Source organism: Sphingobacterium sp. UBA7855 (genome assembly GCA_002500745.1).
Lineage (GTDB): Bacteria > Bacteroidota > Bacteroidia > Sphingobacteriales > Sphingobacteriaceae > Sphingobacterium.
Genome location: DLST01000015.1, coordinates 59,090 through 289,775, shown reverse-complemented (window position 1 = coordinate 289,775; position 230,686 = coordinate 59,090). Strand labels below are relative to the sequence as shown.

Here is a 230,686-nt window from a genome sequence, read left to right as displayed (position 1 = left end):
CTAGTCGGATTAGAATCTGTACCAAGCGCGAATGTGGGAGCGGTAAAATCAAGAGGTTTTGATGGACGTCTACTATATAACCAGAAAGTGGGCGAAGTCAATTTAACTGCCAGAAGTAATATTACCTATAGTAAGAATGAAATCACGGAGATCGATGAGGAATATAACGTGTATGGCTATCAAAACCAAAAAGGCTATCGGGTTGATCAGGCAAAAGGACTCATTGCTTTGGGGCTATTCAAAGATTATGACGATATCCGTAATAGCCCGAAGCAAACATTTGGCAACTATCAGCCGGGCGATATTAAATATAGGGATGTTAACGGCGATGGCATCATCGACGACGGTGACCGTGTTGCTATTGGAGCGACCAGACGTCCGAATCTAGTTTATGGTGTAGGGGCGTCAGCAAGCTGGAAGAACCTGGATATTAGTGTGCACTTTCAGGGATCTGGTAAATCGACGTTCTTTACCTATGGGAAAACAGTCTATGCGTTTAGTGAAGGTGAATGGGGACAAGTGTTGAAGGGGGTAATGGGCGATAACCGTTGGGTTTCGGCTGATATATCCGGAGATCCATCGACAGAAAACCCGAATGCTTCTTATCCGAGGTTGAGTTATGGTCCTAATCCAAATAACTTTAGAGAGTCAACCTTTTGGTTGAAGAATGGGCAATACCTTCGTTTGAAAACCTTGGACATCGGGTATACCCTGCCCAAGCAAATGACCAACCGGATAAAAATCAATAGCATCCGTTTGTTTTTAGTTGGTTCAAATTTGCTGACCTGGTCAAAATTCAAACTTTGGGATCCGGAGCTAGCGACGCCGAGGGGCGAAGATTATCCATTACCTAAATCGTTTACATTTGGTATCAATGTCAACCTATAAAATCAAGAAAGATGCAAAGAAATAAAATATGCATGGCCATGTTGCTTGTGCTAGGAGCAAGTTTTGTCTCATCCTGCAAAAAGGATTATTTGAAATCGGATCAATATTTTAAGGATCGACTTAATATAGAGAAGACCTTTAAAAGTAAGGTATATTCGGAAGAATGGTTAGCGCATGTATTTGAGGAGTTTAAAGGCGAGAATGCTGATGTTGCCAGTAAAGGCATGACGCCGCATTGTTTTGCGGACGACATGTATTACGGTGATCGAGATAGAGATTATGATCCCTCAAAAAATGAGCTCTCCTACAATATGTTCAAAATGGGCCAATATACTGAGAGTGACAAGCAGGGCACATGGACGCAATCCTACCGGGGCATTCGTAATGCGTCGACCTTCATTCAGAACATATACATGAACAGTGAGATGTCGGCAACTGAAATTTCGGATTATCGTGGGCAAGCACGATTTGCACGGGCTTACCTTTATTGGCTGCTGCTCCGTAAATATGGCCCCATTCCGCTGTTGCCGGATGAAGGACTGGATTATACCGATAGCTATGATGATCTGGCGATTCCGCGAAGCACCTATGAGGAGTGTGCAACCTATATCAGTGATGAATTGCTACAGGCAGCTAAAGAAATGGAGTCTTTAGGGATGAAGCGCGGACAAGACGGCTCTGCTCGGCCAACTGTTGGGGCGGCTTTAGCTGCTCGTGCCAAAGTGTTACTTTATGCCGCTAGTCCATTGGCCAATGGTAATAACTCCGGTTATGCAGCATTATTGGTCGATAAACAGGGCAAACGCTTGCTTTCCGCAGAATTCAAGGAAGAGAAATGGGCGAAAGCTGCAGCTGCCGCACGAGACGTAATCGAGCTCGGCGTGTATAAGCTTTATACAGCACCTTTTCAGGAGACTGGTGACGATGCCACCGTCAAACCTCCTGAAGATCCCAATTTTTCAGCTAAAAGCTGGCCCGAAGGGTGGGCAAATATTGACCCCATGAAATCATATGCACAGGTTTTCGACGGTACGTTGTCTGCCTCAGGCAATCCTGAACTGATATTTACCCGTGGTAGCAACCAGCCCAACGAAGGGATTGACCAAATGGTTATTCATCAATTGCCGCGCTCGGCGACAGGATGGAATACCCATGGACTGACACAGAAACTCGTTGATGCGTATTATATGAGTGATGGTACAGATGTACCGGGTAAGGATAAGGAAATAGGTCGAGGTAATGGCTCAAACAGAAGTACGGGATATGTTACTCAGGACGATTATAATGCAAGAAAATACCGACCACTGCGTGCAGGTGCTTCTCTGCAATATGCGAATCGTGAACCGAGGTTTTACGCTTCAGTAGCTTACAGCGGAAGTTTTTGGACGCTGCTGAACGAGACAAAAGAGGAAAACCGTAACAAGCAAGTGTTTTATTATAGTGCAGATCCCAAAGGCAATGGCTTTAACTCCGCCAATGGATATTGGTTGCGTACAGGTTTTGGGGTTAAAAAGTTTGTTCACCCGAGCGATACTTACGAAGGTGGTGTTGGATCACGTGTGGTTCCCAAGGCAGAGCCTGCAATCCGTTACGCGGACATATTATTGATGTATGCCGAAGCACTGAATGAATTAAGCGGTTCTTTTACCATTTCATCCTGGCGTGGGGGAAGTTATACGATAAGTCGTGATATCGCTGAAATGAAAAAAGGTATTCAGCCTGTACGGATCCGCGGTGGAGTTCCCGATTACGCTGAAAGTGTATACAGCAGTAAAAATGAACTGCGTCGTACCATCAAGCGTGAACGTTTCATCGAACTGATGGGCGAGGGACAACGTTATTATGATTTACGCCGCTGGATGGATGCTCCAGTGGAAGAAGCCTTACCGGTTTATGGCTGTAATGTCTTGATGAATGAAAAAGAACGTGATCTCTTTTACCAACCGGTTGCGATTTGGACACTGAAAACGACCTTCGCAGACAAAATGTGGTTTTGGCCAATCAGCCATACAGAACTTAAACGCAACAAGAATTTAACACAAAATCCTGGTTGGACTTATAATGATTAATCAATTATAAAATTTATGAAAAAGTCAGCTATACAGCTTTTGTTCCTGATGGTGTTATTCGCCTGCAACGCCTGCAACGACGAATGGAAAGAGGAGCAATTTGAACATTATGTCTCATTTAAAGCCCCTTTGGAAAGTGAGGGAGTCGCCAATATTTATGTCCGTTATAAAGACGGACAAAAAACTACGTTTTTACAGCCGCTGGAAGTGAGTGGATCGACAACAAATGATGGGGATCTTGACGTACGTGTAGGGGTGGATGCAGATACCCTGGGCATATTGAATTACCAACGTTTTCAGACCAGGCAAGACTTTTACTACAAACAGCTGGATAACAGCTATTTTTCTATTCCTCAGACAGTGAATATAAAATCGGGGGAAAATACAGCATTGATGGCTATTGATTTTTCGTTGAAAGGAATTGATATGGCCGAAAAGTGGGTGCTTCCGCTGACGATTTTGGAGGATCCTGCTGCTAAATACAAAATCAATCCCAGAAAACATTATAAAAAAGCATTACTACGTGTCAATCCATTTAACAATTATTCAGGAACGTACAGTGGGACAGCGTTAAAAGTTGTGATGGATGGGCATGAAAGTGAAACACCGATTGTGAAAAGTCAAATAAGAAGCTACGTGGTTGATGAAAATACCATTTTCTTTTATGCGGGGAATATTGATGAAGATCGTAAAGACAGAAAAAACTATAAAGTCTTTGCAACGTTTAATGAAACAGGCGGAGTGACCTTTAGAGCCGAAAACCCAAATATGAAGTTTGCTGTAAAAAAAGATGCGAGTTATACTATTTCGGAACAAATGGATGCTGTTCGTCCTTATTTATTACATCGTTATATTACTTTAAACAATGTCGACTATGAATTTACCGATTATACCTTAGTTTCTACTACAGCGATCAAATTCAAGGTCTCTGGGTCATTGATCCTTGAGCGGCAGTTAAATACACAGATTCCTGATGAGGATCAATCGATAGAATGGTAATTTCTACAAACCATTTTTGATGCTATTGGTTATATCTTGGATATAAAAATAGCATTATGATTGGTATAGTAGGTGGACTTGGTCCTTATAGCGGCCTAGATATTACAAAAAAAATTATTGATGAAACAGCGGCAAGATCCGACCAGGAGCACTTGCCGCTATTATTGTTCTCTTGTCCTCATTTGATCCCTGATCGGAAAGCGTATTTATTGGACACATCCAATGAAAATCCCGGAAAGGCCATCGCATCGGTGTTACGGAAATTGGAAATAGCGGGCGCGACCATAGCGGCAATTCCGTCAAATATCGTACATGCAGAGCCTATTTTTTCTTTCGTTAAAGCGGAAATTGCGCGCACAGGAAGTGCATTGCAACTATTGCATATTGTGCATGAGACCGTGCAATTTGTGCACGAGAACTATCCTGATACTATGGTGGGTGTTATTTCTACTGCAGGAGAGCAGTTATATAGTTTATATCGAGCGGCTTTTATTGAAAAGGGCTTTGATGTCGTCACGCCAGAAGGAACGGAGCAAGAAAAGGTAAACAATGCAATCTATGATGCTGAATATGGAATAAAAGCACAGCCTGTGCCGATAGCCAATAAGGCGAGGGAGGATTTATTATCGGCCATGGATGACTTGAAGAAAAAGGGAGCACAAGTCATTATCTTGGGATGTGCAGAGTTACCTTTGGCTATTCCGGAACGAGATCACAATGGTATGATTATCATAGACCCGAATAGAATTTTAGCGCGTGCGCTCATTCGTGCGGTCGCTCCGGATAAATTAAAGCCATTGTAATCCACCCTGCTGAAAATTGTTAAGTTATGCACCTGCATTACAGCCAACAAAAATAAATGTTGGCTGTAATGCTACTTTGCCGACTTTCAGATCTTGCAGAAGCTACTCTTGATCATTGGTCTCTTCTGCTGCTGATATTTTCTGTAATAAACTATTCACTTCGTCCTCTGTCGCCGTTAATTTGGCTTTACAGACCTGAATAAGGTCTGAGGCTCTTTTAATCTTTTCGGCCAGTTCATCAATGTTTGTTGAACCATTCTCAATTTCCCTTACAATAGTTTGTAACTCGTTAAAGGCATCTGTGTAGGTATAATTCTGTTCCATTGTGCTATGCTTTCTTTAAATTTTTTTACCAATTGCTAAATTATGCACCGTCTTCGTCTAATTCCTGTTTTGAAAATTTATCCGTCGCTGTGCTTAGCAATTCTCCATCTTCGAGTATGGTTTGTATGACATCGCCGGGTGATACTTGTGTAATCGACTGCAGCAGTTTTCCATTCACCTTGGTAATTGAAAAACCCTGTTTTAATAATCGAATTGGATCAGCCAGCTGAATAATTCGCTCGGTATGCGCCAGCGCTGTCTTGTGCTCGTAAAAGCGCAATTTTATCAAGGCGCTAAGCTCATGCTGAAATTGCTGAAGGGCCGTTCGAGTGGTTTGTATTTCTCTTTTTCCGACCCATTGAATATGCGTTGCCGTTTGAGATAGCACGTTGCGCTCTTCTTTAAACCGAGTAGCTATAAGTTGCTGTATTCGCTCTGCTGCCTTATCGACCGGAATAGCGAAATTGTGAAACTTTTGGATCAAAAAGTCGGCGAGCTCACTGGGTGTGATCGCATTCTTATAAGCGACCATTTCGCTGACCGTATAATTTGTTGAATGTCCAATGCCGGTTAATACTGGAATGGGAAACATCGCGATAGCCCGAGCCAGTAAATAGTTATTATAACTAGAAAGACCGACTTCACCACCTCCGCCCCGGATAATGGCAACGACATCGTACAAACTGATTTTTTCGCCAATAACGGCAAGTTGGTTGATAATAGAAGGCACAGACTTGTCACCTTGTAATAATGCGGGAAAGAGTGTGCATTCGATGCGGTAACCCCAAGGGTTTTGATTGATAATCTTGTAAAAATCAGAAAGCCCTTTGCTCGTTTCCACTGAAATAATCGCCAGTCGCTTCGGAACAGCCGGGAAGTTCAACAGTTTATTCGACTCATAGATTCCTTCTGCCTTCAACTTTCGAATGCTGTCCAACTTCTCCTTTTCAAGTTCGCCTAATGTAAATGTCGGATCGATGTCGACGATGCGCAGGCTCAATCCGTACATCGGATCATAGGATATACTTGCCTGAAATAACATCGTAATTCCTTCTCGTAACGGTTCCTGGGCAATCTTGAGAAAACTGTTGTTGATACGGTGGTAATCGGTTTTCCATAAGATCGACCGCATTTCAGCGACAATCTTACCGTCCTGCTTTTCGACTAACTCGGGATAACAATGGCCAGAATGGGTATAATGATTGAGCTTGTTCATTTCCGCTTTAATCCAGTACAAACTCTTATACCGTTCTGCAAGTGTCTTTTGGATACTGCGGCTAACTTCCAGTAAGGAAAATATGGTTTTATCTTGAATCAATTCTGGCATTAGTCAAACTTACAGAAAAAACCTTCAGGATGCAATCTGCAACTGAGTAATCAAAGATTAGTTGAAATTCGCTTAAAGATTCTTGTGCCACTAAGGTTAAAACAAAAAGGCATTTTAATCCAGAGACTCGTTTAACGTAACAAAATTGATTTTTTTTAACCTCACTGTATTCCTTGTTCATTTAATTCGTATTTTTATTTGATAGAACCTAAAAAATGATAAAAGCAGAATGAAAAAAGGACTTTTTGGGGTGTTATTTGCAGGTTTGTTCTGCATTAGCCCTCTGTTTGCTCAATATAAATCTACTATTAAGAATGAAACGATACTGTTTAATAACCGCGATCAGTTGCTGCCTTTGAAAAATCTAGATCGGCTTCGCATCGCTGTTGTTGTTCCCAATGCAGTAAAATATAGTGTGTTTACAGAACAGTTAGCCCGTTATGCGGACACTAAAGTTTTTGATTTTAGTAAATTTGATGAAAATATAAAATACTATAATACTATTATTGTCGCTGGAAAGGAAGACGACTTGGATGCAGATTGTCTCGCCCAGTTGAAACAGGCTGTATTAAACAACAAGAAAGTCATCCTTTGTCATTTTTTCGAAAATGAAAAAAGCAAAAAGGGGCTAACTGAGCGCATGTCGTCTGACTTGATCGAACTATTAGCCCCGTTTTCAGAAACTGGACAACGTCACGTCGCAATGTCAGTTTTTGGTGGAGTCCCAATCACTGCCGGTGATGTCAAAACTACACAGACAAGGCTGCAGTACGGCTCTGCGTCAAGCGCTCATCTGAATCTGGGGAAATTGACCAAGAAAATTGATGCTATTGCCCAAGAAGCCATTGATAAGCAAGCGACACCTGGAGCGGTTGTCATGATCGTTAAAGATGGACAAGTTCTGCTGGAGAAATCTTATGGATTCCATACCTATTCCAAAGATATTCCAACAAAAACAAATGATATTTTTGATCTGGCATCTGTCAGTAAGATTGCCGGCACAACACCTGTCATTATGCGCCTTACTGAGCGGAATGTGATTAATTTGGATAGTACCATGGGGCATTACCTTTGGCAGGCAAAGTATACCAATAAGAAGGATATCAAGCTTCGTTCCGTCATGTTGCACGAGGCCGGTTTTACACCCTTTATTCCCTTTTATAAATATCTTAAAGCTGGAGACGTTGTTTCAGTTCCAGGTGCTAACCATCAAGTAAAAATGGCGGACAATAGCTATATCCTCAACAATTATTACCGTGATTTCATGTGGCCAGAGATGTTAAAATCTCCGGTAAAGCCCACAGGAAACTATGTATATAGCGATATCAGCATGTATGTCATGAAGGAAGTTGCAGAACATCAGACTGCTGAGCCACTTCAAGATTACGTCCAGGAAAACTTCTATAGGCCATTAGGGATGAAGCGCGCTGGTTATCTTCCAAGAATACGTTTTGCTAAAGATGAAATTGTTCCTACGGAACAAGATACGTCTTTTCGGAAAACATTGTTAGAAGGCTATGTACACGATCAGGGTGCGGCAATGGCGGGGGGTATTGCCGGGCATGCCGGACTATTTGCTACCGCAAACGATTTGGCAATCTATGGGCAGCTGTTATTAAATAGAGGTGAGTATGGTGGAGAGCGTTACTTTAAAACGGAAACAGTTGACTTATTTACATCCAGGCAATCAACAAGCAGTCGCCGGGGATTAGGTTTTGACCGTTGGGATCCCAATCCTAAAAATGAGTATCCATCGAAGTTCGCTAATAGCTCTGTCTTTGGTCACACAGGCTATACAGGAACATGTATCTGGATTGATCCGCAGAATCAATTGATTTATATCTTTTTGTCCAATCGGGTACACCCTCAGGTGAGTACCAAGCTTTTGGATCTGAATATCAGAAGCAGAATTCAGGATGCTATTTATGAATCGATCAATGAAAGTCAACGATGATCAAGAGCCTCATGTTGCTAGGGCTAGCTATGACAGCAGGGAATACGATTGGATATTGCCAAGACTATAAGCAGCTTCATCGCGATCTGGTGGTCGTAGATGGACACAATGATGTGATCTATGAATCCATTTTTCATGGGAAAGATATTGGTCAACGGTTAAAGACAGGTGCTACTGATTTGCCGCTGTTGCGGGAAGGTGGTGTCGATGTGCAGGTATTTGCGGTATGGTCCGATGATGCAAAATGGAAAACTGGCGCATTCAAGCACGCAAATGACCAAATAGATGCCTTGGAAAAAATGATTGCGGCAAATACCGATAAAATAAGTCTGGCAAAGTCATCACGAGATATCGATTCGATATTAAAAACAGGGAAAATTGCCGCTTTGATCGGTGTGGAAGGTGGAAATATGATTGAAGAAAGTCTTGATAATCTTGAGCGATTGTATGCCCGTGGTGCCAAATATTTAACCTTGACCTGGAACTATAATTTGTCTTGGGCAAGTTGTGCCGCGATGGAATCGGATGATATGGATTCTAAAGATAAAGGGTTGACGGAGATAGGTCGAACAGTTATCCGCAAGATGAACGAACTGGGCATGATGGTTGATTTGTCCCATAGTGGCGAACAGACCTTTTATGACGTGCTGGCTGTATCGACGAAACCAATCTTGGTTTCCCATAGTAATGCCTATGAATTATGTCCACATTTCCGAAACCTGAAAGATGCACAATTGGAGGCGCTGAAGAGCAATGGGGGTGTGGTTGGTGTAAATTTTTATTCGGGTTTTTTGGATCCTGCCTATGATGTGAGGCTTACGAATTTATATCGAAGTAAATTTGGTGATCATGGGACATCAAAACTGAGTACTTGGTCTATGTATGAAAACTTGCCAAAGGAGCTTCAGCGACAGGCGGATGCTCCATTGTCGAAATTATTGGATCATATCGATTATCTGGTCAAAAAAGTTGGTATTGATCACGTTGCGGTAGGCTCAGACTTCGATGGCATAGAATCCTCACCGCAAGGTCTGGAAGATGTTTCTAAGTTTCCGCTATTGACTAAAGCACTGCTGGAGCGAGGGTATTCACATGTGGATATAGCGAAGATCATGGGACAAAATTTCTTGCGGATCTTAAAAGAAAATGAAGAATAAACACTTCTTTTTTTTTAGGTTTTTCAGTAACGTTCCGGTATACATGCCGCATTATTGAAGTATGCGTAATAGCTTGGGTAAGATGTAATGCGTGCGACCATATCAATACGCTTTTAACGGCTATAAATTTGTAAATTCGTAGCATGGCAAAATCAAAATCAGCATACTTCTGTCAAAACTGTGGCTATGAATCTCCCAAATGGATGGGACAATGTCCTTCCTGTAAGCAATGGAATAGCTTTGTTGAAGAAGTGGTCGAAAAAGGGAGTTCAAAAGTCCCCGAATGGCGTAGTTCTACAACTGGTGGCAATACGAAAAGGGCCAATAAAGCAGCTATTATTCACGAAATTGTTTACCAAGATGAGTCTCGAATATCCACGCCTGATCAGGAGTTTAACCGGGTTCTTGGCGGAGGCATTGTTCCGGGGTCACTGGTGCTTATCGGTGGAGAACCTGGGATTGGAAAGTCAACGCTAATGTTACAGTTGGCTTTATCTATTCCACAAGTCAAGACACTTTATATTTCTGGGGAGGAAAGTGAGCAGCAGATCAAGATGCGGGCCGAGCGATTATCACAATCATCCAAAGCGAATTGCTATATCCTGACGGAAACATCCACGCAAAATATTTTTAAGCAGATCGAGACGGTACAGCCCAATGTCATTGTTATTGACTCGATACAGACATTACATTCCGCACAGATTGAATCCGCTCCGGGTTCGGTTTCTCAGGTTCGCGAATGTACCGCAGAATTGTTGCGGTTTGCCAAGGAGACGAGCACTCCCGTCTTTATTGTGGGCCATATCACCAAAGATGGATCGATTGCTGGTCCCAAGGTTTTAGAGCATATGGTGGATACCGTTCTCCAATTTGAAGGCGATCGTCACCATGTCTACCGAATTTTGCGCGCCGTAAAAAATCGCTTTGGATCGGCTTCAGAACTGGGAATTTATGAAATGCAGGGGTCGGGGTTGCGGGAAGTGTCCAACCCTTCGGAGATTATGATTTCGCAACGCGACGAACCGGTTAGTGGAGTTTCCATTGCATCCATGCTCGAAGGGATGCGGCCGATGATGATCGAGGTGCAGGCACTGGTCAGTAACTCCGCATTTGGTACAGCACAACGCTCTTCCACAGGGTACGACACGAAACGGTTAAATATGCTTTTAGCCGTTTTGGAGAAACGCTTTGGCTTTAGGCTGAGCGCACAGGATGTATTCCTGAATATCGCCGGTGGACTGCGCGTGGAAGATCCTGCAATCGATCTAGCCGTAGTCGTAGCGATTATTTCTTCACAACAAGATATACCTATTCGCTCCAATCTGACTTTTGCAGGTGAGGTTGGCTTATCGGGCGAGATCAGGGCTGTAAATCGAATTGAACAAAGAATACAAGAGGCTGAAAAGTTGGGTTTTGATGGTATATTTATTTCTAAATTCAATACCAAAGGCCTCGATGCGAAAAAATATAATATTGCCATTCGGCCTGTTGCTAAGTTAGAGGATATATTCAGTGCCTTGTTTGGTTAGTAGAAGCGCATGTTGTTTGGTTAGTAAATAAGCGCCTAGTAAGGATTACGGGATAGAGTTTACCCATTAGTTTGTGGAGTCCCCCTTTCGCTGTAGTTTTTTTGAGAAACACGGTCGTCGTTAAACCTAAAAAGACCATGCCTTTAAAAGTGCATGGTCTTTTATTTGAATTGATCAGCTATAGGTTACTTTTTCAATACTTCTTTCAATTTTGCACGTAAGGCATCACCGTGTAAATTTTTCGCAACGATTTTTCCATTTGGATCGATCAATACATTCTGGGGAATAGATTTTACACCGTATAATGTTCCGACATCATTCTGCCAACGTTTTAGATCCGAAACATGTCTCCAGTATAGTTTATCAGCATGAATGGCCTTAATCCAGGAGTTGCGGTCCTTATCAAAGGATATTCCCAATATTTCAAAGTTTTCACCTTTGAATTGTTGGTATGTTTTTACAAGATCTGGACTTTCTACTCGACAGTCGGGACACCAGGATGCCCAAAAATCAAGAAGCACATATCTCCCTTTAAAATCCGAAAGTTTGACAGGGTTTCCACTGGTGTCATTTTGGGTAAATGCTGGTGCTATTTTTCCAATTTGCACCGTTTCTAACGTATTTAAATACTCTTGAAACTCTTTCCCTTCACTTGAGTTTTTTACAGTATTACTCAAAGAATTATAAAGTGCCTGCAGCTCTGTGTAAACAGGATCATAACCTCCGACTCTACGCAAGTCAACCAGGGTTGAAATAGAATCGGGCGCAGCCTTAACACGAGCGATATACTCTTCTTTGGTAAGTTCCTTTTTTTGCGCTGATCCGAAGAATGGCAGCATCAAAAAAAGTAGTGTGATGTATTTTATCATATTACTATTCTTATATATATTTACAAATATAAGAAAATCCACTAATTTGGTAGATTAATTAAATGTCAAAAAATGAACTTCAACCTAAGCTCTAAACTTCCCCATGTCGGTACGACGATTTTTACCCAAATGACCATGCTGGCCAATGCGCAACAGGCCTTAAATCTTTCCCAGGGTTTTCCCGATTTTGAGGCTGATCCGAGATTGGTAAAATTGGTTACTGAGGCGATGCAAAATGGATACAACCAATATGCACCAATGATCGGAGTACAGTCCCTACGCGATGCAATTGTCAAAAAATACGATCAGATTTATAACATTGAAGTCGATGCAACGGAAGAATTAACCATTACCTCAGGGGGGACGCAAGCCATTTTTACGGCTATTGCTACCGTAGTTAGACCAGAGGATGAGGTTATTATCTTTGAACCTGCATACGATTGCTATGCACCAACAGTCGAATTGTTTGGCGGTAGGGTTGTGCCCGTCCGATTATTGGCGCCCGATTTTCGGATTGACTGGGATTATGTCGCAACTTTAATGAACAGCAAAACGCGGCTTATCATTATCAATAATCCGAATAATCCAACGGGGAAAGTATTGGGTAAAGAAGAACTGATTAAGTTGGGCTCTGTGTTGGAGGGGACTAGGATCCTATTGCTTAGCGATGAAGTATACGAGCATATTGTGTTTGACGGGGCATCTTCGCAGTCGGTACTGGAAATACCCACTTTACGTGAACGCAGTTTTGTTGTCGCCTCATTCGGAAAGTTGTTGCATACTACTGGCTGGAAAATTGGCTATTGTGTTGCACCACCGCAGCTGACGCATGAATTTAGAAAGGTCCACCAATTTAATGTTTTTAGTGTAAATGCACCCATGCAGTTTGCTATTGCTGAATATCTGGAAGACATTAGTTATGTCAAGGGACTATCCAGCTTTTTTGAGCGTAAAAGAAATTTACTGAAAGATGGGCTAAAGGGGTCGCGCTTTACAATTCTTCCGTGTGAAGGGACTTATTTCTTGAATATAAATTATAGCGGTATTAGCAATGAAAAGGAATTTGAATTTGCTTGCTCCTTAACAACACAACATAAGATAGCGACAATTCCCCTGTCTGCATTTTATAAAGAAGTGACAAATCAGCAGGTTTTGCGCGTTTGTTTTGCGAAGAAAGATGAAACATTAGCAAAAGCGATCGAGATTTTGAATCAAATTTAATGCTATTTGTATGCTAAAAATACAGCTAAAAGGTTTTATTTAAAATATTGCTAAGAAACAATTACTTTATTAAAATTTTACTTCAACTTGAGTCACTAATTTTATAAATTTGTAATTCACGTTTATCAATATACCCATAAAAAAATGGCTAGATTAAATTTATTGGAAGAGACACGCTTCGAAAAAGTCCCTGTGAGCGTCTATCCAGATCAAAATTCAGCTTCGAAAAACGTTGCAAATCGTATAGCTGAAATTATTCGTGCAAAGCAAGAGAAAGGTGAGAAGGCTGTTTTAGGCCTTGCTACTGGTGCCACACCGGTAAAGGTTTACCAAGAACTGATTCGCTTGCATAAAGAAGAAGGTTTAAGCTTTAAGAACGTGATTACCTTCAATCTTGACGAATACTATCCTATGCAACCTGATGCCGATCAGAGCTATGTTACCTTTATGAACAAAAATTTGTTCGACCACGTAGATATCGATCCGGCAAATGTAAATATTCCAGATGGTACCTTAGCGCCTGATCAAGTAAATGCTTTCTGTGCGGCTTACGAGCAGAAGATTACAGCGGCAGGAGGTTTAGATATTCAATTATTAGGTATCGGCCGTACAGGCCACATCGGGTTCAATGAACCAGGCTCTGCGCCTAATTCAGGCACACGTGTGGTCACCTTGGATGATTTGACTCGTCGTGATGCTTCCCGTGCTTTTGGTGGAAAAGAAAATGTACCAACAAAAGCAATTACCATGGGAGTCGGTACAATCTTCAAGGCAAGAGAAATCATTTTAATGGCTTGGACCGAAACAAAAGCTGAGATCATTAAAAAAGCCGTTGAAGGTGAAATCTCCGCAGAGATTCCTGCAACTTATCTTCAATTGTCCGACCATGTTGAATTTGTATTGGATGAAGCCGCAGCTTCGTTGCTGACACGTTTTGATCTTCCTTGGTTGGCAGAAGACGTTACTTGGACGCCTTCGCTCATTAAGAAAGCTGTTGTTTGGTTAGCGTTAGAAATCAAGAAACCCATCTTGAAACTTACTGATGAGGATTACAATGCACATGGTATGGCGAAGTTGGTTACAGAGACTGGCCCTGCTTATAATATTAATATCCGTATATTTAATGAACTTCAGCATACGATCACTGGATGGCCCGGAGGTAAACCCAATGTCGACGACTCCCAACGTCCTGAGCGTGCCAATCCAGCTAAGAAAAATGTGATTGTATTTTCTCCGCACCCTGATGATGATGTGATCTCCATGGGAGGAACATTTATTCGTCTGGCAGATCAAGGACACAATGTCCATGTTGCCTATCAGACCTGTGGTAACACCGCTGTTTGGGACGATGATGTGGTACGTTATCTGGAGTTTGCCGAAGATCTCGCTAAACAGATCGGAGCCGACTCAGAGGCTGTTCAGATTGGCCGGATTTACGATGAGGAGCGAGCAATTTTTGCAACAAAAAAACCGAATCAGATCGACACAGAACTGGTCCGTAAAATCAAAGCATTGATTCGTAAAGGAGAGGCTATCGCGGGAGCTCGTTTGGTAGGATTGCCGGATGAAAATATCCACTTCCAGGATCTACCTTTCTATGATAGACAGAAGTTTTCGAAAAATGTATCTTTCGAAGATGATATCCAGCAGACAATGGAGTTATTGCGTCATGTAAAACCACATCAGGTATTCGCTGCAGGTGATTTTGCTGATCCGCATGGTACACATAAAGTATGTTTTGACATTTTGTTTGAAGCATTAAATAGATTGAGCAAAACAGATGAGTGGACCAAGGATTGTTGGTTGTGGTTATACCGAGGAGCATGGCATGAATATCCAATTCATGAAATCCAAATGGCCGTTCCTTTATCTCCACAAGAAGTTTATCGCAAGCGTTTGGCTATCTTTAAGCACCAGTCTCAAAAAGATTTACCTGTATTCCCAGGCGATGATCCACGTGAATTCTGGGTACGTGCGGAAGATCGTACGAGCGAAACAGCAGCTTTATACGACCAGTTGGGACTGGCGAACTATGAGGCTATTGAAGCCTTCGTAAGATGGAAATTTGATTAACACGTTAGTTCGTATACGCGAGACTATCTATAAAAAAAAAATCCCTGCTTTAAGATCGAAGCAGGGATTTTTTTTATAAAAGCCTTCAGTATTGGTTCAAAAGTACGCTATAAGTAGAATAGGGCACTTTGTAAACTAGTAGCTGATTACATCGCCTGATCGTCCTTTGGCATCATATACTTTAAATACGTATTTCTTTCCAGGCTGGAATGGTATAGGGCCATTCACTATTTTGGATTTTTGTGTTGGTGTACTTCCGTTGTCGCTACAATAGACTTTAAAACCCGGGTAATCGGTATTGATAAGGAGTTGGTTGCCCTCCTTCCTAATTCCAATTTTTGGAAGTCGATAGGTATAGCCTCCATTTATCCTATCCAGTTTTCTCAATTCATCCTCGCCCAGTTTTTTGATAAAGGCAGTATACGATCTACGATACGTAGCTTCGTCAAAAGAATTTCCTTTTTCCCAGGCTTGTTCTGGGGCCCAGGCGCGATCGGCGATGGCGATTAAACGTGGAAATATCATTTCTTCGAGACGCTGGTCAGTAGAGACCTTTTCTGACCATAATGCACCTTTGATCCCGAGGAGATTTTTCTTCCCTTCCGCTGTAAGCTGTTCTTTATTGGTGTATGCTTCTGTTTTAAGATCTTTTCCTGTGTCATCCTTTCTTAAGTTGATGAAGAAATTTTCAGGGGAGAAGGAATAAGTTCTATTCAGATTGACAGTGCCTACCCAACTATGTCCCGGATCTGCAAAGTCACGATCCCATGACATATCCAGGTAGTTATTTGCTGCACTCGTATAAACAACTTTATAGCCTGCATTGGCCAATCGATAGGCGAGGTCTTCCTGTCCTTGTCCGGGCAGATTGTTCCATACATTTAAATGTATGCCGGATTTTCCCAGATCCGCATTTACAACCATGCCATTTCCTTTGTTGCGCATGCCCATCTCTTCCCACCCCGACATCGTCAGTCCTTTTTCTTGAACTAGGGCATTAATCTTGGAAATATACAGCGGCCATACGTCGAGTACATTTGCGATATTATTTTCCTTCATAAAAGCCAATATTTTTGGCGATTTTTCCCAAACACCACTCGGCGTTTCGTCACCTCCCAAATCGATAATTTTCAATGGAACCCCAGCTTGATCGTGTATGGCTTTGATTTCATCGATCACCTTGCTTAGAAAATGATACGTTGATGGTAGCGCAGGATTCATAACATTATCATTCCAGTTTTGTGCAGAGTTGTAAACGGATTTGTCTTCTGCATCATCCAGTAAATATTCTTCTGCTTTTTGCTTATCGCCAAGTTTCGAGTAATGGTCAAAGCGTGCACGCATGGCTTTGATCGCTGCACGAGCATGGCCAGGGGTTTCCACCTCTGGGATCACATCGATGTGTCTTTCCTGAGCGTATTTTAAAATTTCGATATAGTCAGTCACACTGTAGAATTGATGCGGCTTGGTCGTCGCTCCAGATCCATAAGCAGGCTGTATTGCTTTACCATCGTCAAAAATAGCCGAACGGTTGGATCCGACAGCTGTTAGTTCAGGGAGGGATGGAATTTCTAGTCGCCACCCTTCGTCGTCAATGAAGTGGAAATGGAACTTATTCAACTTATAAGCTGCCATGAGATCCAATATTCTTAAAACCTCGGCCTTACTGTGAAAATTACGGGCAGCATCCAGCATAAATCCGCGGTATCCATAGCGTGGGCTATCTTCAATATTGCCGTGCGGTAATGCAATGGATTTTGTAGCTTTATTCCACTGACTATGAGTAATCAATGATTTTAATGATTGAATGGCATAGAAAGCACCAGCTTTATCTGAAGCTTCTATTTTTACACCATCAGCGGTAATCGATAAGCGATAGGATTCGGGTTTTAAGGTGTTAACTTTTACGATTTCAATACCGCGCTGCGGGCTAGTTGAAGCTGTTAGCTTAATACTTGAATATGTTGAAAAGAAATCTGTCAAAAATCTCGCTTCGCTAGCAAATTCATTAGCTACAAAAAGTTTTGTACCTGTCGACACATTAAACTTTTCGTTGATGTTGACACTAATGTGGCTTGGTAAGGGGATGATACTTTGTGCGGTGACACCTTCTAAGAGCTTGTTTTGATCGTATTTATATGCGAAGTAATCTGTTTTTTCAGCTTCCGATTGAGGAGCAGTTTTAACAGCAGAATAATCTGAAATATTGGTGGCAAGCCCAGTCTGGTTATTTTTTAGGTATAGACCAATGGGTCCATCGGTGTAATTGACTAGCCCCGTCGTTATAAAATCGATGTGGACTGTATCTTGCGCATTTAATACAAAATTATTTTTCTGAAATCTGACCTGAAAGAGATCGCCGTTTCGGTGGTCTATCGCAAAACGTTTGTCTACTTTTCCAGGATCAATAGATCGGATAAAATTAAACCAAAGGCTCCAATCGTTAAGTTGAACAGCACTTGTTCCTTTGTTTTTTAAAATTAGGGTGGATACCGGATTTTTACGGATATGCTGTCCTTCCTGAACCCTCCAGGTGATTTGCAGTTGATCTGCGATTGCTCCAGTTTTTTGGGCATAGGCCTCCTGACTTAATAAAGCAAAGCCCAGTCCAGCATAGAGTAGCGGTTTTTTAATTTTTTTAAAATTAGTCATGTTGGTTACTTTTTCAATGACTTTAAATATAGCTATTCTAGCGAGTTAAATCATCTATTTCAAAAAAAATGAATAAAAAAAATAGAATAATTTTGACAGATTTACAAATATTTCTATATTTGCACACCGAAACAGAAAACGGCCCGTTCGTCTAGGGGTTAGGACGCAAGATTTTCATTCTTGAAACAGGGGTTCGATTCCCCTACGGGCTACGAGTCAAATGATTAAAAAAAAGAGCTTGCAATTCATGTTGCAAGCTCTTTTAATTTTAGGACTTTTATTAAATCCTTTACTTTATTCTCGCACAATAGTACAGTGGAAAGAACCGAAAAAATTACACGTATTTAGCCCTGTTGGTAATTAAAATGTAACATATTAATTTTACTTTTAATATTCCAAATAATAAAATCTTATGAAGGCACATACGTACGAAACACAATCGACGATTACACCAGAAAAGGCATTGGATTTCTTAAAGGAGGGAAACCAACGCTTTGTTAATAACCTGAAAGCAAACCGCGATCTTCTCGAACAGGTGAATGCTACACGCGAAGGGCAGTGGCCATTTGCTGTCGTGCTGAGTTGCATTGATAGCCGCACATCAGCAGAACTTATATTTGATCAGGGATTGGGCGATATTTTCAGTATTCGTATTGCAGGAAACTTTGTCAATCAGGATATTTTAGGTTCGATGGAATTCGGTTGCAATGTAGCGGGATCAAAACTTGTTGTTGTGCTTGGTCACACCAAATGCGGGGCATTAAAAGGAGGATTGGACGCTGCGCAGATTGAAGGAATGGGGATGGACAATCTAAACCACTTAATTAATCATTTTGATCCGATCATTAATGAAGTGATAGACGAGGGTGAAGAGCGTTCGTCAAAGAATAGTGAATTGCTTGAAAAGCTCAATCAGCAGAACATTAAACATGCGATCAGAGACATCCGTAGGCAAAGCTCAACTCTACGTAAACTTGAAGAAGAGGGTAAAATTAAAATTGTCGGAGCAAACTATGATGTTGAAACCGGTAGTGTAAGTTGGTTATATTAACGTTAGCATCGGTTTTCGATCATAGTGAAATAGGGACCGCCGTATCTAACTCATGAGAAGTTAGATACGGCGCCACTCTAATTAAAAACGAATTATTTTCTGCCTAAATTTCTTACAATCGTGCATCTACTAATTTCCGATCAAGTATACCTTTGATATCAAATACAACAGAATTTTCCTTTTTCAGGTTGCTTAGATCTAAGTGTAAGAATTCTCTATGGCCTACAGCGAGTATAACAGCATCATAATCACCAATTTCCGGAAGAGTTGATAATAATTCAATATTGAAATGTGATTTTACGTCCTCCACATTAACCCAAGGATCATATGCTTCTACCTTTAAGCCGAATTCCTGAAGGTCGTGAATCATGTCAATAACCTTACTGTTTCTTATGTCAGGACAATTCTCTTTGAATGTAATACCTAATACCAGCGCTTTGGCTGCATCAAATTTGATGTTTTTCTGAATCATCAGCTTGACCACTTTTGAAGCGATGAACGAAGCGATCTGATCATTTACCTCTCTTCCAGATAATATAACGTGGGGATGATAACCCAGTTGTGTCGCTTTTTGAGCAAGATAATAGGGATCTACCGATATACAGTGCCCTCCGACTAATCCGGGCTTGAATCGGAGGAAATTATATTTGGTACCCGCCGCATCCAATACATCTTGGGTATCTATCCCTACACGATCAAAAATCAGGGCAAGCTCATTCATAAATGAAATATTTACATCACGCTGCGCATTTTCGATCACTTTGGCAGCTTCTGCTACCTTAATTGAGGGCGCTAAGTGGGTTCCGGCCTCAATAATTTTTTTATATAAGCTATCCACGGCTAATCCTGCTTCTGGGGTACTTCCTGAAGTCACTTTTACCACTTTCTGAAGCGAGTTAACTTTATCGCCGGGATTAATCCTTTCAGGAGAATAACCCACATAAAAGTCTTGATTGAATGTTAATCCCGAATATTTCTCCAAAACCGGTATACATTCCTCTTCCGTACAGCCGGGATAGACTGTCGATTCATAAATAACAAGATCGCCAGGATTTAACAGTTCGCCAATCATTTTTGATGCTCCGATTACTGGTGATAGGTCGGGTGAATTATAGCGGTCTATGGGAGTTGGGACTGTAACGATATAGACATTCGCATCTGAAATATCTGCAGTAAGATTACTCGCATCATAACCCTTACTTTGATTTGATGTAACAAACAAATCTCTAACACGAGCAAGTTCTTTCTTATCAGTCTCAAGGGTACGGTCAACCCCCTGTTTAAGCTCTTCAATACGTGTTTTATTGATATCAAATCCAATCACCGGGAAAAAATCGGAAAATGCTATTGCCAATGGCAACCCAACATATCCTTGGCCGATGACGGCAATTTTTTTTACCTGAAAATCTCTCATATATAGCTGTAAATATACGTTCTTTGCATTAATTTTATCCCCTTGTCAACCAACCTCTACGTCCCGCCGTTGCTATCGCATATGGTGTAATCCAAAATAAACTGAAAGCATAGAATATACTGTAGCTATAAGCCCAGAAAGCTTCTTTGGCATTTGCATTTTTAGAGGCAAAGAAATATGCCTGGATACTCGAGAATATTAAAATACCTACCAATGTTGAACTCAAGAACATCAATGGATAATGAAATACCGTCCAAAGCATAAGCAATAGCAATGGATAAGATAACAATACTTTTTTCCATTGCATAAGCAATAAGATACGCGCTCCCCATTTAGGACCTTGACGGAAATTTTTAAATGCAAATTTACTCATGGCAATATTCTCACGTACATTACTTCTTTCCCAACGGATAAACATCTTGTATAGATTTTTATAACGTACAGGTGTGTCCGTATAAACATATGCATTGGATTGAAATAAGACATGATATCCTTGTTTCAAAATCATATTGGTCATCGCACGATCTTCACCGATATCAGATGGCTGCCCCATAAATGTTTGATTGATCCAATCTTCTAAACAGTTCATGACAGCTTCTTTGCGGTACCCCGAAAGCGCTCCTGGTGTACACATGACGGTACCCAACATACTTTGTGCTGAACGTACAAATTCGAAGCTAAATACGAAGCTAACGTTGAGCATACGTGGAATGATTGCTTTTTTGGTATTTAACACACGCACATTTCCAGCTACCGCACCACACTCTTTATTGGTTACAAAAGGGCTTGCCATATTTCGTATGGTGTCCTTTTTTACAATTGAGTCACTGTCCACTGTAATAAAGATCTCTCCTGTTCCTAATTTAAAACCACGGTATAGGGCATGTCTTTTACCCATGTTCTTAGGCTGTTTATAGATGTCTACGCGGTCACCAAGTTCTGTTTTGGCACGTTGTATCCACTCAAAAGTGTTATCCTTACTACCGTCGTCAATGGCGATAATTTGCAATTTTTTTTCTGGATAATCGCTGTTTGCCAAGCTATGTAAAGTATCGTATACCAGTTGTCCTTCATTATACGCTGGCACAATGATAGTACATGTAGGCAGTTCTTCGTCAGACACCGATGCAATTGGCTTATATTTCCGATGGAGTACAATCAGAAAAATTAAAAAACTGATAGCAATAACGGCAAGTAATATACCTAATCCGATCACAAATGTACCGCCGATACTATCTAAACGTTGGAAACGTAACGCATCAAAGTCGGGTTGAAGCATGTATACGCCAAAGACCGACGCAAATAAGATGAAAAATGTTGCTCCAACAATACCATACTCTTTAGGACCAAAGTTACTTTCTTCCTCTTTGCGAACTTTATTTTCAGATCGCTTTTCTGCTGCATTTACATCATATACAGCAGGCTGCCATTGCTTGGTCATCTGCTTGGATACGATCGAGTTTTCTTTCATGTAATTCATAACCGTTCTATTTTAGATACACATTCGTTTTTTCAATCTTTAATTTGATATCGCTTCTGATATCTTTTGTAATGAAAATATTACGATTCCATAAACGCAAAACACATGCCTTTATTTTGTGCCAAAAATCAGGTTCGATCTATTAATGTAACGTTCTTGATACAATATGTTTTGATTCAAAATGTTGATTATTAATGGTTTATTTTTTAATTGTTTAGGATGTTACGTGAAATGTGACATCAATTGAATGGATAGATTTTTAAGATTTTTTAACATTTATTGGCTTTTTTTCAATGTATTCTGTCAGTATTTGTAGTTGACTGTTTACGAAAGGGGGCACTTTAACAATTGAAAAAAGAATGAAAAAAAAAAGACGCTCGCTAATGCGGGCGTCTTTCGGGTCATCAATTTTCTAATTTTTTACCCGCCAAATTCCATGAGGTAATTTTTCAGGAAATCATTGAGATCACCGTCTAACACAGCTTGTGTATTGGATGTCTCGTAATTTGTCCGTAAATCTTTAATTAACTTATAGGGATGTAAAACATAGTTTCGAATTTGGGAACCCCATTCGATTTTCTTTTTATTCCCTTCAATAGCAGCTGTAGCTTCCTGGCGTTTACGCATTTCAATCTCATATAGCTGTGATTTCAATAAACGCATCGCATTTTCCTTGTTTTGCAATTGCGATCTGGATTCCTGATTCTTAATAATAATACCCGTGGGCTTGTGGTGTAATCGAACTGCGGTTTCCACTTTATTTACATTCTGCCCACCTGCACCACCAGAACGGAAAGTATCCCATTCAATTTCAGAATCTTTCACATCGATCTCAATATTATCATCGATCAAGGGATAGACATAGACTGATGCAAAAGAGGTGTGGCGTTTTGCGTTGGAATCAAATGGGGAAATCCGGACGAGCCTATGTACACCGTTTTCTCCCTTGAGGTAGCCGTAAGCAAAATCACCCGATATCTGAAGAGTAACACTCTTGATGCCGGCTACATCACCTTCCTGAGAATCTTGCTCGGTTACTTTATAACCGTTTTTCTCACCCCACATAATATACATCCGCATCAGCATGGCAGCCCAGTCGCAGCTTTCAGTACCGCCTGCACCGGCAGTAATCTGTAAGATTGCATCCAGCTGATCTTCTTCAGCACTAAGCATATTTTTAAATTCTAGCTCCTCGACTTTTTCTAAAGCGAGTTGATATTGGTCGTCCACTTCCTTTTCGCTCGCATCGCCCGATTGGTAGAATTCATACATGACATAGGCGTCTTCAACCGCCGCTGCAACTTCGTCGAAGTGGTCTGTCCATACCTTTTGGTTTTTTATGGCCAGAAGTATTTTCTCTGCCGCTTTGGAATCATCCCAAAAACTTGCTTCAAGCGTAATCGCTTGATCTCTTTCTATTTCTTCTTTGCGTGCATCGATGTCAAAGATGCCTCCTCAGGGAAGTCACACGATCCCTCAAGTCTTGAATTTGTTCTTTTGTCATATCCGCTAAAGTATAAATTTTAATTAATAAATTCATGCCCCTATCAAGAACTTAACGTTGAATATCCGTTGGTAAATAGGGATATGTGACCTTTTTTTTTTAGTTTTGGTATTGACAGCAGAATAAACCTTCATTTGAGGAGCTACACTCCGTGTATTATAGCGATCTAGAAGGCTCTTATTGATGTTTAAAACAAATATTTTAGTAAGAACAGATGTTTCCAAAAATTAACTTTACACAGACGCAAGCCTTTAAGGATCTTACCCAGCATTTTGGATCTTTATTTGGGCCATATAGTAATGATTTAAAAGATCTACGCCAACTTTTTGCAGAGGATTCTGCACGCTTCGATAAATTTTCAATAGCATTTGAAGACATTCTTTTAGATTATTCCAAGAATAGCATTACGGAAGATACGAGAGCACTTTTGGTGCGTCTGGCTGAGGAATGCGGTCTTTCTGAGGCAATAGAGGCGATGTTTTCGGGCGAGCGTATTAATGTTACCGAGAATAGGCCCGTGTTACACACGGCCTTGCGGAACCAGTCTGATCAACCCATTTTCGTGGATGGTCAAGATGTGATGCCTGATGTTAAACGTGTATTGGCGCAGATGAGAGCTTTTACAGAAAATATCCTATCTGGTCATTGGAAAGGATATACGGGCAAAGCGATAACCGATGTGGTCAATATCGGGATTGGTGGTTCAGATCTCGGTCCCGTAATGGTAACAGAGGCCCTTAAGGCTTATAAAACACACTTAAATGTACATTTTGTTTCCAATGTGGACGGGACACATATTGCTGAAACTTTGAAAGCTGTAGATCCTGAAACCACGTTGTTCCTGATTGCTTCAAAGACGTTCACCACACAGGAAACGATGGCCAATGCCCATACAGCCAAAGACTGGTTTTTGGCAAGTGGCGCTCTTGAACAAGACGTCGCTAAGCATTTTGCGGCATTGAGCACCAATACACAAGCAGTACAAAGCTTTGGAATAGATACCCAAAATATGTTTGAATTTTGGGACTGGGTTGGCGGGCGTTATTCGCTTTGGTCAGCAATAGGTCTTTCTATCAGTCTGGCAATAGGTTTTGATCGTTTTGAGGAGCTACTAAAAGGTGCCTACGATGCCGATGTTCATTTCAAAGAAACTTCTTTTGAATCCAATATTCCGGTCATATTGGCGTTGCTTGGTGTATGGTACAATAATTTTTTCCAAGCAGAAAGCCATGCAATTCTTCCGTACGATCAATACCTACACCGTTTTGCTGCCTATTTCCAACAAGGTGATATGGAAAGTAATGGAAAATATATCGATAGGAATGGCGAACAAGTGCACTATCAGACTGGCCCAATTATCTGGGGTGAGCCTGGTACAAACGGACAGCATGCGTTCTATCAATTAATCCATCAGGGGACTAAGTTGATACCATGCGATTTTATTGCGCCTGCGAATAGTCTTAATCCTATTGGAAATCATCATCAATTGTTGCTGTCCAATTTTTTTGCGCAGACCGAGGCGCTAATGAATGGTAAAACAGCGGAAGAAGTGGTTGCCGAACTCAAGAAGGCTGGGAAATCAGATCAAGATATAGAAGCACTTAAAGCTTATAAAGTTTTTTCGGGGAATCGCCCAACGAATTCCATTTTATTGAAAAAAATGACGCCACGTACATTGGGAAGACTTGTTGCATTTTATGAACACAAGATCTTTGTCCAAGGTGTGATCTGGAATATTTATAGTTTTGATCAATGGGGCGTTGAACTAGGTAAACAGTTGGCCAATCAAATCCTTCCGGAATTAAATGATGACAACAGGGTGTCAAGCCACGATTCTTCTACCAATGGACTGATCAATGCGTACAAGGCTTGGCGGGATTAAAATTTCTGCGATCTGATGTAGATCATGGGTGAAACATAGGAAGCGGGGCTGTTCAACGTTGGACAGCCCCACTTTTTTTTAATTATGGGTGTATTCGACCACAATATTTTTCAACGATCTAATTTGTATAACTGTTACCATCTGATTTTTTGGATAACTTCATTGCTATACTTTTTTATGCTGTATTCGGATAGCATTTAAAATCGCCAAGAGTGCGACTCCGACATCCGCTATAACCGCTTCCCAAAGTGTTGCAACACCACCGGCACCAAGGATCAAAACAATGACCTTTACGCCCATTGCCAAGATTACATTCTGCCAGACAATATTGCGGGTTATTTTTCCGATTTTTATAGCCGATAAGATCTTGTTGGGCTCATCGTTCTGGATGACAATATCAGCTGTTTCTATTGTCGCATCAGCACCCAGTCCACCCATTGCGATGCCTACCTGTGCTAACGCAACTACTGGTGCATCATTCACACCATCACCGGCAAAGGCAACATGGCGCCCCTGATCGAGCAGTTGTTGTACATGGCTAACCTTATCCTCGGGGAGGAGGTCACCATAGGCCTCGTTCAGTCCCAGCTCTTTGGCTACCTCGTTTACTACCGCTGTTTTATCGCCAGATAACATGACTGTATAAAGACCTTCCGCACGCATCGCCTGAATAACGGCCTTCGATCCTGGTTTAATCCGGTCTGCAACAGTTATATAACCTGCATATTTGCCGTCGATGGCAAGCATCACAATGGAATATACCATTTTCCTCAAATCATCCGGGTAGCTAATGTTATATTTGTCCAATAGCTTGCTGTTGCCTGCTAGTGTTTGCTTTCCATTCACCGTAGCACAAAGTCCATGACCTGCAATTTCCTGAATATTTTCCGTTTTTAGGGCTGTGCTGCCTGGATTATAGCTGGCTATCGCCTTTGCAATGGGATGTGTGGAATGTACCTCTATTGCTTTTGCATAATCCAATAATTCTTGGGGATCTCCATTGACTGCAACAACCTCCGTTACTTCAAATACCCCCGCTGTGAGTGTACCTGTTTTATCCATTACTACAGTATCAACTGCGGTAATGGCATCGAGGAAGTTGCCTCCCTTAAATAATATTCCGTTTCGGGAGGCTAAGCCTATGCCTCCAAAATACCCCAAGGGGATAGAAACAACCAGCGCACAGGGGCAGCTAATCACCAAGAAGACCAAACTCCGATAGAACCAGTCCTTAAAACTATAGTCTTGCACAAAGCATAGGGGCACAATAAGTACCAATAGAGCAAGGCCAAAGATTATGGGGACATATACTTTAGCAAATTTGGCAATAAACAACTGCGTTTTGGATTTACGTGCTGTAGCATCTTGTACCATTTCGAGAATTTTGCTCAACTTGCTATCCTCAAATTTGTTGGAGACCTCGATTTCCACAACCGTTTCCAAATTAATCATCCCCGCAAAAACCGTTTCACCCCTATATTTTGTGTCAGGTTTACTCTCTCCCGTCAAAGCCGCGGTATTAAATGTGGCCTTCTCTGTGTTTAACTTACCATCAAGGGCCACCTTTTCGCCTGCTTTTACCAAGATGGTGTCGCCAGGTAAGACAGTTTTTGGATTTACTTGTTGTTGTTGTCCATTTCGCACTACAGTCACAGTATCGGGACGGATATCCAATAGTGATTTGATCGATTTTTTGGCATTGTCTACGGCGGTGTCCTGAAACCATTCTCCGATTTGGTAGAATACCATCACCGCAACACCTTCTTCAAATTCTCCAATAGCGAATGCACCTAAGGTCGCCACAGTCATCAAAAAGAATTCATTAAAAATATCCCCCCTTTTTGCCTTACGGAAAGCCATCAGGATAACGGGTATTCCCGCAAGCAGGTAAGCGATGCTATTTAAGGCCAAACTGATTCCCGACGGAAGAGTGATCTTGAAAGCATATTTCAGTAGAAGTAAAGTAAGCAGGATGAAAAGAGCGATGAGCAACTTGCTCTGTGCAATCCACCAAGGCTGCTCCTCTGTGGTGGAGGAGTGCTCGTGTGTGGCATTGCTATGCTCGTGGTTGTGTTCACACATATATTAGCGTTTCTTTTTAAAAATTAAATTTAACGATTTCTGCCGTAAATAGCGAGCGGATTGCAGATAGGGATGTGGTATTAATAGGCTGAGGTTAAGAATAAGAAATAAAAAAGGCGTTCATATCAATTGATTTGAACACCTTCAACTACGTAATATAATGTATTTTAATCTTTTGATATACTACCAACAATCATTTCTAATAGGGCAACGACGATGGCAAATAGCGCGGCAGTCCAAAAGCCATCTACATCAAATTTTGAACCGAGTAGCCAATCTGACAGCAGAACCATCAATACAGTAATAATAAAGGATACTAAACCCAGCGTTAGCCAATTTAACGGGAACGTAAATAACCGTAAAATCGATCCTACAGTTGCGTTGACAAATCCAATCACAAGTCCGGTAACAATGGCCCAGCCAAATCCAGCAACATGAGCGCCCGGGACAAGCCAGCAGGCAACTGCCACGACCAACCCGGTAAGTAGAAGACTAATAATAAATTTCATAATATGTGCTAATTTATGTAAATAGTTAAAAAAGAAATAATATGATTATAATGTTGCAAACCCAATGCCAAACTTTATTTATCGAATGAATTCTGGGTATTGCGAAGAAAAGGCTTTTTATACGGGTTAGCGGCTGAATCGGATAATCATTTTTTATTGGTAACTAGCTGTAGTTTTATATTGAATATATGCGGGCATAGTAAATATTTCTTATCTTTATTTATAAAGAATTTATACAGAGCTTCACATGCTCATAAAAATAATAAACCCATGAAGAAAATTATGATGTCATTCCTAATGTTGCTGATTACAGTAACATTATTTGCGCAAACAGATCCCATCATCGGAAAATGGGAAAATCCAAGTGGCGAAGGCCGTGTTGAAATTTACAAAAAAGGCGATAAGTTTTTTGGTAAACTGTATTGGCTCAAATTTCCAAACAACGAAGCAGGTCAGCCAAAGAAAGATATAAAAAATCCCGATAAAGCACTACAGGGCAGAAATGTACAAGGCCTGGAGATCTTGACCAATTTTGAAAAAGATGGCAGTACCTATGTTGACGGAAAGATTTATGACCCCAAATCAGGCAAAACATATAGCTGTAAGATGACGCTTAAGGGGGATAAGCTTGATATCAGGGGCTATATGGGCGTGAGCCTGCTCGGACGTACAGAGACATGGAAAAGAATTCATTAAGAATTGTAACAGCCGCAAAATCGGCATAATCCGCTAGCAAGCATAGCTGCGGTCACGGCCAAAAAGGCAATTTATTCCATAGCAGTAAATTGCCTTTTTGGTTTTGTGCGGGAATTACAGTATTTTCATCCCTACAAATCCTAATATTAGCTTTATGGCCGTAAAAATGTCTTATGTTGAGAATGTCAAGCTTGCACTACAGTCTATTGTAGGAAATAAGCTGCGCACATTTTTGACAGCACTGATTATTGCCATAGGAATGATGGCTCTTATAGGGGTGCTGACCTCGATAGATGCCATGAAGAATTCCCTGACAGATTCCTTTTCATCGATGGGGTCAAACTCTTTTAACATCCGCAACCGGGGGCTCAATGTTCGCATCGGGAATGAGGGGACGCGCTCCAAAGTCTTCGCTAATATAACCTATGCGCAGTCCGCTCGATTTAAACAAGATTTTCACTTTAATGCGTTGACATCAGTTAGTGCCAATGTGAGCTGGACTACGACTGCAAAATTTCAATCCAAAAAGACAAACCCCAATATCGGCCTGATAGGTACCGATGAAAATTATCTACAGACCTCGGGTTATGTTATCAGCGAAGGCCGTAATTTTTCCACTAGGGAGGTAGAAACCGGCAGTGGTGTTATTATCATCGGCAGTGAAGTCAGTAAAATGCTTTTCAATGAAATCATTGATCCCGTGGGGCAGTTTATTACCGTTAACAATATCCGTTATTTGGTTATCGGGGTATTAAAAAGTAAAGGTTCCTCTGCGGGGATGGGGGGAGATAGGGCATGTTTTATTCCGCTGATCAAGGCAAGGTCGGTGATGCAGGGTGCCGAGCCGTCCTATGTGATCACGGTTTCTTCCAACGATCCGATGCGATTGGAAGCGGCCATTGGCGAAGCTACTATCGTGTTTAGAAATATTCGTGGATTGGCCTCCAGGCAAACCAACGATTTTGAAATTACCAAGTCCGATGCGGTTGCCCAGATGCTGATGCAGAATATGGCAATGGTCACTTTAGGAGCTGTAGTGATTGCCTTTATCACCCTTGTAGGGGCTTCAATCGGATTGATGAATATTATGCTTGTTTCGGTCACCGAGCGGACACGTGAGATCGGCATACGTAAGGCAATCGGTGCAACACCGAGTGTTATCCGTAAACAATTTTTGATGGAAGCCATTGTGATTTGCATGATCGGTGGTGTTGCCGGAATTTTTATAGGTATTCTGATCGGTAATATCCTAGCCCTGCAGCTCGGTACATCTTTTATAATACCGTGGGGAGCGATTATTATGGGCTTTGCGGTATGTGGACTCGTTGGTATGTTGTCGGGTTATTACCCAGCCTCAAAAGCATCTAAACTGGATCCGGTCGATGCGCTCCGATACGAATAACCTATCCCTCTGCTTTCAGTAATTTAATTGCTTTTAGGAGCGATAAGAAATTACTTTTAAGAAACATAAGACCTTTTGTTACACGATGGCTTTTACGCTTGTTCGTGTTTTTTTTATTGGCGCTGCAGAGCGGGGACAAAAGCGCATTTTATGCAATCGGTTTAATATTACCAAATCATTGATTTGGGATAAATTCTCCGTGAATAACGTTCATCTGGGAAGGTAACACAAGTTATTCCAATGAAAAAACTGTAATATTGTACAAAAAATTAAAATCGAATTATGTACACAACATTACAACCAGTTTTAGCAAAGGAATTGGAAGCAATCAAAGAAGCGGGATTGTATAAACAAGAGCGCGTGATCGTTACCCCCCAAGGAGCAGACATCAAAGTGAGTACAGGACAAGAAGTTGTCAATTTTTGTGCGAACAATTATTTGGGTCTGTCTTCGCACCCAAAAGTAATTGAAGCTGCTAAGAAGGCGATTGATACCCACGGTTATGGAATGTCTTCCGTACGTTTTATCTGTGGTACCCAAGATGTGCATAAAGAGTTAGAAGCAAAAATTTCTACGTTTCTCGGAACAGAAGATACTATTTTATATGCAGCAGCATTCGACGCGAATGGTGGTGTATTTGAGCCGTTATTTGGGGCTGAGGATGCGATCATTTCTGACGAATTAAATCATGCCTCTATCATTGACGGTGTTCGTTTGTGTAAAGCACAACGTTTCCGCTATAAAAATGCAGATATGGCTGATTTGGAAGCACAATTGCAGGCTGCGTCCGGCGCTCGACATAAAATCATTGTTACAGATGGCGCATTTTCGATGGATGGATCTGTCGCTCCACTGGATAAGATCTGTGATCTAGCAGATAAATACCAGGCGCTCGTGATGATCGATGAATCGCATTGTACCGGTTTTATCGGAGCAACTGGACGTGGTACACACGAGCTTTTCAACGTGATTGATCGCGTAGATATCATTACAGGTACGTTGGGTAAGGCGCTAGGCGGTGCTTCTGGTGGTTTCACTTCTGGCAAAAAAGAAATCATCGATTTGTTACGTCAGCGTTCACGTCCCTATTTATTTTCGAATACTTTAGCACCCGCAATTGCAGGGGCTTCTGTAGCGGTCTTGGATATGCTGAGTGAGACAACGGCACTGCGCGATAAATTGGAATCCAATACAACTTATTTTCGTGAAAAAATGACAGCTGCTGGATTTGATATCAAACCAGGTTTCCATCCAATCGTGCCTGTGATGCTGTATGACGCAAAATTAGCGCAGGAATTCGCATCCAAGATGTTAGACGAGGGAATTTATGTGATCGGTTTTTACTATCCTGTTGTACCTCAGGGAAAAGCTCGTATCCGTGTGCAGATTTCGGCAGGACATGAAGTTGCTCACCTGGATAAAGCAATCGCCGCCTTTACCAAAGTAGGTAAAGAATTAGGTGTAATTAAATAAAATACACATAGTTATAAATTTTGTGGTGCAAAATGTTTATCTTTGCACCCTAAAATTTTATAAAAATATTCTTGCTCAATGCAAAACATTAGAAACATTGCGATCATCGCTCACGTCGACCACGGTAAAACTACGCTTGTAGACAAAATTTTATATTTTACCAATCAATTCAGAGAAAATGAAAATGCTGGTGAATTAATCCTAGACAATAATGATTTAGAGCGTGAGCGCGGGATCACTATTGTATCTAAGAACGTATCAGTAACATATAAAGGTGTTAAAATCAATATCATCGATACACCAGGTCACGCCGATTTCGGTGGTGAGGTTGAACGTGTATTGAAGATGGCCGATGGGGTAGTACTATTGGTAGATGCTTTTGAAGGTCCAATGCCTCAAACACGTTTCGTTACAGGTAAAGCTTTAGGCTTGGGTATTAAACCTATCGTTGTTGTCAATAAAGTCGATAAAGAAAACTGTCGTCCTGAAGAAGTATACGAACATGTTTTTGACTTATTCTTCAACTTAGGAGCTACTGAAGAACAATTGGATTTCCCGGTATTATATGGTTCTTCAAAACAAGGATGGATGTCTACAGACTGGAAAAATCGTACCGAAGACTTCACTGACTTATTGGAAGCTATCATCAAATATATCCCTGCTCCAGAAGTATCTGAAGGTACTTTGCAGATGCAGGTAACATCATTGGATTACTCAACTTTCGTCGGACGTATCGCTATCGGTCGTGTGGCTCGTGGTACAATCAAAGAAAATCAGCCGGTTTCTTTGGTGAAACGCGACGGAAAAGTTGTAAAATCAAGAGTTAAAGAGCTACAGGTATTTGAAGGCCTGGGCCGTATTAAGGTATCTGAAGTACATGCAGGTGATATCTGTGCTGTAGTAGGTATTGAAGGTTTCGATATCGGTGATACAATCGCAGATTTCGAAAATCCGGAGCAATTGGAAGTTATCAGCATTGATGAACCAACAATGAACATGTTGTTCACGATCAATAACTCGCCTTTCTTCGGTAAAGAAGGTAAATTGGTTACATCACGTAACATCTACGATCGTTTACAAAAAGAGCTGGAGAAAAACTTAGCACTACGCGTAGTTCCTACGGAATCTCCAGATGCTTGGTTGGTATACGGACGTGGTATCCTTCACTTGTCCGTATTGATCGAAACAATGCGTCGTGAGGGTTATGAGTTGCAAGTAGGCCAGCCACAAGTTATCATCAAAGAAATCGATGGACAAAAATGTGAGCCAATCGAAGAACTGGTTGTTGATGTACCTTCTGATGTCTCAGGAAAAGTAATTGAGTTGGTTACGCAACGTAAAGGTGAGTTGTTGATTATGGAAGCTAGAGGGGATATGCAACATCTTGAGTTCTCAATTCCTTCACGTGGTATCATCGGTTTACGTAACAACGTATTGACAGCAACAGCGGGTGAAGCTGTTATGGCGCACCGTTTGAAAGGTTATGAGCCTTGGAAAGGTACAATTCCTGGTCGTTTGGCCGGTGTATTGATCTCTTTGGATACAGGTTCAACAACTGCTTACTCCATCGATAAATTACAAGACCGTGGTCGTTTCTTCGTAGATCCAGGTGTGGATGTATACGAGGGACAAATTTTAGGTGAGCACATCCGTGACAATGATTTAACAATCAACGTGACAAAAGGAAAACAGTTGACAAATATGCGTGCTTCTGGTTCTGATGACAACACCCGTATTGCACCGGCAATCAAATTCTCATTGGAAGAATGTATGGAGTATATTCAAGCCGACGAGTATATTGAGGTGACACCACAATCAATGCGTCTACGTAAAATCTATTTGACTGAAAACGAGCGTAAAGTTAACGCGAAGAAATTTCAATAGTCAATAGTAGGACATTATACATAAAAAGGCCATCGAATATTTTATTCGATGGCTTTTTTATGTACTAAAGAAAACCGAACTGCTTTTTAATTCGCAGGAATATAATCAGCCATAATACGTAACTTTGTGTGAGATAAGGATTATTATGAGTAAACAGGTGGAGCATACTCCAAAAGAATATATTCAGATAAAGGGAGCAAGAGTTAATAACTTAAAGAATATTGACGTTGATATCCCTAAAAATAAACTAGTTGTTATCACTGGAATGTCGGGCTCAGGAAAATCCTCCTTAGCCTTTGATACGCTTTATGCTGAGGGCCAACGACGCTATGTCGAAAGTCTCTCTTCCTATGCCAGACAATTTATGGGGCGGATGAACAAACCGGAGGTGGATTACATCAAAGGTATTGCTCCAGCAATTGCCATTGAGCAACGTGTCATTACCTCCAACCCCCGCTCGACGGTAGGCACATCGACGGAGATCTATGACTATCTGAAGTTGTTATATGCCCGTATCGGAAAGACAATTTCTCCTATATCCGGTCGTGAAGTGACGAAAGACAGTGTGAGCTCAGTGGTGGATTTTGCGCTGAATTTAGGCGATGATACCACTGTGACGCTTCTTGCTCCGCTCATTCCCTCTCATGGGCGTAAGTTAAAGGAAGAACTTTCTCTACTCTTGCAGAAAGGTTTTGTGCGTATTTTCTACGGAGATCGTATGCAGAAAGTTGAAGCTGTGATAGAGGACAAGGCCATCGCCAATAAGGACCTCCAAGATGGAGAAGTGCTTATTGTTGTCGACCGCGTGCGTATTGAACAGGATGATGATACGGTAAATCGACTTTCTGATTCTATCCAAACTGGTTTTTTCGAAGGTAAGGGTGAACTCTATATGGAAGAAAATGGTCAGCGCCATCATTTCTCCCATAAATTTGAACTCGACGGAATAACATTTGAAGAGCCTACTCCCAATTTCTTCAGTTTTAATAACCCTTATGGTGCCTGTCGCCGATGTGAAGGTTACGGTAAAATCATTGGTATTGATCCCGATCTTGTTATTCCCGACAAAAGCCGGTCGGTGTACGACGGCGCAATAGCACCTTGGCGAGGAGAGAAAATGGGCGAGTGGCTACAAAAGCTTGTTAAAAGTTCATTAAAGTTCGATTTTCCGATACATCGTGCCTACATGGATCTGACTAAGGCGCAAAAGGAGCTCTTGTGGACAGGAAATAAATATTTTGCTGGTCTTACGCAGTTCTTTGAAGAGCTCGAATCCCAGACCTATAAAATTCAATACCGGGTGATGTTATCTCGCTATCGTGGGAAGACAGATTGCCCAGACTGCCGTGGCACACGATTACGGAAGGATGCGACTTACGTGAAAGTTGGCGGAAAATCCATCACAGATGTTGTATTGATGCCTTTAGAAGAGGCGCTGGAATTCTTTAAAAATTTGCCACTGGTGGGTAATGAACTGGTCATTGCCAAAAGACTGCTGGCTGAAATTAATAACAGATTGCAATTTTTGTGCGATGTTGGATTAAGTTACCTAACCTTGAATCGGCTTTCAAATACGCTTTCAGGTGGAGAGTCGCAGCGAATCAATCTGGCGACTTCCTTGGGAAGTTCGCTTGTAGGTTCTATTTATGTATTGGACGAACCAAGTATCGGTCTCCATCCGCGTGATACACAGCGCCTGATTTCTGTACTGAAATCACTTCGCGATGTGGGTAACACCGTGGTTGTAGTCGAACATGAGCAAGAGATGATGGAATCTGCGGATTATCTGATTGACATCGGACCTGAAGCAGGTATTCATGGCGGTGAGATGGTCTTTGCGGGTACCTATCAGCAGATTCTAAAGGATGGTAAAAGCTTGACCGGTCAATACCTGAGTGGAAAAAGCCGGATTGAAGTCCCTAAGAAACGCCGTTCGTGGACCAATAGCGTTACCATTAAGGGTGCCCATGAAAATAATTTGCAGGGAATTGATGTACAATTTCCATTAAATACGTTCACTGTCGTCACCGGTGTTTCGGGATCCGGTAAAACCTCGTTGGTGAAGCGTATCCTTTATCCTGCATTGCAGAAGTCTATTGGCAATTACTCCGGGGAACAAACGGGTATTTATGATGCGATTGAGGGAGATATTGCCCGAGTTGAACAAGTTGAAATGGTCGATCAAAACCCGATTGGCCGTTCGTCGAGGTCCAATCCGGTCACGTATGTGAAAGCTTGGGATGAAATCAGGGCTTTATATGCCAGTCAGGCACCAGCTAAAGCTGCCGGATTGAAACCTGCTGCATTTTCATTTAATGTTGAAGGTGGACGATGCGATGTCTGCCAGGGTGAAGGCGAAGTTAAAATTGAAATGCAATTTATGGCTGATATTGTTTTACCCTGTGAGGCCTGTGGTGGAAAACGATTTAAGCAGTTTGTACTTGATGTACAGTACAAAAATAAGTCGGTCGCAGATGTTCTCGAGCTAAGTGTTGATGAAGCGATCATATTCTTTGCAGACCAGCCTAAAATATTGGCCAAACTGCAGCCTCTACAGGATGTCGGACTGGGCTATGTTAAACTCGGTCAATCGTCGAGTACCCTATCGGGAGGTGAAGCCCAACGGATCAAGCTCGCTTCTTTCTTAATCAAAGGAAATAATAGCAAGAAGACACTCTTTATCTTTGATGAGCCAACGACAGGCTTGCATTTTCAGGATATCAAAAAGCTCTTGAAATCATTTGATGCATTGATTGCTTTAGGGAACAGTATCTTGGTGATTGAACACAATATGGATATGATTAAATCGGCCGACTGGGTCATTGATATTGGTCCTGAAGGCGGAAATAAAGGCGGTAAACTCGTTTTTGCGGGTCTTCCCGAAGAACTAATTCAATGTAAAGATTCTTATACAGGGCAATTTTTAAAAGCACATTTAAAAGATTAAACCCTACTTTAGCCTGTGAAATTGATAAAACAAATAGTTTAATACTTAATACGATTATGATTAAAAGATTTTTTTTAAGCGTCGTCCTTGGAATAGCAGCGCTTTCGTCCATGGCGCAGCAGCCGGAAAAACCAAAATTGGTTGTCGGCCTGATGGTGGACCAAATGCGGTGGGATTATTTGTATCGTTTTGCCGATCGATATGGCAATGATGGTTTCAAACGACTTTTGAAAGAAGGGTTCTCCTGCGAAAATACATTGATTAATTATATCCCGACCTATACGGCTATTGGGCACAGTTCGGTCTATACAGGATCCGTTCCCTCCATACATGGGATTGCGGGTAACGACTGGATTGAAGAACAGACCGGAAAGAATATGTATTGTACGCAGGACGACAATGTAGTCGGTGTAGGTACTACCGCAAAGGAGGGGCAACAGTCTCCACGCAATTTGCTTGCATCTACTGTAACCGACCAATTGAAATTAGCCTCTAACTTTAAATCCAAAGTCATCGGTATTGCGATTAAAGACCGCGGAGGGATTTTGCCGGCAGGGCATTTTGCGGATGCGGCCTATTGGTTTGAAGCAAAATCCGGTGATTGGATTACGTCCAATTTCTACATGGACAAACTTCCAAAATGGGTGGTGGACTTCAATAAGAAAAAATTAGCTGAGAAATATCTGAAAGGCGACTGGAAGCCGATGTACGACATCAGTACATACGCTGCCAACAGTATTGCAGATGACAATATCTATGAAGGCAAATATCCGGGTGAAGAGAAACCCACGCTACCTCGCGCCACTTCCAAATTGATGAAAGACGAGGGCTATGAGCTGATCAAAACCACGCCAATGGGCAATCAGTTTACATTGGATATGGCCATGGAGGCAATCAAAAATGAACAGATGGGTAATAACCCAACTAACAATACCGATTTTCTTTGTGTGAGTCTCTCTGCTACAGATTACGTAGGACACCGCTATTCATTGACAGCCGTGGAGATTGAAGATATGTATCTGCAACTTGATAAACAACTTGCCGAATTCTTCAAATACCTGGATAACACCGTGGGCAAGGGTAACTATACGTTCTTTATGACAGCAGACCATGGCGCTTCTTATAACTCAAGATTCTTTATGGATATGAAAGGCAATGGTGGTTATTTCTACTCCCGTCAGATTATCACAGGTCTTAATAAGACGCTTAAAGATAAATTTGGACAAGAGAAGCTTGTAAAAAGCATGATGAACTATCAGGTTCATTTAAACAATCAGTTGATTGATTCTTTACAATTGGATCGCGATAAAATAAAAGAGACCATCATTCGCGAGCTTCGTCATACTGAAGGGGTGGCCTATGTTGCTGATATGGAGAAGGGTGAAAGCCTGATGATTCCAGCGCCTATTCGGGAAAAAATGATCAATGGTTATAACTTTAAGCGCAGTGGTGCTATCCAGATTGTTTGCGAACCACAATGGTACGATGGTACGCCTCGCTCAACAGGTACAACCCATGGTACCTGGTCTGCATACGATTCCCATATTCCTTTGGTATTTATGGGCTGGGGCATCAAGCCTGGCGTATCCAATACAGAGGTACATATTGTGGATATTGCACCTACAATTGCAGCACTTTTGCACATTACCGAACCAAATGGCAGTATTGGAAAACCTATCACTGCGGTATTGGGGCAATAAAAAAAGGCAGTAGATACGTTTCCAGTATAGCGAGGTGAAACTCGCTTGGGTGATTATAGCTGGTCTACCCATGAAATGGTGAGGGTTTTATTCTATTGAATAAAAAACGTAAATTTGCGATTCAACAGGGGGTTAATAAAGTATGCTTTCCAAAAAAACAAAATATGCAATAAAGGCACTGATGGTGCTTGGTCGTAACTACGGTAATGAGCCTATGCAAATCGTAAAGATTGCGCAGGAAGAGAATATTCCCAAGAAATTTTTGGAACAGATTCTGCTCGAAATGCGAAATGCCGGAATTCTCTATAGCAAGAAAGGTGCTGGGGGCGGGTATAGCCTCAATAAGGCGCCAGAGGATGTTTTCTTATCGCAGGTTATGCGCTTGATCGATGGACCCATCGCGTTGCTGCCTTGTGTGAGTTTAAATTTCTACCGCTCCTGCGAGGAGTGTACCCAAGAGCATGCCTGTGGCATACGCGATACATTCGTTGAGGTAAGAAATGCCATGTTGCAGATATTGAATGATACGAGTATTGCCCATTTAATCAATAAGGAAAAAGAATTGAACTTAAATGTAGATTAAAGGATATAAAATATTTTTTTCATTTTTAATGGAGGCCTGACTTATTTGTCAGGCCTCTTTTTTTTATCATTATATTTTTGGAATACAGTGTTTTAAGCTAATCATTTTTTCAAAATTTAAGGTCTTTTTAATTATATAATTATTTAACATTATTTTACGAATTTTCCGTAGTATTAGCGGTATATTTACCTGACAATATATAAACGTTAATTTATGAAACTAACCTATTCCCTAGTTTTGTTTCTTTTGCTAGCTATCCTAAGTACGAAATCCTATGCACAGCATAAGCTTTCGGGTTCGGTTGTGGATGGCAAGGATCTTGCAAAACTACATCAGGCTTCAATCGCACTGCTTAACCCCAAAGATTCGGTCTTGATTACCTTTGGTCGGACAAAAGAAAATGGAACGTTCCAACTCGCAAATCTGGATACAGGAACTTATAAAATGGTCGTTTCCTATCCCCAATATGCAGATTTGGTAAGGGATATCCAAGTCACTGCCGGAGACTCAGACATTGGATTGGTTAAACTATCCAAAGCAGCCCTACTATTGGAGGAGGTGCAGGTGAATGGCAAAATTCCGGTGGTTATTAAAGGGGACACCATCGAATACGATGCCGGTAGTTTCAAAGTTGATAAGGATGCCAAAGTTGAGGACCTGTTAAAAGTATTGCCCGGTATTACGATGGATGGATCTGGCAAGATTACCGCTCAGGGCAAAGAAGTGAAAAAAGTACTGCTCGATGGGGAGGAGTTCTTCGGTGATGATCCCACGTTAATTACTAAGAATATTCGGTCCGATATGGTCAGTAAAGTGCAGGTTTATGAAAAGAAATCAGACCTCGCCGTTCGAACGGGGGTAGATGATGGGGAGCGCACGCAGACCATTGATATCAAACTCAAAGAAGATAAGAAGAAGGGACTATTTGGGCAAGCTGTTGCCGGAGCGGGTACGGATCACTATTACGGCGGTAAAGTGATGTTCAATAAGTTTAAAGGTTCGCAAAAAATTGCCGCGTATGGCATTCTTGCCAATGACGGTATGGTCGGACTGGGCTTTGAAGATAGCCAGAAATATGGCGTTGGGGGAAGCAGCAATGTACAGGTGATGGAAGGTGGAGGTATTATGATTACCTCGGGTGGCGACGGTTCTGATGGCGACTGGGACGGTACGTATTCTGGTGGAGGAGTACCTCGAGCGATCAATATGGGAGCTAGCTATTCCGATAAAACCAAAGATGATAAGCACAAGATCAATGTCAACTTTAAGCGTAATCAGATCCGTGTAGGTAACACCAGTACCTACAATGCGCAAAACAATCTGCCTGAGCGGGCGCAGGTAGACAATAACGTGACGCGGTCGGAGAACGAAAGTAAATCCAATACCGCTAACTTGAGGTATGATTTGAAGTTGGATTCGATGTCCGATTTGACCGTTAATATGGGATTTGTGAAATCGAGCCGTGATAATTTCTCTTTTTCTGATGCTGATCAACGTACATTGGATGGAGTCTTGATCACAAAGACGACATCAAAAAATGATTTGACTGGTGATCAGGATCGATTTAACGTCAATGCGATGTTAACACGCCGCTTCAGAAAAGAGCGCCGTTCTATCACCTTTAATATGAGTGCAAATACGGATCAGAATCGTTCCAAAATCCAATATTTCTCTGAAAACATCTTTCAAAGTTCAGGTGATACGACCCTGATTGATCAATTTAAAAATGATAAGCTGGCCAACAATACCTACAGTGCCTCAGTAACTTATTCGGAGCCCTTGTCAAAACGAATGACTGCCGCCGTTGGATATGCATTCAACAGCAGTAAATCGGAAACGCTGAATCAGTCTTTTGATAAAGATCCCGTTACAGGTGAATATACTGTGCTAGATCAAAATCTATTAAATGATTTTGATTTCACCAGTTTGAAAAATGCAGTGAATACTTCGCTGAATTACAAATCGAGTACGTTGACTGTCAATGTAAGCAATAGGGTGGATTTTGAGGATGTGAAGAGGACCTATAACAATCTAAATACAGCATTACAGCGCAATCAAACGTCAGTTAATCCGGTTTTCTCGGTTAATTATAAAATCTCGAAAAGTAAAAATATCAATTTCCGTTACAGCGGACGTACCAGTCAACCTTCTTTGACGCAGATAGAGCCCCTAAAACAAAACGCCCAGCCGCTTATTGAATATCTGGATAATCCAAACCTAAAAGCCGGCTTTAACAATTCGTATTCAATTGATTACAACAACTATAAGCAGTTGAAAGATCAGAGCATCTATTTTTATGTGAATGCCGATCAAGGTAAGAATAGCATTAACAATAGCGTGCGCTACGATTTGGACAGAGGTACACAGCAGATTTCCTATGTTAATATTGACAAGGACAATTGGCGGATGTATGGTGGTAGTGGGTACAGTTTTGTCCTGCAAAAAAAATGGGGACTGAAAATGAATCTCGGGATGCAGGTACAGTACAATAGTCAATTTAGTTACCTATCATCGTATACCGAGGAGCCAAAGCTCAATAGAAATCAAACGTGGAGTGTTTCACCGAATATCGGTTTTAGTCGCTACAAGGCAAATAAGATGGATTTGTATATTTCCATCAGGCCAGGTGTTCAGCAAATGAATTCCTATTTGCAGCCCGAGTTAAATCGTTCCACTTTTACTTTGAGGACCTATTCCGAGCTCACGTATTACCTGCCAAAAGATTTCAAAATCTCCTTAACGACCAATCAAAATTATCAGGCTGCTACGAAAACTTTACAGTCCATTAACGTTGTGAACATGAATGGTTATGTTTCCAAAAAACTATTGAAAGATAAATCGTTGGAAGTGCAGGTGTTCGTCAATGATATTTTAAATAAAAATAATGGCGTGTACCGTTATCAAAACGGAACGTCATTTATTCAGACGAGCAACGACGTATTGCGCCGTTATGGCATGCTAAAAGTAATCTACAATTTTACATCAATGAACCGTCCATGATAAAATTATCCATTTTTTTGTCCAGCGTTAAGGTGAATTTTAATTCTGATAAGCTCCATCTGGTCGATGGAAAAATAAAATTATTTACAGATGAAAGGAGATATCAAATGAGTAACTATACGAAATTGATGATTTGGGTTTTGTTGCTGTGCATGAGCACGGCACAAGCACAGCATGCCTATTTTCCGAGCAGCGGAATAGTGACCTATGAACGGAAGTTTCATGTGCAGAACTTCTTGAAGCGTAATTACCTCAACAAACCAGATTTAGATACCTGGGACAAGTTAACGGTCGACAATGCCGTCAAAAATGGCCCTACAGAGGTGGTGACCCATCATATGTTAAAATTTTACGATCATGAAACTCTATTTGAGACCATTCAGGAAGACTATCCTCCGAGTTACCGCAGTGTCACTCGATATCAGCCCATTCTTGCAGATTCAAAAACTTATATCAATTTTCAACAGCAGGAGTTTCTCAAATTGCTTCCATTTGGTGATGATCAACTTTTACTTAAAGATTCATTGCCTGCTGTAAAATGGAAGTATACTGACGAATATCGAAATATTGCCGGATACGACTGTCGAAGAGTGAATGGAATTGTGCAAGATTCGGTGTATGTGGTTGCTTTTTTTGCGGGGCAAATTCCTGTTCCGGGTGGTCCGGAACTTATTCATGGGCTACCAGGGCTAATCATGGGGGTGTCCATTCCAAGTATGAACGTCAATATGTTTGCAACCAAGGTGGAAATCACAAATGCTCCGGTTTCAAATGTGCTCACCAAGAAGAAAAAAGTGGTGGCCGAATCTCGAGCAGAGATCCTGAAAAAGCTGAGAGACACGGTTTACGATTATCTGGATGAAAAGGATTTTAAGAAACGTATGCAGAGCATATTCTTTTAACCAGCGAACTATGCTAAAGGAGAAAAGATAGGCTACTACCACAAAGTGGTGGCCTCGAAGTACCTATCAAGAATAGCCTATAAAAAAGCCTGTCCACACGAACAGGCTTTTATTATACATGTCCGGCGTTTGCTATTAACGCACCGTACTTCCTACTTTAATTGTTGTCTCTGGTTTGACGAAATCCAGTCTACCATCGGCATCTTCTGCCATAAGGATCATTCCCTGCGACATAATTCCTTTTATTTCCCGGGGTTCAAGGTTGACCAATATGGACACCTGACGGCCCACAATTTCTTCAGGGCTAAAGAATTCTGCAATACCCGAAACTACCGTCCGTGTATCAATACCCGTATCGATGGTCAACTTCAATAATTTCTTTGTTTTGGCAACTTTTTCAGCTGCTGTAATGGTTCCGACACGGATATCCATTTTAACAAAATCGTCGAAGCTGATATTTTCTTTTGCAGGAGCAACTTTGGCGTTGTCGGCTAGGTTTTTTGCTTTCGCTGCTGTAAGCTTATCAAGCTGCAAGTCGACCTGTTCGTCTGTTATCTTTTCAAATAACAGTTGTACTTCACCCAATTGATGCCCCACCTCAATCAACACATCTGAACCTGCGTCATTCCAGTTCCCCTGAGGAAAATTGAGCATTTCAAATAATTTGGTTGCTGTTTTAGGCAAAAACGGCTGCGCAAGGACAGCAAGGTTCGCAACGATCTGTGCCGCTACGTTTAATATTGTTTTAACCCGTTCTTCATCCGTTTTGATGATTTTCCATGGTTCCTCATCCGCAAGATACTTATTGCCAAGGCGGGCAACATTCATGAATTCTGCCAAAGCTTCGCGGAAACGGAATTGTTCTAAAGAAGATTTAATAGAAACCGGATATGATTTTAATTCATCCAATACCGCTTGGTCTACCGTAGACAATGCAGCTCCCCTCAATACCCTACCATCAAAATATTTGTGGGAAAGTACCATAACACGGTTCACAAAGTTGCCCAAGATAGCTACCAGCTCATTGTTTATACGGGCCTGGAAGTCCTTCCAGGTAAACTCAGCATCTGATGTTTCTGGTAATATAGACGTTAATACATAACGCAATTCATCCTGTTTGTTTGGGAATTCCTGTAGATATTCATGTAGCCAAACCGCGTGGTTTCTAGAAGTAGACAGCTTATCGCCCTCCAGGTTAAGGAATTCGTTGGCCGGAATATTTTCAGGCAAAATGTAACCGCCGTGCGCATGAAGAATAGCGGGGAAAATAATACAGTGGAAGACAATATTATCTTTTCCGATAAAATGGATCAATGTAGAATCATCGGCAGGGTTTTCATGTGTTTTCCAATAGTCCTCCCAGTTTTTGCCATGGTCTAATGCCCACTGTTTCGTTGCAGAGATGTAACCGATAGGCGCATCCAACCAGACATAAAGTTTTTTACCCTGTGCTTCTTCCAACGGCACATCGACACCCCAGTCCAGATCACGGGTCATTGAACGCGGTTGTAAACCCGATTTAAGCCAAGACTGGCATTGCCCAAACACGTTGGATTTAAGGATATTTTTCTTTCCTTCGATCAGCCATTTTTCAAGCCATGGTTGGTATTTATCTAAAGGAAGGTACCAGTGCTTTGTTTCTTTCAATACCGGTGTTTTTCCGCTCAATGTCGAAATCGGATTGATCAGGTCTGTCGGGCTGAGGGATGTGCCACACTTTTCACATTGGTCGCCATAGGCACCTTCGGACTTACAATTTGGACAAGTACCTGTAATATAGCGGTCGGCCAAAAACTGGTGGTACTCCTCATCGTAGTACTGTTCGGAAAATTTTTCGACAAATTCGCCTTTGTTGTAAAGGTTCAAGAAGAAATCCTGCGATAACTGGTGATGTATAGGTTCTGACGTACGGTGGTATATATCGAAAGAAATCCCAAACTCTTCAAAGCTTTCTTTAATTTGTTGATTGTATTTGTCAATGATTTGTTGCGGGGTAATGCCCTCTTTTTTTGCACGGATGGTAATCGCCGCACCATGCTCATCCGAACCACATACATAAACGACATCTTTTTGATTTAGACGCAAATAGCGGACAAAGATATCCCCAGGGATGTATGCTCCAGCAAGGTGTCCAATATGTAAAGGACCATTGGCATACGGTAATGCCGATGTGATGGTATAACGTTTTTTATCTAGAATACTCAATGCTTGAACGATATTAAAGTGTGTACTTGTTTTCTTTGGCAAACTTAGATAAATTGCTGTTTATATGCAATATAAATGCGTATCATATCAAACAATCGCAAAAATATTATTCCAAATAGCGGTAGAAAACTCAGATAAATTTACGTTTATTTGTAGGGATAAGCACATAGTTTTCCCATAAATTTTTTATTAGGGTCTAGCCTTTGTGCTTCCGGTTGTTTGATCATTAGCGATAAAAAGATGTCCAAAATACCTGATTTTCTGAAAGTAGGCGATAAAGTAGCGATCGTCTGTCCTGCGAGTTTTATTCGTGGATCTATTGATGTAGGCCTCAAAACATTGGAGAGCTGGGGATTGGAGGTTGTGGTCGGAGCGACTGTCAGCACATCGTACCACCAGTTTGCCGGACAAGACAGCTTACGAGCAGCTGATTTGCAGTGGGCACTGGACGATCCATCGATTAAGGCTGTATTCGCCGCAAGGGGCGGCTACGGTTGTGTCCGGATTGTCGATGAAATCGATTTCTCCAACTTCGAAAAACAGCCCAAGTGGCTGGTCGGTTTTAGCGATATTACGGTATTGCATAGTCATATTCAACGGAACTTTAAAGTAGCCACAATACATGGACAGATGCCCAAGTCTTTTGAGACGGGAACAAAAGCCTCTTTGGAAACGCTAAAAAATGCCTTATTTGGTTATAATATGGATTATAGCTATGAGCAGCGCGTCTATCCCAATCGTGCAGGTGAAGGCCGAGGAAAATTGGTCGGCGGAAATTTAGCCATCTTACTCTCTGTGCTTGCATCTGATTCGGATGTCAATTACAAAAATAAGATTCTATTTATTGAAGATGTTGGTGAAGCTTACTATTCTGTCGATCGCATGCTGTGGGCATTGAAGCGTGCGGGAAAACTAAAAAAATTGAGCGGTCTTATTGTCGGCGGTTTCTCTGCCATGAAGGACAACGACCCTGCTTTTGGCCAAAGTGTGGAAGAAATTGTGTGGGATAAAGTTAAAGAATACGATTTTCCGGTAGCGTTTGCCTATCCGGCAGGTCATATCGATGACAATCATGCCCTCGTATTTGGCCGAAAAGTGGCATTGAAAACCACGGCTAATGCTGTTCAGCTAACTTACTTGTAGGTGCAGCTGAACAGCATTTAGCTGCAACACCTATTCTGATTAGCCCGAATGTACCGGAATGACCATCATTGCAGCCTGACTCTTCCAAGCCATCTTTTGTGCTAAACTGGTATTGAAAATTCGGCTTAACAAGCCCTTGTCGCGGTGGAAAGTAACCATCATATCAATATTATTTTCGTTGATGTATTGGTTAATGCCCAGGGCAATGTCTGTATGAAGGATATAACTATACAGGGGATTGTAGGGCGCTAGCAGATCTTTCATGATCGTTATTTCAGCATTTACAGCTTTATTTGCAGGATCCTCTTTGGTGACATGTACCACATATACCTCACTTTTACGCAATACTTCAGATGCATTGATCAAAAGGCGGTTTAATTTTAGTTTTACTTCCTTAAGATTTGAGGCTATCAATATCTTTTTCGGTACCCTAAGTTCGGCCCGTGCGGGAACCACCAGTAAAGGTGTGTGACAATTTTCGATCAGCTTGAGCGTATTGCTTCCGAGTAGTAATTTCTTTAAGCCGCTTTTACCTGCGGTACCAACGATCACGAGGTCAATATCCTCCTCTGCACAAGTACGGTTTACGCCGTAGCTTAGTTCATATTCTTCGAGCACAGATTTCCAAGCTATCCCTTCCGGAAAAAGCAGCATCAGCTCCTGTTGCCAGGTATTGAGATCCTTTTGTTTCTCCTCTAGAATTTCTGAATTGCTGATAACAACAGGTTCGGTACCTACCGTAGGGATTACTTCGTACGTATGGTACAAGACCACCTTTTCAATGCCCCATAGCGGAGCCAATTGCGCGGCGTATCGAGCAGCGGCAAAGGCATTGTCCGAAAAGTCTGTTAACAAGAGTAGGTTTTTCATCCTTATTAGTTATTTGTGTATCACATCATCCATTTGTGTATCACATAATCCATCGCTAAGCTATTACCGACTTAGGTCGTGTTTTCTGTTGCAGCTCACCGTTTTATTATCGATTATATAGCTATTAAATTACACATAAAGTATTAAAAATGCAATAAATTTATTCCTAGCATAGCGCTGTGGAGCTTTTCAATTTAAATAATTTCATTAATTTAGGGCGAGTGGTTTTGTTCATCTATTCATAATTTAAGCGTTTTATATGGCAATTTGGAATTCATTGAGTAAGTATAGGGATACAGGTCTTTTGGTTTTGCGCATTGGATTGGGCGTGATGATGATTATGCACGGTCTGCCCAAGTTACAAGGCGGCCCCGATCTTTGGGCCGGCGTAGGTAAATCAATGGGCACGATTGGTATTCATTTTATGCCTACATTTTGGGGATTTATGGCGGCAGTGACCGAAACTGTTGGAGGGCTATTTTTGTTGTTGGGTCTTTTTTTTAGACCAGCAGCACTATTGCTTGCTTTTACAATGGTTATCGCTGGATTAATGCATCTTTCCAAAGGAGACGGTATCTCTGGTGCATCTCATGCAATTGAGCTCTTTTTTGTATTTTTAGGACTTATACTTATCGGTCCCGGTAAGCACTCCGTTGATAAAAAATAAACGGTTTTCCTAGAACGATATACGTTATTGAAGCCACGATTCCTAAAGGATTGTGGCTTCACTATAACGAGCACTTTTCACTTTCATTGCGATGGTTTTATGTGAAAATATATTGTATTTATGATCTATCCATGGGAATAACCAATAAGTTGGCGGAGCCATTCCAGGCGATCTTTTTTGATATGCTGCTTTTGAATAGGCTAGATAATAGTCCCTGCTTTTTATGGAATGAAAGGATGAGATCAATGTGTTTCTCTTTTGCATATTCTTCAATACCGACTGCAACATCGTCGTGACTAATGTAGTCATAAATCGGATGGTATTTGTCCAGGCGCTCATGAAGATGCTTTAATTCCTGCGCCAGGTCTGCGGCAGAAGCCTCTTTTTTCGCAACATTCAAGACATATAGTTTTGCTTGGAAGGTTTCTAAAACTTGATCCAAATTAAATAAATCCAGTTTGCGATCCACCTCTTTCAGATCCGTTGTTGCCAGTACATTTTTAGGGACGGCCGGATCTACCTTATGCGAAACGATCAGCATTGGTTTAGGGCATATATCCATTAGGGTAATGGCATTGCTTCCTACCAGAATTTTAGCAAAACCTGTCTGACCTGTAATACCCAATGCGACAAGATCAATCGCTTGGGCACTACATATTTCTTGAACGCCCATCGGTAAATCAATGTCTTCCATTTGATAGGATAAGGCTACTTGCGGTGGGAACAGTAGTCTAATTTCGTCGAACCAGTCTGCAAGTTCCTTTTCTTTGGCCGCTTTTACTTCTTCATTGACAACAACAATAGGTTCATTGTCGACGACGGTAACACTATTGTACGTGTGATATACAATTACCTTTTGCGTTTTCCAGGCTTCTGTACAGAGTGCAACTTGCTTTGCTGCTAGAAGAGCATTTTCTGAAAAGTCAGTTAACAGGAGGATATGTCTCATGATATTCTTTTTTATACGTTTAACTTGACAACCTACTGCGCTATGGTATCCCGATCCTTTGCTTAGCGATACGCATTGGATTATTGGGCGTCATATAGCGGCGGTAGATTACCAAAAACAATCAATGTAGCGATAAGTTACAAATAAAACGTGAATTTAATGTTAAGACCCCTCCAAAGTGATGAGTGTCATAAAAAAAGGCAACCCTAATCAGGGTTGCCTTGCCATTTACTTTACAGTTTTAGTTTTTGGTGAAATTACATCGGCTTTTTCGTACCAAAGTTGATGATATAGTCGGTCATCACTTTTGCACTTTCGTCTTTCACAAAATCCAGATCGATTTTAGGCTGTGACTTGCCTTCTTCCCAAGCTGGTTTACCCTGTAATTTCAATAAAGCGTTGATGCGATCTCTGTTTTTCTTGAGGTTGTCATCTTTATCTTTTTTGAATTTGTTGAATTCCAATGGAATTTTGACATCCTCATCCTTTTGGGCTTCTTCAATGTCCTCTTTCAGATATTTATATTCCAATGAGTTTTTGATACGTGCCTCATGCATTGCTTCCAATTTTTTATCGATCGCACTCAGGTCAGCTACTTTTTTGAAGTTGCTTGATTGGATTTGATCCCAAGGCAGTGCTGATTTTTCTGAGCTTTCGCCAAATTTCTCTGCAGAAAACTGAGAAGGGAATACGATATCAGGTGTCACACCTTTATGTTGTGTACTACTTCCGTTAACCCGATAAAATTTACCCAATGTAATATTGATCTGTCCATACTGAGGAGCGCCTTCTGGGGTGTCCGGGTCTTTTTCACCCGATGCCTTTAACAGCAATCGGCTGGTCGGGCTGATCACACGCGACATGTCTATTGCCGATTGCACTGTGCCCTTGCCGTAACTTTGAGATCCTAGGATAATCCCTCTTCCATAATCTTGGATCGCACCAGCAAAGATTTCAGAAGCCGAAGCCGAGAAACGGTTGATCATAACGCCCAGTGGACCATCCCAGGAAACACCGGCATTTTTATCTTCTTCAACATCAATGTTATTTTTTGTATCTCTCACCTGTACAACAGGACCCTTGTCAATAAATAGACCTGTCAAATCAATTGCTTCAGGTAAAGAACCACCACCATTAAAGCGCAGGTCGATAACCACCGCATCCACTTTTTGTTGTTTCAGTGTGTCTAATATCATCCTAACATCTCTCGTTGTGCTCTTGTAATTTGGGTCACGTCTTCTGTAAGCCTCAAAATCCATGTAGAATTTAGGGATGTTGATGATCCCCACTTTATACATTTTTCCGTCCGATCCTTTGACGTTCATGATTTCTTTTTTTGCAGACTCTTCTTCAACGACGATTTTCTCCCGTACAAGGGATACAATCCGTGGGTGAGAATTCATTGGCTGGCCTGCAGGAATAATTTTCAGGCGGACGATTGTTCCCTTTGGACCTTTGATTTTTGCTACAGCAGCATCAAGTCTCCAGCCAATAATATCTTCAAATTCACCATCTTTTCCCTGCGCTACAGCGATGATTTTATCATTGACGTGAATGCTCTTGTCTTTGAAAATAGGTCCGCCGGGGATAATTTCAAAGATGCTTACCGCTTCATTATCGATGGATAATCTTGCACCAATTCCTTCAAAAGTATTGGCCATTCCCTCATTAAATGCCTGGGCAAAAGATGGATTAAAATAAGAAGTATGTGGGTCTACAGCATCTGTCAACGCTTGCATTACGATCTGAAAAGCATCGTTTGCGTTGGTTTTTTTTGCCTGAGAGATCAAATTGACGTAGCGTTTTTTTAATGTCTCTACCTGTTTGGTCTTTGCACTGTCGGTAGATTTTCCACTGGCAGTTTCTAAGTTGAGCAGGTCATATTTCACCCGTTTACGCCATTGGTCGTTGGCCTCTTCTGCCGTTTTGAACCATCCTAATTTTTCACGGTTAGGCTGGTAATACTCGTCTTTCGTATAATCCTGTTTTTTGCCGATTTCTGAAAGCGCATATTGCATTCTGTCCAGGTATCTCTTCGAATACACGTTGAAAATATGGAAAGCAGCTGATAGATCTCCATTTTTAATGTCCTGGGCAAGATTGCTTTTGTAGGACTGAAATTCATCAATATCCGACTGAAGCAGGTAATTTTTGCCTTGATCCAAACTTTTGATCAGATTATCGTATATAATGCCCGATATTGAATCGTTCATTTTGACCTTTTTGTAGCTTGCATTTTCCAATAATCCAGAGACTTCCTTGGCGATGATCTGATGCTGCGTGCTTGGTTTAAGCCCTCCGTCATCAGGAAGTGCAACTCGTGGTTTTGAACCACAAGATACAATGGATACAACAAAAAGTGCAAATATGAGTTTTCTAAACATATTTTCGACGGTTTTATTAATCATTCTTTTTAAAAAATATTCAGCTTTTTTTGATAAGCGTGCTAAATTTAGTGAAATTCATAGCACATTACCGCAGAATCTAAAAATTAATTTGATTTATCTTTCAATATTTACAAAAAGCTTAATGTCGCTCTTTAAACTGCTCTTTCAGTAGACCAGCAGAATGGGTAGATTGTTTTATTTATACAGTTCATTTTTTAACTGTGTATAGGCTTTGTACGTCTGATCAGCCGATGGATAGTCCTTTAACACAAGGTATACTTCGCCGAGTTTGTCCAGTATCGCCAACGACAGTTGCTTATTATTTTCGTCTGCGGCCAACTCTGCGGCCTGCACAAACTCTTTGATTGCCACCTTAAAGTTACCATCCTTTTGTTTGGAGGAGGCTAGCAAATATTCAATTTCTGCGAGTTCGCTACGTAGTTTTTTCGCATTCGCCAGATCTCGGGCCTGCAGCAGAAACCATTGGGCTTCGGTATATTTATGCTGATTAAAATAGATTTCCGCAAGCATTTCCCAGGCAAAAATCTTTCCCTCATACGCTTTGGCTTTATTGAATAGTGGTATCGCACTGCGAATGATGTTATTTTCGGCCGTTTTATATTTTCCCTGTCCCGCTCGCGCCATAGCAATTAGAAGCCAGGCGTTTGCCTGTTCCACATAACTTTTGCTCTTCATCACGTACGTATGATAGTTTTGTGCGCTTTCTTCGGCTCGCTCAAAATCCCCACTGTACAACTGAAAATTGCTGATATTTAAATTAATGGTTGCAATATCATCCCTGTTATCGGTGCGGTTAGCCAAAGAAAGTGCCTGATATAAAAATGCCGATGCATTGCTGCTGTCGTTATTTTTAATGGAAAATAAAGCGGCTTCATTAGCTAAAGCATAGCCTGCCGTCCAATTTTCCACTTTCTTTTGCCCTTCAATTGCATCGTTCCAGGCGTTGGCAGTCGCTGGCATCGGATTCATTAAGTAGTTGAAATGTCCAAGGTTATTGGTGCTTCGCAGCTGCAGTAGCAAGCGCTGGAGTAAGAGTTGCCTCGCAATTTCTTTGCTAAAAGATTTCTTTTCAGCATAGTTTTCTGTAAGTATTTCATTGGCTGTTTTAGGTGGAGGTAAGAAATACACTTCTGGTCCGATACCCTTAAACGAAGCATCGTATTTTTTAATCGCGCCCGTATAATCTTTTTCTGCATTTTGTGCCACGGCCCGACGCGGTATATTCATGAATATGGTCAGGGTGGTCAAGATATAAAACCAGTATTTTGTCATTCTCATTGATGATTACATCACAATTAATACTTACTATTAATTTCACTATTGGAGCAATTCAGCGTTGTTTTTGGACAACTTTCAATACTGCTCATGCGCTGTCAAAAGCAAATGATTACATCACAATTAATGTTTACTATAAACTTCACTGTTGGAGCAATTCAGCGTTGTTTTTGCACAACTTTTAATATTGCTCATGCGCTGTCAAAAGCAATTTACATAAATAATAGAGCAAATATGACTAAAAATTGTGTGAAAAAATGTTAAAGCGTCAAACTAAAATATTTAGTCCCTGTGCTATTTTTAATTTATAACTTTGTACTATGGCGACACGAATTCCATTAGCAGAACGACTTAGACCACGGCAATTGAGCGCTTATGTGGGGCAGCAGCATATTGTCGGCCCCGACGCAGTGCTTTATCATGCCATTCAGCAAAAAAATATTCCTTCCATGATTCTTTGGGGGCCACCGGGGGTGGGTAAAACGAGTTTGGCCTTACTGATCGCCAAAGAACTGGATCGACCTTTCTTTTCATTAAGTGCAATTCAGGCGGGGGTGAAGGATATCCGTGAAGTGATCGAAAAGGCCGAAAGGCTGATGAACTTCAACCAAGACCAGCCTATTTTATTTATCGATGAGATTCACCGTTTCTCCAAATCGCAGCAGGATTCCCTATTAGGAGCAGTTGAGCGCGGATTGGTGACACTTATTGGTGCCACCACTGAAAATCCATCGTTCGAGGTTATTTCGGCCTTGCTCTCGCGATGTCAAGTGTATGTATTGGAGCATCTTTCCGAGCAAGATCTCATTGGTCTGATCGAGAAAGCATTACATGAAGATGAATACCTGCAGAAACAGGCGATCGTTGTTGAGGAGTATGAGGCACTCTTGCGGCTGTCAGGTGGCGATGCACGTAAATTATTAAATGTGCTGGAGCTGGTGGTCAATGCGGCCATACTGCATCGAGAGCCGATCACAAATGCCTTTGTCCTGAAACAGGTACAGCAGAATATGGCGATTTATGACAAAGCAGGAGAGCAGCATTACGATATTATATCCGCCTTTATCAAATCCATCCGCGGTTCGGACCCAAACGCCGCGGTATATTGGCTAGCGCGGATGATTGAAGGTGGCGAAGATCCATCCTTTATTGCACGGCGGTTGTTGATTTTGGCTTCGGAGGATATTGGCAATGCCAACCCGAATGCCCTGTTATTGGCCAACAACTGTTTTCAGGCGGTTAACGTGATTGGATGGCCCGAATCGCGTATTATTCTTTCGCAGACGGTGATTTACCTGGCTACCTCGGTCAAAAGCAATGCTTCTTATGAGGCCATTAATAAGGCACAGGCCTTGGTGAAACAAACCGGTGACCTATCTGTACCCTTGGCTATCCGTAATGCCCCAACAAAGTTGATGAAAAACTTAAATTACGGTGCCGAATACAAGTATTCACATGCCTATCCAGGAAACTTTGTTGTCCAGGAATTTCTTCCGAAAGAAATCAGTGGCGTCAAATTATATGAACCTGGTAAAAACCCACAGGAGGAGAAATTACGGCAAAGTTTACGGGATAAGTGGAAGGAGAAATATAACTATTGATTCTGGCATAGATCTAAGTACACAGGCCGCGCTGTGCAAAACTTGATCAATAGACTTGTCGGACGATAGGAAAAAATTAGCGTCAATAGCATACTAAATTAGTGTCAACACTATAGCAAAGGCGAGCTATAGAGCTCGCCTTTGCAACTATGAATATGGAAATTTTAGGATTTTGTAGCAGGTTTGTTTTTTAAGGCAAATGTGCTCTTAAGCGGCATGGCACTGGCTGTACCGGTCGTAGGGCCAACAATGCTGTTATCGGATAAGTCCGTGCGGCCGTTGGAAGGTGATCCCGTAGGTTTTTTACCATTCGTATTTTCCTTTTTTTGGTTTTGCAGCATCTTTTTAAAGATGAGTAGGCCGATGATGCCCAAAGACAACCAGAGCAGATCCACCAGTAAAATATCGTTTGCTCCTGCGCGATAAGTTTCCCAGATCCAGTTCCCCGTTTTTACGCCATTCACCATTGGGATTGCAATAGACAATATTGAGCCGAGCAGCAGTGTTTCTAAGTTTGTTTTTGCGATGTTGCGCCGGATCACATAAAAAACAGCCAGAGCCAGCCAGCTATAGAAGTACACATGGAATATAAACGACTGATCTACTTTCGTCGCCAGCTTGACTGCAATAAAGCACATTGCTGTAATTGGAAACATCGTCAGGCAGCTCGCCATAAATACATTGGCCGCCCAGAAATTAAAGACGCGTTTGCGTTTGGGAATATTATTTTTATCCCTTGCGACCAGCCAGATCAGAATACCCGATATGATCACAAAACAGCCCATGATACCCAATACAAAATAGATAATCTTGACGGGGTAGCCACCAAAATCTGCCAGATGTAGTCGGTAAATAAATCCCTTCATATAATCTAGATAAGAACCATTTTCCGCCGCCGATTTTTCAAAGAGGATTTTATCATCGGCCACCCGATAGATAATTTTCCCTGAACCGGCAAAGTTTTTATCGATATCGGCATCATATAGCGCTACCACATGCATGCTTTTGTCTCCATAATTTTTGATAAAGATGCGGTTCATATGGCTATTTGGCCATTTGCTTTCCAGCTTGTCCAAGAAGTTACCCATGGTGAAACTAGTGTTGAGCGGCTCATACAAATACGTATATTGTGTATTGTCGCTATAGCCAAGGGCTTCATATACTTGATCCTCCTTTCCATCATAAAGATATTTGCTAAACGGAATAATCAATACCGAGTTTACGATCAGTACGATTCCCGTCAGGGCATACATAAACTGGTAAGGGAAGCCGATCACACCAAGGGCCGTATGCATATCGGTCCATACCGTTTTCCATTTGTTTCCGGGTCGGAAGACAAAGAAGTTGGATTTGATTTTATCCCAATGGAGCATTAGACCAGAGATCAGCGCAAAGAGGAAGATAAACGATACCAACCCAGCAAGGGTGTAGCCAAAGGGTCTGCCAATATTGATCCCAATTTGGTTGAGCGGCGCTAAGAAGTGAAGACGATACAAAAATTCACCCATGGTATAGCCATCGCTATAATCTGACGATTTTTTAGTGGCCAGGTCATAAGAAAAATACATCGAATCTTCGTTTCCACGTCGCCCGCGGCCACGTCTTTTCTTTTTTTCATCTTTGGCCTTTGCATCTTTTACCGCTGCACCTTTATTTTCGGTCGCCAGTCGTTTCTTTTCGGCCAATTCTTTTTGCGCCGCTACAGCTTTTGCTTTATTGGCCACCAAGGTATCCTGTGATGCGCCGATATTGACATAACTCGCATGACCGTTGTGCTGCATGTAAAAGGTGATATCCCTTCCTTTCAGTTCTTTAATCTGTGCAATAGAATCCAGGAGATGATCAAAAACCATATTTTGGTAGCTTTCACCTTTGTCGGACTCGTTTTTTTGCCAGGCATTGATTTCATTTTTAAAAAAAGAAAAAGATCCCGCAAAAAAAATCACATACAAAATGGCACAAATGATTATCCCAGAGATTGTATGCGTATTGAAGTAGATATTATAACGTCTTAAATTCATGATAAGGTTATTACAGGTACATAAAGATGCTATAGCATACAGCGATCAGAAACAGGTATATGCCCCATATCAGCCAACCACTTTTTGACAGAAAGGCGACGAGCAATAATATTGCCCAGGCGATAAACCCCGTGACGTAAGCCGTAATTAAAATGTCTGTTTTATCGCATATTTTTGTTAGGCAAAGGTGGAAGTATAGCATCACAAAATAACCTCCAAAGAAACCAGCGGTCAATTTGAGGAAACGTTGAAAAGGAGAGCTTAGATATTTTTTATTGGCAGGCATATCTTAAAACACAAAAAGTTCAAAAAACAAAGAAAGAAGCAGGATAACGGTCAGTTGTCTCCATTGAAAATACCGATAGGGCCACAAAAGCACGATGAGGCTGAAGAATCCCATGGTATATGCTCCAAAGGCCAATGTTCCCGAAAGGACCCCCTGCAAGTACATGGTCCATATCCATGAAAGACCGAGTATAACCATGGCCAGTAACCTCGAGCGGCTCTTATTTTTTGCAAGTGCGACCATGAAAGATGCACCTGTTTTTATACGTACCTTTTCGGATGAGCAGTACCAGCAAAAGCTTCCGGCGAAAATAAGTAAGAGTAAAAGCGTATACATTGTTGACTATTTATAGCGATTAAAAACCACTGCTTTTATTTAGATTCATTTTAAACTATGCAAATATATCAATTAAATTTGTTCTAACAACTCGTCTAAAAATTATTTACTCTTTAATAATCCCTTCTTTTATATACGTATATATCTCATTATAAGTGTATTTTATTCAATTTAACAATAAGCGTTAATTGAAATTATTATTTGTAATAAATCTAAATAAATTTATATTTGTGCCGTCAATGAAAATAGTCTCTTTCAAATGATCGCTATAGCACTGCGTTTTTTTAATGAGTGACTATTTAAAAGGCATGATAAACAACTGAAATTATTACCAAACGAACATGTTTAAGTCTTCCTACATCGTTATTATATTGTTATTCGTTTTCACGAACTCAGTCCAAGCACAGCGCACCATTACAGGTTATGTGAAAGATTTGTTTGGAAAAGGAATTGAAGGTGCTACCGTTAGTATACTGGGCACAGAAAGCCGAACCTCTACAGATTTGGATGGGTTTTATAAGTTGCGTGTAGACATTAAGCCACCCTATACGATAGAAGTAACTTCTATCGGTTACATTGCACAGAGCGCACTTTTAAAAGGCAATGAGAATTACAAAGACATTCAGCTCAAGAGAGATGAACGCGTTCTTGAAACGGCCAATGTTAGGGGGCAGACCGAAAACCAACGTCGAGTTAACGAAATAAAAAGATCGGGGTTTAATGTCAGCGTGATTGATATGAACCGATACGCCAATCAGACAGCCAATGTCAATCAGATTTTACGTACTGCGCCCGGTGTCACGATTCGTGAAGATGGCGGACTGGGATCCAATTTTGTGTTTCGGATCAATGGGTTGGCTGCAAAAATTTATATCGACGGTGTTCCTATGGATGATTTTGGGCCAGCAATGTCGTTGAATAATATCCCAGTGAATCTGGTCGACCGCGTCGAGATTTATAAAGGTGTGGTTCCGGCGTTTTTAGGCTCCGACGCCCTTGGTGGTGCAGTCAATATTATTACAAAACAACGCAATCGTCATTTCCTGGACTTAAGTTACAGTTATGGGTCCTTTAATACGCACCAAGCATCTTTAGTGGGCATGTACACCAATCCCAAAAGTAAGCTTTCGATTCGTACAAATGCTTTCTATAATTATTCCGACAACGATTACAAGATGTATACGGAGGAGAAGTATGGAATCCTTATTCAAAAAGTAATCGATAATAAATTTGTCACTATTGACGAGGCCAGACGTTTTCATGACCGTTATTATTCAAGTATGGGTCAGATTGAGGTCGGGTTGCGGGATAAAAGCTGGGCCGATCAGTTTTTCGTAGGACTGACGTATTCAGGTAACAATAAACAAAATCAACTCGGCGCCACAATCAACAAACCTTTTGGTGGCAACTGGACCGAATCGGCTTACATTATGCCGACCATTAGCTACAAAAAACAAAACTTTCTAATAGACCGCCTTTATGCCGATATATATGCCAACTATGGTTATGACATTACCCGCAACAGGGATACGGCAACCTATAACTATGAGTGGGGTGGCCGTCCAATCACCAATTCTACCGGAAATTCCACTAACCGAGAGAAATATATAAGGGATAATACCAGTAGTTTACTTGGAAGAATAAATTTGAACTACGATTTTGACGAGAGCCGCACGCAGAGCTTAAACCTAAATTATAATATCAGTACCAATGACCGTCAAACCTATGATAAAATCTTAAATCACAATACTTCGGGATTACCAAAAAATATGATTAAACATATTGCTGGTCTAGCCTGGCAAAGTCAGTGGTTTGACAAACGACTGGTTGCCAACCTTGCCTTTAAGTACTATGGGATAGATACCTACCAAAAGATTGACGAACGAAAATACGACGATAATAATCAATACGTGAGTGGCGACATCGTCACACAAACAAACTATTTGGGCAATACGGGCTACAGTATAGCTGCCCGTTATCGGATATTCGACGATGGTGGCGTAAAGTTCTCTGCCGAAAGAGCCTATAAATTGCCCGAGATGACAGCAATATATGGTAACAATTTTAATATTCTTTCCAATTGGGATCTAAAGCCCGAGAATAGCGACAATCTCAATGGCGGTTTTTACTACAATACCTTCTTTAACCAAAACCACTTTATCAATCTCGATCTCTCCGGTTTTTATCGCTTGGCAAAAGACTATCAAAATACACGCATTGTAACAGACAATGGACAGGACAAATTTCAGTACTACAACATTCCGGGCGTAAAGATCTACGGCGGAAGTTTCGAAGCACGCTACGGGTATAAGGATATTGTTACTGCCACCTTCAATGGTAGTTATGACCGAGCCATCGACAATCAGAAATACACCAACGAAAATAATCAACAAGTGAGTGCGACTTATGGATATCAGATCCCAAATCGGCCATGGGTCTATGGTAATTTGGATTTGGGTTTTGCACAAAACGATTGGTTCAGCAAAGGCAGCCGTACACAGATCAACTGGACGACACAGTATACCAAATGGTTTTACTTGAGCGACAGCCATTTGGGCTCGCTGGCTTCCAAGAATTATATTCCTACCCAATTGGTACACAGCTTGCTGCTTAGCTATTCCTGGAACCGCAACCGCTATAATATCTCGGGTGAGGCGCGTAATATCTTTGATGAACGCGCTTACGACAACTTCCGTCTTCAAAAACCGGGGCGCGCATTTTATGTAAAACTTAGAGTTTCAATTTTATAATTAATAAAATAACATTTATAATCATGAAAAAAAATAGATTATTTGGTTTTTGTGCATTCGCTGCACTACTGCTCGCTTCTTGCAAAGATAGTCCGAATGTGCCTGAGGTGACAACACCCGAACCGACAGAATATTCGGTATGGGTTGCTACGGCAAATGGATCCTATCTTTTAACGACCGATGAGATTATGAAAGATACCTTGTTATCGCCGGCCAACAATAAGGGCGTAGACATTACCGGCAACTTACCTCAAGCCCGCTATGCCGGTTACGCGTACATCTTTAATGGTTATTATTACCTGTCCAACGATGGTACACGTTTCAGTAAGCACCAATTGGTACAAACCCCGCAAGGGCTTCTATTCAAAGAAGTAGATAATTATGCGTTTCCGAGTGATTTTTACCTTGGAAAAGTTGCCAGCCAATTTAGCACAAACGACGAAATTGTCTTTACAAGTACAGGAGCCAGTGATGCCAACCTAGAGAAAAAAATATTTGAAAAAGATATTTATTTTATGAACACAAAGGATATGACGCTGAATAAGACTTTAAAAGCGCAGATCCCGATGTTGGATTACACCGTATATAAGAAAGATGGAACGGTCGATCCGACGATCCTCAATGTGACCAGTATGCGCGTTGCTGGAGGCAAGGCCTATTTTGGATTTTTCTACTACGATTCCGATTATAAGCCTGTCAACACAAAAGCTTACGCCTATATCTGCGATTACCCAAGTATGGCCAACGGTCATATCATGAGCGATGACAGAACGAGCTATGTAGCTGGTCACTGGCAGCGTGAAAACTATTCTTTTCTTGATGATAACAACAATCTTTATCTTTTGACGCGTGGTAAAACAGATGGTACTTTTGCGATCTTGCGTGTCAATAATGGACAGACGGAATTTGACAAAAGCTACTTATACGATCTGAAAGATTATGCCGTAAAAGGCGGTGATCTCGCTTGGTTGGGAGACGGTAAAGCGTATATCAGGCCATATGTTATCGATGTGGCCAATAAGAGAATCGTTGCTAACTTGGCCGAAATGACAGGTGGCGACCCTACGACCACTATCAACTTGATTCAAGATGGCAATCTCTATACCGCCGTAAAAACGCCCGCATCCAAGTGGTTTATCTACGAATATAACATTAAGAACAACAGCGTTAAAAAAGGTGCTGAAATTGATCCTGGAGTAACACAAGTCTATCATATCAATAAACTGAAATAACTGACAGTTCTGATGTGTTAAAGGATAAAATACCCTATAAATATGAGTAAAAGTTTTAAAAAAGATAAAANNTTTTATCTTTTTTAAAACTTTCTCTAGGATGGGTTGTTATTCTAACGTTTTTCAATAGGTAGTAAACACGCTGGCACTCCCCATGGCTAGCGTGTTTTTTTTATTGCAGATAGGATTAAATTTTTTATGTTTGTTTTACACATGTTTCAACTATGAAATTAAAGACTTTAATCCGAGTGGGGAAGTTTGTTGGTATCGCACTGACAGGGCTGGTTGTCTTTTCCTGTAAAAAGGATAACCCTAAACCTGAGCCAGAACCCGAGCCCGTTATTAACGAGCGTACCGAAACGCAGTCAATAAAGGATGATGTTTATAAATATTACAAGTTGTATTCCCTTTGGGAAACGTCCATTCCCGACTACACATCCGATCCATCCAAGTTTACCGATCAATATGGTTCTGCCGATGATGTACTTGCCGCACTCAAGCGATTGACTCCAGCACATGCGGCCTATCCAGGTGGCGTATTTGACCGATTTTCGTATATTCAAGGCGTTGGAGGCTATAGTACAGGAACCCGGGGTGCAAATCCCCTCAAGATGGACACACAGAATGGTTTTGGTCTTTTCTTTCAATTGGGCACTACTGATGAGAAAGTTGCACGTCCTATACTATACTTCGTAGAGGGCGGGTCGCCCGCTCAAAAAGCAGGTTTCCGGCGTTCTGATATGATTTCCAAAATAGGTGATGACGCAAATTTTTCTGTGCCCGTTACCTGTAGCGGGGAAGGAGATAATCGGCGATGCCAGGTGAGTGATCAAACGGCGCTTGATAACATGATGAGTCGTTTAAATTCCGCCTTAGACGGTGGTTCCATGAAACTGGAAGTGCTGCGGCAGGACGGCAGCGTTTTCACAAAATCAATAAATTATGGCAACGAATATGTCGTCAACCCGATTTATAAAGATACCATCTTTGAAAATGCAGGGAATAATATCGGTTATCTTGCTTTATCCTCCTTTGAGAAAATCGAAGCTAATAATGATAATCAACAAAATATAGATGCGGTTTTCAAAAAATTTGAAAGTGGTGCCAAAGACAACCAAAAAATAAGAAGTCTAATTGTAGATCTCCGTTATAATGGTGGTGGTTATGTGGATGCGGCAGTGTATATTGCTGATAAGATTGCTGGGACAATTCCGGGTAAGCAATTGATGTTGACCTACGAAACGAATACGTATTTAAAGTCAAGTGCTGCCGGAAGTTTAAGGAATGATTTTCTTGACACCTATTTCAAAGGAACAAGTTCACTTCAACTCAGTAAAGTTTATTTTTTGGTAAGTGAAAATACAGCATCTGCTTCCGAAATGCTAATCAATGTGCTTAAGCCCTATCTTCAGGTACAAGTTATAGGCTCTTCATCCCGTACTTATGGCAAACCAGTAGGATTTTTTCTTCAAGATATCTTATATAAACGCACTCTAAAAGCGGAATATTGGCCTGTTTCTTTTATGTTAAGAAATGCCAAGGGTGAGTCCGAATACTGGGACGGACTTGTTCCCAATAACGCTAATGTGCCAGACGACGTATTTAACGATGTGGGGGATAAGAGAGAGACCATGTTGGCCACAGCGCTGAACGATGCTGCGCCAAGTATTACCACCAGAGCTTCCATCAATAGGGTAAGTATAAAGCGATATCGTATGCTGGACAATGGGGTGATAAACACCCGGCCAGATCGCGGCATGATCAAGAAACGTTAATGAAGCAATATGTATTGTAAAAATTTACTGGAGCCTACTGCAGGCGTACAAATTCCTGCAATGTTAACTTCTCATTTTTATAACAAGGCGTTTTTCCGCTCCACGGTGTCCCATAAATGGCCACTCTTTCCGCTGTGATTCTTTACTCTATACCCAGTGCGCGAAGCAGCTTTTTCTTTTCATCCGAATCTTTTAGCGCATGGACATGATACTTTGCATCTAACAGGTTTGCGGCAGATTTTTTAGCGAGATAGCGATCGACATAGTGTGTTGCATGTTGCCGTATAAATGTGCGGCAGTCTATATTAACACTGATGCCCTTGTCAAAATTGCCGTAGGTGAGCCCTGTTACAGCATCATTTGACGAGATGGATTTGATGCTATTTTTGTCTAATCCGCTGATATTTAATGTTAGCGCATGGTAGTAGAAATCCGCTTTATTCGGTAATTTGACGTTCACGATCAACTTATTCCCGTCGATACGGCTGCTGACCAGGCTGTTTTGTCGGTTGTAGTTGTATTCGTAATACTCCTCTTGTGAAGGAAACCACAAGATGTCCTTGCCGTCTTTTCCATAGGTATCGTTGAGCCAGAGCAGGAGCTGAGCCCAGTCCTGATCCGTTTCGTGCACACCAATATGGACTGCCTCGCGGTTAGCCACATCTTTTGCGGCAGCATCGTTGACCAGCTTTTCTACCTCAGCAGCGCGATTGACAAATACCCGGGCCAAAGTCTTTTGGTTTAGGGACGAATTGACCTGGTACGGGATGAGCTTATCGGCGCCGGTCTGTGCCGTCATGGTCTGAATTGCCGGAAAGCCAAGTGCCGCCTGTAGGTACGATTTATTTCCATTGGGCTCGGCCAAAAACTTGATGTTTCGTCCATTCAATCGTTTATTAGTGATTTGTTGTGCCTGGTCAAAATGCTTGATCAGCGAGTCAACAGTGTTGACTGCGGTGGTATTGAGGTCGTGGAATGCAATGGCATTTCCATCGTTAATCATTTCGATCACATTATTCCATCGAAGTCCAGCTTTCATATAAAAGCGGAAGAAATTTTCCGTAAAGCCTTTCTTTACGACTGTTGGGTCATCCATAAAGGCCCATTCCGGGGCCAGCGTGGTGGTGAAATGGAACCTGACCTCATTGCCAAAACCATCCGTGCTGCCCAGTGTTTTGCCCAGCAGAAAGCTGTTTGGCGGCATATCATCGGCTTCCAGGTGTTCGATATCAAAATAATATTTCCGTTTGATGTCCGAGCGATCAATCTGTTTACCATTAATGGCTGCCCAGGTCATGCTGAATGCCGATTGCTTACAGTCGTCCTGTGTCAGCATAAATAATAAGCTCTTGTTATATTTTAGTGGCGGAATGTTTACAATTGGCGTTTCTGTTATCCCGTGTCCAGGCTGAAGTTCGATGATGATCTCCGCTTCCTGTCCCGTCTTTTCGTCAGCAAAAGGGTAGACGTATCGGTTTGCATTTTCGCCGTTATCTGGAGGTGATACTTCTTTTCCATCTTCGCGCTTACTGCCTTGGTAAAGATCTTTTTTTAGGCAAGAAGACAATAGGCTACATCCTAGCGCAATAAGGATAGCTTTTGTGTAAATAATTTGGCGCATGCGCAAATATAAGCCTTCTTATTGGATTAACTATTTCGTTAAATAAAAAAAATAATACGATGATTGTCTACTACACTATTGTGTAGCGAAAGGAATAGTTTTTACGTTTGTTACAATAGACTTTTTCAAAGTCCCGTTGAATAGCGAATCAATTACAGTAGAAAAGCCAATTCAGGAAATATTTCAATCATTTAATTAAATAGTTTTACTAATTTTGCGGCAAATACCGCGGTGTCGATGAAAAGAATAATATTATGGTTATGCATAGCAGGATTTGTGGGTACAGTACACGCACAGACCAATCCTGCCAATATAAAAGTAGACAATCTAAGTGACGCACAGATTGAACAGTATGTTAAACAGGCCGCTTTAATGGGATACGACGAAAGTCAGTTAGATGGCTTTGCACGTGCACAGGGCGTTTCAGCTGTCGAAGTTCAAAAATTAAAAGAACGTCTGGCGAATATCAAACGTAAAAAGCAGCAGCCAAATCCTTCACAAGGATCTTCCGGCCAATCGCGCAATACGCGCAGCACTGGCCGTCAGGTAGATGGTTACTCCAATGCAGATTCTCTGCAAAATAAGCAGACGAATAGAAGAGATTCGATGGAAAATGAAGAAGGCAAGCTCAAGATCTTTGGCTCAGACCTTTTTAAGAATAACGCCATCACCTTTGAGCCCAATCTGCGTATGGCTACACCTAGCTCGTATATTATTGGTCCAGACGATGAGATCTTGTTAGATATTACAGGCGATAACGAAGCCTCCTATCAACTTCCCGTAAGTCCCGATGGAACAATTAAAGTAGAATATGTCGGTCAGATCAATGTGGCTGGTTTATCCATTGCTGCAGCAAAAAGTAAAATAGAACAACGTTTGAGCGGTACATACCCTGCAATACGCTCTGGAAGAACGCAGGTGAGCGTTAATATTGGTAACATCCGTACCATCCGTGTTACCTTAACCGGGGCAGCTACAAAACCGGGCACCTACAGTTTACCTTCTTTAGCAACGGTGTTTAATGCCCTGTACGCCGCAGGTGGTCCCAATAAAAATGGTACCTACCGCAAGATCCAGGTGATCCGCGGCAACCGCGTGATCAGTACGATCGATGTGTACGATTTTTTAGCCAATGGCATTCAACAAGGCAATATCCGTTTACAAGATCAAGATATCATTCATATCCCTGTTTACGGTGCCAGAGTACAATTTGAAGGCGAAGTCAAGCGTCCTGCCATTTTTGAGACCGTACCTGGCGAATCCCTTTCTGATATCTTGCGTTATGCGGGCGATTTTACCGAAAATGCCTATAGTGCCAAGGTTAAAGTGTTGCAGACCACAGGCCGCGAACGCAGTGTACAAGATATCTATGCTGATCAGTTTGCAAACTACACCCCCAAAAGTGGCGATCAATATATTGTAGAACCTATTTTGGATCGTTTTGCCAACCGTATCAGTGTGTTAGGGGCCGTGTTTCGTCCCGGCATATTTGGTTTAGAGCCAGGTATGACGTTAAAGCAAGTGTTGGAGATGGCCGATGGCGTGCGTGAAGATGCTTTCTTGGAGCGCGGCATCATCAATCGTCTTAAAGCAGACAATACGTCCGAATTGATCAATTTCAATGTACGCGATGTCCTTGCAGGAACTGCAGCCGATATTCCATTAAAGCGAGAAGATAAGATTGAGATTTCGTCCATCTTTGATTTAAGGGACGAATATAAATTTACTGTACAGGGTGAGGTCCGTTTTCCGGGTGATTTTCCGTTTGCCAGCAATGCAACGTTGGGCGATCTCATTCAGAAAGCAGGCGGATTGACCGAAGGTGCAAAAAACGCCCGGATAGAGATCGCACGCCGTATCAAAAACTTAGATGTGACCGACCATCGCTCTTCACAAACTGTATTGGTTGATATTAAAGATGGTGTGCTTACAGATCCAAATATGACGCTGCAACCTTACGATGTTATCTCCGTTTTGGGCGATGCTGGTTTCCGCACCCAACGTCAGGTAAAAATCGAAGGGGAAGTATTATATCCGGGCTACTATACGATTATGCGTGAGGATGAGCGTATTTCAGATATTATCAAGCGTGCAGGCGGTTTGACTACGTATGCTTATACCGAAGGTGCTTCATTAAAACGGACCGGCATGTCTAAACTCAACGCTGCTGAAAAGAAAGAAAAAGAACGGTTGAAAAAAGAGTTGGAAAGAGATAGTTTAGATACCGAGGAAAATGACGGTAAGACAAAGAAATATACAGCGGCTGAAGAAGAAAATGGTGATAATTCAAAAGCAAAAAGTAGTGCTTTAGCAAAAGTATCTCAACAAAGTACTTCAGACTCAGATATCGAGCCGAGCGATCTGGTTGGTATTGAACTGAATAAAATCTTAGAAAAACCTTACGAGAAAGGTGACCTTTTGGTTTTGGATGGCGATATTATCAACGTGCCTAAGGAGTTAGAAACTGTTAAGGTTGTGGGTGAGGTGTTGAACCCAAACAATGTGGTCTATGTAAAAGGCAAGAGCCTAAAATACTATGTGAACCAAGCAGGCGGATTTACAGACAATGCGTTGAAGAAACGTGTTTTTGTACAATATGCGAATGGCGCCGTAAAAGGGAAAGATGGTGGCTATCCCGAAGTTAAGCCAGGCGCTGAAATTGTTGTTCCTAAGAAAGCACCTAGAGAGCGCATGACTGCACAGGGTTGGGTAGGATTAGGTACTGGAATTGCTTCCTTAGCAGCTATTATTGTTTCTTTGTTGAGATAAGTATTATATGATGGACGAGATAATTATCAAAGAGAGAAGTAAGGTTGGGCAATTAATTACTGATGTGCAATATTGGATTAAATATTTGATTAAAAATTGGTATTGGTTTTTAATAATGGGAATTTTGGGAGGCGCAATTGGGTTTATGATAGCATTTGCAATGCCAAAATATTATATCGCTAGCACAACCTTCGTTCTTGAGGCTGGCGAAAGTGCAGATGGTGGAATAGGAAAATATGCTGGTATTGCATCTGCAATGGGGGTAGATTTTGGAGGTACCGGTGGAGGGATATTTCAAGGTGATAATATCCTTGAGTTATATCGATCGAGAAAAATGATTGAATCGGCATTAATGACGGATGTATCTGATTCTTTGGGAGGTCAAGTAATATCATTGTACTTTATAGAAAAGGGCAAAATAGAGGTATGGAAAAAAGTAAATCCGGAATTGCTCGATATAGATTTTAAAAAAGGCAAACAAAAAAGTGAATTTTTACAAAGAAAAAGAGATAGTATAATCACATCAATTGTAGATGACATCAACAAGAATTACCTTTCAGTTACTAAACCAGACAAAAAGTTGTCGATTATTAAGGTTAATGTAAAGTCTGAGAATGAGCGATTTTCACTTCAATTTAATGAGGCATTAGTTAAAGAAGTGAATGAATTCTATGTACAAACTAAAACAAAAAAATCTACTGATAACATAAATATTTTGCAATCGAAAGCTGACTCGGTGCGAGCGATTATGAACGGTGCGATCTCGACTGCAGCTGTTGTTATAGACAATACTCCAAATTTAAATCCTACCAGACAGGCAAGTAGGATTATACCTACACAGCGTGCACAATTTTCTGCTGAAACCAACAAAGCTATTTTAGAACAGATAGTTAAAAACTTAGAAATGGCAAAAATGTCTTTATTAAAAGAAGCGCCCCTACTTCAAGTCGTGGATCGGCCAGTCTATCCTCTTTTTATAGATAAATTAAGCAAATTGAAGACTGCTTTATTTTTTGCTATACTTTTTTGTTTTTTTACAGCAGCTGTTATTGTTTTTAGGAGATTGTATTTAAATATAATGAAATAATAAGATGAATATATTGGATTTGATTGGTAGAACAGATGAGCTTTTTGCGAATGATATTAATAATCATGAAGATATTTTGTCAAGTTTAGTGTCATCGTCTAAATTCTTGGTAATTGGCGGAGCAGGTTCTATAGGACAAGCTACGACCAAAGAAATTTTTAAGAGAAATCCGAAGAAGCTTCATGTTATTGATATTTCTGAAAATAATTTAGTTGAGTTAGTAAGAGATATACGGAGTTCTTATGGTTATATAGATGGAGACTTTCAGACATTTGCACTTGACATCGCATCTATTGAATATGATGTTTTCTGGGAGTCGGATGGCATGTATGATTATGTATTAAATCTATCAGCGTTAAAACACGTTCGCAGTGAAAAAGATCCCTATACGTTGATGCGTATGATCAATGTTAATATCTTAAATACTGATAAAACTTTGGAACAATCTATTAGTAAGGGGGTTAAAAAATATTTTTGCGTATCTACAGACAAAGCTGCTAATCCGGTCAACATGATGGGCGCCTCTAAAAGAATTATGGAAATGTTCTTAATGCGTAGAAGTAAGTATATAAACATTTCTACAGCACGTTTTGCGAATGTTGCTTTCTCAGACGGCTCTCTATTGCACGGTTTCAACAAGCGGATAGAAAAAAGACAGCCCATAGTTGCTCCAATCGACATTAAGAGATACTTTGTTACTCCAAAGGAATCTGGAGAACTTTGTTTGATGTCCTGCATATTTGGTGAGAATAGAGATGTTTTTTTTCCAAAGTTAAGCGAGGAGCTTCATTTAATCACCTTTGCGGAGATCGCGGAAAGATATCTTAATGCGATTGGATATACACCCTATCTGTGCCAAGATGAAAATGAGGCTAGACAACTAATAGACATTTTACCTCAACAAGGAAAGTGGCCATGTTTATTTTCTACGAGCGATACGACTGGAGAGAAGGATTTTGAAGAATTTTATATGGATAATGAGATGCTGGATTTGGATAGATTCGAAAATTTAGGAGTAATAAAGAATGATTTAAACATTGAAGAAGGTAAGTTAAAGCTTTTCGAATCTACAATTTCGGAAATGAAAGAAAGCGGTAAATGGACAAAGAATGAAATTGTTAATCTGTTTTTTTATATGATCCCTGACTTTGGTCACAAAGAAATAGGAAAATATTTGGACGCAAAGATGTAGACAATGGATTATATCAAAAAATTTAATTCTTTTGTGAGGGAGCAATATCATACAGATGGTTTTATCCCTCTACATGAGCCTCGTTTTAGAGGTAATGAAAAAGCATATGTGCTTGATACAATTGACTCTACATTCGTATCCTCTGTAGGGGCTTACGTCGACGAATTTGAACGAAAGTTGGAAAGTTGCACTGGAGCTATAAAGGCTGTAGCTGTTGTAAATGGAACAGCAGCTTTACAAGTGGCATTACGTCTGGCGGGTGTTTCTAAAGGTGATGAGGTAATTACTCAAGCTCTCACCTTTGTAGCAACCGCTAATGCGATTTCCTATAATAATGCGATCCCTGTTTTTTTGGATGTCGATATCGATACTATGGGATTGTCACCAGATGCTGTTCGAAAGTTTTTAGATGATTATGCGGAGTTGAGAGGAGATGGCTGTTACAATAAATCTACTGGAAATAGAATTTCTGCTTGCGTTCCAATGCACACCTTCGGTTTTCCTGTGCACTTAGATGAATTGATTTCAATTTGTAATAAATGGAGAATTCCTATTGTTGAAGACGCTGCCGAATCTTTAGGAAGTTATTATAAAGGGCGACATACTGGTACGTTAGGGCACGTTGGTTGCTTCTCTTTTAATGGAAATAAAACCATTACATGCGGCGGCGGCGGCGCAATAGTTTCGAATGATTTAGACCTAGGCTCACAGGCAAAATATCTTACAACTACCGCTAAAAGGCCTCATCCTTATGAATTTTTTCATGATGATCTAGGTTATAATTTTAGAATGCCAAATTTGAATGCTGCTTTAGCTTGTGCTCAAATAGAAATGCTTGAGTCCTTTTTGAACGATAAACGTAAATTAGCCATTGAATATGCCGATTTTTTTAAACCTTTCGAAGTAAATTTTCGAATGGAATTAAGTGAAACTAAGGCTAATTATTGGCTGATGTGTGTAGAACTAAATGATAGAGCAGAAAGAGACCGTTTCTTAAAGGAAACCAATGATAAAGGAATAATGACGCGTCCGATATGGACCCTAACATATAGATTACCAATGTATCAGCATTGTTATCGCGATGAACAATTCAATGCTGAATTTTTAGAACAACGCATAGTTAATATTCCGAGTAGTGTACGATAAAAATGATATATCAATAATTGGTTATTCCGGACATTCATTAGTGATACTTGACGCAGCTAAGGAAGCTGAAATATTTATATCAGGTTACTGTGAGAGAGAAGAGAAAATTTTTAATCCTTTTAATTTAAAATATTTGGGGAATGAAAGTAATGGAAATTTTGATTGGAACATCATAGATAAAGTTATTATTGGAGTTGGAGATAATTATGTACGAAAAAACATTGATGAACTTTTGAAATTCCATCATAAAGAATTAATCACAATCGCCCATCCTTCAGCATATATTAGTTCAAATGCTGAATTGGGAGAAGGGAATTTTATCGCTGTGAACAGTGTGATTAATGCATTCTCAAAAGTTGGTAATAACTGTATTATAAATACAGCTTGTGTAATAGAGCACGAATGCATTATTTTCGATTATGTACATATCGCACCTGGTGCAATACTAACCGGGGGTGTTACGGTTGGATCATGTTCTTTTATTGGAGCAAATGCAGTTTTAAAAAATGGCGTCAAAATTGGTGAAAATGCCGTTGTTGGTGCAGGTAGTGTAGTGCTTCATAATATTCCAGATAATGAAGTATGGGTAGGCAATCCAGCTAGAAAAATTAAATAATGAAAAAAAAGACTTTAATTATTGCGGAAGCGGGAGTTAATCATAATGGTGATATTAATAATGCGTTCAAATTAATTGATGTCGCAGTTGAAGCCGGAGTAGATTATGTTAAATTTCAGACCTTCAATGCGGATAAATTAGTATCCAAGGATGCTAAGAAAGCAGATTACCAGATTCAAAATATGGCAGGGGAAGAGGATTCACAATATGAAATGTTGAAAAAATTAGAGCTCTCTCTTCAAGATCACGAAATATTAATAGATTATTGTAAGAATAAAGGAATACATTTTTTTTCTACAGCATTTGATATAGATTCATTACAATATTTAAAGAATATAGGATTAGAGCTAGTAAAAATACCCTCTGGTGAGATAACGAATCTACCCTATTTAAGAAAAGCTGCAAGGTTGTTTCCAAAAGTTATATTATCAACAGGAATGTCAACAATGAAAGATATTTCTTGTGCTGTTGATGTTTTCAGAGCAGAGGGTATTACTGATTTAACTATTTTACACTGTAATACTGAATATCCGACCCCGATGGAAGATGTTAACTTGAAAGCTATGTTAACTATTGGTAGACAATTTAAAACGGAAATTGGCTATTCGGATCATACGTTGGGCATCGAAGTTCCGATTGCAGCAGTGGCTTTGGGAGCTTCTGTTATTGAAAAACATTTTACCTTGGATAAGACAATGTCGGGACCGGACCATGCTGCGTCATTGGAACCTCAAGAACTTATAAATATGGTGGCTTCTATACGTAACATTGAGAAAGTTATGTATGGAGACGGCATTAAAAAGCCGTCAAAGTCTGAATTTAAAAACATTGCAATTGCGAGAAAAAGCATTGTTGCTTCAAAAAGAATTAAGAAAGGCGAACTATTTTCGGATAATAACTTGACCGTTAAAAGACCTGGTAATGGCATTTCGCCTATGTGTTGGGATGATATTATAGGAAAAATAGCCATGCGGGATTTCGACGTTGATGATCAAATCGAGATTTAGATGAAAAAGATTTGTATTGTTACTGCTACAAGAGCAGAGTATGGCCTTTTAAAGCCATTGATGGATTTAATAAAGCAATGTGAATATCTTCACCTGCAAACTATTGTTACTGGAACTCATTTATCTCCTGAGTTTGGGCTAACTTATAGGCAGATTGAAAGTGATGGCTTTCATATCGACGAAAAAGTCGAGATTTTACTGTCTTCTGACACTGCTACAAGTATTGTAAAAACTATGGCATTGGCTCTAAATGGCATGTCAGACGTTTTACCACGTTTATCTCCCGATCTATTAGTAGTCTTGGGGGATAGATATGAGATGCTCGCTATAGTATCCGCGGCAACAATCTTTAAAATTCCTATAGCGCATTTACATGGTGGCGAAGTTACCGATGGGGCCTATGATAATTCTATACGTCATGCTATTACAAAATTAAGCCATTTACACTTCACATCTACAAATGAGTATCGTAACAGAGTAATTCAAATGGGTGAAAATCCAGAACAAGTGTTTAATGTTGGAGCTATCGGTCTTGATAATATAGAAAAGTTGAAGCTTCAATCTCGACAAGAGTTAGAGAATGAGTTGAATATTAAATTTCTCAAAAATAATTACCAAGTAACTTTTCACCCCGAAACTTTAAGTTCATTAAATGCGAGAGAGCAATTCCAACATCTATTGAAAGCAATAGATGAGCAACAAGATAGCTATTTTATATTTACGAAATCAAATGCAGATACCGATGGACGAATAATAAATGAGATGATTGATGATTATGTCGCTAAAAATCCGAATAAATCGATAGCTTTTACTTCATTAGGATCATTAAGATTTCTTTCCTTAATAAAGGAATGTACTGCAATTATTGGAAATAGTTCTGCCGGTATTCTAGAGGCCCCATCTTTATCAACTGCTACTATTAATATTGGAGAAAGGCAAAAAGGTCGCATTCAGGCAGATAGTGTAATAAATGTGGAGTGCAATTTTAGTGATATTAATAGAGGTTTTCAAAAGGTTAAAGACCCTATTTTTCAACGAAAGCTAGATGATATTACAAATCCATATTTTCAAAAAGATGTAGCAGAAAACATTTTAAAAATTATTCTAAAGTCTGAAGTTTCAATTGTGAAGCATTTTAATAATATTTTATGAATAGTAACGTAGATAAACATATTATAAATAAACGTTGTTCTGTAAGAGACGCACTTATCAAATTAGACCTAATATCGCCCTCCTCGATCTTGTTTGTTGTAGACGACCGTAATAAGTTATTGGGGTCCTTAACCGATGGCGATCTTCGTAGAGGATTTATAAAGGGATTAGGTTTCGAAAACAGTTTACTGGAATTTATACAACCCAATCCAGTTTTTATACGTGAAAAAGAGTATGATTTAGGACAATTGGAGAGGTTCAGAAGAAATCTACTTAAGATTATTCCAATTATAGATTCTCACGAAATAATTGTAGATATTTTAGATTTTAGTTTAAGAAAAACTTTGATTCCTGCAGACGCGGTTATCATGGCTGGAGGTGAGGGAAAGAGATTGCGACCTCTTACAGAAAGTACACCTAAGCCATTGCTCAAAGTTGGAAATAAACCGATCATTGAATACAATATAGAAAGATTAAGAGAGGTTGGAGTTAATACATTTAATATAAGTATTAACTATTTGGGTGAACAGCTGATTGAATATTTCAGTGACGGTAAAGATAAGGGTATTGATATAAAATATATACGTGAATCTAAACCACTTGGAACGATTGGTTCAATTTTGCTGGTCGATCATTTTAATCACGACGATATTATCGTTATGAATTCTGATTTATTAACGAATATAGATTTTGGGGATTTTTTTAAAACATATAAAGACTCCAATGCTGATATGGCTGTTGCTGCAACTTCTTATCACGTTGATGTGCCCTATGCGGTTTTAGAAGTTAACGAGACGAATACGGTTTTGTCTCTTAAAGAGAAGCCAAGATATACATATTATTCAAATGCGGGAATTTATATCCTGAAGAAAGATTTACTTGATATGATTCCACAAAATAAGTTTTTTGATATAACTGATTTAATGGATCGGATTATTGAGATGAATTTAAAATTGATCACATACCCTATTAACGGATATTGGTTAGATATTGGAAAACATGAAGACTATAAGAAAGCACAGGAAGACATTAAGCACATAAAATTATGATGATTCTAGATAATTTACAATGTGATCTTTCTGTCCCCCAATTGGAGGAAATACTCATAAGAAGATTGGAAAACTATTTTTTTATAGAAGATGAGGAAAAGTATATTATTAATAAATATCATTATAATGTATTGAATAAAGTTGCACGCTGTTTTTTAAAAGTTGAAAATAAATATTTTATTAAGGATGGTCGACCATACTTTTCATATATTCATTCGGGTCAATATTTAATATATTTATATTTGTTTTCTAATGAATTAGCAAAACTTGGTCATCCCCTAAAGGAAAAGCTTTACTATTTAAATAAAGTAATGCATAGTGTTGATATATACTGTGAAGTGGAGCTACCTAAAGTGTTCTTCTTTGAACATCCAATAGGTATGGTATTGGGGCGAGCCATTTATGGAGATAATTTTTTTGCAATGCAAGGTTGTACTGTAGGAGGTAATAAAGGCAAATATCCTATAATAGGAAAGAATGTCAAGATGTTTTCCAATAGTAAAATTATAGGAGAATCAATAATTGGAGATAATGTCTGGGTTGCAGCTAATGCATATATAAAAGATACAGATATTCCGTCAAATTCAATAGTTTTCGGACAAAGTCCAAATTTAATTATTAAAGGATTATGAAAGGTTTAATCACAATATGTGCAAGAGGAGGCTCGAAAGGTATTCCAGGAAAGAATATTAAGTTAATTGCGGGAAAACCTTTAATAGGTTATACGGTTGAAACAGCTATCCAGTTTGCTAAAGTTCAAAAAGTTGATATTTTTCTTTCTACAGACTCAGAAGAAATTAAGAATGTTGTTGAATCTTTACAATCTCAAGAGATCGACATTTCATATACACGACCCGCCTCATTAGCGAATGATGATGCGGGAAAGCTTGATGCTATTATAGATTTAAAAAATTATGCTGAGAGATTAAAAAACTATAAATATGATTTCGTTATTGACTTAGATGTTACATCCCCGCTTCGAAATGTTGACGATCTACGTTATTCAATCGACCAGCTTTTCGAAAATGAATCAGCTTTAAATATATTTTCCGTTAGTAAAGCTAATAGAAATCCATATTTCAATATGGTGGAAAAGTATGACGATGGTTTTTATGGTTTATGCAAATTAGGGCAGTTTCTTACAAGACAATCTGCTCCTGAAGTTTTTGAGATGAATGCATCATTTTATGTGTTCAAAGCAAAATTTTTTGAACAATTGAATAAAACGGTAATCACTCGGAAGAGTTTGGTTTATGAGGTCCCACATTTATGTTTTGATTTGGATCATCCTATTGATTTTGATTTTATGTCATTTTTGATGGAGAATAAGAAGTTGGATTTTGATTTTAATTATTTGCCATGACAATACTTATTGTGGGGCTGGGATCGATTGCAATGAAGCACATTAATGCTATTCAAGAGTTATTGGGAGACCATACTATATATGCTTTACGCAGTCAACGGTCTGATAGAGAGGGTAATAATGAGGGGGTGATTAGTATTTATGAGATTTCACAAATCAATATGGAGTCTATTGATTTTATTATTGTATCAAACCCTACAGCATTTCATTATGAAACGATAAAGAATTTAACGTATTTCAATAAGCCATTATTTATTGAAAAACCTTTATTTTCAGAAGTTAGTAAGAAAACTGAAGCCTTAGTTGCAAGTATCTCACGAAAAAATATCTTAACATATGTAGCTTGTAATTTGAGATTTTTAGATTCTATTATAGAGATTAAAAATATAATTAAAACGGAAAGGATAAATGAAGTTAATGTTTATTGCGGCTCATACCTACCAGAGTGGCGACCCAATATGGATTTTAGAAAAGTTTATAGCGCGCACAAAGAATTAGGAGGGGGAGTTCATATCGATCTAATTCATGAATTAGATTATATTTATTGGTTGTGGAGTGAACCTTTAGAAATGAAATCATTCTTTTCAAATAAATCTTCTTTAAATATAACCTCATTCGACTATGCAAACTATTTGTGGAATTATAAAGATTTTTCAGTATCAATTATTCTAAATTATTATAGAAAAGACAGTAAGCGTACCTTGGAGGTTATAACTGACTCTGGAACATACCTAGTCAATCTTCTTGAAAATACAATAACTAAGAATGGTGCTATTATTTATTCATCAGCTCAAAGAATTCCTGATACTTATAAATCGCAAATGAGCTATTTTGTTGATAGCGTTTTACATGCTAAAGAGTCATTCAATACAGTACAGGAAGCAAATAGAATTTTAGAACTATGTATAATGGATTAAACAATAAAGTCATAATTTTAACAGGTGCGGGAGGTTTGATTGGTAGGGAAGTTTTGAAGCATTTGGCCAAAAATGGTGCAAAAGTTGTAGCGGTTGATCTAAACCCAGTACCGGAGTTTAGCGATTTAGCTCTATGTTTAGATGTAACAAAAGAAAGAGATATTGATGCATTAATTAATGCTACAATAGCCAAGTATGGAGAAATTGATGGTTTAGTTAATTTGGCTTATCCGCGCACATTAGATTGGGGAAATAGATTTGAGGAAATTCCTTTGAGTTCTTGGCAGAAAAATGTAGATATGCAATTAAATTCAGTTTTCTACATTTGTCAGAGCGTCCTTAAAGTTATGAAAAGGCAATGTCGAGGTGCTATTGTCAACATAGCATCTATATATGGCGTAGTCGGAAATGATTTTACGTTATATGAAGATTATGGCGGAACTTCTCCTGCGGCATACTCCGCTGTAAAAGGCGGATTGATTAATTTTACTAGATATTTGGCTTCATATTATGGAAAATATAATATTAGAATAAACTGTGTGTCTCCAGGGGGCGTCTTGGATGAAAAAAATCAAGATCCATCATTTATTCAAAAGTATAGTCAAAAATCACCTTTAGGTCGGTTAGCTAATCCATTTGAAATGGCTCCTGCTATATCTTTCCTACTATCTGACGATGCATCATTCATTACTGGGCATAATTTAATGGTAGACGGTGGATGGACGGCAATCTAAATTAAATATATGAAAAATATAGTTGTAATTGGTGCAGGACAATTGGGCAGCCGACATGTTCAAGGGTTGAAATTAGGAGGGTTTTCTTTTAATCTTTATATTGTTGATCCCTCTACAGAAGCTTTAGAAATAGTTAGCAAAAGATTTGAAGAAATAGAACTAATTGACGAGATAAAGATCCCTCTTTCTTTAATGACAACAACAGACTTACTTCCTTCAAAAATAGACTTATTGATAATAGCAACAAGTTCTATTCCTCGATTTAATATCTTCAAATTGATCACTGACGATCACACCGTTCATAATATTGTATTTGAAAAGTTTTTATTTCCAGATATATCCCATTATGATACGGCTGAGGAGATTTTGGAAAGTAAGCAAATCAAAGCATGGGTTAACTGTCCCAGACGATACTATAATTACTATAGAGAGATAAAGAAGTTGATTGAAAATGATCCTGAAGTCGTGATGCGCGTTGAAGGTGGTGAATGGGGGTTAGCATGTAATTCGATACATTTTTTAGATATTTTTTCATTTTTAGTTAACGAGCCGTGCTTTGTTGCTAAAACTGAGCTAGATAAAGGTGTAATGGATAGCAAACGAAAAGGGTATGCTGAATTTACAGGAAGGATTGAAGTTGAAACATCTCAAGGCGCGCGATTAGTTTTAATAGCTGAGAGGAACTCAAATGTTGCCCCTAAAATAACGATAGAGACATCATTAGTAAATTTGACGATTGATGAAGTAAATAAAGTAATGATTGTCGATGACAAGATGACTGGCACAAAGACGACAAGAGAGCTTGATGTTTTATATCAAAGCCAACTAAGCGGAATGTTTGCTGCAGACATTTTGTTACGTGAGAAATGTCTGTTAACCAGTTTTAATAATTCATCTATATTACACAAAGTATTATTAAAGCCTTTTATTGAACATTATAATAAAGAATGTTCAATAACCGGTAATTATTGCCCAATAACATAGTTTTATGAAAGATATTTGGATTATTGGAACAGGTATTATTGCACAGGAATACAGCAAAATACTCTTTGATCTTGGTGTTAAATTTACAGTAATAGGAAGAAGCCCTATAAATGTTGAGAAATTTAATTCCTTTTATCCTTCCACAGCAGTCGCTGGAGGGATAAGTAATTATTTAGATCAACAGCCTTCCCTACCAGAAGCAGTGATTGTAGCAGCAGATATAGAATCTCTGTTTTCTATAAGTAAGGAGTTGATAGAATTTGGAGTAAAAAAAATATTAATCGAAAAGCCAGGCGTTCTTAATTTAGAGGAGGGCGAGAAATTACATGGAATATCTAAGAAGTATCAATGCGATATTTTTATAGCTTATAATAGAAGGTTTTTTTCATCTACGATCAAAGCGAAGGAAATTATTACTAATGATGGTGGATTATTATCATTAGCTTTTGATTTTACAGAATGGTCACATATAATTGGAAAATTGGAGAAGCCGAAAGCCGTTTTGTCTAAATGGTTGATAGCAAACTCTTCACATGTAGTTGACATGAGCTTTTATTTGGGGGGATTTCCAAAAGAAATAGTCTGCTTTCATCGCGGTGGGCTGCCATGGCATACTTCTGCATCTCAATTCACTGGCGCTGGGATAACAGATTACAATGTGGTTTTTTCGTATCATGCAAACTGGGAGTCTCCTGGACGTTGGGGCATAGAACTGATGACTAAAAAGCATAAGATCTATTTTAGACCCTTAGAGACGTTGAGTATACAGAAAATAGGAAGTGTCGAAGTTGAAGATGTATTTTTAGAAAGTGAGTTAGATAAAACGTACAAACCAGGATTTTTTTTACAAACAAAAAAATTTATAGAGGGAGACTTTGCGGAATTATGCTCTTTAGGTAGACAAATTGAATTTATGAGTGTGTTAAATAAGATAGGCAATTATTAATTTTTTTAGTGTGAAGAATCAAAAGGTTACAGTTATTATTCCTGAGCATAATCGTCCAGAGCATTTGAAGAGACTATTAGATTATTTTTTGAATTTTAATTTTCCAATAATTGTAGCGGATTCATCGATTGAGAAATTTAAATATCTTGGAAGTTTTGAGGAAAGAATATCATACTATCATTTCCCCAAAGAAGAGCTGGGGAAAAAATTGTATAATTTGGCTGATAAGATCTCCACTCCATATGTCGTTATGTGCGCTAATGATGATTTCCTAATTCCCGAAGCAATAGAGCAATTGGTTGATTTCTTGGATAATAATAACGATTATAATTCTGCGCAGGGAATGTTTATTGACTTCTCAATAAAAAATAATGAAATAATTAGAGGGCTACGATATAAATCTACTTCAGATATTGACCTTGATGATACAGATGGATTAAAAAGATTATTCCGATTACAATCAAATTATTTTCAATACTATTATTCAGTAATTCGAACAGAAATTTTCAATAGAGTTTTTGAATCCATAAATCACTTTAGCACATGCGAAATCAGTAATTTATGCCTATTGGAGTCTTATATGTCTTCTTACATAGCAATTAATGGAAAGCATCGGATACTTCCTATATTTTACTCTGTTAGGGAAAATATCCTCAATTCAGCTGCAAGTTTTACTGATACTATTCCAGACGTGATATTTAAATCGAAGTATAGGAAACAGTATGAGTCTTATTTATCAAATTTAGCATATGAACTTCACAGTGTTGATAATATTAGTATTGATAGAGCATATGCAAAAATTAAGCAATCGGTAAAAATATATGTAAAAAGTATTCATCCTGATTTTTATACCTTTAAAGGTATGTGTCTTTTTTCGATTAAAGTTAAATTGAAAGGAATTTGGAAGCATTTTAATGATAAAAATATTGTATTAGTGAAAAGTGAAAGGCAGGTCGACTATTTTCCTTTTGACGATGAGGCGTCTGTTTTGCAATGGGATAGAGTAAGGGGCTACATAATGAAATATCAACATATTTATAAAAAATAATTTTGTCAAATTTTAAAGAAATATTAGCTCATGGGAAGAATTATTTGATTGCAAATCTAGCAACCAAAGCACTATCTTTCATTTCAATACCGGTTTACACCAGATTGTTAACCACAGAGGATTTTGGGATTGTAAACGTTTTTTTGGGGGTTGCAGGTATATTAAGTAGCTTACTTACATTATGTACTGATCAATCCGTAAGTAGATATTATTTTGATAAAAAAAGTGATGACGATTTTAAAGGATTTGTAGGCACATCAAGTATTTTATCAGGTCTAATATTCTGCTTAAATTCATTGATTTTAGTAATAAGTTTGGACCAAGTGGCAAGCGTCATTGGTCTTTCACGTAACTTGACTTTGTTACTAATACCAGTATCCTTTTTTAATATTTTAGGACTAACTTTCGAACAAATATATACTGTATTGAAACAAAGTAGGAAGATTGCCATGTCTTCATTGATAAGGGTGTATGTATCTTTCGGGTTAGCAGTAATATTAATTTTAATTATGAATGATCATAAATATTTAGGACAAATAGGGGGATTACTGGCTGCGGGAGTGTTAATGAGTTTTATTTGGGTCAATGGAATTCGTAAATATTTTGTAACCGCTTTTAATAAAAAACATATACATTATATTTTAAAATTTTCTGTTCCTCTCATTCCTTATGCCTTAAGCGGAATTATTATTGAACAATTCAGTAAAATATCATTGGCGAAAGAAGTTAATTTGAGTGAAGCCGGATTTTATAGTTTAGCATTAACTATTAGTGGAATAGTAGGTATTATCACTGCAGTAACGCATCAAGCGTGGGCTCCATATTATTTTCAATATATGAATGCGAAAGATTTTGATAGTCATGATAGTGATATTATTCGAATATTTAATATTACTTTATTGAGTGGTATTTTTGTCTCTTTTTTCGGATTGGAGATCGGCAATTTTTTAGCTAATAAGGCTTTCATTTCTTCTCTATATCTTATACCTTATTTTGTGTACGGATATATTTTTCATCAACTCGCATATGTATATATGCGCAATTTTTCTTTCGTTTATAAAACATATTATTCTTCAATCGTCGTCATTGCTTCGGGATTGTTTAATGTATTGCTTAACTTACTTTTGATACCAAAGTTTGGACAATTGGGCGCGGCTTTTGCATTTTCTATTTCCTATTTTATGATGTGTTTCTCCTCTTTGTTGATTAATAAGTATTTCATCAATTGCCATTATACAGCTATTAAAAAATTTCTATTGCCACTATTGATATTTATCTGTTTTAACTTAATGTCTCATCCTTTTTATTCGAAAGACATATCATTCTTTTATATTTTAGTTAAGTGTAGTTTATTTGTTATTTCTGCATTTATATTGTTTTATGCAGACCGCCACTATCTTCTAAATTTTATTAAAAGAAATAAAAAATAATATGGTTTATATATTCATATTGATATGGACTTTGTTATTGGTTGTAGTCTACGATATCTACACAATAAAAATAGGTAAAAGATCTTCATATCTTGTTACCTATTTCTTATTTGTATTTGTAGCAGGGTTAAGTTTTCGAGTAGGTATTGATGCTATGAGATATGCCGTTGAATATAAAAATTATCCTACCCTACTTGCACTTAGAAATTTCGATTTTAACAATGCAAATGATGATCCACTATGGGTATGTATTGGAGCATTATTTAGGACATTTTTCGATGATTTTATATTTCTGCATACTTTTCACGCTTTGTTAGTCAATCTCAGTATCTTTATATTGTTTTGGAGGTATGGTAAATCTCCGTTTATTTGCATTGTCTTATATTTTTTATCATTTTACATTTTCTTTAACTTTGAGACTTTGAGAGAATCATTAGCGGTTGCGATTTACATTCTTTCCTTTGATTTTTTGTTAAGGAAAAGGTGGATTCCATATTTTGGCGTGTGCTTGATCTCATTTTTCATGCATTCTTCCGCTATTTTTACATTTTTAATACCAATTCTTCTTTACTTCTTGCGAAAAAGAAGTTTAGTTCCATGGTTACTACTAGTATTATTTGTTGTATTTATAGGAAGCAATATTAATACCTTTGTAGTTGATATTTTGCCTCGGTTGGCTTTAAATGAAAGAATATTATACAAAGCAGGTGTATACTTTGGTCGAGAAAGTATCGGAATTTCCACGGGTGTTCTATTGAAAAATGTGGTTTTTCCACTGACTATTTTAGTACTTGATATGCGAGTCTCCAAATCAAATTCTGATCTCATTGTATTTGCAAAGCTATTTTTACTGATAGGCTTCTTAAGTTTAATTATACCAGTATTTGATAGGCTCCTAAATTATATAATAGTGTTTTATGTTATCTATACTGCGAATGTAATCACTTTATTTATACAGAAAATATCTGAAAGATCCGTACAGGCTGTGGGTCTTCTGTTATTTATTTTATTTTTTGCTATAGGTCCTTTATCTTGGTTTTACACGATTGATGATAGGATAGGAGAGAGGAACTACAATAGATATTATCCTTACAGTGGTTATCCATTTAATAAGGAATTTTATACACGTGAAAAATTTTATAATAGTGGAAGCTAAAAACATGACAAAGAGTGCTTATATAATCTCTAAACCATTACAATATATTAATGCTTCTAATATAGAAGATGAGAATGAAAAAGATTGTATTTTGGTGAATTATTTTAATGATGTACAGGGCTTTAAAAAGAGGATAGAAGAGCTTTCTAATTATTGGTCGAATGTTTACTTGGTGGACAATACTTATTCTGCTATTATCTTTGTTTTAAGAAATAAAAATAAATACAATAAGTTGTTTATTGATTCAGATTACGGGATTTTTTTGTACTTTTTGCTCTATTTTTTGAACGGGATAGCAATCTTTACATATGAAGAAGGATATGCATCATATAACTATATTAGAAAACCTGATTCGATTCTTTCAAAATTTAAAATCCTTATCTCAAAAATATTCGGAATTAAAAATTATGTTGGTGGTCACCCATTGACTAAAGGAATGTATTTATACAATAAGGAGAAATTTGAAGGTAATATAAAGACATCTAAAGAAGTTCTTTCCTTTCGTAACCCTTTTTTTAAACATGTTTTTAAACTGAAAGAGATAAATTTAAATATTTTTGATAGGTCTTATATTGGGGAGTCTGTACTTCTATATTTGCCTAATTATTTCTTCAATACTAAGGTAAAAGATTATTTAGAAAAATTTAAGGGATTTTATACTATGGTAAAACCCCATCCTTACATGAATACTGAAAAGGTGGAAGAACTTCACTTATTTGAGAAGATCATTCAAACTAATACTGCCGCCGAGATCGTATTAGTTAAGTTAGTTCGCGAATGTGGTAGGTTAGTCATTATTCATGAGGGGTCTTTCGCAATTGAATATATTAAGTTTCAAGATAATTGTACATTAATTGACCTCAGATAGAGATGCATAATTTGCTAAGGTCAGTTAGAGATTAAAAAGATTACCAATGATAATTTATTTATAATGAGGGTTTTTCAAATATCGAGTGAACTAAATGTGGGTTCCGTTGGTCGTATTGCTGAACAAATTGGAGAGGTGATTTTGGCTGAAGGCGGAGAAAGCTTTATTGCATATGGTAGGGAGTCAAAGCCATCTAAATCATTCATTTATAAGATAGGGAATAAATTAAATGTTTTATATCACGTACTTTATACAAGAATAACCGATAGACATGGATTCGCTTCCAAACATGCAACTCGCCGATTGATTCGTAAAATCAAACAGGTGAAGCCAGATTTAATTCAGTTACAACACGTACATGGATATTTCATTCATATTGGCCTTTTGTTTGAATATTTGAAGGAATCAAAAATTCCAGTTGTATGGACATTTCATGATTGCTGGTCATTTACAGGGCATTGTGCTTACTATGAGTATACTGGCTGCGAAAAATGGAAATTGCAGTGTTTCGAATGTCCATTAATAAATACCTATCCAAAGTCAATCATCGATAACTCCGAATGGAATTTCAAGCGCAAGAGAGAGTTATTCACATCAGTAGAAAATTTAACTATAGTTCCGGTTTCAAATTGGCTGGGACAAGAAGTAAATAAATCATTTCTACGAGATAAAAGGGTGAATGTTATTCGAAATGGTATTGATTTAGAAATGTTTAAGCCCTCCTATTCCTCTGCCCTTATTGAAAAGCATGGACTAAGATCTAAGTATGTTATTTTAGGTGTCGCTAATCCTTGGTCTGAAAGAAAAGGATTGCAATACTTTATTGATTTGTCGGTGAACTTAGGAACAGAATTTCAGATTGTGTTAATTGGTTTAAATGATCAGCAACTTAAGAAGCTCCCCTCTAATATTATTGGTTTAAAGCCAACTGAGAGAGTGGAGGAGCTAGCAGAGTACTATTCTTTAGCCGATGTTTTCGTTAATCCAACATTGGAAGAAGCTTTAGGCATGACTAATATAGAAGCTCAAGCATGTGGAACTCCTGTTGTAACGTTTCGCTCAGGGGGCGCACCTGAAACAATTTCGGAAAGTACGGGTATTATTGTCGAAAAGGGAGATACTTCACAATTATTGCAAGCAATATTAGAAGTTAAAAAAAAGGGTAAAGATTATTATAGCAAAGCCTGCGTAAAAAGGGCGGAGGAATTTTTCAACAAGGTAAATTGTTTTAATAAATATATTAAACTTTATAAAGATATTCTAGAAAGGAATTAAAGAAATGAATAGACTGTACCAAATATGTACAAAAACAATTATGGATACAACAGATCCTAATATTGTTTTTAATGAAAAAGGAGAAAGTGACTATTATACCAATTTTAAGGAAAATATTGAGCCCAACTGGCATACCGATGAGCGCGGATATAATGAATTGATGCGTATTGCGGACCGTATAAAGAAGACCAGTAAGAATAAAGATTTCGACTGCATTATAGGTTTAAGTGGTGGGCTCGATAGTTCTTATGCAGCATATGTTGCTAAGGAAATTATGGGGATTCGGCCTCTAATATTCCACGTTGATGCAGGGTGGAACACTGATAAAGCTGTTGGGAACATTGAAAAATTGATCAACGGACTTAATCTAGATTTATATACCGAGGTGATAAATTGGGAAGAAATGAAAGATCTTCAGGTGGCTTTTTTGAAATCGCAAATTGCGGATCAAGACTTGCCTCAAGATTATGCTTTTTTTTCAGGTTTATATAAGTTTGCTAAGAAACATAAGATTAATTATGTCCTTACGGGCGGGAACTTTTCTACGGAATGTTGTCGTGAACCTGAAGAATGGGGGGGCTTTCCTGGTATTGATACGCGATTAGTTAAAGATATTCACGGAAAATTCGGCAAGCGCAAATTAAAGACATTTCCTTTAGTTGATATTTTATCTTATAAGATTTATTACAAATATGTCTATGGGATGGAAGTTTTCAAACCGTTAAACTTAATTCCTTTTACCAAAAAAGGTGCTGAAAATTTGTTGTCGGAAAAGTTTGGCTGGGAATCTTTTCAACATAAGCATCATGAGTCGAGATTTACAAGATTTTATGAAGACTATTGGTTGCCGAGGAAGTTTGGCTTCGAAAAGCGACGTGCACACTTCTCTTCTCTTATTTTAACAGGGCAGATGACGCGCGAAGAAGCTTTAGAGCGAATTTCAAGACCTGAATTATCAGAAGAGTTTCTGCAAAAGGAATTTGAATATGTCGCTAACAAATTAGACTTAACAAAACAAGAATTGCAAGAAATTTTTGAAGGTGAAAACAAAACCTTTAGAGATTATAAAAATAAAATAGGCATTATCAAGCTTGGAGCTACGGTAATGCAGAAATTGGGAATGGAGAAACGCTTGTTCAGATGATTACTTTAATTGATTACGGAGTTGGAAATATTAATGCTTTTGTAAATGTGTATAAAAGAGTTGATGTACCTGTTAAGATTGCTAGGACCAAAGCGGACCTCATTGGGGCGGAAAAGTTAATCTTGCCCGGAGTAGGACATTTTGATCATGCGATGAACCAACTTAACCGTTCAGGGATGCGAGAAGCGCTTGACGAGTTGGTTCTTGAAGACAATGTGCCAGTTATTGGTATATGTGTAGGAATGCAAATGATGGCTAATAGTAGTGAAGAAGGTCAAATGGAAGGGCTAAAGTGGATTGACGCGAAGGTAAAAAAGTTCGATGAACGTAAGATTAATCAGATAACACGATTGCCTCATATGGGATGGAACGATGTAAAACCTACTAAAGATGTCTTATTGTTCGAAGGATTGGAAAATAATGCTATTTTTTATTTTTTGCATTCTTATTATTTTGAATGCAATCGTTCAGAAGATGTTTTGGCGACTACGACTTATGGTGGTGAATTTGCATCGGCGGCTTATTTTAAAAATAGATACGGTATTCAATTTCATCCCGAGAAAAGCCATCACTATGGTGAAATATTATTGAATAACTTTTCAAGAATATAGAGATTTAAAGAGATGTTGAGACCAAGAATAATTCCCAGTCTACTTATCCAGGATAATGGGCTTGTAAAGACTGTAAATTTCAAAAATCCGAAATATGTTGGGGATCCTATTAATGCAGTTAAGATTTTTAATGAAAAAACGGTTGACGAATTGGCAATTTTCGATATTGATGCAACTGTAAAAGGCCAGGAGCCTAATTATAGTTTAATCGAGCGCATAGCAAATCAATCTCGCATGCCTTTATGTTATGGTGGTGGAGTTAAGACTGTTGAGCAAGCACAACGAATATTCAGCCTTGGTATAGAAAAAATTGCTTTATCTTCATCGGTGATTCACAACCCTAATCTCATCACTCAAATTGCCGAACGAGTGGGCTCTCAATCGGTAATTGTGGTTTTAGATGTGAAAAAAAAGCTTTTTGGTGGGTATGAGATCTATACACACAACGGTAAGAAGTCTACTGGCATAAACCCGTTTAAGTTTATCGAAGAGGCTCAAAAATTAGGCGCTGGTGAAATTGTTATTAACTCAATCGATCAAGATGGTATAATGAAAGGCTATGATATGTCTCTCATCGATAAGGCCCGGAATAGCACATCGCTTCCGATGACAGTTTTGGGAGGAGCAGGATCATTAGATGATATTCAGGCAGTTATTAAACGACATAACATTATTGGTGTCGCCGCTGGTAGCCTATTCGTGTTTAAAGGAGTTTATAAAGCGGTATTGATCAACTATCCATCAAAAGAGGAGAAAGAAAAATTGTATTAAGATTAATAAAATAATGGAGATAAGAAATAAAGTATTGTTAATCACTGGTGGGACTGGGTCATTTGGCACCGCTGTATTAAATAGGTTTTTAAATACAGACCATTTCAGGGAAATTCGAGTTTTTTCTAGAGATGAGAAAAAACAGGACGATATGCGTAATTTGTATAAAAATGACAAGATCAAGTATTATATTGGAGACGTAAGAAACTATACTTCTGTTGATCCTGCTACTAGAGGGGTTGATTATATTTTTCATGCTGCTGCCTTGAAACAGGTGCCTTCGTGTGAGTTTTTTCCCATGGAAGCGGTTAAAACAAATGTTGAGGGTACGCAAAATGTTATTCGTGCGGCTGCTTTTAATGGTGTTAAAAAGGTTATCTGCCTGTCAACGGATAAAGCGGCTTATCCGATCAATGCGATGGGGATATCTAAAGCGATGATGGAAAAAGTTGCAGTCGCTGAAGCCAGGAATCTGAAAGAAACGATTGTTTGTCTTACGAGATATGGGAATGTTATGGCTTCACGAGGCTCTGTTATTCCTTTGTTTTTAAATCAAATTCAAAGAGGACACGCAATAACGATCACCGATCCGAATATGTCCCGGTTTTTCATGTCATTAGAAGATGCGGTTGATTTAGTTCTCTTTGCTTTTGAAAATGGAAATGCTGGAGATTTATTTGTCAATAAAGCGCCAGCTGGGAATATAGGCGATTTGGCTAAAGCATTATTAGAACTAACAGGCAAGAATGTTCCGATTGAAATAATTGGCACTCGACATGGAGAGAAATTATATGAAACATTATGTACGCGTGAAGAGATGGTCAAAGCAGAAGATATGGGTGATTTTTACCGTATTCCAGCAGACAATAGAGATTTAAATTATGCAAAATACTTTTCAGAAGGTGAGCAGAATATTGCTAAAGTGGAAGACTATCACTCCCATAATGCGAAACAAGAAGGGGTGCAAGGGCTGAAAAACTTAGTCTCTAAATTGCCTATAATCCGTAAAGAGGTTTTCGGAGAAAATATTATGGATTATCCTTATTAATGTACATTTATGAAGAAAGTAGGAATTACAGGGCAAAATGGATTCATAGGCAGCCATTTGTATAATACGTTAGGTTTGTTCCCAGAAGATTTTCAGCGTATAGATTTTTATAAAGAATACTTCGAATCAGCTTCTCAACTTGATGAATTTGTTTCATCTTGCGACGTTATCATACATTTAGCAGCAATGAATCGTCACGAGTCTGAGCAAGCTATATATGATACTAACGTTGCACTGGTTCAGAGGCTAATCGATTCTTTAAAAAGAACAAATTCAAAGGCACATGTCTTGATGTCTTCTTCCACCCAAGAAGAGCGCGATAATCTTTACGGTAGATCTAAAAGAGAAGGAAGGTCTCTTTTTAAAAATTGGGCTTTAGCTGCAAAAGGAACATTTACAGGACTTATAATTCCAAATGTTTTTGGAGCTTTTGGCAAGCCCTATTATAACTCTTTTATAGCAACATTTTGTTATCAACTTACTCATGGAGAAGTTCCAGTAATCGCAACAGATAGTGAGGTAAGTTTAATTTACGTTCAAGAATTGGTTGATCTTATGATCAATGAAATTCGTTCGGGAGAAAGTAAATCGGATTTATATGTTGGTCCAACATCTGTAAAGCGGGTTTCTGAAGTTTTGAGCTTGTTGGAGTCCTATAAAGATCGGTATTTGGATATGGGAGAAATTCCGGTACTAAATGATCTTTTTGAACATAATCTATTTAATACTTATCGTTCATATATTGATTATAGTTCAAAATTTCCTGTGAGCTTGACTAAGCATAATGATCAAAGGGGAGCTTTTGTTGAGGTAATACGGCTAGGAATCGGAGGGCAATGTTCTTTCTCAACTACGGTGTCTGATGTTACAAGAGGCAATCATTTTCATACGCGCAAAATAGAGCGATTTGCTGTTATAAAAGGGAAGGCGTTGATCCAATTGCGCAAAATTGGAACCGATCAGGTAATAGACTACTACTTGGACGGCGAAAGTCCAGCCTATGTCGATATGCCGATATGGTATACACATAATATTAAGAATATAGGCCAGGAAGACCTATATACTATTTTTTGGATTAATGAACCATTTGATCCAGCTGATGCAGATACTTATTTTGAAATTGTATAGTACATTGATATATGAAAAAACTTAAAGTAATGACTGTCGTTGGGACGCGACCAGAAATTATAAGATTATCCCGAGTAATAGCGGCTTTAGATGCGTCTGAAGCTATCGAACATATTCTTGTACATACAGGGCAAAACTATGATTATGAATTAAATCAGATTTTCTTCGAAGACTTGAAGTTACGGAAGCCGAACTTTTTTTTAGAGGCGGCTGGAACTACTGCTACAGAAACTGTAGGTAATATTTTAATTAAGATAGACCCTTTATTGGAACAATTACAGCCAGATGCTTTTCTAGTTCTCGGTGATACAAATTCGTGTCTATGCGCAATTCCGGCAAAGAAACGACATATTCCTATTTTTCATATGGAAGCTGGTAATCGTTGTTTTGATCAACGAGTGCCCGAAGAAACCAATCGTAAGATTGTCGATCATATATCAGATGTTAATTTAACATATTCTGATATTGCTCGCGAGTACTTATTACGTGAAGGGCTTCCTGCAGATCGCATTATAAAGACAGGATCTCCAATGTTTGAGGTGCTTAACCATTATCTACCTCAAATTGAAGCCTCTGATGTATTAAATAAACTCGGGTTAGAAAACCGTAATTTCTTTGTTGTTTCATCACATCGTGAAGAAAACATCAATGATCAACGTAATTTTAATAATTTGATGGTGTCTTTAAATATGATTGCGGAAAAGTATAATTTCCCCGTGATTGTTTCGACACATCCGCGCACCCGTAAAATGATTGACAGTATGGAGATTTCAATGCGGCAAGAAATTCAATTCTTAAAACCCTTAGGGTTTCATGATTACAATGCATTACAAATGCATTCATACGCATGTTTGTCCGATTCAGGTACAATATCTGAGGAATCATCGATTTTAAATTTTCGAGCTTTAAATCTCCGTCAGGCGCACGAACGTCCTGAAGCCATGGAGGAAGCTTCTGTTATGATGGTTGGGTTGTCTCCTGAACGGATTATACAGGGATTGCTTCAATTGAAGCTGCAAGATGTGGGACAAATAAGAAGTATGCGCAATGTGGCAGATTATTCAATGCCTAATGTTGCTGAGAAGGTGGTCCGTATTATCCTTTCCTATACAGACTATGTTAAACGTGTTGTATGGTCAGAACAAATTTAGTAGTGAGTAAAAACAAGAAAATTTTAATTCATAGTTTGGTGTTTAGTCCAGACGGTGTATCGACTGCATATCTATATAATGATATTGCGAAAGGGTTTCAGAGTAAAGGTTATGAAGTAGTTGTATTGACCACCACTCCTCATTATAATGTAATTAAAGATGAGATCGAAAAACAGCCGATAAAATGGAGGTGGTTTGGACTTTTTGGAGAAAGTTATTTTAATGGAATTAGGGTATTGCATGTTCCTCAAAAAAAGTTTAAATCATTGTTAATGCGAATTTTATGCTTTGTTTATTGGCATATCATTTCTTTTTTTTTAGCTCTTAATGAAAAAAATGTTTCTGCTATACTATCGCCGTCTCCACCTTTAACAATTGGGTTAATTAATTTATTAATTGGTCGTATTAAAAGTTCGAAGGTTATTTACAATGTTCAGGAAATATATCCAGATTTTTTAATAGAGCAGCGAAACTTAAAATCCAAAGTCATTATAAATTTCTTAAAATGGATGGAGCGATACGTATACAATAAATCAGATGCTATTACCACTATTGATGAAATTTTTTATAATACTATTAAGAGCCGTTTCGAAGATCAAAGAAAATTGCATATAATTCCAAACTTTGTGGATATAGACCTTTATAAGCCATTAGATCAAATTAATCTAAATTCTACTATATTTTTGCAAAATGATCATATTAAGCTAATGTATGCTGGCAACATCGGCCACGCTCAGGATTGGGAACCGTTGTTGGCTTTAGCTTACGAATTGAAAGAAGAACCGTTTGACTTTTATATTATAGGGGAAGGCGTATTAAAGCAAGATTTGGAAAATGATGTAAAGAAGAATGGTCTTATGAACGTTCATATTCTACCCTATCAAAGGCGCGAATTGATGCCCCATCTTCTTGCTTTTGCTGATATACAATTTATATTTATGTCGAAGGAAATGGAGGGGCACGGGTTTCCTTCAAAAGTTTATACTATTATGGCTTGCGAAAAACCGCTATTAGTATGTTCCGGTGAAGGCTCTCCAATAGTCAATTTCCTTAGAAACTACGATTGTGCAAAAATCATTACGCAAAATACTTTACAAGATAAAGTGAATACGATGGCTCAATTTCTCAGAAGTTCAAAAATGCTAGATTATAAAAAAATGGGACAAAATGGATTACATCATATCAAAGCTACCTATTCAAAGGAAGTTGTTGTCCAAAAATACATTGATCTTATAGATCGATTAATTAAATAGCGAATTCATTCTACTATAGCTAGTAGGCTTTTTTGTAACATTTTATTTATTAATATCCACCTTAGAATAAATTTAATGTTATGGCACTGTATTCGCTATGTAAAAATTATATTTTTTTTGTAGCGAATTAAGATGTTTATCCGTCTTTAAATAAAAATTAAAATTATTATATTTGCACAGCTTTATGTGACTCACTAATTATATTTTATGACTTATATTTTTACGCTGATAATCCTTTTTTTGCTAGAGTTAGTATATCTGAGGATTGCTAATAAGTTTAATATTATTGATAAACCCAACGAACGTTCTTCGCACACGAAGATCACCATACGCGGCGGAGGTATTATTTTTTATGCCGCCTCGATTATATATTTTATTTCTTCCGGTTACCAATATCCTTGGTTTTTTTTAGGCTTAACGCTATTAACCTATATCTCTTTCCTAGACGATATCAGGGGTGTACATCCAAATTGGCGTCTAGCAGTACATTTTACATCTGTTTTGTTAATGGTCTATGAGTTTGGTGTCTTTAACTATCCTTGGTATTATTTGGTATTGGCTTTTGTCTTTACGATAGGTGTAATCAATGCCTACAATTTTATGGACGGCATAAACGGTATGACTGCTTTTTGCACCTTGGTGATGGGCAGTCTTTTAGCCTATGTAAATACCAAGATCAATTTTATCGAGCAGGACTTCCTTATCTATACGTTATTGGGAGTTGTTGTTTTTGGATTCTTCAATTTCCGCAAAAAGGCAGCGTGCTTTGCAGGTGATGTCGGCCCGGCTGTATTATCTTTTATGTTATTATTTGCATTGGGCAAATTGATTATGAAAACCGGAGATTTTACCTATATCCTTTTTCTAGCTGTTTATGGTATAGAAATAGGTTGGTCTGTAGCGCGCCGCGTTTATCAAGGTTACCATATTTTTGAGCCACACCGTACGTTTTTGTTACACATGCTAAGTAATGAAGTAGGACATAGTAGCTTAAAAGTTTCTGTTGGATACGGCTTAGTCCAATTGGCTCTTGGTGCTGCTGTGATCTATATTGTACAGTTTGGTGCGTCCATTCAGTGGGCATTCGCTATTACGATACTTGGTGGGCTCAGTGCCTTTTATCTTACCTGGAAGCAACATATTTTTAATAACTATTATATCAAAGGGGAGGAGCGCTATGCTATTCGTCACCGCCGATTAAAACAGCTTAAAGCGCATAGAAGAAGGAAGAAAGCTCTTGCGCCCCAGGTTAAGTTGGCACCAGAAGCAAAAGTTATTGAAATGCCGCAAAAAGAGGTTGCAGGTACCTTAATGCAACGTGGCGTGTGATTTAGCACGCGGAGTTTGGGTAGAATTAAAAAAGTAGTAATTTTACCTCAACTTTAGAAGAGGGGACTATGCAATCAGGATTAAGTTTTACCGCAATAGATTTTGAAACAGCCACAGCGAATCAGAACTCGGCTTGTGCCGTTGGGCTGGTCGTTGTTGAGCAGGGAATTATTGTGGATGAATTTTATTCTTTAATACAGCCTCCTCAAAATCAATACATGTGGCAGACTACGCGTGTGCATGGTATCCGACCTAAGGACACCGCACAAGCACCTACCTTTAAAGATATATTTCCTCAGATTTATCCGTTTATTAATAATCGCATTATGGTCGCGCATAATGAGCTTTTTGATCGCGGGGTGCTTCGCAAAACCATGAATTATTACAACTTACCTTACGACCAACTTGGTTTGCAGGAAAAATGGGAATGTACCTTTAAAATTTACCAAGGTAAAGGATTTAAGCCCGCTCGTTTAAACGCCTGCTGTGAGGTGCTTGGTATTGAACTCAACCACCATGAGGCACTTTCTGATGCGCGAGCTTGTGCGCACTTGTATATTCGGCATCATGAGATCGGAATGGTACTGTAAATAAACGATAATTATTGAACCAAATCTCCCTCCGTTTGTTATTAGATATATCTTATCTTTGATAGATGAATACAATAAATTTTCTATTCCATTAAAATCAATGTGACTATGATGAATATTCCAGAAAAAGGGATGCGTATAGGTATTACGTTCAGTGCATTCGATCTGCTGCATGCAGGGCATATCAAAATGTTGGAAGATGCAAAAAGACAATGTGACTATTTGATTTGTGGATTGCAGACAGATCCGACACTTGACCGTCCAGAAAAAAATAAGCCTGTTCAGACCGTTGTGGAGCGTTATGTACAGCTTAAAGGATGTAAATATGTGGATCAGATTGTTCCCTATGCTACCGAACAGGATCTCGAAGATATCTTACGTTCCTTTAATATTGATGTACGGATAGTCGGTGATGAATACCGCGAGAAGAACTTTACGGGAAGAGCATACTGTGAGGAAAAAGGTATTGAGCTTTATTTTAATAGCCGAGATCACCGTTTTTCCAGCTCTGGCTTGCGACGGATTGTGGCAGATGCCAGCACAGAACATGAACCTGCGCTAAAAACTATCTAATGCACGCGCATCAACCTTTTAAGAACAGATTGTAAGATGAAAATTGGAATTACCTTTGGCGTGTTTGACTTACTGCACGCTGGCCATATTATGATGCTTGAAGAAGCAAAAAGAAATTGCGATTACCTGATTGTCGGTTTAAATACGGATCCATCAGAAGTCTTTCCCGAGAAAGCAAAACCAACACAGACTATTGTAGAACGTTATGTGCAGTTGGAAGGCTGCCGTTATGTGGATGAAATTATCCCCTATGAGACCGAACAGGATTTGATTGATATCATCAAAGCCTTTCCGATTGATATCCGTATTATCGGTGAGGAATATCGGGATAAAGATTTTACTGGGCGCTCTTATTGTGTGGAGGAAAATATCGATATCTATTACAATAAACGCACACACCGTTTTTCCAGTGCAGGCTTGCGCCGGGTGGTTGCTGAAAAAGAAAGCGAGAAAAAATAAAGATTATGAGCACTATCATTCACGTTGTTTTAACCGGTGGTGTAGGGAGCCGTCTATGGCCACTTTCACGGAAAAGTTACCCGAAGCAATATCTTTCGCTATTTAAGGATGGATCATTGTTTGAAATGACTGTAAAGCGCAATCAAACGTTGTGTGGACAGGTGATTGTGGTTGGAAATCGCGACAATCATACCTTGAGTAGGGAGGTGATGGAAAACAATAAGATTGATTACATCGATATTGTTGAAGCAACCCCGCGCAATACCGCTGCTGCAATTGCCTTTGCTGCCTTTGCGGCGCAACCAGACGATATTTTGGTGGTTACACCGTCTGATCATGTCATTGTGGGTGATGAAGCGTATGCTGCGGCCATAAAAGAGGGCGTTGAAAAAGCCAATAAGGGCTATATCGTTACCTTTGGTATTCAGCCAACCCGACCTGAAACGGGCTATGGCTATATTGAATATAAGGAGGACAAAGTATTGTCTTTCCGTGAGAAGCCAAACCAGGATACGGCAGAGGACTTTATTGAACGTGGCAATTTTCTTTGGAATTCGGGCATGTTCTGTTTTCGAGCAGATACCTTTTTGGCAGAACTTCAAAATTTTGAGCCTAAAGTGTATGCAACAGCTTATAACGCTTGGAAACATCGTCAAAATGGTGAGCTCGATCTTCAGCTTTCGAAAGATATTCCATCAATTTCCATTGACTATGCAGTGATGGAGCGCTCCAAGAAAATTCGCGTGGTTGCTACAAGCTTCCAATGGTCAGATTTGGGCTCTTTTGAATCAATGTACGATTACTTAAAGCAGACAGGTCACTCTGTAGATGAAAACGGCAACATGGTTATCGGGACGGATATCTATACTGCATTTGTGGGATTGCGCGATAGCATTCTTGTTCATACCAAAGATGCGATCTTGGTATTGCAGAAGGAAAAATCCCAAGATGTTAAAAAGATTTACAATACGTTAGAACGTCATCAGTCGAAGTTGATTGATTAATGGACGTCATCATGTTCAATTAAATTGTAGTAAGTTTGATAAGTTAATTCGGATTTACCAAGTGGTGTTTTAAAGGTAGCACCATTATTCTATAACAAAGTGAGCGCCCTGTGCTCACTTTGTTCTCCAGTACTTTAACACCCCATCAATGGAATCTTTCTGCAATAATATTGAGAGATTAGAGCTCGAATGATATATTGACTTTGCCTCCCAATCCCTTTTCAACGAAGTCAAATAATGTTTTTAGTGTAATGTTACCGCCGTTATTTTCAATTTTCGAAATATACTCACGTTTTTTGTCAATTAGTTGAGCAAGCTCGGACTGCGTAATATTTCTTTCTTCACGTGCTTTTTTAAGCAGCAGACCAATTTTAAAAGATTCAAAATCTCTATCTAGTTCATCTCTTCTCTCGGTGCCTACTTTCCCGTAAACATCATCTTTAATATTTTTCCAGTTCTTAGTTTCCATTTTCTCTACCTTTTTGTTCGTAATACTCAGTCATGATACTTAATGCTTTTTCAATCTGATTCTTTGGAGTTTTCTGAGTTTTCTTTTGAAAACCATTCATTAGGACAACGAGCTTATCACCATCAAAAAAAGCAAAACACACGCCATATATTGGATCCAAGCTGAATCCTAGCTTCATATAATCCGTCAGTTCCTGTTAAATGTTTTAAATAATTACTCGGAACCCGTTCGAGCGTTTCTATTGCTTCAATTATTTTAAAAATTTTGTCCTGTACCTTTTGTGGCTGATCCAAAAGGAAGTCTTCAAAATAATTTTTAAAAGCGATTACCTCTCTAACTCTCATTATACAAAGGTAATTTAAAAGTTACTTTTTGTCAAGTTTTTAAGCGTTTCTTCTTACGAATTTCTCCCAAACACTTTGTATAACGTCTCTCTCTTTAATGTATAGTATAACAGCTGAAATCACTAAAAGGTCTGTCCTTCCGATAGGCCTTTCTTGACCTGTTGCGGGATAATTTTCAATTGTCCCCCATTTGTCCCCTTCCCATTTTCGTGTGCTATAGACGATTACCTTATTTTTGAGTTCGCCTGTTCCTATTAATTAACTATTTTATTATGGCAACTTTTATAGCACTCACGGTACTTGTTTTGAGTTTCATTTATCTCATCTTAAAGGCAAAACAAAAGCAGAAGCTCTTCAACGAGGTTGTTTCGATGGAGGTCAATTACCTGTTTCAGGACAGACCGGGGCAATATAGCGGCGACTACCGGACAAAAAGTGGCGTCTTTGTTTTTCGTACGCAATCGAAAGACGAGGCACTTAAAAATTTGGTGATCAAGGAGGTCAAACCCAGCCATCCTGCTTTGGTGGTCAATCTGGAGCAGATTGTGGTGGTGCCTTTTGATAAGAAGAAGGAAGGGAACTCCGACGTATCCGTCCGCTTTAAATTGCTCAAAAAGAAAGGTGAACTCAGCACCTTGGAAGGAAAAGGAATCCGCGTATCGGGTGTGTTGAATTTTGGAAAAAGTAAACCAAAAACATTCAGTACCGTATTGAAGATCGGGGAGCTTTATCAATCCAAAGATCCACTTGATCAGACGACATAATTTGCGTAATTCTTATTTTATGGGAAAGGGTTTGCTTCATTGCAAACCCTTATTTTTTTGTCTCAAAATTTAAGCAGATGCTGATGTTCGATCGCCCAAGATAACAGGGCATTATTTTCTTCATTGAGATCCAGTTTTCGGCAGATGCGGTGTCTTGTATTTTTGATGGTATATGGACTGAGGAATAATGATTCGGCGATGTATTTGGTGGTATGGCGGAGCGCAATGAGCTTAAGAATATTTAACTCGGCGGGAGTCAACGTCTTCAGCTTTTCCACCGCCTGGTTTTTATCCTTCTGTTGCTGCAGGCGCTGGATCACCATATGCGTGCCTGCATAGAGGCGATTTTCTCCCAATGGCTTAATGATATAGTTTTCTGGACGGAGGACAGCTGCGCGATCTATGCTACCTTTAGATTGATAAGAAGTGATAAAGATTAGACTGAAATGCTTTGCTGCTGTATATTTTTCCATTAATTCAATACCATCCAGCCGGTCGTTGAGCTGTATATCGCAGAGCACCAAATCGGGTGTGTTTTGTTCCATATACTGATCCACTTCATCCACAGTAAGTGCAATGTGCAACTCCAGGCCGGTGTAAAGTGAATGCAATTGATATTCAATAAATCGGGCAATGATCATTTCGTCTTCTACAATTAATACTTTTAGGCTCATATGATATTGTTAAATTCAAATAAATATTTAAATCCATTTTGCGGGTTGATGGCCACCGTCCCCCGTATTTGGCGTGTTAGATCCCTTACGAGGCCAATTCCGAACGAAGCTCTAGGTGCAGGAGCTTTCGCGCCGACGCCATTATCCTCAAACCGCATGGTCGTTCCCCATTCATTTTTGAGTATACTCAAGTAAATCGACGGTGCATCGACTGTACCCTTCGGAAAAGCATACTTATAGCTATTTGTCAAGAGCTCCGTAATGATGAGCGCCAAGGGAATAGATGTTTTGGTGGTGACCAACCAGTCTTGGCTAACATCGACCTGGATCGCTATCGTTTCTTCGGGATCATGCATTTGTCTCAGGTAGTTAACAGTTTCCGTTACTAAAATGTTCAGTTTCAGCTGACTATTCTGATTATAGACCAGTAATTGGTTTACCAGCATCATGGCATGTATTCGGTCCTGCATGGACTGTATGGGCTGCATATTTTGGTTACCATGATCGGAGCGGTACAGGCTCCCTAAACTATACAGCAGCTGGAGGTTGTTTTTAACCCGATGGTTGACCTCATCAATAAGGGTTTCGATATAATGGTTTTTCTGAAGCAATTGAATCTGCTGCTCGTAGAGGGCATCATTGGCTTTTTTGAGCTCTGCTGTCCGCTCCAGTACGATGGTTTCGGTGGTTTGGTGATGTTCCAGTTCAGACTTGCGTATTTTCAGCCGAATGCCGATCAAGAGGATCATGGTGATGCATAAAACAAAAAACTGCGTCATGATAGACACATATTGGATGGACTGTTCCTTCAAGATCAATCCACAATAAATCAGTATGCTGATGCCGATGACGAGAAAAATGCCCGAGTAGATCAGGAAGCGTTGCATCCTGTCTATCTTTTTCCAGAGCGATATAAATAAGTTCGAAAAGAAGAGCACATATAGCACCCCCACAAACAGGTTCACAGAATTGCTCTGTTTAAAATTGGCGAAACAATAGTTATTCATAAAGTTGAATATAGACGTCATTACGACCAGCAGAATGAGCCCAAGCATCAGCTTATAATACTGGCGGCTTATTTTCTTCAGATTTAGGAAGGCAATTGTCAACAGTGAGAAGCTAATCCCGGCCAGATTTCTAAATACCGAGACCAGGCTCCACCCAAGCTGCGGATTATTGGGAAAGAAGAGGTCTACAAATTGATTTTGCAGCCCATAACTATAAAATCCGATAAATAGTAAAAAGCAAAAAATCCAGATATAAGGCCTATAGCGCGAAACGAGCCATGCAAAAGCCATGTAGAGCAACAATACAATAATGGCTCCCTCCATAAAAGCATGGGTAAGATTGATGCCTTGCACTTTCTTCAGGTAGTCCTTCTGTGTTTGTAAGCGGAAGTCATAAAACGGTGTATACCCTTTAATGTGCTTGACCCGCAGTAAAATGGTATAAACTTTCTTGCTGTCTAAATGAATATTAAAATGGTCACGCCCTCCTTTAGGGGATAGCGTTGCTTTTTTACGAAATAAGCCGGCGCTCCTTCGCTCGATGATTTGTCCTTCCATACCGATGAGCGCCATGTCGACGAACGTTAGGTTATCAAACGACAGCACATAATCGCCCGTTAAGGCATTTTCATCCAGGGAAATTACCTTTTTTAACCAATAGCTATTTTTATCCTGGCTTTTTGCCGGTTTGAATTGTGCGAGCGGTTTGAACAGTTGTTTATTGGTGTAATAATAGATGGGATCCGTTTGGTTTTCTTTTTCCTGGGCGATGACTATAGGAGATTCACTGGCCATATAGGTGCTTAGGATAGCCCTATTATGTGAAACGATTGCTTCCATCCCATAGTGAGTGGCGATTATGCTCAGCAGCAGTAATAGGATGATTATAATGTTTGGTCTCATATAGCAAAACAAAATTGCATTATTTTTCAATAAATAATAAGGTTTTATTTTCCTAATTGTAAATAAGACCCTAGGGTCTCTATTTTGGAGGGTATTTAGTGTTTATTTTTGCTTTACGCATTTGATATTTAGAAAGAATGCAGACCATATGTTGATTCCGATACAGTATTTATTCGATTATGATTTACTTATATATAGCTCTGTTAGCTGCGACTATGTTTGCCCTATTTAAGTTTTTTGCTTCAGGAAAGAAGCCAGATGATGTCTCGTTAAGTGTTTATTACCGTTTTCAGGAACATCCGGGACAGTATAGCGGGAGGCTCAGTTCGACCCATGGCGCGTTGGTGTTTCGAGCCGAGCGTTTTCACGATGACCTGCTTAATATTGTGGTAAAGGATGTCCGTTCTACCGATCAAAAGGTTGAAGTGAGGCTGCAGCAGGTGCTCGTGTTACCTTTTAAAGCAAACCAGCAAACCTCGTCCGAAGTATCTGTCCGTTTTCGTATTGCTTCTGATAAAGCGGAGCGCGTGGATTTGACCAAGTACAAGGTTCGGGTGAATGCGGTGGTAAGCTATCAAAATGGCGAAAAGAAAGCCTTTAGTACGGTTCTTCCCATGATGGGGGTGTATCATATTCATTCCGAGAAAACGGAAGATTATATAAATAAATAATTTACGTGTTTTTATTCCATATTACATACCTATTTAACCCGAAGGGACCCTGCTTGCCGGGGTTTCTTCATTTTTGGTCATGTTCCACGTGGAGACGCACTTTGCTCAATTATTCAAATTTCTTTTTAACAGCTAATTCCGCGCATATTCCTATCTTTAACGATTGAAAGCAAGGGAAGTTAAAAGGAAAATCGAAAAGCAATAATTTGAGTTGATTATATGAAAGAAATAAAGAAAATAGCTTGCATTGGAGCAGGATACGTCGGCGGACCAACGATGTCTGTGATTGCACAGAAAAATCCAAGTATTCAGGTTACAGTTGTCGATCTGAATAAGGACCGCATTGAAGCATGGAATGCTGCAGATTTGAGCGGGCTGCCGATATATGAGCCCGGGCTTGATGCGGTGGTGGCAGAAGCGCGTGGAAGGAATCTGTTTTTTTCGACCGATGTTGAAAAGGCGATCGACGAAGCCGATATGATTTTTATATCCGTCAATACGCCTACGAAAAACTATGGTAAAGGGAAAGGGCAGGCAGCAGATTTAAAATATATCGAATTGTGTGCGCGGCAGATAGCCCAAGTGGCCAAAGGAGATAAGATTGTTGTGGAAAAATCGACCCTTCCTGTCCGTACCGCTGCGGCGTTAAAGAGTATTCTGAATGATACGGGCAATGGGGTGAATTTTGATATTCTATCCAATCCGGAATTTTTGGCCGAGGGAACCGCCGTGGCAGACCTACACCAGCCTGATCGCGTATTGATCGGGGGGGAGAATGAGGAAGCTATTCAGGCGCTCGTGCAGATTTATCAATCGTGGGTGCCGCAAGAGCGGATACTCACCACAAATTTATGGTCTTCTGAATTGTCCAAATTGGTGGCCAATGCATTTTTAGCGCAACGGGTTTCTTCGATAAATGCCATATCCGAGCTGTGTGAAGTGACAGGTGCCAATGTGGATGAAGTATCGCGCGCCATTGGACACGATAGTCGTATTGGCCCTAAGTTCTTAAAAGCATCGGTGGGTTTTGGGGGATCCTGTTTTCAAAAGGATATTCTCAATCTGGTCTATATTGCGCGGAGCTATAATTTGACCGCTGTTGCCGATTACTGGGAACAGGTGATTATTTTAAATGATCATCAGAAATTGCGCTTCGCTGAAAAGATTATTCAGACGATGTACAATACGGTCAATGGAAAGAAGATTGCCTTTTTGGGCTGGGCTTTTAAAAAAGACACCAACGATACCCGCGAGTCTGCTGCAATATACGTAGCCGATCACTTGCTGGATGAGGAAGCGCAGCTTGTGGTGTATGATCCGAAAGTAACTGCAGAGCAGATTTATAAAGACCTGGATTATCTAAAAACGAGATCTTCGGAGGATAATCGTCGCTTGGTAACTGTTGTCAACGACCCGTATGAGGCGTTGCAGGATGCACATGCGGTGGCTGTATTGACGGAGTGGGACGAATTTAGAAGTTATGACTGGAAGGAGATCAAGCAACTAATGAAGAAACCGTCATTTGTGTTTGATGGACGGAAGTTATTGAACAGTGAGCAGTTAAAAAACTTAGGTTTTGACTATTATGCGATTGGTAGTTAGTAAATTGATGATTGTTTAACACTAATTTAATTTGATAAATAAAAGCAGATTGAGTACTTTTGTTACTCAATCTGAACTATACCATGCTAGACACGTTAATTACATCAAAGACGCGATTGAAATTACTGATTAAGTTTTTTGTCTCGGCTAGCAATCAATCCCATTTGCGGGGGCTGGCTGACGAATTTCAAGAATCGACCAATGCCATACGAAAAGAACTGAACCAACTGTCCGAAGCGGGCTATTTAGAAAAAAGTACAGCTAAAAATAAAATACTATACCGTGCCAACACAAAACATTCGTTATTTGCTCCCCTTCAAAAATTAATTCATACCTATTTGGGGATTGATGATATTGTAGATAATATACTGCAGAAAGCGGGCGATATACAGGAAGTTAGTTTGGTTGGCGACTATGCGGAGGGCATAGATTCGGGAAGAATAGATGTGTTAATTTTGGGGGAAAATCTAAATCAGGCATATTTATTGCTGTTAGCGGACAAGGTTGGAAAAAAATTGGGAAAGCAGGTCAATCTTTCTTTTCAGAAGACTATTGAAGAACAACGTTATATTATTTTATATACAAATCATTCTACCATATAATTACTTCAAAAGATGAGTAAAATATTAATCACCGGTGGGGCCGGTTTTATAGGTTCAAATCTCGTAGAACATTTTTTAGGTAAAAACCATCAAGTGGTGGTGTTGGACAATTTTGCGACAGGTCACCGTCACAATATTGCGCAGCACGCAGACCATCCAAATTTTACCATAATTGAAGGCGATATTCGGAATAATGAAGATTGCCAAAAAGCTGTTGAAGGGGTAGACTATGTATTGCACCAGGCCGCTTTGGGATCGGTTCCACGTTCGATTAAAGATCCTCAAACTTCCAATGAGGTCAATGTAACAGGTTTTTTAAATATGTTGGTTGCAGCACGCGATGCTGGTGTAAAGCGTTTTATCTATGCCGCTTCTTCGTCTACGTATGGTGATTCTGCAAGTCTTCCAAAAGTGGAAGATGTGATTGGAAAGCCACTATCTCCCTATGCCATTACCAAATACGTGAATGAATTGTATGCAGATATTTTTTCGAAAACCTATGGTTTGGAGACGATTGGTTTGCGCTACTTTAATGTATTTGGCCGACGTCAGGACCCAAATGGTGCCTACGCTGCAGTGATTCCATTATTTGTAAAGAAATTTATGAACCATGAGAGTCCTGTGATTAACGGTGCAGGAGATTATTCGCGCGACTTTACCTATGTCGATAATGTGATCCAGATGAATGAACGTGCAATGACAACAACCAATCCAGACGCCATTAATACGGTGTATAACACGGCTGTTGGCGATCGTACCACCTTAAATCAATTGGTTGGCTATCTAAAAGAATTTTTGACCGCGTACGACGCTGAAATTGCAAAGGTTGAAATTGTGCATGGGCCGAATAGACAGGGTGATATACCACATTCGTTGGCGTCGATTGGCAAAGCCCGTCAATTATTAGGCTACGAGCCTACTCATGTGATTCGTGAAGGATTGAAAGAGGCTGTGAAGTGGTATTGGGAGAACTTAAAATAATAATTAATCAATTTAAAATAGACAGAAAAATAAAAATGAAAAAAATAGCTGTAATTGGTTTAGGCTATGTTGGCCTTCCTTTAGCCAGATTATTTGGTACAAAATTTCCTGTAATCGGTTTCGATATCAATCAAAAGCGTATTGATGAATTGCGCTCGGGTAAAGATTCAACTTTAGAAGTGGAGGATGAAATACTTCAGGCTGCATTGGTGAGTGATAATCCTTTTTCTACGAATACGATAGGTTTGTACTGTTCCAATCAATTATCGGATATTGCAGATGCAAATTTCTATGTGGTAACTGTACCTACCCCGGTTGATAAAAATAACCGCCCGGACTTGACACCGCTATACAAAGCTTCTGAAACAGTCGGTAAAGTATTGAAGAAAGGTGATATTGTCGTATACGAATCCACCGTTTACCCCGGTGTTACAGAAGAAGAGTGTATTCCAGTTTTAGAGAAAGTTTCCGGTTTAAAATTCAATGAAGATTTCTTTGCAGGTTATTCCCCAGAGCGTATCAATCCAGGCGATAAGCAACATACCGTTGAGAAAATATTAAAAGTGACATCTGGTTCAACAGCTGTGATCGGGGCTGAAGTGGATGCTGTTTATAAAGAAGTAATTACCGCAGGTACACATTTAGCACCATGTATTAAAGTTGCTGAAGCCGCTAAGGTGATTGAGAATTCACAACGTGATATTAATATCGCTTTTGTGAATGAATTAGCCAAAATCTTTAATATTTTAAATATTGATACGCATGCCGTATTGGAAGCAGCAGGTACAAAATGGAACTTTTTGCCTTTTAAACCAGGATTGGTAGGTGGACACTGTATTGGTGTAGATCCTTATTATTTGGCGCAGAAAGCGCAGGAGCATGGTTATCACCCGGAGATTATTTTGGCAGGCCGTCGTTTGAACGATTCGATGGGCGAATATGTCGCTTCTCAGGTTGTTAAAACAATGATCAAAAAAGGAATTAATGTTAATGGTGCCGAAGTATTGATGCTAGGTGTAACATTTAAAGAGAATTGTCCTGATGTTCGCAATACTAAGATTGTGGATGTGATCCGTGCATTAGAAGATTATGGAGTAAAAGTTGCTACTTATGATCCGTGGGCCAATCCATCTGAAGTGAAACATGAGTATGATTTAGTGTGTAATACGACGCTCAATGAGGGCGAAAAATATGATTGTATAATTTTAGGGGTTGCCCATAATGAATTCTTAGATTTAAATTTGGATTCGTTGAAAAAAAGTAATGCTGTGGTATATGATGTAAAAGGCATAATTTCTGAAAAAGCGGATAATAGATTATAAATTTAGGGGATATTCTTATCCCCAATTTTTAGCTTTATGGGAATTTTAAAAATGATGAAAAGCGAAAAAAGTTCTTTAATGAAGCTTTTTCGTTTAATGGAATATTCTTATGATAGAAGAATTCCTGTTTTACCTTCTTTTTTAATGAAATTCATACGAATTATATATTCTTGTGATTTACCAGTTAATTTAAAATTGGGTAAAGATGTTGTTCTTAAGCACAATGGTCTTGGTGTAGTTATACATCCTAAGGCTGTTATTGGGTGTGGAACATTAATTTATCAAAATGTTTCAATAGCGGGTAGAAATAATAGAGGAGCTCCAATCATAGGGGAAAATGTTTTTATTGGCGCAGGAGCTTGTATTTTGGGTGGCATAAAAATTGGAAATAACGTATCAATCGGAGCAAATTCCGTTGTGTTAACTGATATTCCTGATAATAGTGTTGTTGTCGGTGTTCCAGGGAAAGTAATAAAAACTAATTTGTAGAGATAGATGTTAGGAAAAATTACAAAATCTAAAACTATTAAAAGTTTATTTTGGGTAGCATTAGAAAAGTTTGGATATAGCGGGATTTATTTTATATCTACGTTAGTTTTAGCAAGATTACTTACTCCGACTGATTTTGGAATAATAGGAGTGTTAGCTATTTTTATATCATTTTCTCAAATGATTGTTGAATCGGGCTTAGGCGGGGCATTAGTAAAAAAGGATGTTGTAACTAGAGAAGATTATAATACAATCTTTACATTCAATATTGTTTGTGCGATAGTTATATATTGTATTTTATTCGGCCTTTCTTCCAAAATAGCATCTTTTTATGGAAAACAAATCTTAAGCCCTATCACAAAGGTTATAGGCTTAAATATTATTATATCAGCATTTACTCTAACGCAGCGTGTTAATCTAATTAGGAAACTAGATTTTAGAAAACAGTCGGTAATTAGTATATCGGCACTAATTGTAGCTGTTTTTTTTTCCGTCTTGTTAGCAATCAATGGTTATGGGGTTTGGGCTTTAGTCTGGCAGCAAGTTTTTTATAATTTTTTCTATTTTTTATTTATATTTTTTATTGTAAGATATAAGCCATCGTTATCATTTAATAAAGAGTCGTTTTTATCGATGTACGCTTTTGGAGGGAAAATCTTCCTTTCCTCCCTTCTTACCGTATTATATAACGAAGGCATTTCTTCGATAATAGCCAAAGTTCATAATCTCGTGATGACCGGTTTTTATTATCAAGCGAAAAAATTAGTTGATTTTCCCGTTAATATATTTAGAGCCTTTGGTGATAATGTGGTGTTTCCCATGTTGAGTAAAGTTAACAATATAGATTTTGGCAGTAAAGCATCTCAATTGATGAAAGTTATTCTAATTATTTCTCTTCCAGGTTTCATTGTGCTATACTTTTATTCTACTGAGATTGTCTATATTGTATTAGGGCCCCAATGGTCTAATTCGGTTAAAATGTTGGACGTATTAATTCTCAGTTCGGTCGCGTTCATAATAGACGGAGTTAGCAAAAATATTTTAAAAGCTACCGGAAATGGATCTGCAATACTGAAATCAGAATTTTTTAAAAGGTTGATTGGAATTGTACTAATTCTAATATTTATCAAATATGAATTGCTTATTTTCCTATATTCCATTGTAATAGGAAATTTTTTTGGATGTTTCATTAATATGTATTATGTAAACAAAGAAACATCCTACTCTTTTAAAAATCAGCTTTTTGATATTTTACCAGTAATAATAATATCAATATTAGCAGGGGTAATTGGTTACAAGCTTTCGTATTTATTGCAATTATCGTCAACTCTACATTTGCTTTTAGGAAGCGTAATCATTGGAATTATGTATTTAGGTGCAATAGCCCTTTTTTATAGAAAAATTGTATCTTTTAAAAGTCTTTCAAACAACATAAAATGAGTGTTTCATCTATATCTCTAACTACTAAGCTTTATGGAATTGCGATAATTATATTTTTGCTGTCAATAATTTTAATGACAAATGCTGTTGATGGCTTTTATCATTACACATATATATTATCCTTTTCTTTTTCGATATATTTAGCATTCCTGGCAAAAAAAATATTGACCTTATCTCGATATCTTGTATTTTGGATAATACTTTTACAGCAGTTTTTAAGATATGTTTTGATTCCAATTCTAGTTGTTGCAGGAAATGAAATTCCATTTGGAGGGACTTCGTACAACGTTAATATAGCTATTTTTATGCAAGTAATTGAATTGCTTGTAATAACTATCGCTTTATATTCAGTGAATAAATTTCCACCGGTACAGAAGAAGAGCTATTTCGTGAATTTAAATATACCTTTAATAGCGGTATTAATATTTTCGATAATTTTAATGGTAATCAAGAGGGAATATTTTGAAAGATTGAATTTTATCTTCAGTTTTAATACGTATTTAGAAGCTAAATTAAATAATGAGATCGAAAAAGCAGATGCCATTATGGGTATTATGTTTCCGACAATTAGGATATTCATAATATTATTTTTATTTAGCGTAATTAACAAAATTTTTAAACGAGATCGAAACAAATTCATAATGTGCTTAATCATTATATTTTTCAATAGCACATTAATTCTCGGTACCAGTAGATTTAGTATAATCTATTCCACATTACCACTTATTTATTTGTTGATATTGTATTTTCCTAAGTACAAAAGGAAGTTGCTAGTAACGACGGTTATAATGTCTATATTTGTTATAGGCATATCTTCAATAAATAAATATACCCGAAAAGATAGAGAGGCTTCCGCTAGCGATTTTCTATCATTCTTTCAAATGAACGCTTATTTTAGTGGAGTTGCGAATTATGCTATTGGGATTGATGCTTATGACTCAAAAAATGTAACTCTTACTGATCATTTTTATTACTTTATCTCTGATGTTAATCAAAATCTACCTGGTTTAGCATCATTGTCGGATAATGCTTTTAAAACCAATATAATTTTCAATGATACCCTATATGGTAAGAGTCAAAGTTATGACCAAATTGTTCCAATATCTATTGCAGGGTTATTTCATTTCAGTTTTTGGTTTTTTTATATATATTGTTTTATTCTAACAAAGTTGGCGTTTTTTTTTGAGCGAAAATCAAACAATGAGGTGTCTTCTATAGTAAAAGCAATTTATGTTGTATTGGCGTTTAATTGCTCAACCCTAATGATGATTAATATTGGATCTGTAGCAGCTACGATGTTCATAAACATTTTATTTTTCCTTCCATTCTTCAAAACTATTTCAAAATTAAAAATGTGATGAGGTATATTTTAATTTTATTTTTTACTGTATGGTCATTTATTTTAAAATCTCAGGTCCGATTAGATGATTTTGAAACCATTAAAAAGAATGAATTTAGCCAAGCTATTGATTTATCGTCCTACTTGCCTAAAGGTTATTCTATAAGTGGAGATAAAGACTATACAAAATATTTACAAAAAGGATTAGATGAAAATTTAATTGTTTGCATGCCAAATTTTCCTATCCTAGTGAATTCAAATGGTATAAAACTTAGGTCTAATCAAAAAGTGCTATTTCAGCCCAATAGTAAGTTAGTCTTAATTGGTAATAACTTAGAAAGATATTCCATCTTAGAAATTTATAATGTAAGTAATGTGAAAGTATATTTTCCAAAAATTCAAGGTGATAAACATTATCACCTCTCTTCATCTGGACAATGGGGAATGGGACTTTCAATTATTAAAAGTTCCAATATATTTATACAACAGCCTAATATAGAATCTTGTTGGGGGGATGGGATTTACTTGGGAAATAAGGATGGTAAAAATGTTGAAAATGTTACCATTTTGGGAGGAGTTATCTCTGACTCCAGAAGGAATGGTATTTCAATCACCTCAGCTAATAATGTTTTAATTAAAGATGTTTATATAAAAAATACTGGTGGACAAAGTCCCGAAGCTGGAATAGACATAGAGCCAAATAGTTCTAATTATCTATTAAAGAATATAAATCTAGTAAATATAAATACAGAAAATAATAAAGGATATGGTGTGGTTATCTCAACGGGATTATATTCTGGAAGTAGAAATAGATTCTCTATTAATATCGACGGTCTGAAAGACATACGTTCCGATATTGGTTTAGCTTTTATTTTGACGAAAGGTAATTTTAGTAGATACCGGGAAAATATTTCGGGAACAATAACAATTAACAATTTTTATTCCGCGAATAATAGAAAGGCTAAATTTAGAAATTTCTCTGGACAAAGCCATTCAGTAGATTTAAGAGGAGATTTCTATAAAACACTTCAATCTGTGGATTTTCCTAAGGAAATGTTGATGAATAATATAAAGATTAATAAAAGCTTTATTGTAAAATGAAAATATTATTTTTAGAGGCAGTTCAAAATTTTGGAGGAGCGAGGAAAAGTACTTTAGAACTTGCTAATAGGTTGAAAAATGACGGCGAAGATGTTCTAGTAGTTGATTTATGGGGGTCTTGTAAGCCTTTTATCGGGGAACTGAATAATTTAAGACTGGACTATAGGATTGTAAATAAGCGAAATAGTCCTATAATACTTTCAAGTGGAAATCCGTTTGAAAAATTTACAAACTATCTAAAGTATTTCTTTATATCGAGGAATGAAAAAAAAGTGATCGCTAACTATATTAGAGAATTTCAAGCTGATTTAATTGTGGTCAATAATTCTAAAACCTTATCGCTTTTAAATAAATCGAAACATTATAAGATTCTTTTCTTTGCGAGAGGATGGTTCCTTCCTCAATCTGTATCTTATTTTCGGAAAATTCTATACCGAAAAAAAGTCGATTTGTTCGCCGCAGTTTCACAAGCTACGCGTCACGCTATATTTGCAGGAGGCTTTGCTAAATTAAAAGACATATTTGTATGCCATAATGCTATAAACTTAAATGTGATCGATGAAATTCGATTAAAACATATGAATATGTATGGTGAAAAAACTCATTCTTATATCGATAGCGGTGAGCTTGTACTATTGCATTGTGGAGGATTTTTGGAATCTAAAGGGCAATTATTAATGTTACAGATAGCAAAAACGTTAAAGTCTAGAAAAATTCATTTTAAGCTAAAAATGGTTGGAATAGTTTATAAGGGAGAAGAGTCTCAGAAATTCTATTTATCTGTATTAGATTTCATTCAAAATAACGATTTAGAAAATGAGGTGGAAATTATTCTCAATCAAAATGATGTATTGAAATATTTTAATGAAATGGATATTCTATTACATCCTTCAGATACTGAAGGCTTACCGCGTGTTGTGATGGAAGCTATGGCATTTGGAAAACCTGTTATTGGAAACCCAGTTGGTGGAATGTTGGACTACGTTCTAAATGATTTTACAGGCTATTTAGTTAACCATAATAACATTGATGAGTATGTAAATGCTGTTTTAGATTTATACTATAATAAAGATAAGTATAGTTTTATATCCAAAAATTGCTATGAATTGGTAAAATATGGATTTACAGAAGAGAGCCAATTAAATGATTTTAGAAATATTTTGAAAGTTGTAAAGCATGCATAAGTTTATTACAGTCTATACTCCTACATATAATAGGGGATATTGCCTTGGGCGGCTTTATGAAAGCCTGATTAATCAAACTAATAAATCTTTTATATGGTTAATTGTAGACGACGGCTCAACGGATGAAACGCGAAAATTGGTACAAAAGTGGATTTTAGAAGGGCTATTAGACATTGAGTATCATTATCATGAAAATAAAGGTAAAATGGAGTCTCTAAATTTCGCCCATTCTATAATTAATACAGAGCTGTGTACATGTGTAGATTCCGATGATTATCTAACTAATGATGCAATTGATTTTATTAAAAATGCTTGGGATAATATTTATGATAAAAATGAAATTGCGGGAATTGTCGGACTGGATTCGTATAGCAATGGCGAAATTATTGGAACGAGTTTTCCTAAAGATTTAAATAAATCGAGATTTTCTGATTTTGAATACAAATATCATATAAAAGGGGATAAAAAATTTGTCTATAGAACTGCCGTTATCAAAGAATTTCCCCCTTATCCAAATATAAACGGTGAAAAATTTCCTGCTCCCAGTTACCTATATCGGCTAATTGATCAGAAATATTACTTAATGTTATATAATAAAGTTTTATGTATTGCAGAATATTTGCCTGACGGGTTATCACAAAATAAATTTTTGCAATATAAGAAATCAGCACATTCTTTTCTTTTTTATCGAAAAGAGGTTATCAGATTGTCAAAATTTTTTATTGAAAGGTTTAAAAATTGTATGCATTATGTTAGTTTATGTATTTTTTTAAAAAGGAATCCGTATTGCAAGGATTTGAATCCATTTTTGATAACAATTAGTCTTCCATTTGGTATAATACTTTTTTTATACCTTATGAGAACAAAAAGGAAGGGTTTAGTAGGTAATAAATAATGCACTTTTTGATGTCTAGTAGAATTAAGATTATTTTGACATGTACACATTCTCTAGGGGCTAAGTTTTTAGAGGGACAACTTATCTATTTGAGAAATAAAGGTTTTGAAGTGCATGTTTTATCTGCACCTGGGAAGGAAATTGAAAATTTATGCTTGCGTGAAGAGGCAAATCTAATTTCTTTCCCATTTCAGCGTGAAATTAGTATTATAAATGACCTCAAAGCAGTTTTTCGACTGATAAAAATTATTAGGAAAATAAATCCAGATGTAATCAATGCTGGTACTCCTAAGGCAGGATTCTTAGTTTGTTTATCTGCTCGAATAATAGGATTCTCCCCTTTAATATTTACATTAAGGGGATTGAGGTCTGAGACATTATCTGGTTTTAAGAGGAAATTAGTCAGAGCTATGGAAACTTTTACGTGTACTTTGGCAGACATAGTAATACCTATAAGCCCTTCTTTGAAAGATCATGCTATCACAAATAAAATCTTGAAACGAGAAAAAGCTGTTGTGCTCGAAAGAGGAAGTAGTAATGGGGTTAATGTAAATAAATTCAAAAGAGTCTTCTCAGCTTTTGAAAGAGAAAATCTAAGGAGAAAATTTAAGATTGGTAAGAATGATGTTGTTTTCTCTTATGTAGGAAGAATTAATAATGACAAAGGAATTCCTGAACTCTTTACCATGTTTAAGGATGTTAATAAAAAATTTCAAAATGTAAAGTTACTGTTGGTTGGTGAATTTGAACTTGAAGATTCTATACCACTTGAATTGAAGCAAGAGTTAGAATATCATGATAGTGTGATAATCATACCATATCAACAAAATATCAAAGATGTTTATGAGATTATAGATGTGCTTGTTTTGTATTCTAAGCGCGAAGGTTTTGGTAATATATTAATAGAAGCTGCGAGCATGGAGATTCCTGTTATAGCCTCAAATATTCCTGGATGTATGGATGCGGTTAAAAACAATTATAATGGTTTTTTAGTGAACAATGATTTGGAATTAAAAGAAAAGTTGTTGTGCTATTCAAATGATGAAGATTTGAGATTGAATCATGGTAATAATGGTAGAATCTGGGCCGAACAGAATTTTAGATGCGAAAAAATTTGGGATTCACAAATTGAGTTGTATAAAAAGTTGATTAACAAAAAATAAAGGATATGATTGCAGTTTTTGGCGGTTCCGGTTTTATTGGCAAACATCTTTTAGATAGTTTAAGAAATTGCTCTGAACATTCTCTTCGTGACATAGATTGGAGGGAGAAATTACAATTGAGCAATCCTGAGATAATAATTAATCTCGTTGGTAAGGCGCATGATCATAGCGGTAACGCTTGTGAGAATGATTTTTATTTTGCGAATTTCGAACTTGTAAAATATTTATTCGATGGGTTTAAAAATTCTAAGGCTGGCTTATTTATTCACATTAGTTCTTTGGCAGCAGTGGAAGAGTTTCAATCAGATTCACCATTGCGTGAAGATAGTGTTTGCAATCCTATCTCTTGGTATGGAAAAAGTAAAAGAGCTGCTGAGGAATGGTTAATGGAGCAGAAACTTCCTTTTGATAAAAAATTAATTATTCTTAGGCCTCCAATGGTTCATGGCGTTGGAGATAAGGGTAATTTAGGACTATTGTATAAATTTATTGCTAAAGGAATACCTTATCCGCTTTCAGCTTTTGATAATAAGCGATCTTTTATTTCGACCGGAAATTTGTCCTTCTTTATTAAACAGATAATAGAAAATCAGCATCTAATTTCGACAGGAATATATAATGTTGCAGACGATGAATATGTTTCAACTAAACAGTTAATCTATTTAATGAAAAAGGTGACAGGCAAGAGAACTTTAACGATTGCGCTTCCGAAGGTATTGATTAGATCATTAGGAAAAGTGGGAGATATATTGGGTAGTCCATTTAATACAAAACGTATTAAAAAACTTACGTCTAACTTGTTAGTATCAAATGAAAAACTTAAAAGTGTTCTAAATATTGAAAAGCTACCCTTTACTGCAGAAGAAGGACTGGAAATCACTATTGAATCATTTTCGAAATCTTATAATAAATGACTTATTTATATGTTTTAATTAGCCTTTTAGTTCTAGAATTGGTTTACTTTAGGCTCGCGTCACGTTTCAATATCATCGACAAACCTAATGAAAGGTCATCTCATACAAAGATAACTCTTAGGGGGGGCGGGATTATATTCTATTTTGGTACCCTTATTTATTTTTTTAATTCAGGTTTTCAATATTATTGGTTTTTCATCGGATTAACCATTATGACATTAGTATCTTTCTTAGATGATATTTATACATTATCTAATAGAATTAGATTGCTAGTTCATTTTTGTGGTGTATTATTGATGGCCTATCAACTACAATTGTTTGTTATGCCATGGTTTTATCTTTTTATAACATTTATAGTGGTTGTAGGAGTAATAAACGCTTATAATTTTATGGATGGTATAAATGGTATTACCGGTCTTTATAGTCTTTCTATCACTTTTTTATTATTCCTCGTTAATAGACAAGAAAATTTTATAGATCCAAATTTTTTAATATTTACTTCATTAGGTTTAATTGTATTTCTTTTCTTTAATTTTAGGAAGCAAGCTCGATGTTTTGCGGGGGATGTCGGTTCTGTCGCGATAGCATATATTTTGATATTTGGTATAGCTTTATTAATTATAAAAACTCAAAAAATAATATATATATTATTTTTAATTGTATATGGTGTAGATACGTTTTGGACAATAATTAGTAGATTATATAAAAAAGAAAATATTTTTGAAGCTCACCGTTCACATTTATATCAATATTTGGGAAATGAAGCAAATTTAAACAAATTGGCTATCTCGTTTTTCTATGCATTTATTCAACTTATTATAGGCTATTATTGTATAATATTTTCTAACAAAGATGTTAGGAGCCAATATGTATTTAGTATCGTCTTGATTATCGTAATTAGTGTTATTTATCTGATTTCGAGAGCACTAGTGGTGAGAAAATTTAAAATTAAATAGTTTAATATATGAATGAGATTGTTTCAATTAAAGGTGGACGTTCGAAAGATTCCAGAGGTGAGATTAGATATGTCAATGATTTCGATATGACTAGTGTGAAACGTTTTTATATCATTAAAAATTCGGATACTATTTCAGTGAGAGGGTGGCGAGGACATCGAATAGAACAAAGATGGTTTTATGTTATTTCAGGGAGTTTTTCTTTTAAAATTGTTAAAATTGATAATTGGGAAAGTCCATCAAAAAGCCTACCCATACTAACCGAAGAGTTAAAGGTTGATGATATGAAAATATTAAATGTTCCTCCAGGACATTGTGTGGCTATTAGAGCTTTGGAACCAGAAAGTGAATTATTAGTTTATGCAGATTATCCGTTAAGTCATGCTTCTCAGGATGATTATGTGTGGGAAATAGATTACTTCTGTTAATCGTTTTTTATGTATTCAATTTGAATTAAGTTTTAAGTTGCCTTATTATAAATAAAAAATATACTTTTGTTATCATAATCAAAAATTTAATATTGCATGTATCTAATTTTAAAACATAAATTACTAATGAGTCTATTTATTGGATTTATAGTATTGTTTAGTTCTTGCGGATCTAGGAAGAATATGGTCTATTTTCAGCAAGACTCAACACAATTCAACACGTTATATGATCAATATATTCCGAAGATACAAACAAATGATATCTTAACTATTGTTGTAACTGCTGCCGATCCTAAAGTTACAGCTCCATTTAATCCATTAAGTACAATGTCAACAACTAATCTAACTCAGCAAGTTGATATGGCATTGCGACCAACTTATACAGTTGATAATAATGGTGACATTACATTGCCAATGTTAGGGAAAGTTCATTTAGCTGGTTTGACAAAAATTGAGGCTATAGAGAAAATTAGGAGCGAATTATCGCAGTATATAAAAGATCCCGGGGTAAATATAAATTTTAATAACTTTAGAATTTCCGTATTGGGAGAGGTAGCGCATCCTGGATCATTTATAGTTCCTACAGAGAGAGTGACAGTATTAGAAGCGCTTGGAATGGCTGGAGATTTGACAATAAGAGGGGTTAGGCAGAACGTTATGGTTATTCGTGAGGCAGATGGTCAAAAATCAATTCATAGGTTAGATTTAACACAAAAAAGTGTATTAAATTCTCCTGTATATTACTTGGCTCAAAATGATGTTATATACGTTGAACCGAATAGAGCACAAATCAATAACTCTAAACTCGGAGCTAATTCCAATATAATTATATCTATAGCTAGTTTATTAATTACAGTTATTTCAGTGCTGACTCGTTAATCTTATGCAACAGGAAAATATAAATAAAGAAGTTGAAGATATCAATCTAAGGCAAGTATTTGAACAATACGCTTTCTATTGGAAATGGTTTGTTTTATCAATTACAATAGCCGCTGGGTTATCAATTGTATATCTGCGATATACTGAGAAAGTATATAGCACAACAGCTAAAATTTTATTAAAGGATGAAAAAAGTGCTTCTGCAGGAGAGTTAGCAGGTATTGCAGAATTGACAAATAGTATCGGATTCGGCGGAAGTAGATCGGCATTCGTTACAGATCAAATTGATGTTTTATTGTCTCGTCGATTAATGAGAAAAGTAGTTGATGAGCATCATTTGAATGTGATTTATGCTTCAAAAGGTAAGATTCGTTCAACAGAGGTTTTGGAAAAGGACATGCCTTTCGCAGTAAGAGTTCATGGGGATCAAGATACCGTTGCGATAAACATGGAAGTAAAATTTAAAAATAATAACCATTTTATAGTAACAGATGTAAAGACAGGAATTAAAAAAGATTGTTTATTTAATAAAGTTCTAAAAATAGGAAATAATGATTTTATTTTTGAACGTAAAGCTAATCGTGTGTATAATCCTGATAATGAGTATACTGTAGCTTTTATAACTACAGATCAAGCTATAGACGCGGCTTTGGCTTCCATATTAATAACACCGAATAAGGAACTTCAATCATATGTGGTTAACTTTTCCATGTTATCCACTATTAGTAAAAAAGCAGAATTAGTATTAAACACTTTAATTGATCAGTACAATTTAGATTTAACAAATGATAAGCTTAGGATGACACGTGCAACATCTGATTTTATCAATAAACGTCTACTTCTAATTTCCAAGGATCTTTCTGGAGCAGATTCGCAAGCAGCAGAATTTAAATCAGCAAATTCGATGGTCGATATGGCTACAGAAGCTGGGGTATTTTTAAATACTGCTTCTGAAAATGATAAGAAGCTTCTAGAATATCGTACACAATTGGGATTAGTTGATCATATGAACAATTACATGAGAGCCCAAGAAGTTGGAAAATTACTACCGTCCAATATCGGACTTCAGGATTTATCTATAACCTCTGCTATAGGATCATACAATCAACTTGTGCTGGAACGAGATGATCTTTTGAAATCTGCATCAGAGAAGAACCCGACTGTAGTTGCTCTTAATGAAAACATAATTGAAAGTTACAGAAATATTAGTCAATCTTTACAGAATTATCAAAGAGTGACTAGATTAGCATTGAATAGTCTTCAGCAAAAATCCAACGAGATTAAAGGTCGGATTAGCTCTATTCCGAGTCAGGAGCAAGGATTTAAGAAAATTTCTAGGCAGCAACAAATTGTAGAATCATTATATCTTTTGCTGCTACAGAAGAGGGAAGAAAGCGAAGTTAAAGCAGCGGCCACTCCAGATAATTTAAAAATTATCGACGCTTCATATACGAATAGAATCCCAGTTTCTCCCAAAAAATCAATAGTTCTATTGGGCGCGATGATTTTAGGGTTTATTATACCCTTAATAATTCTTTATATAAAATTTTTATTGGATAACAAGATTCATTCTCGAAAGGATATTGAAGATATTGTTGGTATACCTGTTTTAGGGGAGATACCTACAGCTGAAGATACAATTGTACACCTAAATGATCGGTCGTCACTAGCAGAGGCATTTCGTATTTTACGCACTAACATGAGTTTTATGTTTGGAGCCGAAAATAAGGAGGCTTCTAAAGTGGTTTTTGTAACTTCTACAATCTCTGGGGAAGGAAAATCTTTCGTAACTACCAATCTTTCTCAGATTCTATCCATGTCAGGGAAAAAAGTGCTTTTAATTGGTGCTGATATAAGAAGCCCTAAAGTATTGGATTATTTGGGATTATCCCATTTGCAACATACAAATGTGGGTATTACTCAATTTTTGATTAATCCGGATATGGATGTGGATAATATCATCATTAAAAAGCCTGGGAACTATGATTTCGATGTGGTCTATTCCGGTTACATTGCACCCAATCCTGCCGAATTATTGATGAATGGTCACTTTGACGATGTAATTAAATACGCTCGTGAGCATTATGACTATGTATTGGTGGATACAGCACCAGTAAGTTTAGTAACAGATACCTTGTTGATCGCACATAATGCTGATTTAACGTTATACGTGTCTCGCGTAGATTATTTAGATAAGCGCTTACTTCAAGTGCCACGTGAGCTATATGTAGACGGCAAATTGAAGAATCTTGCATCTGTAGTCAATGATGTTGACTTTGCCCGTGGTTATGGCTATGGCTACGGTTACGGCTATGGTTACGGCGACAAAGGAAGCAAGAAAACGGGCTTTGCGAAAGTTTGGCAAGACCTGAAAGATCGCTTAAATATAAAATAAAGGTCTATATTAACTAATTTTGGCCTTATTGTTGTTGAATCCCAAGTCGTAGAAAACGGCTTGGGATTTTTTATTTGATATCATTATTATAAAGACTTAAGTCGTTCTTATTAATATCTTAATACATTCAACCAAATGAAAAAACTTCTATTATTAAGTGTTACTGTCTCATTTTGCATACTATGTAGTTCTGTTTCTGCGCAGTTCTCCAGGCCAGTTAGTATCGGCGCAGGAGCTGGAGGGACAATTAATCTTACAGACATGGGTAATGTAGAGTCAAAGTTTGCATTTTATGGAGAGCTTGACTATCTGATCACACCTTTTATTTCTGTCGGGGTACATGGTGAAAAGGGAACAATAGCCGGGAACGGGTACGAAAGCGAATTTAAGAATCGGTATTTCGCAGGAAATATTAACGGAAAAATACGTGTCGGTCAATTTTTGGAAGGAGCTAAGAATTATAGTTATTACACCTTGCAGGCAAATACCTTATCACGTATTCTTGCTAATGTTTACGTTGGTGCTGGAGCCGGCTTAGTAAAGAATAGAATTGCAGCACATCTATCATCGCAATATCGTAAAGCAATATTGGATCAGGGTGGTGAATTTTCAGATAAATTCGGACAGATTCATTTTGTGGTTCCCTTAAATTTGGGGATAGACATTCCTTTTGGGCGTACGTTATATGGACCACAATGGGCAATCAATGTCAACTATCAACATACTTTGACCTTTAACGATAACTTGGATGGTATTATCAATAAGAATAACGATCAATATGGCTTTGTGTCTGTAGGTGTCAAATATGCATTGTTCAATCGTAAATAGGCCAGTTTAATATCTAAATAGAAAAAATAATGAATATAGGTAAGAAGTACAATGGCAATCGCCTGCTGGGGCTTTTTTGTTTATCGATCTTAATCGGTTTTACGGCGTGTAAATCGAATACGGCGATGTACAAAGCGCCAAAAGTAAATGCGTTTAAAGGCGGAAAGTTACCGCCTCCTCCTGGAATGGTGTATATTCCCTCGGGAACCATTTTGTTCAAAGGATCATTGGATAGCGGAAACGTCGGGAAAAATGTGAGTGTGAGTGCATTTTTTATTGACGAAGCGGAAGTTACCAATAAACAATACCGTGAATTTGTTAACTGGGTGGCGGACTCGGTTGCTGTAACCGATTATTTAAATGATGACCAATATTTTTTGGATATTGCAGGCGAACAGGTAGGACAAAAGCGGATCAATTGGGCGAAAGTAAAAAAGATATCACCAATTTGGAAAAGTAACGATCCTGCTATCCAGGAGCGTATCGCCCCTATGCTTGAAATGCAGGGGAATAGACGAGCACTCAATCCGGAGATGATTAGATATCGATTCTCTTACCTTCAGTCGAAAGGGAATGTAAAAAAGAAATATGTGACGGATACTGTGGCTGTAATGCCCGTTGAAGACATTTGGACAAAAGATTTTCCGAATGCGCAACTTGCATCGCTAGATGCGAATTACTTTACCCACCCTTCTTTTGATTATTATCCGGTAGTGGGGGTTACCTGGAGACAGGCGCGAGCGTTTACCGACTGGCGTGCAAATGAGATGGCCGCTACGGTATTGAAAAATTCCTATCTTAATGGCTATCAGCTTAGCTTGAGCCTACCCACCGAAGCACAATGGCAATATGCGGCATCGGGTAAATTGGATCCTCAGGATACAATTGCGGGATCGCGTATGACGATTGATGGAGCAGAAGGAAAAAAGAAATTGGCGGTCAATTTTAAACAGGGTGAGGGAACGTATTCCCGTGATGGTGCCACGTTTACGCTTCCAGTGAAATCGTATATGCCGAATGCGTTTGGTGTGTATAATATGGCTGGTAACGTATCGGAGTGGACGCTCGATGCGTATAGCCCTTCTGCAGTGGTTTTTGTGAATGACTTAAATCCGGCTTTACTGTATGATGCTGATGAGAAGGATGGCGATGCTTTGAAACGTAAAGTGGTGCGCGGCGGATCTTGGAAAGATAACGGTGAACAGTTAAATAGCGAAACCCGAAATTACTCGGTAGATTATGAACCACATTCTTACATTGGTTTCCGTTGTGTGATGTCGGCATTTGAAATGCCAACCGTTCAAAGTAAAACACGTAAGTATTAATTCGCTGTTGTATATATAAAAATCGATAACGATGAAAAAAGAAATAGTATTGATAGCGGCGATGGCTTTTGGAATTGGGTCATTGTTTGCTCAACAGGAAACCACAATAGATACTGTGCCGGCACAGCAGCGGATGTTGCAAACGGGTGCCTCAACGCCTATCCCTGCAGGAGAGGTAATCCAGGATACCATTCCATTGGAAGATGGCTTTTACCAGGCCAATAGTATGGAGGATGCGGTGCCTTTTGCTTACCCCGAGGTGAATAAAAAGAATATCCGGTTTTACAAGCGGGTATGGCGCGATATTGACCTTAAGGATGAAAAGAATAATCTATTGGCGGTACCAGGTAATTCATTGATTGAAGTGATCATGAAAGCCATTGAAAAGGGAAAATTGTCACTCTACAGTCCGGATGATGATTCGTTCAAAGGAAGATTAAGTGCTCAAGAAGGGTTGGCTCGCTTTGCAGATAGCGTGCTGGTTCCAATCTTTGACGGCGAGGGTAATCAGATCGATTCGAAAATGGCGCTGAATGAATTTGATCCTGCGCGCGTAACCAAATTTAGAGTAAAGGAGGATATTTTCTTTGATAAGCAACGTAGCCGATTGGAGACACGCATCATTGGCGTGGCACCCTTAATGAATATCACCACTTCAGCAGAATTAGCAGAATCTGTGGGGGCAACACCGGCGTTTTGGTTGTATTTCCCACAATTGCGTTACAGTTTGATACAGGTCGATATTTCTGATCCGGATAAGGGTCTGTATGATATGACCATGGACGATTTCTTTGTACAGAACAAATTTGCAAGTACAATCGTGAGGGAATCATCGCCGGGTATGTTGCAGAATCTGAAAGATACCGAAAATGGAGGCCAACAGCTGGACGGTAAAAAAGTGGAGGAAAAGCTCGATGCCTATAAGAAAAGGTTGTGGAGCAATCCTAAAGGCGTAAAGGCAGAAGAGCTTGAGGGAAATAAGTCTGAAGTAGAGACAAAAGAAGAGAAATTATAATAAATACGATAAAGTAGTAGTGGTGCCTCTCTTTAGAAAAGATGAGGCATCACTATTTTAGGGTCCTATAGGGTTCTTTTTAATCAATTCTTCATGGTTTGTTCATGGGAAAGGATAAATAATGGCATATGTTTTGTTATTTTATGCTTCTATTTTCCTATAAATTCTCGAACGCAAAATATGAAATTAGTCCTTCAACGTAAGAAGGAAAGTATCTTTTAAGGCATATTTAAAACAACAAACAAACAGATAAGATCAAATCGTCATGTTAAGAAATGAAATGTATTCGCAAAAACCCATTCTAGTCATCTTGGCTGCAGGAATGGCCAGCCGCTATGGGTCGGCAAAACAGGTAGAATGCTTTGGCCCCTTTGGAGAAAAAATTATAGATTATTCAATTTATGATGCGATAAAGGCTGGATTTGGAAAAGTCGTTTTTGTGATTCGGGAGGAGTTTTTGGAGGTAATGAAAACCAATGTAGGGGATAAGCTGCCAGACTCCGTTGAAGTTGCCTACGCCTATCAGGATTTTGACTTGAAAAAATTTGGTGTGGATCGCGTCGTCGAACGTCAAAAGCCTTGGGGAACAGGACATGCTGTAATGAGTGCCGAGCAAGAGGTGGATAGGCCATTCTGTGTGATCAACGCGGATGACTTTTACGGCTATGATGCCTTTCAGAAAATGGCTGCTTTTTTACAGCATCAAGCCAATGATACGGAAATGGCATTGGTTGGATTTGAGGTTGGGAATACCCTTTCTGACTTTGGCTATGTCTCGCGTGGTGTATGTGAAGTAAATGCTACGAACCATTTACAAAGCGTTACGGAAAGAACTAACATTTATCGAAAAGACAGCGATATCGTCTACGCTCAGGAAGAGAAAGAAACCGTATTACCTGGCAATACACGGGTGTCGATGAATTTTTGGGGATTTACGCCTAAAATATTTGAAGTTGCACGCGCATTATTTCCTGATTTTGTGGAGCAAAATCACGAGAACCCAAAAGCGGAATTCTTTATCCCTGATTTGCCGGATTATATGGTAAAACAAGGCATTGCGAACTTTTCTGTTCTTCCCACCGATGCAAAATGGTTCGGTGTGACGTATAAGGAAGATAAGGATCAGGTTCAACAAAGTATTCATCAATTAATTGAGCGTGGAGATTATCCGCAACGCTTATGGCCAGAAAAGAAGGTGGTTGATGAAAGCATTTATCTGGATTTTTAGATAATACTATTTCTTTATGTATCAGGTAAAGTTCTCCTATATATTAAGAGAACTTTTACCGTTTATATGCCAACTTATTGGTACATTTACGCAAACTTAAACCTCGAAAGGGAATTTTAATAGATTTTAAATGAGTAATTTATGGAGGGAGGGCTTGTCCGTTAACAAGCCGCGTTGGGTCATTCTTTTAATAGATATGATCATAGTAGTGGTATCCTTTCTTGCCAGCTATGTGCTCATCTTCAAACATAGGGGCGGCGTTGAGCCGGATGCGTTGCGCATACAACTCATTTTGGTCTCCACCATTTATCTGATCTGCTTTCTTTTACTGGGAACATTTAAGGGGGTTATACATAAAACCGGCCTCCGTGAATTGCAACGGATGGTGTTTGCGATCGGACTGGGCTATTTTTCTTCGGTCCTTGTATGTAAGCTATTGGAATGGACGCAGCCTTCTTTCTTGCATGAAGCTTTCCCTTTTTCTGATACTCAGCTGCTTTTTCATGCGCTGATAGCGGGATTCGGAATGACGTTTAGCCGTGTGTTTTACCGGGCGTTGTACCATGAGCTGATGTGGGGAGGTAAGGATAACCGTATTCCAGTGATCCTTTTTGGCGCCGGAAATATGGGCAATACCACCTTTCACTTTATACATACAACATCGCGTACCAAATACCGCATTGTGGCCATTATGGACGATAATCCGCATCGTATCGGTAACCGTATCCAAGGCTTTAGAATCCACGATATTAATAAATTGAATAAAGAGTTCGTCAATCGGCATGGCAATGCAGCGGAATTGATTGTTGCTATCGACAATCGGTCGCCTGAGCGCTTGAATAACGTTTTTAAGCTGGCGGAACCGATTCCATTAGTCGTCAAAATTATTCCGGATACGGCACGTTTGTTGGCAGGAGAGGTGGCAACCCGCCAGATCCGAAGCTTGCGCATCGAAGATCTACTGGGACGAAAGGCAATCGATCTGAACAACCCGTCCATTGCGGCAGAGATGAAGGATCAAATTGTATTGGTAACGGGCGGTGCGGGTTCAATTGGTGGTGAACTGGTGCGTCAGCTTGCACATACAGATCTTAAACAGCTGATCGTGGTGGATCAGGCAGAATCTGCGCTGTATGATATTCAGCAGGAGCTGAGCGCGTCGGCAAATTTTGACCGTTGTGTGTTTATGGTAGGTAATGTCAGGGATGCGCTATTTATGGAGACGCTGTTCCAGGTTTACCGGCCAACCTACGTCTTTCATGCTGCAGCATATAAACATGTGCCGCTGATGGAGGCCAATCCTTACGAATCGATTCTAACAAATGTATGGGGCTCTTACAATGTGGCACAATTGGCGGATAAGTATGGTGTCTCTAAATTTGTGATGGTGTCTACAGATAAAGCCGTGAATCCGACAAATGTGATGGGAGCAACAAAACGTGTGGCTGAAATTGCGATATCCACCGTCAATAGCAACTCCAAAACCAACTTCATCATCACGCGCTTTGGCAATGTATTGGGATCTAACGGTTCGGTCATCCCACTATTTGAAAAGCAGATGCTCAAAGGGGGACCGCTCACCATTACCGATCCAAATATTACCCGTTATTTTATGACCATACCTGAAGCCTGTCAATTGGTGCAGGAAGCCGCAGTAATGGGTAAAGGTGGGGAAATATTTGTCTTTGATATGGGTGAGCCGGTCAAGATCATAGATCTGGCCAAACAGATGATCCGTTTGAAGGGCTACAACTACCCTGAGGATATTGATATTAAGTTTGTCGGTCTACGCCAGGGTGAGAAAATTTTTGAAGAGCTGCTGGCGAATGGCGAAAACACCGAGAAGACCTATCACGAAAAGATCATGATCGCAAAAGTGAATACACCGGATCTGGACGTACAAAAAGCAAGAGTAGAGCAATTGTGTGCGCTGGCGAAAACCGCCGATCCGAATACCGATAAGATGAAATTGGTGCAGCTGGTGAAAGATATCGTGCCGGAATACCGCTCTCAGAACTCTGTTTTTGAAACATTGGACAAATAGCCATTTCTGAAAAGGAATGGCTTTTTCATTTTAGGGATGCTATATGCTAAAAAAACTCCCCTTTCATCGCTTTTATTAAAAATCATTTTTTGGGAGGAAAGTAGTGAGACGATTCCTATTCTTCATACATGTCTAGAATATTTTTAGCAGTTGATTTTAATTCATCAATCAATCTATTGGGCGCAATGACTCTCATGTCATTTCCAAAAGATAACAATTCCATAAAGAAATCGTGGGTGAGGAATAGTTTCAGCCTCACACGCACTTCTTCATCACTATCAATAAGCAGTACTTGCGATTCGTGTAGAGGTAATGATTTAATATATTTCCCTTGAAAAGGATTGAATGATAAAATGACATCCTCCGGTTTGTCTCTATTTTGGCTGATGATACCGAAGCAGTGTCTATAATGCTCATTTACATCAAAATTTTTCGGAGATTCAAATCTCTTTTTCAATATCTCCAATTCCTTCAGCCGGTCGAGTGCAAAACTTTTGATCTGTTCGTTTTTGAGGTCTTTTGCCAACAAGTACCATCTATTTTTAAATTCCTTTAAAGCAAAGGGCTCAACATGACGGTCAGTTAATCCGCCTTCCCAATATTTTTGATAGACAAACTTGATCTGCAACTGGTTTTTAATGGCATGCAACAAGCTATAAAGATGCTCCGTACCCTGTGGTTTTCGCTTTTCAAAGTGGATATGATTCGATAATCTGTCCGTAAGATTCAAGGCATTGAATGTGTCGAAAGCTTCCAATATCCGTTCGTTCAACTCGGGTTGTTCTTCTTGATCAATGTAATACACCTTCCGTATAAAATCGTATTGGATATCGATATTATAAATGGAGAATATATCTTTTCTGTCCCGCTGAAATGTACGCATAGATATATTATAATCATATTCCTGTATCTCCGACTCCAAAGCCAAGTAGTCCGCTATCTCGATAAACTTAGCCGGACGCTTTCTTAGTTTCTTAATGATTAGGTTGTATCTTGCTATAGCTTCTCTTTTTGACATGTCGCACTGTTTTATTTCTAAATAATATTTTAACAAGTTAAGAATAGACTGTGACATTATGTGTCGTTCTCTTACTGTTTATTCCGATTTTCTTGATAAAGCATCACATAAACTATGACTGACCCAACGGCTCAATTTTAGAATGACCTTTAAGCTTAATATGACGAATACTGAAAGAATCACCCATGTATACCATTGTAAGTTAGTGCCAGGCTGCATAGTCGGTTCTATCTCCACGATCAGATGGACACCAATTATTAATAAAAATGAGCTCGCTCCGCTTAAAATTAGCAGGAAGATAACGGCAGTAACAATTCCTCTCATGATAATGTTTATTTGATGATGAAGTAAATAATCTTGTATAACACCGAACAGGTAATCCACAGGACAATTAAGCCTGCTATACCAAGTAGAGGCAATGCCACAAAGAAAGACATATTCATAGCGTTTGCTATACCCATCATGACTGTTAGAATGATGGGTGATGGAAGAAGGCAGATAATGACAGCAATCCATTGCGCTATATTTTTTCGCTTATCCATTGTTGTCCTCCCTTTCTTTTTGGCTGGAATTATTGTCTTTTTGGGCAGCTTCATTCTCAAGCCTCTGTGTTTCTTCTTTTATACCCGCCCAAAAACCTTTGGACAAGAGGAGCCAGCCAAGGATATAGCCTAAGATACCCAGTGCCCATTTATTCCACGAAAATGCAGTGGCAAATGCCAAGCCAATGGCGAGTCCTATAATGCCATTGATTAAGGCTTTGGCTAAGATTACAATTGATTTCATAAATATTATTTTGTAAAGCTTGTTTTATTATGAAAGCAAAGATGCAATGGGATTAGGACAGGAGATGTCGTGGTTGGTTATTTTTCTACAGTTAATCTTGGAAAAATGAATGACTCAGATAAATGGTGATTTGCTGATTCTCATTGAGGGAATATTCCATTGGAGAAGATGATTCCGTCATACTGTTGACCTAGAAAATGCTAAAAAAATACTAGGGAAATCAGCAAAAAAATCAAACCGCCCGTATTTGGCGGTTTGTATAAAAGCTAAAACCACCCTAAAGTCAGGTGTAAACCGTGTGCTATTATTAATATTATAGCTCCGATATTAATTAAAATGACATCCCAATATTCCATTTCTTTCATTCGCGCGAGGACGAAAAGAATAAATGACACCCCAATAAAAACGGTAGATGTCGTTGATATTGCACTGCCCCAGGAAATCCAAGTTAACGCCACTGTTGCAATAACAAGGCAAAGCATAAGATAGAAAGATTTAATCATTTACTAGTACTTTTATAATATGTTGAAGTTTTTTGCTCTAATTAACTTAACCCACAAATGATTAAAAATCTAGCTCTAAAGTGTCTTGATTGCCAAATTCTAATGCCTTCGTCATTTTGACAAAGTCATTTAATGGGTTTTTGACTATAATACCGCTAATTAGCATTAAAATAGCCATAATTTTCTCTCGATCATTTTCTTTTTCTGCCTGTTCAAGATTCCTATATAAAGCACTTAAACCAGTTTCACGTTCAGCAAAAGTTGTTTCCAAAGTATTTCTTAATTCTTGAAGTTTACCTGAATAGATTTTTATCCGTTCATCAGATTCAATCTTAAGCTTCTTAAGCTCATAATTCATCTGTCTACTTTCTTTCCAGAGTTCTTCAACTTTATTAACGTCAAATGAACTAATTACGTTTATGGTTTTATCCACAAGTGCACTTGCGATGCGTTTTTTTGCTGTTGTTTTATTATTTTCCATCATCTATGATTTTTGCTTTATTTATGTTGTTATATTCATGGCATATTTGGAGTAATAGTTTTACATCCTCCCAAAATTCCTTATCATTTTTCAATTTTTTTCGATTCGATTTTTGATTCAAATAGGAAAAAAGGTCTGAATCCCCAAAAACCTTTAGTCTCATAGGGTCATAACGCTTTATGAACAATTTATTGACCTTATCTAAAGATTCTATAATTTCATTGATTCTTAATATATTCGCCTTAATAGCTAAAAAACCTTTACTGGTATTAAGCATTGCATTTTCTATCTTGTTTTTTGCTTGTTGTACCTCAAGACGTTTTGAAGAAACTTCTTTATTTAATCGACCAATTTCAGAAACGAAGCTTCCGATTAATTCTAATGTTAATTCGATACCATTCTCTATTAAAGTATGCTTATTTATTTCCTTTTTGTTATCAAGTACATTAACTATAGATTTGCCTACTTTTTCATGCACGTCATCAAAAAATGAACTGTCACTGAAAGATTTGATGAGCATTTTTTCATCTTGAAACGTTTTAATACCGTCAATTTCTATTTTTGTTATCTTGTCGTTGATTATCTCACTACCCTTACTGCTAATCTTATCTTTGATGATAATAACCATTTCTTTCGCTAATGAAAGATTTCTGAAGACGTCCATCCTACATTTTGCCAATAATATTTCTGCATCATTATGATAATCCATTGCATCTCTAAAATCACTCTGTGTAGTAAGAGCGACCTGTTGTAAAGCAGATAAGCGATTTACTTCGTTTTGAAGTTTAGAAGATTTCCCTAATGTTACAATTGATTTAAAAAAATTACTGACTTCTGGGCCTTCTGTATTTATACTTTTATCGTTTAATATTTCATGGATTGCTCGATCAGCATTCTTTATTTTTGTTGAAATTTGTCTTTTAATTGAAAGATGTTTAGTGACGGAATTTTTCTTATCCCCTAATATAAGGTCTGTTTCAAAATGGCGTTTATAAATAGTGTTATTCTGCTTATAACAAAAAAATGGAATTAAAAAAATATCCTTAATAAGTAGGCAACCCATACAAAGAAATACAATCTTTGAAAGAATTGTATAGGATGAGAAATCAAAAATAACAGTTGGAAATTTAAGATACACATAAAAAAAATTTGCATTTAATATAATGAAAGATACAAGCAAACCCCAATAGATATATGCTTGTTTTTTTTGTCTAAGATATAAGTGATGAATACCAAATAATCCACTTAACAGCAACAAACCATACGATATACGTTTGCTAAAAGGTTCCTTTCTATTTACGTCCAAATATTTGTTTTTAAATAAACTCCCTAATAGAATTACAGTAGACGCAATGATTCCAAAGAGTTTTGCATAATAATACCAAGGTATATTTTCGTGTAGATACTCTATTTTACGAGTTATAAAATTAATATCAGTACTTTGTAAGTTCGATATATGCTGTTTTAAGATATTTTCAAGCCTATTCATTTCTATTTAAATTGATTAATTTTACCCATTCAACACTGCCAACATTTGTTTTACGTAGCCATCATGTCTAAACCAATTATGCGCCCAATTGGGCACCATAAAGATATAGCCGCAAGGGTCTTCGTGTGGTGCACAGTCCAACTCGTTTCCGATAATGTGACTTGCTTCTTTTACGGATACATCAAGTACTTTGGCAAGCTCTTTCCGGAGAAGATTGTAAGTGATATCGCGAATTATCCGTGGTGTTATAGATTTACTTTTTAAAGCCGCGGCTGAAGAAGGATCTTTTTCTAAAAGCATTTTGAGTTCTTGAGCATTTGGTGTTCTAACAACAGGTAATAGTCGTAATCCCCAAAAACAATACTCGCCATTTACCTTGAACATACGAAAACCCTGTTCGCTGTTCCGGCGGTTACACGATTCCGCTAATGCCCAAACTTTGGGATTGTTGATTCCATTCAAAATTTCAGGGATAATTGGCTGTCGCCGCAGTAGGCCGTAGGGATAACCTTCGCTGTTGATGCCACCATATCCTTCTGGGATATCGTTGTCATCCACAATACATGCTTCTACTTGCACTATGCCTGGCACGTTTGGGTATTCGGGATTATGTTGAATAAATTGTTGTTTCATCCGTTATAATTAGATTGTTAGATAATTGCCGGCATATGTTTTCGTGTGTTTTCTCAAGGTGTAATGTCTCGGCAAAAAGCTCCTTAAAGTTTTCCGTATTTTTTATTTATTCAAAATTACTCCATCACTACGCCAATACGCGTCGTCCTCTATTGTCAAAATTTAAAATTTCAAAAAAGTCCAGATGCTTTGAAAAATAATAAGCTAACACTGCTTAAGGTTAATAAGCTTTGATTACTAAAAGGCATCCAAATATATGAAATTATTTACAATAAAGTATTGAAATAACTAATTGAGGGGTTATAAGAAGAGCGTCGAGAATAATAGGTGGCAGAGCACCGCTGTACGATTACACGTACACTTATGCATTCAGACGAATAGAAACTGTATAGGCCTTATAAAGGCTTATTAGTTCTTTCCAAAAGCTACTTATCATTAGGTATTTGGCATTGAAAGATAAGCGGGAAGAAGGCATTGCAAGAACTTTGGTGTTTAGAAAAAAATAAGTTTACCTAAAAATCTATTATACTAATTAATCCAAACTCGTTAAAGATTTCTGTGAATTTTAATGATAGAGTTGCTCTAACAAAAAAAAACTCCCCACACATCAAGTGATGCGAGAGGAGTACCTTCTAGAAACTAAATATATTACGAAAAAAATCTATTTTTATGTAGATGGGGTTGACTCTTTTTAGTAATAAAGCGCCCTAATAAATTAAGGCGCTTCGCTAGATGTTGGTATATTTCAACCGGCTGATCTAATATAGAAATAATTTTTAGAAATTGAAAAAATTATAAAAGATTTTTGATCTTTATTTTTGCCGTTTTGGATGCTACTTTAGGTTAACCCAATTATTGGACGCTCGCCATCACCGTAAAAGTAATCAAAAAGTTGACTAGGTTGAATTTGTGATATTTTTGCTAAAGCATACACTTGATAGGGATAAAAATCGGTTCCATCATTTGCACGTCGGATTCTGCTTATTCGACTTCCACTGGCGCCAATTGCGGATGCGATCTCACCATCGGTAAGGCTAATACCTGAGATAAATTTTGCGAACTTAGTTAGATCTTCTGCTGGGGATTTCATGCCTGGATACGTGTAGTCGTGAAATAAGTCTTCGCAAGCAATATTGATATCCGCGTTAAGTTCTTTCAAGACCAAGTAAAACATAAGTCCAGAAAAAAGATCACCTCCATTTCTTGCAATGAGGTCTTGAATTGTATCCTTTTTATCTTCTTTAGCAACTTTGCTTAAGTTACATGATCTAATCAATTCATAAACATATTTTCTAAATTCTTTAAATTTAATATATTTATAATCAGGCTCTTCTGTATTTTCTTGAATCGTATTTTTCATTGTTGTATATAATTGACTATATTTGTGATATAATCAGTTTTCTGATTGAGTCTCAGAAGTGAAAACGACGAATTTTCCAACGACACGAGACGTAGGGTTTGCTAACCCCCATGCTTTTTGTATTTTTACAAAAAAAGGGGATGGCTCCCTATTGGATACCGTGTCAAAGGCTCTTCGTCGTGCCTCACTGCTGGTTGAAGATAGTGGGCCATCCTCTTTATTTAGCGCTTGACCTTCCCCTTCGAGACTCTTGTTGATAACCCAACTTGTAAATTATGAGACAAAAAGAGTCATTTACCACAACAGAACGACGGCAGATCAAGGATCAGTTGAGTCAGCTTGCAGTATCACTGCTCATCAAGAACAAATACTGCCCACCAGAATAGCTTCTTAAAAGCTTAAAATCAACAATGGTCGATAGCCCCTGGGTATCGAATGGATATAAAAGCCGTAATGGCTTATTTATCGCATACCAATTGTTGATTTTACCGGCCTGTTTTTTTTAGATCCACGCTCTAAAATTGAACAGCCCCCATCTCTTTTATCTTCGCACTTTAAAAGTAAGGGTTTCCGATTTCAAAAGCAAAGATTTTAGAAAAACACTGTTATAGAAATTCTATAAAAAAGGTCGGTTTTTTATTTTACCAACGGACGCGGTATCGTCTCTATCAAATTACGTGTAACTGTCCTGCACTGCGCCCGATAACCTATTTCTTATTTTTTCACCGCTGTGACCTGAGCCCATTCAGGCTCCCACAAAAACTGATTTCGGTCGGACAGGGAGAGCTATGCGCTATGGTCACAGCTAAAAACTAAACACATGAAAGCCATTTATGAAGATCTCCTGCATCTCGACACGCCATTTTACGAGATCCATGAAGACAGTTACGATCCATTGAAATGTATCGAAAACTTTTGGGATCATTATTCGCTAGTCACGATACGCGAAAACCTCTACGCATTGGATCTCAAATGCAAAACCCTCGGCGAAGCTACCGAAAGCAAATTGGAGTCTCTACAACAAACGTTGTTTTTGTCGGATATTTTGCGCGCGCTAATAGCCTATTTCCTGACGCATAGCGGTCAAATTGATACGGGCCAATTAAAACTGTCAACTCTGGAAGCGAATATGGAGGAACTCCAGCTGACCAAAAAAATCAACGATTTTTTTCAATCCATTAACCAGCCAAATCTTTAAAATGATGAAATCAACAATATACAATCTGTACAAAGCCTTTAAGAGCAAACGAGCACTAGCGATACTGCTGTGTTTGGTTTCTATGTTTAGTTTATCGGCCCAGACGCCCCGCCAGGACAGCGGGGCGGATGGGTCTGATCCAGTGCGTCCAGTACTCGTCGGAAATAAATTACCTCAAGATTTCTGGTCCCGAAAAGTGAAAATCTATAATCAAGGGGACACAGCATTCGTAGAACTATCTAAGTACAAAGGCAAATCTTTTATTCTTGACTTTTGGTCTACTACCTGCGGCGCCTGTATCGCTGCTTTTCCAGACTTAGTCGAGCTACAAAAGCAGTTCGGGAAGGAATTAAATATTTTGTTAGTAAACTCCTACGGTGAAAAAGATACTTATCAACGGATACATAATATGCCTAATGATATCCTTCGAACAAATGACCTTACCTCAATATATGCTGATGATTATTTGATTAAGCTGTTTCCGCACGATGTATACCCATTTTATGTTTGGGTAGATGCCAATGAAAGAATAGCGGCAATAACACTAAAAAGATTGGTTGGTCCGGTATCTGTTAACTCCTTTCTAAAAAATTATTATCGCTATGACACGAATAATTAGCTCCATCCTGGCAACTCTTTGTTGCTTTACTGTATTTGCTCAGGGTAGGTACAGTGGGAAGGTTATCGACCAGAAGATGCATCCAATTGCTGACGCGAATATTAAATTGGTGGGATCTGCATCAATTTATCGAACGGATTCATTGGGTAAGTTTGAAATAAGCAGTATAGTTACTCCACTTACAGTCTCCGTGTCAGCAATCGGCTTTGAAACCCAAAAGGTCAGCTGGAATAGTTATAGTGCAAACTTGATAATTTCGATGCAGACCAAAGAAAATAAACTGAATGAAGTGCAGGTGAACACGGGATATCAAATTATGCCGAAAGAACGGTCCACGGGTAGCTTCGGAGTGGTATCGAATAAAGACTTCAATAAAATCCCGAGCAGAGGGATCTTGGACCGTATAGAAGGTAAAGTTTCCGGACTGCAGTTTGATAGAAGGAGCGGAAAATCGGTGTTAAATATACGGGGGATAAACACCTTTTCTGAAATAGCGGCCCAGCCCCTCATCGTGGTCGATAATTTCCCTTACGATGGTACATTGGACGATCTTAATCCTAATGATGTGGAATCTGTCTCCGTATTGAAGGATGCGGCAGCTTCCAGTATATGGGGATCTCGAGCAGGAAATGGCGTGATTGTCGTGACCACCAAAAAGGGAAAGGTGGGCGGTAAGCCTACTATCAATTTCACAACAACAACAATGGTCAGCAGCAAGCCTGACCTATTCTATAACAAAGTGATCAATAGTAAGGATTTTATCGATGTGGAACGTTTTCTATTTGATAATAAGTATTACGAAGATGCATATAATAGCGCCTATAATCAAACGACGATATTTTCGCCTGTTGTGGATATGTTGTATGCAAATAAAGCGAGGCGCTTGTCGGATATTGATCTGAATACGCGATTGAGAGCGCTAGAGGGTAACGATTATCGAAATGACCTGATGAAATATATTTATCAAGCTGCGGTCAATCAGCAGTACTTTTTGGATATTTCCACAAGTAATGCAACCAATAGAAACCGCTATTCGGTAGGCTATGATCGCGGGACAGGGGATACAAAAGGGGCAAATAATGACCGGTTAACCTTGCGGGCCGTAAATAGCTGGCAATTGGGGCAAAAGTTATCCATAGAGAACACGCTTTCCCTGATCAATGGTCGAGACCGAATGTTCTCTTCAACGCCACGTTATCCTATGGTTCCCGGTGGTGGAAAAAATACGTTGTATCCTTATGCTTCATTGGCTGATGGGGAAGGAAACTTCCTGTCGATTCCGAGATTTTATAATCCATCTTTTCTTGAAAGGGCAAATGCTGACGGTCTATTGGACTGGAACTACCGACCTTTAGCGGATCGGGATAAGTCGACTTACAAGGCCTGGAATAGGCACCTTTATTTAAATTTTAACTTGCATTATGACATCCTCCCGTTCTTAAAGGCCGATTTGATATATGGTTATGAGCATAGTAATACCAAATCAGAATCGCTTTCGGGAGAGGATTCTTTTGAGGTGCGGGATTTGATCAATAAGTATACGCGAATTGTCAATGGGGCAAAGTTGTACGATTTTCCATTTGGAGCTATATTGCGCAATGCTGACAATGAGATGCAATCGCATCGTGGAAGGGTACAAGTGAGCTTCAACAAGTCTTTTGGGGGCGACCATGTTTTGAATGCACTGATCGGTACAGAGCTGTATACCAGAAATGCCGACCAGCGCTCTTCGGGATCTTATGGTTACAATGCCGAAGTTCTCAGCCGCAAAAGCATGGATTATAATGCTATCTATCAGCTCTACGGTGGGCTCGGCTACGGGTTTATGACGCCCTTGGATTCGTATGCAGGAACATTGTCGGGAACCGTTTCCATGTATTTTAATGGCTTATACGAATACAAGGGGAAATATGGGCTTTCTTTTTCTGCGCGAAAGGATGCCGCGAATTCCTTCGGGACGAATGTCAACAGCCAGTGGAATCCACTATGGTCGGCAGGACTTTCTTGGCAGATAGCAAAGGAAAAATTTATGAAAGAGACCGATTGGATAGATCATCTTAAACTGCGGTCAACCTTCGGTTACGGTGGTGTACAACCTTATGGGGCACTCAATAAAACTGTAATCGGCTACGTCGGTAATTCAAATTACAGCAATTTGCCTTATGCTCTGATTGGAAGCCCGCCAAACCCGGGACTCAAATGGGAAACGGTACGTACCTTAAATTTCGGAATGGACTTATCAATCTATGGTGGAAAATTAATGGCTAATCTAGATTATTATCGGAAGAAGTCTTTTGACCTGCTTTCTGATGATCCCTTAGATCCGACTTCGGGTTATTTGCTGTTGACAAAAAATGTAGGTCAAATAGCAACGCATGGCATTGATTTAACGCTCGCCTCAAGCGGTAGGTTCGGAAAAGGCTACTGGCAATCTTCCATTAATTTTTCCTATAGCAAAAATAAAGTGACTGATTATAGAGGGACAATCGGAGCGACAAACCTGTATCTGGATGGTGGGAGGACGCTTATGCCGTTATTGGATAAATCTCTGTACCCTGTTTTCTCTTATAAATCCGCTGGGCTGGATCCGGTTAATGGCGATCCAAGGGGATATAAAAATGGCGAAATATCGAAAGATTATCAGGCCCTGACGACAGATTCATTGCAATACCTAAATTACCATGGTACAGCCTTACCGCCAATATACGGAGCATGGAATACTACCATAGGCTATGGCAAGTTTTACCTAGATTTTAGTCTGCTCTTTAAATTTGGACACTATTTTAAGAAGAAATCCATTGTCTATGGTAGTTTATTTGACTCTTGGGATGGACACGCTGATTTTGCCAAGAGATGGCAGCAGCCGGGGGACGAATTGACGACAACAGTTCCATCGATGCAATATCCCAACGATAGTTATCGCGATCTGTTTTATCAGCATTCTTCCAATAATATCGTCAAAGGTGATCTCATTAGGGTGCAAAATATTAGACTCGGCTACAACTTTGGCCTAAACGACAAAAAGATCAAAGGCCAACTTTACATTGGAGCAAATAACGTGGGATTGATCTGGCGAAAGAATAAGGAAAATCTCGATCCTGATTATTTGGATTTGCCTGCGCCGCGCGTAATTTCAGTTGGTGGGAATATTAATTTTTAATACTTGTGTCATGAAACAATATATTTACAAACTACTCCTAGTAAGCCTATTTTGTATGGCTTCCTGTACTAAATTTCTAGAGGATAAAACAAATAAAACAAGCACAGTGCCATCCACATTGGAGGATATGCAGGCACTCCTTGATGCAGGTAATCAGCTCAATTTGGGGAGTTACCCTTTTTTGCTCGAAGCTTGTACAGATGATTTTTTCGTTTCGGACGCTGGTTACAATAGGCTTTACAATTTTGAACAACAAGTGTATACATTCCAAAATCCAGCGCTCTATGGAACAGTTGAAAACATGGTTGTGTGGCGCAACGCGTATAAGGCTATTGCTGTAACAAATACGGTGCTGGATGGACTTCCTGATATTAAAATTTTGAAAGGGCTTGATCCTTCTAACATCAAAGGACAGGCGCTTTTTCATCGCGCATTGATGCATTTTACTCTTTTGCAGCTATATGCTGCTCCTTTTGATCAGAAAGGTGATAATAATGGGGCTGGCATACCGCTCAAGTTGACTGCTGATATCAATGACAAAACCAAGCGGTCAACAGTCGGGGAATGTTATCGTTCGGTTATTGAAGATTTGGAACAAGCGAGTGACTTGCTGCCACATGAACTGGGTATACTGACAAGACCCAACAGGATTTCAGCCTTTGCTGCACTTTCACGCGTGTATTTGGCGATGGAAGATTATGTGCAAGCAAAAAATTATGCGGATAAGGTATTGGGCAGTTATAAGACTTTGATGGATCTCAATACAATGAATGTCGATGCAGCTTATCCTTATCCAGCGATGAATGCTGAAACGTTATTTTTTGCATACTCAAACGGCTCGACCATGTTTATTGGGAGTCGAGGGTCGTACTTGACAATGGATTTACTTCAACTATATGAAGCGCATGACTTGCGACTTCGGGCAAACTATAAAAAAGGAACAGATGGCTTCTCTACATTTAAAGGGCAGTATATGGGAACGGGGGCAGGGCTCTTTTTTGTAGGTATGACGACTTCTGAAGTATTATTAAATGCCGCTGAATGTAACGCACGATTGGGAAATGTTACCAGCGCATTGGAACAGTTAAATTATCTGTTGCAAAATCGGATTGAGAAGCAATTCTTTGTGCCTGTAACAGAAACTAACTCAGAAGCTTTGTTGAAAATAATAATTAGGGAGCGGCGTAAAGAGTTGGTTCGTAGAGGGCTAAGGTGGTCGGATTTGAGACGGTTGAATAAAGACGAACGTTTTAAAAAGGAAATTGTCCGTGAGGTAACCGTTGACGGTAAAACTGAACAATTCAAACTCTTGCCCAATAGCAGCGGTTACATTTTTAATATTCCAGCTGAGGTTAAAAATATGACCGGTATGGAATAATCATTAGAAAGTAGCGAAGGATAGTTCCCTCGCTACTTTCTTTGAGCTATAGCTTGAATTAAAACGGCCTAAAATCAGTGACAGTTTCATTCGGTGTTTTACTACTATTGGCAGTGCTGATGCGAAGCGCGATCGTTGTTGGGGTAGATGATCCCGGCGGGGTAACAAGCGCCGTCATATCGGGTTGTGATGGATTTGATGGATTTGCAGGTGCATTGATCTGGCATATGGTCTCGCTTCGTGTTCCGCATTCATCGCTTGGTCCCAGGCTGTATTTGCTGGGGTCCGTAGGAGAGTCTGAGGATGTGCCATGGTATGACCACACCTGATTCGCCGCTACTGTTTTTACTTCTTTCTCTCCTTTAACTTCTTTTTCACTTTTAATACTTTGCGCATTCGCGCTGAATGAAATTCCTAACGCCATCACACCAATACTCATGGTGCTGATGAATCTTTTTACTAATGTTCTCATGTTTTTGTTTTTATATGGTTATACTTTTGCTTATCCTTATTATCCTCCTGGATCGGCCGTGGAGTTGTTCCTGTTGACCGGCCGGGCATCTCCCTGTCCTCCGATCTGTTGTCTTATACCAAAGTTAGCGCAGTGATCAGCCATAGATGTATGACTTTTGGGGAGCTCGATGTATGGTTTTTTGGCGATGATGCCCCGTCTCTTCTTTGCGGTTGTATTTTTATTACTGAATGGTAGCGCTCATTTTTGAGACGAGAGGTCTGATTTCAGGGGCGAATGCCGAATATGGGGGATGGATAGGGATGTTTCATACCAAAGTTTCTTCAGTGATCAGCTATAGATGTATGACTTTTGGGGAGTTCGTCGTATGATTTTTGTCGATGATGCCCCATCTCTTGTCTGAGGTTGTATTTTTATTACTGAATGGTAGCGCTCATTTTTGGGACGAGAGGTTTAATTTCAGGGGTGAATGTCAAATATGGGAGGATCTGCCTGCAGCTGCTAAGGACTAGGTTCCCGAAAAAAAAAGGTTTTCAAACTGTAAAGAATGAAAACCTTTGGAATGGTAAGATCTTAACCTGATAAATTCTTTAGATTAAATCATTGGGATCACCATCTAAATTTCTATCATATCTAGCACGTACACGTCGGGCACGCTCGCGCTCCGCAGCAAATTCATCTGCCTTTGATCCCGGGCTATAAAATGTATCTTCATTAAAATGTGGATGTTGATAAAAATCGTGGTCATATACACCAGATCCTACCGTAAATCCGACATCACCTGTTCCCTCATAAATATGGCGAATTGATAATTCAGTATCCGGATCCAGGTAATTTTCACGGTACGCCGGTAGTCTGGTCAGACGGTCGGGAGTAACCGGTACCACCACGACTTCACCATCATCGGCCGGATTATAGCGATAGTCTGTAGCAGGTTCCACGGGATCGATTTCATCTACCGTTAGTATGCCGCTGCGTTCGATGGGCTCCACGGTACCCGTTTCATCATTACTCGCCTGTATACGCTTCCCGTCATAAAGTGCAGCTACGCCAATGGGCACCAATATCTTTTTGTCGTCTTCAATAGGTAAATCTGCATCTTTCAGGTCAACAATAATATAGCGCACTTGTTGGCTTTGAGGGTCAAAAAGGAGGTCATCTACCTCACCTAGCGATTGTCCGGCCTGATTTTTCACCTTCCAGCCTCTAATATCTGGTTCACCATCAACGATTTCATAATCGCTTCCTCCTAATTCGATCAAATGGTTGTATTTTTTTTCTTCTAATGCCATGTCTTTAAATTTTTGAGTTCAAAACTTTAGGTTTCTATTTATTGCGAAAAACCACGATTTCTACATTTCGGTTTTGATTTTTTCCGCTTGCGCTTGCATTGGCAGCCACAGGAGCATTTTCTCCACGTGAATGTACGCTTACTTTGCTTTGGTCAATTCCACCTTGACTAACCAACCAGTCCTTCACGGCAGTAGCACGTTCCATGCCCAGTTGCTTGTTGTGGGATGCCGTGCCTGTAGAATCCGTATTCCCAAATACGCCTACGTAGGCACCTTGAAAGTCTTTATTCAAAGCCGACGAAATTTGTTTAAGTTTCGCTTCGGAATTGCTTTGTATGGCGCTTTGGTCAGTGGCAAATAATATATTTTCGCCAAGCGAGTAAATGGTATAGCCATCACTGGAGCGTACGCGAATATCTTTGTCCGTGATATTCGGGTCCGAAGATTCAGCACTATTGAAATCTACTGAATTCCAGCTCGGTTCCGTTGTTGCAAGGGTATCTCCGACCATATCGCCCTGATCTGTTACCATGCCGGTGCTGTCCCTGGCATCAGCGACATCGGATGCACTGTTATTACGATTTACGAAAAACAAGATTATTGCCAATGCAATAAGTGCAAGCAGAAGCCAAAGCCACCATGGTGCTCCGCTTTTAGGTTTTACTTCTAAATGTGCCATATAGATTTTATTTTTTCTAGGAGAACACCTAATATCTATCTTCCGTTTTAAAAGTTTTTTTACGGCACATACAAAATAGGGGCTACCGCTAAACTTAAGGGAGGATGTAAAACGGATGGAAGATAAAAATTTAGATTAAAAATTTGATTTTCAAATATAAGTGTTTTCTTCACATTATCTAGGCAAAACCGGGTTTTGCTTAGATACGGGATTATTAATAACCAACTTATAACCAATGTCTAGTATTGAGAATATAATTTTATGTATCGATTTAGGGGGCACGCACTGTTCGGCCGATCAGTTTTTGCGACCGATTGGCAGAAGATTATTGCTTTTTCTTTCAGATGACTTTCTTGCTTTTATCACAGAGGGTAACACTACATGACTAGCATTATCTTTTGTTGGTTTTTCTATCTGCTTTAGCAATAATTTTATAATTGTTGTTACTTAGTTCCTCCGAGGGCTGACGTATGGCGGTGATCGTAAAGGCTACTTTAGAGTCAACAGCTAATTTTTCCATCGTCTCTTTGTAACCTAATAATCGTTCATGCATTTGGCTTTGTGTAGATTCGAGTGTAACAAATCCAATCTGACGAAACCCTTATCATATAGATGCATACAAGCTTCAATCATTGCTTCCTTGTTGTTGGTTCCGACAAAATCCACACCTTCGACCGGATCCCGGTCAAATAGAACAATTGGGATATGTTCATCCATGTATCCATTATCGTTCAAAGCTATTAGAATCTACCGGCATTGTTGTTGAAAAAGATGTAGTTTACTGTATCAAAGAAAAAAGCGTGTCCAGAAGAAATCGGCAAGGTCGTAAAGAGATTCAATGTACTTCATAATCTTTTCTGGGGACATCATGGGGTCGAAGCTTTCTCTGTCAAGATGCATCAGGTCAACTTCGTGATTAGCTTTTGTTTTTCGGATTTTCCGTTATTGATTTATCAGTTGTAAAATATTATGACTAAATTAGTGTAGATGAAAATTACAGCTAATCTTCTGGTGTCTATTCTAGAGCAGTCCCATAGTGCGATTGCAATTTATGATAGCATAGACCTAAATATTGCTTTTGTTAGCCAAGGTATGCTGGATATCTGGTGTGTGGATCGCTCTATCCTGGGGCGTAGTTTTTGTGCATGTTTTCCTCATTTTAAAGAAGAAGGTTTTTCATCCATTTTGAAAAACGTATGGAAAACAGGAATTGTCTATCAGGCTGAGAATACACCCGCAAATATTGTTCATGAAGGGACGAAGACACTGCGGTATTTTAATTTTGAATATAGGCCATTGCTTGACGAGGAGGGGGAAACCTATGCTATTTTGCATACGGCAAGCGATGTGACTGACCGACATCTTGCTTACAAAAATGTGGAAGAAAAGCAAGAGCAGCTTATGTTTAGCCGCGAATTGGACGTGCTCGCCAGCACATTGGCACATGATCTAAAAAATCCATTGTCTGTTTTGAAAATCGGGAATAGTTTTCTGAGCAAAAATGTGGGTGTTTCGGTTAAGGTAAGTGAAAGGTGGTTTGAAGCCTTTGCGGCATCTATTCAAAATATAGAAAGTATTATAAATCAGACATTGCAGCTTGGCAAGATACGCAGTGCCGAGAAAGAAGTCACCTGTGTGGCAATGGATAAAAAAATAGGGAATTGTATTGATGAAATTAAACTGGTATATCCCGACAAACAAATGGAAATCAAATTAGGAGATCTATTTCCTTTGTATACGGATGGCGGAATCGTTTATCAGGTTTTTATAAATCTAATTGGTAATGCCGTTAAGTATGCAAAAAAATCAGGCGAGTCTTTTTTGCATATTTACAGTGAAAAAGCTGATAAAGGAGTAGTATATTATCTCGAAGATAATGGTATTGGAATTCCGGAAGACGAGTTGCAGAAGGTTTTTCTTACAAATGAACGGGCGAGCAATGCTTCCAAGATTGCTGGAACGGGAATCGGACTGGCATTGGTTAAACATCTAATGGAACGTATCGGTGGGACGATTCACTTATCGAGCGAACTTAACAAAGGTACCGTAGTTCGCTTATTTTTTCCAGTTTGATCGCGAACGTCAGGAGTTTAAGGCACCGGTCTTTCTATCGAAGAAATCGAAAAACTGTAATCAAATACTTTTAAAGTTTATAGATATTTATTTTGAGCCATTTCCGGAAGGGAGTGGCTTTTCATTTTAAAGATGATCTATGCTCAAAAAAACTCCCCATCCATCGAGTGATGCGGGTGTCGAACTGTCCCCCGATTTTATCGTATCTCGAAGAAGGTTTAAATAAGATAAGCCAGATGCATATACCGGAGCATGCTGGAACTTAGACTTGCAAATTGAAGCCCTTCAAAAAGCAGGTTGCGAGAAAATCTTTGTGGAAAAAATATCAGGCTCGACAAAGAATCGACCTGAGTTAGATAGGATGATCGAACAGTTTAGAGAAGGAGATGAACTGTATGTTTGGTGATCGATTGGGTAGAAGTCTAAAACATATTATTGATTTGGTATTGTCGCTAAGTGAAAAAGGTATCATCATAAAGCCCAATGCAATATCATGGATGTATGATTTTTAGGTACGTAGTTGTATGGTTTTTTGACGATGATGCCCCGTCTCTTGTTTGAGGTTGTATTTTTATTACTGAATGTTAGCACTCATTTTTGGGACGAGCGGTCTAATTTTAGGGGTGAATGCCGAATATGGGGGATGGATAGGGATGTTTCTTTATTTATAAGCGCTCGGGCAGATGCCCGTCTGTTTCCGAAAAAAAGCTGAAAAATTCTGCTGGGACCCATATCCGCAATAGTTTGAAACTTCCTTGACCGAATGCCCTGCAAGAAGTAAATCTTTTGCTTTTTGAATTATAAGCGTGTTCCAGGTCTGTCTGGGAGTCTCACCATAGACGGTTTTGTACAACTTATCCAATTTACTAATGTCAATCTTTAGCTGGTCGGCAATAACCTGTATCGAACAAGTGCTAAAAGTCTGCATAACCTGATCCCTAATCATTCTCTTGGCCCTTTCGGCCAGGAACTGATCGGGATCTATCTTTTCATAGTGTTCAAAATTTTTGTAGATGGCGATATCAAATAGGTCATAGACAAGTTTTACAGCCATAGCTTCATTGTCTTTATGATAATTGAAAAAATGCTCTTCAATTCTAGATAGCTGATAGCTTGTCTTTTCTTTGATGGGCCATATTGCACTTTGATAGAGTCGTTTCTTGTCGCGGCGATGTGCTGTACTGAATTTAAATAGAAAATGGTCTTCTTTAAATATGGCTGACCGGATATATCCTATATCGACCAGAACACCGTAGATCAAATATTCTCCCTGCACCAGAAGCATTTGCATCTTCCCTTTGGGAATGTAGGCAAAAGTATCATATCCAGCAGGCAGCTGCAGGTGACTATTATTTACTGCATGTTCTATTTTAATGGTCGAAACGGAATGTCTATTATACAGCAGATGATAATCGGATTTATTGGTTTGCACGGACAAATGAAATGTTCTTTGCACCTGAGCCTGCACGCGATAAAATATGACGCTATGATAATCAATATATTCTTCTATCAATTGGATGTTCGCATCCTCATAGCGCTGTAGCTGGGAATCGGGCAACTTAGGTGAAAAGGCTTTTACTTGCCTGGTAAATTGGGCCACCTCGGGCAAGATAAAATGAAAAGTTTTGATCATTGGATATACGGTCAATCAGGTTTTATAAAGGGCTCAATCCACGTTTATAAAAGTAAAATCGAGGTTTGAGAAGTGGCTAAAAAAATGATAGATGACGTATTTCTGAGGAAATCATGCAAAAAATTAGGGATATCTGACCTCTTTCCCTGTTCTTTAGTCCATCACTGTCAATTTGCTTTCTTTTTTTGTAACCTATCATTCTTTTTCTTTTTTTGAAGGATTTCAGCCACATTTGATCGTTAGCTCATACAATTTTAGTGCATGTACAGCCAACGGGAGTGGCCTGACCCGTATCGTTGCAGGCCGGTGTTTAATTCAAATCAACATGAACGAGAACATGCAGACAAGTGATCAGATCGTCAATCTAGGGTTGACTTTGTCTCAGATGATGCAGCTATTTCCGGAAATGGGAGATGTTGTTGACGATGAAAAATGCTGGGTAGAAATACCGTAACCTTAATTCAGCATCGCTTTCTTCCTGGAGGCGATGCTGTTGACTGATTGAACAAGAACCTAATTTTTTTTAAACCACAATTTAAATGAACAATAACCAATTGACCAAACCGTTTTGGTTTGCCAACGTATGGAATTTTTTTCCGGAATTTACTGTCGAAGATCTTGAACTAAATTACCTGAGATGGAGCGCTTACCGACAGTCTTTTGCCAAGATGCTGCACCCCGTCCAACTGGACCAAATGCTGGATGCCAGGTGTTTTGAAATGCTTCCAACTGATCTTACCGGTATTGTTATCTCTTTTCATTATGGCCCATACCGTCTGATACCGCGCTATCTGCTTGCGGCAGGCTATAAAATTACTGTATTGGCTTCGCCCAATATTATTAAAAAGGAAGAGAAAGAGACTGAACAGCTGCTGCAGCTCAACAATCTCGAAGCAGACAGCCTGCGCTATATCGATGCTTCAAGATGTACCGTGCTCAAAAATATACTTTCGGACCTACATGAAAAGCGTTTGGTCCTGGTATACCTTGACGCGGACGAAGGGGCAAATCGCTTGGCTGCCAAAGAGCCCCGGGCCCTGTTTAAGGTCCCCGTCGCAGCTAGTAGACTGTATTTCCACGCGAGTATAACACAGTTTGCCTTCCGGTTTCAATTACCTCTTTCTTTTCTACTGATGGAAAAAAATGTGAATAATGGCCTGTGGAATCTGGCTTTATCAAAAAGGCTGCGCTGTAAAAGAGCGGAGCAACCTACTGGATTTATGAAGAGGTTTAAGGGACAATTAAACAAAGTGATCACTAGGATCGTCATGAAGGATTGGACGGCATGGGAAAACTGGCCGTTGATTCATATTTATCATCCGGATGTTGAGGATAGAATGGTCGTTTTACAAGATGCACTGAGGTGGGTAATGCCTATTTATGTACACGAGCGTGCTTTCTTTTTCGACGTGAAAAACCGGGAATTTTTCGAACTAAAAAACGAGAAACTTGCTGAAAGGGTAAAAAGTATGAAATCAAGTAAATGAGTTGCTGTATAATTTCTTGATAAGGATGATGTTTCCTTTTAGCGAAATATTATTTTTAATTAATTTATTATTTACGTTTTGTTTTTTGTAATTTAAGTGTTCAAAGTACATTAATTATGGGGGAAAAATAATTTCGCCAACGTTTTAAAGAGGAGATAATGGAAGATAGACGGACCAAAATAACCCAGTTTTTCACGCGTAGATACATCTTATTTTTTATCGGAACAGGATTCTGGCTGCTGCTGCTGCTCAAAATGAATATTCATGTATGGCATCGATTGACCATGCGGCATCTATTGGCCTTGACCGGACCCTACCTGTTTTCATTTACGCTCTATTGGCTTGCCATAAAAGTATTCCAAATGAGCGGTTTATATGGCAAGCTGCTCGTGGTTTTGTTGACTGGTGGTTGGTACTACCTGAGTATGGACTTTTGGGTAAATTATACCTATTCATGGCTCCCGGCGCATGGTGTTTCTTTTATCGGTAAACTGACCGATTACCATTTGATGAAATTTCATAATCGTATTGCGATAGGCAATTTATTGGCACTGGGGACAGCCTTGCTTGTACATATCGTTTATAACTATTGTTCTTTTCGGCTAAGATTTCAACGGCTCACAATGGAATTGGAGGCCGGCAGGCTGGCGGGACGTCTCTCCAAGCACTTTGTGAAAGAATGGATCAAGATCGCGCAGCAGAATAAATTGCTGCACCGAAACGATACCCTGGAACTATTCCGATATATCATCGCAGTGACAGCAAACCGAAAGGTCAAAGTAGCTATTGCTGAAGAATGGAAGCAGCTCAAGGTGATGGCCTCGTGTTTTACAGACCGCCTCATGCTATTTAAGGGGGAAGAAGTGCTCCTTGCGGCCGATTGGAGCCGCTCTATCATTGCTGCATCGATGCTCTCGTGGTTTGAAAATGCGCTGAACTACAGTCCGCCGGGAACACAGGGCCAAATAATCATGGAATGGACCCGGGTAAATGGTCAGTTGCATTTCCAGATGATCAATTATGTCTGCAGAAAGCGCTCGGAAGGGCATACAGGGGAGGGCAATAAGTTGCTTCGGGAACTATTTGATGCGGTATTGCCCGGAGCTTATCGGATTGAATTTCGGGAACAACATGCCATTTTCAGTGTCCAGCTAACGCTGCTCCACAACTACCGGAAAGCGATTTAACTGAGTATTTTAAAAAATAATAGCGTATGCCAATAATCCCTATTCTTATCGTTGATGATTTTCGACCTGATTCTGAGAAACTAAAAGCTCTTTTAGAAAAAACAGATTTGGATCTGCTAATTGATGTGGCGGATAATAAAAAAGATGCGTTGCAAAAAATCCACTCCAGCAAGTATGATGTACTCTTTATGGATATTGTGCTGAATCGGAGCGCTGAGGATACTGTGCTCAATGGAATGGATCTTTATGAGTCTATTGATGCGAAGAGAAGACCCGAGGTCGTATTTGTGACGGAGCATGAAGCGTTTTCGCTGCGCTCTTATCGTTTGGATGCAGCGGACTTTATGCCCAAACCGGCTACATTTGCGATGGTCTGTAGGGCGCTAGAAAATGCTTTTCGACGTTTGGCTGTTCCGATCAATCTCACGTTTAGGCCACAACCTGAATTTGCCTTTATCGAAATGTCTGATAAAATGTGTCAAAGAGTTCAGTTCAGTGATATTTATTTCGTGCAGAAAGTGAAAGGGGACAATGAACTGGCTTTTTTCGAAAGAAATATGCGATTGGATGGGTTTGGCAAACCAGTGCCGAGAAAGGCAAAAAAGACCATAAAAGAAATTGTCGATTTTCTGCCGGCAACCGAATTTGTTCAGGTGGATCAATCGACCCTAGTCAATATGAACTTTATTGTTTCCTTTTTGAAGAATAAAATTGTGATGAGTGAGGGTCCTCAGCGCTCGTTTGCCGTGACCCGTAGCTATATCAAGGAACTTCGGCAGAAGCTGCACGTGTTTGAATGAGCAGACGGATAAGTAGGGAGGGATGAATTAAACTGAATTAATAAACCGAATGATAGTTTAAATAAACAAAGATTATGGAAAAATTTTTTGAAGAAGTTCGATCCGAATTACGCGCGCTCGTACAGGCTGTGCAGGTAATCGCCACGGAAGCGCAGCATTTAAGCCAACACCTGGCCGATAGCGCGGTGGAAATATTGGATAATACCGATCTTAAGGCATTGCTGCATATACGGGATACTAAATTGGGGCAAATCAAAGGCCAGCTCCCGATTTACAATCTCGACGGCAAAGATTATTACTTTAAAAATGAGATTGCAGCTCACATCAGGGCAAACCCCAAAAAGCAGAAATAGCAAAGGAGATCTAATTGCCCGGATTTTATATGGACCGGATCTGGGCAATTATGTGCTTCACCCTAGCCTCGCACAAGAAACATACTACAACAACTAAAGGATGACCCTTTCTAAGCCCTTGTTAAGCACAAGGATAACACAAGCCAGGGGCATCTCGCCGCCGCATACCGTTGGATGGATATGTTTAATCGTTTTTACACATTTTTCGTCAGATTTAACCGTATTTCCCCGCATCTGTCTGACGCTATTGACATCGCTTGATTTCGAGTGCATATTTGTATCGTCAAGGCAATGATGGGCGCCCTTCGTTTTGACAATAGACAGATTATTTAACATTTAGAAACAAACGTAATGGCAAAATCAAAAGGTAATATCGTCATGGAGGGAGCATCGGGGACAGTAGGCAAGATGCTCGTATTCCGGCAACGTGGCAATCAGACAATCATTGCCCGCAGACCGACTTTTCAAAATAAGAAAGCACCCACAGTTAAACAGCTTGCTGTACAGAATCGCTTTATTGATGCATCGTTGTACGCCCGTACGGCGATACAGGATCCGGACCTAAAGGCGGCTTATCAGGCTAAGGCAAATATTAATCAGACGGCCTATAATGTAGCCTTTAAAGATTACTTTACGGCACCGGTCATTCGTCGTTGGGACGATAGTGGTTATCAAGGCAACGCCATGGATCAGATCTTATTTATGGTGAAGGACGTGATGAAGGTGGTGAAAGTAGAGGTCGGAATTTTCGATGCAAATGACTTGGAGCTGGAGGTAGGGATGGCGCAGGACATGGACGGACAAGGGATATCCTGGATGTACCAGGTGCAGGCCGATAATCCGAATTTCGAAAATGCGAAGTACCGGGTTACACTGACGGATACGCCCGGGCATGAATATATGTATGAATTAGTATATGGCAATCCGTAAGGTATGGAGCTGACACTAAAACGTTTTCGGCAGGGGAATAATAGTACCCTGTCCGAACTCTACATCGACGGAACCTTCCAGTGTTATGGTCTTGAGGACACCGTGCGCGATGTAAAGATAAAAGGTCGGACAGCTATTCCCGCGGGAACCTACAAACTCGGGATCAACAGGACGGGCGGGATGAATACCGCTTACAAAAAGCGTTTTCCGGATATGCACGAAGGTATGATCGAGATTAGGGCTATCCCCAATTTCAGTCTCGTTTACATCCATATCGGCAATACGCATGACGATACGGAAGGCTGCCTGCTGGTCGGAACCTATTTTCATAAAAGTTATGACGACTGGGGGGTATATCAATCGGCCGAAGCGTATAAACAGTTGTATAGGACAATTATTGAACAGGTAAAAATTGGGCAGGTCATCTTAAAAATCGAGAATAAGTTTTCGCGATAGGGCTGATCAATAACACGTAAGATCAATGAAAAAAATCGTAAATAAAATCGCAAAGGTCCTGCAGGTAATTCTGCTGGCACCTGTTAAATTGCCAAATAAGGCGTTGAATGTTGTTAAATATATCGCGCTAGGGCTTGGCATTGTGGAGTCCGTTCTGGAAAAAGATACGGACAGACCTGCGAATGAAAAGACAGCTGCTTCGGCAGATTTGCTGGACGGGAGCCGACAGGACGATGATTTGGACAAGGATAAAAAAGCGGTCGAACGGATCCGCAGGAAGGGGGGAGCCGATGCGCTGGAGTGATATTAAACTTTCTACCATTGGTGGAACCGTTTGTGGGGTCTGGGCATCATTTTCAGTGGGCGGGCTACTGTACAGTGCATTGACAGCACTTGTGGGGACACTCGCCAGCTTTTTGTTGAGCCGGTTGTTAAATCGTATATTCAGGAGGAAATAGAAGTTAGGCATCTGCATAAGCAGGTGCCTATACCTTTAAAAACAGGTGCCCTTACCTCATTTTGTAAATCGCTGTATTGGGAAATGATTGTATTAATATATGAAGCTCATTCCTTAAAGAGTGACCAGAGGAAATTTTATCATATCATAAAATCACATTCGTCAGATTTGATGGCCAAGCGTAACTAGTTATCAAAATTCTATCAAACGCTTTTATTGAGGCAAAAAGGAGACTAAATTGATGCGCTAAGATTACCTGATACTTAAACCAGATCAATTTTCCTGTTTCAGATGTTCCATTTCTTCGATCAGCTCGCCTGCTGTCTCTTGCTTCAATACCCTCATGACATAGATCTCATTGACAAAATTGACAATAGCGACCAAGATGGGTGTTGCAAAAAGTAGGCCTAAGGGGCCTGTGAGTGTGCCCATCAACAACTGAAAAAAGAGCACCATAGCAGGCGGTAAAGACAGCATTTTCTTTTGAACAAAAGGTGCGAATACTGCAGATTCTACAATTTGAACGCCAACAAAAATAGCGATAATATACAACGCCGTTGCGGGGCCATCCAGCAGACCGACCAATGCAGCTGGTACGAGTGCCAGTGTTGGACCTAAATTGGGAATGAAGGTCAACAGTCCTGCAATCAAGGCCAAAATTAACCAAAGGTCAATACCTAAAATAAGCAACGAAATCGCGGTAAGCGTAAAAACAAAGAGCATATCCAACAGCTGTACTTTCAACCATATCTTCAGTTGCTCACCTACCTTATCTAACACCGTTTCGACGGTTTGCTTGTTTTGATCTGGAAAGAGGCTGAGGATGCCGATCATATATTCTCTGGGGGAGATCATAATAAATATGCCCAAAAATAGGAAAGCGTAAAGGTCTCCAAAAAAACCAAAGGTACCACTGAATACCTGCGGTAAATGCTGAATGACGGTATTCATCTGATCTTCGGCACTGTCAATGTTGTCGATCAGATAAGAGCCCCAGTTTGTATTGGCAAGGTAACGCTGTAAATTGTCAATCATTTCGGGTAATGTGGCAGCAAGTTCTTTATATTGGGTTACCGCAGTATTGCCAATAAAATAGGATATGCCACTACAGAAGACAACCACCCAAACGATAGCGAGCAACAGGGATACCTTGGTATGGCAGCCTGTCCATTGCCTTATTTTGGCAGAGATGGCATGAAAAAGTATAGAAAATAGTATTCCACCGAATAGCAAGAGTAACAACGTGGTTGCTTTGACGAATAGAACGGTCATCATCAAAAAAAGTAAAACAACGATACACACTGCTGCGGTTTTTTTGTAAATAGAAGTCATAGGCAATTTGAGCATAAAAATGAATTTGTTTTCTACGAAATACGGATGATTGAAATAAAGAGTGACCTCTACAGATAACATGCTACCGTTAGGATTTGTTTCAATAGATCGTAAAAGGTGGTGTTATTTGATGGTTTGGCATCATTTAGTTGTGCAAATTTCTCAGAATTTCTTCGAATTTTTGCACGCCAGGAAAGCCTGTTAGCTGATCTTCCAATTTTCCATGCTTATTATAAATTAAATAAGTTGGAATCGATGAAAAGTTCATTTGTTTTTGTAGTCGTTCCATTTGTGCTGATGAGAGATAATAATGATATCCTGCTATACTTTTGACTTGATTGTTCCACAAAGTCCGTGGAGAGGATACGTCTGCTATATAGACAAAGACGACATCTTTATATTTTTCTTTTACCGGTTTAATTTTGTCCATAGCACTTATACAAGGTCCGCACCAGGTGGCCCAAAAATCAATAACTATACTTTTAGCTGGATATTTTTTTATGATTTCGGAAAGTAAATCCCCCTTGTCGAGACGAGACCAGTCATAAACTCGTCCTGTATCCTGAGCAATCCGGAGCGTGTTGATATTATTTTGGTACAAAATATAATCAGAAAACGATTGGTCTTTAAAATATCCAATAATATCCTTAGTTTGTTCATCCGAAAGATATTTATTTCTGGCGATTTGATCCAAATAGGCATTTGCTAACATAATATCATAGAAATAACCTCGAGAGTATCCTAATAAGGGATTTAGTATAGCGACAGTCCTATTCATCCAATCTTGTAATAAAATATGATCTGTAGTAGGCAAGTTTAGCACACTATCAGCCAAAAGGGATTTGGTTAATTCATTATAATAGTTTGATAGTAGGTAGTCTTTATTATTGAGGTCGAGGTCCCTCAAGAAGGTGTAGTAGTCTAAATTAATTTTATTTTTAATTTTGGCTTTTTCTTTATCCATACCCGCATTCACATTATCCAGATACATCCCATTATTTGGATCCAATAAGAACATTCGGGCGTATACGGTAGCATATGTTCTTTGCAAACTTTTTTTTGAATCTTCAGCTAAAGGAGCATTGTTAATCTTATCTATCTTTTCTCTCATTGAAGACAATGCATTATCGCGATAGGTGTTAGGTTCAAATACATATTTATCTGAAGTATGATTATCGTTGAATATGCTTCTAAATAGATTTTGTATAACTTTTGTTTCCCGAAATATCGTCTTGTAGGGGCCATTATACTGAATATCAGGTGGGGCGCTAGGTTTGAAATTAAAAATTACTTGGGTAGAATCATGTGGAAGAAGAAATATGTATCGCTCGATACTATCTATTTTCAAAATCGCTGATGTCAGCTTAAATGATGGAATTTTTAAGAGCGTATCAGCATTTCCCAAAATAGGAATATTGATATCATAATAGCTGGTCAAATTACTAGTCAACGTTAATTTGAAAAATCGTGGCTCTTTACTCGTGTTTCCTCTTATTTCAAGTTTAAGATACGACTCTCCGAAACTCTCCCCATTTTTTTCCAACTTATTTTGAGCATTTACATGAATCGTAATGGCGCAAATTAAGGAACATAAAAGTATTTTAAGACAAGTTCTATTTTTCATTCGATTATCCATGATATGGAGATTATTTAGAGGATATTTTTTTAACATTCCACTCAAAACGTGTTCCTTCAGCACCAATATAAAGCGGGTTCTCCATTTTGTCCAGTTAGGGTCTCATGTCTCAACATCGATAATACTATTAAATTGCATATTTTTTGCGATTTGAGTAAACTAGCTATATAATTTTTAATCTTTTATAATTTTAAAGATAGTTATAATCGCTCAAATCTATTATAGATGTGATTATTTATTTTCGTCTATACTCATCAACTTCGATATGAGTATCCTTTTGAAAAAAGTTGATAACGTAGGCAAAGAGAAAGGCAATATGGAAGGAGGGCTAGAAAGCATCATCGAGATGCTTTCCAGCTTTGAAATAATTTAAATTTTTCCGTTAAAACGGTAGAAATATCGCTATACAGGGTTTCATCAAATAAAATATCATTTAAAAACTGATCTGTGGCGCTAAAATTCTGCTCATAAATCTGTTCAAAAACTTCAGCCTGATTTAAAATCTCTAATATGATGGTGCGAATGTAAAGTGATACACGATTACCTTCAGGATCTTTTAGTATTCTATTTGTTGTAATATGATATAAAAAACTGGAGAGCTGATCAATATCTACCAGTTGATTTTTCCAAAGATGATTCTTGAGGTGATGTTCAACAAAATCCAAAATTGTTTCGGCATCTCCTTTTAGGGGCAACTGATATACATCCTCATTCAGTTGTAGAAACCTGCTGTCAAATAACCATTTGATAATTGAAGTGTGTGCTCGTCTTAAAAAAGGAAAGTTCTCAAAATCATTCTTGCGATCATAGAAAACTCGGCTTACAATTTCTGACTCTTGACGTATTGATATCCAGCTATTATAGGATAGCTGATTTTTTGAACTTTTGGTATAGTTCAAAACTAGTTTTTTTTCTTCCGCTATGGACAATTTATAACTCCAGGAATCATCGTTAATATGCACAGGGGGACCCATTACCATTTCTGTTTCTTCCCGAGATGCGCTCGGTGGAGGGAGTACATCCCAAAAATCTTTAGGTTTGGGATCAGGATGTTTAACAGAATGTTCTCTATGCGTAAAAATGATGCTGGATAAGTAAGCTATAAATTTATAATTGTCGTTACGGGGACTAATTGGGGGTTGAAAATGATCATTAGTAATATCGTAAGCAAACCAAAATGATATATTCAATGATTTACAAATAATGCTTTTTGTCCCTTGATTGCTAGTGATTGTTTTTGGCAACTTTCCTAAACCATGACGTTCAAAAAACTGTACCAAAGAGGTGTCTGTTGAGGCTAACCCAACTAATTTGATTAACTCGCTCTGTTTAATTCCACTCATAAAAATATGTTTATACTTTTAAACAATCCATTATTTAACTTAAGAACTAAATTATTTGCAGCGGATACACGCATCATATCGAATCTGAAGACGTGCAAGCTCTTTATTTAATGAATACAATAATACAAAATGTCAAGTTCACCTGAGCTTGTAATCTATAATTGGTAAGGTTGAATTTGTATTTGGTATATCCCAAGCGATTTTCTCGCGCATGCTAACAATACTGTGGCCACATGTAACTATTTTCATTAAATAACCCTTTTTGCATGATGTATATTCAACCGTACTCAAAATGTTTCTTTTTAAGTTGAAATACTAAATATATTAGTTTTTTATTATTATTTGCTATCTTTGTGTTGTTAACCAGTTGATAAATCAAGATGAGCAAAAGAACAAAGCGGGTAGATGATCCCTTGTGCAAATCTATCCTGGAGCAGACATTTTCGCATTTTTTACGATTTATTTTTCCGAATGCTGATGCTATTTTTGATTTGAGCAAACCCTTCGATTATCTGGACAAAGAGTTTGAGCAATTATTCCCTCCAGAAAGTAATAGCAAGGGAGTCCGTTATGTAGATAAGCTCGTAAAAGTTTTCTTAAAGGATGGTAGCGAACAGTTTGTGCTGTTTCATGTGGAGATACAGAGCAATAAGGGTAGAGGAGATCTGGCCGAACGCATGTTCCGTTATTTTTATCGGATATGGGATCGTTACAAAGTGCCAATTACAGCTATTGCGATCTTGGCAGATGACAACAAAGGTTATCGGCCGGAGGTCTTCACCCAGGAATTTATGGGAACATCATTGCGCTACGACTTTAACAGTTACAAGATCCTCCATCAGGATGAGTCATTATTAAGAGCCAATGAGAACCCATTTTCTGTCATAGTCCTAACCGCACTTATGGCCATATTAAACAAGAAAGTGACCGATGAGGGATTGAAAGAAATAAAGCATGATCTCTATGATGAAATGATGAAAAGGGACATGGATAAAGGCACTCGCCAGGGGCTATATGATTATCATTGATTTAATTTTTTTAATAGGAAATGATGCTGTAATGAGCCATGCTCATTACGGTTCCTAACTTATTATGTAAGTTTTGATAATGAGGAAGTTTTGAGTATATTTCCTCAATGATTAGTTCTCAATGGCAGAGGAGAGATCGATAAATTGCTTTTTGTATGCAATTTATCTAAGTCTGAAAACGAAATAAAAACAAAAATAGGAAGGAGCGATACTATGGGTACTCAAGAATATTTATTAGATAAGGCTGAAAAAAAGGGAATTCAGAAAGGCATTGAAAAAGGCAAGCGCGAGGAAGCTATTGCCATTGCACTGGAGTTTAAGAAAATGGGTTTACCTATTGCTGATATTGCTAAAGGCACCGGTCTTTCTATCGAAGAGATCGAAAAGCTGTAATCAAATACTTTTAAAGTTTATAGATATTTATTTGAGCCATTTCTTAAAGGGAGTGGCTTTTTCATTTTAAAGATGATCTATGCTTAAAAAAACTCCCCTTTCGTCGCTGATAAAAGGGGAGCAACTTTATAAATCTTAATTATGAAAAATCTTATCGTTAATAATAAAGCGCTCTAACTAATTAAGACGCTTCTCTAGATTTAGGTATGCTTCAAACTGGATAATTAATGTTAGCGATGTCGGCTAGAACTACAGAGTAATTAATTATTTGACAGATCGTTTTTAGTTTTATTGTTAATGCTTTTAGTTTATAAAATCGAGAGAACAATTGATATTAAAAATATCAGAAAGTAGATTTCCCTCAAGTTCGATATTTCCTATTTCGATCTCATTTGATATGAAATAGTCTTCAATTGACACATCGTAGGTATGCAGGTAATCAATTATTTCATTTAGAATGAACGTTAAATAATATCTTAAATTGGAAGCTATATGTTCGTTGTTTGTATTGGTTGCTGCGTCATGAATTATTTCGTTTCGTAGGCGGTATATTCTGGTAAAGTGTATTTCAAGGTTTACTTTATGTTTGGCGAGATATTTTGTTGCTGATAATCTCCCACCATTTTGATTAAACCACATACTCAATTTCTTGGTCCTATAGCTCAATAATGGATATTGGGTTGATAATTGTGAATCGATTTGTGCATATAGTTCAGTATTGAGGAAATTATTTAATTCATTGGTGAAGGCTGGGATCTTTTCTTTGTCTTCTGTACTCAGTTGATTTATATCTTTTAGAAGGGCAAAGCAATTTCGTTTGACATAAGCTCTAGCGTGTGCATTTATAAAATGATCTTTTATTCTATTAATCGTATTTTGACCTTCATAGTTTGAAAAAAGATATTCGAGTCCTATCCAATAGTTTATAAACTTATGTTCTACTTCAGTTGATTGGTTCCCGAGTCTTAAATATCTAACAGCAGATTTAATTTTATCTTTCGTCTCATTCGAGATTGAAGTGTTATTCAATATTACAGGCATTTTACTCGTAAACTGCTGATAATGATCCATTGCGGCTTTATACTTTCCATCTAAAATGTTGACATTGTTTTGGAATGCCCCAGCCGCAGGATTATGGTTATCGACAACTAGAACACGGTTATGAATATTTAGATACTCATCAGATAGCCCAAGATTTATTACATCTAAGTATTCGGATAGTATACTTCTAGCCCTTTTTAAGGCAGATAAATAATCTGTAGCAGTCACAATGCATTTTAGGAATTTTCTATTTGGGTGTTGGGAATTAAAGTTATTGAATTCGCCACGGCGATTAGCTGTCAGTTCTATTCCTTGAATGGTATCTTCTAATTGAAATCCTTCCGACACAATATCAGTAATCGCATCGTATACCTTAGTTGTCGTATCCATTCTGAATATAACGGTAAATTCCTTAGGTGGGTGGTTTATTTTTTGTTCAAAAAGATCAAAATGTGTGTCAAACACTTCATCCTGAGTAAGAGCATTTACAAAGATGCCGTATGCAATTTTATAAAGATAACCTTTAGAGTAACCAATAGCTATTAATTGGCTCAATAAGATATTTAATGTGACATCAATCCTCTCCAATACCTCCATTGAATTTTCATTTATAGCAATTAATTGTTTTAACCCCGCAATTATATTGGATAAATAGTGTTCATTTTCTTTTTTTAGCACATTGAGGCACGAAATTACTTTAAGATAATTGTGTTCATCTATATTTTTAAATATAGTATTTAGATATTTTTGTGATATACTTCCGAAATTTAAATAGTTGGGATCTAATGCAAGAGATTGTATACATTCATCAATTAAGGCATATTTTTTTACTTCCTTAGCTTTGATGGTGTGAAAATGTTTTATTCTCCCATTCTTGTATTCCTGCAAGCAATAGAGGAGTTCTTCCATTACCGTTAATGGATTATGGAGTCTGACTCTATAGGAGTCTATTGTTCCCATATATAGCATTTCAACAATTTTTTCAATGAAAAAGCGTTGAGTTACTGTAAGCTCACTATTTTTGTGATTGATTACTTGCATTTTAAAAAAAGTTGTATCTTTGTAATAGGTTTTATAATTTGAGATAAAGATACGTTAAGTATATCAAAGATAAAAAAGGAAGACTAGGTTATCTTGGTTCTGGATACAATTCCGCAATATAACTCTCTTCCTTAGATATTGTGAAGGGTTATCATTTAATGGTAGCCCTTTTTCTATGCCTTGCATTACACCTACAATTCTAGGATAAATAGTATAATAATTCAGACTGATCCGCTATTTCCGAAAAGGCGTGGCTTTAATTGAATTCAAGTTTTCTGTAATCTATATTGCAAATGCACTTGAAATGATTAACTTTATGGAAACCAATGTCTTATTTATGAAGTTGTCATTACTTTCTTTTTTTCTTTCTTCTTTTTAGCATGTGCTACGGCACAATTATCTACCGAAAAAATGCCGACAGACGATCCAAATGAATGGATAATGCAGCAGTTGGGTAAAGCTAAAGTGAAAAAAAGCCTTGCTTCGTATAAAAAGAATTTTTTTCAATTTGATACTGTGCGCATCATCGGATTTATCGAAGATTATAGTCCTGCATTGGAATTTACAAGTGGTATTATTTATAGCAGTAATGAGTTGACCCGTGAAGATTATCCTACCACTGTACAGATTTATCCGGATGGCCGTTTTGAAGCAAGTTATTTGGCGACAAACCCAGAGCTTGCTTATATTAGATTTAAAGATGACCGCTTTGATTTTTATATCGAACCCGGGCAAACACTAGCCTTAAGATTTAAAATGACTACAGACCAAAATGTAGAACTAATAGGTTATGAAGGTCCGCTTGCTGCTGATAATCGGCAGTTCAAAGATTTCAATTGGGGGAAGAATCCACGCGTCTTTTATCAAGGTCTGGAAAAAATGTTGAAAGAGAATACTATTTCAGCAAACAAAAAGCTGGTTGTTGCGGAATGGGATTCGGTGATTTTATAGGGCGCTTAGACCTTAATGATCCGGCTATTTTGACACAAAATGAATTTTCTACCTTTATCAACCGATTCGAGTATTCGACACTATTTAGTCGTGATGCCTTAAATGGTCGACGCCCAAAAGACTTCTATTCTGTATTGGATTCGGCAAATCGAAAAACTAACCCTACTATAGCCAATACGTTGGTCTCAGAAGTTGCAAAACTACGTACATTAAAATCTGCATTAAATGGTGCTGCCGATGCCGCCGCGATAGCAAAGACTACTGATCAGTTGCGGGCCATATTGACGAACAAGGATTTAAAGGGTGAAGCGCTCAGACTGGCAGACCGTGAATGGAAGTCCAGAAACGGCTATGTACTACCCCAAACCGATGCCGCCTCTGTTTTTAAAAAAATAACAGATAAGTATCGTGGTAAAGTCGTTGTTGTGGACTTTTGGGCACAGTGGTGCGGTCCCTGCCGATCGGGTATCGAATCAACGCAGGGGAAACGCCTAAAACTCAAAGATAATCCGAATGTGGCGTTTGTTTTTATAACAGATAGTGAAGGGACTCCAGATATGGAGTTTTATAAGGACTATATTGCTAAAAATAGCATGTTTGAATCTTATCGGGTTTCTGCCGATGAATATAGGGCATTACGCGAATTATTTAAATTTAACGGAATTCCGTGCTACGTACTCATGGATCCGGATGGCAGAATTAGAAATGATAATTTTCAAATGCATAACCTGACAACTGAACTTCCAAAAAATTATCCACAGCTGTTTACGTATCAACAGATGCAAGGAACTGAATAAGCTGAGAACTCAAAAATGATTGGATCAAGGGTTTAGTGTAAAATTGAAGAGCCCAGCCTGTTTACTAAATCAGACTGGGCTCTATTCGTTTAAATCGATTCGTTGCGCTCTTTAATAACCTGGATTTTGTGTCAGACTATTGTTGCCGGCAATGGCCTGATTGGGTACGGGAAAACGATTCAGATGGGCCGAAGTACTTGGATTATGATCCCACCATTTTTCTGTGGTGAATGCTTTCCATCGGATCAAATCGGTACGCCGGCGTCCTTCGCCTAAAAATTCAATACTCCATTCATCCAAAATACGGTACTTGTCAATATTGGCTACAGTTACGGGATTCGGATCCTGCTCTTGTGCAAAATTCCGTTTTCGGACGGTATTGAATAGTGCTGCAGCTTTTTCCTTATTTCCTAACCTGAATTCACATTCGGCAAGCATATAGTATATTTCAGACAGTCTGATAATCGGCATATCTGCACCCCAACGCAAGGTATTGTTGGCAAGATTTGGGATAGGTACCTTCACCAAACGTATACCGGTGTTTTCCTCGCCTTCGGACATCTTTGAGGGCAGCTGGTCGATGGAACTGTATTTTTTCCCAGGTCCAACTTCTGAAAAGCGGCCGACTTGGTCGACAAAGTCCAGGGGCTTATCTTTATATTCTTCACCCCCAACAATGGCCTCGCCGCTAGGGGTCTTATGGGGGCCTACGATAAACATACCTTCGTATTGGTCTGTGCCGTGGTAGACATAGGGTGCTTTGCGGAGATCGCCTTGGTCGAAAGTTTCAAAAGGTGAACCTAGCTTAAAGTCTGCTGCGTAAAGGGAGCCGTTGGGTTTCTTGGATGGAGTTAGGTGGGCGCCATTGTTGCCGCCCATATCTTGGGCAAAGAACTGCCTGGTGTTGTAATGGTAGAAATCTGCATAAAACCAATTGTACTCCAGCATCTTGAATTCTGACGGCATAGACCAAATCATCTCGGGCGACTCATTGTTTTTAAATCCATGTACGCCGTTCCATTTGGTATCCAAGCTGTAGTCGCCATAAACTTTATTGACAATATCCTGAGCCAACTTTTGGCTTTCTGCGTACATGGACTTCCCGATATAGGCCTCTGCATTGAAATAGAGCTGTGCCAGCATGGCTGCAGCGGCAGCTTTGCGGATAGCCCCCTCTTCTCTGTCGCCAGCCTTCTTTGCCGGTAGGTTCTCGATAGCGGCTTTGAGCAGCTTCTCGATATGGGCAAAGAGCTCCTGATCGCTATTGCGCGGAAGGGATTCTTGATCTAGGGATTCGAAAATAGGCATACCGCCAAAATAATCCAGCCCGCGCAGATAGAAATAGGCGATCAAGGCATCCAGTTGGGCCAGGTCTGCTGCTTTACGTTCTTCCGTAAGTGTAAATTTGCTATAGTCCAGTTTGCTCAGGTCGCTTTTCGCATCAAGCGCCAAGGCAACCCCCATCAGCGTGCCGCGCCAGCTGCCCCAGACCCAGTTGTCGTCCGCCGTCCAACGGTGGTAATGGTAGCGCTCATTCTCGCCCCCATTATACCAGTGCCGCCCTTTGGTGGTGATGGCAAAATTGTCGGCTGTGTATTCCTGCAAGCGCCAGCGGTCTTCGCCCATATACCATTTGGCATGGGTAAATGGTCTGAATAAGGCGGCTTTGATGTCTTTTTCACTTTTAAAAAAGGTGTCCGGTGTGACCGAACTATAAAATTCTTGATCCAATTTGGTGCATCCGGATAGCAGTAAGGCTACGGATAAGGTGGCTATGGAAATATATTTTTTCATGTTTGTCCTGCTAGCTTTAAAAATTTACTTGTAAACCCATCATAAAAGTCCGTGTCTTGGGATAGACATTGCGCTCTTCGAAGCCCGGTTCGAGACCATTGATATTGACTTCTGGATCTAGCCCCGTATAGTTTGTAAATACAAAGAGGTCGCGTGCGGTGGCATATATCCGCATGGACTTTAAGGGCTTGATCCAATTCTGGTTAAAGCGGTAACCGATGTTGAGTGCGTCAACCTTAAGAAAGGTGCCTTTCTCTAACCAGTAATCACTCAGCTCTTTTTCTCCCTTGATATTTTTATGTTTGTCGTAGGCTTCTTCCAAAACATTCTGACCTTTTACATTAGGTAGGCTATAGTACATGTTGATCATATTGAACACATCGTGTCCGATCCAGCTGCGCATGTAGATACTGGCATCCCAGTTTTTATAGCTGAACTGGTTGTTCCAGGAAAGCTGTAGTGTTGGAATGGCATTGCCGACAAATGACTTGTCGCCTACCGTTTTATTCCGGTCGCGCACGTCAAATGCATTACCGTCTTTATCGTATAGTTTCCAATAACCATCGTCGGTAAATCCTGCAAATTTCCAAAGGAAGAAGCGGCCAATGTCCTCGCCGGGATATAACCTCACCGCTGACCCTGGTGAGCCGGGGGCCGGGAAGTCCTTCCGGTCGGTAAAGGTCTGACTACCCCATAAGGTGTTGAGCCTGCTTTTATTATGCGAACCCACTAGGCTTGTTGTATAACTGAAATTGTCGTTGTCTACGGCTTTGAAGTTCAGTTCAAACTCGTACCCCGTATTTTGCATACTACCCACATTCATGGTTGTCCGATCGTGGATTGCTGGGGGCTGGGATACGCTGATGTCGAAAATCAGATCATCGATCTTACGTTTGTAGATATCAAAACGGCCACTTAAGCGATTGTTCAGTACAGAAAAGTCCATCCCAAGGTTGTATTCTTTTTTGACCTCCCATTTGATATCTGGATTTTGGTTGTGCATCACACCGTATGTCCTGAACCATTTACCATCCTGTAGAAACCAGGTGTCGGCACTATACATCCGTGTTGCCACTTTTGCATCGAAGCCTTCATTGCCCGTTTCGCCATAGCCTGCCCGGAGTTTTAGGTCGTTGATAAAATTAACATCTTTGAGGAAGGGCTCCTGTGATATGCGCCAGCCTGCGGAAAGTCCGGGAAAGAAGCCCCATCTGTTTTTAGGTGCAAATTTGCTCGATCCTTCGTATCGTGCTGTAGCAGTGAGGATATAGCGGTCTAGATAAGAATAATTGACACGGCCAAAGAAGGCGGCAAGTTTGACCCATGGGTTTTTCCAGGATCCAAGACCTGCCCGACCGTCTGGTAAATAGGTTCCTGTACCCATGTCGTTGTCGGCAATACCATCCACCGGGAAATTGGAGTTTTCGGCAGAAAATCCTTGTCCATTGAAATCTTGATAGCTGTAGCCTGCTACAGCGTTTAAGGAATGTTCGGCCCATCGGTTGGTGTAATTGGCGGTCCACTCAAAGATGCGGTCATTGAACCGGCTGTAATATTGCTTGGCAAATCCATCCACATTATTTTCCCGCGAAATGCGATGTTGCGCTGATCGATAATAGTTGCCATGCTCGCTGTTGTTTTTTACGCCGATGGTCGCACTGGTGGTCAGGTGTTCTGTGAGGTTCAATTTTAAGGTCGCATTGGCCAACAGGTATTTGAATTGCTTTTCATCGCTGCGCAGGCGCGCCTCAGCGACAGGATTCCAGGTGTCATATCCTCCCTCCAATACATTGTATCCGCTCACATCGTTGGCATCGTAAGGTGTTTGGGTGGGATTGAGCACCAGGGCCATATTAAAAATATCATTGTTGTTAAAGATGTCTCCGTTAGATCCAAACGCTTTCACCTGGTTGTAGCTTACATTTGTATTTAACTCCGCAAAGCCGTCGAAAAATTTGAAGGCGCTGTTGATCCGCCCACCAATTTCCTCACGTTTGGACGTGATCGCCATCCCTTTGGCGTCGCGTTTGGTAAAGGTGGTATAAACATTGGCGTTTTCGGAACCACCACTGATGTTGGCGACCTGCCGATGGCTGAATGGATTGTTATTGGTGACTTCATCATACCAGTCTGTACGGTGTCCGAGGTCTTCACCGAGGCCATATTCGACAAATTTCTCTGCCGATAATACCTGTGGACGTTTGCGGATGGTTTCGACAAAGTATTCGGACGTAAAATTCACTTGCGCCTTGCCAACCTGAGGTCTTTTGGTGGTGATCAGGATGACACCACCGGAAGCACGTGTTCCGTAGATGGCTGCAGCGGAGGCATCCCGAAGTACGTTGATGGTTTCAATATCTTCTTTCGCAACGGAATTGATGTCGCCACCGGGGACACCGTCAATAACCACCAGGGGACCCTGTGAGGCATTGACCGAATTGACCCCACGCAATTGAAGTGAGATGCCCGCATTGGGGTCTGTGCCGTTGTTGGAAAGTACACTGAGACCGGGTACTTTTCCCTGAATCGCCAAGAGCGGTGATACAGCCCCCGCAACCATGTCTTTCTGCTTGATGCTCGATACGGCGCTGGTCAACTCTTTTTTGTCCAAAGTACCGTAGCCTACAACAACAGCCTCTTCGAGCTGCTGCGTGTCTGACAGCAGTTGTACATGTACACTGGAGCTGCCATTATAGGTAATTTCTCTGGCGGTAAAGCCGATCATGCGGATGATAAGGACGGCATTTTTCTCGACATTGCTGAGTGTAAACGCGCCATTGGCGTCGGTGGAGGTACTGATGGTGCTACCCTTGACGGAGACAGTGGCACCAACAATGGGGTTGCCCTGCTCATCCTTGACACTGCCCTTGATTGTAGTTTGGGCTTCCTGAACATAGGGGGCATGGGGCAATGCGTAAGCGGCTCCAGCAGATAAACTGCTGCTGAATAGCAATAATTTAGTAGCCACTTTAAAACTGTTCATTTTAAAATTCATGTGCTAATGTTTATTAATAAGTGTATTGGTTGTTTACGCTGAAAGGGATAGTCGCAATCTTTTTAGCATGGTCAAGATGCTTTTCGGACTCCAGATAACATCGTTATGTTCAAATTCAAGATACTGCATATAATTGGTGTGATTTGAACCTTAAATGTACAGCATAGAAAGGAGAGGTATTGCCTGTTGAGACAATATGAGGATACTTTGAGACGATTTGACGCAATGAAGGGGGTATTGCCTAAAGTGCGTAATAGTTGATGGACTACTTATCTAATGCCAGCTATTGTTCAACGGGTATCGATCGTAAAACATCCTTTGTTAGAGGTTTTGGAAGATAGGAGAGCACCATGGTATTGTCTGCTGCGCGACTCTGGTCTCGTAAATCGACGGAAGAAGTTAACATATGTATGCGCAAGTTGTCCTTATTGGGAAAATCTAGCATCGCTTCCAGAAATTGCCAGCCATCCATAATCGGCATATTGATATCCAAGAAGACGAGATAGGAATTTTGCTGATTTTGTTGTATGTAATCCACCGCTTTCTTCCCATTTTCTAAAATGACCACAGTCGCATCGGGATAGACACTAGCAATGATTTTGGTATGTATAAAATTGATGACAGCGTCGTCATCTATGAGTAGTATCTGTTCCATTTTAATGATGAATAAGGTTTGTTTTAACAGTGATCTGCGCAATCACATTATCTAATTCTTGTGCGGAATCCATAATCAGATCCATAATTTCATCGGGCGATTTTCCGCCACCATCTAATTCCTTCGAAAGGTAAATTAGGCTCATGATCCGTGTTAGTGGGGCCCGGATGACGTGCGATTGCAGCCAGGCGATTTCACGGAGTGTATCGTTCTGTTTCTTAATTTGATCCATAGCCCGGCGGGAAGCTGTAATGTCTTGTATCGTGCCTTCAATTTTAACGACCTTCCCCGTTTCATCGGTCACTAATCGCACTTCCTGATGCACCCATTTCAACTTCCCCGATAAGGTAATGATTTCATGCTCAAAGCTTTTGATACTTCCAGACTCCAGATGAAATAAAGGGTCATCCTCGAGCATATACTGGTCTTTGGGCTGCAAAGTCTGCTTGATATTTTCTAAGCTGGGGATAAAGGTGCTAGGCGAACAATCATAAATTTTGTACATCTCATCACTCCATTCCGTGATATCCGAATCTATAGCTCTAAACCAATAGCCTAGCTTAGCAATTTTTTGAGCCGTCTGTAATTGTTCATAAGCTGTTTGTAACGCGTGCTCGGCAAGCTTTTGTTTGGTAATATCCTTCCCGACAGCAACAATCGTTTTGGATTCTGCTGCTACAGTAGCCGACCATTGCAGCCATTTCAATTCACCGGCGGATGTTAAAAACCTGCCCGAGAAACGCTCGGTGATATGGCCGCTGATTAATAACGATAACCCTTCCGCTAAGCGCTCTCGATCATCGGCATGGATGAGGTCAAACATTGGTGTAGCATATAGATAGGTTGTAGGATAACCCAGCAGTTGGCTGAAAGCTTTGTTGCATTTTTTGATATAACCATCAAAACCAATAACGCAAAGGGGATCTGAAGAAATATTGAAAACATTACGATATTCTTCTTCTGTTACTTTTTGTTTGACAAGTGGGCCAAGCCTTTCGCTGACATTGGTCAGTAAATTTATCTTTTCGACAAGATTCTCTGGCGCAGACGTCGAAAAACATACGATGCAGCCAAGAAATTCATCGCCATACATAATCGGTAGACCGATGCCCGTGGAAAGCCCCACCGCCCTGGCCGCTTCTGCGCGTAGAAAATCTTTATTTGCGCCGATATCGTCCCAAATAACCACCTTTTTTTCTTTCCAGACCCTACCTGCAAGCCCGTCTTCTTCCGTACAGGAAGTCAATTCCTGTGTCTGTTGGTGGAATAGCGCAAACTTACTTTGCTGCAAGGATTTTGAGACAAGGTGTAACTCGCTGTGGTCTGGAGCGACCAGCCATATTTCGCTCACACGTATTTTGGGGAGCAGTACAAGCCGCTGAAGGGCCTGATCCAACGAGGATACCAAGGAAAAAGACTTCGCAAATGTTGACGTCAGTTCGGTAAAAAGATCATTAACAATTTTCTCTTTTATTTCGGCGGTAATTTCATGGGTGGTGGCGATAATACCCTCAATCAATGGTGTATCGAGGTGGTTTGACAATTCGGTTTTAAACCAGCGCAGATCGCCGTTTGCATCGGGAAAACGATAGGCATCAATGGACACAGACTGCGACTCTGTTATTTTGCTAAGCTGCCCCATGACGTGGGGAGCATCTTCTTCATAGATGTAGTCAAAAGCATTTTTGCCCAGGAAAGCTTCGGGTTCAATGCCCAAGACGTTAATGGAGGAGGGGGCTACATATTTGTATTTGCCTTCGAGGTCGATTATAGCCACAAGATCACGTCCATTTTCGATCAATGATCGAAACCGTTTCTCGCTGAATGAAAGCTCCTTGTAGGCCTTGTCTAAGTTGCGTTCTTTCTCATAAAGCTCGGTCAGGTCGGTGGCGGTAACGATTTCGGCTTGAATGCCGTAGAAATTGATGGTGTTGCCTTTAATCTGTACATACATGATGCGACCATCACGTTTCTGATGCCGAAAAATACTTTTCTTAAATTTTTTTAGTCGGCTTTTGGTTCTTTCTACAGCTTCCTCCAATTTTGGTATATCCTCTTGCGGGCGAATATCCTTGATTGTCATCTGCTTAAACTCTTCTTCGCTATATCCGTATTGATGAATGGCTTCTTTATTTACAGCAAGAAAACGTAATGTATCTAGGTCATAGATCCACATGGGTAGCGGGACTAGGTCGAATATGGCTCGGTCAAAATCGGATCTTTCGGTAGTTACACTAAGCATATAGATACATGGGTATACGTTTTACACAGTAAAAAGTTGTGTATCTAAATATAGCAAAAAAATAGATAGGTTACATCAACCGCGGTGTACTTTCGCAATGAGTACCGTCAATACAGGTGTTTTGACGGTACTCATTGCGAAAAAATCGTATATCTGCATCGAATTTGATTTTCGGCATTACCAATCTATGGTTCGGTTGTCGTCTTCGACAACAGTCCACGATTCCTGTGGTGCTACACTTTGAACGGGCTGAGGCTGAGATGCTGCTGCGATTCCTTGCTCTAACGCGATTTCCAGTGTAAAAACTTGGGGGCTTATATAATTTTTTTTCTTTGTATTTTTCATGACATCATTATTTTTATCCGTATAATCAAGCATAGAAATTAACTACATGTAACCTTTTTTCTACCGCTACCTGCTCCGACCATGGAAGTTTTACCTTGTACGACTTGCGTTATTTTGACCGTATTGGAGGCTGGATTCCAAGGCACCGTATTAAATGAACCTGCAGTTAGTACCAAAGGATATAGCTCGCCACCGGAACTTTTACTACCATACATGCTTACTTTTCCTTCGCGGCTGATCACTACACGGATAAGTGGATTGGTGGCGGTGCCTACCATGGCGTAGATTTGCGGAATTGTACCTCCGGCTGTATTGATGCCTCCATGCAGACTACCATCTTCAAAGGCAACATTCTTGGGCGCGATGGCTATATTGGCTTCGAATTGTATTTCTTGAGTAGCCAATGGGATTCCATTTACCTCCATGTTGAACGAATTGTCCATCTCTAGAATGTCAAATACGAAACCATAATCGGCTCCTGGCGCCGTCAAAGTTTGTTCTACAATCGATCCATTTGGAACAATAGTGCCGTTCACATTTGCTCCACCCCCGGAAGCAAGGTAATTCCAATTCAGGTTGGCTCCTCCGGTGACCTCTTCCGTACAGGTTTTGAAGGTGAGGTTCAAATTGTAACGCTCTCCAGGTGCAATCCTCAATCCTGTAAACGATACATTGTTCTTCGTTTCGCCATCAATGGTTATTGATCCAAAATTGAACACCCCATTGGTTTCTACTGGATGAATCAATAGCGATGGGACACTGGATACTGTACGTAATCCTGGACCGAGTGCCGGGAATACAACATTTGAAGTAGATGTTGATCCGTTGTAGGTGATGGAACCGTCTGCTAACTGCAGATTTGCGCTCGGATGTGTGGGCCCGATGGTTGTTGTGCCAAGTTGGGTAATTGCTCCCGTCATTTCAGTGTCCATACTTAGATTTGTTGTCACCTCGCTATATTGATGCCTTAGAACCACGTCGATCGTATTATCTCCAGATTGAACCGGTAGCTGCTGTTTAAAATACATCAGGTCTGCACTGATGTCGGCTAACTTCGCTGTATTTAGATCGTCCGGTGCGGTTATTGTGGGTACTGTAGTGGTACTATTGATGGAAAATGCTACAAAAGTGTAGGTATGACCAGCATCCAACGCTATCTCCTGATCATTATCTACCTGGTTTGTATATATTTTCTCCGTCACATATTTGCCGGCATCATTATAGACAACTATTTTGTACTTCACATTTTCTCCAAGTGGTGAACGCTCTTCAGTAGCAGCGGCACGAGGCGCCGCTGATGCCCGCAGCGGACTGCCATATCGGGTTAACGGCACTGGAGACAATGTGGCTTCAATAGCACTTGATGCTGTTAAAGCTACCCGAATTGGCTTATCAGACGTCGACGTGTGGATGCTCTTGTTTGATTTTGATGTGATGGTAACTGGATTTTCTACACCCAAGAGGTGAATACTCACACTCGCTTTTCCAGCGAATGAAACACTATCCTTAGTTTCTTTACACGAAGTAATGATCATACTGGTCAATGCTGCAAATGACAGCATTCCAATACTGCAAATGGTTCTAAATTTAAATGACATTTTTACCTTCAGTTGATGTGTGCGACCCCCGTTGTTCCCTAAATTCTTGTGGAACATGGAATAGGGAAAATTTGTACAAAAAAACTACAAAGTCTATCAATTAACAATTTCCATGGGCTTATATACCTATAACTTGCTATGGATAGGATTGTGAATAGCAAAATTTAGGTATATGGTCACTGCCAAAAGAAAGAGTTCGTTTAAATGAATTACCTTTGGCGGATTTTTTATTTGAAGGAACTGTGGTAATGAACAATTCTAAGCATGCAATAATATTGGATGATCATGGGCTCTTTGCAGATGCTTTTTCGCTGCTATTGGAGCGCTATACCTTATTTGATTTTGTTAAAACTTGCAACGACGTAGCGGACTTTTTTACATTTTTGAATGCTTTTAATCGGGAAAGCATGGTTATATTTCTGGATTATTACCTCCGAGAAGGAAATGGGCTGTCGTTGTTATCGGAAATTAATAGAATCAATAAAAATGCAAAAATTGTATTTTTAACAAGTGCCATGTCGCCATTGCTTATTCAGACTTTGAAACGGTACAATCCGGCGGGTATTTTAAGTAAATCCTGTTCGGTTGGTACATTAAAACAATGTATCGAAGATGTGGCTGCGGGGAAGTTATTCGTGGATCCTCTTTTCCAAGAAATCCTCGATCAGCAAGAGGGGCAGCAGCTAAATTTTACTGCAAGGGAAATAGAATTGTTGAAACATGTCGCTAATGGCGAAACAATCGCAGCGATTGCAGAGAAAATGTTTTTGAGCCCCCACACGGTGATAGCGCATCGCAGAAATATGATGGCTAAAGCAGCGTGTCAGTCGATGACTCATCTGGTGACGCTGGCAAAAGATCATGGCCTTTTATAGCGCCAACCGTTAAAGATCATGGGCAGAAGATTGCAATTCAAAACTAAAGATAGCGCCTTTACCATCGATACTGTGGATCTGGAGTTCACTCTGACAAAGGGCTAAATAATAGATACAGAGCTTTAAGCCCAAGCCGGAACCTTCTTCATCGCTTGTTCCGTTCAGTGAAATAGGTTTCGCATCTGAATAGATTTTATCTCGTACATGTTTAGCGATGCCATGCCCCGCATCAGCAACGGAAAAAATGACACGGTCGCCTCGGGCATTTGTTTTGGCTTGAATGACTATCTTTTCCCCTGATCGACTAAACTTAATGGCATTATCTACCAAATTACGGACGATAATATTGATCACTTCGCGGTCGGAAGAGATGGCAAGTGAGGCGTCACAATCAATTGCTGCTGTAAGCTGCTTTTCGCTTAGTCTTCTTTCGTAAAGTTTGACGATATCTTCAAAGAGCGCTCTTATATTGAAATTAGCTACCGAAAGATGAACTGTATGCAAATGCTGAATAGCCCATAGCAACAGATTATCGATATGAATGGTTAAGGTATCAATTTCATCATAACAGGACGATAACAATTCTCTCGTTTGGGACTCCGAAATAAGCCCATCTTTAAATGGCTTAAGGATATATAGTAAACTATTTATTGGCGATCTGATATCGTGTGCTATAATCGAGATTAACGATTTTTTGAATTTGTTTGCTTCTTCGAGCAGGATGACCTGCTCCTCGATAAAGGCATTGGTGCTCTGGAGCATCTTGTTATTTTTCTGGGCCTGCTTAAAATTTTTTATCAGGAGGAAGCCAATGACTGACATGGATAGGATAACAACCAATGCGATGACCAGGATGGCGTTTCGGCGCGACACCTTGGCGCTGTAGACGGCCTTTATATCGCTTTGTTGTTTTTTAAATTTGAATTCTTCTTCCTTTCGTACCAATTCTTCTTTGTTTTCGTTGCTGTACAACGAATCGGATGCAGCTTTGTAGATTTTATAAAATGCCAGCGATTGGCCGAAATCCTTGTTTCTTTCATAAAACTCGCTTAGCCTTTTTGATGAACTCTGCAAATAATATAATTGTCCATGCGATTGCGCTAAGCTTTGGCAGGCTTTGGCATAGCTGACGGCAGTTGCTGTATCACCGATTTGGAAATAGGTTTCGGAAAGATTATCCAATAAACGCAAGTATTCTGTCTTCTCTCCTGTAGATTCCAGGGTTTGTTTCGCTTTTAAGAAGTGTATAAGCGCATTTTTTAAATCTTTCATTTCGAGAAAAAGCGCCCCCAGAGATTGTTGTGCATTCCCTATTGCCTTACGATTTTTTTGCGTTTCAGCGAGTTTCAGGGATTGAAGATAATTGGCTTTTGCTCGTTCAAAATCTCCTTTATTGAGGAAAATATGGCCGATATTGCCGAGTATAAATGACGATTTTGAGGTGTCGCCCATCTGCTCATATTGCTGCTGACTACGGGTATAATAGGAAATTGCACTATCCATCATAAGTTGATAATGATAGACCATCCCGATATTGTGCGTTGCGTGGGCTTTGACTTTGGGCAAATTATAGTTGTCAGCTCCGTCCAATGCTTTATTTAATTCTGCTAATGCATCTTTGTGTTTTCCGAGGGCAATATAGGGCATAGCTAAATTGCTATATATTTTAACCGCACGCTCCATATTTCCAGTTTCCAAAGCGATTTCTAAGGATTTATTGTACTGCTGAATAGCCTCATTATAGTTGCCTGTTTCATAGTAACCTCTACCGAGATTGCGAAGAGCATCAATTTTTCCTGCTGTGTAGCCTACACTATCGCAAGTAGCTACTATACGTTTGCTCATTGTAATCATTGAATCGGGAATACTTGACCATAAGCTGTTTGCTCGCGCATTGAGGCTATCAATCGTGGTGGTGTCGATCTTAGAATTACTGTTGGCCGCTTCCGTACCAGAATTGGAGCAAGATACCGTAGTAATTAGGAAAAACAACATCAACAGTGTGACGACTATTCCAAACCTCGACTTTTCATTCGATAAATATTGCATTGCCCGCAAAGATAACAAGATGCCTGCTCATGTGCCGGCATTAAATCGTAAAAAAAAATGCTGCATAGTGATAATGTTAAACCGCTTCTGAATTTTTGTTGGGTAATTCTATTGTAATCATCATGTTGTATATTGGTGGAGCGGTTCCCAATAAAAAAGAGCTGCCCAATCTATTTGGACAGCTCCTGATCTGTATGTGATTACCGCGTTCGTGCGGAAATTAATGGCAGGCTACGGGCTTGGGGTAATCGGCTTGTGCCATTCCTTTGACCAGTTCACCACACTTGCGCATCGACGCTGCGTACGGATTTTCTATCGCCTTGTCGTAACTCAGCCAATAGCCTTTTTCCATAGGGCAATACTGCAGGTACATCGCCTCATCGGTACATTTCATCGTCTCCATAATGGTAAATAGGGATTGTGTGACTGCAGAAAACGACGCTTTCATAGCCTTTAGGTCTTGTGCGGCTTTGAGGCTGGCAGCATCGGCCTTCATGGTTTGACTTACTTTTTTCAGACGCATCATGTCGTCGAGCTGCAATCCTTTCAGTCGAAAGTTCTGCACTTCTTTTTCCAGCTGAACGGCATGTGCTTTGCCGCTGGCAAAGTTTTCATTCTGGATGTCCTTTTTTACTTCCATGTAGCTTTTAAATAGTCGGTCACGTTGTGCCTGTGCGACATCTTGTCCGTGGCTTGCTTGACAGGAAATCATGAGAAGACTGATCAAGCAGGTTATGTAAATTCCTTTTAGTTTATTTTTCATGCTCTTATTTTCTTTTAAATGGATAATGATCGCTCGAGTAAGCTCGGTTTAATCTTTATTTATTTGGTTTTGAATGCGTTTTATTTCGAGCAACATCAGTTCCAGGTGCTGTTTATTTAGTGGATCTGTCTGTTTTGCGGCAAGTTGATTAATTTCGGGCACTAAGGCGCTCAGGTAATTCCGCACATAGAGCTGAACATCACTGCGCTGTGCCTGTGAAATGATATCGGATCCCTGTCCAACTTTGGGATTGATGATCTGATTGGCTTTTTCCAGAAAAAAGCGTTGTTGTGCACGTTTAAAGACGGCAACCCGGGGATCGCCAGCGGGTAAGGTCCAGATCGCTCCACCCATATCGTTTAAATATTCGTTGAGGCCATAGGGATTTGTACTGTTGAAGGACTTCATGTACACATTGTAGAGCATGCCTGGACTCATCAACATGTTCAGCATCTGTTCGTGCTGCTCGACGATTTCTTTGTTGGCATCTTTGCCGATCAAATCCTGGATGTCCTGCGGATATAACCATAGGGGTGGGGTGAATACATGGTCATTCACATACTGCACGGCTGCTTTGACTTTTTCTCTCGGAACTGCTGCATAAACGGCTCCCTCCTGGCTACGTACTTTCTTGGTTATGTGCTGACTACCGATGTTTTTGAGGACATGGTAAAGATAACGGTCAAACTGTGCGCGCACCGATTTGTGCATATCCTTGAGGTTGCTGTAATCATCGCCGGGTTCATTCGTCCATTCGACCAAATTGGAAACCACTCTTTTTAGGTTTTTGATTCCATAGTTGCTTGCCAATACGGCATCATCGCCAAGGTCTTCTCGTTGTGACCGTGGGTCTTCATCGTTCCCTTCGCCGCCAAACCAAAGCTTGGGGTTGGTTCTAAGACTGTCTGTTACTTGTTTGCTGAGGTAGAGTTGCTCGTCTTCACCGCTCGTAAATTGGGGTAGATATTGGTACCCCCATTGGATGGCCCATTTATCGTAGCTGCCGATGCGTGGATAGATGCCGGCCAGGCCTACACCGTCTTCGGGCTGCGCCACATAATTGAAGCGTGCATAATCCATAATGGATACGGTATGCCCATTTTTTTCTACCCACTTTTTGTCGCGCAATTTTTCTACTGGCGTTTGGCTGCTTGCTCCCATATTGTGACGGAGGCCCAAACTGTGCCCTACTTCGTGCGACGATACAAAGCGGATCAGTTGCCCCATCACTTCGTCGTCTAGCTGCATTTTTTGTGCAGCTTTGTTCAATGGGCCCACTTGCACCATAAACCATTGCTGAACGAGTTTCATGACATTATGATACCAGCCTACATGGGCTTCGATAATCTCGCCACTTCTGGGATCGGATATGCGTGGCCCATAGGCATTCGCCTTTTCGGAGGCAAAGTACCGGATCACAGAGAACCGTGCGTCTTCGAGGCTCATGGTGGTATCTTGCTCGGGCCATTCTTTGCCGACAATGGCGTTTTTGAAGCCGGCTTGCTCGAATGCCTTATTCCAATCATTGATGCCGGCAATGAGGTAGGGGCGCCATTTTTTTGGGGTCGCCGGATCGATGTAATAAACGATCTGCTGTTGAGGCTCGACCAATTCGCCTTTTAAGTAGCGTTTTAGATCTTTCGCTTGGGGCTCGAGACGGTAGCGCTGTATAAAATTAAAGGCTTTGGACCGTTGGTCTTTATCGGTAAAGAGGACATACTTGTTGGCAAAATACCCTACGCGGTCATCGTAAATCCGTTTTTTCATCGGTACTTTTGGCAACAGCACCATCGATGTGTTGGTAGTAAAGGTCAATGAACCTGTTAACATGGCTGCTGGCGTACCTGATGTGGAGCTGTAGGTTTTGGTGGTCTTTACTTCCAGATTGATGGGGAATACCTTCATATCTGTAATGAAAGAACGGTCGTCTGCCAGGGAGGATAGCTTATTTTCGCTTTTTATCTTGCTGTCGAAGGAAAGGGCGGCGTTGTCTTTTCGAAATAGATCGGTCACCTCTACCAAATAACTGTTGCTGCCTGCCTGTAGTCCTTTGATATCTAAGATAGCAAGGATAGGATCTTCCTGCGACTGGATCAATGCGGTACGGATGGCATCGTTTTCTGGCGCATCCTGCCTGTAAATCGCTGCCCGCAGCTGTATACGGTCGCCCTGGCCTTTTTCGAAGTAAAGTGTCTGCTCATTCAGCTTTTCGCCGCCATACATCGGAAATCCCTGTGGTGCCGACACCAGGCGGGTTACGGTAAGGAAATAGCGGTTGAGCAAACTATCGGGTATTTCCAGGTACCACTTCTTTTCGGATTCGATAACATTAAAAACGCCTGAGCGGGATATTCTTTTTTTATTTAAAATTTTACTGTAGGCCTCATAGAGGTCATTTTTTGTTTTCAGGGTATCTGTTTTGGCCGCTGTCTTCGTATCGGTCTTACTAGCCGTTTTATCGGCTTTCTTTTCCAAGGGTTGCTGCGCTTGGACTATACCGCCAGACAAAAGCAGGGCGAGGGTACTTAAGATAATTTTGTTTTTCATGTGTTTGTTATAGCATCTATTAAAACGGTACGGCTTCGTCTGTATTTAACCGTAAGTTTGGGTTTAACTTCATGGCGTCCAATGGAAACGGAATGATGTACATTCTGGAGTTTGGCGCCAGTGTATAGGTCTTTTGCTCGACCGTCTTATTGACAATCGGGAAGACACGGACGAGTGTTTTGGCATATTCTTTTTCGAGATTTAAGCGTTTCAGATCAAAGAAACGGTGGTATCCGATCGGCAGCTCGCGGCGGCGCTCGTTAATAACCAGATCCATCGCTTCCTTGCGTGTCGTCGGAACGGCCAGAATGGCCTTGTCGCCTTCAATGCGGGTTTTGCGTAGGCTATTCAATAGGCTGATGGCTTTGGCATATTGATCTTGACGGGCATAACATTCGGCCAGCATCAGGTAAATTTCCGGTGTTTTTAGTCCAACGGTGGGGAAGAAAAATGCGGTATACTTGACGTTGTAGTAACTTGCTCCGGCGCCGATATCCAGAAAGCTGGCATTGGTCTTGGTGTAGAATAAACTAAAACGCTTGTCTTCTTTATCGAACATGCTCGTCAGTTCGGGACTTAACATGTAGCTGTACCCAAAGTTCATTTCGGTGTAGCCATTGATATACATGTAGCTCAATACTTCGGGATTATTTTCGGCGATGATCGGTGTCTTGCTTGGTCCGCCCAATTTTTCATATTGTACCAGATCAATGAGCTGTCCATTCAGCTGCATGGCTTTTTCGGCTGCCGCCTGTGCTTCGGCAATCTCCCTTTTGAAAAGGTGCACCTTGGCTTTCAATGCATAAGCAAAGGCCAGCGATGGGTGATAGGGATTGTTGGGTTTCTCTTGCAGATGGGGTATGGCGTCGTCAATATCTTTTTGAATAAAATCGTATACCTGCTGTACCGTCGACTTGACTGGTTTGGCCTCCAGGTCGTATTTATCCATGATGCAGACACCACCGTCCTGCGCTGCCGTGCTGGCATCATAGGCCTTGGCGTAGACATTGATGAGGTGGAAATAATCGAAAGCTCGAAACATCTTGGCCTCGGCTTTAGCCAGGGTCTTCAATTGGCTATCGCCCGGGCTTTCATCCACCAGGGAAATAATCATGTTCCACTGTGCAATGTATTTGTAGCACTGGTTGTAAAAGCTCGATGAGTTGAGTTGACTGACCCTGTCTTCCTTTTCCTGAAACAAAAAGTTGATGGTATTGATGTTGGGCGTCAAACCGATAACATTGGATTCTTTGAGGTATTGGTCATCGACCAGGTACTGAAAATTATTGACGGGGTAGCCTCTATTGGGGTAGGCCACCAAGTCGTAATAGTCTTGTGTGGTACGCACCAATTGGGAGCCTTTTGGTGTAATGTCGAGGTATTTATCGCAGGCGGAAAAGACTACTAGAGTCGCACATGCCGCCATTATAGTTTTTAAAGTCATCGTAGATTTGGGTTAAAAAGTGATTGAAAGTCCCATCAGGAATGATTTGGCCAGGGGCAAAGTGCGTGTACCACTATTGAGTGAATAGGATTCTGGATCGATATCATTGCCGGCGGCGCTCCATGTCCATAAATTATTGACCTGCGCCGTTAACCTGACGTTTTGCATGCCGGCTTTATGGGCCAATTGTTTTGGCAGTTGATAACCGACCGCGATGTTTCGCAGTTTCACATAATCTGCCGCAACAATCTGCTGATCGCTATAGCGCCATAGATTTGATAAGGTGCTCGCGCCAGTCCGTAGGTTGTCTGGATAATCGACCATCAATCGGGGATAATCGTTGGTGGCTCCTGCTGCCCAGCGGTTCACCAGACCTGCGTTAGTCAGTTTATCGCTTGCGAAGTCGATGGCATCTTTGCGCAATTTATGTCCACCGGAGAAGACAAACATGGCCGAAAGATCAAATGCTTTATAGCGCAGACGCTGATTGATGGATCCTGTATATTTTGGAAACAGTGTCCCTAAGTTGACCAATGCATCGGGTGAATTGATACCGTTGATCTTTGTAGGGGTGCCATTATCATCAAAAACCACATTGGATTCGCCGTTTTGATCCAGAAAGTAGGGGTAACCATTCACCATGCCGGCGTAGCGATAGGCCATGATGGAATTGTAGCTGCTGCCTTCAAAAAAGTAATTGCTAGGCGAGCCAACATAGGACTGCGCGGTAGCGGTCAATCCATTCACTTTCTCGACCTTATTTTTGTTGAAGGAGAATACCAGTTGGGTGCTTGCTGTCAGATCTTTCTTTTTGAGCCACACGCCATTGATGTTAAACTCGATTCCTCTGTTGCGTAAGGCCCCATTGTTGATAACGCGTGAATTGGCTCCGACGGTTGGGTCGAGTACTGCGCTGATCAGCAAATCGGAGCTGTAGCGATTATAGGCATCGATAGTGGCGGACAGGCGGTTGTCTAACATTGAAATATCTACACCGAAGTTGGTGGTTGCTGTTTTCTCCCAGCGCAGCATGGGATTGGGCAACGATTTTTGCTCGAGATACTGCAGGTAGGGGAAAAGCTTATCGGATTTCCAGGTGGCGGTACCATAGCTGGAACTTTCTTGATCCACATTGCCGGTAATACCGTACGTGGCGCGCAGCTTGAGCGAGTTTAACCATTCGCTGTTTTTCATAAAGTCTTCGTTGCTGACATTCCATCCTGCTCCGACAGACCATAACGGGCGGTATTTAAACTTGGGGTCTACGCCAAAAAGATCGGCCTGATCAACACGGATACTTCCGGTTAGGTTGTATCTGTTGTTATAGGTATAGCCGGCATTGGCATATAGCGAAGTGAATCGGTGCAAAGTTTCTTTTTGCGCACCGCCATTCAAGTCACCTAAGCGGACATTGCCTCCATAGATATAACTCGTTACCCCTGTTTTACTTAATGTGGCCCAGTCGATGGTGGTCGATGTCAAGGTTACGGGATTGTAGCCCACAAGCAATTGTTGGATAGGACGCGGTGTATGCGACTGACGCATCTCGAAGCCGGCGAGGGCGGTTAGCTGATGCTGGCCATATTGGCCAAAGGTGTTGTCATAGTTAAATTGATTGCGGAACGTATAGTTGTACCGTTTGGATTCGAATTGATAGTAACGGCCTCCTGCTGGCAGGTTCTTGGTGTATACGCCTGTCGCTGCATTGTAGCTGACCATTGCATTTGATGCGACACGCATCATGTAGCTGTCTTCGTCGTAGAAGCTTTCACGGGAAGTTTGCCCCAGTTCATAGGAAAACTGTGTTTGAAAAGAGAGTCCTTTGTAAATGGTGGCCCGCAACGCTGTAAATGCGCGAAGATTTAAATTCTTTCTGCTCTCGATGCCTTCGCCCAAGGCTTCAAGCACATTAAAGGCGGTACTTTTTAGATTTGGGTTTGCGGCAATCTGTTCTGCTGTCTCGCCGTTAATGGCCGATCCGGGTCCGACGGAACTTGAAAGGTCAACGTAAGGTGCATACACGAGGTTGCCATTTTCATCTTTGATGCGTGTATAGCGAGGCTGTAAAAATACATTATTGTAATCGCCTTCGGTTTCTTTATTGACACCGTAGGTGCCGTTCAGTCCGACTGTCGCATTTAACCATTTGGTGACGTTGAAGCTGGATTTCAAATACAGGTTGAATTTCTCATTCTTCTCGTGCTGCACTAGCCCCTTTCCTTTATCGTAGTTGAACGAAACAAAGGTGTTGCTTTTGGACGAATTCTGTGAGATGCTGGCGTTATACCGTTGGCGTGATTCATTCTGCCAGACGTTGTCTGTAAACTCTTTAATATAATCGTTGTTGCGCCAGGTATTGATCGTCGCATCGCGTTCTTGCGTGCTAATGGCCCCGGTAGATTCTTTTCGGAATAGATCGTATAACGGTGAATAATATTTTAGACTTCCACTACCCAACCTTCCGTAGTAATTGAACAAAGACTCGGTATTCGCATAGCGCGATCTTTCTTTGTTGTAGACATCGATTTCATAGTCGATCAGATCGGATGTGCTGGCGTAATGCATCTTGGCGATATCCGGTTTTTGCGTGATGAACTGATCGACATTGAAGTTGACGGAAACTCCTTGGCCTTTTCCTCTTTTAGTGGTAACGACAATAACGCCATTGGCTGCCCGGGCGCCATAGATGGATGCTGCTGTTGCGTCTTTCAGTACGGTAACGGACTCGACGTCATAGGGGTTGATGTCGCTCAGGGTAAGCTCGGTGGGTAAGTCGTCCACGACGATAAGTGGATTGGTGGTGACCTGATTGGAATAGGTGCCGATTCCGCGAAGTACGGGACTGTCTGCAGCGGAGCGCGTAGGGTTTTTGATATAGGTCAGTCCAGCTACCTGGCCTTCGAGCGCAGAAACTAAGTCGACGTTGATCTGTTTGTTTAACTGATCATTGGTGACTGTGGTATATGCTCCAGGGCTACGCTCTTTGCTGATGCGCTGATATCCTGTAATCATAATTTCGTTGAGCATAGACTCTTTTGCGCTCAGCATGACCCGTACCGGCCGCGCAATTTGATCTGGACTGAATCGCATCACTTTTTCTTGAAAAGAGACGTGGCTGAAAGACAATTGGATGTCTGCAGGGTTGGCAACACTCAATTCAAAATCGCCATCTCCGGAACTCATCGTCTGGCTATTGTCCTGTAGGTTGTGGATTGAAACGCCGGGGATGGTATTGCCCAGGCTATCAATAACCTTTCCGCGCACGGGCTGACTATTGGTGGATGCCACTTTCCGATAAAGGATGATGCGCTTGTTTTCCAGACGGTAACTGAAGGGCTGATCCTTAAACAAAATGGACAATGCGTCCGCAACGCTCGAGCGTTTGAGGTTGACACTGATCGGGCGGGCCGATTTTAACAGATTCCCATCGAAAACAAATTCGTAGCCGTAGCGATCCGATAGGCTTGTGATCACTTCTTTGACATCGGCATTTTTAAAATTTAACTGAACCTGTTGAGCTTGTAGTTCGTAAGGATCAATCATGCTCATCAAAGCAATTCCAGCGACCACACTCAAGTATTTCCGCAAAAATACCGGTCGCTTTGGGGTTAGGTAGGACATGGTAGATGTAGGTTAATGTAGTATTTAGTTGTTAAATATGTATTGTTAAAAGTGAATTGTTACGCGTTAGTTTTTAGACGTATTTTTTAAGCTGATTTTTTTATTGTTCAATTGGAAATGGAGGCCGCTTGCTTCATTTAAGAGACTTAGCATTTCCTGTAATGGTATATTTTTTCGGACTTTCATATAAATCGACCGGTCGTTAGGTAGCGGGAGGGTATCGACTTCGACACCATACCATCTGGACAAATCAGCTAGGATGACACGGAGCGACTGATCGCGGTAGTCAAAGTAGCCTGCGGTCCAAGCGGTAGCTTGCTTTAGCGCTACCTGCTCCTGATGTATTCCATTGTGGTCGGTGATGGCTGTTTCGCCCGGATGCAGCACAATGCGCTGAGCGGTTCCGGATTTGCTCAGAGCGATCCGTCCGGACAGCAGGGATGTGGTGACCTGTCCGTCGCTCGCATAATTTCGTACGTTGAAAACGGTGCCCAGCACTTCGACGTTTGCGGCTCCGGCATGAACGGTAAATGGTCTTTGTGCTTGGTGAGCTACATCGAAATACCCTTCTCCTTCTAGGGAAACTTCTCTTTTGGCAGCATCAAAAGGAACCTGAAAGGTGAGGGTAGATGCCGCATTCATCGTAATCTTGGTTCCATCTTCCAGAATAATCCTAAAGTCGGAATTGGGGGTGTAGATGGTTTGCAGACTTGGGGTTTTTCCCGTTGCGGTGACTTTTACCGTTTGACTGTCGATGCGGGAAAATGCAATTTCGCCGATCTGCCATGCCGAATCTGTTTTTGGTAAAATGGCGATTTCTTTGCCAGACTTATCTTTCACATATAAGGTGGGTGCTGATGGTGCCGCAATATCGGAAGGTGCCACGCGCTGTGCGAGGTAAAACCAGGTGGCCAATCCGGCGACCAGGAGAATGGAAGCGGCTGCCCACCACTGCTGTTTGTAGCTTAAACGAAGCGGTTGTTTGTTCGGTTGGTTTAATCCATCTGATTGGTTTAGCCTATCTTCTAATCTTTCTTTGATACGGGCAATATGGGGCGCAAAAGGTTGATCGATTTGATGTTGGTCAATATCGATCGAGGACAAAGAAGTGAGCTGTTCGAGCTCTTCGTCGCTGGCATGTTCAAAATAGTGGAGCAGTCTATCGAGGTCGACACGATTGATACTTCCATCTAAATAGTTCTTGTAAATATTTTCTATTTTTTTTGCCATATCTATAAGTTAATACGCAACTTATTAGCAAAAACACTATCGTTGTGGTGTTTTTTTTAAAAAAAATAGAATGTGACAAGAATTGCTAAAATCTCGTCATAATGGTCTTGCACAAATTGGCGGATATGTTGGTTGGATTTGACCATGGCATTACTCACGGTGGATACAGAAATATGCAATTGCTTAGCAACCTCTTCGTAGCTTTTCTGCTCTATTTTGCACAGCACAAATATTTCTCTTCTACGCTCACTTAGGGTGTTGAGCGCTTTTTCTAATAATGCGGACTGTTTTTCTTCGATATCAACTTCTTTTTCCATCAGGTAGAGCTGCTCGAAATGCTGGTATAAATTTTCCTGCATTGCGGCTTCTTTCGCTAATTTTCTATACCAGGAGATCACATCATTTTTAGCGATTGTAAAAATCCAGGATTTAAAACTTCGCGTGGGGTCAATGGTCGATCTTTTTTGCCAGACTTTGAGGAATACATCCTGCACGATCTCTTCACTTACCTGCCGATCTTTGACCATTCGAAAAATAGTGGAAAATAGGGCATGGCTATACTGATCATATAAGGCAAAAAAAGCTTGTTCGTCGCCATGGGAAAGCGATATCAATAGCTTATTTTCTGCAGTAATATCCATAGTAAACTTTTCAACAGTCAGATTCTATGCGGATTGAATCTGTAACCAGCTGTCAAATTTACAACTTTTCGGCTGAATACTTCCTATTGCGGGCAATAGTTTTCAGCCGACAGTATGCTATGCAGTAAATTTGGATAGGCTGAGCTTATAGCCTTGGATTATCTTTTTCTATTTGCTCGTAGAGCTCAATGATTTTTTTGCGGAGCTGGATAATTTGATCGTCCTTTTGTTGTAGCTGTTTGTTCAGGATGCTTATTTCGTTGGTGTAATCTTTAACGTCGTCTGTATCTGAATTGGATACCAGCTGCAACAATGTCAAATTAAATAACTTGGCGATTTGATTTAACCGAGAGAGGTTAAGATCTGTAATCCCTGTTTCCATTTTTGAAAATGCAGGAATTGAAACGTCCAATTTCTTTGCTACATCTTGTTGCGTCCAACCTTTTTGTTGCCTGAGTAATCTGATCTTTTTGCCTAGTGTTTTCATTTGAAGATTTGTAATGGGTTAAGGTACGAAAAAAAATGCATAAACAATTTTTTTGGTGGGGTATTAAAAAAGTAAGGGCTTAAATCTGTATAGGAAACAGACACTCGGCAGGGCTTATTTTTAGTTTGATTATTGATTTTAAATTTGTTATACTTGCCATGAGGGTTTCCAGCTCTTGTCTTGATGAAATAGACCTAAGTGATAACATAACCATTATTTCATGTAAGATTAATATTAAAAAGAGGAAATTAGCGAAAAATTATTACCAGCTTTTATGTCTTGGATTGGATTTATACAGGGTAATCGAAGTTCATTTGAGGAAATCTACGATACTTATATCGACGATTTGTACAGCTATGGTAAGCAGTATCATTATGATAAGGATACCGTGTTGGATTGTATCCACGACCTTTTTGTGCACTTATTTGATAATCCAAAAATAGCGAAGGACGTTCAGGTGAAATATTATCTTTTCGCTGCTTTGCGGCGGAAGCTGCTGCGGTTGAAGGTGAAGACTGTGGCTGTCGACTCGCTTTCGGAAGACATGTATTGGACGAATAGCCACGAACTTGATCTCATCAACGATGAGGTGGAAGCCGGTGTCGTGAAAGTAATCAAAGAAAAGGTAGATGCATTGCCGAAGCGGCAGCGGGAAGTACTTTTTTTGCGCTATTACCTCGATTTTTCCTACGACGAGATTGCGCAGATGATGGGGGTAAATGTGGAGACCTGCAGGACATTGACCTTTCGGGCAATCAAGCAATTAAAAGTGGAATTGAAGCCCGTTGAACTTTTTACTATTTTTTATTTTTTTTTAATAGATTTTAGTCTATGTTTTTGAAAATTATGCTCTATAGGTATAAAAGCATAGTTTGTGAAAACCAAGAAAGAAAAATTTAAGCACATATTCAACCTCACGCCAGAGCAGGGCCTGTCGAAAGAAGATAAGGCAAAGCTCTTTGAGCGGATTGTCCGCAGTACAGCCAAAAAACGTACGCGTAGGTTGCTTTTCTATGTTGGACCGCTCGCAGCTGTGGCCTGCCTGTTAGTCTGCTTCAAGCTGTTCTTTCCAAGGGATGCAGCAATGGAGCCGAAGCTTGATATCGAAAGGATAGCATCCATCAGCCAAACGTTGAATACACACCAAGATAGCCTCCAGCTTATTGCTGTTGATCTGCATACCGAAAGCCATGCGATTTCATTTTTGAACGTAAAGGGTTCATCTGACATACTCGATTTGATGGGGCCTGAGCCTAAAGCTGCTACACCTCAATACCATACCCTATTTGTTCCCTACGGAAAAAGACAGGAGTTTACATTGCCAGACCATTCCAAGGTATGGCTCAATGCAGGTTCATACCTGACCTACAATCCGGATATGCTGGGCAAACCCCGCGAAGTATACCTCAATGGCGAAGGGTATTTTGATGTCGCTCATACGGGTACAACTTTTATTGTTAGAACAAAAAACGCGTCTGTAAAAGTATTGGGCACCAGCTTTAATCTATCGTCGTATGAAGAGGATAAAAAAATGGCTATTGAATTGATTACGGGCAAGGTCGAACTGAGCAGTCCGCATTTCAAAGACATCACCATGGTGCCAGGTCAATTGATTACTTATGATCTGCAACGGCAGAAAGTCATCGTGGATAATAAAGCGGAAGGGAATGAAATCTTATGGACTAAAAAACAGCTTGTACTGGACCGTCTGTCTACGAAAGATCTGATCAAAAAATTGGAACGCATTTATAATGTGCAGATTCATGCTGACCCATCCGTGCTGGAAAATGCAACGGTCTATTCTGGCAGGATCAATCTGGATGTTGATATACTGACTTCTTTAAGTACGATATATGCGCTGAGAAACTATAGGATAACACAAGTAGAAAAGGAGGTGTGGATAAAGAACAATTGATTACTAACCATAAAATTGGATAAAGAGGAATTGCGGTCCCCTTTATCCGTTTAAATTAAACGTTTCTAAAAATTTAATTTCATCAAAATTATGAAAAAAAAACAGGTGGGACAAAATCTCTCCTCTAGACAATTATTGTCACCTAAAATTAGGTATAATATGAAGATAGGATCCCTTGCCATTACAGGAGTTTTACTTTCTGTCAGTGCACTCGCGTTTCCCCAGCGAATAACGCTCAAAATGAAAAACGTACCCTTGAAGCATTTTCTGCAATCTGTTCAAAAACAGACTGATATTGCGCTGCTTTACCCTGAAAATTTGTTAGCCGACAAACGGATAAACGTCGATCTTTACAAGGAGGAGCTGGTGCCAGCTTTACGGCAGGTACTCCGGAAATTTAATCTGACGATTGCACAGGGGGCTGGGCAAATCACTGTCATACCCGACCTGACTGCCCGCAGTCAGCAATTTAACAGACCGGTTGTTTTCCAGGAAAAAGTAACTGTCAAAGGACGCATTTTTAATACGGCTGAACCCCCTGTTCCTCTTTCGGGTGTTACGGTAGCTGAAAAAGGCGGGATAGCCACGTCGGTTTCGGACGATGAAGGTTATTATTCGATCACGATAGCTAAAGGGAGCAGGTTGTCGTTTTCGGCAGTTGGTTTCTTGACCAAAGAGGTGCTGGTAAATAAGACCGAAGCGAACCTTACGGTATCGCTTAAGGAAAATGTCTCGGATCTGGATGAGGTGGTGGTCGTGGGGATGACGGAAATGCAGCGAAAACATATAGCCAGTTCTGTCGCCTCATTGGATATTAAATCCAATATCGAAGGAAAACCTATTACCAATCTTTCGCAGTCGCTGCAGGGCGGTGTTACGGGACTTACCGTTCAGCAAGGCTCAGGCCTGCCGGGGGGGGATGCGGCCAGTATTAAAATACGGGGTATTTCGACGTTAAATAATTCGGATCCGCTGGTGCTTGTCGACGGCGTACCTATGGATATGAATCATATCGATCCGGTAACGGTGGAGAGTGTAACCATATTAAAAGATGCGGCTGCAGCAGCTATATATGGTGCCAGGGCGGCGAACGGCGTTATTTTGGTGACTACAAAACGCGGGAAAGCGGGGCAGATCAATGTGATCTATGATGGTTATTACGGACAGCAATCTCCGACAATCCTCCCTGAATTTGTGGATGCGCCTACTTACATGCGTATGTATAACTATGCGCAGGTGGCCTCCGGAGGGCAAATATTGTATACGGATGAGCAGATTAGCAAAACCGAATCTGGGGAAGATCCTATCAATTATCCGAATACCAACTGGACGGATATTGTTATCGATGATTATAGTCCGCTAACCTCCCATTCTTTAGCTGTGAGCGGTGGAAATGATGTTGCGCGATTTGCGGTAACGGGCAATTACATGTACCAGAAAGGGATGTTGCCGCTCAACAAGATGGATCGCTTTAATATCCGTGCAAATACCTCCGTATCGCTTTCGAAGCGGTTTTTGATTAATCTGGATGTTTTGGGTATCAGACGGAATACCTTGTACCCAAACCGAACCATCGATAATGGGGGGAGCAGAATCTTGGACGACCTTTATCGGCTGCCGCCTACGGTACTACCCAAATATCCTCAAGAGGAGGGATGGCCAACCATTTATGGTCGGTATGCGGACATCGTCAATCCATTGGCTTATGAAGAGGTCGGCGGTACCATTGGATATCAATATGATCAGGCAACAATCAATCTACAGCCGAAATGGTCGATTACTGATAATTTAAACTTGCGGGGGCAGTTTAGCTATAGACTCAATAGTGATGTTTATAAGCAAAACCGGGATAATTTTTATTTCTTCGATTATTATACCAAACAGCTGGTACAGACATGGGCCGTGCAGCGGAATGCATATTCGGAGACCAGAAACACCTATTATTATTTGAGCGGCGCGTTGGATTACAACAAGACTTTCAAAAAGCATAATCTCTTTGCCATGGGTGGATTTTCTGTTGAGAAATTTAATGAGGGGTATTGGAAAGAATCGTCGTTGGTGTCGAGCTATGCGAAAGCAAATTATTCGTATGACAACCGCTATCTTGCCGAGCTATCCTTTCGTGCTGATGGTTCTTCCAAATTTGGCCCTGGAAAGAAATATGGTTATTTCCCGTCCATCGCATTGGGGTGGAACCTCCATAATGAAGCATTTTTTCATGTGGATGCGATCAGTAATCTGAAGCTGAGGGCCTCGTATGGGCAGCTGGGTAATGAGAATATCGGTTTATATCTGTACCAAAATCTTATCAATGCGACCAATGGAACAGAGTCTGTATGGGGTAATCCAAACATTACCTGGGAAAAGGTGAATATCCTGGATGTGGGCTTGGATCTGTCGGTTTTCAAAAATAAGCTTTCTTTAACCTTTGATTATTACGACAAAAAAACGAAGGATGTGCTTCTGAAACCTACTGTGGCACCCTCCGGCGCTATTGGTTCGGCTCCTTTGAATGCCGGTAAGGTGAGCAATACCGGAATGGAACTGTCGCTGAATTATAACGATAAGCTCGGCGATGACTTTAGTTTTTCGATAAGACCGGGCATCTCTTACAATAAGAATAAGATTACTGAACTATTGGGTGGTCCGTACTATTCGGGTATCTCGACGAATGAGGTGGGGTATGCTATAAAGAGTCATTATGGTTATGTAACGGATGGTATTTTGCAGTATGCTGATTTTGCTGCTGATAAAAAAACAGCATTGGTTCCGGCGCTCGCAGGCGAAGGCCCGGGCGATATCAAGTATGTTGACCTTAATGGCGACGGTATGATTGACGAGAGCGACCAAAAAGTGATCGGTGACCCTACGCCGAGGATCAATTATTTTAGTAATGTAAGTTTCAGTTACAAGAACTTCGATTTTGAGTTTTTGTTGCAGGGGGCAGGTAACCACGACTATTCGGCGAATCTCGGGGGTAAATCTGCCGGTTACTTATGGCATCCGCTGAATTTGAGTGCCTCGGGTGGTATCCCGACAACCTATCGGGCGGCGAATACCTGGCGCGAAAATAACCAGGATGCCATCTATCCTCGTTTGCTGGCGAATCCGGCAAATAACGTGCTACGCAGTGACTTTTGGTTGTTTAATGCGAAGTACCTCCGTGTCAAATTTATTCAGGCTGGGTACCGATTGAATAGCGCCTACCTCAATAAATACGGAATTAAAAATGCGCGCTTTTACATCAATACGCAAAATCCTTTTCTCTTTACCAAATTGAAAATGGCTGATCCGGAGTCGCAAGGGGGATCGTGGACCTATGGTATAATGCGTATATTTTCTGTTGGGTTAACGGCTAATTTCTAATAAACATGAATACAATAAAAACTAAGATAAAATTACTGAGCCTACTTGTGGTGGTCTTGTCAACTAGCTCATGTGAAAAATTCCTGACTATCGACAGTCCGGACGGTGTATCGGACGAGCAGTGGTGGAATACAGAAACAGATGGGTATAATGCCTTGGGAACTGTTTATGCGGGAATACCGGGGGGCAGTTCTGGGCGAAACATCATGTATTATGCTGGACTTACGGACGAAGCCGTGCAGCGCGGTGACTTTAAGGGTGATTACGACGGTTTCACGCGCGGTCTGGCCTCTAGCCGCTGGGGGGTGTCGAATAGCTTATGGGCAGATGATTATACGTGTATCCGTCGGGCCAACAGGTTTTTGGAAAACATAGAAGGGGCTTATATTGATGCCGAACTGAAAGAAAGGATGAAGCTGGAGGCTAGGGCATTGAGAGCGTATTATCACATGGAATTGATGTTGGTGTTTGGTGATATCCCCTTATTGACCCAGTCTTTGACGCCGACGGAAAATCAATCTTTTCGAACCGCTCAAAAAGAGGTATATGATTTTATTGTAGCCGAATTGAAGGACTGTGCTGCCAAGCTGCCGGCAAGTTATGTAAATGCTGATCGGTGGCGGATGACAAGCGGTGTTTGTCTGTCGCTGCTGTCGCGACTGGGATTGTACTATAAAGATTTTGAACTTGCGAAGGCTTCGGCAAAGCAGGTGATCGACTCCAAAGTATATAAACTCTGGATCAGTACGACAAATAAAAATGACAGTTATTCGGAGCTCTTTAGCTACGCGGGTGAACTGAATGATGAACGGATATTTTTTAAAGAAAATGGCTGCGCGAATGCCTGGACATCTTTTGCTCCTTTTGGTATCGGGGGCGAAACTTATCTGTCGCCCACGAATACGGTAGTCAATAATTTTGAAACCAAACAGGGCAAGACCATCCAGGAGCTTGGACGTGACTCGGTGCTGATCTATCAGCGTAATCCAAATTATAAAAACAACAGGGATCCACGGTTGGCAGCGTCGGTTTTTTCACCGAACGATAAATTTCAGAACCAATATACCCTTGATCCTTTTTATAATCCGACAGATAAAATCGGTGAAACGAAGTCTACTGCCACAGGGTATTGGATAAAGAAATATATTGATGCCAGAGATCGTCAGGCTAAGAGCGGAAGTCTGGATTTTATGATCATACGCTATGCTGAAATATTGCTCAACTATGCGGAGGCAATGATAGAGACGGGGCAGTGGAGCAATGCTGAAACGCTTGCTGCGATCAATGAAGTGCGGGCAAGGGCAGCGATGCCTGCGGTTAACAGTGGGATATACGGCACGCAGGCAAAAATGCGCGAGCTCATCCGTCGGGAGCGTCAGGCGGAACTTGCTTTTGAAGGAGGCCGTTATTTCGATATCCGCCGTTGGGGGATCGATGAAGCTGTAATGAACGGTGAGGTCTTTGGGGCCACAAACCCTAAAACAGGAGAACTTGTGCGGGTACAGAGCCGGACGTACAAAAGAAATCGCGAGGGCCTGTGGCCTATTCCAGAGGCTGAGATCATTGCAAATCGCAATATGGTGCAAAATCCAAATTATTAATATTTGATACTGATGAAAAAGAAAATAAAGATCGTTTTGTTGTGCCTGCTCCTGCTGCAGGCTGTTGTGGGCTTGCAGGGATGCCGCAAGAACTATAGTCCAGGTGATTGGAATTTGCTGCCGGCGAAAGAGCCGGAGCAGCCCCAGGAGCCCGATGATACAGCTACCAAAAGTTTGAAAGTGATGTCGCTCAATATGAATGTGGGTACAACCGTTGCGAACTTTGATGCTATGTTGGATCTGATTAAAGAATATGATCCTGACCTATTGTTTTTGCGGCAGGTGGATAGTGCGACGACCCGGGCGGGGAAGGTAGATCGTCCGGCTGCCATCGGGAAAGCATTGGGTATGGTATCCTATTTCAGGAAAAATATAGATTACCAGACGGGGGGATTTGGGAATGCCGTGTTGTCCAAATTTCCGGTGAAGGAGAAATATAGCCAATTGTTGAGTCGTGAGGAGGGGAGTACGGCCGAGCTTCGGAGTATGGTGATGGTTAAAGTGGAGGTGCAGGAAGGGCATGCACTGTATTTTGCGGGCACTGAGCTGGATCCATCGGTTGCCAATAACCGGGCGCTTCAAGTCGTTGACTTGCTCAATGCGACGGAGAAATTGATGCAACCCGTGATTTTGGTCGGTAATCTCAATGAACAGGAGTCGGCCAATGGTCCTGTACTATCTTATCTTAAGGGCAGCTTTACCTTTGCGTGTTTAGGTACTGGATGTCCCTGGAATGCACCAAAAGATAAACCCACAGGTGTATTTGACTATATCACCTTTAAGAATACGGACGATAAGCTCCAACTCAGTAAATATGGCCCTTTTTCTAAATCGGCCAATAACTTTCTGCCGATGACTGCAGAGTTCAAATTAAAACTTCCTAAATAAATTATACCATGAAAAAAATAATTCTTGGGGCGATGGCCCTATTAAATTTAATGAGCTGCAGTGGGGATGAGAAATTAGATCTTACGCCTCCTGCAAAGAAGAAGTTGGTCACCATGACGTACAATATTCACCATGGGGCACCTGAAAATTCGGAGGTAGTCAATCTGGCTAATATTGCTGCGGTGATAAAAAGCAGTGGAGCGGAAGTTGTTGCACTTCAGGAAGTGGATGTCAATGTGGCACGTTCGGGTAAAGTGAATCAGGCTGCGGAGCTGGCAAAGCTACTGGGAATGGAATATCATTTTTCGAAGTCCATTGATTATAATGGTGGTGAATATGGTGTGGCTATTTTAAGTAAGTATCCGATGACCAACAAGCGGCGGGAGTTGCTGCCCATGCCGACATCGGGCGAACAACGCAGTATTGCTGTGGCCACGGTGACTCTGCCCGATGGCAAAAGCATTGAATTTGCATCGACGCATCTGGATCTGAATGTGCCTAACAGGACCGCACAGGCTGAATTTCTGAACGAGCTGAGCACTTCGTTAAACAAGGCGCTTTTTGTAGGGGGAGACTATAATGCAATACCGTCGAGCAGCGAAATGGTCAAACTCAAAGAGCGGTTTACTTTTTCTTGTATGAGCAGCTGTCCGCTTTCATTCCCGGTTAAGACACCGACGAAAGCTATTGATTTTGTTTTATTTAATGCTCAGGCCGCCAGTAGCTATACCTTGGTTTCATCCGTTGCGCTGACCGGTCAATATGCATCAGATCATTTGCCTGTATCGGTTGTATTTCAATACGATTAAGAAACAGCCAAGAGCGCTGGATAACAAGAAAGATTTGGCGTCAGTAGTAAGAAAGATTAGGCCCTGATAAAGAGAAGATTGAGACGTTGATTATGAGGATTTGGCGGCCTAGTAAAAAGGGTGCAGTAAGGGAGTCTTGTATTGGACTCCCTTTTTTATGTACTGATGTAGACTGCTTTTTTTTATAAAATTTTTCATGCAAAACCGATTTTGCCAAACGAAATGGGTTTGAGATGTGTTTACTTTATTGTTGTAAATCTGCAAAACAGGCGGCGCAGATGTGCCTGAGTTATTCCAACGAACTATTTATAAATAATGCTAACTATTAAACAAGATGCGATTTTGGCTAAATGCTAAATCGTTTTTAAAACCAACAATTATTAAACATGAACAATGTTGATTTAAAGACAGTGGTGCGCTTGACTGGGAAATCCAGGTTGTTTTTCTCACTGATTGTGCTGGCCGGTACGATCAATCACGCCCAATCGGCTCCGAAGGTCATTTTGGAGAGCAGTTTCCTGAAGGAGACAAAAACTAACCAACAACAATTAACAGGTAAAGTCTTGGACAGCAATGGAAAGCCAATTGCAGGTGTAACGATCACCGTCAAAGGAACATCTAAAAGTACACAGTCTGATGCATCGGGAAGTTTTACGCTGGATGCGAAGGCGGGGCAAGTACTGGTGGCGACATCGATCGGCTACAAAACCAAAGAAGCCTTTGTGGAGAACAGCAGTGTTTCGATTCAAATGGAGGCTGATCAGAGTCAATTGGATGAAGTGGTGGTTGTCGGATACGGTACACAACGGTTAAAGGAGGTTACTTCCTCCGTTGCGCACGTGAGCGCCGACCAATTTCGTCAAAGTGGTGCGCGAAATCCCTTAGACCTTATACAGGGTAAAGTGGCGGGCTTACAGGTGTCGAGAAGCGGTTCGAACCCAAATTCAGGCGTGGCGACGCAATTGCGCGGAGCAATTTCTGTGACGGGAAGTGCGAGTCCCTTATTTGTAATCGATGGAATACCTGGCGGAAATCCGGATCTGCTCCAACAGGATGATATCGAGTCTGTGGATGTATTGAAAGATGGATCGGGCGCGGCGATATACGGTACCAGTGCCAACGCCGGTGTCATATTGATTACGACAAAGCGAGGGAAGCCAGGAAAATCGGTATTTAACTATTCCAATTATTTTCGAAAGGAATTTGTCTATAATAGACCCGATTTTTTGACCCCACAGGAATTTAGGGACAAGATTGCATCGGGGGAATTAAACCAGCCGGATTTTGGCCATTCAACTGACTTTTTTGAAGATTTGATCAACAAGGATAATTTTTCACAAAATCACAATCTATCCCTGTCTGGTGGCAATGAATCTACCACGTATCGGGGTAGTGTAAATTTCAGAAATCTGGAAGGTATCGCCAAGGAAAATTCGCGGAAGGAATATACGGTGCGCGCCAGCATCAACCAGAAAGGTTTGAATGACCGATTGAATGTATTGATGAACATTGCAACGAATACCAACAATGCGAATCTGTTAGGCGGGGGCGGCTGGGAGAGTGAGGCCACTAAAAATCCTACCTTGTCAAATTTTAATGACGATGGGTCGTATCGTTACGACCGTACAAGTACAAATGAATTTGCGCGCTTATTTACGGAAACCAGTTACCGGAAGCAACAAACTTCTTCGCTGGATGGAAAGGCGGATCTTAGCATCATCGAGGGGCTAAAAGCCAGTGTGTTTGGATCGGTGCAACGCAATTCGTATATCGATGGTGCCTATCGGGCATTGAACAGTGAGGCGTCTATGGAAGATGAGGATTATCCAGGTGGCGGCTATGCTTCTAAGTCGAATTTGCTGAATGAGCGGTATGCGTTTGAGCCCACACTCCAATACAACACAACCGTTGCTGAGAAACACAGCATAACCGCATTAGCTGGTTATAGTTATCGTTATGAGAAAGAGGAGGGGCAGAGTGCAGATAATAGGGGGTTTATAAATGATCGTTTTCATGAGGATAACCTTTCGGAAGGGCAAGCATTACGCGATGGTCGTGCCAATATGGACAGCTACAAGAATGACAATACGTTGATTGCTTTTTTTGGACGGGTAAATTATACGTACTCCGATAAGTATATGGCTCAGTTTATCCTTCGACGAGAAGGTTCTTCTAAATTTGGTGCAAACAATAAGTGGGGAAGTTTTCCTGCCGTATCTGTAGGCTGGAATATCAGCAATGAAGACTTTATGCAGGATGTTGATTTTATCAACAATTTGAAGCTTCGTGCGGGTTATGGAGAAACGGGAAATACAGGGTTTTCCAATAACGCTTCCCGATTGACATTAGGGGGTGGCGGAAAGTACCTATACCCCGACGGAGCCTACCGGGAAACCTACGGTCCTGATCGTAATCCCAACCCTAACTTGCGTTGGGAGACAAAAAAGGAGACGAATATCGGTGTCGATTTCACGTTATTCAGCAACAAACTTTCGGGTTCGATTGATGTTTTTCAGCGTAAAACCGTTGACCTGTTGGATACGTACACGACCCCTCAACCACCTTACATACGAAATAATATCTATTCCAATGTAGGTACGCTTTCTTCCAAAGGTATTGAATTGGCGCTCAGCTATCGCGCTATTGAACGTGACAATTTCAAATGGAATATGGACTTTACAGCGAGTACATTAAAGAATGTAATGGATAGTTACTCGAATGATATTTTTACGGTCAAATATAAGGAGTTTGGGGACATTGGCGGAGCAGGTGCCCTAGGCAACGCATTTACCACCTATGAAGGACATCGCATCGGCGAGTTTTTTGGTAAACGATTTGCCGGATTTGATGCGGATGGGAAATGGCTGTTTTATAACCGAAATGGAGAGGCGGTAAGAAATGATCAGATCAATAATTCGCGGGATGATCTCAACGCTTCGGATTTATCGGTGATCGGCAATGCTGTACCCAAATATTACCTTTCGTGGACAAATAACTTTTCCTATAAAAACTTTGACCTCAGGGTGTTTATGCGTGGTAAATTTGATTATGACATCTTAAATACGACTGCGCTTTCGTATGGTAATAAAGTGTGGTCGGGCAACCTGTTAAGAGATGCTTTCACCAAATACAAAGACATCGACGATACCTATATGTATTCGGACTACTACCTCGAAAGTGGAAGTCACTTAAAAATTGACGAAGTCACCTTGGGGTATCGATTTAAATTAAAAAATGACAGCTGGGTAAATAACTTGCGCGCTTACATGACTGTACAAAACCTGGCAACGATAACCGGTTACTCGGGCAACGATCCGGATTTCGTATTGGATACGGGTTTGGGGAATGAAGTGAATGGGCAGCGCTTGGGGATTGACAGCCGCGGTCCTTATCCGAATACGCGGTCGCTTTTGTTTGGTGTAAATTTTAGTTTCTAACTCCTATGAAAAATATTGTTAAAATTTTATTGCTGGCGTGCGTCGTAAGTGCGTCAAGTTGTACAAAATTGGATGAAAATGCTTACGATGTCATTGTAGCAGAGGATTTTTATACAAATAAGAATGAAGTAATTTCTGCTGTATTGCGACCATATACCCATGCCAACGCTTGGATATCGCCTTCGGGACAGGATGGCTGGTGGCGTCCGGCCGAATTATCCGCCGACCAATTGGCCTGGCCAACTAAAGGACGGCATGGAGAAGATAATGGCAAATGGAAGCGGCTACACTATCATACCTGGACAGTAGATGAAGGGGGGGTAAACAATGCCTGGGTACTGATGTACTGGGGGGTAGGCTTATGTAATAGCCCCATCGATATCCTCGAAAAATCTGATGTGGCCAGTATGGGGATTACAACGGATGAAAAAAATCAATACATTGCCGAGCTTAAGCTTTTGCGCGCGTTGCACTACCTGAAGCTGATGGATCTTTTCGGAAATATTCCGATAACCACAAAAGCGCCGACTACTGCGGAAGAACCCCTTCCGGAGCCCTCTTCTACAAAAGAAGTGTTTGAGTTTATTGAGAAAGAAATTCGAGATAATATTGACTTAGCCCCAAAACTATCGCGTGCGATGTTGGGTCGGGTGTCGCAGGCTACAGGGTACGCGATGCTAGTCGAATTATATTTAAATGCTGAGAAATGGTCTGGGCAACCAAGATGGGACGACTGTATCGCGGCAGCAGATAAGTTGATATCAGGTGAGGGAGGTGGTTTGAATGGCGCCATGGAATTAGATCCGAATATTAAGGACGCTTATGTTCCGACGAATGATCTATCCAAGGAAACCATTTTTTCTATCGCTTACGACTACAAAATAGCGGATTTTTCAGCGGGTTTTCCGAGTGAATTTTATCATTTTGTGCAGAGTGAAATCTATGGCGGCGGCAGAAACGGAAATAATGGGATTGTGTTGGTTCCCGGGGTTTTCGGTCAGTATGCAGCAAATGATCTACGGAAAAAGGAATGGTTTTTAAGCGGTCCGATGGTGAAATTTGTGGACGGTAAAATTGTTGAAGGATCGGAAGAGTATAAGGGTGAACAGCTTGTCTTCGTCGATTATATTCGTCGGGCAAAATCGGGGGGTACATCTTCTACCATGAGTGACGGTGAAGAAAACAGTGGAATCCGATTTAATAAATATAAAATTGGTAATAATGTAGTCGGGACGGTCAATGGTGTTAAAATACCTGTTGACGAAAATTACAACAATACCGATTGGAATGTCTATCGATTGAGCTGGATTTATTTTGCGAAAGCCGAAGCGCTGATGCGCAAAAGCGGCGGTACGGCTTCACAAGATGCAGTTGATTTAATTAATATGTGCAAAAAACGGGCATTTGCCGATGCAGACTGGGCGGCAGCACAGTATAATACGAGTACGCTGACGTTAGATGAGCTTTTGGTGGAGCGTGGGCGTGAGTTTATTTTTGAGGGGTTCAGAAGGCGTGATTTAATCCGTTTTGGTAAATTTCATACCGCAACGTGGTGGGATCATAAACCTACTGCTGAAAACAAAACTGTGTTTCCGATACCTCAACAGCAGATATCGATGAATCCCAACTTAAAACAAAATCCTGGTTACTAGGTGATTTAGATGATGGGCGGTGTATTTCTACGCTGTAGGGATACATCGCTTTTTTGTTTCAATTGGGGGGTGGCAATTTTCATTTGAATAATGTTATTATGTTAGGGGTACCAGCAGAGCTGCGGTACCCCATACTATAAAGGGATAAAAGGGACAAATTAGTTTTGACGTTTAATGCTGATGTTTAGATAGCGATTGTTGTCATATCCGCTCAAGGCATTGACGATAACGACACCGTATTTTTCGTCTGGGGTCTTAAAGTAGAACATGCTGCCCACTTTAAGATCATTGAGGGAAAGATTTGTCGTTTTGCGGGAAATTGCATTGTTCTGAATAACCGTTCCAGATGTTAAGGTGTTTAGAAATGTGGAGGCCTGATTGGTCTGTATACCGGAGAAATAGGTTGCCCGGCCTTTCCCGGATAGATCGGTAAAGTCGAAAGCTTTAAAGGGGATCGGACTGGCTTGTAGCGAATAGATATTATAGGAATAGGTAATGGCACCATTGGCTTCTACTTTATAGGTGCGATACATCCCCAGATCGATTTTTCCTGTATTCGCTTTGGCCTCAGCATAGGTATATGTTTTCCCTTCCATCAGGTCAATAAAGCAAGCGCTGCTTTGCGCTGTGCTATCTGGCATATAGAGCACGCGATTGTTCAGATGGGCGTAATCTGATACCACATTATAGGTCACCGAAGTATAGCCATCGCCCATAAATACGCCTTCGCTGTCTACCGCCATTATTCGAAAGGTGGTAAGCCCTACCTTATCGGCCTTAATTTTATAGACATAGCGGAAGCTTCTTTTTTCGCCGTCTGCCAATGGTATTTTGAGTGCTGCTGCACCGGCACCATTGTAAAAGATCCATACTTGATGCATGTCTTTGGATGCTGAGCTGATCGTGAAATCGACATAGATGGAGTCTCCGGAAGCAACATCCTTATACGTACCAATACTAAATTCATTTTCTTGGTGCAGGGTCACTTTAACATCCGTAAACTGATTGAAAATATTGTCACCTTCCCGTTTGCAGGAAAGCAATATGCTGAAGAGGATAAGGAGCAATAAATATTTCTTTTTCATAATTAGTTGTTTAGTGGATCGAATGTACCGCCTTCATAACCGATTGTTTGCTCGAGCAGTGGCGAGGAGCTCATAAAGGTATTTGGTAGTGGGTAGAAATAATAATAATCGCGGAAAGCAAAGGCTCCATTCGCGCTTTCTGTACGTAAATTGTAGGGATATTTGAAGTAATTTAATACGGTATCTCTATTATTCATGTCCAAACGCTCGCGATGCATGATCCCGGCAGCGTTCTTTGCTTCTAATTTTTTCTTTAAAGCATCGGATTTGGTTTCGAACAGATACGTTTGGATCGTTCCTTCGAGGGTATGCATGCGACGGGTCCGTCGTAGGTCGTGATAGCGCTTGCCTTCAAAGGCGAATTCAATTTGCCGTTCGTTCATCAGTAAATCGCGCATCTGTTCTTTGTTGGCAGCAAGGGACAAACCGTAATCGTACTTCCCCTGTTCGATGCCTGCACGTTGCCGGATACTACGTACCAGTTCTTTAGCGAGCGCCAGATCGCCTGTTTCATTTGCTGATTCAGCATAGTTCATCATGACTTCGGCAAATCGAATTTCAATCCAGTCCATACCATTGCCGCCTATGTCATTGAAAATGCCCACAGATGCGGATGAAAGTGATGGATTGACAAATTTTTTGCAATAAAAGGATTTTATGGAGGATTCTCCGTCTGCATTGGTGTAGTTCCACTGTTTTCGTCCGGTCTTGCCGCTCAATGGCCAGTCTGCACCGTTATACACAATGGTGTTTTTGAATCGTGGATCTCTGTTTTTCCAAAAAAGCGCGTCATCATACAGGAGGTTATTCCCGCTGGCGGGTGTGCCATCTTTCATGCGATAGGCTTTGAGCAAAAGGGTGGTCGGAACATAATAATCTGCTGGTGCTCCGCCTTCGGAAGCGGGGCGCGATGCGCGTTCGACAATAGTGTAACGCTTAGGTGATGTGGCAGAATAGGAACGAAGTAGTACCGCTTCTGTATTGGCTATGCCTTCTTTTAAAAAGATTTCATTATAGTTGGGCATTAAGGCCCGCCCAGCAGCTTGACAGAGTTCATAAGCTTCTTTGCTTGCCTGAAAAGCAGTTTGCCACCGTTGTGCTTCATAGGGATGGGAAGCATTGTCGGTTGGATTAAACTGTGGACTGGCCCAATATAGCAGTGCTTTGGCTTTCAGTGCTGCTGCTGCTGCTTTGGTAATCTTACCTCGGCCAGTGCCATCGTCCCAGGTTACGCCATCTAAATTGGTCATTGCAGCATCTAGGTCGCTGACGATTTGTGTAAAGCATGCTTTGGCGGATACCCGACCACTTAACTCCAGTTTGTCTGGATTTTGGGGGTCGAGTACAAGGGGCACGCCACCGTAAAGCCGTGTGAGCTCAAAATACACTATGGCGCGTAGGGCATAAAACTGTCCTAAAAATTTCTTCTTAACTTCTGGCGGCAGGCTTCCTGCTGGAATATAGGCGATCGCATTGTTGCAGCGTGCAATGTCAAAGTAGCGGTTGTCGCCAATATTGGTGCCCTGGTATTTGGTGGCAATGTATTTGACATCATTAAGGGTAATTTCGCCACTTAGACCCAATACTTTTTTGCTGGCTGCATTCGTTCCCGAAAAGTAGTTTTCGTCACTGGCATAGTGCATCTGCATATCGTTTGTTGTGACTTCATGCGGATGGGAAGGCATGATCATGCTATAGGTACCAGCCAGATAGTATTCAATGGCACCTTCGTTGTCCCAAATGCGGGCGTCCAGACCGCTATGATCTACGAGCTCAAAAAAATCATCTTTACAGCTCTGTGTCATCAGGGCTGTACTCGACGCCACCAATAAGGCGATTATGTATGTAAAATGTCTTTTCATGTCTTTAAATTTTAAATACCAAAGTTTAAACCAAAGGAAATCGTACGGATTGTGGGGTAATTGTACAAGGAAGAGGAATAGGGGTCGCGGTGTTTAAATGGTGCGACAATCGTCCATAGGTTATTACCCGACAGCATCAGCTTGAGCGAGCGTACATTGATCTTATCTGTAAAGGTTTTAGGGACACTCCAGTTGAACACCATATTGTTGATCCGGATGGTTGTGGCATCTTCTGCCCAAAAGGTAGAATTCCACTTTTTCATCATTGCAGCATCGTCATATCGTGGGAATTTTCCATTGGGGTTTTCCAGCGACCAATGGTCTTCCCAAAAACTCGGAACATTCACGAATGCAGTAGGAGCGGTCATGGCTTGGGACTCATAAAATGCTTTTCCGCCAAATACGGCCCTGAAATTGGTGTTTAAGGAGAATGATTTATAAGCCAAGCCAACGGTGATCCCTGTTGAAAAAACCGGCGATGTATTATCAAACATGGTGGTTAGGTCTTTTTCGGTGATCTTCCCATCGCCATTGGTGTCTTCGTATATGGTCCAGCCGACCTGCGGTACTTTGCCATCGATGGTATAGTTGGGGTTTTTGACCAAGAAATTATCGACTTCCTGTTGTGTGCGCAACATATCTTGATAGATCAGTCCATAATTTGAACTGTTGTATTTACGGGAGTCTGTCCCCATTTCCACCTTCCAGTCTGGATAGGAGAAATCCCATAGTTGGAATTTGTTGAAATACATTTGGGTGGTGTAGCTTGCCGAATAGCCAAAGTTCATATTTGTGGAAAGTTTGAATCCGTTGGAGAAGGTGTTTTGGTATCCCAAGGAAAATTCGGTACCCCAGCCTCTTCGTTTCTGGTAGTTGACGACTGGAGCTTTGAATCCGGCGTACATCGGGAAATTCTCGTCGTTACCTTTGTCAAATACATCGTACGAGTTTCGGAGATAGTATTCGAACCCAAAGCTCAGTTTGTTGTCAAACCAGCGGGATTCTATTCCGAAGTTAAACGTACGGTGTTTCTCCCAGGAGATATCGGGATTGGCAATAATGGTTGGGTTGAGTGATGCGACGGGTGTTTCGCCGTAGAGATAGCCTGTATTGACGAGGTCGACACTGAACCGTTCTTGCCATAGTCGTGCTAATACGCGATCTTCACCTACCAGTCCATAGTTGGCTCGTAATTTTAAGTAGCTGATATAATTGAGGTCTTTAAAAAATTGTTCATCACTGACCACCCAACCCGTCGCTACCGTGGGGAATACCCCCCAGATATTACCTTTCGCAAAATTGGAGGAGGCATCTACACGTGTAATCACCTCAAGGAGATACTTTTTCTTGTAATCGTAATTGAGCCGTCCAAAGAAGGATCGTTTGACGGCTTCGGTAATTGAACGGTCGGACCGCGTGAAAGTTGATTGGTCAAATGCCCAATATTCATCTAAATTTAGCAGCTGCTGATTGGTCCAGTAAGCTGATAATCCTTCTGCATTGGAAGCCGACTGTTCTGCACCCACCATGAGGTCAAGACTATGCTTTCCAAAAGTATTTCCATATTGTAATACGATATTTCCCTGGTAACTATTTCCTTTGCCCAAGGATGGTAAAATCCTTGTCTTGCTACCATCCATACGAAACACTTTGTCTACGGTGTTGGTGTAGAGCTTGTTGTTGTTGCCTGTGCGTACAAACTCGTATAGATCGTAAGCTGGGAGGTATTCTTGGCCACTGGAAGATGTTCCCGAATTGGAGATCTGTACGCGGGCACTGAATCCTTTGAGGTATTCTGGCGCATAGTTTAGGGAGGCGTTAATGCTATAATTTGCGTTACTGCGTTTTTGGTAATAGCCTGAGTTGATAATTGCCAGTGGATTGGTATTGCTATTGGCATTGATGTTACTGAAGTTTACCGGTAGGCCATCGATCTGTATGGGTACCCATTGCGGCGTCGTAATCAGGGTTTGATAGAAGTTTTGATCGCGGTCGTCGGATAGGCTATTTTGGCTATTGGTCTTTGTATTGTTTACATTAAACGCAACATCAGCTTTTAAACCATCAATAATTTGTGTGTTGAAGCCGGATCGGAAGGAGTATTTCTGTTGGCTCATACCTGCATAGTTACCGTCTTCTTTTTGATAGCTTCCGCCTGCAAAGAAGGTTATCTTTTCACTTCCGCCGGAAATGGATAGGTTATGGCGTTCCATTTTAGAGGGTTTCCAAAGTTCGTCATACCAGCTTTTATACGGATTTGTTTTTAAATAAGCTAAGTCTTCATCCGAAAAGAAGTCTGTGGGTTGGGCATTATTGAGTGTGTAGGTTTCGTTCAATAATTTGGCGTGTTGATAGGCTGAAAGCATTTTTGGCTTCACGGTAGCGTCTGAGATACCGAGGTAACCGTTGTAGGTGAGCTGTGTCTTTCCTACTTGCCCTCTCTTGGTGGTGACGAGGATAACCCCTTTTGCTCCGGAGGCACCATAAATGGCTGCCGATGCGTCTTTAAGAATCGAAATGTTTTCTACCATGGATGCATCCAGGTTTTCAAAGACATCGGATGATGAAATAATACCGTCAATAACATACAGTGGCTCATTGGTTACTCCTTGCAATTTGGCTTGGTCTGAGGCGAAAGCATTACGAACGTTAAGGGTAACTGCTGCGCCTGGCCTGCCCGAAGACTCACTGACGCCCAATCCTGCAACGCGGTCGCGTAAGGCTGCGGCAATGTTGGCTGCCGGGATGTCCTGGATTTCTTTTGGGTCGACAGAGGCCACGGCCCCCAAGACTTCGCGTCGTTTTTTTGTGCCGTATCCGACCACGACAACCTCATCTATGCTGGTATTGGATTCGAGTCGGATTGTGATATTGGTTTTGCCTTTCGTGTCTATTTCTTGTACTTTATAGCCCACATAGCTCACAACAATAACTGTATTGTCTGCAGGAAGGTTGATATGGAACACGCCATCTTCTCCTGTTTTTACGCCGGCTTTGCTGCCTTTAACCAGAATAGTTGCGCCGTGGACGGGCTTGCCGTCTTGATCAAGCACACGACCGGTGACACCGGCAAATTTTGTGGATAATAAACGTGGCGAATTTGTTGTTGGTAATGCAAAAACCGGAGCTGGCGAGAGCGCAAGCAGGGGGTAAAGAAGCTTGATACTCCGCTTTAGCACGGATTTTTTGAAAAATCGATAATTCATACATTTAACTTGTTTATAATAGGTTTTAAAAAGCGTTTTAAGGCAGATTAATTGGTTATCGTGCAAGCCTGAACAAGTTCGTATTATCCACTATTGTATGTGGACGATATTCCATTAAAGAATCGTTTTGTAACAGGTTTGTTGGGTAATGATAGCGGTAATTTTTTAATCAACTGTCCTGAACTGTTGGCTTGGCTGTAAATGTAATGAGCGTACTTAATTAAAAACATGTTTTGGAATGGCCCAAATAAAGGGAATATATATATAAACTTTTACTAAATATTTTAGTTTTTTTATTATTATATTTGTATTAATAACCAAAAACTTAAATGATCATGTCAAGATTAAAATTTATTGGTAAATATGTTGATCCCAGTACTGACTTTGGCTGGAAGCTTTATTTCGGGCGAGAGGAAAATAAGATTCTTTTAATCGAATTCCTCAATAGCTTATTTGAAGGTGAGAAAATAATTTCCGATTTATTTTATAAGTCTATAGCGTATGACGGTGATCAAGAAGATATGCGAAGGGTTGTTTTTGATTTACATTGTGTCGGTACAGATGGAGAGATATTTATTATAGAGATGCAGCAATTATTTCAGGAATATTTCAAGGATCGCGCTATCTATTATACGTCACGTTTGATTAATAAGCAATTGTTAAAGGGGAAGAAGAGTAATGATTACTGTTTACCTGTGATTTATTTTATAGGGGTTTTAGAATTCAAACTACATGGGGAGAATGAGGCTTTTCTTTTGCGGAAGACTGATCGTCCTTATTTCTATGATGTCGCATTATGTGATAAGACAACGCATGAAATCTTTTGAAGGTCTCGCGGAAGGAGAGCATAAACAGGCTTTGGAATCTGCTCGAAAGATGCTAGCGAAGGGCTATAACAAAGCGGATGTTAGTGATATTACCGGTCTTTCTATTGAAGAAATTGAGAAACTTAAAATGGTTTAGTCATTTTGATCTAAGATCTAATAGGTGCATGGTTTTTAAGATTAGTTAATAAGAGATTTTGTCTTTATATAAGCGATGTATTTCTACTGTAGGAAATACATCGCTTTTTTGTGTCTATCACTTTTTTATTGTTGGCCCATGTACAATGAGTTTGCCGTCATCTGTAATTTCCATCGGGTCTATAAAAACCAGTCGTTGATGCCCTGTTGCTTCGGTGCGGCCATGATAGACACAATACCGCTGCTTGCCATCCCGCGAATAGGCCATACTATTGTGACCAGTACCTGTTACCAGCCCGTTTTTTTGTAAAATGGGATTGTTTGACGCTTTTTTAAATGGACCTAATGGACTTTTCGAAGTGGCATAACCAATTGCATAATTTTTGCCATCGAAATTGTTTGCTGAATACATCATGTAATACGTGTGGCCTTCTTTAAAGAGATAAGAGCCTTCTGTCCACCGCCGATTTACCTCTCTGCTGGTTACCGATCTGCTCTCCCAATCGTCGGAAACACCCATTTTTAGTGGCGGACGCAACAGTAACTTTGGCTCGCCAATGATACCGGAAAAATCAGGTTTAATTTCTACACCATACACCCAGCTTTCTTCCACTTTGTCATACCAGCCTTTGTTTTTCGCCCAGGTGGCCACCTCACTTTCGACCGGATGTTTGTAGCAGCATCTGGAATAATAGAGGTAAACCCGGCCATCTTCAAACCAAAGGTTGGCATCGATAATAGGATAGCCGGGATCAAAAATTGGCCGGTCATAGCAGTCGATAAATGGCCCCGTGGGCTTATCTGATACGGCGACACCGATTCTGAAATTCTCAAGTTCTTGCGTCGGGTTATCTTTCCATTGCGCACTGTACAGCATGTAGTAACGGCCATTCCGCAGGTATACTTCAGGGGCCCAAAATGCGTCTATTCCCCAGCCATTTTTATTGTCGTGATGATAAACCTGCCCTTCAAAGGTCCAGTCCTGCAGGTTGGTGGATGAATAGGCTCCAAAGCCTTTGTCTACATCGCCGCCGGTGCCATACATATAATATTTCCCATCGGAATCCGTCAGGACGAAAGGATCACCGAAAGCGATTGGTAAAGGATTTTGTATTACGGTCTGTCCCTTTAACACAAAAGATAATAGTAGGATAAATAACAATAGGGGAAGTGATCTTTTCATCGTCATGTATAATTGGTGTTAAATTCTTCAAAAGAAGTCAAAATTTCATTCCATTTTTGCTCAATCTTTTGTCGTTTTGTCTCAAAGTAAATAGACTTAGCTAACAATTTCTTGATTTAAACCGTCCTGTCCCATTTTTTGTTTGACACAGCTATCTGCTGTCCGCAGTGTCATCACATTTGCTCTTGTCATTTTTTGGTACATTTGATTATATTTGAAAGAACCGATTGCCAACATAGATTATGTCTTATCCTACTTTTTTTGTTTGGCTGATCCTGCAGTTTAGCGTGGTTGTTTGTCATGCCCAATATTATTTCAAGCACTATCAGACGCAGGATGGACTTCCTCATCAGGCTGTTCGCTCCATCTTGCAGGATGGCAAAGGCTTTATGTGGGTAGGTACACGTGCAGGTCTGTGCAGATTTGACGGCTACAATTTTAAGCTTTGCGAAAATAAAAATGATCCTTTTAATAACATCGGCAACAATGTAATCAATACCTTGACCGAAGGGCAGCCAGGAATACTATGGATTGGCACAGGAAAGGGAATGTACCGGTACGATACCATTGGTGAGGTGATATCGCCAATAGACCTGATCCCTCAGCTATATATCGAACAGGTCATAGCCAATGGGGATGATATCTGGTTTATCGCCAATTCGTCGCTATGGCGCTATAGCATAAAAAAGAACGTGGTCAAAAATTATCAGGTGCAGACTACGGCTTTATTTTTGGATGGTGCCAAAAATCTGTGGACGGGTAATAAGCAGGGCGAAATTCGTATTTTCGACCCGCGTGGGGTGCTTGTGAAAACCATGAAAACGGTGAACTTGAACAGGCCTTCAAATATGAATACCATTAGTGCTATTTTTCCGCTTGATGACGGTGCTGTGCTCGTTGGATATTTTGGGTCTGGGCTTAAGCGCTATGATTTGGATAAGCGAACAACGGCGACGATTGTGCATAGTGTAAAGGGCGATAACGCTATTTTTGTACGGGATATCTGTAAGGGAAATAATGGCGATTATTGGGTCGCAACAGAATCTGGAGTATATATCTATAATCCCAACATCAAAAAATGCCGCCACCTCGGCAAGCGCGCTGATGACCCGTATGCGATGACGGATAACGCGGTATATAAGGTGTGCAAAGATAAAAGCGGGGGGATGTGGTTGGGTACTTTTTTTGGTGGGCTGAACTATTGCTCGCTTGAAAACGCACGTTTTCGGAAATACTATCCTATTGTGGGACAGAATTCGATATCGGGATATGCTGTCCGTGAGCTAGTTCCTGATCGGGATGGTCAACTCTGGATTGGCACGGAAGATGCCGGTCTCAATAGGTTTGATCCACAAAGGCAACTTTTTAAGCACTATCCAACAACAGGTGAAAATGCACTTTCCTATCCGAATATCCACGGTCTGCTCGCTGTGGGAAATGATCTTCTGGTGGGGCCCTTTCATCGGGGATTGGAGATTATGGACATCCGGACAGGGCTAATCCGTCAGCAGCATCGTGCTATCGGTCTGCCCGCTGAATCTGGCAACGATTTTGTTTTGAGCATCTTTCAGACAAGTGACAGCACGATATTAGTGGGTACAGCTTATGATGAGAACGCCGGCCTGTTCAGGTACGACCTCAAAAGAAAGACTTTTGATCGCATCAATCATATCCCTGGCCGTCCTTATGTGCTGAGCATCCGGGAGGATAGAAATGGATTTATTTGGGTGGGCACCATGTCGAACGGTGTTTATTACTATCATCCCAAATCGGGTGTACAGGGGAATATCCGATTTGGGAGCAGTACTAAAACAGGTCAGATTCCCGAATTTCCGGTATATGGTATCCACGAAGATAGCATGGGGTCGATGTGGTTTGCGACGGAAGGTGGTGGGCTGATCCGCTTAAGTCGAGACCGAACGTCAACTAAAAGATACGATACTGCAGCGGGATTTCCGACCAATGTGTATTTTAGTATACTGGAAGATGATTTTCAAAACCTTTGGATAAGTTCTTTAAAGGGGCTTTTGTGTCTGGATATCAAAACGGAGACCTTTAGAAACTATCATCAAGCCAATGGATTGATCACTGATCAGTTTAATTTTTGTTCGGCTTACAAAGACCGGTCTGGTAGCTTGTATTTTGGGTCAGTAAAAGGGCTGATCGCCTTTGACCCCAAAGATTTTTTAAACACTGGACCGCGCCCGGCTTTATTTATTACTGGCCTGGAGATAGATAATAAAGCTATCCATCCTGGTATGGATAAAAGCCCCATCAAACGTTCGGTAGTGTATCTCGACAGTATATGTTTAGCTTATAACCAAAATAACTTCAGTATCGAATTTGCTGCGCTCAATTATGCTTCTCCGGCGGTTACCAGATATGAATATATGCTGGAAGGGTTAGCTCAAAAACGAACAATTCTTGCCAGCAATAGAAAGGCCTATTTTACGGATATACAACCGGGCAAATATATTTTCACTGTGCGGGCGAAAAGTAATACAGGCAGCTGGAGGAGTATTGAACGTAGGGTTGTCATTATTATAAAGCCGCCATTTTGGAAAACCTTTGCCGCATACAGCTTTTATACTTTACTGGTAATCGTGCTTTTGGTTTTGATCGCTTTATATTACCATCGATGGACTATTCGAAAAAATGCAGCGAAACTTATGCGGTTTGAACATGAAAAGGAGCGTGAAATTTATGCGGCTAAAATTGAGTTTTTTACGCATATCACGCATGAAATACAAACCCCATTAACGTTGATCCTCGGGCGGGTGCAGGGTATGTTACGAAAGATTACGGATGGTGACACTATTCGTAAAAACTTGTTGCAGGTTGAAAAAAATACATTGAGACTGACCGAACTGACAGCGGAATTGTTGGATTTTAGAAAAACAGAATTGCATCAATTTGGGCTCAATTTTGTGAAAACAAATATTGTTGACTTATTAAAGGAAGTGACTTCTTCTTTTGAACAGATCGCCGAACAGAATAATATCCGTTTGAACAGTACTTATCCCAAGGATGATGTCATCGCTTTTGTCGACCGTGAAGCCACGGTAAAAATATTGAACAATCTACTCTCTAATGCTATTAAATATGGTCTTACGTACGTGAATGTGCACCTGGCAGATCCAGATATCGAGAAAAATAGCTTTAACATTGCGGTGGAAAATGATAGTGAACCTATTCCTGATAAATATGCAAAAAAGATCTTTGAGCCGTTTTTTAGGCTAGAAAATAGTCTTGGATTTGGAACCGGGATTGGTCTTTCGCTGGCCAAGTCGCTCAGCGAGCTGCATAAGGGTACGCTCCAGCTTATTGAAAGTGGCGGTAGCCTTGTTGTATTTGAATTGGTGCTGCCGCTACGGCAGGAAAGGGAGTTTGAACTTAGCAGTTGGAAAAAAATCAAATAATTATGAGACAGCACATATTGATTATTGACGACAATTTAGAAATTCTGGAATTCTTGTCTGAAGAATTGAATGAAAATTATTGCACACACACCGCTGACAATGGTGAAAGTGCAAAACTTATCTTGGATAGCGAAATGATTGATCTGGTCATCTCGGATATTATGATGCCGGGAATAGACGGTTTTGAACTCTGTAAATTCATCAAATCGAATCTCAACTATTGCCATATACCGGTACTATTGCTGACTTCGAAAAATAGCTATACGGCGCATATTGAGGGGCTTGAAGTAGGGGCCGATGCGTATGTACAGAAACCTTTTCCTTTGGAGCTTTTATTGGTGCAGGTAGACAATCTGCTAAGAAATAGGGTCAATGTAAAAACTCATTTTGCTCATGCTCCGTTTGAAGATGTCCGTTTGCTTGCGCCATCGAAGCTGGACGCTGAGTTTTTGCACAAGCTGGATGCTTATATCAAAAAAAACTTTAGGTATCCGGAACTTGGTATTGATGAACTTGCTGAACATATGTTGATGAGCCGGCCTACATTTTACCGAAAAATAAAGCAGCTTTCTGCGCTTTCGCCCAAGGAGCTTGTCGATAAAACGCGTTTAAAGAAAGCGACTGAACTCATGGCGCAAAATGAATATAGTTTACAGCAGATCGCAACCCTAGTAGGGTATAGTTCACAGAGTATCTTTAATAAGAACTTCCAAAAATATTATAAGGTATCTCCATCGGCTTACCTGAAGTCAATGCCGAGATCATGATTCAATATAACTATAGGGGATTAAAAAGGGGCAATCCAATAATTTTGGACTGCCCCTATAGTTTCAGTAAACATCATTTAGGGTATATTAATCACTATTGCGGAATATGCCTACTTCCGCCAGGCCGGGTTGCTGTTGATTGTCGTACCCTGACTTAGGGATAAGTTTGAAATAGCGAAATTGCTTGGTCTGTGCAAGGTCGATAAACTGCCGCAGGAGATTGACATCGCTCAAGGTAAAGGTGCCCAGGTTTTCCCAGTTTTGATTGTCATTGCCGACATGAATTTCCAATTCTTTGATCTTTCTGTCGCCATCTTTTTGATGGATTACAAAACCATCTACGGGTTGGGCTGCTCCGATGTCGATGGTAAGGTAATGGTCGGGGTACTTTGTTGGATTGACTGAATAGCGGGTTATCCATATGGAGTTGATATTGTCATCGATCACTGCGGCAGCCACCCGGTTGTTATTGGGTTCTTCGGAACTGAAGCCAGCGACCGTCCACCCTTTCTTGGAATATATTTTCCGCCATTTTTCTCCTGCTGGACGCTTTTGTTTGAGTGCAGGATTGGCCGGTAGACCGAAGTTTGGGGAGCCATCTGTATGCCAGGAAAATCGCTGGATGTAGGGTCTGCGTGTGGCATTGCCGTCGTTGGCTACATTTCGTGCGTGATAAATCATCCAGTTTTCTTTTCCATCAGGAGATTTAAAAAAACCGTTGTGTCCGGGACCATAAATGCTACTTTCGGGTCTCATGGAAAATACGGGATGGTTGCGTTTTGTCCAATCTGCTGCCTGTAGTGGGTCTCCGTCATCTTTTAGCGCGAGTAGGCCTAGGCAATAGCCGTCGGACCAGTAACCGCTGCCTGAATAGACGATATAGACTTTGCCCTGTGGATTGATCAACACCTGGGGGCCTTCGTTGATTGGATTTCCGTTTTTCTCCCATGCGTAGGTGGGCGTGGCAATCATGACCTTTGGTCCTGAGATTGTCCAGGGGTTGCTCATGGGCGCTATATAAATGTTTTGAGGCGGTGCGCCGGCATTCCCGCCCGACCAGATCATATACATCTTTCCGTCATGCCGCAAAATGGTTCCGTCAATGGCCCATTCGCTTGTGCTATCGGAAATCTTACCTTTCATTTCCCAGTTGCCCTGAACGGGGGTGGGAGAAGAATTTTCGAGCACATACATTCTGTGGTTGGCATTGCTGCCATTATCTGCCGCAAAATAGAAGTACCATTTACCATCGATTTCATGCAATTCGGGTGCCCATAAATTTTTTGAATAGGGCTGATCTGCAGGAGGGGTATAGACTTCATATCGACGTGCGGAGGCGAGTTCGGACATGCTTTTGGTTTCGAGGATAACGAGCTTGCTTCCCTGAGTATAGGTATAATAGTAAGTACCATCTTTTTGGATTACCCAGGGGTCGGGACCTCCGGGCATGAGTGGATTGGAGAAGGTACTATCTACCACTACTGTATCGTCTGCAGTAGAATCTACAGGTTGGGTATTGCTTTTTGGGATGGGCTCTAACTCGTTTGTAGGATTGGTTTTTTGACAGGCAGATACCCATAACATGCTGCTCATCATAAAATAAAAGGTCACGGTCATTCTTTTCATGGAAGTGTTTGTTTAAAGATTTTCAATTGGATTGCATCGTTTGTTTGATCAGCATTTGCCCGGATGTATGCTACCACTGTATGGCTTGGTCTTCATCGGGAATAAGGGTGTTGCGTGATCGTTCCATTGTCATGCTTCCTTCTGCGCGGTAGCGCACGGGCACACCGGGCATGGTGGTGATATCGTCATATTTGTATTTTAGGTTGACGGTGCAGTACTGTTTGACCAAATATTTTTTGGTGGCATCTGCGATTTCCCTTAATTGGTACGTAGGCTGCCCGAGCATTTCAAAGTTGATGGATTTGTCGGCGGCATACACATGAAGGGTACCCGATTTGATACCGTTAACATCTTCCGAGGGTTCCATAAACTCCATGATAATCTTGTAACGGCTACGATCTTCTGATTTCTCTTCCAGCACTCCGGCGTAGAAAAATACTGCTTTTTCGTCTACCACCCACGATGTTCTGACGCTAGATACAAGTGGGTTTTTAGTTTGCCCGTCGGCATAGACATTCATGGATGTGGCTGAATAATTGCCCGAATAATTATTAAACGGTTTGACATAGAGCAATGCTTTGCGCCATCCTTTGCGCTTGTTGGTCACATAGGAGGGGTCTTCCTGAATGGACAGTGGAAGTACATAGCGTTCGACAAGATCGAGGTTGTCAAATTTAAATTTGATCGGATAATTTTCGGTATGTGCTCCTTTGGGAATCAGGCAGCTCTCCTTGGGCAGTTCAAAAAACTGTTCGGGAAGCTGTTTAAAATATAAGTCTTTGCGGTACTGATATTTTTCCTGGTTAAAAGTGGCTAGTGTATCGCTATCTACAGCTACCTTGACATAGCGGTCTTTGTCGTTCTCGCGGGAGCCGCTCAGTATGATAGGCAATTTGTAGGTAACTTCGCCGGTCTTGTTGTAGCGCAGATACACTTCAGATACACCCTCACTTCCAATTGGGGCTTTAAAAGACACCATCTGTGTATAGAGTTCTTCCTCCCATTCATCGTTGCACCCCGTTTGGAACAAGGCCAAGACTAGGGTTAAAATATAGATATAAGGATTTTTCATGTGTTTTTTTTTAAATGCTTAAATAAGTATGCAATGTCGATTGCGGTATTTTCTATCTAATTCTTTTTGGCTGGTTTAACTAATCGAAAGAAGGCCATCCCGGTGCCTGCGTCATGCGTCTGTTTTTGCGGAGCTCATCCCAGTCGACGGGCCAGAAGTACATTTTTTTAGAAAATATAGTCTGGAGTTGTGGTACGCGCACAGGGGTATAGAATAGGTCGGCATTGTCTTTGGTCATATACACATTGTAGCCGTAGATCTGTTGTGCTTCATCTATTGGAGCATCTTTCCATCGGCGTAAGTCATAGTAGCGCTGATTTTCGCCCAGCAATTCGATCTGCCGCTCACCTTTGATTTGGCGGCGTAACGCTGCCTGATCGGTATATATGGCGTTGTCATAATTGGGCACTCCGGCGCGGATACGGACCATACCTATACTGTTTTTCATCTGATCGATATTTCGAGTGATCTGATGTGTAGTTTTGCCGTCCCAGCTAGCAACCATATAGGAACCATTGATCTCATTGAGCGCTTCGGCATACATGAGTAGGAGGTCGGCATACCGTATGGCAATCTCCACTTTGGGGTATATCTTGCCGCCATTGCCTGTGGCATTATCTTTTGGGTTGACAAATTTCATCATGCCTATCCCCGTAGGTAGCCAGCGGTCTCCATTAATCATGCCCTCATTTTCACCCCGATAATAGAAGATCTGCTTGTTGGTGACATTGGATAAGTTGGAGGTGGCGCTAGACATGGTCCACAGCGTACCACTATAGGCCACTGAAGCGTAAAATCGCGGTTCACGATGGGCAAAATCTTTCCACACATTTTCCAGGAGTGGCTTGAATTGATCGAGTTCAGCCTTCTGCACAAACATATTTGTTCCGTATTTCTGCCGGATTTGCTGTCTATTAAATGTGGTTCCGTCATTCATGGTGTAGGCATCACACTGTTTTAAGGTAATGCCATGGCAGTTGTATCCGCCGCCCACCTGGGGCATCTGATGCCTTGTCAGCGCGATAATGCCGTGGTTTTCATCCGTTTGATTTTCGCCTCTGGTGAAGATCATTTCTGGATTTTCGGCCGCATATAGATCACCGTTAAATACGGCGCGATAAGATTCGAAGGGATCAATATTGGCCCATCCTTCGGGAAAGTTCTTTTCGGAGTATTCGGGATGATGTGGGGGGGTGATGGTGGCTGGATAGTCGGTAGTACCTTTGGCTTTAAAATCGGCTGTATACAGCTTGTATGCATTTAAATCGATCACATCTTTGGCCGCCGCTGCTGCACGGGCCCATTTTTCTTCGCTGTATTGTGCCGAAATTAGCGCCCGGCCTTTATCATCCGTAAAGTCACTCATTTCTGCATTACCATTGGCCAGGGGGCTTGCCGCAAACAATAATGCTTTGGCGCGTGTGGCCAATGCTGCTCCACGTGTAGGACGGGCGATGTTGCGGTTGTCACGCTTCAAGGGCAGATCTTGCGCTGCCAGGGCCATTTCTTCGGCAATAAAGGTGGCGACTTCATCGTAGGTGTTGCGCGGGTAGGCTAGTTTGTCATAGCTTTCGTCGTAGTCTACACCTTTATCTGGCATAATCGGTACTGGACCATACTTGCGTAGGAGTAGCCAGTACAGGTAGGCACGGATAAAGCGTGCCTGCGCCTTATAATCTGCTACCTGTTTTGGCGTGAAAGTTCCGCCTTCAGCCATGCTATGTATCATGACTGAGGCTTGACGGATTCCGCCATACGACTGTGCCCACGATTGGCGCTGCCAGGTATAATCGTACTCTCCAAATTTGAATCGCCGGTACTCATCGCCGTTGCCTCCGGCGGATTCATTGTAGAACATATCGTCCGAGTAGTTGGAGATGGTATAATTTCGGTGGCCCATTTCGAGGTTGTAGTCCAATAGTTTGTTGTAACAGTTTCCGAGCCATTGCTCCGTATAATCCTTGCTTTTAAAGATGCGATCTTCGCTCTGTCGGTCATCAAAAAAATGCTCGACATCCAGGTATTTGGAGCAGGAGCTGATGGATAGACATAAACTGACGCTGAGCAGCAAGGGTGCGAGTAGTGTTATTTTCTTCATGTTTCTATCGTTAAAGGTTGATGGTAAGTCCGAGGGTGATTGTTTTGGCCAGTGGATAGGCTTGGCCATTGGAACTGTTCATCTCGGGGTCCCACAATTTAAATTTGGAGAAGGTCAGCAAGTTGGTGCCCATGGCATAGAGCCGTGCCGATTTGATGCCTATTCTTTTTGTGAATCCGTTGGGTATGGCATATCCTATATCGAGGGTTTTTAACCGTAGATACGAACTCTCGCGGAGCCAATAGGTTGAAGCGCGGTAGTTATTGGCGCTACCACCGTAACTGAGTCTGGGGTATTGAGCGTTTACATCTTCGTTGACGCCAAGTATCCAGCGGTTTGATTCGACCACATCGGTCAGTATATTTCCCCAGTCGCCCTGGCTGAATGGGTATACGGTATACCCATTGATAAAGAAGGAGGATTTTCCGGCACCCTGGAAATGTACGCTGGCATCAAATGATTTGTAGTTTGCTGATAAGCCAAAGCCATAGACGAGGTTAGGATAACGCGTAGCGCCGATGGGTAAGATATCGGTATCGTCGATTTTCCCATCGCCATTAATATCTTTGTATTTAATATCTCCCGGGGCGGTACGGCCAAAGTTTTGGGTGGCACTGTTTCGGATATCTTCATAGTCTTTAAAAAGTCCTAAGGCGATGAGCCCTTTGTTTTGATTGACCCGAAAGCCTGAAAGGGTGGTGTATGGGTAGTTGCTGAACTGATCGTCGGCTTCGAGGATGGTGTTTTTACTGTAGGTCATGGTGCCGCGCGCCGTTAGACTGAGCTGATTGATCTTTTGGGTAAACCGTATCTGACCGTCAAAGCCTTCGGATCGTGTAGAACCGACGTTGGCTCTGGGATCTTGTCCTTGTAGGCCGACCACAAAGGGGATATATTTACGTTCCATGTATATTCCATCACGTTGTTCATGAAAGTAGTCGAGCTGTCCACCGAATTTGTCATTGAAAAAAGAAAAATCAAGTCCGAGGTCGTGTTTGGTGGCAATTTCCCAGGTAATGGAATTGGAGGCTATACGGGAATAGGTGAGTCCGGGGTAGAGATTTTTGCTTTCGATATCGCCCCAATTGTAGCCGAGAGTTTCATCGGTGCTGAAAGAAGCGAGATACGGGAACCTTACGGGCATGGCGTCGTTGCCGACCTTACCAAAGGAGTACCTGATCTTGAGCATATTCATCCAGCTAAGCCGCTCTTTGATGAACTTTTCTTCGGCTATATTCCATGCTCCGGAGACGGCTGGAAAGAGGTCGAACTGATGGCCTTTAGCGAAATTCTCCGATCCGTTATAGCCGAAATTGAAGTCGAAGAAGTAGCGCGACTGGTAGCCATACGTAAACCGACCTGCGAGCCGCTGATTTCGGCGTTCTATGCCCTGCATGATATCCTCGCCATAATTGGAGGTGTTAACGCGTTTTTCTTGTGTATACTGTACTACTCCACCGAGGGTATGATCTTTGAGTTGTTTGTTATAGTGCAATTCACCTTGCATGGTTTCAAAACGGTCGCCAGTGGCACTGGAGCGCTGGGTGAGGAGCTGCTCTGTAATTGTTCTTTTAAGTACAAGTTCACCGTCGGAGTTGCGCAGCCGTTCGGCCATCCAACCTTCTGGCCACTTCATCCTGCGGATATTATTGTTGTTGTTGATGTCGTAACCGAAGCGTCCAACAAAACGTAATCCCTTGGTCAGCACATCTAGGTTTTGCTCTAGTGTAACGTTGGTTTGCAATTTGTTTGCCCAATTTTCAATATATCCCTGCTGTGTGATCAACACCCAGGGGTTCTGCCTTTCTGCTCCACCTCTGGATGCAACACGTCCATCGCTGTATTTAATAGGAATAGAAATGGGGTTCTGCCCCATGAGTGAAGCCCAGATTTCATCATAGGTGCCACCGGGGAGGTTCTGTTTGCCCAGCGAACCGCTGATACCCACGCGTAGCAAAGTGGATTTGGTGAGGTTCATATCGATATTGGCGCGGTAATTCCATCTTTTATAATTGGCGTTGGTATTATAATTCTTGAGGTTTTCGTCGGTTTCGTACATTCCGCCTTCATTGATGTAACTTCCGGAAACAAAGTATCTTGCCAGTGAACCGCCACCGTCGAAATTGAGCGAGCTACGTTGTGTAAAGGCACCGTCCTTTAAAAACATATCCATCCAATTGATGTCGGGATATAAATCAGGATCGAGTCGATTTTTGATAAGGAAGAGTTCCTCGTTGTTGTAAAAAGGCTCTTCGTTGCGGGTGATGCGTGATTCATTCATGAGGCTTGCATAGGTATGTCCATCGACATAACTCGGCGTAAACGTTCGTGTATTATAGGAGGCCTCGTGTTTGCCGTTGATGCTCACGCGATCTGTTTTCCCTTTTTTTGTGGTGATGAGGACAACACCATTGGCACCCCTGGAACCATATATCGCGGTTGTGGAGGCATCTTTCAGAATCGAAAATGATTCGATGTCCTCGATACTGATTTCGTTAAGGCTACGCTCGAATCCGTCGACAAGGATTAAAGCGGAAGTGCCGGCGCCAAATGTGGAGATACCCCTTATCCAGAATTCGGACATGTTGCTTCCGGGCTGGCCGCTAGACTGCATGGCCATTACACCGGCTACATTTCCTGCCAGTGCATTGGTGATACTCGAGGTTGGAGTCTTTAGTTGCGAAAGGTCGACGGTAGTGACTGCACCGGTGACTGTGGCTTTCTTTTGTGGTCCGAGGGCGGTGACGATAACCTCGTCCATCGCTCTATGGTCTGCTTCTTTTAGCAGGATATCTATTTTGAGGTCATCCTTGATTAATATTTCCTGTTTTTCGTAACCGAGCATGGCAAATACCAACCATTGGTATTTGGATGCTTTGATGGTATAGTTTCCTTTGTTGTCGGTGGCTGTTCCAAGTCCGGGTTGGTCCTTTATGGTTACCGTGACGCCGCTAAGCGGTTCCTTCGCCTTGTTGCTGACAGTTCCGGTGATGGTGACCGGAATGCGCGAGCCATTCTGAGCATGGTTGAGCTTAACGGCGATCAGCGCCAGTAGGAGCAATAGAATTCTTTTTTTCATTGGTTTATTATTGGTCAATACGCCTTTGGGGCGCAATCTTTAGGTGATAGCGTACGTAATGGATCTGTCTGTATATTTTAGATTTCGCTACTCGATCGATATGGTGCGGATGCGTTTATTATTGCGCTCGGCGATGTAAAATATCTTACGTTCTTCATCGTAGGCAATTCCTGTGGGATCGGCAAACCGGGCTTCCTTGCGCGGATCACCATCAATATAGCCGCCTTTACTACCATCGGGGGTGGGGCTACCTTTACCTGCGAAAGTGCTGACCACAGCTGTGGGGGCTAACGTTCGGATACTTTGATTGTATTGGTCGCAGAAGTAAAAATCATATTCATCGGCCTGTCCTGCATAGTCGGGGTTTTTTACGAATACACCTTGATAGGCACGCTCGATTCGGGCAGAAGTGCCGATGGCATCGACATCGCCTTTGGCTGTAGGACTACCGGCAAAGATAATGGGTGGTTGCAGTTCTCGGGTCGTCCAGTCGTACACGCTTTTATAGATACAGCCGTAGGAAACGATGTATGCATAGTTGCCTGTTGGATGAAAAAAGATCAGCGAGCTGCTATTTGTATTTCCGCCAATTTTAAAGAGCTCCTTGGGTCCGAGTTCGTTGAGTAAGGGGTCAAATATAGCCTTTTTGATAGCTATACCTGCGTAGCCATTGTAGAACATGTTATTGTGAATGGGGTGTGGGGCGCATGAATAGGCGGCAGGATCATAGAGATAAGGATGTACCCGGCGGTAGTTTTCGGAGCGGAGGGAATAGGCAATGGCGACCTTGGTTCTGGCTGTCAGATTCTGGTTGTCATCGGTGAGGAATAAGGTATCGGTATTAGCACTTAATGTAGTCGTCTGCATTTTTGTGAAACCGGCCTGTCCATTGGTAATTAGTGTGGAGACTGTTTTGGTTTGCAGGTCTACGCGGCGGACGGCTCTGTCCAGTTCGGTTACGAAGAGTGCATTGCTTTCGGGCTCGTAGGTTATATACGCTGGATAGGCAAATCTTGCCTCATCAAAATTACCATCTATAATGGATGAGTTGCCGTTTTCATCCACATTACCGACAAGCGTGCCGACGGCGGTACTTTTGGCATACTGAAATTCATCGGGGAAAACATGTTCGACTGCTTCTCCGGAGTTTCGGGTGATGACGACTTTGACTTTTCCAGAGCTGGTGTACCGCGGGATCATGCAATAGATCTGACTCCCATTTGATCCCACAACTTTGAGTTCCTGTTCACCGATAAAGACTTTGATTTTGTTGACATCGCTGCCGAAATTACTTCCTTCAATATACAGCCTTGTGCGGACTGCTCCTTTTTTAGGGGCAAAATCGGTAAAAACGGCCTTGCCTGAAATACCTTTGTCTGGATCTTCACTAGCACCTTCTTTTTCCTTGCAGGAATTAAAAAGGAGACCGAAAATCACAGCTAAGCTGAGGTGCATGAAATGCTTTTTATACTTTTTCATCATTCATTCGGTTAAATTCTGCCGATTTTCAAACTACGTGAAGTATGTGTTTGATTTTCTCGAGATTCGCGTTTGTGGACAGCGAGAATTAAGAGTAATCGTGAATTTGGTTTATAAATTGGTTTATCTAATACTGCTAATTTCGGCGAATGCGCAATATCAATCCATTCAATCTTTTGTTGATTTGTCTCAGGCCGCGCGCGCGGCTAATTTGTTAGGATACTGGTATATGCGTTTTTTACAGCTATTTTTTAATTTTTCTTTGTGTAAAGGAGTGCAATAATGGCATTATTTCTGTTGCGTAAATTTGTTTAGAATTCCCATATATTTATTGATACACGAAAACTAAATTTTTGTTTATGCCTTTTGATGAGCACCTTTTGCTTTCGGTACTGGAGCAGTCTCCGCTAGCTACGGCTATCTATGATAGTGCGGACTTGAATATTGCCTTTGCCAATCAGGCGATGCTGCGTACTTGGCATGCAGACAGCTCGATTATAGGACGTACTTTAAGTGCTTGCTTTCCCAGTTTTGAAAAAGAAGGATTTTCATCTATTTTAAAAAATGTTTGGAAAACCGGAATTAGCTATCGGGCCAAGGATACACCAGCTGATATCGTATCCGGCAAAAATATTATCAGACGATACTTTGATTTCGAGTATAAAGCATTGCTGGACGAGAAGGGAAATACCTATGCTATACTACACTCGTCGTGGGATGTTACCGAAAGAAAGCTTGCCTATGAGAAAGCGGAGAGCCAAAAGGAGCAAATCTCTTTCAATAGAAAATTGGATCTCTTGTCCAATACGCTTTCCCATGATTTAAAAAATCCATTGTCTATTTTGAAGATGGGAAACGATATGTTGCGTCAAAAGGATATCAGTTTACCGGAACATGTTCAGCAAAAATGGTATGAAAATATGCGCGGTGCGATAGAGAATATTCAGTCTATCATTAACCAAACTCTGCAGATCAATAAAATACGTGCTGTCAATCCCATTAGGGAATGTATCGAGATGGATAAAAAACTTGTCGAATGGATTGCTGAAGCTAAGCTTATTTACCCCGAATCGCAGTTGGCGTTTAGATTGGGGAATCTCCTCCAGCTGGAAGCAGACTGTGGTGTGGTGTATCAGATTTTTTTTAATTTGATTGTTAATGCTGTAAAATACGCCAAGCAGACAGAGCAGGATTATCTTGCTATCTATAGTGAAAATACGAGCAAAGGGACTGTCTATTATTTGGAAGATAATGGGATTGGTATTCCGGAAGAAGATTTGGAGCTTGTATTTAAAGCGCATGAGCGTGCGAGCAACACTGTTGAAGCGCAGGGATCGGGAATAGGGCTTTCATTGGTAAAGGAGTTGATGGAGCGTTTGAACGGTACTGTTAATCTCTCCAGTAAGCCAGGTAAGGGAACGGTTATTCGCTTGTTTTTTCCAACGCATTAATGGATGTATGTTTCAGCTGTTTGTTGAATGTTGAGATTTTATTTGTTTTAGGAAGGAAGATGTTTCTAGCCGACTGCAGCTAGAAACATCTCCCCAAATAAGAGGAAACGCTATTTTTGTGCTGCGTTATTGTGCTCGTACACAGCGGACGTTGAATCCCTGTAATTTATTTAGCGAGGCAACCTCTCTTGTAGTTAACGAAACCAATTTCGTTGAAGAATGTTGCCAAGGTAGATCAGGGGTGACACTATCAAAGTAAGACACGGTAGCTCTTTGTGATAGAACACGTCCCAAGTTTCCATTTTCAGCTGAAGTAAGATAATACATATATACATATACGTCTCTGTTCCCACCTGTTGACGTTGCCTTAACCTTATGATATAATGTCATTCTAGAGCTTGCAAGTGCGCCGTTTAAATTTCTGTAACCATTAAACATCAGCATAAAATGATCCGAATAATCGTTAAACTTACCATAGGAAGCTGACTGTAGTTCATCTAGCGCCCACATTTGATTTGCGCCGCTATAACCATAGATTGAATTGATATAATTTTGTTCCTTGGTAACGGCCCATTGATAGAGGGAACTCTTTCGATTTGCAAGCGTTGTCATCTCATCCAAATTTGGCATTCGCCATAGTCCGGCAGGATAAACCAATGCACAGGGATCACCGGACCCCGGTGTTCCAGTTGGCGTTAACGACATCCAATTCCAATAGCCGTTTTTCTCCGTATCCATTGCGTTACTATTATCTATCCAATGAATGGAACCTGCATCTGGCCTAAACTTATAGCGGTCTAATGCTCCAGATCGCGAATCGTAATATAGATCTGCCCGTGCCCAGGAAATTCCTGCAACCCGAAGAGGAGATTCTATCATACGGGCTGCAAGCCGATATTGATCTCCTGCTAATGGCATGAAACTCGCATTGTTAAAAGTTAGATAGGTATTATTGTCCCCATACGTTCTTGTTTTCACATTGGTATTGGTAGGTAGAAAATGTACATGGGGATCCATTGCAATTTGAAAAATCGGCTTTAAGGTTAAACTATTAGCCGCAATGGTTGTGCCCGTAGGAATTACCGTATAAACAGATAATGTTTTTACAAAGTTGTCCGTAGCAGTATTTTTATTGGTTATATGACTTACATTGGCTGTTGGAGTAACTGCGGTATGACCAGACCATGTTCCGGTCAGGATATTTAAATTTGCAGAGCGGATTAAACTAGTGAAGTTCGCTCCAGTACCTGTTCCTATGTCTAGTGATTCGAAATTGGTGATTCCACCAAATATCCCTCTCGAATCGATATCTACATCCAATCGGGTCGTTTTACGTTGAAATGTGATGTTTAAGTAATTTTGTCCTTTAGTAGCTGTAATAACGCCAGACGCATATATCACATCCTTATTGGCCAGTGCGGCTGCTGAGATGGTATTGTTGCTGATTGTTGGAAGGGTTGCTTCATTAATCGACACTGCGATCCATCGGTAGGTCGTTCCCCCGTCGACCTGAATATTGGGATTAGTACCCGACACCGCTTCGACATCTTTTATCAATGTCGTACTTGTTTGATCATAAACCATCAAACGATATTTAATTCCACTTGGCATTAACGTTAATGCAGCTTTCGGAGCAACCGCAGTTTTATTTAGCGTATCGACAGCATCCCTAACTACAGCTTTTTTTGCGGACATTCCTTGTGTCTTTATGACTTCCATGCTAACCAGTGCATCTACAGTTGGTGTAGTGACTAATTTTTCTTTATCGAGTGCAACAGGATGCAACGCCGTTTCATTCGTTTTACCTATAGGTACCCCCAGTTTTGCAACTGCTACAGTACCCTCATCGATTCCATCGATTTGAAATATCAATGTTGTTTCTCCTTTTTCTGAAACCTCTGCTTGATCACGTTTTGAACAAGACCCCAACATTGCAGAACAAATGCCTAAGACTATCAAAGGCCATATTAATTTCTTTGTTTTTTTTATCGCTGAATTCATTATATACTTTCCAATCTATTTTATAAAAACGTCGAGTAATTTTACATATCGAAATCTTTGCTACCAGAGACTCCCTTATCATTCCAGTCTTGGGTAATGGGCTGATCTGGGTGATAGACATCGCCCGGCCTAAGTATAGCTGAGCTTTTCGCGATCCCTTGTTCCATCGCTATTGTCAGTAAAGTGATTTTTGGAGGTACATAGGTTGTCCTCAGTCTTTTTGTTTCTTCCATTTTTACGATTTTAATTGCTTGTTTAATAATGCTATTTATTCAGTTATTATCACTCGGATTTTACGATGCTAATGATTAAAAAATATATTATTTAATCCATTTCAAAGTTGATCAAAAGAGATATGCTGGTCAATATGGCGACCCCATAAGGAACTTTTCATTTTTAGAAAAAAAATGATTGAGCAACAGTGCTAAATCGTGAAAATGGTTTTTATACTTAGGAAGACCGATTATTTTATTAAGAGACTAGTTTTTTTTTTGGACATTTTCCTTTATAAGACATCTTATTTCTATCAATGGAAATTGGTTTTACTAAAGAGCAACGATCACACCGGAACGATGTAGCTTGTCCACTACAGAAAGTAAAGAATAACAGGCAGTAAAATTATTTTTTTGCTTATGTACATGAATTGGTGAAGCACTGTGTTGATATATACTGCTGTACAGTCTATTTAATCATCGCTGCAAGCCAATTTTGTTTTTGCGTGGATGACTGTATTTCGTACTGGGGGCGTTGGTAAGAAGTCTGTTGGACTTGAGATTAAACTGCTTGTAGATAACGGGGTAGTAATTAGGTCTCCAGATGGGCAAGAGCCCAAAAAAGAGGGCTAGGATGGTATAAATCTTGGCTTGCTGTTTAAATTAGTATAAAGTAAAGCCCAGTTCAATAAAGCTGGGCTTTAGCTTCGTTGTACGGCTCTATTAATTTGCCGTTAAAGCGACAGCATTGAGCTGGCGGGATGTTCCGTCAGGACCTACTGCAACGATATTGTCGAAGATTACGCGGGTGCCCGGTACAATTCCATTTAGTGCCGAAGACATGCTCGAACTCAGCTGCCCTCCGGATGTCGATAATACGATGGCATCAGCCCGTGGTTTGGCAATGATCATCGTAAACTTGGTCACCCTGAAGGTAGCGTCGAAGTCAAAGTTATCCAATTTCGCGAACAGTGCATTTTGTGCTTTAAGCGCCACGGTAGCCATGGATCCACCTGTTTTGCCCGCAAATTTGGCAATAGGGTCTGGGATGCGTTTCACACGGAATTCGGTCGAACTCAATGTCTGTGTTTTTCCAGGTGCTACCTCAGCAGAGACGGAAATATGTGCTGTGCCCGGAGCGCTTACCTTCACATTGTATTTGCCGCCACCGGCACTTGAAATGCTGCCTCCGCTCATGCTGACACGGATTTTATCGGCTGGCGTTCCTGGGGCTGATACCGAAATAGGATTATTTACACCAATATAGAGTACATTCATCTTGTCGGGTGATACAACGGCCGAAGGACGTGCTACTTGATAGGTCTGTACAGGGGTGCGATATTCTTTATATGATCCGTCGGTCTGTTTGACTTTGATCACGCCGGTCCAGGTATAGATTCCTTCACGGCTGGTATTGACTGCATATACCCCTTTTCCATCAACTACTTGAAGTGCTGATCCATTGACCGAGATTGCGGGTTGAGATTTGGAATCGGATGCTGTCAGAAATACTTCTGCTTTGTAGGGCTGGCCCTGTACTAAGTAGGATGTTGGGGCAACAGCAACTGCTGCAAATTTATCTAGATTGACCACCGCCTGATCCATTTTGCCCAAGATAAGTTTAACTACATCAGATTCTGCATTCTGCGCGTCTGTTTGTATTTTCGTTAAAATGGTCATCGCAGCGGTTAAAGGGGTGCCGCTACCGAAATTGATTTCCTCCCATGATTTTTTGCCATTAACGGCTTTTTCTGGATCTTTTGCCTCTAAAGAGAATGATACCATCTTTTGTTCTTCGGGTGTGAGTAGGGCCAGTAATTTTGTGCGCGTAGCATTGATTTTATCTTTTAATACGGTGCCTTTTTTCTCATTGATCATGAGATTTGGGGAGATGTCTTCATTTTCACGCTGTGCTAGATCGCCTTTTTCTTCGTCATATCCACCGCCCTGTTTGACAAATTCTTCTTTTAGAGAGGCTATATACTGGTTGAGTTCGCCGATAATTGCCTGAGCTTTTTTTGCCTTGTCATAGATGGGCTTCGCACGTGCGGGCTCTTCTTTCAGCTTGGTATTTTCAAATGCAGTGAACAGCTGCTGTACTGCTGTGCTGACATTCGATTTGGATGTTTCGAGACTGTTGTTGATATTTTTGAATGCATCCAAGATGGAGTCTGGTACATTGAGCGCCAATAAGGCGAGCAAGACCAGATAGAGGATGCCTATCATCCTTTGTCTTGGAGTTTCTCTTCCTAATGCCATTGTTTTTGATTTAAGTAATACATGAATTAATTACACACGCGGCTGATTCATCGCGCTCAGCATATTGCCGTAGATGGCATTCAAGGCATTCAGGTTTTTAGCAAGCTTGCCCACTTCATCTTTAAATGCTTTGGAATCATCCAGCGATTCGTTGAAGTTTTGCATGGTAAAGCTCAGATTCTCATAAAACTTGTTCATCGATTGTAAATGGGATGCCGAATCGCGCAATTCGCGTTCGTACATCTCATTCAGCTGGCTTAGATTTGTTGTCAAACTCTTTACCTGCTGGTGGTAGTTGGACGTATCGCCTGAAGTATTTGACATCGCGACAAGGTTTTCGGAGGCTTTTTCGAAGGCGATGCTCAGGTTGTCAAACTTGGAAGTCGCTGTTCGCAGCTTATTGGTGAATTCTTCTGTTGCTAATGAGACATCGGAAAGCTTATTTATGGCAGATACCTTTTCACTAAAGTCACGTAGGCCTCGGCCTAGATTTTCGATGCTTGCTGGTTCGATATTGGCATCGGCAAACATTTTGTCTAAAGCTGCAGTTGCTGAGGGGCCGGCCGGCTGGGCGACAACAGTTTTCGCTCTTTGTGGCAGTTCACCATTAAATTTTTCGTCCAATTCAGGATAGACACGGGTCCAGTCTGGTTCCGGTGGCGGCGGATTGAACCCCATTAAAAAGAAAAGGAAGGCTTCTACCCCTAAACCGATTCCGATCATATAATTGGCTGTGGTGCCGCCGATATGTAGAATTTTAAATAGTACCCCGATGATGACGATACTCGCTCCCCAGGATATGGCCACATTCAGCCATCTAGAATTGTCTTTTTTCTTGCTCATTGTTATCTCTATGTTTTGGTTTAATTTTTCTTGGAAAGTTTATTGTGCTAGTTTATTTCCATCATCAATAAACGGTATCTGTGTTTTCTATAGTAGATCGCATGCTGATGTACATATTTTGTTAGTTGCCTTGCAATAGGCTGTTTAGGCTCAAAAAACATACCAAAAGGTTATTAACAATGGTCATGTTTTTGGATAGCTGAGAATTTAGATATGATGGTGGGATTGTTAATCATATTATTGGACTGTGTATCATACCAATTGGGTTTTCTCTCTAAATCTAATTTTGTGTTGTATGGTATGAGCGTAAAATATGGGAAAAACAAAAAAGGTTTTCAATCGGGGAGATGAAAACCTTTAAATAACCAATTATAAACCTATTAAGGTGTTGTAAATATAGCTTTTTTTGTTTTTATTTTAAAATTTTTAAGAAATTTTTGTTTCTTTTTGATATTTATAATGTTTTTAATGCTTTTAAAAACGATTTATACCAAACAAAGATGATTTTTTATTGAATTTTTATGGATTTTTTCATGATTTTATTAGATTATACTAGTTTTTTTGTGCTTTAAAAAGTAGTTTTAATTTTTTTTGTCATTTTTTTTGTCATTTTTTTTGTTTTTATAATCGTTTAATAGTACGATTCCTATGTAAAGATCGATTTTGAAATACGGTTTGTGGCAATATGGAAATGTATTCTAACTCATGTTTCCTTCTATCTTTATTAAAATAATGCAAACGTTAGCCCTTCTTAACAGTTATTCTTTTATAGGAACAAAACGTATACACAGATAAGAAAGCATGATGAACGAAACATTAATCCAACTTTCACAGCAATGGCCTTCATGGCTATGGAATATTGCATTAATTCTAATTTCATTTTTGGTCGGTTTTTTGATAAAGCTGATTTTTATACCGCTTTTGCGAAGGCAAGCGATTCAGCAGGAGTCTTACAGTGTATTCCGTTCCTTTGTCAAACGATTTAACCGTATTCTGAGTGTTTTTATACCTCTGATTTTATTTAACAGTTTGCTGCCGTTTGCTCAATTTAACGAAAGGACGCTACGTGTTGTTAGCAAGACTAATGAACTTTTACTGGTCAGTTTCTTTGCACTAGTATTGATACAAGGGATCAAGGTTTTTGAAGATTATCTTTACCATCGTTTTGATATCAACAAGGAGAATAATTTGCGTGAAAGGAAGATCAGAACTCAGATCGTCTTTATCCGAAAGGTGGTTGTTACGCTGATTATTGTGATTTCTTTGGCAATTATTCTGCTAAGTTTTGATAGTATGCAAAAGATTGGCGCGGGTTTGTTGACAGGCGTAGGTGTGGGCGGTATCATTATTGGGTTTGCAGCACAGAAGTCGCTCGGGAATTTGCTCGCAGGCTTTCAGATCGCTTTTACGCAGCCCATTCGCATGGATGATGTATTGGTGGTTGAAGGAGAGTGGGGGCGTGTTGAAGAAATTAACCTGACCTATGTGGTTGTGAATATATGGGATAAGCGCCGCTTGGTATTGCCCATTACTTATTTCATTGAGAAGCCTTTTCAGAACTGGACGCGGACTACTTCTGAAATATTGGGAACAGTATTTATCTATACAGATTTTACGGTACCTGTACAGCTCTTACGTGAGAAATTTACCACACTACTTTCCGGGCATCCGCTTTGGGATGGTCAGGTCAATGTGCTTCAGGTGACTGATCTTAAAGAGCGTACCATGGAAATTCGGTGTCTGATGAGCTGCCGCAATTCGGGTCAGGCTTTTGACCTCCGCTGTTATATCCGAGAGGAAATGATTGCATATATCCATACAAATTTCCCGCACGCGTTATCTAAAACGAGGGTAGACTATGAGGAGAAGGTGTAAAACGATTTTTAACGGTCTAAAACCAATCGAATACAATCATTTGATGAAATCTGTATAATTTGTTTAAGTTTGTTGAAAATGTTAGCCCTAGCGATATGCTGATTTTCTATATTTTAGTCTCGAGTATATTGATTATACTGAGTGTATTACCCTTTGTCCAAAGCCAACACTGGGTCTTTCGGGTAGCTGAGTTCGTCAAATTGCAGTTATTGGTCTTTCAGGTGCCCACCGTTACGCTGGGTTTTTATTTGGTAGGCGATGATCCTTGGATTTGGTGGCTTCAGGGTATACAGTTCACTATGATTGTATACCATAGCTATATATTGATTCGCTATACCAAATTTTGGCGCAGAGAAACGTATCAAAAGGGTGATGGTGCATCAGATAGCATTAAGGTAATCTCTTGTAATATACTGCAATTCAATACAGCGTATAATCGCTTTATCGAGCTGATTCAGAAAGAGAGGCCTCATATTTTTTTGACCATGGAAAGTGATGCTGGATGGGAAAGAGCCTTGCGTGTATTGGAAAAGGATTACCCTAATTATGAGAAGGTAACATTAGACAATACCTATGGCATGCATTTTTATACTAATCTGAAAATCAATAAAAGTCAGGTGCATTATTTTGTAGCTGATGATATTCCGAGTATCGAGGCCGAACTGGAAACTCCTGATGGGCATCGGTTTGTTTTTTTTGCTGTTCATCCACCGCCACCAAGTCCAACAGAAGAAGAAAATAGCAAAGAGCGTGATGGCGATCTGCTCAGTGTCGCAAAGCGCGTAACTGATTATAAAGTGCCCGTCGTTGTTACTGGAGATTTTAATAACGTGGCTTGGGCAAAGTCTTCGCTCCTATTTAAAAAAACAAGTAAATTAATCGACGCCCGTATCGGCAGGGGTATACTATCGACCTTCCATGCGAATTATTGGTTTTTCAGAGTGCCGTTGGATCTTTTATTCCATAGCCCAACTGTGTTTATTGATAAACTGTTTACGTATCCGTCTATAGGCTCTGATCATTTTCCAATAGGTTGTACATTCTTTATTGACCACTACTCAGAAGAGCAGGCTGAGGCGATCGAACATTTGGAAATGGGGGACATGTCTGATGTGAATGAAATGATTGCTGCTGGTAAGCTTGAGGAAAGCGATAATCGAAATTCTGATAAGGAATAATCAAAGCAGAAATTTGGGACGAGGTTTCTTATAATGAAAAAAAAAGAAGGAAATTTGCCTGAAAATGTTTAATTTACGGTAATAATCAAGACAACCGAATCCAATTCATGGAAAGAGAACATTCTCACCCTTCGACTTTAGGTTATTTGACGTCAGAACAGCTCTTGTCGAATACTATTGATTTTTTACGTTTTCCGCTGATTGTTGGAGTGGTTTTTATTCATACGGATTTTTCAAATATTATCATTCAAGGCGCGAGACAGGTTGACATTGGTCAATTTGCTGTTTTTGCACAGGTTTTTTTTCTCTTTTCGAAGCTTGTGTTTGAGGTATGTGTGCCACTTTTCTTTTTTATCTCTGGTTTCCTTTTTTTTTATGGTACGGAGTCTTTTTCGTTTTTGGATTATTTTAATAAGTTAAGAAAGCGGATAAATAGTTTGCTGATTCCATATATTTTTTGGAATTTGTTGGTATTACTTTTTTTCTTTTTTGCACAAACCTTTTTTGGGGAACTATTGTCGGGCTCCAATAAGCCTATAGTTCAGTACAGTGTCGCCGATTGGCTTTGGTCTTTGTGGGACACTTCCCATGTGCATGGGCAGGCAGCAAAAAATTTACCTATCAATTCGCCATTTTGGTTTATTCGTGATCTGATGGTGGTTGTACTGCTATCCCCGATCATTTACTTTGTAATTAGAAAGTTGGGTATATTTGCCGTGCTGATAACTGGGGTAGTGTGGGTTTTGAATCCCTATTTTTACCTGCCAGGATGGAGCAGTGTATCCTTTTTTTTCTTTTCAGCAGGGGCTTATTTTAGTTTATATAATAAGAACTTTGTGCTTATCTTCAAGTCCTTTTTACCCTGGCCTTTGCTATGTTATATGCTATTGATCGTAGCAGCGTTTTATGGATTTGGAAAGGGTGGGTGGAGCTATTTGTATTGTACCAATGTATTGTTGGGTTTGATATCTGCGGTAGCTGTGACGGGCTACTTTATTGAAAAGGGTAGCTGGTGTCCAAATCACTTTTTGGTTAGTGCAAGTTTTTTTATATTTGCTTATCACCGTTTGCCATTGGTATTTATCATCAAATTTTTGTTTAGTTGGCTTAAGCCGCAAACGGATGTTATGATGCTGTTTATATATTTCGTTTGTCCAGCCTGTGTTATTCTGTTGGGCTTGCTGTTTTTTTGGGTTTTAAGAAGGTTATTGCCCACCTTTACAGCTTTTATATGTGGAGGTAGATTATGATGAAAAAGCGGAAAACTCGGATCCTCTTGGCCGTCACATTTTCTATTTTGGTAAGTATTGGACTTTTTTACCGATTTTATTATCCGCATAGTTCGACGCTGCGGCGGTCAGAATTTGTCTTTACTGATTTGATCCGGTTAGAATGTACAGCAGTGAAGAACCAAGGTGCTTCCAATACCTGTTGGTCTTATACTGGGAACTCCTTTCTTGAATCAGAAATGATCCGAATGGGTAAAACTCCTATGGCGATTTCGCCGTTGTATACGGTCCGGATGGCCTATCTGGAACGGGCGCGGAATTACCTCCGCCTGCATGGTGGATTAAAATTAAATGAGGGTGGGCAGCTTCATGATGTGATAGACATGTTGCGCCTGCATGGGGCGATGCCGACGGCTGTTTATACTGGCGTTAAAGCGGGGAATCGCCCGGGTAATTTTAAACACATGCGCGCTATTTTGAACAGCATACTGTCTGGTATGGTAAAGGCAAGAGTCCTGAAAAGCAGTTGGGAGCGCGATATCGAGGCTGTGATGGACGACTATCTGGGGAAAGTGCCTGATCATTTTGACTACCAGGGTAAAATATATACAGCGCGTAGCTTTGCTGATGAGTTTATAGGCATTGATCCGGATCAATATATCCATATTGCCTCCGTTACCACGGCTCCTTACTATAAATCTTTTGTTTTTTTGATTCCCGACAATTGGTCTTTCAGTCAATTTTATAATATACCTATGAAAGAACTTACCGCTGTCGTTGATGGGGCTTTAAAAAAAGGTTTTACGGTAGCGTGTACAATCGATATTTCGGAGCCTGGTTTTTCCTGGCCTTATGGTATCGCTTATGTCCCTCAGAAGTCAGCGTCGATGATGACAACGGAAGAAAAGAGGTATCAATTTGTGCGGCCGCAAGCCGAGCGCAAAGTTGACCCCTTGATGCGCCAAGAGGCATTTGATGCATGGGAAACAACAGACGATCATGCGCTACATATTATAGGCTTAGCTAAAGATCAAAATGGGAGAGAGTACTATTTGGCTAAGAATTCTTGGGGCAGGGGCAATGCCTTCCGGGGATTTATATATCTCACGAAAGAATATTTATGCTATAAAAGTACAGCCTTAATGGTTCATCAAGATGCCCTTGAGACGTCGCTAAAAAAATCAGTTGGTGATCAGCTGAATAGATAAGCGTATGGTTTTCCCAGATTATTTGTTGAATCTAACTGCTCAACTGCTGTTCTTTTGTCCTGCTTCGATTTTGGTACATGCTTTCCAGGTAAGTGCCTAGGGAGCGCGTGCGTTCCGTATCAACATTACTGATGTAGCGCTGAAACATCTGCTCTGTACTATGTCCTGTTGCATCCATTAGTAAGGCCGTCGGAATTTTACCATAAAAGTTTGTGGCAAAACTTCTTCGCCCAATATGGCTGGTAATGGCCTCACATTTTGGGATAAGCTGATCTGAGGCGCGAAACCCTTTGCGCTTTCTAACTTTTACCAATGTAGTAATGCCTGCTAGGCGAGTGACTTCCTTGATTTGTTCATTATATTTTTGGGCAGTCATTTTGTGAGGGAAGCTGTGCCCATTATTTGACATAATAATTAATGCAGTTGGGTGTAGTGGGAGTAAGATGCTTTTCTGTGTTTTTTGCTGGGTAAAGGATAAGCAGGGCTTGCCATCTAGAATTTCCATCATATCGAGATTGAAATTCATAAAATCAGATACGCGTTGCCCTGTGTAGCAGCTAATTATCAGCCAGTCTTTAGCGGCTTTTAGATGAGCTGGTACGTCTACATTTTTTATGGTACTAATTTCGTCTTCATTAAGGCTTATGGCACGGTTTATTTTCCGGACCTTGGGAAGTTCTAACTCATAAACAAATGTTCTGACCCCTCTTTTCTCCAGAAAATTAAGTACTGTTCGTACGAAGTGAATTGTGCGGTGGATCGTACTTATACTATAGTTTTCCGCTTCGCCATATGCAATAAATTGCTGTACAAATGTGCTATTCACTTGCTCCAGCATAAGATATTTCTTCTGATAGCCTTCAAAGCGTTTTAATAAGCGGAAGAAAACCAGGTATCGTTTGTGCGTGGTTGGGGTAATCAGGTGTATTCGGCTTTTGATAAAATTGTCTACACTTTGTAGCAGTCCTCCTGCTGGAAGTGTAAGTTCTGAGTCTGTGCAGCATTTTTTGACCAATCGGTTGATTGCCCGTAGTGAAAATTCCTTTTTATTAAGCTTTAAGTCAGCAATATATGATGCTATTGTAATTTTTAGCGCATCGAGCTTTGTATTTAGCTTTTTAAATTTCTTTAAATAGATATTGATGGGCCTTTGCTTTTCTTGATCCCATTGAGATGGAATAATTTTTAAAGGAGTTTTAATCAAGAATTGCTGTTGTTGCTCGTCAACAAATGCAAGGTAGATGAAAGATATTGAAGTAGGATTCAATAAAGTAAAATTAAAAATCATGAGGTAAACTTTTTGCTATTGTCTGAGCATAAAGATACTAGATTATACAGATTAGTCTAATTCAGACTA

At 40.2% G+C, this 230,686-nt stretch carries 184 protein-coding genes and 1 tRNA gene (1 of these 185 only partly in view); 117 read left to right on the top strand and 68 right to left on the bottom strand.

Going from position 1 to position 230,686, the window contains the following annotated elements; genetic code table 11:
• The 4 genes in view from B2107_RS13720 to B2107_RS13705 are tightly spaced (at most 56 nt apart) and all read left to right on the top strand, a layout consistent with a single transcriptional unit that may run on beyond the window.
• Positions 1–888, top strand: the 3' portion of a protein-coding gene (locus B2107_RS13720) for a SusC/RagA family TonB-linked outer membrane protein (protein ID WP_293956217.1). The gene continues 2,226 nt to the left of window position 1, outside the view; only the last 888 of its 3,114 coding nucleotides appear in the window; its start codon lies beyond the left edge, outside the window; the stop codon is at positions 886–888.
• Positions 889–899: 11 nt separating this feature from the next.
• A complete protein-coding gene (locus tag B2107_RS13715) occupies positions 900–2,957 on the top strand; it encodes a RagB/SusD family nutrient uptake outer membrane protein (RefSeq protein ID WP_293956216.1) in 2,058 nt (685 codons plus the stop codon).
• Between the two features lie 15 nt (positions 2,958–2,972).
• A complete protein-coding gene (locus B2107_RS13710) occupies positions 2,973–3,956 on the top strand; it encodes a DUF4973 domain-containing protein (RefSeq protein WP_293956215.1) in 984 nt (327 codons plus the stop codon).
• A 56-nt stretch (positions 3,957–4,012) separates the two neighbouring features.
• Positions 4,013–4,759: an aspartate/glutamate racemase family protein gene (locus B2107_RS13705; protein ID WP_293956214.1), complete on the top strand. Its 747-nt coding sequence runs from the start codon at positions 4,013–4,015 to the stop codon at positions 4,757–4,759.
• A gap of 102 nt (positions 4,760–4,861) precedes the next feature.
• Here B2107_RS13705 and xseB read toward each other — a convergent pair whose 3' ends face one another.
• Together xseB and xseA are read right to left on the bottom strand one after the other, a co-directional pair.
• The gene (gene xseB, locus B2107_RS13700; protein ID WP_293956213.1) at positions 4,862–5,083 is read right to left on the bottom strand and encodes an exodeoxyribonuclease VII small subunit; all 222 of its coding nucleotides are present in this window, start codon (positions 5,081–5,083) and stop codon (positions 4,862–4,864) included.
• A gap of 40 nt (positions 5,084–5,123) precedes the next feature.
• Positions 5,124–6,410 (bottom strand): exodeoxyribonuclease VII large subunit, encoded by a 1,287-nt coding sequence (gene xseA / locus B2107_RS13695; protein ID WP_293956212.1) that lies wholly within the window; start codon positions 6,408–6,410, stop codon positions 5,124–5,126.
• 229 nt (positions 6,411–6,639) lie between these two features.
• Here xseA and B2107_RS13690 point away from each other — a divergent pair, with 229 nt between their 5' ends.
• The 3 genes from B2107_RS13690 (at position 6,640) to radA (ending at position 11,050) form a co-directional block, all read left to right on the top strand.
• Positions 6,640–8,364, top strand: a complete 1,725-nt coding sequence (locus B2107_RS13690; protein ID WP_293956211.1) for a serine hydrolase domain-containing protein — start codon at positions 6,640–6,642, stop codon at positions 8,362–8,364.
• The gene (locus tag B2107_RS13685; protein WP_293956210.1) at positions 8,361–9,521 is read left to right on the top strand and encodes a dipeptidase; all 1,161 of its coding nucleotides are present in this window, start codon (positions 8,361–8,363) and stop codon (positions 9,519–9,521) included. Before B2107_RS13690 ends, B2107_RS13685 begins: the two co-directional genes overlap by 4 nt.
• Before the next feature lie 143 nt (positions 9,522–9,664).
• Positions 9,665–11,050 carry a DNA repair protein RadA gene (gene radA, locus B2107_RS13680; RefSeq protein ID WP_293956209.1) on the top strand — a complete coding sequence of 462 codons (1,386 nt, stop codon included), beginning with the start codon at positions 9,665–9,667 and terminating at the stop codon, positions 11,048–11,050.
• 185 nt (positions 11,051–11,235) lie between these two features.
• On the opposite strand, the gene B2107_RS13675 is transcribed toward radA, so the two are convergent.
• On the bottom strand, positions 11,236–11,919 hold the full coding sequence (locus B2107_RS13675) for a peroxiredoxin family protein (protein ID WP_293956208.1): 684 nt from the start codon (positions 11,917–11,919) through the stop codon (positions 11,236–11,238).
• 72 nt (positions 11,920–11,991) lie between these two features.
• Between B2107_RS13675 and B2107_RS13670 the strand changes: the two genes are divergently transcribed.
• Both B2107_RS13670 and nagB read left to right on the top strand, forming a co-directional pair.
• Entirely contained in the window at positions 11,992–13,140 is a 1,149-nt protein-coding gene (locus B2107_RS13670) for a methionine aminotransferase (RefSeq protein ID WP_293956207.1), read from the top strand.
• Positions 13,141–13,284: 144 nt separating this feature from the next.
• Positions 13,285–15,213, top strand: a complete 1,929-nt coding sequence (gene nagB / locus B2107_RS13665) for a glucosamine-6-phosphate deaminase (RefSeq protein WP_293956206.1) — start codon at positions 13,285–13,287, stop codon at positions 15,211–15,213.
• A 135-nt stretch (positions 15,214–15,348) separates the two neighbouring features.
• On the opposite strand, the gene B2107_RS13660 is transcribed toward nagB, so the two are convergent.
• Positions 15,349–17,865: a family 20 glycosylhydrolase gene (locus B2107_RS13660; protein WP_293956205.1), complete on the bottom strand. Its 2,517-nt coding sequence runs from the start codon at positions 17,863–17,865 to the stop codon at positions 15,349–15,351.
• A 140-nt stretch (positions 17,866–18,005) separates the two neighbouring features.
• Between B2107_RS13660 and B2107_RS13655 the strand changes: the two genes are divergently transcribed.
• Both B2107_RS13655 and B2107_RS13650 read left to right on the top strand, forming a co-directional pair.
• Positions 18,006–18,077: transfer RNA gene (locus B2107_RS13655), tRNA-Glu, on the top strand.
• 200 nt (positions 18,078–18,277) lie between these two features.
• Entirely contained in the window at positions 18,278–18,916 is a 639-nt protein-coding gene (locus B2107_RS13650; protein ID WP_293880070.1) for a carbonic anhydrase family protein, read from the top strand.
• 112 nt (positions 18,917–19,028) lie between these two features.
• Here the strand turns inward: B2107_RS13650 and B2107_RS13645 are convergent, their stop codons facing one another.
• From B2107_RS13645 to prfB, 3 genes are all read right to left on the bottom strand, one after another.
• On the bottom strand, positions 19,029–20,330 hold the full coding sequence (locus B2107_RS13645) for a nucleotide sugar dehydrogenase (RefSeq protein WP_293956204.1): 1,302 nt from the start codon (positions 20,328–20,330) through the stop codon (positions 19,029–19,031).
• Between the two features lie 34 nt (positions 20,331–20,364).
• On the bottom strand, positions 20,365–21,810 hold the full coding sequence (locus B2107_RS13640; protein ID WP_293956203.1) for a glycosyltransferase: 1,446 nt from the start codon (positions 21,808–21,810) through the stop codon (positions 20,365–20,367).
• Positions 21,811–22,230: 420 nt separating this feature from the next.
• A protein-coding gene (gene prfB, locus B2107_RS13635) for a peptide chain release factor 2 (RefSeq protein ID WP_293956202.1) occupies positions 22,231–23,314 on the bottom strand; the annotation gives its coding sequence in 2 pieces (ribosomal slippage) (positions 22,231–23,253 and positions 23,255–23,314; 1,083 coding nt in all).
• 214 nt (positions 23,315–23,528) lie between these two features.
• On the opposite strand from prfB, the gene pgi reads away from it, so the two are divergent.
• Entirely contained in the window at positions 23,529–25,196 is a 1,668-nt protein-coding gene (pgi, locus tag B2107_RS13630; protein ID WP_293956201.1) for a glucose-6-phosphate isomerase, read from the top strand.
• A gap of 165 nt (positions 25,197–25,361) precedes the next feature.
• Here the strand turns inward: pgi and B2107_RS13625 are convergent, their stop codons facing one another.
• Together B2107_RS13625 and B2107_RS13620 are read right to left on the bottom strand one after the other, a co-directional pair.
• Positions 25,362–27,278 (bottom strand): heavy metal translocating P-type ATPase, encoded by a 1,917-nt coding sequence (locus B2107_RS13625; RefSeq protein WP_293956200.1) that lies wholly within the window; start codon positions 27,276–27,278, stop codon positions 25,362–25,364.
• A gap of 167 nt (positions 27,279–27,445) precedes the next feature.
• Positions 27,446–27,787 carry a phage holin family protein gene (locus B2107_RS13620; protein ID WP_293956199.1) on the bottom strand — a complete coding sequence of 114 codons (342 nt, stop codon included), beginning with the start codon at positions 27,785–27,787 and terminating at the stop codon, positions 27,446–27,448.
• A gap of 270 nt (positions 27,788–28,057) precedes the next feature.
• Here B2107_RS13620 and B2107_RS13615 point away from each other — a divergent pair, with 270 nt between their 5' ends.
• The 9 genes from B2107_RS13615 to B2107_RS13575 all read left to right on the top strand — a co-directional run bounded on the left by B2107_RS13615 (position 28,058) and on the right by B2107_RS13575 (position 42,374).
• Positions 28,058–28,483, top strand: coding sequence for a DUF2147 domain-containing protein (locus tag B2107_RS13615; RefSeq protein WP_293880058.1), 426 nt, complete (start codon positions 28,058–28,060; stop codon positions 28,481–28,483).
• A 154-nt stretch (positions 28,484–28,637) separates the two neighbouring features.
• Positions 28,638–29,885, top strand: a complete 1,248-nt coding sequence (locus B2107_RS13610) for an ABC transporter permease (RefSeq protein WP_293956198.1) — start codon at positions 28,638–28,640, stop codon at positions 29,883–29,885.
• A gap of 282 nt (positions 29,886–30,167) precedes the next feature.
• Positions 30,168–31,358 (top strand): glycine C-acetyltransferase, encoded by a 1,191-nt coding sequence (gene kbl / locus B2107_RS13605; RefSeq protein WP_293956197.1) that lies wholly within the window; start codon positions 30,168–30,170, stop codon positions 31,356–31,358.
• A gap of 78 nt (positions 31,359–31,436) precedes the next feature.
• Positions 31,437–33,242, top strand: a complete 1,806-nt coding sequence (typA, locus tag B2107_RS13600) for a translational GTPase TypA (protein ID WP_075990515.1) — start codon at positions 31,437–31,439, stop codon at positions 33,240–33,242.
• Between the two features lie 145 nt (positions 33,243–33,387).
• Positions 33,388–36,189, top strand: coding sequence for an excinuclease ABC subunit UvrA (uvrA, locus tag B2107_RS13595; protein ID WP_293956196.1), 2,802 nt, complete (start codon positions 33,388–33,390; stop codon positions 36,187–36,189).
• Positions 36,190–36,245: 56 nt separating this feature from the next.
• Complete coding sequence (gene pafA, locus B2107_RS13590) at positions 36,246–37,889, top strand: alkaline phosphatase PafA (RefSeq protein ID WP_293956195.1); 1,644 nt, start codon at positions 36,246–36,248, stop codon at positions 37,887–37,889.
• Between the two features lie 142 nt (positions 37,890–38,031).
• Positions 38,032–38,472 (top strand): RrF2 family transcriptional regulator, encoded by a 441-nt coding sequence (locus B2107_RS13585; protein WP_046673766.1) that lies wholly within the window; start codon positions 38,032–38,034, stop codon positions 38,470–38,472.
• A gap of 213 nt (positions 38,473–38,685) precedes the next feature.
• Positions 38,686–41,472, top strand: a complete 2,787-nt coding sequence (locus tag B2107_RS13580; protein ID WP_293956194.1) for an outer membrane beta-barrel protein — start codon at positions 38,686–38,688, stop codon at positions 41,470–41,472.
• Entirely contained in the window at positions 41,469–42,374 is a 906-nt protein-coding gene (locus tag B2107_RS13575) for a GLPGLI family protein (protein ID WP_293880034.1), read from the top strand. Before B2107_RS13580 ends, B2107_RS13575 begins: the two co-directional genes overlap by 4 nt.
• 135 nt (positions 42,375–42,509) lie before the next feature.
• On the opposite strand, the gene metG is transcribed toward B2107_RS13575, so the two are convergent.
• Positions 42,510–44,579 (bottom strand): methionine--tRNA ligase, encoded by a 2,070-nt coding sequence (gene metG / locus B2107_RS13570; protein ID WP_293956230.1) that lies wholly within the window; start codon positions 44,577–44,579, stop codon positions 42,510–42,512.
• A gap of 240 nt (positions 44,580–44,819) precedes the next feature.
• Here metG and B2107_RS13565 point away from each other — a divergent pair, with 240 nt between their 5' ends.
• Positions 44,820–45,722: a S66 peptidase family protein gene (locus B2107_RS13565; protein WP_293956193.1), complete on the top strand. Its 903-nt coding sequence runs from the start codon at positions 44,820–44,822 to the stop codon at positions 45,720–45,722.
• Positions 45,723–45,761: 39 nt separating this feature from the next.
• On the opposite strand, the gene B2107_RS13560 is transcribed toward B2107_RS13565, so the two are convergent.
• Positions 45,762–46,592, bottom strand: coding sequence for a universal stress protein (locus B2107_RS13560; protein ID WP_293880030.1), 831 nt, complete (start codon positions 46,590–46,592; stop codon positions 45,762–45,764).
• Between the two features lie 259 nt (positions 46,593–46,851).
• Between B2107_RS13560 and B2107_RS13555 the strand changes: the two genes are divergently transcribed.
• Positions 46,852–47,259 carry a DoxX family protein gene (locus B2107_RS13555; RefSeq protein ID WP_293880028.1) on the top strand — a complete coding sequence of 136 codons (408 nt, stop codon included), beginning with the start codon at positions 46,852–46,854 and terminating at the stop codon, positions 47,257–47,259.
• Between the two features lie 118 nt (positions 47,260–47,377).
• Here B2107_RS13555 and B2107_RS13550 read toward each other — a convergent pair whose 3' ends face one another.
• The 3 genes from B2107_RS13550 to B2107_RS13540 all read right to left on the bottom strand — a co-directional run bounded on the left by B2107_RS13550 (position 47,378) and on the right by B2107_RS13540 (position 51,894).
• Entirely contained in the window at positions 47,378–48,208 is an 831-nt protein-coding gene (locus B2107_RS13550) for a universal stress protein (protein ID WP_293880026.1), read from the bottom strand.
• Positions 48,209–48,465: 257 nt separating this feature from the next.
• Positions 48,466–50,592, bottom strand: a complete 2,127-nt coding sequence (locus B2107_RS13545) for a carboxy terminal-processing peptidase (protein ID WP_293880024.1) — start codon at positions 50,590–50,592, stop codon at positions 48,466–48,468.
• Between the two features lie 198 nt (positions 50,593–50,790).
• The gene (locus tag B2107_RS13540; RefSeq protein ID WP_293956192.1) at positions 50,791–51,894 is read right to left on the bottom strand and encodes a tetratricopeptide repeat protein; all 1,104 of its coding nucleotides are present in this window, start codon (positions 51,892–51,894) and stop codon (positions 50,791–50,793) included.
• Between the two features lie 317 nt (positions 51,895–52,211).
• Between B2107_RS13540 and B2107_RS13535 the strand changes: the two genes are divergently transcribed.
• A complete protein-coding gene (locus tag B2107_RS13535; RefSeq protein ID WP_293880020.1) occupies positions 52,212–53,492 on the top strand; it encodes a replication-associated recombination protein A in 1,281 nt (426 codons plus the stop codon).
• A gap of 164 nt (positions 53,493–53,656) precedes the next feature.
• On the opposite strand, the gene B2107_RS13530 is transcribed toward B2107_RS13535, so the two are convergent.
• From B2107_RS13530 to B2107_RS13520, 3 genes are read right to left on the bottom strand one after another with little or no spacing between them, the layout of a single operon-like run.
• Positions 53,657–55,513: a PepSY-associated TM helix domain-containing protein gene (locus B2107_RS13530; protein WP_293956191.1), complete on the bottom strand. Its 1,857-nt coding sequence runs from the start codon at positions 55,511–55,513 to the stop codon at positions 53,657–53,659.
• A 10-nt stretch (positions 55,514–55,523) separates the two neighbouring features.
• On the bottom strand, positions 55,524–55,799 hold the full coding sequence (locus B2107_RS13525; RefSeq protein ID WP_293956190.1) for a hypothetical protein: 276 nt from the start codon (positions 55,797–55,799) through the stop codon (positions 55,524–55,526).
• Positions 55,800–55,802: 3 nt separating this feature from the next.
• A complete protein-coding gene (locus B2107_RS13520; protein ID WP_293956189.1) occupies positions 55,803–56,135 on the bottom strand; it encodes a hypothetical protein in 333 nt (110 codons plus the stop codon).
• A 341-nt stretch (positions 56,136–56,476) separates the two neighbouring features.
• Here B2107_RS13520 and B2107_RS13515 point away from each other — a divergent pair, with 341 nt between their 5' ends.
• The 3 genes from B2107_RS13515 to B2107_RS13505 all read left to right on the top strand — a co-directional run bounded on the left by B2107_RS13515 (position 56,477) and on the right by B2107_RS13505 (position 61,892).
• On the top strand, positions 56,477–58,885 hold the full coding sequence (locus B2107_RS13515; RefSeq protein ID WP_293956188.1) for a TonB-dependent receptor: 2,409 nt from the start codon (positions 56,477–56,479) through the stop codon (positions 58,883–58,885).
• A 23-nt stretch (positions 58,886–58,908) separates the two neighbouring features.
• On the top strand, positions 58,909–60,117 hold the full coding sequence (locus B2107_RS13510) for a hypothetical protein (protein WP_293956187.1): 1,209 nt from the start codon (positions 58,909–58,911) through the stop codon (positions 60,115–60,117).
• A gap of 224 nt (positions 60,118–60,341) precedes the next feature.
• On the top strand, positions 60,342–61,892 hold the full coding sequence (locus B2107_RS13505) for a S41 family peptidase (RefSeq protein WP_293956186.1): 1,551 nt from the start codon (positions 60,342–60,344) through the stop codon (positions 61,890–61,892).
• Positions 61,893–62,034: 142 nt separating this feature from the next.
• Here the strand turns inward: B2107_RS13505 and B2107_RS13500 are convergent, their stop codons facing one another.
• On the bottom strand, positions 62,035–63,513 hold the full coding sequence (locus B2107_RS13500) for a hypothetical protein (RefSeq protein ID WP_293956185.1): 1,479 nt from the start codon (positions 63,511–63,513) through the stop codon (positions 62,035–62,037).
• A 237-nt stretch (positions 63,514–63,750) separates the two neighbouring features.
• On the opposite strand from B2107_RS13500, the gene B2107_RS13495 reads away from it, so the two are divergent.
• From B2107_RS13495 to B2107_RS13345, 31 genes are all read left to right on the top strand, one after another.
• On the top strand, positions 63,751–66,282 hold the full coding sequence (locus tag B2107_RS13495) for an SLBB domain-containing protein (protein WP_293956184.1): 2,532 nt from the start codon (positions 63,751–63,753) through the stop codon (positions 66,280–66,282).
• A 7-nt stretch (positions 66,283–66,289) separates the two neighbouring features.
• Positions 66,290–67,369, top strand: a complete 1,080-nt coding sequence (locus tag B2107_RS13490; RefSeq protein WP_293956183.1) for a lipopolysaccharide biosynthesis protein — start codon at positions 66,290–66,292, stop codon at positions 67,367–67,369.
• Positions 67,370–67,373: 4 nt separating this feature from the next.
• Positions 67,374–68,561, top strand: coding sequence for a UDP-N-acetylglucosamine 4,6-dehydratase (locus tag B2107_RS13485; protein WP_293956182.1), 1,188 nt, complete (start codon positions 67,374–67,376; stop codon positions 68,559–68,561).
• A 3-nt stretch (positions 68,562–68,564) separates the two neighbouring features.
• On the top strand, positions 68,565–69,707 hold the full coding sequence (locus B2107_RS13480) for a LegC family aminotransferase (protein ID WP_293956181.1): 1,143 nt from the start codon (positions 68,565–68,567) through the stop codon (positions 69,705–69,707).
• Positions 69,697–70,323: an acetyltransferase gene (locus B2107_RS13475; protein WP_293956180.1), complete on the top strand. Its 627-nt coding sequence runs from the start codon at positions 69,697–69,699 to the stop codon at positions 70,321–70,323. Before B2107_RS13480 ends, B2107_RS13475 begins: the two co-directional genes overlap by 11 nt.
• Entirely contained in the window at positions 70,323–71,330 is a 1,008-nt protein-coding gene (gene neuB, locus B2107_RS13470) for an N-acetylneuraminate synthase (protein WP_293956179.1), read from the top strand. The genes B2107_RS13475 and neuB overlap by 1 nt, the downstream gene beginning before the upstream one ends.
• The gene (gene neuC, locus B2107_RS13465) at positions 71,331–72,482 is read left to right on the top strand and encodes a UDP-N-acetylglucosamine 2-epimerase (RefSeq protein WP_293956178.1); all 1,152 of its coding nucleotides are present in this window, start codon (positions 71,331–71,333) and stop codon (positions 72,480–72,482) included.
• Complete coding sequence (locus tag B2107_RS13460; RefSeq protein WP_293956177.1) at positions 72,479–73,531, top strand: nucleotidyltransferase family protein; 1,053 nt, start codon at positions 72,479–72,481, stop codon at positions 73,529–73,531. Before neuC ends, B2107_RS13460 begins: the two co-directional genes overlap by 4 nt.
• A complete protein-coding gene (locus B2107_RS13455; protein WP_293956176.1) occupies positions 73,528–74,163 on the top strand; it encodes a hypothetical protein in 636 nt (211 codons plus the stop codon). The genes B2107_RS13460 and B2107_RS13455 overlap by 4 nt, the downstream gene beginning before the upstream one ends.
• Complete coding sequence (locus B2107_RS13450) at positions 74,160–74,894, top strand: cytidylyltransferase domain-containing protein (RefSeq protein WP_293956175.1); 735 nt, start codon at positions 74,160–74,162, stop codon at positions 74,892–74,894. The genes B2107_RS13455 and B2107_RS13450 overlap by 4 nt, the downstream gene beginning before the upstream one ends.
• Positions 74,891–75,811, top strand: a complete 921-nt coding sequence (locus tag B2107_RS13445; RefSeq protein ID WP_293956174.1) for a Gfo/Idh/MocA family protein — start codon at positions 74,891–74,893, stop codon at positions 75,809–75,811. The genes B2107_RS13450 and B2107_RS13445 overlap by 4 nt, the downstream gene beginning before the upstream one ends.
• Positions 75,796–76,545: an SDR family oxidoreductase gene (locus B2107_RS13440; protein WP_293956173.1), complete on the top strand. Its 750-nt coding sequence runs from the start codon at positions 75,796–75,798 to the stop codon at positions 76,543–76,545. The genes B2107_RS13445 and B2107_RS13440 overlap by 16 nt, the downstream gene beginning before the upstream one ends.
• Before the next feature lie 9 nt (positions 76,546–76,554).
• On the top strand, positions 76,555–77,529 hold the full coding sequence (locus B2107_RS13435) for a hypothetical protein (RefSeq protein ID WP_293956172.1): 975 nt from the start codon (positions 76,555–76,557) through the stop codon (positions 77,527–77,529).
• A gap of 4 nt (positions 77,530–77,533) precedes the next feature.
• Complete coding sequence (locus B2107_RS13430) at positions 77,534–78,475, top strand: Gfo/Idh/MocA family oxidoreductase (protein ID WP_293956171.1); 942 nt, start codon at positions 77,534–77,536, stop codon at positions 78,473–78,475.
• Between the two features lie 10 nt (positions 78,476–78,485).
• Positions 78,486–79,523, top strand: coding sequence for a TIGR00180 family glycosyltransferase (locus B2107_RS13425; protein WP_293956170.1), 1,038 nt, complete (start codon positions 78,486–78,488; stop codon positions 79,521–79,523).
• Between the two features lie 2 nt (positions 79,524–79,525).
• The gene (locus tag B2107_RS13420) at positions 79,526–80,953 is read left to right on the top strand and encodes a lipopolysaccharide biosynthesis protein (protein ID WP_293956169.1); all 1,428 of its coding nucleotides are present in this window, start codon (positions 79,526–79,528) and stop codon (positions 80,951–80,953) included.
• A gap of 31 nt (positions 80,954–80,984) precedes the next feature.
• Positions 80,985–82,109 carry an EpsG family protein gene (locus tag B2107_RS13415; RefSeq protein WP_293956168.1) on the top strand — a complete coding sequence of 375 codons (1,125 nt, stop codon included), beginning with the start codon at positions 80,985–80,987 and terminating at the stop codon, positions 82,107–82,109.
• Positions 82,099–82,977 carry a hypothetical protein gene (locus B2107_RS13410; RefSeq protein WP_293956167.1) on the top strand — a complete coding sequence of 293 codons (879 nt, stop codon included), beginning with the start codon at positions 82,099–82,101 and terminating at the stop codon, positions 82,975–82,977. Before B2107_RS13415 ends, B2107_RS13410 begins: the two co-directional genes overlap by 11 nt.
• Positions 82,978–83,040: 63 nt before the next feature.
• On the top strand, positions 83,041–84,252 hold the full coding sequence (locus B2107_RS13405) for a glycosyltransferase (RefSeq protein ID WP_293956166.1): 1,212 nt from the start codon (positions 83,041–83,043) through the stop codon (positions 84,250–84,252).
• A gap of 4 nt (positions 84,253–84,256) precedes the next feature.
• Positions 84,257–85,396 (top strand): N-acetyl sugar amidotransferase, encoded by a 1,140-nt coding sequence (locus tag B2107_RS13400; protein ID WP_293956165.1) that lies wholly within the window; start codon positions 84,257–84,259, stop codon positions 85,394–85,396.
• A complete protein-coding gene (gene hisH / locus B2107_RS13395; protein WP_293956164.1) occupies positions 85,393–86,007 on the top strand; it encodes an imidazole glycerol phosphate synthase subunit HisH in 615 nt (204 codons plus the stop codon). The genes B2107_RS13400 and hisH overlap by 4 nt, the downstream gene beginning before the upstream one ends.
• A 12-nt stretch (positions 86,008–86,019) precedes the next feature.
• Complete coding sequence (locus B2107_RS13390) at positions 86,020–86,778, top strand: AglZ/HisF2 family acetamidino modification protein (RefSeq protein ID WP_293956163.1); 759 nt, start codon at positions 86,020–86,022, stop codon at positions 86,776–86,778.
• Between the two features lie 13 nt (positions 86,779–86,791).
• Positions 86,792–87,826 carry a polysaccharide biosynthesis protein gene (locus B2107_RS13385; protein WP_293956162.1) on the top strand — a complete coding sequence of 345 codons (1,035 nt, stop codon included), beginning with the start codon at positions 86,792–86,794 and terminating at the stop codon, positions 87,824–87,826.
• A 9-nt stretch (positions 87,827–87,835) separates the two neighbouring features.
• Complete coding sequence (locus B2107_RS13380) at positions 87,836–88,954, top strand: NAD-dependent epimerase/dehydratase family protein (protein ID WP_293956161.1); 1,119 nt, start codon at positions 87,836–87,838, stop codon at positions 88,952–88,954.
• A gap of 11 nt (positions 88,955–88,965) precedes the next feature.
• Entirely contained in the window at positions 88,966–90,105 is a 1,140-nt protein-coding gene (gene wecB / locus B2107_RS13375) for a non-hydrolyzing UDP-N-acetylglucosamine 2-epimerase (RefSeq protein ID WP_293956160.1), read from the top strand.
• The gene (locus tag B2107_RS13370; RefSeq protein ID WP_293956159.1) at positions 90,087–91,358 is read left to right on the top strand and encodes a glycosyltransferase family 4 protein; all 1,272 of its coding nucleotides are present in this window, start codon (positions 90,087–90,089) and stop codon (positions 91,356–91,358) included. The genes wecB and B2107_RS13370 overlap by 19 nt, the downstream gene beginning before the upstream one ends.
• Positions 91,359–91,598: 240 nt before the next feature.
• Complete coding sequence (locus tag B2107_RS13365; protein WP_293956158.1) at positions 91,599–92,687, top strand: UDP-GlcNAc--UDP-phosphate GlcNAc-1-phosphate transferase; 1,089 nt, start codon at positions 91,599–91,601, stop codon at positions 92,685–92,687.
• A 68-nt stretch (positions 92,688–92,755) separates the two neighbouring features.
• On the top strand, positions 92,756–93,277 hold the full coding sequence (locus tag B2107_RS13360) for a 3'-5' exonuclease (RefSeq protein WP_293956157.1): 522 nt from the start codon (positions 92,756–92,758) through the stop codon (positions 93,275–93,277).
• 108 nt (positions 93,278–93,385) lie between these two features.
• Positions 93,386–93,850 carry an adenylyltransferase/cytidyltransferase family protein gene (locus B2107_RS13355; RefSeq protein WP_208734231.1) on the top strand — a complete coding sequence of 155 codons (465 nt, stop codon included), beginning with the start codon at positions 93,386–93,388 and terminating at the stop codon, positions 93,848–93,850.
• 36 nt (positions 93,851–93,886) lie between these two features.
• On the top strand, positions 93,887–94,309 hold the full coding sequence (locus B2107_RS13350) for an adenylyltransferase/cytidyltransferase family protein (RefSeq protein WP_293956156.1): 423 nt from the start codon (positions 93,887–93,889) through the stop codon (positions 94,307–94,309).
• A gap of 5 nt (positions 94,310–94,314) precedes the next feature.
• The gene (locus B2107_RS13345) at positions 94,315–95,313 is read left to right on the top strand and encodes a mannose-1-phosphate guanylyltransferase (RefSeq protein WP_293956155.1); all 999 of its coding nucleotides are present in this window, start codon (positions 94,315–94,317) and stop codon (positions 95,311–95,313) included.
• 178 nt (positions 95,314–95,491) lie between these two features.
• Here the strand turns inward: B2107_RS13345 and B2107_RS13340 are convergent, their stop codons facing one another.
• The 3 genes from B2107_RS13340 to B2107_RS13330 are packed head-to-tail and all read right to left on the bottom strand — an operon-like array spanning position 95,492 to position 96,126.
• On the bottom strand, positions 95,492–95,782 hold the full coding sequence (locus B2107_RS13340; RefSeq protein WP_293887090.1) for a helix-turn-helix domain-containing protein: 291 nt from the start codon (positions 95,780–95,782) through the stop codon (positions 95,492–95,494).
• Positions 95,772–95,960, bottom strand: a complete 189-nt coding sequence (locus B2107_RS13335; protein ID WP_293956154.1) for a type II toxin-antitoxin system RelE/ParE family toxin — start codon at positions 95,958–95,960, stop codon at positions 95,772–95,774. Before B2107_RS13335 ends, B2107_RS13340 begins: the two co-directional genes overlap by 11 nt.
• A complete protein-coding gene (locus tag B2107_RS13330) occupies positions 95,905–96,126 on the bottom strand; it encodes a type II toxin-antitoxin system RelE/ParE family toxin (RefSeq protein WP_293956153.1) in 222 nt (73 codons plus the stop codon). The genes B2107_RS13335 and B2107_RS13330 overlap by 56 nt, the downstream gene beginning before the upstream one ends.
• A gap of 272 nt (positions 96,127–96,398) precedes the next feature.
• Here B2107_RS13330 and B2107_RS13325 point away from each other — a divergent pair, with 272 nt between their 5' ends.
• Entirely contained in the window at positions 96,399–96,890 is a 492-nt protein-coding gene (locus B2107_RS13325; protein WP_293956152.1) for a hypothetical protein, read from the top strand.
• A 62-nt stretch (positions 96,891–96,952) separates the two neighbouring features.
• Here the strand turns inward: B2107_RS13325 and B2107_RS13320 are convergent, their stop codons facing one another.
• Together B2107_RS13320 and B2107_RS13315 are read right to left on the bottom strand one after the other, a co-directional pair.
• Positions 96,953–97,564 carry a response regulator gene (locus B2107_RS13320; RefSeq protein ID WP_293956151.1) on the bottom strand — a complete coding sequence of 204 codons (612 nt, stop codon included), beginning with the start codon at positions 97,562–97,564 and terminating at the stop codon, positions 96,953–96,955.
• Positions 97,561–99,474 (bottom strand): 7TM diverse intracellular signaling domain-containing protein, encoded by a 1,914-nt coding sequence (locus B2107_RS13315; protein ID WP_293956150.1) that lies wholly within the window; start codon positions 99,472–99,474, stop codon positions 97,561–97,563. The genes B2107_RS13320 and B2107_RS13315 overlap by 4 nt, the downstream gene beginning before the upstream one ends.
• Before the next feature lie 179 nt (positions 99,475–99,653).
• On the opposite strand from B2107_RS13315, the gene B2107_RS13310 reads away from it, so the two are divergent.
• The 22 genes from B2107_RS13310 (at position 99,654) to B2107_RS13205 (ending at position 124,275) form a co-directional block, all read left to right on the top strand.
• Complete coding sequence (locus B2107_RS13310; protein ID WP_293956149.1) at positions 99,654–100,145, top strand: hypothetical protein; 492 nt, start codon at positions 99,654–99,656, stop codon at positions 100,143–100,145.
• Positions 100,146–100,364: 219 nt separating this feature from the next.
• The gene (locus B2107_RS13305) at positions 100,365–101,747 is read left to right on the top strand and encodes a nucleotide sugar dehydrogenase (protein ID WP_293956148.1); all 1,383 of its coding nucleotides are present in this window, start codon (positions 100,365–100,367) and stop codon (positions 101,745–101,747) included.
• A gap of 83 nt (positions 101,748–101,830) precedes the next feature.
• Positions 101,831–102,349 carry an ArsR family transcriptional regulator gene (locus B2107_RS13300; protein ID WP_293956147.1) on the top strand — a complete coding sequence of 173 codons (519 nt, stop codon included), beginning with the start codon at positions 101,831–101,833 and terminating at the stop codon, positions 102,347–102,349.
• A 12-nt stretch (positions 102,350–102,361) separates the two neighbouring features.
• A complete protein-coding gene (locus B2107_RS13295; RefSeq protein ID WP_293956146.1) occupies positions 102,362–103,330 on the top strand; it encodes an SDR family oxidoreductase in 969 nt (322 codons plus the stop codon).
• Positions 103,331–103,365: 35 nt separating this feature from the next.
• The gene (locus B2107_RS13290) at positions 103,366–104,652 is read left to right on the top strand and encodes a nucleotide sugar dehydrogenase (protein ID WP_293956229.1); all 1,287 of its coding nucleotides are present in this window, start codon (positions 103,366–103,368) and stop codon (positions 104,650–104,652) included.
• A 36-nt stretch (positions 104,653–104,688) separates the two neighbouring features.
• Positions 104,689–105,141: a serine O-acetyltransferase gene (locus tag B2107_RS13285; protein WP_293956145.1), complete on the top strand. Its 453-nt coding sequence runs from the start codon at positions 104,689–104,691 to the stop codon at positions 105,139–105,141.
• 6 nt (positions 105,142–105,147) lie between these two features.
• Entirely contained in the window at positions 105,148–106,581 is a 1,434-nt protein-coding gene (locus B2107_RS13280; protein ID WP_293956144.1) for a lipopolysaccharide biosynthesis protein, read from the top strand.
• The gene (locus B2107_RS13275) at positions 106,578–107,939 is read left to right on the top strand and encodes a hypothetical protein (protein WP_293956143.1); all 1,362 of its coding nucleotides are present in this window, start codon (positions 106,578–106,580) and stop codon (positions 107,937–107,939) included. Before B2107_RS13280 ends, B2107_RS13275 begins: the two co-directional genes overlap by 4 nt.
• On the top strand, positions 107,939–109,021 hold the full coding sequence (locus B2107_RS13270; protein ID WP_293956142.1) for a right-handed parallel beta-helix repeat-containing protein: 1,083 nt from the start codon (positions 107,939–107,941) through the stop codon (positions 109,019–109,021). Before B2107_RS13275 ends, B2107_RS13270 begins: the two co-directional genes overlap by 1 nt.
• A complete protein-coding gene (locus B2107_RS13265; protein ID WP_293956141.1) occupies positions 109,018–110,205 on the top strand; it encodes a glycosyltransferase family 4 protein in 1,188 nt (395 codons plus the stop codon). Before B2107_RS13270 ends, B2107_RS13265 begins: the two co-directional genes overlap by 4 nt.
• Positions 110,198–111,100, top strand: coding sequence for a glycosyltransferase family 2 protein (locus B2107_RS13260; protein WP_293956140.1), 903 nt, complete (start codon positions 110,198–110,200; stop codon positions 111,098–111,100). Before B2107_RS13265 ends, B2107_RS13260 begins: the two co-directional genes overlap by 8 nt.
• 11 nt (positions 111,101–111,111) lie before the next feature.
• Positions 111,112–112,263 carry a glycosyltransferase family 4 protein gene (locus B2107_RS13255; protein WP_293956139.1) on the top strand — a complete coding sequence of 384 codons (1,152 nt, stop codon included), beginning with the start codon at positions 111,112–111,114 and terminating at the stop codon, positions 112,261–112,263.
• Positions 112,264–112,268: 5 nt separating this feature from the next.
• Entirely contained in the window at positions 112,269–113,177 is a 909-nt protein-coding gene (locus B2107_RS13250; protein ID WP_293956138.1) for an NAD-dependent epimerase/dehydratase family protein, read from the top strand.
• Positions 113,174–114,133, top strand: coding sequence for an MraY family glycosyltransferase (locus B2107_RS13245; RefSeq protein WP_293956137.1), 960 nt, complete (start codon positions 113,174–113,176; stop codon positions 114,131–114,133). The genes B2107_RS13250 and B2107_RS13245 overlap by 4 nt, the downstream gene beginning before the upstream one ends.
• 8 nt (positions 114,134–114,141) lie before the next feature.
• The gene (locus tag B2107_RS13240) at positions 114,142–114,561 is read left to right on the top strand and encodes a WxcM-like domain-containing protein (protein ID WP_293956136.1); all 420 of its coding nucleotides are present in this window, start codon (positions 114,142–114,144) and stop codon (positions 114,559–114,561) included.
• Positions 114,562–114,687: 126 nt separating this feature from the next.
• Positions 114,688–115,440 carry a polysaccharide biosynthesis/export family protein gene (locus B2107_RS13235; RefSeq protein WP_293956135.1) on the top strand — a complete coding sequence of 251 codons (753 nt, stop codon included), beginning with the start codon at positions 114,688–114,690 and terminating at the stop codon, positions 115,438–115,440.
• 4 nt (positions 115,441–115,444) lie between these two features.
• Positions 115,445–117,835 carry a GumC family protein gene (locus tag B2107_RS13230; RefSeq protein ID WP_293956134.1) on the top strand — a complete coding sequence of 797 codons (2,391 nt, stop codon included), beginning with the start codon at positions 115,445–115,447 and terminating at the stop codon, positions 117,833–117,835.
• A 135-nt stretch (positions 117,836–117,970) separates the two neighbouring features.
• A complete protein-coding gene (locus B2107_RS13225) occupies positions 117,971–118,663 on the top strand; it encodes a hypothetical protein (protein WP_293956133.1) in 693 nt (230 codons plus the stop codon).
• Positions 118,664–118,692: 29 nt separating this feature from the next.
• Positions 118,693–119,988 (top strand): SUMF1/EgtB/PvdO family nonheme iron enzyme, encoded by a 1,296-nt coding sequence (locus tag B2107_RS13220; protein WP_293956132.1) that lies wholly within the window; start codon positions 118,693–118,695, stop codon positions 119,986–119,988.
• A 31-nt stretch (positions 119,989–120,019) separates the two neighbouring features.
• Entirely contained in the window at positions 120,020–121,003 is a 984-nt protein-coding gene (gldN, locus tag B2107_RS13215; RefSeq protein ID WP_293956131.1) for a gliding motility protein GldN, read from the top strand.
• Between the two features lie 265 nt (positions 121,004–121,268).
• A complete protein-coding gene (locus B2107_RS13210; protein WP_293956130.1) occupies positions 121,269–122,231 on the top strand; it encodes a nucleotidyltransferase family protein in 963 nt (320 codons plus the stop codon).
• A 130-nt stretch (positions 122,232–122,361) separates the two neighbouring features.
• The gene (locus B2107_RS13205; RefSeq protein WP_293956129.1) at positions 122,362–124,275 is read left to right on the top strand and encodes a polysaccharide biosynthesis protein; all 1,914 of its coding nucleotides are present in this window, start codon (positions 122,362–122,364) and stop codon (positions 124,273–124,275) included.
• A 115-nt stretch (positions 124,276–124,390) separates the two neighbouring features.
• On the opposite strand, the gene B2107_RS13200 is transcribed toward B2107_RS13205, so the two are convergent.
• The 6 genes from B2107_RS13200 to B2107_RS13175 form a co-directional block, all read right to left on the bottom strand.
• Entirely contained in the window at positions 124,391–125,293 is a 903-nt protein-coding gene (locus B2107_RS13200) for a helix-turn-helix transcriptional regulator (protein WP_293956128.1), read from the bottom strand.
• 534 nt (positions 125,294–125,827) lie between these two features.
• Positions 125,828–126,079 carry a hypothetical protein gene (locus B2107_RS13195; protein ID WP_293956127.1) on the bottom strand — a complete coding sequence of 84 codons (252 nt, stop codon included), beginning with the start codon at positions 126,077–126,079 and terminating at the stop codon, positions 125,828–125,830.
• A 564-nt stretch (positions 126,080–126,643) separates the two neighbouring features.
• Positions 126,644–127,063 (bottom strand): hypothetical protein, encoded by a 420-nt coding sequence (locus B2107_RS13190; RefSeq protein ID WP_293956126.1) that lies wholly within the window; start codon positions 127,061–127,063, stop codon positions 126,644–126,646.
• On the bottom strand, positions 127,053–128,552 hold the full coding sequence (locus B2107_RS13185) for a hypothetical protein (protein WP_293956125.1): 1,500 nt from the start codon (positions 128,550–128,552) through the stop codon (positions 127,053–127,055). Before B2107_RS13185 ends, B2107_RS13190 begins: the two co-directional genes overlap by 11 nt.
• Positions 128,553–128,573: 21 nt before the next feature.
• Positions 128,574–129,185 carry a hypothetical protein gene (locus B2107_RS13180; RefSeq protein WP_293956124.1) on the bottom strand — a complete coding sequence of 204 codons (612 nt, stop codon included), beginning with the start codon at positions 129,183–129,185 and terminating at the stop codon, positions 128,574–128,576.
• Positions 129,186–130,023: 838 nt separating this feature from the next.
• Positions 130,024–130,545, bottom strand: a complete 522-nt coding sequence (locus B2107_RS13175) for a hypothetical protein (RefSeq protein ID WP_293956123.1) — start codon at positions 130,543–130,545, stop codon at positions 130,024–130,026.
• Between the two features lie 820 nt (positions 130,546–131,365).
• Here B2107_RS13175 and B2107_RS13170 point away from each other — a divergent pair.
• From B2107_RS13170 to B2107_RS13155, 4 genes are read left to right on the top strand one after another with little or no spacing between them, the layout of a single operon-like run.
• Positions 131,366–131,743, top strand: coding sequence for a hypothetical protein (locus B2107_RS13170; protein WP_293956122.1), 378 nt, complete (start codon positions 131,366–131,368; stop codon positions 131,741–131,743).
• Between the two features lie 4 nt (positions 131,744–131,747).
• Positions 131,748–132,362 carry a TlpA family protein disulfide reductase gene (locus B2107_RS13165; RefSeq protein WP_293956121.1) on the top strand — a complete coding sequence of 205 codons (615 nt, stop codon included), beginning with the start codon at positions 131,748–131,750 and terminating at the stop codon, positions 132,360–132,362.
• Positions 132,346–135,522 (top strand): SusC/RagA family TonB-linked outer membrane protein, encoded by a 3,177-nt coding sequence (locus B2107_RS13160; protein ID WP_293956120.1) that lies wholly within the window; start codon positions 132,346–132,348, stop codon positions 135,520–135,522. The genes B2107_RS13165 and B2107_RS13160 overlap by 17 nt, the downstream gene beginning before the upstream one ends.
• Before the next feature lie 10 nt (positions 135,523–135,532).
• Positions 135,533–136,900: a RagB/SusD family nutrient uptake outer membrane protein gene (locus B2107_RS13155; RefSeq protein ID WP_293956119.1), complete on the top strand. Its 1,368-nt coding sequence runs from the start codon at positions 135,533–135,535 to the stop codon at positions 136,898–136,900.
• 58 nt (positions 136,901–136,958) lie between these two features.
• Here B2107_RS13155 and B2107_RS13150 read toward each other — a convergent pair whose 3' ends face one another.
• From B2107_RS13150 to B2107_RS13130, 5 genes are all read right to left on the bottom strand, one after another.
• Complete coding sequence (locus tag B2107_RS13150; protein ID WP_293956118.1) at positions 136,959–137,324, bottom strand: hypothetical protein; 366 nt, start codon at positions 137,322–137,324, stop codon at positions 136,959–136,961.
• Between the two features lie 638 nt (positions 137,325–137,962).
• Positions 137,963–138,664: a PRC-barrel domain-containing protein gene (locus tag B2107_RS13145; RefSeq protein WP_293956117.1), complete on the bottom strand. Its 702-nt coding sequence runs from the start codon at positions 138,662–138,664 to the stop codon at positions 137,963–137,965.
• Positions 138,665–138,698: 34 nt separating this feature from the next.
• Positions 138,699–139,343 (bottom strand): OmpA family protein, encoded by a 645-nt coding sequence (locus tag B2107_RS13140; RefSeq protein ID WP_293956116.1) that lies wholly within the window; start codon positions 139,341–139,343, stop codon positions 138,699–138,701.
• 391 nt (positions 139,344–139,734) lie between these two features.
• Positions 139,735–139,896: a hypothetical protein gene (locus B2107_RS13135; protein ID WP_293956115.1), complete on the bottom strand. Its 162-nt coding sequence runs from the start codon at positions 139,894–139,896 to the stop codon at positions 139,735–139,737.
• Positions 139,878–140,060 carry a hypothetical protein gene (locus B2107_RS13130; protein ID WP_293956114.1) on the bottom strand — a complete coding sequence of 61 codons (183 nt, stop codon included), beginning with the start codon at positions 140,058–140,060 and terminating at the stop codon, positions 139,878–139,880. Before B2107_RS13130 ends, B2107_RS13135 begins: the two co-directional genes overlap by 19 nt.
• Positions 140,061–140,330: 270 nt before the next feature.
• Here B2107_RS13130 and B2107_RS13125 point away from each other — a divergent pair, with 270 nt between their 5' ends.
• Both B2107_RS13125 and B2107_RS21925 read left to right on the top strand, forming a co-directional pair.
• Positions 140,331–141,416: a PAS domain-containing sensor histidine kinase gene (locus B2107_RS13125; RefSeq protein WP_293956113.1), complete on the top strand. Its 1,086-nt coding sequence runs from the start codon at positions 140,331–140,333 to the stop codon at positions 141,414–141,416.
• Between the two features lie 313 nt (positions 141,417–141,729).
• Positions 141,730–141,822, top strand: coding sequence for a recombinase family protein (locus B2107_RS21925; RefSeq protein WP_409529657.1), 93 nt, complete (start codon positions 141,730–141,732; stop codon positions 141,820–141,822).
• Positions 141,823–142,077: 255 nt separating this feature from the next.
• Here B2107_RS21925 and B2107_RS13120 read toward each other — a convergent pair whose 3' ends face one another.
• Positions 142,078–143,049, bottom strand: a complete 972-nt coding sequence (locus B2107_RS13120) for a helix-turn-helix domain-containing protein (protein WP_293956112.1) — start codon at positions 143,047–143,049, stop codon at positions 142,078–142,080.
• A 325-nt stretch (positions 143,050–143,374) separates the two neighbouring features.
• On the opposite strand from B2107_RS13120, the gene B2107_RS13115 reads away from it, so the two are divergent.
• From B2107_RS13115 to B2107_RS13095, 5 genes are all read left to right on the top strand, one after another.
• Positions 143,375–143,503 carry a hypothetical protein gene (locus B2107_RS13115; RefSeq protein ID WP_293956111.1) on the top strand — a complete coding sequence of 43 codons (129 nt, stop codon included), beginning with the start codon at positions 143,375–143,377 and terminating at the stop codon, positions 143,501–143,503.
• 85 nt (positions 143,504–143,588) lie between these two features.
• A complete protein-coding gene (locus B2107_RS13110) occupies positions 143,589–144,536 on the top strand; it encodes a hypothetical protein (protein ID WP_293956110.1) in 948 nt (315 codons plus the stop codon).
• Between the two features lie 158 nt (positions 144,537–144,694).
• Positions 144,695–145,723, top strand: coding sequence for a hypothetical protein (locus tag B2107_RS13105; RefSeq protein ID WP_293956109.1), 1,029 nt, complete (start codon positions 144,695–144,697; stop codon positions 145,721–145,723).
• A 26-nt stretch (positions 145,724–145,749) separates the two neighbouring features.
• A complete protein-coding gene (locus B2107_RS13100; protein WP_293956108.1) occupies positions 145,750–146,523 on the top strand; it encodes a LytR/AlgR family response regulator transcription factor in 774 nt (257 codons plus the stop codon).
• Positions 146,524–146,597: 74 nt separating this feature from the next.
• Positions 146,598–146,876, top strand: a complete 279-nt coding sequence (locus tag B2107_RS13095; RefSeq protein ID WP_293956107.1) for a hypothetical protein — start codon at positions 146,598–146,600, stop codon at positions 146,874–146,876.
• 93 nt (positions 146,877–146,969) lie between these two features.
• Here B2107_RS13095 and B2107_RS13090 read toward each other — a convergent pair whose 3' ends face one another.
• Positions 146,970–147,149 (bottom strand): hypothetical protein, encoded by a 180-nt coding sequence (locus tag B2107_RS13090; protein ID WP_293956106.1) that lies wholly within the window; start codon positions 147,147–147,149, stop codon positions 146,970–146,972.
• A gap of 78 nt (positions 147,150–147,227) precedes the next feature.
• Between B2107_RS13090 and B2107_RS13085 the strand changes: the two genes are divergently transcribed.
• From B2107_RS13085 to B2107_RS13075, 3 genes are read left to right on the top strand one after another with little or no spacing between them, the layout of a single operon-like run.
• The gene (locus B2107_RS13085; protein ID WP_293956105.1) at positions 147,228–147,806 is read left to right on the top strand and encodes a hypothetical protein; all 579 of its coding nucleotides are present in this window, start codon (positions 147,228–147,230) and stop codon (positions 147,804–147,806) included.
• A gap of 3 nt (positions 147,807–147,809) precedes the next feature.
• On the top strand, positions 147,810–148,262 hold the full coding sequence (locus B2107_RS13080; protein WP_293956104.1) for a DUF5675 family protein: 453 nt from the start codon (positions 147,810–147,812) through the stop codon (positions 148,260–148,262).
• Between the two features lie 25 nt (positions 148,263–148,287).
• Complete coding sequence (locus B2107_RS13075) at positions 148,288–148,566, top strand: hypothetical protein (RefSeq protein ID WP_293956103.1); 279 nt, start codon at positions 148,288–148,290, stop codon at positions 148,564–148,566.
• Between the two features lie 426 nt (positions 148,567–148,992).
• Here the strand turns inward: B2107_RS13075 and B2107_RS13070 are convergent, their stop codons facing one another.
• From B2107_RS13070 to B2107_RS13060, 3 genes are all read right to left on the bottom strand, one after another.
• A complete protein-coding gene (locus tag B2107_RS13070; RefSeq protein WP_293956102.1) occupies positions 148,993–150,066 on the bottom strand; it encodes an AI-2E family transporter in 1,074 nt (357 codons plus the stop codon).
• A 130-nt stretch (positions 150,067–150,196) separates the two neighbouring features.
• Entirely contained in the window at positions 150,197–151,675 is a 1,479-nt protein-coding gene (locus tag B2107_RS13065; RefSeq protein ID WP_293956101.1) for a TlpA family protein disulfide reductase, read from the bottom strand.
• A gap of 350 nt (positions 151,676–152,025) precedes the next feature.
• Positions 152,026–153,030, bottom strand: coding sequence for a hypothetical protein (locus B2107_RS13060; RefSeq protein ID WP_293956100.1), 1,005 nt, complete (start codon positions 153,028–153,030; stop codon positions 152,026–152,028).
• A 380-nt stretch (positions 153,031–153,410) separates the two neighbouring features.
• Between B2107_RS13060 and B2107_RS13055 the strand changes: the two genes are divergently transcribed.
• Together B2107_RS13055 and B2107_RS13050 are read left to right on the top strand one after the other, a co-directional pair.
• A complete protein-coding gene (locus tag B2107_RS13055) occupies positions 153,411–154,058 on the top strand; it encodes a hypothetical protein (RefSeq protein ID WP_293956099.1) in 648 nt (215 codons plus the stop codon).
• 213 nt (positions 154,059–154,271) lie between these two features.
• Positions 154,272–154,451, top strand: coding sequence for a hypothetical protein (locus B2107_RS13050; RefSeq protein WP_281047738.1), 180 nt, complete (start codon positions 154,272–154,274; stop codon positions 154,449–154,451).
• 303 nt (positions 154,452–154,754) lie between these two features.
• Here the strand turns inward: B2107_RS13050 and B2107_RS13045 are convergent, their stop codons facing one another.
• Positions 154,755–156,533 carry a hypothetical protein gene (locus B2107_RS13045; RefSeq protein ID WP_293956098.1) on the bottom strand — a complete coding sequence of 593 codons (1,779 nt, stop codon included), beginning with the start codon at positions 156,531–156,533 and terminating at the stop codon, positions 154,755–154,757.
• Between the two features lie 411 nt (positions 156,534–156,944).
• Between B2107_RS13045 and B2107_RS13040 the strand changes: the two genes are divergently transcribed.
• Positions 156,945–157,484 (top strand): hypothetical protein, encoded by a 540-nt coding sequence (locus B2107_RS13040; RefSeq protein WP_293956097.1) that lies wholly within the window; start codon positions 156,945–156,947, stop codon positions 157,482–157,484.
• Positions 157,463–158,281 carry a TlpA family protein disulfide reductase gene (locus tag B2107_RS13035; RefSeq protein ID WP_293956096.1) on the top strand — a complete coding sequence of 273 codons (819 nt, stop codon included), beginning with the start codon at positions 157,463–157,465 and terminating at the stop codon, positions 158,279–158,281. The genes B2107_RS13040 and B2107_RS13035 overlap by 22 nt, the downstream gene beginning before the upstream one ends.
• A 111-nt stretch (positions 158,282–158,392) precedes the next feature.
• Here B2107_RS13035 and B2107_RS13030 read toward each other — a convergent pair whose 3' ends face one another.
• The 6 genes from B2107_RS13030 to B2107_RS13005 all read right to left on the bottom strand — a co-directional run bounded on the left by B2107_RS13030 (position 158,393) and on the right by B2107_RS13005 (position 167,910).
• Positions 158,393–160,075, bottom strand: a complete 1,683-nt coding sequence (locus B2107_RS13030) for a RagB/SusD family nutrient uptake outer membrane protein (protein ID WP_293956095.1) — start codon at positions 160,073–160,075, stop codon at positions 158,393–158,395.
• Positions 160,076–160,091: 16 nt separating this feature from the next.
• Entirely contained in the window at positions 160,092–163,070 is a 2,979-nt protein-coding gene (locus B2107_RS13025; RefSeq protein WP_293956094.1) for a SusC/RagA family TonB-linked outer membrane protein, read from the bottom strand.
• Positions 163,071–163,353: 283 nt separating this feature from the next.
• Positions 163,354–163,725 (bottom strand): response regulator, encoded by a 372-nt coding sequence (locus B2107_RS13020; protein ID WP_293956093.1) that lies wholly within the window; start codon positions 163,723–163,725, stop codon positions 163,354–163,356.
• Between the two features lies 1 nt (position 163,726).
• On the bottom strand, positions 163,727–165,967 hold the full coding sequence (locus B2107_RS13015; protein WP_293956092.1) for a PAS domain S-box protein: 2,241 nt from the start codon (positions 165,965–165,967) through the stop codon (positions 163,727–163,729).
• A 177-nt stretch (positions 165,968–166,144) separates the two neighbouring features.
• Entirely contained in the window at positions 166,145–166,312 is a 168-nt protein-coding gene (locus B2107_RS13010; RefSeq protein WP_293956091.1) for a hypothetical protein, read from the bottom strand.
• 38 nt (positions 166,313–166,350) lie between these two features.
• Entirely contained in the window at positions 166,351–167,910 is a 1,560-nt protein-coding gene (locus B2107_RS13005; protein ID WP_293956090.1) for a fimbrillin family protein, read from the bottom strand.
• Positions 167,911–168,125: 215 nt separating this feature from the next.
• On the opposite strand from B2107_RS13005, the gene B2107_RS13000 reads away from it, so the two are divergent.
• A complete protein-coding gene (locus tag B2107_RS13000; protein ID WP_293956089.1) occupies positions 168,126–168,785 on the top strand; it encodes a response regulator transcription factor in 660 nt (219 codons plus the stop codon).
• A 9-nt stretch (positions 168,786–168,794) separates the two neighbouring features.
• Here the strand turns inward: B2107_RS13000 and B2107_RS12995 are convergent, their stop codons facing one another.
• From B2107_RS12995 to B2107_RS12960, 8 genes are all read right to left on the bottom strand, one after another.
• Positions 168,795–170,834, bottom strand: a complete 2,040-nt coding sequence (locus tag B2107_RS12995; protein WP_293956088.1) for a tetratricopeptide repeat-containing sensor histidine kinase — start codon at positions 170,832–170,834, stop codon at positions 168,795–168,797.
• Between the two features lie 220 nt (positions 170,835–171,054).
• The gene (locus tag B2107_RS12990; RefSeq protein ID WP_293956087.1) at positions 171,055–171,597 is read right to left on the bottom strand and encodes a DUF3347 domain-containing protein; all 543 of its coding nucleotides are present in this window, start codon (positions 171,595–171,597) and stop codon (positions 171,055–171,057) included.
• A 48-nt stretch (positions 171,598–171,645) separates the two neighbouring features.
• Positions 171,646–174,144 (bottom strand): zinc-dependent metalloprotease, encoded by a 2,499-nt coding sequence (locus B2107_RS12985; protein ID WP_293956086.1) that lies wholly within the window; start codon positions 174,142–174,144, stop codon positions 171,646–171,648.
• 19 nt (positions 174,145–174,163) lie between these two features.
• The gene (locus B2107_RS12980; protein WP_293956085.1) at positions 174,164–175,588 is read right to left on the bottom strand and encodes a RagB/SusD family nutrient uptake outer membrane protein; all 1,425 of its coding nucleotides are present in this window, start codon (positions 175,586–175,588) and stop codon (positions 174,164–174,166) included.
• Between the two features lie 12 nt (positions 175,589–175,600).
• The gene (locus B2107_RS12975) at positions 175,601–179,209 is read right to left on the bottom strand and encodes a SusC/RagA family TonB-linked outer membrane protein (RefSeq protein ID WP_293956084.1); all 3,609 of its coding nucleotides are present in this window, start codon (positions 179,207–179,209) and stop codon (positions 175,601–175,603) included.
• Positions 179,210–179,275: 66 nt separating this feature from the next.
• Positions 179,276–180,439 (bottom strand): FecR family protein, encoded by a 1,164-nt coding sequence (locus B2107_RS12970; RefSeq protein WP_293956083.1) that lies wholly within the window; start codon positions 180,437–180,439, stop codon positions 179,276–179,278.
• Between the two features lie 56 nt (positions 180,440–180,495).
• Positions 180,496–181,080, bottom strand: coding sequence for an RNA polymerase sigma factor (locus B2107_RS12965; RefSeq protein ID WP_293956082.1), 585 nt, complete (start codon positions 181,078–181,080; stop codon positions 180,496–180,498).
• Between the two features lie 145 nt (positions 181,081–181,225).
• Positions 181,226–181,567 (bottom strand): helix-turn-helix domain-containing protein, encoded by a 342-nt coding sequence (locus B2107_RS12960; protein ID WP_293956081.1) that lies wholly within the window; start codon positions 181,565–181,567, stop codon positions 181,226–181,228.
• Between the two features lie 274 nt (positions 181,568–181,841).
• On the opposite strand from B2107_RS12960, the gene B2107_RS12955 reads away from it, so the two are divergent.
• The 8 genes from B2107_RS12955 (at position 181,842) to B2107_RS12920 (ending at position 195,235) form a co-directional block, all read left to right on the top strand.
• The gene (locus B2107_RS12955; protein WP_293956080.1) at positions 181,842–182,408 is read left to right on the top strand and encodes an RNA polymerase sigma factor; all 567 of its coding nucleotides are present in this window, start codon (positions 181,842–181,844) and stop codon (positions 182,406–182,408) included.
• A 33-nt stretch (positions 182,409–182,441) separates the two neighbouring features.
• The gene (locus B2107_RS12950; RefSeq protein ID WP_293956079.1) at positions 182,442–183,482 is read left to right on the top strand and encodes a FecR family protein; all 1,041 of its coding nucleotides are present in this window, start codon (positions 182,442–182,444) and stop codon (positions 183,480–183,482) included.
• A 159-nt stretch (positions 183,483–183,641) separates the two neighbouring features.
• A complete protein-coding gene (locus B2107_RS12945; protein ID WP_293956078.1) occupies positions 183,642–186,848 on the top strand; it encodes a SusC/RagA family TonB-linked outer membrane protein in 3,207 nt (1,068 codons plus the stop codon).
• 5 nt (positions 186,849–186,853) lie between these two features.
• Entirely contained in the window at positions 186,854–188,449 is a 1,596-nt protein-coding gene (locus B2107_RS12940) for a RagB/SusD family nutrient uptake outer membrane protein (RefSeq protein ID WP_293956077.1), read from the top strand.
• A gap of 12 nt (positions 188,450–188,461) precedes the next feature.
• Positions 188,462–189,337 (top strand): endonuclease/exonuclease/phosphatase family protein, encoded by an 876-nt coding sequence (locus tag B2107_RS12935; RefSeq protein ID WP_293956076.1) that lies wholly within the window; start codon positions 188,462–188,464, stop codon positions 189,335–189,337.
• 8 nt (positions 189,338–189,345) lie between these two features.
• Positions 189,346–190,146: an endonuclease/exonuclease/phosphatase family protein gene (locus B2107_RS12930; protein WP_293956075.1), complete on the top strand. Its 801-nt coding sequence runs from the start codon at positions 189,346–189,348 to the stop codon at positions 190,144–190,146.
• A 386-nt stretch (positions 190,147–190,532) separates the two neighbouring features.
• On the top strand, positions 190,533–193,583 hold the full coding sequence (locus B2107_RS12925) for a SusC/RagA family TonB-linked outer membrane protein (protein ID WP_293956074.1): 3,051 nt from the start codon (positions 190,533–190,535) through the stop codon (positions 193,581–193,583).
• A 5-nt stretch (positions 193,584–193,588) separates the two neighbouring features.
• Positions 193,589–195,235, top strand: coding sequence for a RagB/SusD family nutrient uptake outer membrane protein (locus B2107_RS12920; RefSeq protein ID WP_293956073.1), 1,647 nt, complete (start codon positions 193,589–193,591; stop codon positions 195,233–195,235).
• 158 nt (positions 195,236–195,393) lie between these two features.
• Here the strand turns inward: B2107_RS12920 and B2107_RS12915 are convergent, their stop codons facing one another.
• From B2107_RS12915 to B2107_RS12905, 3 genes are read right to left on the bottom strand one after another with little or no spacing between them, the layout of a single operon-like run.
• Complete coding sequence (locus B2107_RS12915) at positions 195,394–196,320, bottom strand: hypothetical protein (RefSeq protein WP_293956072.1); 927 nt, start codon at positions 196,318–196,320, stop codon at positions 195,394–195,396.
• A 2-nt stretch (positions 196,321–196,322) separates the two neighbouring features.
• Positions 196,323–198,182 (bottom strand): RagB/SusD family nutrient uptake outer membrane protein, encoded by a 1,860-nt coding sequence (locus B2107_RS12910; RefSeq protein ID WP_293956071.1) that lies wholly within the window; start codon positions 198,180–198,182, stop codon positions 196,323–196,325.
• Between the two features lie 11 nt (positions 198,183–198,193).
• Positions 198,194–201,388 (bottom strand): SusC/RagA family TonB-linked outer membrane protein, encoded by a 3,195-nt coding sequence (locus B2107_RS12905; protein WP_293956070.1) that lies wholly within the window; start codon positions 201,386–201,388, stop codon positions 198,194–198,196.
• A 335-nt stretch (positions 201,389–201,723) separates the two neighbouring features.
• Between B2107_RS12905 and B2107_RS12900 the strand changes: the two genes are divergently transcribed.
• Positions 201,724–202,215: a PD-(D/E)XK nuclease family transposase gene (locus B2107_RS12900; RefSeq protein WP_293956069.1), complete on the top strand. Its 492-nt coding sequence runs from the start codon at positions 201,724–201,726 to the stop codon at positions 202,213–202,215.
• Positions 202,202–202,351 carry a hypothetical protein gene (locus B2107_RS12895; RefSeq protein WP_293956068.1) on the top strand — a complete coding sequence of 50 codons (150 nt, stop codon included), beginning with the start codon at positions 202,202–202,204 and terminating at the stop codon, positions 202,349–202,351. The genes B2107_RS12900 and B2107_RS12895 overlap by 14 nt, the downstream gene beginning before the upstream one ends.
• Before the next feature lie 117 nt (positions 202,352–202,468).
• Here B2107_RS12895 and B2107_RS12890 read toward each other — a convergent pair whose 3' ends face one another.
• Positions 202,469–203,533 carry a glycoside hydrolase family 43 protein gene (locus B2107_RS12890; protein ID WP_293956067.1) on the bottom strand — a complete coding sequence of 355 codons (1,065 nt, stop codon included), beginning with the start codon at positions 203,531–203,533 and terminating at the stop codon, positions 202,469–202,471.
• A 242-nt stretch (positions 203,534–203,775) separates the two neighbouring features.
• Here B2107_RS12890 and B2107_RS12885 point away from each other — a divergent pair, with 242 nt between their 5' ends.
• Positions 203,776–206,952, top strand: coding sequence for a ligand-binding sensor domain-containing protein (locus B2107_RS12885; protein ID WP_293956066.1), 3,177 nt, complete (start codon positions 203,776–203,778; stop codon positions 206,950–206,952).
• A gap of 2 nt (positions 206,953–206,954) precedes the next feature.
• A complete protein-coding gene (locus B2107_RS12880; RefSeq protein WP_293956065.1) occupies positions 206,955–207,719 on the top strand; it encodes a response regulator transcription factor in 765 nt (254 codons plus the stop codon).
• An 87-nt stretch (positions 207,720–207,806) separates the two neighbouring features.
• Here B2107_RS12880 and B2107_RS12875 read toward each other — a convergent pair whose 3' ends face one another.
• The 5 genes from B2107_RS12875 to B2107_RS12855 all read right to left on the bottom strand — a co-directional run bounded on the left by B2107_RS12875 (position 207,807) and on the right by B2107_RS12855 (position 217,073).
• Positions 207,807–209,345, bottom strand: a complete 1,539-nt coding sequence (locus tag B2107_RS12875) for a family 43 glycosylhydrolase (protein ID WP_293956064.1) — start codon at positions 209,343–209,345, stop codon at positions 207,807–207,809.
• A 70-nt stretch (positions 209,346–209,415) separates the two neighbouring features.
• On the bottom strand, positions 209,416–210,417 hold the full coding sequence (locus tag B2107_RS12870; protein WP_293956063.1) for a DUF4973 domain-containing protein: 1,002 nt from the start codon (positions 210,415–210,417) through the stop codon (positions 209,416–209,418).
• A gap of 79 nt (positions 210,418–210,496) precedes the next feature.
• Entirely contained in the window at positions 210,497–212,515 is a 2,019-nt protein-coding gene (locus B2107_RS12865; RefSeq protein WP_293956062.1) for a RagB/SusD family nutrient uptake outer membrane protein, read from the bottom strand.
• Positions 212,516–212,525: 10 nt separating this feature from the next.
• Positions 212,526–215,594 carry a SusC/RagA family TonB-linked outer membrane protein gene (locus B2107_RS12860; RefSeq protein ID WP_293956061.1) on the bottom strand — a complete coding sequence of 1,023 codons (3,069 nt, stop codon included), beginning with the start codon at positions 215,592–215,594 and terminating at the stop codon, positions 212,526–212,528.
• An 87-nt stretch (positions 215,595–215,681) separates the two neighbouring features.
• Entirely contained in the window at positions 215,682–217,073 is a 1,392-nt protein-coding gene (locus tag B2107_RS12855; RefSeq protein WP_293956060.1) for an IPT/TIG domain-containing protein, read from the bottom strand.
• Positions 217,074–217,432: 359 nt separating this feature from the next.
• Here B2107_RS12855 and B2107_RS12850 point away from each other — a divergent pair, with 359 nt between their 5' ends.
• Positions 217,433–218,524, top strand: coding sequence for a PAS domain-containing sensor histidine kinase (locus tag B2107_RS12850; RefSeq protein ID WP_293956059.1), 1,092 nt, complete (start codon positions 217,433–217,435; stop codon positions 218,522–218,524).
• Positions 218,525–218,650: 126 nt separating this feature from the next.
• Here the strand turns inward: B2107_RS12850 and B2107_RS12845 are convergent, their stop codons facing one another.
• The 4 genes from B2107_RS12845 to gldL all read right to left on the bottom strand — a co-directional run bounded on the left by B2107_RS12845 (position 218,651) and on the right by gldL (position 223,839).
• The gene (locus B2107_RS12845; RefSeq protein ID WP_293956058.1) at positions 218,651–220,525 is read right to left on the bottom strand and encodes a hypothetical protein; all 1,875 of its coding nucleotides are present in this window, start codon (positions 220,523–220,525) and stop codon (positions 218,651–218,653) included.
• Positions 220,526–220,566: 41 nt separating this feature from the next.
• On the bottom strand, positions 220,567–220,758 hold the full coding sequence (locus B2107_RS12840; protein ID WP_293956057.1) for a hypothetical protein: 192 nt from the start codon (positions 220,756–220,758) through the stop codon (positions 220,567–220,569).
• 702 nt (positions 220,759–221,460) lie between these two features.
• Positions 221,461–222,996, bottom strand: a complete 1,536-nt coding sequence (gene gldM, locus B2107_RS12835) for a gliding motility protein GldM (protein WP_293956056.1) — start codon at positions 222,994–222,996, stop codon at positions 221,461–221,463.
• 30 nt (positions 222,997–223,026) lie between these two features.
• Positions 223,027–223,839, bottom strand: coding sequence for a gliding motility protein GldL (gene gldL / locus B2107_RS12830; protein WP_293956055.1), 813 nt, complete (start codon positions 223,837–223,839; stop codon positions 223,027–223,029).
• 801 nt (positions 223,840–224,640) lie between these two features.
• Here gldL and B2107_RS12825 point away from each other — a divergent pair.
• The 4 genes from B2107_RS12825 (at position 224,641) to B2107_RS12810 (ending at position 229,329) form a co-directional block, all read left to right on the top strand.
• The gene (locus B2107_RS12825) at positions 224,641–225,714 is read left to right on the top strand and encodes a mechanosensitive ion channel family protein (RefSeq protein ID WP_293956054.1); all 1,074 of its coding nucleotides are present in this window, start codon (positions 224,641–224,643) and stop codon (positions 225,712–225,714) included.
• Between the two features lie 95 nt (positions 225,715–225,809).
• Positions 225,810–226,892, top strand: coding sequence for an endonuclease/exonuclease/phosphatase family protein (locus tag B2107_RS12820; protein ID WP_293956053.1), 1,083 nt, complete (start codon positions 225,810–225,812; stop codon positions 226,890–226,892).
• Between the two features lie 107 nt (positions 226,893–226,999).
• Positions 227,000–228,142 carry an acyltransferase family protein gene (locus tag B2107_RS12815; protein ID WP_293956052.1) on the top strand — a complete coding sequence of 381 codons (1,143 nt, stop codon included), beginning with the start codon at positions 227,000–227,002 and terminating at the stop codon, positions 228,140–228,142.
• Entirely contained in the window at positions 228,139–229,329 is a 1,191-nt protein-coding gene (locus B2107_RS12810; RefSeq protein ID WP_293956051.1) for a C1 family peptidase, read from the top strand. The genes B2107_RS12815 and B2107_RS12810 overlap by 4 nt, the downstream gene beginning before the upstream one ends.
• A gap of 31 nt (positions 229,330–229,360) precedes the next feature.
• Here the strand turns inward: B2107_RS12810 and B2107_RS12805 are convergent, their stop codons facing one another.
• Positions 229,361–230,617: a tyrosine-type recombinase/integrase gene (locus tag B2107_RS12805; protein ID WP_293956050.1), complete on the bottom strand. Its 1,257-nt coding sequence runs from the start codon at positions 230,615–230,617 to the stop codon at positions 229,361–229,363.
• Positions 230,618–230,686: the final 69 nt, after the last annotated feature.

What these genes read in the sequence shown, in the direction of transcription:
- B2107_RS12915 (WP_293956072.1), bottom strand. Translation starts at nt 196,320, where the DNA reads ATGAAAAAGAAATATTTATTGCTCCTTATCCTCTTCAGCATATTGCTT.
- B2107_RS13565 (WP_293956193.1), top strand. Translation starts at nt 44,820, where the DNA reads ATGTCCAAAATACCTGATTTTCTGAAAGTAGGCGATAAAGTAGCGATC.
- B2107_RS12850 (WP_293956059.1), top strand. Translation starts at nt 217,433, where the DNA reads ATGCCTTTTGATGAGCACCTTTTGCTTTCGGTACTGGAGCAGTCTCCG.
- B2107_RS13610 (WP_293956198.1), top strand. Translation starts at nt 28,638, where the DNA reads ATGGCCGTAAAAATGTCTTATGTTGAGAATGTCAAGCTTGCACTACAG.
- B2107_RS13075 (WP_293956103.1), top strand. Translation starts at nt 148,288, where the DNA reads ATGAAAAAAATCGTAAATAAAATCGCAAAGGTCCTGCAGGTAATTCTG.
- B2107_RS13100 (WP_293956108.1), top strand. Translation starts at nt 145,750, where the DNA reads ATGCCAATAATCCCTATTCTTATCGTTGATGATTTTCGACCTGATTCT.
- B2107_RS13575 (WP_293880034.1), top strand. Translation starts at nt 41,469, where the DNA reads ATGATAAAATTATCCATTTTTTTGTCCAGCGTTAAGGTGAATTTTAAT.
- B2107_RS13295 (WP_293956146.1), top strand. Translation starts at nt 102,362, where the DNA reads ATGAGTAAAATATTAATCACCGGTGGGGCCGGTTTTATAGGTTCAAAT.
- B2107_RS13145 (WP_293956117.1), bottom strand. Translation starts at nt 138,664, where the DNA reads ATGGCATTAGAAGAAAAAAAATACAACCATTTGATCGAATTAGGAGGA.
- B2107_RS13400 (WP_293956165.1), top strand. Translation starts at nt 84,257, where the DNA reads ATGAATAGACTGTACCAAATATGTACAAAAACAATTATGGATACAACA.
- B2107_RS12880 (WP_293956065.1), top strand. Translation starts at nt 206,955, where the DNA reads ATGAGACAGCACATATTGATTATTGACGACAATTTAGAAATTCTGGAA.
- B2107_RS13105 (WP_293956109.1), top strand. Translation starts at nt 144,695, where the DNA reads ATGGAAGATAGACGGACCAAAATAACCCAGTTTTTCACGCGTAGATAC.
- B2107_RS13555 (WP_293880028.1), top strand. Translation starts at nt 46,852, where the DNA reads ATGGCAATTTGGAATTCATTGAGTAAGTATAGGGATACAGGTCTTTTG.
- B2107_RS13255 (WP_293956139.1), top strand. Translation starts at nt 111,112, where the DNA reads ATGTCTAGTAGAATTAAGATTATTTTGACATGTACACATTCTCTAGGG.
- B2107_RS13170 (WP_293956122.1), top strand. Translation starts at nt 131,366, where the DNA reads ATGAAAGCCATTTATGAAGATCTCCTGCATCTCGACACGCCATTTTAC.
- B2107_RS13340 (WP_293887090.1), bottom strand. Translation starts at nt 95,782, where the DNA reads ATGGAAACTAAGAACTGGAAAAATATTAAAGATGATGTTTACGGGAAA.
- B2107_RS13040 (WP_293956097.1), top strand. Translation starts at nt 156,945, where the DNA reads ATGCCGACAGACGATCCAAATGAATGGATAATGCAGCAGTTGGGTAAA.
- B2107_RS13085 (WP_293956105.1), top strand. Translation starts at nt 147,228, where the DNA reads ATGGCAAAATCAAAAGGTAATATCGTCATGGAGGGAGCATCGGGGACA.
- B2107_RS12890 (WP_293956067.1), bottom strand. Translation starts at nt 203,533, where the DNA reads ATGAAAAGATCACTTCCCCTATTGTTATTTATCCTACTATTATCTTTT.
- B2107_RS13015 (WP_293956092.1), bottom strand. Translation starts at nt 165,967, where the DNA reads ATGCTTAGTGTAACTACCGAAAGATCCGATTTTGACCGAGCCATATTC.
- B2107_RS12995 (WP_293956088.1), bottom strand. Translation starts at nt 170,834, where the DNA reads ATGCAATATTTATCGAATGAAAAGTCGAGGTTTGGAATAGTCGTCACA.
- B2107_RS13325 (WP_293956152.1), top strand. Translation starts at nt 96,399, where the DNA reads ATGGCAACTTTTATAGCACTCACGGTACTTGTTTTGAGTTTCATTTAT.
- B2107_RS13275 (WP_293956143.1), top strand. Translation starts at nt 106,578, where the DNA reads ATGAGTGTTTCATCTATATCTCTAACTACTAAGCTTTATGGAATTGCG.
- B2107_RS13080 (WP_293956104.1), top strand. Translation starts at nt 147,810, where the DNA reads ATGGAGCTGACACTAAAACGTTTTCGGCAGGGGAATAATAGTACCCTG.
- B2107_RS13280 (WP_293956144.1), top strand. Translation starts at nt 105,148, where the DNA reads ATGTTAGGAAAAATTACAAAATCTAAAACTATTAAAAGTTTATTTTGG.
- B2107_RS13360 (WP_293956157.1), top strand. Translation starts at nt 92,756, where the DNA reads ATGCAATCAGGATTAAGTTTTACCGCAATAGATTTTGAAACAGCCACA.
- B2107_RS13540 (WP_293956192.1), bottom strand. Translation starts at nt 51,894, where the DNA reads ATGAGAATGACAAAATACTGGTTTTATATCTTGACCACCCTGACCATA.
- B2107_RS13125 (WP_293956113.1), top strand. Translation starts at nt 140,331, where the DNA reads ATGAAAATTACAGCTAATCTTCTGGTGTCTATTCTAGAGCAGTCCCAT.
- B2107_RS13620 (WP_293956199.1), bottom strand. Translation starts at nt 27,787, where the DNA reads ATGAAATTTATTATTAGTCTTCTACTTACCGGGTTGGTCGTGGCAGTT.
- B2107_RS13625 (WP_293956200.1), bottom strand. Translation starts at nt 27,278, where the DNA reads ATGTGTGAACACAACCACGAGCATAGCAATGCCACACACGAGCACTCC.
- B2107_RS13650 (WP_293880070.1), top strand. Translation starts at nt 18,278, where the DNA reads ATGAAGGCACATACGTACGAAACACAATCGACGATTACACCAGAAAAG.
- B2107_RS13235 (WP_293956135.1), top strand. Translation starts at nt 114,688, where the DNA reads ATGAGTCTATTTATTGGATTTATAGTATTGTTTAGTTCTTGCGGATCT.
- B2107_RS13345 (WP_293956155.1), top strand. Translation starts at nt 94,315, where the DNA reads ATGAGCACTATCATTCACGTTGTTTTAACCGGTGGTGTAGGGAGCCGT.
- B2107_RS13030 (WP_293956095.1), bottom strand. Translation starts at nt 160,075, where the DNA reads ATGAAAAAATATATTTCCATAGCCACCTTATCCGTAGCCTTACTGCTA.
- uvrA (WP_293956196.1), top strand. Translation starts at nt 33,388, where the DNA reads ATGAGTAAACAGGTGGAGCATACTCCAAAAGAATATATTCAGATAAAG.
- B2107_RS13350 (WP_293956156.1), top strand. Translation starts at nt 93,887, where the DNA reads ATGAAAATTGGAATTACCTTTGGCGTGTTTGACTTACTGCACGCTGGC.
- B2107_RS12925 (WP_293956074.1), top strand. Translation starts at nt 190,533, where the DNA reads ATGAACAATGTTGATTTAAAGACAGTGGTGCGCTTGACTGGGAAATCC.
- B2107_RS13150 (WP_293956118.1), bottom strand. Translation starts at nt 137,324, where the DNA reads ATGGCGTTAGGAATTTCATTCAGCGCGAATGCGCAAAGTATTAAAAGT.
- B2107_RS12815 (WP_293956052.1), top strand. Translation starts at nt 227,000, where the DNA reads ATGGAAAGAGAACATTCTCACCCTTCGACTTTAGGTTATTTGACGTCA.
- B2107_RS13090 (WP_293956106.1), bottom strand. Translation starts at nt 147,149, where the DNA reads ATGCACTCGAAATCAAGCGATGTCAATAGCGTCAGACAGATGCGGGGA.
- B2107_RS13455 (WP_293956176.1), top strand. Translation starts at nt 73,528, where the DNA reads ATGATGATTCTAGATAATTTACAATGTGATCTTTCTGTCCCCCAATTG.
- kbl (WP_293956197.1), top strand. Translation starts at nt 30,168, where the DNA reads ATGTACACAACATTACAACCAGTTTTAGCAAAGGAATTGGAAGCAATC.
- B2107_RS13065 (WP_293956101.1), bottom strand. Translation starts at nt 151,675, where the DNA reads ATGAAAAATAGAACTTGTCTTAAAATACTTTTATGTTCCTTAATTTGC.
- B2107_RS13715 (WP_293956216.1), top strand. Translation starts at nt 900, where the DNA reads ATGCAAAGAAATAAAATATGCATGGCCATGTTGCTTGTGCTAGGAGCA.
- B2107_RS12935 (WP_293956076.1), top strand. Translation starts at nt 188,462, where the DNA reads ATGAAAAAGAAAATAAAGATCGTTTTGTTGTGCCTGCTCCTGCTGCAG.
- B2107_RS13175 (WP_293956123.1), bottom strand. Translation starts at nt 130,545, where the DNA reads ATGAAAAATACGATTCAAGAAAATACAGAAGAGCCTGATTATAAATAT.
- B2107_RS13055 (WP_293956099.1), top strand. Translation starts at nt 153,411, where the DNA reads ATGAGCAAAAGAACAAAGCGGGTAGATGATCCCTTGTGCAAATCTATC.
- B2107_RS13495 (WP_293956184.1), top strand. Translation starts at nt 63,751, where the DNA reads ATGAAAAGAATAATATTATGGTTATGCATAGCAGGATTTGTGGGTACA.
- B2107_RS12825 (WP_293956054.1), top strand. Translation starts at nt 224,641, where the DNA reads ATGATGAACGAAACATTAATCCAACTTTCACAGCAATGGCCTTCATGG.
- B2107_RS13120 (WP_293956112.1), bottom strand. Translation starts at nt 143,049, where the DNA reads ATGATCAAAACTTTTCATTTTATCTTGCCCGAGGTGGCCCAATTTACC.
- radA (WP_293956209.1), top strand. Translation starts at nt 9,665, where the DNA reads ATGGCAAAATCAAAATCAGCATACTTCTGTCAAAACTGTGGCTATGAA.
- B2107_RS12930 (WP_293956075.1), top strand. Translation starts at nt 189,346, where the DNA reads ATGAAAAAAATAATTCTTGGGGCGATGGCCCTATTAAATTTAATGAGC.
- B2107_RS13675 (WP_293956208.1), bottom strand. Translation starts at nt 11,919, where the DNA reads ATGATAAAATACATCACACTACTTTTTTTGATGCTGCCATTCTTCGGA.
- B2107_RS13035 (WP_293956096.1), top strand. Translation starts at nt 157,463, where the DNA reads ATGGGATTCGGTGATTTTATAGGGCGCTTAGACCTTAATGATCCGGCT.
- B2107_RS13335 (WP_293956154.1), bottom strand. Translation starts at nt 95,960, where the DNA reads ATGAAGCTAGGATTCAGCTTGGATCCAATATATGGCGTGTGTTTTGCT.
- B2107_RS13245 (WP_293956137.1), top strand. Translation starts at nt 113,174, where the DNA reads ATGACTTATTTATATGTTTTAATTAGCCTTTTAGTTCTAGAATTGGTT.
- B2107_RS13045 (WP_293956098.1), bottom strand. Translation starts at nt 156,533, where the DNA reads ATGCAAGTAATCAATCACAAAAATAGTGAGCTTACAGTAACTCAACGC.
- B2107_RS12860 (WP_293956061.1), bottom strand. Translation starts at nt 215,594, where the DNA reads ATGAAAAAAAGAATTCTATTGCTCCTACTGGCGCTGATCGCCGTTAAG.
- neuB (WP_293956179.1), top strand. Translation starts at nt 70,323, where the DNA reads ATGAAAAAAAAGACTTTAATTATTGCGGAAGCGGGAGTTAATCATAAT.
- B2107_RS13160 (WP_293956120.1), top strand. Translation starts at nt 132,346, where the DNA reads ATGACACGAATAATTAGCTCCATCCTGGCAACTCTTTGTTGCTTTACT.
- B2107_RS13640 (WP_293956203.1), bottom strand. Translation starts at nt 21,810, where the DNA reads ATGAATTACATGAAAGAAAACTCGATCGTATCCAAGCAGATGACCAAG.
- B2107_RS13320 (WP_293956151.1), bottom strand. Translation starts at nt 97,564, where the DNA reads ATGAGCCTAAAAGTATTAATTGTAGAAGACGAAATGATCATTGCCCGA.
- B2107_RS13155 (WP_293956119.1), top strand. Translation starts at nt 135,533, where the DNA reads ATGAAACAATATATTTACAAACTACTCCTAGTAAGCCTATTTTGTATG.
- hisH (WP_293956164.1), top strand. Translation starts at nt 85,393, where the DNA reads ATGATTACTTTAATTGATTACGGAGTTGGAAATATTAATGCTTTTGTA.
- B2107_RS13270 (WP_293956142.1), top strand. Translation starts at nt 107,939, where the DNA reads ATGAGGTATATTTTAATTTTATTTTTTACTGTATGGTCATTTATTTTA.
- gldM (WP_293956056.1), bottom strand. Translation starts at nt 222,996, where the DNA reads ATGGCATTAGGAAGAGAAACTCCAAGACAAAGGATGATAGGCATCCTC.
- pgi (WP_293956201.1), top strand. Translation starts at nt 23,529, where the DNA reads ATGTTTCCAAAAATTAACTTTACACAGACGCAAGCCTTTAAGGATCTT.
- B2107_RS13370 (WP_293956159.1), top strand. Translation starts at nt 90,087, where the DNA reads ATGGTCAGAACAAATTTAGTAGTGAGTAAAAACAAGAAAATTTTAATT.
- B2107_RS13510 (WP_293956187.1), top strand. Translation starts at nt 58,909, where the DNA reads ATGAAAAAAAATAGATTATTTGGTTTTTGTGCATTCGCTGCACTACTG.
- B2107_RS13140 (WP_293956116.1), bottom strand. Translation starts at nt 139,343, where the DNA reads ATGGCACATTTAGAAGTAAAACCTAAAAGCGGAGCACCATGGTGGCTT.
- B2107_RS13705 (WP_293956214.1), top strand. Translation starts at nt 4,013, where the DNA reads ATGATTGGTATAGTAGGTGGACTTGGTCCTTATAGCGGCCTAGATATT.
- B2107_RS12970 (WP_293956083.1), bottom strand. Translation starts at nt 180,439, where the DNA reads ATGGCAAAAAAAATAGAAAATATTTACAAGAACTATTTAGATGGAAGT.
- B2107_RS13380 (WP_293956161.1), top strand. Translation starts at nt 87,836, where the DNA reads ATGAAGAAAGTAGGAATTACAGGGCAAAATGGATTCATAGGCAGCCAT.
- B2107_RS13300 (WP_293956147.1), top strand. Translation starts at nt 101,831, where the DNA reads ATGCTAGACACGTTAATTACATCAAAGACGCGATTGAAATTACTGATT.
- B2107_RS13490 (WP_293956183.1), top strand. Translation starts at nt 66,290, where the DNA reads ATGATGGACGAGATAATTATCAAAGAGAGAAGTAAGGTTGGGCAATTA.
- B2107_RS13265 (WP_293956141.1), top strand. Translation starts at nt 109,018, where the DNA reads ATGAAAATATTATTTTTAGAGGCAGTTCAAAATTTTGGAGGAGCGAGG.
- B2107_RS13645 (WP_293956204.1), bottom strand. Translation starts at nt 20,330, where the DNA reads ATGAGAGATTTTCAGGTAAAAAAAATTGCCGTCATCGGCCAAGGATAT.
- B2107_RS13660 (WP_293956205.1), bottom strand. Translation starts at nt 17,865, where the DNA reads ATGACTAATTTTAAAAAAATTAAAAAACCGCTACTCTATGCTGGACTG.
- B2107_RS12910 (WP_293956071.1), bottom strand. Translation starts at nt 198,182, where the DNA reads ATGAAAAGACATTTTACATACATAATCGCCTTATTGGTGGCGTCGAGT.
- xseA (WP_293956212.1), bottom strand. Translation starts at nt 6,410, where the DNA reads ATGCCAGAATTGATTCAAGATAAAACCATATTTTCCTTACTGGAAGTT.
- B2107_RS13685 (WP_293956210.1), top strand. Translation starts at nt 8,361, where the DNA reads ATGATCAAGAGCCTCATGTTGCTAGGGCTAGCTATGACAGCAGGGAAT.
- B2107_RS13530 (WP_293956191.1), bottom strand. Translation starts at nt 55,513, where the DNA reads ATGAATTTAAGACGTTATAATATCTACTTCAATACGCATACAATCTCT.
- B2107_RS13330 (WP_293956153.1), bottom strand. Translation starts at nt 96,126, where the DNA reads ATGAGAGTTAGAGAGGTAATCGCTTTTAAAAATTATTTTGAAGACTTC.
- pafA (WP_293956195.1), top strand. Translation starts at nt 36,246, where the DNA reads ATGATTAAAAGATTTTTTTTAAGCGTCGTCCTTGGAATAGCAGCGCTT.
- B2107_RS13520 (WP_293956189.1), bottom strand. Translation starts at nt 56,135, where the DNA reads ATGTATACGCTTTTACTCTTACTTATTTTCGCCGGAAGCTTTTGCTGG.
- B2107_RS12810 (WP_293956051.1), top strand. Translation starts at nt 228,139, where the DNA reads ATGATGAAAAAGCGGAAAACTCGGATCCTCTTGGCCGTCACATTTTCT.
- nagB (WP_293956206.1), top strand. Translation starts at nt 13,285, where the DNA reads ATGGCTAGATTAAATTTATTGGAAGAGACACGCTTCGAAAAAGTCCCT.
- B2107_RS13285 (WP_293956145.1), top strand. Translation starts at nt 104,689, where the DNA reads ATGGGAATTTTAAAAATGATGAAAAGCGAAAAAAGTTCTTTAATGAAG.
- gldL (WP_293956055.1), bottom strand. Translation starts at nt 223,839, where the DNA reads ATGAGCAAGAAAAAAGACAATTCTAGATGGCTGAATGTGGCCATATCC.
- B2107_RS13110 (WP_293956110.1), top strand. Translation starts at nt 143,589, where the DNA reads ATGAACAATAACCAATTGACCAAACCGTTTTGGTTTGCCAACGTATGG.
- B2107_RS13440 (WP_293956173.1), top strand. Translation starts at nt 75,796, where the DNA reads ATGTATAATGGATTAAACAATAAAGTCATAATTTTAACAGGTGCGGGA.
- B2107_RS13050 (WP_281047738.1), top strand. Translation starts at nt 154,272, where the DNA reads ATGGGTACTCAAGAATATTTATTAGATAAGGCTGAAAAAAAGGGAATT.
- B2107_RS13315 (WP_293956150.1), bottom strand. Translation starts at nt 99,474, where the DNA reads ATGAGACCAAACATTATAATCATCCTATTACTGCTGCTGAGCATAATC.
- B2107_RS12885 (WP_293956066.1), top strand. Translation starts at nt 203,776, where the DNA reads ATGTCTTATCCTACTTTTTTTGTTTGGCTGATCCTGCAGTTTAGCGTG.
- B2107_RS12955 (WP_293956080.1), top strand. Translation starts at nt 181,842, where the DNA reads ATGTCTTGGATTGGATTTATACAGGGTAATCGAAGTTCATTTGAGGAA.
- B2107_RS13435 (WP_293956172.1), top strand. Translation starts at nt 76,555, where the DNA reads ATGAAAAATATAGTTGTAATTGGTGCAGGACAATTGGGCAGCCGACAT.
- B2107_RS12975 (WP_293956084.1), bottom strand. Translation starts at nt 179,209, where the DNA reads ATGTCCTACCTAACCCCAAAGCGACCGGTATTTTTGCGGAAATACTTG.
- B2107_RS13305 (WP_293956148.1), top strand. Translation starts at nt 100,365, where the DNA reads ATGAAAGAAATAAAGAAAATAGCTTGCATTGGAGCAGGATACGTCGGC.
- B2107_RS13210 (WP_293956130.1), top strand. Translation starts at nt 121,269, where the DNA reads ATGTTAAGAAATGAAATGTATTCGCAAAAACCCATTCTAGTCATCTTG.
- xseB (WP_293956213.1), bottom strand. Translation starts at nt 5,083, where the DNA reads ATGGAACAGAATTATACCTACACAGATGCCTTTAACGAGTTACAAACT.
- B2107_RS12945 (WP_293956078.1), top strand. Translation starts at nt 183,642, where the DNA reads ATGAAGATAGGATCCCTTGCCATTACAGGAGTTTTACTTTCTGTCAGT.
- B2107_RS13025 (WP_293956094.1), bottom strand. Translation starts at nt 163,070, where the DNA reads ATGAATTTTAAAATGAACAGTTTTAAAGTGGCTACTAAATTATTGCTA.
- B2107_RS13550 (WP_293880026.1), bottom strand. Translation starts at nt 48,208, where the DNA reads ATGAGACATATCCTCCTGTTAACTGACTTTTCAGAAAATGCTCTTCTA.
- B2107_RS13220 (WP_293956132.1), top strand. Translation starts at nt 118,693, where the DNA reads ATGAATATAGGTAAGAAGTACAATGGCAATCGCCTGCTGGGGCTTTTT.
- B2107_RS13535 (WP_293880020.1), top strand. Translation starts at nt 52,212, where the DNA reads ATGGCGACACGAATTCCATTAGCAGAACGACTTAGACCACGGCAATTG.
- B2107_RS13005 (WP_293956090.1), bottom strand. Translation starts at nt 167,910, where the DNA reads ATGTCATTTAAATTTAGAACCATTTGCAGTATTGGAATGCTGTCATTT.
- B2107_RS13060 (WP_293956100.1), bottom strand. Translation starts at nt 153,030, where the DNA reads ATGAGTGGAATTAAACAGAGCGAGTTAATCAAATTAGTTGGGTTAGCC.
- B2107_RS13390 (WP_293956163.1), top strand. Translation starts at nt 86,020, where the DNA reads ATGTTGAGACCAAGAATAATTCCCAGTCTACTTATCCAGGATAATGGG.
- B2107_RS13405 (WP_293956166.1), top strand. Translation starts at nt 83,041, where the DNA reads ATGAGGGTTTTTCAAATATCGAGTGAACTAAATGTGGGTTCCGTTGGT.
- B2107_RS13460 (WP_293956177.1), top strand. Translation starts at nt 72,479, where the DNA reads ATGAATAGTAACGTAGATAAACATATTATAAATAAACGTTGTTCTGTA.
- B2107_RS13250 (WP_293956138.1), top strand. Translation starts at nt 112,269, where the DNA reads ATGATTGCAGTTTTTGGCGGTTCCGGTTTTATTGGCAAACATCTTTTA.
- B2107_RS13290 (WP_293956229.1), top strand. Translation starts at nt 103,366, where the DNA reads ATGAAAAAAATAGCTGTAATTGGTTTAGGCTATGTTGGCCTTCCTTTA.
- B2107_RS13195 (WP_293956127.1), bottom strand. Translation starts at nt 126,079, where the DNA reads ATGAAATCAATTGTAATCTTAGCCAAAGCCTTAATCAATGGCATTATA.
- B2107_RS12900 (WP_293956069.1), top strand. Translation starts at nt 201,724, where the DNA reads ATGTCAAGATTAAAATTTATTGGTAAATATGTTGATCCCAGTACTGAC.
- B2107_RS13515 (WP_293956188.1), top strand. Translation starts at nt 56,477, where the DNA reads ATGTTTAAGTCTTCCTACATCGTTATTATATTGTTATTCGTTTTCACG.
- B2107_RS13020 (WP_293956093.1), bottom strand. Translation starts at nt 163,725, where the DNA reads ATGGAACAGATACTACTCATAGATGACGACGCTGTCATCAATTTTATA.
- B2107_RS13355 (WP_208734231.1), top strand. Translation starts at nt 93,386, where the DNA reads ATGATGAATATTCCAGAAAAAGGGATGCGTATAGGTATTACGTTCAGT.
- B2107_RS13545 (WP_293880024.1), bottom strand. Translation starts at nt 50,592, where the DNA reads ATGTTTAGAAAACTCATATTTGCACTTTTTGTTGTATCCATTGTATCT.
- B2107_RS13205 (WP_293956129.1), top strand. Translation starts at nt 122,362, where the DNA reads ATGAGTAATTTATGGAGGGAGGGCTTGTCCGTTAACAAGCCGCGTTGG.
- B2107_RS13135 (WP_293956115.1), bottom strand. Translation starts at nt 139,896, where the DNA reads ATGCATGAACGATTATTAGGTTACAAAGAGACGATGGAAAAATTAGCT.
- B2107_RS13240 (WP_293956136.1), top strand. Translation starts at nt 114,142, where the DNA reads ATGAATGAGATTGTTTCAATTAAAGGTGGACGTTCGAAAGATTCCAGA.
- B2107_RS13480 (WP_293956181.1), top strand. Translation starts at nt 68,565, where the DNA reads ATGGATTATATCAAAAAATTTAATTCTTTTGTGAGGGAGCAATATCAT.
- B2107_RS12855 (WP_293956060.1), bottom strand. Translation starts at nt 217,073, where the DNA reads ATGAAAAAGTATAAAAAGCATTTCATGCACCTCAGCTTAGCTGTGATT.
- B2107_RS13670 (WP_293956207.1), top strand. Translation starts at nt 11,992, where the DNA reads ATGAACTTCAACCTAAGCTCTAAACTTCCCCATGTCGGTACGACGATT.
- B2107_RS12905 (WP_293956070.1), bottom strand. Translation starts at nt 201,388, where the DNA reads ATGAATTATCGATTTTTCAAAAAATCCGTGCTAAAGCGGAGTATCAAG.
- B2107_RS13585 (WP_046673766.1), top strand. Translation starts at nt 38,032, where the DNA reads ATGCTTTCCAAAAAAACAAAATATGCAATAAAGGCACTGATGGTGCTT.
- B2107_RS12820 (WP_293956053.1), top strand. Translation starts at nt 225,810, where the DNA reads ATGCTGATTTTCTATATTTTAGTCTCGAGTATATTGATTATACTGAGT.
- B2107_RS13190 (WP_293956126.1), bottom strand. Translation starts at nt 127,063, where the DNA reads ATGGAAAATAATAAAACAACAGCAAAAAAACGCATCGCAAGTGCACTT.
- B2107_RS13485 (WP_293956182.1), top strand. Translation starts at nt 67,374, where the DNA reads ATGAATATATTGGATTTGATTGGTAGAACAGATGAGCTTTTTGCGAAT.
- B2107_RS12870 (WP_293956063.1), bottom strand. Translation starts at nt 210,417, where the DNA reads ATGAAAAATCCTTATATCTATATTTTAACCCTAGTCTTGGCCTTGTTC.
- B2107_RS13225 (WP_293956133.1), top strand. Translation starts at nt 117,971, where the DNA reads ATGAAAAAACTTCTATTATTAAGTGTTACTGTCTCATTTTGCATACTA.
- B2107_RS13200 (WP_293956128.1), bottom strand. Translation starts at nt 125,293, where the DNA reads ATGTCAAAAAGAGAAGCTATAGCAAGATACAACCTAATCATTAAGAAA.
- B2107_RS12980 (WP_293956085.1), bottom strand. Translation starts at nt 175,588, where the DNA reads ATGACTTTAAAAACTATAATGGCGGCATGTGCGACTCTAGTAGTCTTT.
- B2107_RS13385 (WP_293956162.1), top strand. Translation starts at nt 86,792, where the DNA reads ATGGAGATAAGAAATAAAGTATTGTTAATCACTGGTGGGACTGGGTCA.
- B2107_RS13710 (WP_293956215.1), top strand. Translation starts at nt 2,973, where the DNA reads ATGAAAAAGTCAGCTATACAGCTTTTGTTCCTGATGGTGTTATTCGCC.
- B2107_RS13560 (WP_293880030.1), bottom strand. Translation starts at nt 46,592, where the DNA reads ATGAAAAACCTACTCTTGTTAACAGACTTTTCGGACAATGCCTTTGCC.
- B2107_RS13690 (WP_293956211.1), top strand. Translation starts at nt 6,640, where the DNA reads ATGAAAAAAGGACTTTTTGGGGTGTTATTTGCAGGTTTGTTCTGCATT.
- B2107_RS13185 (WP_293956125.1), bottom strand. Translation starts at nt 128,552, where the DNA reads ATGAATAGGCTTGAAAATATCTTAAAACAGCATATATCGAACTTACAA.
- B2107_RS12865 (WP_293956062.1), bottom strand. Translation starts at nt 212,515, where the DNA reads ATGAAGAAAATAACACTACTCGCACCCTTGCTGCTCAGCGTCAGTTTA.
- B2107_RS12990 (WP_293956087.1), bottom strand. Translation starts at nt 171,597, where the DNA reads ATGAAAAATAAACTAAAAGGAATTTACATAACCTGCTTGATCAGTCTT.
- B2107_RS13500 (WP_293956185.1), bottom strand. Translation starts at nt 63,513, where the DNA reads ATGCGCCAAATTATTTACACAAAAGCTATCCTTATTGCGCTAGGATGT.
- typA (WP_075990515.1), top strand. Translation starts at nt 31,437, where the DNA reads ATGCAAAACATTAGAAACATTGCGATCATCGCTCACGTCGACCACGGT.
- B2107_RS13230 (WP_293956134.1), top strand. Translation starts at nt 115,445, where the DNA reads ATGCAACAGGAAAATATAAATAAAGAAGTTGAAGATATCAATCTAAGG.
- B2107_RS12805 (WP_293956050.1), bottom strand. Translation starts at nt 230,617, where the DNA reads ATGATTTTTAATTTTACTTTATTGAATCCTACTTCAATATCTTTCATC.
- B2107_RS13430 (WP_293956171.1), top strand. Translation starts at nt 77,534, where the DNA reads ATGAAAGATATTTGGATTATTGGAACAGGTATTATTGCACAGGAATAC.
- B2107_RS13260 (WP_293956140.1), top strand. Translation starts at nt 110,198, where the DNA reads ATGCATAAGTTTATTACAGTCTATACTCCTACATATAATAGGGGATAT.
- B2107_RS13450 (WP_293956175.1), top strand. Translation starts at nt 74,160, where the DNA reads ATGAAAGGTTTAATCACAATATGTGCAAGAGGAGGCTCGAAAGGTATT.
- B2107_RS12985 (WP_293956086.1), bottom strand. Translation starts at nt 174,144, where the DNA reads ATGAAAAACAAAATTATCTTAAGTACCCTCGCCCTGCTTTTGTCTGGC.
- B2107_RS12960 (WP_293956081.1), bottom strand. Translation starts at nt 181,567, where the DNA reads ATGAAAACACTAGGCAAAAAGATCAGATTACTCAGGCAACAAAAAGGT.
- B2107_RS13580 (WP_293956194.1), top strand. Translation starts at nt 38,686, where the DNA reads ATGAAACTAACCTATTCCCTAGTTTTGTTTCTTTTGCTAGCTATCCTA.
- B2107_RS13445 (WP_293956174.1), top strand. Translation starts at nt 74,891, where the DNA reads ATGACAATACTTATTGTGGGGCTGGGATCGATTGCAATGAAGCACATT.
- B2107_RS13310 (WP_293956149.1), top strand. Translation starts at nt 99,654, where the DNA reads ATGATTTACTTATATATAGCTCTGTTAGCTGCGACTATGTTTGCCCTA.
- B2107_RS13525 (WP_293956190.1), bottom strand. Translation starts at nt 55,799, where the DNA reads ATGCCTGCCAATAAAAAATATCTAAGCTCTCCTTTTCAACGTTTCCTC.
- B2107_RS13615 (WP_293880058.1), top strand. Translation starts at nt 28,058, where the DNA reads ATGAAGAAAATTATGATGTCATTCCTAATGTTGCTGATTACAGTAACA.
- B2107_RS13115 (WP_293956111.1), top strand. Translation starts at nt 143,375, where the DNA reads ATGAACGAGAACATGCAGACAAGTGATCAGATCGTCAATCTAGGGTTG.
- wecB (WP_293956160.1), top strand. Translation starts at nt 88,966, where the DNA reads ATGAAAAAACTTAAAGTAATGACTGTCGTTGGGACGCGACCAGAAATT.
- B2107_RS12965 (WP_293956082.1), bottom strand. Translation starts at nt 181,080, where the DNA reads ATGGATATTACTGCAGAAAATAAGCTATTGATATCGCTTTCCCATGGC.
- B2107_RS13180 (WP_293956124.1), bottom strand. Translation starts at nt 129,185, where the DNA reads ATGAAACAACAATTTATTCAACATAATCCCGAATACCCAAACGTGCCA.
- B2107_RS13095 (WP_293956107.1), top strand. Translation starts at nt 146,598, where the DNA reads ATGGAAAAATTTTTTGAAGAAGTTCGATCCGAATTACGCGCGCTCGTA.
- B2107_RS12940 (WP_293956077.1), top strand. Translation starts at nt 186,854, where the DNA reads ATGAATACAATAAAAACTAAGATAAAATTACTGAGCCTACTTGTGGTG.
- B2107_RS13165 (WP_293956121.1), top strand. Translation starts at nt 131,748, where the DNA reads ATGAAATCAACAATATACAATCTGTACAAAGCCTTTAAGAGCAAACGA.
- B2107_RS12895 (WP_293956068.1), top strand. Translation starts at nt 202,202, where the DNA reads ATGAAATCTTTTGAAGGTCTCGCGGAAGGAGAGCATAAACAGGCTTTG.
- B2107_RS13130 (WP_293956114.1), bottom strand. Translation starts at nt 140,060, where the DNA reads ATGGATGAACATATCCCAATTGTTCTATTTGACCGGGATCCGGTCGAA.
- B2107_RS12920 (WP_293956073.1), top strand. Translation starts at nt 193,589, where the DNA reads ATGAAAAATATTGTTAAAATTTTATTGCTGGCGTGCGTCGTAAGTGCG.
- B2107_RS13070 (WP_293956102.1), bottom strand. Translation starts at nt 150,066, where the DNA reads ATGCTCAAATTGCCTATGACTTCTATTTACAAAAAAACCGCAGCAGTG.
- gldN (WP_293956131.1), top strand. Translation starts at nt 120,020, where the DNA reads ATGAAAAAAGAAATAGTATTGATAGCGGCGATGGCTTTTGGAATTGGG.
- B2107_RS12845 (WP_293956058.1), bottom strand. Translation starts at nt 220,525, where the DNA reads ATGAATTCAGCGATAAAAAAAACAAAGAAATTAATATGGCCTTTGATA.
- B2107_RS12875 (WP_293956064.1), bottom strand. Translation starts at nt 209,345, where the DNA reads ATGAAAAGAATGACCGTGACCTTTTATTTTATGATGAGCAGCATGTTA.
- B2107_RS12840 (WP_293956057.1), bottom strand. Translation starts at nt 220,758, where the DNA reads ATGGAAGAAACAAAAAGACTGAGGACAACCTATGTACCTCCAAAAATC.
- B2107_RS13010 (WP_293956091.1), bottom strand. Translation starts at nt 166,312, where the DNA reads ATGAAAAATACAAAGAAAAAAAATTATATAAGCCCCCAAGTTTTTACA.
- B2107_RS13505 (WP_293956186.1), top strand. Translation starts at nt 60,342, where the DNA reads ATGAAATTAAAGACTTTAATCCGAGTGGGGAAGTTTGTTGGTATCGCA.
- neuC (WP_293956178.1), top strand. Translation starts at nt 71,331, where the DNA reads ATGAAAAAGATTTGTATTGTTACTGCTACAAGAGCAGAGTATGGCCTT.